The organism is Roseovarius sp. MBR-78, assembly GCF_040547535.1.
Taxonomy (GTDB): domain Bacteria; phylum Pseudomonadota; class Alphaproteobacteria; order Rhodobacterales; family Rhodobacteraceae; genus Roseovarius.
Map to the genome: position 1 here is coordinate 55,431 of NZ_JBEPPX010000002.1, position 224,450 is coordinate 279,880.

The 224,450-nt window shown below is 65.7% G+C and carries 220 protein-coding genes, 1 tRNA gene and 1 riboswitch (1 of these 222 only partly in view); of the genes, 94 read left to right on the forward strand and 127 right to left on the reverse strand.

Annotated elements, in window-relative coordinates:
* Both ABIE58_RS01855 and ABIE58_RS01860 read right to left on the reverse strand, forming a co-directional pair.
* Positions 1-343, reverse strand: the 5' portion of a protein-coding gene (locus ABIE58_RS01855) for a hypothetical protein (RefSeq protein WP_354542975.1). The gene continues 26 nt to the left of window position 1, outside the view; only the first 343 of its 369 coding nucleotides appear in the window; its start codon is at positions 341-343; the stop codon falls past the left edge of the window.
* Between the two features lie 46 nt (positions 344-389).
* Positions 390-704, reverse strand: a complete 315-nt coding sequence (locus tag ABIE58_RS01860; protein WP_354543190.1) for an ArsC/Spx/MgsR family protein — start codon at positions 702-704, stop codon at positions 390-392.
* A 176-nt stretch (positions 705-880) separates the two neighbouring features.
* On the opposite strand from ABIE58_RS01860, the gene ABIE58_RS01865 reads away from it, so the two are divergent.
* Positions 881-1,087: a cold-shock protein gene (locus ABIE58_RS01865; protein ID WP_354542976.1), complete on the forward strand. Its 207-nt coding sequence runs from the start codon at positions 881-883 to the stop codon at positions 1,085-1,087.
* Between the two features lie 58 nt (positions 1,088-1,145).
* Here ABIE58_RS01865 and ABIE58_RS01870 read toward each other — a convergent pair whose 3' ends face one another.
* The 10 genes from ABIE58_RS01870 to acs form a co-directional block, all read right to left on the reverse strand.
* Complete coding sequence (locus ABIE58_RS01870; RefSeq protein ID WP_354542977.1) at positions 1,146-1,421, reverse strand: hypothetical protein; 276 nt, start codon at positions 1,419-1,421, stop codon at positions 1,146-1,148.
* Between the two features lie 135 nt (positions 1,422-1,556).
* Positions 1,557-1,630: transfer RNA gene (locus tag ABIE58_RS01875), tRNA-Gly, on the reverse strand.
* A 56-nt stretch (positions 1,631-1,686) separates the two neighbouring features.
* Positions 1,687-3,753, reverse strand: a complete 2,067-nt coding sequence (locus tag ABIE58_RS01880) for a 3'-5' exonuclease (RefSeq protein ID WP_354542978.1) — start codon at positions 3,751-3,753, stop codon at positions 1,687-1,689.
* Positions 3,750-4,130 (reverse strand): response regulator transcription factor, encoded by a 381-nt coding sequence (locus tag ABIE58_RS01885; protein ID WP_354542979.1) that lies wholly within the window; start codon positions 4,128-4,130, stop codon positions 3,750-3,752. The genes ABIE58_RS01880 and ABIE58_RS01885 overlap by 4 nt, the downstream gene beginning before the upstream one ends.
* A 19-nt stretch (positions 4,131-4,149) precedes the next feature.
* Positions 4,150-4,656, reverse strand: coding sequence for a hypothetical protein (locus ABIE58_RS01890; protein ID WP_354542980.1), 507 nt, complete (start codon positions 4,654-4,656; stop codon positions 4,150-4,152).
* A 3-nt stretch (positions 4,657-4,659) separates the two neighbouring features.
* Positions 4,660-6,501, reverse strand: coding sequence for a DUF294 nucleotidyltransferase-like domain-containing protein (locus tag ABIE58_RS01895; protein ID WP_354542981.1), 1,842 nt, complete (start codon positions 6,499-6,501; stop codon positions 4,660-4,662).
* 117 nt (positions 6,502-6,618) lie between these two features.
* Positions 6,619-8,403 carry a sodium:solute symporter family protein gene (locus ABIE58_RS01900; protein ID WP_354542982.1) on the reverse strand — a complete coding sequence of 595 codons (1,785 nt, stop codon included), beginning with the start codon at positions 8,401-8,403 and terminating at the stop codon, positions 6,619-6,621.
* Between the two features lie 15 nt (positions 8,404-8,418).
* Positions 8,419-8,679 carry a DUF4212 domain-containing protein gene (locus tag ABIE58_RS01905; protein ID WP_502950054.1) on the reverse strand — a complete coding sequence of 87 codons (261 nt, stop codon included), beginning with the start codon at positions 8,677-8,679 and terminating at the stop codon, positions 8,419-8,421.
* Between the two features lie 66 nt (positions 8,680-8,745).
* The gene (locus tag ABIE58_RS01910; protein WP_502950056.1) at positions 8,746-9,426 is read right to left on the reverse strand and encodes an adenylate kinase; all 681 of its coding nucleotides are present in this window, start codon (positions 9,424-9,426) and stop codon (positions 8,746-8,748) included.
* A gap of 17 nt (positions 9,427-9,443) precedes the next feature.
* Complete coding sequence (gene acs / locus ABIE58_RS01915) at positions 9,444-11,378, reverse strand: acetate--CoA ligase (RefSeq protein ID WP_354542985.1); 1,935 nt, start codon at positions 11,376-11,378, stop codon at positions 9,444-9,446.
* A 390-nt stretch (positions 11,379-11,768) separates the two neighbouring features.
* On the opposite strand from acs, the gene ABIE58_RS01920 reads away from it, so the two are divergent.
* The 3 genes from ABIE58_RS01920 (at position 11,769) to ABIE58_RS01930 (ending at position 14,815) form a co-directional block, all read left to right on the forward strand.
* Positions 11,769-12,068 carry a hypothetical protein gene (locus ABIE58_RS01920; RefSeq protein ID WP_354542986.1) on the forward strand — a complete coding sequence of 100 codons (300 nt, stop codon included), beginning with the start codon at positions 11,769-11,771 and terminating at the stop codon, positions 12,066-12,068.
* Positions 12,069-12,143: 75 nt separating this feature from the next.
* Positions 12,144-14,342 (forward strand): excinuclease ABC subunit UvrB, encoded by a 2,199-nt coding sequence (gene uvrB, locus ABIE58_RS01925; protein ID WP_354542987.1) that lies wholly within the window; start codon positions 12,144-12,146, stop codon positions 14,340-14,342.
* Positions 14,343-14,344: 2 nt separating this feature from the next.
* Entirely contained in the window at positions 14,345-14,815 is a 471-nt protein-coding gene (locus ABIE58_RS01930; protein WP_354542988.1) for a hypothetical protein, read from the forward strand.
* 369 nt (positions 14,816-15,184) lie between these two features.
* On the opposite strand, the gene ABIE58_RS01935 is transcribed toward ABIE58_RS01930, so the two are convergent.
* The 10 genes from ABIE58_RS01935 to glpD form a co-directional block, all read right to left on the reverse strand.
* Positions 15,185-16,273: a glycosyltransferase gene (locus tag ABIE58_RS01935; RefSeq protein ID WP_354542989.1), complete on the reverse strand. Its 1,089-nt coding sequence runs from the start codon at positions 16,271-16,273 to the stop codon at positions 15,185-15,187.
* Between the two features lie 60 nt (positions 16,274-16,333).
* Positions 16,334-17,821: a glycerol kinase GlpK gene (gene glpK / locus ABIE58_RS01940; protein ID WP_354542990.1), complete on the reverse strand. Its 1,488-nt coding sequence runs from the start codon at positions 17,819-17,821 to the stop codon at positions 16,334-16,336.
* Positions 17,822-17,916: 95 nt separating this feature from the next.
* Positions 17,917-19,635, reverse strand: a complete 1,719-nt coding sequence (locus ABIE58_RS01945) for an ABC transporter substrate-binding protein (RefSeq protein ID WP_354542991.1) — start codon at positions 19,633-19,635, stop codon at positions 17,917-17,919.
* Between the two features lie 38 nt (positions 19,636-19,673).
* Positions 19,674-19,946, reverse strand: a complete 273-nt coding sequence (locus tag ABIE58_RS01950) for a DUF2160 domain-containing protein (protein ID WP_354542992.1) — start codon at positions 19,944-19,946, stop codon at positions 19,674-19,676.
* On the reverse strand, positions 19,946-20,386 hold the full coding sequence (locus tag ABIE58_RS01955) for a hypothetical protein (RefSeq protein WP_354542993.1): 441 nt from the start codon (positions 20,384-20,386) through the stop codon (positions 19,946-19,948). The genes ABIE58_RS01950 and ABIE58_RS01955 overlap by 1 nt, the downstream gene beginning before the upstream one ends.
* Entirely contained in the window at positions 20,386-21,192 is an 807-nt protein-coding gene (locus tag ABIE58_RS01960) for a carbohydrate ABC transporter permease (protein ID WP_354542994.1), read from the reverse strand. The genes ABIE58_RS01955 and ABIE58_RS01960 overlap by 1 nt, the downstream gene beginning before the upstream one ends.
* The gene (locus tag ABIE58_RS01965) at positions 21,192-22,064 is read right to left on the reverse strand and encodes a carbohydrate ABC transporter permease (protein ID WP_354542995.1); all 873 of its coding nucleotides are present in this window, start codon (positions 22,062-22,064) and stop codon (positions 21,192-21,194) included. Before ABIE58_RS01965 ends, ABIE58_RS01960 begins: the two co-directional genes overlap by 1 nt.
* Complete coding sequence (locus ABIE58_RS01970) at positions 22,064-23,152, reverse strand: ABC transporter ATP-binding protein (protein ID WP_354542996.1); 1,089 nt, start codon at positions 23,150-23,152, stop codon at positions 22,064-22,066. Before ABIE58_RS01970 ends, ABIE58_RS01965 begins: the two co-directional genes overlap by 1 nt.
* 9 nt (positions 23,153-23,161) lie before the next feature.
* A complete protein-coding gene (locus ABIE58_RS01975; RefSeq protein WP_354542997.1) occupies positions 23,162-24,250 on the reverse strand; it encodes an ABC transporter ATP-binding protein in 1,089 nt (362 codons plus the stop codon).
* Positions 24,247-25,845: a glycerol-3-phosphate dehydrogenase gene (glpD, locus tag ABIE58_RS01980; RefSeq protein WP_354542998.1), complete on the reverse strand. Its 1,599-nt coding sequence runs from the start codon at positions 25,843-25,845 to the stop codon at positions 24,247-24,249. The genes ABIE58_RS01975 and glpD overlap by 4 nt, the downstream gene beginning before the upstream one ends.
* A gap of 183 nt (positions 25,846-26,028) precedes the next feature.
* Here glpD and ABIE58_RS01985 point away from each other — a divergent pair, with 183 nt between their 5' ends.
* Entirely contained in the window at positions 26,029-26,799 is a 771-nt protein-coding gene (locus ABIE58_RS01985; protein ID WP_354542999.1) for a DeoR/GlpR family DNA-binding transcription regulator, read from the forward strand.
* A 79-nt stretch (positions 26,800-26,878) separates the two neighbouring features.
* Here ABIE58_RS01985 and ABIE58_RS01990 read toward each other — a convergent pair whose 3' ends face one another.
* Genes ABIE58_RS01990 through ABIE58_RS02010 form a run of 5 tightly spaced genes read right to left on the reverse strand, consistent with a single transcriptional unit; the run spans position 26,879 to position 31,932 of the window.
* Entirely contained in the window at positions 26,879-27,823 is a 945-nt protein-coding gene (locus tag ABIE58_RS01990; RefSeq protein ID WP_354543000.1) for an NAD(P)H-binding protein, read from the reverse strand.
* A complete protein-coding gene (locus ABIE58_RS01995; RefSeq protein WP_354543001.1) occupies positions 27,820-29,928 on the reverse strand; it encodes a molybdopterin-binding protein in 2,109 nt (702 codons plus the stop codon). The genes ABIE58_RS01990 and ABIE58_RS01995 overlap by 4 nt, the downstream gene beginning before the upstream one ends.
* Positions 29,925-30,416, reverse strand: coding sequence for a molybdopterin-guanine dinucleotide biosynthesis protein B (gene mobB, locus ABIE58_RS02000; RefSeq protein WP_354543002.1), 492 nt, complete (start codon positions 30,414-30,416; stop codon positions 29,925-29,927). Before mobB ends, ABIE58_RS01995 begins: the two co-directional genes overlap by 4 nt.
* On the reverse strand, positions 30,413-31,045 hold the full coding sequence (mobA, locus tag ABIE58_RS02005) for a molybdenum cofactor guanylyltransferase MobA (protein WP_354543003.1): 633 nt from the start codon (positions 31,043-31,045) through the stop codon (positions 30,413-30,415). Before mobA ends, mobB begins: the two co-directional genes overlap by 4 nt.
* On the reverse strand, positions 31,042-31,932 hold the full coding sequence (locus tag ABIE58_RS02010) for a formate dehydrogenase accessory sulfurtransferase FdhD (RefSeq protein WP_354543004.1): 891 nt from the start codon (positions 31,930-31,932) through the stop codon (positions 31,042-31,044). The genes mobA and ABIE58_RS02010 overlap by 4 nt, the downstream gene beginning before the upstream one ends.
* A 54-nt stretch (positions 31,933-31,986) precedes the next feature.
* On the opposite strand from ABIE58_RS02010, the gene ABIE58_RS02015 reads away from it, so the two are divergent.
* Both ABIE58_RS02015 and ABIE58_RS02020 read left to right on the forward strand, forming a co-directional pair.
* Complete coding sequence (locus ABIE58_RS02015; RefSeq protein ID WP_354543005.1) at positions 31,987-32,706, forward strand: AzlC family ABC transporter permease; 720 nt, start codon at positions 31,987-31,989, stop codon at positions 32,704-32,706.
* Entirely contained in the window at positions 32,703-33,029 is a 327-nt protein-coding gene (locus ABIE58_RS02020; protein WP_354543006.1) for an AzlD domain-containing protein, read from the forward strand. Before ABIE58_RS02015 ends, ABIE58_RS02020 begins: the two co-directional genes overlap by 4 nt.
* 53 nt (positions 33,030-33,082) lie before the next feature.
* Here the strand turns inward: ABIE58_RS02020 and ABIE58_RS02025 are convergent, their stop codons facing one another.
* Positions 33,083-33,958 (reverse strand): 3-hydroxybutyryl-CoA dehydrogenase, encoded by an 876-nt coding sequence (locus tag ABIE58_RS02025; protein ID WP_354543007.1) that lies wholly within the window; start codon positions 33,956-33,958, stop codon positions 33,083-33,085.
* A gap of 161 nt (positions 33,959-34,119) precedes the next feature.
* Here ABIE58_RS02025 and ABIE58_RS02030 point away from each other — a divergent pair, with 161 nt between their 5' ends.
* A complete protein-coding gene (locus tag ABIE58_RS02030; protein ID WP_354543008.1) occupies positions 34,120-34,992 on the forward strand; it encodes a DUF6473 family protein in 873 nt (290 codons plus the stop codon).
* Positions 34,993-34,996: 4 nt separating this feature from the next.
* On the opposite strand, the gene ABIE58_RS02035 is transcribed toward ABIE58_RS02030, so the two are convergent.
* From ABIE58_RS02035 to ABIE58_RS02055, 5 genes are all read right to left on the reverse strand, one after another.
* Positions 34,997-35,923: an electron transfer flavoprotein subunit alpha/FixB family protein gene (locus ABIE58_RS02035; RefSeq protein ID WP_354543009.1), complete on the reverse strand. Its 927-nt coding sequence runs from the start codon at positions 35,921-35,923 to the stop codon at positions 34,997-34,999.
* On the reverse strand, positions 35,923-36,681 hold the full coding sequence (locus tag ABIE58_RS02040) for an electron transfer flavoprotein subunit beta/FixA family protein (protein ID WP_354543010.1): 759 nt from the start codon (positions 36,679-36,681) through the stop codon (positions 35,923-35,925). The genes ABIE58_RS02035 and ABIE58_RS02040 overlap by 1 nt, the downstream gene beginning before the upstream one ends.
* A 158-nt stretch (positions 36,682-36,839) precedes the next feature.
* On the reverse strand, positions 36,840-37,412 hold the full coding sequence (locus ABIE58_RS02045; protein ID WP_354543011.1) for a cob(I)yrinic acid a,c-diamide adenosyltransferase: 573 nt from the start codon (positions 37,410-37,412) through the stop codon (positions 36,840-36,842).
* A gap of 4 nt (positions 37,413-37,416) precedes the next feature.
* A complete protein-coding gene (locus tag ABIE58_RS02050) occupies positions 37,417-37,623 on the reverse strand; it encodes a twin transmembrane helix small protein (protein WP_354543012.1) in 207 nt (68 codons plus the stop codon).
* Between the two features lie 81 nt (positions 37,624-37,704).
* The gene (locus ABIE58_RS02055) at positions 37,705-38,535 is read right to left on the reverse strand and encodes an SDR family NAD(P)-dependent oxidoreductase (protein WP_354543013.1); all 831 of its coding nucleotides are present in this window, start codon (positions 38,533-38,535) and stop codon (positions 37,705-37,707) included.
* Between the two features lie 486 nt (positions 38,536-39,021).
* Here ABIE58_RS02055 and ABIE58_RS02060 point away from each other — a divergent pair, with 486 nt between their 5' ends.
* Positions 39,022-41,325, forward strand: coding sequence for a DNA topoisomerase IV subunit A (locus ABIE58_RS02060; RefSeq protein ID WP_354543014.1), 2,304 nt, complete (start codon positions 39,022-39,024; stop codon positions 41,323-41,325).
* Between the two features lie 265 nt (positions 41,326-41,590).
* Here ABIE58_RS02060 and ABIE58_RS02065 read toward each other — a convergent pair whose 3' ends face one another.
* From ABIE58_RS02065 to ABIE58_RS02095, 7 genes are read right to left on the reverse strand one after another with little or no spacing between them, the layout of a single operon-like run.
* Positions 41,591-42,478: a lysophospholipid acyltransferase family protein gene (locus ABIE58_RS02065; protein ID WP_354543015.1), complete on the reverse strand. Its 888-nt coding sequence runs from the start codon at positions 42,476-42,478 to the stop codon at positions 41,591-41,593.
* Between the two features lie 40 nt (positions 42,479-42,518).
* Positions 42,519-42,797, reverse strand: a complete 279-nt coding sequence (locus ABIE58_RS02070) for an HPr family phosphocarrier protein (protein ID WP_354543016.1) — start codon at positions 42,795-42,797, stop codon at positions 42,519-42,521.
* Between the two features lie 11 nt (positions 42,798-42,808).
* Positions 42,809-43,201, reverse strand: a complete 393-nt coding sequence (locus tag ABIE58_RS02075) for a PTS sugar transporter subunit IIA (RefSeq protein WP_354543017.1) — start codon at positions 43,199-43,201, stop codon at positions 42,809-42,811.
* Positions 43,198-44,100 carry an RNase adapter RapZ gene (gene rapZ, locus ABIE58_RS02080; RefSeq protein WP_354543018.1) on the reverse strand — a complete coding sequence of 301 codons (903 nt, stop codon included), beginning with the start codon at positions 44,098-44,100 and terminating at the stop codon, positions 43,198-43,200. Before rapZ ends, ABIE58_RS02075 begins: the two co-directional genes overlap by 4 nt.
* 18 nt (positions 44,101-44,118) lie before the next feature.
* Positions 44,119-44,583: an HPr kinase/phosphorylase gene (locus ABIE58_RS02085; RefSeq protein ID WP_354543019.1), complete on the reverse strand. Its 465-nt coding sequence runs from the start codon at positions 44,581-44,583 to the stop codon at positions 44,119-44,121.
* Positions 44,584-44,589: 6 nt separating this feature from the next.
* Positions 44,590-46,302: an ATP-binding protein gene (locus ABIE58_RS02090; protein WP_354543191.1), complete on the reverse strand. Its 1,713-nt coding sequence runs from the start codon at positions 46,300-46,302 to the stop codon at positions 44,590-44,592.
* Complete coding sequence (locus tag ABIE58_RS02095) at positions 46,302-47,003, reverse strand: response regulator transcription factor (RefSeq protein ID WP_354543020.1); 702 nt, start codon at positions 47,001-47,003, stop codon at positions 46,302-46,304. Before ABIE58_RS02095 ends, ABIE58_RS02090 begins: the two co-directional genes overlap by 1 nt.
* 348 nt (positions 47,004-47,351) lie before the next feature.
* Here ABIE58_RS02095 and ABIE58_RS02100 point away from each other — a divergent pair, with 348 nt between their 5' ends.
* From ABIE58_RS02100 to ABIE58_RS02110, 3 genes are all read left to right on the forward strand, one after another.
* On the forward strand, positions 47,352-48,950 hold the full coding sequence (locus ABIE58_RS02100) for a phosphoenolpyruvate carboxykinase (protein WP_354543021.1): 1,599 nt from the start codon (positions 47,352-47,354) through the stop codon (positions 48,948-48,950).
* Between the two features lie 302 nt (positions 48,951-49,252).
* Positions 49,253-49,786: an ImmA/IrrE family metallo-endopeptidase gene (locus ABIE58_RS02105; RefSeq protein WP_354543022.1), complete on the forward strand. Its 534-nt coding sequence runs from the start codon at positions 49,253-49,255 to the stop codon at positions 49,784-49,786.
* Positions 49,779-50,822 (forward strand): hypothetical protein, encoded by a 1,044-nt coding sequence (locus ABIE58_RS02110; RefSeq protein ID WP_354543023.1) that lies wholly within the window; start codon positions 49,779-49,781, stop codon positions 50,820-50,822. Before ABIE58_RS02105 ends, ABIE58_RS02110 begins: the two co-directional genes overlap by 8 nt.
* A 305-nt stretch (positions 50,823-51,127) precedes the next feature.
* On the opposite strand, the gene ABIE58_RS02115 is transcribed toward ABIE58_RS02110, so the two are convergent.
* Entirely contained in the window at positions 51,128-51,901 is a 774-nt protein-coding gene (locus ABIE58_RS02115; protein ID WP_354543024.1) for a sulfite exporter TauE/SafE family protein, read from the reverse strand.
* Positions 51,902-52,045: 144 nt separating this feature from the next.
* On the opposite strand from ABIE58_RS02115, the gene ABIE58_RS02120 reads away from it, so the two are divergent.
* Together ABIE58_RS02120 and pdeM are read left to right on the forward strand one after the other, a co-directional pair.
* The gene (locus ABIE58_RS02120) at positions 52,046-53,734 is read left to right on the forward strand and encodes an acyl-CoA dehydrogenase family protein (protein WP_354543025.1); all 1,689 of its coding nucleotides are present in this window, start codon (positions 52,046-52,048) and stop codon (positions 53,732-53,734) included.
* A gap of 45 nt (positions 53,735-53,779) precedes the next feature.
* Entirely contained in the window at positions 53,780-54,484 is a 705-nt protein-coding gene (pdeM, locus tag ABIE58_RS02125; protein ID WP_354543026.1) for a ligase-associated DNA damage response endonuclease PdeM, read from the forward strand.
* Here pdeM and ABIE58_RS02130 read toward each other — a convergent pair.
* The gene (locus ABIE58_RS02130) at positions 54,429-55,340 is read right to left on the reverse strand and encodes a LysR substrate-binding domain-containing protein (RefSeq protein WP_354543027.1); all 912 of its coding nucleotides are present in this window, start codon (positions 55,338-55,340) and stop codon (positions 54,429-54,431) included. The genes pdeM and ABIE58_RS02130 overlap by 56 nt on opposite strands.
* A gap of 187 nt (positions 55,341-55,527) precedes the next feature.
* On the opposite strand from ABIE58_RS02130, the gene ugpB reads away from it, so the two are divergent.
* From ugpB to ugpC, 4 genes are read left to right on the forward strand one after another with little or no spacing between them, the layout of a single operon-like run.
* The gene (ugpB, locus tag ABIE58_RS02135; RefSeq protein ID WP_354543028.1) at positions 55,528-56,835 is read left to right on the forward strand and encodes a sn-glycerol-3-phosphate ABC transporter substrate-binding protein UgpB; all 1,308 of its coding nucleotides are present in this window, start codon (positions 55,528-55,530) and stop codon (positions 56,833-56,835) included.
* 38 nt (positions 56,836-56,873) lie between these two features.
* Entirely contained in the window at positions 56,874-57,755 is an 882-nt protein-coding gene (gene ugpA, locus ABIE58_RS02140; protein WP_354543029.1) for a sn-glycerol-3-phosphate ABC transporter permease UgpA, read from the forward strand.
* 20 nt (positions 57,756-57,775) lie between these two features.
* Positions 57,776-58,612, forward strand: coding sequence for a sn-glycerol-3-phosphate ABC transporter permease UgpE (gene ugpE, locus ABIE58_RS02145; protein WP_354543192.1), 837 nt, complete (start codon positions 57,776-57,778; stop codon positions 58,610-58,612).
* A gap of 5 nt (positions 58,613-58,617) precedes the next feature.
* Positions 58,618-59,667: a sn-glycerol-3-phosphate ABC transporter ATP-binding protein UgpC gene (gene ugpC, locus ABIE58_RS02150; RefSeq protein ID WP_354543030.1), complete on the forward strand. Its 1,050-nt coding sequence runs from the start codon at positions 58,618-58,620 to the stop codon at positions 59,665-59,667.
* Between the two features lie 246 nt (positions 59,668-59,913).
* Here the strand turns inward: ugpC and ABIE58_RS02155 are convergent, their stop codons facing one another.
* The 7 genes from ABIE58_RS02155 to ABIE58_RS02185 form a co-directional block, all read right to left on the reverse strand.
* A complete protein-coding gene (locus ABIE58_RS02155) occupies positions 59,914-60,309 on the reverse strand; it encodes a Na+/H+ antiporter subunit G (protein WP_354543031.1) in 396 nt (131 codons plus the stop codon).
* Between the two features lie 11 nt (positions 60,310-60,320).
* The gene (locus ABIE58_RS02160; protein ID WP_354543032.1) at positions 60,321-60,590 is read right to left on the reverse strand and encodes a K+/H+ antiporter subunit F; all 270 of its coding nucleotides are present in this window, start codon (positions 60,588-60,590) and stop codon (positions 60,321-60,323) included.
* Positions 60,587-61,078, reverse strand: a complete 492-nt coding sequence (locus ABIE58_RS02165; RefSeq protein WP_354543033.1) for a Na+/H+ antiporter subunit E — start codon at positions 61,076-61,078, stop codon at positions 60,587-60,589. The genes ABIE58_RS02160 and ABIE58_RS02165 overlap by 4 nt, the downstream gene beginning before the upstream one ends.
* A 14-nt stretch (positions 61,079-61,092) precedes the next feature.
* Positions 61,093-62,613, reverse strand: a complete 1,521-nt coding sequence (locus ABIE58_RS02170; RefSeq protein ID WP_354543034.1) for a monovalent cation/H+ antiporter subunit D — start codon at positions 62,611-62,613, stop codon at positions 61,093-61,095.
* A complete protein-coding gene (locus ABIE58_RS02175) occupies positions 62,610-62,960 on the reverse strand; it encodes a Na+/H+ antiporter subunit C (protein WP_354543035.1) in 351 nt (116 codons plus the stop codon). The genes ABIE58_RS02170 and ABIE58_RS02175 overlap by 4 nt, the downstream gene beginning before the upstream one ends.
* Position 62,961: 1 nt before the next feature.
* A complete protein-coding gene (locus tag ABIE58_RS02180) occupies positions 62,962-65,841 on the reverse strand; it encodes a monovalent cation/H+ antiporter subunit A (protein ID WP_354543036.1) in 2,880 nt (959 codons plus the stop codon).
* 175 nt (positions 65,842-66,016) lie between these two features.
* A complete protein-coding gene (locus ABIE58_RS02185) occupies positions 66,017-66,499 on the reverse strand; it encodes an RNA pyrophosphohydrolase (protein WP_354543037.1) in 483 nt (160 codons plus the stop codon).
* A gap of 135 nt (positions 66,500-66,634) precedes the next feature.
* Here ABIE58_RS02185 and ABIE58_RS02190 point away from each other — a divergent pair, with 135 nt between their 5' ends.
* Together ABIE58_RS02190 and ABIE58_RS02195 are read left to right on the forward strand one after the other, a co-directional pair.
* Positions 66,635-67,270, forward strand: a complete 636-nt coding sequence (locus tag ABIE58_RS02190) for a glutathione S-transferase family protein (RefSeq protein WP_354543038.1) — start codon at positions 66,635-66,637, stop codon at positions 67,268-67,270.
* A gap of 73 nt (positions 67,271-67,343) precedes the next feature.
* Positions 67,344-68,192: a DMT family transporter gene (locus ABIE58_RS02195; protein WP_354543039.1), complete on the forward strand. Its 849-nt coding sequence runs from the start codon at positions 67,344-67,346 to the stop codon at positions 68,190-68,192.
* Here the strand turns inward: ABIE58_RS02195 and ABIE58_RS02200 are convergent.
* Positions 68,182-68,625 (reverse strand): NUDIX domain-containing protein, encoded by a 444-nt coding sequence (locus ABIE58_RS02200; RefSeq protein WP_354543040.1) that lies wholly within the window; start codon positions 68,623-68,625, stop codon positions 68,182-68,184. The two genes, ABIE58_RS02195 and ABIE58_RS02200, sit on opposite strands and share 11 nt — an antisense overlap.
* Positions 68,626-68,802: 177 nt before the next feature.
* Between ABIE58_RS02200 and ABIE58_RS02205 the strand changes: the two genes are divergently transcribed.
* A complete protein-coding gene (locus tag ABIE58_RS02205; protein WP_354543041.1) occupies positions 68,803-69,381 on the forward strand; it encodes a nitroreductase family protein in 579 nt (192 codons plus the stop codon).
* Positions 69,378-70,082: an EI24 domain-containing protein gene (locus ABIE58_RS02210; protein WP_354543042.1), complete on the forward strand. Its 705-nt coding sequence runs from the start codon at positions 69,378-69,380 to the stop codon at positions 70,080-70,082. The genes ABIE58_RS02205 and ABIE58_RS02210 overlap by 4 nt, the downstream gene beginning before the upstream one ends.
* Here the strand turns inward: ABIE58_RS02210 and ABIE58_RS02215 are convergent.
* Both ABIE58_RS02215 and mce read right to left on the reverse strand, forming a co-directional pair.
* Complete coding sequence (locus ABIE58_RS02215) at positions 70,051-70,332, reverse strand: DUF1467 family protein (protein ID WP_354543043.1); 282 nt, start codon at positions 70,330-70,332, stop codon at positions 70,051-70,053. The genes ABIE58_RS02210 and ABIE58_RS02215 overlap by 32 nt on opposite strands.
* Positions 70,332-70,736 carry a methylmalonyl-CoA epimerase gene (mce, locus tag ABIE58_RS02220; protein ID WP_354543044.1) on the reverse strand — a complete coding sequence of 135 codons (405 nt, stop codon included), beginning with the start codon at positions 70,734-70,736 and terminating at the stop codon, positions 70,332-70,334. The genes ABIE58_RS02215 and mce overlap by 1 nt, the downstream gene beginning before the upstream one ends.
* A 150-nt stretch (positions 70,737-70,886) precedes the next feature.
* On the opposite strand from mce, the gene ABIE58_RS02225 reads away from it, so the two are divergent.
* Positions 70,887-71,591: a response regulator gene (locus ABIE58_RS02225; RefSeq protein WP_354543045.1), complete on the forward strand. Its 705-nt coding sequence runs from the start codon at positions 70,887-70,889 to the stop codon at positions 71,589-71,591.
* A gap of 292 nt (positions 71,592-71,883) precedes the next feature.
* On the opposite strand, the gene ABIE58_RS02230 is transcribed toward ABIE58_RS02225, so the two are convergent.
* A complete protein-coding gene (locus ABIE58_RS02230) occupies positions 71,884-72,579 on the reverse strand; it encodes an FG-GAP repeat domain-containing protein (protein ID WP_354543046.1) in 696 nt (231 codons plus the stop codon).
* Between the two features lie 4 nt (positions 72,580-72,583).
* On the reverse strand, positions 72,584-72,907 hold the full coding sequence (locus tag ABIE58_RS02235) for a 2Fe-2S iron-sulfur cluster-binding protein (protein ID WP_354543047.1): 324 nt from the start codon (positions 72,905-72,907) through the stop codon (positions 72,584-72,586).
* Positions 72,908-73,037: 130 nt separating this feature from the next.
* Between ABIE58_RS02235 and ABIE58_RS02240 the strand changes: the two genes are divergently transcribed.
* Together ABIE58_RS02240 and ABIE58_RS02245 are read left to right on the forward strand one after the other, a co-directional pair.
* Positions 73,038-73,400, forward strand: a complete 363-nt coding sequence (locus tag ABIE58_RS02240) for an OB-fold nucleic acid binding domain-containing protein (protein ID WP_354543048.1) — start codon at positions 73,038-73,040, stop codon at positions 73,398-73,400.
* Between the two features lie 40 nt (positions 73,401-73,440).
* The gene (locus ABIE58_RS02245) at positions 73,441-73,950 is read left to right on the forward strand and encodes a peptidoglycan-binding domain-containing protein (RefSeq protein WP_354543049.1); all 510 of its coding nucleotides are present in this window, start codon (positions 73,441-73,443) and stop codon (positions 73,948-73,950) included.
* A 73-nt stretch (positions 73,951-74,023) separates the two neighbouring features.
* On the opposite strand, the gene ABIE58_RS02250 is transcribed toward ABIE58_RS02245, so the two are convergent.
* From ABIE58_RS02250 to coxB, 9 genes are all read right to left on the reverse strand, one after another.
* Positions 74,024-74,611, reverse strand: a complete 588-nt coding sequence (locus tag ABIE58_RS02250) for a GNAT family N-acetyltransferase (RefSeq protein WP_354543050.1) — start codon at positions 74,609-74,611, stop codon at positions 74,024-74,026.
* Positions 74,611-75,873 (reverse strand): M16 family metallopeptidase, encoded by a 1,263-nt coding sequence (locus ABIE58_RS02255; protein WP_354543051.1) that lies wholly within the window; start codon positions 75,871-75,873, stop codon positions 74,611-74,613. Before ABIE58_RS02255 ends, ABIE58_RS02250 begins: the two co-directional genes overlap by 1 nt.
* A complete protein-coding gene (thrC, locus tag ABIE58_RS02260) occupies positions 75,870-77,258 on the reverse strand; it encodes a threonine synthase (protein ID WP_354543052.1) in 1,389 nt (462 codons plus the stop codon). Before thrC ends, ABIE58_RS02255 begins: the two co-directional genes overlap by 4 nt.
* Positions 77,255-77,938, reverse strand: a complete 684-nt coding sequence (locus ABIE58_RS02265) for an SURF1 family protein (protein WP_354543053.1) — start codon at positions 77,936-77,938, stop codon at positions 77,255-77,257. The genes thrC and ABIE58_RS02265 overlap by 4 nt, the downstream gene beginning before the upstream one ends.
* 87 nt (positions 77,939-78,025) lie before the next feature.
* On the reverse strand, positions 78,026-78,826 hold the full coding sequence (locus ABIE58_RS02270; protein ID WP_354543054.1) for a cytochrome c oxidase subunit 3: 801 nt from the start codon (positions 78,824-78,826) through the stop codon (positions 78,026-78,028).
* 25 nt (positions 78,827-78,851) lie between these two features.
* Positions 78,852-79,433, reverse strand: a complete 582-nt coding sequence (locus tag ABIE58_RS02275) for a cytochrome c oxidase assembly protein (protein WP_354543055.1) — start codon at positions 79,431-79,433, stop codon at positions 78,852-78,854.
* On the reverse strand, positions 79,433-79,597 hold the full coding sequence (locus ABIE58_RS02280) for a cytochrome c oxidase system small membrane protein (protein WP_354543056.1): 165 nt from the start codon (positions 79,595-79,597) through the stop codon (positions 79,433-79,435). Before ABIE58_RS02280 ends, ABIE58_RS02275 begins: the two co-directional genes overlap by 1 nt.
* A complete protein-coding gene (gene cyoE / locus ABIE58_RS02285; protein ID WP_354543057.1) occupies positions 79,594-80,541 on the reverse strand; it encodes a heme o synthase in 948 nt (315 codons plus the stop codon). The genes ABIE58_RS02280 and cyoE overlap by 4 nt, the downstream gene beginning before the upstream one ends.
* A gap of 67 nt (positions 80,542-80,608) precedes the next feature.
* Positions 80,609-81,496, reverse strand: coding sequence for a cytochrome c oxidase subunit II (gene coxB, locus ABIE58_RS02290; RefSeq protein ID WP_354543058.1), 888 nt, complete (start codon positions 81,494-81,496; stop codon positions 80,609-80,611).
* 205 nt (positions 81,497-81,701) lie between these two features.
* On the opposite strand from coxB, the gene tldD reads away from it, so the two are divergent.
* On the forward strand, positions 81,702-83,123 hold the full coding sequence (tldD, locus tag ABIE58_RS02295; protein ID WP_354543059.1) for a metalloprotease TldD: 1,422 nt from the start codon (positions 81,702-81,704) through the stop codon (positions 83,121-83,123).
* Positions 83,124-83,172: 49 nt separating this feature from the next.
* On the opposite strand, the gene ABIE58_RS02300 is transcribed toward tldD, so the two are convergent.
* Positions 83,173-84,027, reverse strand: a complete 855-nt coding sequence (locus tag ABIE58_RS02300; protein ID WP_354543060.1) for a hypothetical protein — start codon at positions 84,025-84,027, stop codon at positions 83,173-83,175.
* A gap of 427 nt (positions 84,028-84,454) precedes the next feature.
* Here ABIE58_RS02300 and dprA point away from each other — a divergent pair, with 427 nt between their 5' ends.
* The 4 genes from dprA (at position 84,455) to ABIE58_RS02320 (ending at position 89,884) form a co-directional block, all read left to right on the forward strand.
* Positions 84,455-85,600 carry a DNA-processing protein DprA gene (gene dprA, locus ABIE58_RS02305; protein ID WP_354543061.1) on the forward strand — a complete coding sequence of 382 codons (1,146 nt, stop codon included), beginning with the start codon at positions 84,455-84,457 and terminating at the stop codon, positions 85,598-85,600.
* 101 nt (positions 85,601-85,701) lie between these two features.
* Positions 85,702-88,356 (forward strand): type I DNA topoisomerase, encoded by a 2,655-nt coding sequence (topA, locus tag ABIE58_RS02310; RefSeq protein ID WP_354543062.1) that lies wholly within the window; start codon positions 85,702-85,704, stop codon positions 88,354-88,356.
* Between the two features lie 176 nt (positions 88,357-88,532).
* Positions 88,533-89,255 carry a CoA transferase subunit A gene (locus ABIE58_RS02315; RefSeq protein WP_354543063.1) on the forward strand — a complete coding sequence of 241 codons (723 nt, stop codon included), beginning with the start codon at positions 88,533-88,535 and terminating at the stop codon, positions 89,253-89,255.
* Positions 89,255-89,884 carry a 3-oxoacid CoA-transferase subunit B gene (locus ABIE58_RS02320; protein ID WP_354543064.1) on the forward strand — a complete coding sequence of 210 codons (630 nt, stop codon included), beginning with the start codon at positions 89,255-89,257 and terminating at the stop codon, positions 89,882-89,884. The genes ABIE58_RS02315 and ABIE58_RS02320 overlap by 1 nt, the downstream gene beginning before the upstream one ends.
* Before the next feature lie 90 nt (positions 89,885-89,974).
* On the opposite strand, the gene ABIE58_RS02325 is transcribed toward ABIE58_RS02320, so the two are convergent.
* Positions 89,975-90,751, reverse strand: coding sequence for a lytic transglycosylase domain-containing protein (locus tag ABIE58_RS02325; RefSeq protein WP_354543065.1), 777 nt, complete (start codon positions 90,749-90,751; stop codon positions 89,975-89,977).
* Between the two features lie 387 nt (positions 90,752-91,138).
* Between ABIE58_RS02325 and ABIE58_RS02330 the strand changes: the two genes are divergently transcribed.
* The 13 genes from ABIE58_RS02330 to ABIE58_RS02390 all read left to right on the forward strand — a co-directional run bounded on the left by ABIE58_RS02330 (position 91,139) and on the right by ABIE58_RS02390 (position 103,249).
* On the forward strand, positions 91,139-91,336 hold the full coding sequence (locus ABIE58_RS02330; protein ID WP_354543066.1) for a Flp family type IVb pilin: 198 nt from the start codon (positions 91,139-91,141) through the stop codon (positions 91,334-91,336).
* Between the two features lie 174 nt (positions 91,337-91,510).
* Complete coding sequence (locus tag ABIE58_RS02335; protein ID WP_354543067.1) at positions 91,511-91,693, forward strand: hypothetical protein; 183 nt, start codon at positions 91,511-91,513, stop codon at positions 91,691-91,693.
* Between the two features lie 106 nt (positions 91,694-91,799).
* On the forward strand, positions 91,800-92,672 hold the full coding sequence (gene cpaB / locus ABIE58_RS02340) for a Flp pilus assembly protein CpaB (protein ID WP_354543068.1): 873 nt from the start codon (positions 91,800-91,802) through the stop codon (positions 92,670-92,672).
* Between the two features lie 196 nt (positions 92,673-92,868).
* Positions 92,869-94,311 carry a type II and III secretion system protein family protein gene (locus ABIE58_RS02345; protein WP_354543069.1) on the forward strand — a complete coding sequence of 481 codons (1,443 nt, stop codon included), beginning with the start codon at positions 92,869-92,871 and terminating at the stop codon, positions 94,309-94,311.
* A gap of 14 nt (positions 94,312-94,325) precedes the next feature.
* Positions 94,326-94,982, forward strand: coding sequence for an OmpA family protein (locus ABIE58_RS02350; protein WP_354543070.1), 657 nt, complete (start codon positions 94,326-94,328; stop codon positions 94,980-94,982).
* A gap of 241 nt (positions 94,983-95,223) precedes the next feature.
* Positions 95,224-96,444 carry a CpaE/TadZ family protein gene (locus tag ABIE58_RS02355; protein ID WP_354543071.1) on the forward strand — a complete coding sequence of 407 codons (1,221 nt, stop codon included), beginning with the start codon at positions 95,224-95,226 and terminating at the stop codon, positions 96,442-96,444.
* A 16-nt stretch (positions 96,445-96,460) separates the two neighbouring features.
* Entirely contained in the window at positions 96,461-97,903 is a 1,443-nt protein-coding gene (locus ABIE58_RS02360; RefSeq protein ID WP_354543072.1) for a TadA family conjugal transfer-associated ATPase, read from the forward strand.
* 4 nt (positions 97,904-97,907) lie between these two features.
* The gene (locus ABIE58_RS02365) at positions 97,908-98,876 is read left to right on the forward strand and encodes a type II secretion system F family protein (RefSeq protein WP_354543073.1); all 969 of its coding nucleotides are present in this window, start codon (positions 97,908-97,910) and stop codon (positions 98,874-98,876) included.
* 10 nt (positions 98,877-98,886) lie between these two features.
* Positions 98,887-99,870, forward strand: coding sequence for a type II secretion system F family protein (locus ABIE58_RS02370; protein WP_354543074.1), 984 nt, complete (start codon positions 98,887-98,889; stop codon positions 99,868-99,870).
* A gap of 23 nt (positions 99,871-99,893) precedes the next feature.
* Entirely contained in the window at positions 99,894-100,445 is a 552-nt protein-coding gene (locus ABIE58_RS02375; RefSeq protein WP_354543075.1) for a tetratricopeptide repeat protein, read from the forward strand.
* Between the two features lie 29 nt (positions 100,446-100,474).
* Complete coding sequence (locus tag ABIE58_RS02380) at positions 100,475-101,329, forward strand: tetratricopeptide repeat protein (protein WP_354543076.1); 855 nt, start codon at positions 100,475-100,477, stop codon at positions 101,327-101,329.
* Between the two features lie 5 nt (positions 101,330-101,334).
* Positions 101,335-101,835, forward strand: a complete 501-nt coding sequence (locus ABIE58_RS02385; RefSeq protein WP_354543077.1) for an A24 family peptidase — start codon at positions 101,335-101,337, stop codon at positions 101,833-101,835.
* Between the two features lie 103 nt (positions 101,836-101,938).
* The gene (locus ABIE58_RS02390) at positions 101,939-103,249 is read left to right on the forward strand and encodes a DUF8689 domain-containing protein (RefSeq protein ID WP_354543193.1); all 1,311 of its coding nucleotides are present in this window, start codon (positions 101,939-101,941) and stop codon (positions 103,247-103,249) included.
* A gap of 88 nt (positions 103,250-103,337) precedes the next feature.
* Here the strand turns inward: ABIE58_RS02390 and ABIE58_RS02395 are convergent, their stop codons facing one another.
* Positions 103,338-105,749 carry a ligase-associated DNA damage response DEXH box helicase gene (locus tag ABIE58_RS02395; RefSeq protein ID WP_354543078.1) on the reverse strand — a complete coding sequence of 804 codons (2,412 nt, stop codon included), beginning with the start codon at positions 105,747-105,749 and terminating at the stop codon, positions 103,338-103,340.
* A gap of 146 nt (positions 105,750-105,895) precedes the next feature.
* On the opposite strand from ABIE58_RS02395, the gene ybgC reads away from it, so the two are divergent.
* On the forward strand, positions 105,896-106,297 hold the full coding sequence (ybgC, locus tag ABIE58_RS02400; RefSeq protein WP_354543079.1) for a tol-pal system-associated acyl-CoA thioesterase: 402 nt from the start codon (positions 105,896-105,898) through the stop codon (positions 106,295-106,297).
* On the opposite strand, the gene ABIE58_RS02405 is transcribed toward ybgC, so the two are convergent.
* Positions 106,270-106,980, reverse strand: coding sequence for a redoxin domain-containing protein (locus ABIE58_RS02405; protein ID WP_354543080.1), 711 nt, complete (start codon positions 106,978-106,980; stop codon positions 106,270-106,272). The genes ybgC and ABIE58_RS02405 overlap by 28 nt on opposite strands.
* Positions 106,981-107,277: 297 nt before the next feature.
* Between ABIE58_RS02405 and ABIE58_RS02410 the strand changes: the two genes are divergently transcribed.
* The 15 genes from ABIE58_RS02410 (at position 107,278) to ABIE58_RS02480 (ending at position 123,164) form a co-directional block, all read left to right on the forward strand.
* Entirely contained in the window at positions 107,278-108,009 is a 732-nt protein-coding gene (locus ABIE58_RS02410; RefSeq protein WP_354543081.1) for a response regulator transcription factor, read from the forward strand.
* 151 nt (positions 108,010-108,160) lie between these two features.
* Entirely contained in the window at positions 108,161-108,856 is a 696-nt protein-coding gene (tolQ, locus tag ABIE58_RS02415) for a protein TolQ (RefSeq protein WP_354543082.1), read from the forward strand.
* Between the two features lie 2 nt (positions 108,857-108,858).
* Positions 108,859-109,332 carry a protein TolR gene (gene tolR / locus ABIE58_RS02420; protein WP_354543083.1) on the forward strand — a complete coding sequence of 158 codons (474 nt, stop codon included), beginning with the start codon at positions 108,859-108,861 and terminating at the stop codon, positions 109,330-109,332.
* Between the two features lie 12 nt (positions 109,333-109,344).
* Positions 109,345-110,484, forward strand: coding sequence for a cell envelope integrity protein TolA (gene tolA, locus ABIE58_RS02425; protein WP_354543084.1), 1,140 nt, complete (start codon positions 109,345-109,347; stop codon positions 110,482-110,484).
* A complete protein-coding gene (tolB, locus tag ABIE58_RS02430) occupies positions 110,481-111,809 on the forward strand; it encodes a Tol-Pal system beta propeller repeat protein TolB (protein WP_354543085.1) in 1,329 nt (442 codons plus the stop codon). Before tolA ends, tolB begins: the two co-directional genes overlap by 4 nt.
* Positions 111,810-111,887: 78 nt before the next feature.
* Positions 111,888-112,391, forward strand: coding sequence for a peptidoglycan-associated lipoprotein Pal (pal, locus tag ABIE58_RS02435; protein ID WP_354543086.1), 504 nt, complete (start codon positions 111,888-111,890; stop codon positions 112,389-112,391).
* 10 nt (positions 112,392-112,401) lie between these two features.
* Positions 112,402-113,235, forward strand: a complete 834-nt coding sequence (locus ABIE58_RS02440; protein ID WP_354543087.1) for a tetratricopeptide repeat protein — start codon at positions 112,402-112,404, stop codon at positions 113,233-113,235.
* Positions 113,232-114,518 (forward strand): tRNA lysidine(34) synthetase TilS, encoded by a 1,287-nt coding sequence (gene tilS, locus ABIE58_RS02445; RefSeq protein ID WP_354543088.1) that lies wholly within the window; start codon positions 113,232-113,234, stop codon positions 114,516-114,518. The genes ABIE58_RS02440 and tilS overlap by 4 nt, the downstream gene beginning before the upstream one ends.
* Positions 114,519-114,597: 79 nt before the next feature.
* Complete coding sequence (ftsH, locus tag ABIE58_RS02450) at positions 114,598-116,520, forward strand: ATP-dependent zinc metalloprotease FtsH (RefSeq protein ID WP_354543089.1); 1,923 nt, start codon at positions 114,598-114,600, stop codon at positions 116,518-116,520.
* 62 nt (positions 116,521-116,582) lie between these two features.
* Positions 116,583-117,302, forward strand: coding sequence for a methyltransferase domain-containing protein (locus tag ABIE58_RS02455; RefSeq protein ID WP_502950057.1), 720 nt, complete (start codon positions 116,583-116,585; stop codon positions 117,300-117,302).
* A 64-nt stretch (positions 117,303-117,366) separates the two neighbouring features.
* Positions 117,367-117,963 carry an MOSC domain-containing protein gene (locus ABIE58_RS02460; protein ID WP_354543091.1) on the forward strand — a complete coding sequence of 199 codons (597 nt, stop codon included), beginning with the start codon at positions 117,367-117,369 and terminating at the stop codon, positions 117,961-117,963.
* A gap of 127 nt (positions 117,964-118,090) precedes the next feature.
* Positions 118,091-119,767, forward strand: a complete 1,677-nt coding sequence (locus tag ABIE58_RS02465; protein WP_354543092.1) for a formate--tetrahydrofolate ligase — start codon at positions 118,091-118,093, stop codon at positions 119,765-119,767.
* 49 nt (positions 119,768-119,816) lie between these two features.
* Positions 119,817-120,710: a bifunctional 5,10-methylenetetrahydrofolate dehydrogenase/5,10-methenyltetrahydrofolate cyclohydrolase gene (locus tag ABIE58_RS02470; protein ID WP_354543093.1), complete on the forward strand. Its 894-nt coding sequence runs from the start codon at positions 119,817-119,819 to the stop codon at positions 120,708-120,710.
* A gap of 16 nt (positions 120,711-120,726) precedes the next feature.
* On the forward strand, positions 120,727-121,617 hold the full coding sequence (gene folD / locus ABIE58_RS02475; protein WP_354543094.1) for a bifunctional methylenetetrahydrofolate dehydrogenase/methenyltetrahydrofolate cyclohydrolase FolD: 891 nt from the start codon (positions 120,727-120,729) through the stop codon (positions 121,615-121,617).
* A gap of 305 nt (positions 121,618-121,922) precedes the next feature.
* Complete coding sequence (locus ABIE58_RS02480; protein ID WP_354543095.1) at positions 121,923-123,164, forward strand: NAD(P)/FAD-dependent oxidoreductase; 1,242 nt, start codon at positions 121,923-121,925, stop codon at positions 123,162-123,164.
* A 10-nt stretch (positions 123,165-123,174) separates the two neighbouring features.
* Here ABIE58_RS02480 and ABIE58_RS02485 read toward each other — a convergent pair whose 3' ends face one another.
* Positions 123,175-124,395: a phenylacetate--CoA ligase family protein gene (locus ABIE58_RS02485; protein WP_354543096.1), complete on the reverse strand. Its 1,221-nt coding sequence runs from the start codon at positions 124,393-124,395 to the stop codon at positions 123,175-123,177.
* 124 nt (positions 124,396-124,519) lie between these two features.
* Here ABIE58_RS02485 and ABIE58_RS02490 point away from each other — a divergent pair, with 124 nt between their 5' ends.
* On the forward strand, positions 124,520-124,954 hold the full coding sequence (locus tag ABIE58_RS02490) for a hypothetical protein (protein WP_354543097.1): 435 nt from the start codon (positions 124,520-124,522) through the stop codon (positions 124,952-124,954).
* Between the two features lie 5 nt (positions 124,955-124,959).
* On the opposite strand, the gene ABIE58_RS02495 is transcribed toward ABIE58_RS02490, so the two are convergent.
* From ABIE58_RS02495 to ABIE58_RS02525, 7 genes are all read right to left on the reverse strand, one after another.
* Positions 124,960-125,784 carry an ABC transporter ATP-binding protein gene (locus ABIE58_RS02495; protein ID WP_354543098.1) on the reverse strand — a complete coding sequence of 275 codons (825 nt, stop codon included), beginning with the start codon at positions 125,782-125,784 and terminating at the stop codon, positions 124,960-124,962.
* Between the two features lie 131 nt (positions 125,785-125,915).
* Complete coding sequence (locus ABIE58_RS02500; RefSeq protein WP_354543099.1) at positions 125,916-127,202, reverse strand: ABC transporter substrate-binding protein; 1,287 nt, start codon at positions 127,200-127,202, stop codon at positions 125,916-125,918.
* A 79-nt stretch (positions 127,203-127,281) separates the two neighbouring features.
* On the reverse strand, positions 127,282-128,358 hold the full coding sequence (locus ABIE58_RS02505; protein WP_354543100.1) for a branched-chain amino acid ABC transporter permease: 1,077 nt from the start codon (positions 128,356-128,358) through the stop codon (positions 127,282-127,284).
* Between the two features lie 92 nt (positions 128,359-128,450).
* Entirely contained in the window at positions 128,451-129,437 is a 987-nt protein-coding gene (locus ABIE58_RS02510) for a branched-chain amino acid ABC transporter permease (protein WP_354543101.1), read from the reverse strand.
* Between the two features lie 38 nt (positions 129,438-129,475).
* A complete protein-coding gene (locus ABIE58_RS02515) occupies positions 129,476-129,952 on the reverse strand; it encodes a hypothetical protein (protein WP_354543102.1) in 477 nt (158 codons plus the stop codon).
* Positions 129,945-130,766 (reverse strand): ABC transporter ATP-binding protein, encoded by an 822-nt coding sequence (locus tag ABIE58_RS02520; RefSeq protein ID WP_354543103.1) that lies wholly within the window; start codon positions 130,764-130,766, stop codon positions 129,945-129,947. The genes ABIE58_RS02515 and ABIE58_RS02520 overlap by 8 nt, the downstream gene beginning before the upstream one ends.
* The gene (locus tag ABIE58_RS02525; RefSeq protein WP_354543104.1) at positions 130,763-132,754 is read right to left on the reverse strand and encodes an AMP-binding protein; all 1,992 of its coding nucleotides are present in this window, start codon (positions 132,752-132,754) and stop codon (positions 130,763-130,765) included. The genes ABIE58_RS02520 and ABIE58_RS02525 overlap by 4 nt, the downstream gene beginning before the upstream one ends.
* Positions 132,755-133,160: 406 nt before the next feature.
* Here ABIE58_RS02525 and ABIE58_RS02530 point away from each other — a divergent pair, with 406 nt between their 5' ends.
* Both ABIE58_RS02530 and ABIE58_RS02535 read left to right on the forward strand, forming a co-directional pair.
* On the forward strand, positions 133,161-135,065 hold the full coding sequence (locus ABIE58_RS02530) for a hybrid sensor histidine kinase/response regulator (protein WP_354543105.1): 1,905 nt from the start codon (positions 133,161-133,163) through the stop codon (positions 135,063-135,065).
* Positions 135,062-135,766, forward strand: a complete 705-nt coding sequence (locus ABIE58_RS02535) for a response regulator transcription factor (protein ID WP_354543106.1) — start codon at positions 135,062-135,064, stop codon at positions 135,764-135,766. Before ABIE58_RS02530 ends, ABIE58_RS02535 begins: the two co-directional genes overlap by 4 nt.
* A gap of 96 nt (positions 135,767-135,862) precedes the next feature.
* On the opposite strand, the gene ABIE58_RS02540 is transcribed toward ABIE58_RS02535, so the two are convergent.
* Both ABIE58_RS02540 and ABIE58_RS02545 read right to left on the reverse strand, forming a co-directional pair.
* Entirely contained in the window at positions 135,863-136,180 is a 318-nt protein-coding gene (locus ABIE58_RS02540; RefSeq protein ID WP_354543107.1) for a 4Fe-4S binding protein, read from the reverse strand.
* Between the two features lie 118 nt (positions 136,181-136,298).
* Positions 136,299-137,498, reverse strand: coding sequence for a hydantoinase/carbamoylase family amidase (locus tag ABIE58_RS02545; RefSeq protein ID WP_354543108.1), 1,200 nt, complete (start codon positions 137,496-137,498; stop codon positions 136,299-136,301).
* A gap of 217 nt (positions 137,499-137,715) precedes the next feature.
* On the opposite strand from ABIE58_RS02545, the gene ABIE58_RS02550 reads away from it, so the two are divergent.
* Complete coding sequence (locus ABIE58_RS02550; protein ID WP_354543194.1) at positions 137,716-138,957, forward strand: MFS transporter; 1,242 nt, start codon at positions 137,716-137,718, stop codon at positions 138,955-138,957.
* A 382-nt stretch (positions 138,958-139,339) separates the two neighbouring features.
* Here ABIE58_RS02550 and metG read toward each other — a convergent pair whose 3' ends face one another.
* On the reverse strand, positions 139,340-141,052 hold the full coding sequence (gene metG, locus ABIE58_RS02555) for a methionine--tRNA ligase (RefSeq protein ID WP_354543109.1): 1,713 nt from the start codon (positions 141,050-141,052) through the stop codon (positions 139,340-139,342).
* Positions 141,053-141,260: 208 nt separating this feature from the next.
* On the opposite strand from metG, the gene ABIE58_RS02560 reads away from it, so the two are divergent.
* Positions 141,261-142,544, forward strand: coding sequence for an MFS transporter (locus ABIE58_RS02560; protein ID WP_354543110.1), 1,284 nt, complete (start codon positions 141,261-141,263; stop codon positions 142,542-142,544).
* A 16-nt stretch (positions 142,545-142,560) separates the two neighbouring features.
* Here the strand turns inward: ABIE58_RS02560 and ABIE58_RS02565 are convergent, their stop codons facing one another.
* Entirely contained in the window at positions 142,561-143,199 is a 639-nt protein-coding gene (locus ABIE58_RS02565) for an MT-A70 family methyltransferase (RefSeq protein ID WP_354543111.1), read from the reverse strand.
* Complete coding sequence (locus tag ABIE58_RS02570) at positions 143,199-143,789, reverse strand: BglII/BstYI family type II restriction endonuclease (RefSeq protein ID WP_354543112.1); 591 nt, start codon at positions 143,787-143,789, stop codon at positions 143,199-143,201. Before ABIE58_RS02570 ends, ABIE58_RS02565 begins: the two co-directional genes overlap by 1 nt.
* A gap of 119 nt (positions 143,790-143,908) precedes the next feature.
* Here ABIE58_RS02570 and lepA point away from each other — a divergent pair, with 119 nt between their 5' ends.
* Positions 143,909-145,708 (forward strand): translation elongation factor 4, encoded by a 1,800-nt coding sequence (gene lepA / locus ABIE58_RS02575; protein WP_354543113.1) that lies wholly within the window; start codon positions 143,909-143,911, stop codon positions 145,706-145,708.
* A 26-nt stretch (positions 145,709-145,734) separates the two neighbouring features.
* On the opposite strand, the gene ABIE58_RS02580 is transcribed toward lepA, so the two are convergent.
* On the reverse strand, positions 145,735-145,854 hold the full coding sequence (locus tag ABIE58_RS02580; RefSeq protein ID WP_354543114.1) for an entericidin A/B family lipoprotein: 120 nt from the start codon (positions 145,852-145,854) through the stop codon (positions 145,735-145,737).
* Between the two features lie 144 nt (positions 145,855-145,998).
* Here ABIE58_RS02580 and ABIE58_RS02585 point away from each other — a divergent pair, with 144 nt between their 5' ends.
* Complete coding sequence (locus ABIE58_RS02585) at positions 145,999-146,184, forward strand: CTP synthetase (RefSeq protein WP_354543115.1); 186 nt, start codon at positions 145,999-146,001, stop codon at positions 146,182-146,184.
* Positions 146,185-146,190: 6 nt separating this feature from the next.
* Here ABIE58_RS02585 and ABIE58_RS02590 read toward each other — a convergent pair whose 3' ends face one another.
* From ABIE58_RS02590 to ABIE58_RS02610, 5 genes are all read right to left on the reverse strand, one after another.
* Entirely contained in the window at positions 146,191-146,949 is a 759-nt protein-coding gene (locus ABIE58_RS02590; RefSeq protein ID WP_354543116.1) for an alpha/beta fold hydrolase, read from the reverse strand.
* Between the two features lie 104 nt (positions 146,950-147,053).
* A complete protein-coding gene (locus ABIE58_RS02595; protein WP_354543117.1) occupies positions 147,054-147,563 on the reverse strand; it encodes a periplasmic heavy metal sensor in 510 nt (169 codons plus the stop codon).
* On the reverse strand, positions 147,563-147,922 hold the full coding sequence (locus ABIE58_RS02600) for a hypothetical protein (protein ID WP_354543118.1): 360 nt from the start codon (positions 147,920-147,922) through the stop codon (positions 147,563-147,565). Before ABIE58_RS02600 ends, ABIE58_RS02595 begins: the two co-directional genes overlap by 1 nt.
* The gene (locus tag ABIE58_RS02605) at positions 147,909-148,499 is read right to left on the reverse strand and encodes an RNA polymerase sigma factor (RefSeq protein WP_354543119.1); all 591 of its coding nucleotides are present in this window, start codon (positions 148,497-148,499) and stop codon (positions 147,909-147,911) included. The genes ABIE58_RS02600 and ABIE58_RS02605 overlap by 14 nt, the downstream gene beginning before the upstream one ends.
* Positions 148,500-148,575: 76 nt before the next feature.
* Positions 148,576-149,163, reverse strand: coding sequence for an EF-hand domain-containing protein (locus tag ABIE58_RS02610; protein ID WP_354543120.1), 588 nt, complete (start codon positions 149,161-149,163; stop codon positions 148,576-148,578).
* A 225-nt stretch (positions 149,164-149,388) separates the two neighbouring features.
* Here ABIE58_RS02610 and ABIE58_RS02615 point away from each other — a divergent pair, with 225 nt between their 5' ends.
* Both ABIE58_RS02615 and ABIE58_RS02620 read left to right on the forward strand, forming a co-directional pair.
* Complete coding sequence (locus ABIE58_RS02615; protein ID WP_354543121.1) at positions 149,389-149,787, forward strand: DUF983 domain-containing protein; 399 nt, start codon at positions 149,389-149,391, stop codon at positions 149,785-149,787.
* 25 nt (positions 149,788-149,812) lie between these two features.
* Positions 149,813-150,514, forward strand: a complete 702-nt coding sequence (locus tag ABIE58_RS02620) for an NUDIX hydrolase (RefSeq protein ID WP_354543122.1) — start codon at positions 149,813-149,815, stop codon at positions 150,512-150,514.
* A gap of 104 nt (positions 150,515-150,618) precedes the next feature.
* On the opposite strand, the gene ABIE58_RS02625 is transcribed toward ABIE58_RS02620, so the two are convergent.
* On the reverse strand, positions 150,619-151,521 hold the full coding sequence (locus tag ABIE58_RS02625; RefSeq protein ID WP_354543123.1) for an EamA family transporter: 903 nt from the start codon (positions 151,519-151,521) through the stop codon (positions 150,619-150,621).
* Positions 151,522-151,944: 423 nt separating this feature from the next.
* On the opposite strand from ABIE58_RS02625, the gene ABIE58_RS02630 reads away from it, so the two are divergent.
* Both ABIE58_RS02630 and ABIE58_RS02635 read left to right on the forward strand, forming a co-directional pair.
* Positions 151,945-152,511, forward strand: a complete 567-nt coding sequence (locus tag ABIE58_RS02630) for a L,D-transpeptidase (RefSeq protein ID WP_354543124.1) — start codon at positions 151,945-151,947, stop codon at positions 152,509-152,511.
* Positions 152,512-152,700: 189 nt separating this feature from the next.
* Positions 152,701-152,907, forward strand: a complete 207-nt coding sequence (locus ABIE58_RS02635) for a cold-shock protein (RefSeq protein ID WP_354543125.1) — start codon at positions 152,701-152,703, stop codon at positions 152,905-152,907.
* 57 nt (positions 152,908-152,964) lie between these two features.
* Here ABIE58_RS02635 and ABIE58_RS02640 read toward each other — a convergent pair whose 3' ends face one another.
* Positions 152,965-153,669 (reverse strand): arylesterase, encoded by a 705-nt coding sequence (locus ABIE58_RS02640; protein WP_354543126.1) that lies wholly within the window; start codon positions 153,667-153,669, stop codon positions 152,965-152,967.
* On the opposite strand from ABIE58_RS02640, the gene ABIE58_RS02645 reads away from it, so the two are divergent.
* The 3 genes from ABIE58_RS02645 to ABIE58_RS02655 all read left to right on the forward strand — a co-directional run bounded on the left by ABIE58_RS02645 (position 153,668) and on the right by ABIE58_RS02655 (position 157,840).
* Positions 153,668-154,348 carry an ABC transporter ATP-binding protein gene (locus ABIE58_RS02645; RefSeq protein WP_354543127.1) on the forward strand — a complete coding sequence of 227 codons (681 nt, stop codon included), beginning with the start codon at positions 153,668-153,670 and terminating at the stop codon, positions 154,346-154,348. The two genes, ABIE58_RS02640 and ABIE58_RS02645, sit on opposite strands and share 2 nt — an antisense overlap.
* On the forward strand, positions 154,345-156,864 hold the full coding sequence (locus tag ABIE58_RS02650) for an ABC transporter permease (RefSeq protein WP_354543128.1): 2,520 nt from the start codon (positions 154,345-154,347) through the stop codon (positions 156,862-156,864). Before ABIE58_RS02645 ends, ABIE58_RS02650 begins: the two co-directional genes overlap by 4 nt.
* A 115-nt stretch (positions 156,865-156,979) precedes the next feature.
* On the forward strand, positions 156,980-157,840 hold the full coding sequence (locus ABIE58_RS02655; RefSeq protein ID WP_354543129.1) for an inositol monophosphatase family protein: 861 nt from the start codon (positions 156,980-156,982) through the stop codon (positions 157,838-157,840).
* Positions 157,841-157,882: 42 nt separating this feature from the next.
* Here ABIE58_RS02655 and gcvP read toward each other — a convergent pair whose 3' ends face one another.
* The 4 genes from gcvP to ABIE58_RS02675 all read right to left on the reverse strand — a co-directional run bounded on the left by gcvP (position 157,883) and on the right by ABIE58_RS02675 (position 163,068).
* Positions 157,883-160,732, reverse strand: coding sequence for an aminomethyl-transferring glycine dehydrogenase (gene gcvP, locus ABIE58_RS02660; RefSeq protein ID WP_354543130.1), 2,850 nt, complete (start codon positions 160,730-160,732; stop codon positions 157,883-157,885).
* A gap of 99 nt (positions 160,733-160,831) precedes the next feature.
* Complete coding sequence (gcvH, locus tag ABIE58_RS02665; protein ID WP_354543131.1) at positions 160,832-161,191, reverse strand: glycine cleavage system protein GcvH; 360 nt, start codon at positions 161,189-161,191, stop codon at positions 160,832-160,834.
* Between the two features lie 20 nt (positions 161,192-161,211).
* Entirely contained in the window at positions 161,212-162,336 is a 1,125-nt protein-coding gene (gene gcvT, locus ABIE58_RS02670) for a glycine cleavage system aminomethyltransferase GcvT (RefSeq protein ID WP_354543132.1), read from the reverse strand.
* A gap of 161 nt (positions 162,337-162,497) precedes the next feature.
* A riboswitch (glycine riboswitch) is annotated at positions 162,498-162,585 on the reverse strand.
* A 30-nt stretch (positions 162,586-162,615) separates the two neighbouring features.
* On the reverse strand, positions 162,616-163,068 hold the full coding sequence (locus ABIE58_RS02675) for an RrF2 family transcriptional regulator (protein ID WP_354543133.1): 453 nt from the start codon (positions 163,066-163,068) through the stop codon (positions 162,616-162,618).
* A 42-nt stretch (positions 163,069-163,110) separates the two neighbouring features.
* Between ABIE58_RS02675 and ABIE58_RS02680 the strand changes: the two genes are divergently transcribed.
* Positions 163,111-163,713 (forward strand): gamma-glutamylcyclotransferase family protein, encoded by a 603-nt coding sequence (locus tag ABIE58_RS02680; protein ID WP_354543134.1) that lies wholly within the window; start codon positions 163,111-163,113, stop codon positions 163,711-163,713.
* 9 nt (positions 163,714-163,722) lie between these two features.
* On the opposite strand, the gene ABIE58_RS02685 is transcribed toward ABIE58_RS02680, so the two are convergent.
* Complete coding sequence (locus tag ABIE58_RS02685) at positions 163,723-164,520, reverse strand: crotonase/enoyl-CoA hydratase family protein (protein ID WP_354543135.1); 798 nt, start codon at positions 164,518-164,520, stop codon at positions 163,723-163,725.
* Between the two features lie 109 nt (positions 164,521-164,629).
* Between ABIE58_RS02685 and ABIE58_RS02690 the strand changes: the two genes are divergently transcribed.
* Positions 164,630-165,742, forward strand: coding sequence for a pyridoxal phosphate-dependent aminotransferase (locus tag ABIE58_RS02690; RefSeq protein WP_354543136.1), 1,113 nt, complete (start codon positions 164,630-164,632; stop codon positions 165,740-165,742).
* A gap of 54 nt (positions 165,743-165,796) precedes the next feature.
* Here the strand turns inward: ABIE58_RS02690 and ABIE58_RS02695 are convergent, their stop codons facing one another.
* From ABIE58_RS02695 to ABIE58_RS02705, 3 genes are all read right to left on the reverse strand, one after another.
* Positions 165,797-167,083 carry a DUF2254 domain-containing protein gene (locus ABIE58_RS02695; RefSeq protein WP_354543137.1) on the reverse strand — a complete coding sequence of 429 codons (1,287 nt, stop codon included), beginning with the start codon at positions 167,081-167,083 and terminating at the stop codon, positions 165,797-165,799.
* 198 nt (positions 167,084-167,281) lie between these two features.
* Positions 167,282-168,607 carry a glutamate--tRNA ligase gene (gene gltX / locus ABIE58_RS02700; RefSeq protein ID WP_354543138.1) on the reverse strand — a complete coding sequence of 442 codons (1,326 nt, stop codon included), beginning with the start codon at positions 168,605-168,607 and terminating at the stop codon, positions 167,282-167,284.
* 62 nt (positions 168,608-168,669) lie between these two features.
* A complete protein-coding gene (locus ABIE58_RS02705; RefSeq protein WP_354543139.1) occupies positions 168,670-169,989 on the reverse strand; it encodes an MFS transporter in 1,320 nt (439 codons plus the stop codon).
* 146 nt (positions 169,990-170,135) lie between these two features.
* Between ABIE58_RS02705 and ABIE58_RS02710 the strand changes: the two genes are divergently transcribed.
* Together ABIE58_RS02710 and ABIE58_RS02715 are read left to right on the forward strand one after the other, a co-directional pair.
* Positions 170,136-171,053, forward strand: a complete 918-nt coding sequence (locus ABIE58_RS02710; protein ID WP_354543140.1) for an MBL fold metallo-hydrolase — start codon at positions 170,136-170,138, stop codon at positions 171,051-171,053.
* A gap of 44 nt (positions 171,054-171,097) precedes the next feature.
* A complete protein-coding gene (locus tag ABIE58_RS02715; RefSeq protein WP_354543141.1) occupies positions 171,098-171,511 on the forward strand; it encodes a metallopeptidase family protein in 414 nt (137 codons plus the stop codon).
* A 7-nt stretch (positions 171,512-171,518) separates the two neighbouring features.
* On the opposite strand, the gene ABIE58_RS02720 is transcribed toward ABIE58_RS02715, so the two are convergent.
* Together ABIE58_RS02720 and ABIE58_RS02725 are read right to left on the reverse strand one after the other, a co-directional pair.
* Positions 171,519-172,319 carry a CE1 family esterase gene (locus tag ABIE58_RS02720; protein WP_354543142.1) on the reverse strand — a complete coding sequence of 267 codons (801 nt, stop codon included), beginning with the start codon at positions 172,317-172,319 and terminating at the stop codon, positions 171,519-171,521.
* Between the two features lie 62 nt (positions 172,320-172,381).
* Entirely contained in the window at positions 172,382-174,037 is a 1,656-nt protein-coding gene (locus ABIE58_RS02725) for an NAD+ synthase (RefSeq protein WP_354543143.1), read from the reverse strand.
* A 152-nt stretch (positions 174,038-174,189) separates the two neighbouring features.
* On the opposite strand from ABIE58_RS02725, the gene ABIE58_RS02730 reads away from it, so the two are divergent.
* Positions 174,190-175,623, forward strand: a complete 1,434-nt coding sequence (locus ABIE58_RS02730; RefSeq protein WP_354543144.1) for an MORN repeat-containing protein — start codon at positions 174,190-174,192, stop codon at positions 175,621-175,623.
* Here the strand turns inward: ABIE58_RS02730 and ABIE58_RS02735 are convergent, their stop codons facing one another.
* Entirely contained in the window at positions 175,624-177,153 is a 1,530-nt protein-coding gene (locus tag ABIE58_RS02735; protein ID WP_354543145.1) for a cryptochrome/photolyase family protein, read from the reverse strand. It abuts the gene before it with no gap.
* Positions 177,147-177,812: an SDR family NAD(P)-dependent oxidoreductase gene (locus tag ABIE58_RS02740; RefSeq protein WP_354543146.1), complete on the reverse strand. Its 666-nt coding sequence runs from the start codon at positions 177,810-177,812 to the stop codon at positions 177,147-177,149. The genes ABIE58_RS02735 and ABIE58_RS02740 overlap by 7 nt, the downstream gene beginning before the upstream one ends.
* Before the next feature lie 249 nt (positions 177,813-178,061).
* Here ABIE58_RS02740 and ABIE58_RS02745 point away from each other — a divergent pair, with 249 nt between their 5' ends.
* Positions 178,062-179,627 (forward strand): 2-isopropylmalate synthase, encoded by a 1,566-nt coding sequence (locus ABIE58_RS02745; protein ID WP_354543147.1) that lies wholly within the window; start codon positions 178,062-178,064, stop codon positions 179,625-179,627.
* 337 nt (positions 179,628-179,964) lie between these two features.
* On the opposite strand, the gene ABIE58_RS02750 is transcribed toward ABIE58_RS02745, so the two are convergent.
* Positions 179,965-181,848 (reverse strand): acyl-CoA synthetase, encoded by a 1,884-nt coding sequence (locus tag ABIE58_RS02750; protein ID WP_354543148.1) that lies wholly within the window; start codon positions 181,846-181,848, stop codon positions 179,965-179,967.
* A 107-nt stretch (positions 181,849-181,955) separates the two neighbouring features.
* Positions 181,956-182,918 (reverse strand): zinc ABC transporter substrate-binding protein, encoded by a 963-nt coding sequence (locus ABIE58_RS02755; protein WP_354543149.1) that lies wholly within the window; start codon positions 182,916-182,918, stop codon positions 181,956-181,958.
* A 95-nt stretch (positions 182,919-183,013) separates the two neighbouring features.
* Here ABIE58_RS02755 and ABIE58_RS02760 point away from each other — a divergent pair, with 95 nt between their 5' ends.
* The 5 genes from ABIE58_RS02760 to ABIE58_RS02780 all read left to right on the forward strand — a co-directional run bounded on the left by ABIE58_RS02760 (position 183,014) and on the right by ABIE58_RS02780 (position 188,182).
* The gene (locus tag ABIE58_RS02760) at positions 183,014-183,502 is read left to right on the forward strand and encodes a Fur family transcriptional regulator (protein WP_354543150.1); all 489 of its coding nucleotides are present in this window, start codon (positions 183,014-183,016) and stop codon (positions 183,500-183,502) included.
* Positions 183,493-184,242 carry a metal ABC transporter ATP-binding protein gene (locus ABIE58_RS02765; protein WP_354543151.1) on the forward strand — a complete coding sequence of 250 codons (750 nt, stop codon included), beginning with the start codon at positions 183,493-183,495 and terminating at the stop codon, positions 184,240-184,242. The genes ABIE58_RS02760 and ABIE58_RS02765 overlap by 10 nt, the downstream gene beginning before the upstream one ends.
* Positions 184,239-185,048 (forward strand): metal ABC transporter permease, encoded by an 810-nt coding sequence (locus ABIE58_RS02770; RefSeq protein WP_354543152.1) that lies wholly within the window; start codon positions 184,239-184,241, stop codon positions 185,046-185,048. Before ABIE58_RS02765 ends, ABIE58_RS02770 begins: the two co-directional genes overlap by 4 nt.
* 60 nt (positions 185,049-185,108) lie before the next feature.
* The gene (locus tag ABIE58_RS02775; RefSeq protein WP_354543153.1) at positions 185,109-186,125 is read left to right on the forward strand and encodes an extracellular solute-binding protein; all 1,017 of its coding nucleotides are present in this window, start codon (positions 185,109-185,111) and stop codon (positions 186,123-186,125) included.
* Between the two features lie 98 nt (positions 186,126-186,223).
* The gene (locus tag ABIE58_RS02780; protein WP_354543154.1) at positions 186,224-188,182 is read left to right on the forward strand and encodes a sensor histidine kinase; all 1,959 of its coding nucleotides are present in this window, start codon (positions 186,224-186,226) and stop codon (positions 188,180-188,182) included.
* Between the two features lie 43 nt (positions 188,183-188,225).
* On the opposite strand, the gene ABIE58_RS02785 is transcribed toward ABIE58_RS02780, so the two are convergent.
* From ABIE58_RS02785 to ABIE58_RS02830, 10 genes are all read right to left on the reverse strand, one after another.
* A complete protein-coding gene (locus ABIE58_RS02785; protein WP_354543155.1) occupies positions 188,226-189,605 on the reverse strand; it encodes a sigma-54-dependent transcriptional regulator in 1,380 nt (459 codons plus the stop codon).
* Entirely contained in the window at positions 189,602-189,739 is a 138-nt protein-coding gene (locus ABIE58_RS02790; RefSeq protein WP_354543156.1) for a hypothetical protein, read from the reverse strand. The genes ABIE58_RS02785 and ABIE58_RS02790 overlap by 4 nt, the downstream gene beginning before the upstream one ends.
* Entirely contained in the window at positions 189,736-191,043 is a 1,308-nt protein-coding gene (locus tag ABIE58_RS02795; protein WP_354543157.1) for a c-type cytochrome, read from the reverse strand. Before ABIE58_RS02795 ends, ABIE58_RS02790 begins: the two co-directional genes overlap by 4 nt.
* Positions 191,044-191,047: 4 nt before the next feature.
* On the reverse strand, positions 191,048-192,265 hold the full coding sequence (locus ABIE58_RS02800) for a formate dehydrogenase subunit gamma (protein WP_354543158.1): 1,218 nt from the start codon (positions 192,263-192,265) through the stop codon (positions 191,048-191,050).
* A 104-nt stretch (positions 192,266-192,369) separates the two neighbouring features.
* The gene (gene fdh3B / locus ABIE58_RS02805) at positions 192,370-192,966 is read right to left on the reverse strand and encodes a formate dehydrogenase FDH3 subunit beta (RefSeq protein WP_354543159.1); all 597 of its coding nucleotides are present in this window, start codon (positions 192,964-192,966) and stop codon (positions 192,370-192,372) included.
* A gap of 12 nt (positions 192,967-192,978) precedes the next feature.
* Positions 192,979-195,876 carry a formate dehydrogenase subunit alpha gene (locus ABIE58_RS02810; RefSeq protein ID WP_354543160.1) on the reverse strand — a complete coding sequence of 966 codons (2,898 nt, stop codon included), beginning with the start codon at positions 195,874-195,876 and terminating at the stop codon, positions 192,979-192,981.
* Positions 195,877-195,982: 106 nt separating this feature from the next.
* Positions 195,983-196,174, reverse strand: coding sequence for a ubiquinol-cytochrome c reductase iron-sulfur subunit N-terminal domain-containing protein (locus tag ABIE58_RS02815; protein ID WP_354543161.1), 192 nt, complete (start codon positions 196,172-196,174; stop codon positions 195,983-195,985).
* A gap of 57 nt (positions 196,175-196,231) precedes the next feature.
* Positions 196,232-196,864: a TorD/DmsD family molecular chaperone gene (locus tag ABIE58_RS02820; protein WP_354543162.1), complete on the reverse strand. Its 633-nt coding sequence runs from the start codon at positions 196,862-196,864 to the stop codon at positions 196,232-196,234.
* Entirely contained in the window at positions 196,861-197,511 is a 651-nt protein-coding gene (locus ABIE58_RS02825) for a DUF3306 domain-containing protein (RefSeq protein WP_354543163.1), read from the reverse strand. The genes ABIE58_RS02820 and ABIE58_RS02825 overlap by 4 nt, the downstream gene beginning before the upstream one ends.
* Entirely contained in the window at positions 197,508-198,059 is a 552-nt protein-coding gene (locus ABIE58_RS02830; RefSeq protein WP_354543195.1) for a DUF3305 domain-containing protein, read from the reverse strand. Before ABIE58_RS02830 ends, ABIE58_RS02825 begins: the two co-directional genes overlap by 4 nt.
* Before the next feature lie 391 nt (positions 198,060-198,450).
* On the opposite strand from ABIE58_RS02830, the gene ABIE58_RS02835 reads away from it, so the two are divergent.
* Positions 198,451-200,415: a 4Fe-4S binding protein gene (locus ABIE58_RS02835; protein ID WP_354543164.1), complete on the forward strand. Its 1,965-nt coding sequence runs from the start codon at positions 198,451-198,453 to the stop codon at positions 200,413-200,415.
* Here ABIE58_RS02835 and ABIE58_RS02840 read toward each other — a convergent pair.
* Positions 200,409-201,170: a c-type cytochrome gene (locus tag ABIE58_RS02840; protein ID WP_354543165.1), complete on the reverse strand. Its 762-nt coding sequence runs from the start codon at positions 201,168-201,170 to the stop codon at positions 200,409-200,411. The genes ABIE58_RS02835 and ABIE58_RS02840 overlap by 7 nt on opposite strands.
* A gap of 63 nt (positions 201,171-201,233) precedes the next feature.
* Between ABIE58_RS02840 and ABIE58_RS02845 the strand changes: the two genes are divergently transcribed.
* Genes ABIE58_RS02845 through ABIE58_RS02860 form a run of 4 tightly spaced genes read left to right on the forward strand, consistent with a single transcriptional unit; the run spans position 201,234 to position 203,674 of the window.
* Entirely contained in the window at positions 201,234-201,428 is a 195-nt protein-coding gene (locus ABIE58_RS02845; RefSeq protein ID WP_354543166.1) for a DUF6494 family protein, read from the forward strand.
* 1 nt (position 201,429) lies between these two features.
* Positions 201,430-202,491, forward strand: coding sequence for an Mrp/NBP35 family ATP-binding protein (locus ABIE58_RS02850; protein WP_354543167.1), 1,062 nt, complete (start codon positions 201,430-201,432; stop codon positions 202,489-202,491).
* Positions 202,488-203,198 carry a biotin/lipoate--protein ligase family protein gene (locus ABIE58_RS02855; protein WP_354543168.1) on the forward strand — a complete coding sequence of 237 codons (711 nt, stop codon included), beginning with the start codon at positions 202,488-202,490 and terminating at the stop codon, positions 203,196-203,198. The genes ABIE58_RS02850 and ABIE58_RS02855 overlap by 4 nt, the downstream gene beginning before the upstream one ends.
* A complete protein-coding gene (locus ABIE58_RS02860; RefSeq protein ID WP_354543169.1) occupies positions 203,195-203,674 on the forward strand; it encodes a DUF6505 family protein in 480 nt (159 codons plus the stop codon). Before ABIE58_RS02855 ends, ABIE58_RS02860 begins: the two co-directional genes overlap by 4 nt.
* A 138-nt stretch (positions 203,675-203,812) precedes the next feature.
* Here the strand turns inward: ABIE58_RS02860 and gyrB are convergent, their stop codons facing one another.
* The 7 genes from gyrB to ABIE58_RS02895 all read right to left on the reverse strand — a co-directional run bounded on the left by gyrB (position 203,813) and on the right by ABIE58_RS02895 (position 212,437).
* Positions 203,813-206,230 carry a DNA topoisomerase (ATP-hydrolyzing) subunit B gene (gyrB, locus tag ABIE58_RS02865; RefSeq protein ID WP_354543170.1) on the reverse strand — a complete coding sequence of 806 codons (2,418 nt, stop codon included), beginning with the start codon at positions 206,228-206,230 and terminating at the stop codon, positions 203,813-203,815.
* An 88-nt stretch (positions 206,231-206,318) separates the two neighbouring features.
* On the reverse strand, positions 206,319-206,939 hold the full coding sequence (locus ABIE58_RS02870; RefSeq protein WP_354543171.1) for a LysE family translocator: 621 nt from the start codon (positions 206,937-206,939) through the stop codon (positions 206,319-206,321).
* A complete protein-coding gene (gene recF / locus ABIE58_RS02875; protein WP_354543172.1) occupies positions 206,936-208,045 on the reverse strand; it encodes a DNA replication/repair protein RecF in 1,110 nt (369 codons plus the stop codon). Before recF ends, ABIE58_RS02870 begins: the two co-directional genes overlap by 4 nt.
* A 53-nt stretch (positions 208,046-208,098) precedes the next feature.
* Positions 208,099-209,217, reverse strand: coding sequence for a DNA polymerase III subunit beta (gene dnaN / locus ABIE58_RS02880; RefSeq protein WP_354543173.1), 1,119 nt, complete (start codon positions 209,215-209,217; stop codon positions 208,099-208,101).
* A 138-nt stretch (positions 209,218-209,355) separates the two neighbouring features.
* Positions 209,356-210,714 (reverse strand): chromosomal replication initiator protein DnaA, encoded by a 1,359-nt coding sequence (gene dnaA / locus ABIE58_RS02885; protein ID WP_354543174.1) that lies wholly within the window; start codon positions 210,712-210,714, stop codon positions 209,356-209,358.
* Positions 210,715-211,192: 478 nt separating this feature from the next.
* Entirely contained in the window at positions 211,193-211,456 is a 264-nt protein-coding gene (rpsT, locus tag ABIE58_RS02890; RefSeq protein ID WP_354543175.1) for a 30S ribosomal protein S20, read from the reverse strand.
* Positions 211,457-211,618: 162 nt separating this feature from the next.
* On the reverse strand, positions 211,619-212,437 hold the full coding sequence (locus ABIE58_RS02895; RefSeq protein ID WP_354543176.1) for a sulfotransferase family protein: 819 nt from the start codon (positions 212,435-212,437) through the stop codon (positions 211,619-211,621).
* Positions 212,438-212,577: 140 nt separating this feature from the next.
* Here ABIE58_RS02895 and ABIE58_RS02900 point away from each other — a divergent pair, with 140 nt between their 5' ends.
* The 5 genes from ABIE58_RS02900 to ABIE58_RS02920 all read left to right on the forward strand — a co-directional run bounded on the left by ABIE58_RS02900 (position 212,578) and on the right by ABIE58_RS02920 (position 216,920).
* Entirely contained in the window at positions 212,578-214,155 is a 1,578-nt protein-coding gene (locus ABIE58_RS02900) for a DUF5928 domain-containing protein (RefSeq protein WP_354543177.1), read from the forward strand.
* Between the two features lie 9 nt (positions 214,156-214,164).
* The gene (locus tag ABIE58_RS02905; protein ID WP_354543178.1) at positions 214,165-214,551 is read left to right on the forward strand and encodes an HIT domain-containing protein; all 387 of its coding nucleotides are present in this window, start codon (positions 214,165-214,167) and stop codon (positions 214,549-214,551) included.
* Between the two features lie 61 nt (positions 214,552-214,612).
* On the forward strand, positions 214,613-215,410 hold the full coding sequence (locus ABIE58_RS02910) for an ion transporter (protein ID WP_354543179.1): 798 nt from the start codon (positions 214,613-214,615) through the stop codon (positions 215,408-215,410).
* Between the two features lie 59 nt (positions 215,411-215,469).
* Positions 215,470-216,543, forward strand: coding sequence for a phenylalanine--tRNA ligase subunit alpha (pheS, locus tag ABIE58_RS02915; protein WP_354543180.1), 1,074 nt, complete (start codon positions 215,470-215,472; stop codon positions 216,541-216,543).
* A complete protein-coding gene (locus tag ABIE58_RS02920; RefSeq protein ID WP_354543181.1) occupies positions 216,543-216,920 on the forward strand; it encodes a DUF2513 domain-containing protein in 378 nt (125 codons plus the stop codon). The genes pheS and ABIE58_RS02920 overlap by 1 nt, the downstream gene beginning before the upstream one ends.
* A 212-nt stretch (positions 216,921-217,132) precedes the next feature.
* Here the strand turns inward: ABIE58_RS02920 and ABIE58_RS02925 are convergent, their stop codons facing one another.
* From ABIE58_RS02925 to ABIE58_RS02955, 7 genes are all read right to left on the reverse strand, one after another.
* Positions 217,133-217,768, reverse strand: coding sequence for an ATP-binding cassette domain-containing protein (locus ABIE58_RS02925; protein WP_354543182.1), 636 nt, complete (start codon positions 217,766-217,768; stop codon positions 217,133-217,135).
* Entirely contained in the window at positions 217,761-219,497 is a 1,737-nt protein-coding gene (locus tag ABIE58_RS02930; RefSeq protein ID WP_354543183.1) for an ABC transporter permease, read from the reverse strand. The genes ABIE58_RS02925 and ABIE58_RS02930 overlap by 8 nt, the downstream gene beginning before the upstream one ends.
* Before the next feature lie 6 nt (positions 219,498-219,503).
* Positions 219,504-220,721, reverse strand: coding sequence for an ABC transporter substrate-binding protein (locus ABIE58_RS02935; RefSeq protein ID WP_502950055.1), 1,218 nt, complete (start codon positions 220,719-220,721; stop codon positions 219,504-219,506).
* Between the two features lie 83 nt (positions 220,722-220,804).
* Positions 220,805-222,007 (reverse strand): ABC transporter substrate-binding protein, encoded by a 1,203-nt coding sequence (locus tag ABIE58_RS02940; protein ID WP_354543197.1) that lies wholly within the window; start codon positions 222,005-222,007, stop codon positions 220,805-220,807.
* A gap of 40 nt (positions 222,008-222,047) precedes the next feature.
* Positions 222,048-223,106 carry an aminoglycoside phosphotransferase/kinase family protein gene (locus ABIE58_RS02945; protein ID WP_354543184.1) on the reverse strand — a complete coding sequence of 353 codons (1,059 nt, stop codon included), beginning with the start codon at positions 223,104-223,106 and terminating at the stop codon, positions 222,048-222,050.
* Positions 223,103-224,068 (reverse strand): SPASM domain-containing protein, encoded by a 966-nt coding sequence (locus tag ABIE58_RS02950; protein ID WP_354543185.1) that lies wholly within the window; start codon positions 224,066-224,068, stop codon positions 223,103-223,105. The genes ABIE58_RS02945 and ABIE58_RS02950 overlap by 4 nt, the downstream gene beginning before the upstream one ends.
* A 235-nt stretch (positions 224,069-224,303) precedes the next feature.
* Positions 224,304-224,441, reverse strand: a complete 138-nt coding sequence (locus ABIE58_RS02955) for a DUF6789 family protein (RefSeq protein WP_354543198.1) — start codon at positions 224,439-224,441, stop codon at positions 224,304-224,306.
* Positions 224,442-224,450 lie beyond the last annotated feature (9 nt).

The following is a 224,450-nucleotide window of genomic DNA, read 5'->3' on the forward strand; positions in this document are numbered from 1 at the left end:
GCTTGCCCGCCGCGAGCGCCAGCACACCGCCAAGCGCCGCCATCCCGATGGGGAACATGGTGAACACGTTGAAGCCGAAGGCGTAATGAATGAGCCCCGCCGCCGCCAGCAGCATGATCCCGGCGGGCAGCGCGCGCACCTTGGCCATCGCCCCGCCCGCGATCGCCAGAAGCGGCGCGAGAAAGCTTGCCGTGCGAATGAGCGCCGGATCGGAGACCTGATGAAACAGCCCGTCCACCTCGCCAAAACGGGTCACCGCCTCGGTATAGCCATAGCCGAAGAACCCCACGAGAACCGCGAGACACCCGCCGATGATCCCCAGAGCCGTTGCCGCGCTGCGCATGATGCCTGCCTCCTGTTCCTTTCGCCCATATAAGCGGTCTCCCGCCCTATCCAAGGAGCGCGGCCTGCACCTCCGGCCCCCAGCCGAGATAGAGCGTGCCGCCCGCGTCGATGAGCGGGCGCTTCATCACCGTGGGATGTGCTGCGATGAGCGCCAGCGGCGGGGCCGCGCGTTCGGCCTCGCTCAACCCGCGCCACGTGGCCGATTTGCGGTTGACCAGCGCCGCGCCAAACCGTGCCTCTGCGGCCTGTGCCACATCTTCGGGCAGCGGCTCTGCCCGCAGGTCATGAAGCCGCGCCTCGCCCAAGGATTTCAACGCCTTGCGGCAGGTATCGCAGGTCTTTATCCCGTAGACGATCATCATCTTATCCCCCGTTCGGTGCCGTCATCCGCGCTGTCATAACGCGGCGCGGCGGGGTCGTCACCGGGTTTCGCTTGATTTTTACATTGACGGTGCAATCATCTTCATGCGCCGCGCGGCGGCGCATGGCCCGGCATTCTCCGGGGATGTGAAGACCGAAGACGAAGGAGAACGGCATGCCGACGGGCACCGTGAAATGGTTCAACACCACAAAAGGTTACGGCTTTATCGCCCCCGATGGCGGCGGCAAGGACGTGTTCGTGCATATCTCGGCGGTGGAGCGTTCAGGCCTCACCGGCCTCGCCGACAATCAAAAGGTCGGCTACGAGCTTCAGGACGGGCGCGATGGCCGCCAGATGGCGGCCGATCTGAAACCGCTCTGACGGCGGCAGGGCGGGCGGCAGGGCGCGCGCGCCCCGCGCCCCTCTCGCGGGGCGGCGCTCAGTTGCAGCCCTTCTGACCGGGCAGGCAGGCGTCATATCGCACGCGCGCGCTGCGGATGCGCGTGACGGGATGACGTTGCGCCTGTTGATAGCTTTGCGCCTGATTGGGCGCGCCGCAACAGATAACCCCGTTGAGCGTGATCGGCTGAAGCCCGGCAGGGCAGTAATTGGGCCCCCCCTCATAGGCATAGACGCGCGGCCCCTCGGCCAGCGCAGGCCCGCCCGCGACGGCAAGCGCAAGCGCCACGATACGTCCTGTGGTGTGAAATTTCATATCCGCCCCCGTTCCAATTTCTTTCGCCGCGATGGTAAGAAAAATGCGCGCCCTGTCAATTTCTTTCCGGGGAAACAAAGCGTTCCTGACCGCCCGCGAGGGTCATCAAGAGACAGGGGGGCAAGGGCCGGGAATTGGAGCGGGCGACGGGAATCGAACCCGTATCATCAGCTTGGAAGGCTGAGGTCTTACCATTACACAACGCCCGCGACGCGCCCTGATTAGGCCAGCGCGGCGCGCGGGTCAAGATGCCGGGGCGCGCGTCTCAATAGGATTGCGCCTTGCGCAGGCGGGTCTGCCGCCCCTCCTCGGCGATGGCGCCGCCCAGCGTGGTCACGCCCTTGTCGCGCAAGAGCGCCAGCATCCGCACGAACACCTCTGCCGTGGCCACCGTGTCGCCCATCGCGGTATGGCGCGCCTCGGGGGGGATGCGCACGCCGAACCGGTCGCAGAGCGCATCGAGCGTGTGCTGCCCGGTGTGATCGAACAGCCCCGCCGACATCAGCACCGTGCACAGCACCGGGTTGTCGAATCGCCGCCCGATCACCGTCTCCTTGAGCCGCAGAAAGGCCAGGTCGAACGGCGCGTTATGCGCCACAAGCACCGCGCCCCGGCAGAAATCATGAAACCGCCGCCCGGCCTCGCGGATATCGGGCGCGCCCTCGACCATCGCATCGGTGATGTGATGCACGCGGGTCGAGGCGGGCGGGATGGCGCGGCCCGGATTGACCAGCGTGTCAAACGTCTCGCCGCGCAGGATGCGCCCGTTGACGATGCGCAGCCCGGCGATCTGCACGATCTCGTCACCGCCGCGCGGCGAGAGGCCGGTGGTCTCGGTGTCAAACACCACGAAACTCAGATCCAACAGGGGGGTGTCAAAAAGATCGCCCCCCGGCGCGTCGGGCAGGTTGAAATCGTAGAATTCGGGCCGCGCGTCGCCGGGGGCCAGCGGCGGCGCTGCGGCGGCCAGCGGCAGCACGATGCGGTGGCCATCCGCGCCCGTTTCCGCCCAGAGATCGGTTTGATGCGCGGCGAGCGCATCGCGCCCGGAATAGGCCCCGTAGGCCTCCGACAGGGGCGCGCGCAGCCAGCGCGTCACCTGCCCGTCGGTCACCGCCTCGCCCTGCCAGCCAAGGATCAGGCGGACCTCTGCGCCCTCCACCTCGGCCCCGAGGCGCAGCGCGTCGCGGGTGCCGTCCTCGGTCAGGTGGCGCAGGATCGTGGCAAGCAGCGTGGCCACGGCAAACCCGTCACAGGCCAACATCGCGTTGCAACGGGTGATCGTGAGCGGGCCACCGCCCTGCGCGCGCACCCCGTCGAATATATGGCCAACGGCAACCGGCGACATCGGCCAGCGCCGCGACCGGATCGCGGCGTGGCGGGTGCCCAGATCATCGAGGCAGGCAAAGAGCCGCGCCACCTCGTCCTCGATCCCCTGCCGCATCTTTGCCCGCTCCTCGGGGGCGAGGTCATCCACCGATTGCAGCACCTCCAGCAGCGCGCCGATCGTGCCTGCGGGGCGGCGCACCCCCTCCAGCAGCGCCATGAAAAGATGGTCATGGGCGGCATGGGCGCGCAGGTCTTCGGTGGCGTCGCGGAATATGAGAACATGGCCCGACAGCTCCTCGTCAGACAGGATCGGGCTGACGCGCCCCAGAAGGAACCGCTCGCCATCGGCAGAGGCGGCGAGAAAGGTCTCGGCGGTGACCTGCCCGCGCAGGCGCGCCTTTTGCATCCGCGACAGCGCGTCCATCACCGGCTCTGGCCGCAGAAAATCCGAAAGCGGGCGGTCAAGCCCGATATCGCCCAGCAAATCCTGCGCCATGCGGTTGTAGAGCATCACGCGGTTGTCGGGGGTGGCCACCACCGCCCCCTCGCCCAGATCGCGGAAAAGCGCCTCGAACAGCGCCTTTTCGCGAGCGATGCGGGCGGTCTCGCGCTCGACCGCGCGTTGGCGGGCGGCGCGCGCCTCCGACAGGGCGGCGTTGATCGCGTTGGCGGCGGGGGCCAGCGTGCTGAGGTGTTTCGCCTGCCCCTCGTCGATCTGCAAATCCACATCGGCGCGCGCGCGGGTGGTGAGATCAGAGGCCAGCGCGAGGATCGGCTTGGCGACGTTTTCATCGAACAAGAGCCCGATCCACGCCGACAGCCCAAGCACGCCCAACCCCGCCAGCAGCCCGGCGATCACATAGCCATCGACCGGCCCGCCCGCGCGCATATGCCCGAAGACCAGCGCCCCCGCGATCAGCGCCGCCCCGCCAAGCCCGAGCGCGGCAAAGAAGAGCGCGAATCGCAGCCGCAGGCCAAAGCGCTTCGTCAGTCGCTCGATCATGGTGCATCCTCCGCCAGAAGGGCATGGATTTGCGCGGTCAGATCGGCGATGGCAAAGGGCTTGGTCATGAAGGCATCGGCCCCCACGGCCAGCCCCTTGCGCCGCTCCACCTCGCCGCCGCTGGCGGTAATCATCAGCACCTTGACGCCGGCAAGCGCGGGATCGCGCCGGATCATCTGGCATATCTCATAGCCCGAGCGTTCGGGCAGCATCACGTCGAGCACCACCAGATCGGGGCGCGCCTCGGCCAGCGCGACAAGGGCGGCATTGCCCGACGCCACCCGCCGCAAGCCATAGCCCGCCCGCCCGATCAGATGACCGAGCGCCAGCGCGATATTGTCCTCGTCCTCGACGAGCAGAACGGTTTTTTGCGACATCGCGGGCCTCCTCTCCCGGTCAGGACGTGCAGAGCGCCTCCATCAGCGGATCGTCCTTGCCCGCGCGCCTCCACGCGGCATCCGACGGGTTCGACAGCGCCGCCGCGCTGACATCGGCGCGCGCCGCATTGGCGCAATCCACCAGTTGCGGACGTTTGGCAGGCGGCGTCCAGCGCGCGAAAAAATAGAGATCGGCCAGCACGATACCGGGCGCGTCGGGGTTGGTCTGCACGCTGGCGCGATCCAGCGCCATGATCCGCGTGGTCTGCGGGATGACATAGGTCCAGGGCTTCCAGAGCTTGGTTTCCTCGACCGTGAGCAGAACCTCTACCCCTTCGGGAAGAGCCTGCGTGGTGCGCGCCGCCCAGCTATATTCCGACCAGATCGCATAGCCCAGCATCGCCGCCCCGGCCAGCACCGGCGTGAGCCAGCGCGGCAGGCGACCGCCGCTCAGATGCCCGGCGATGAGCGCGAGACCGGCGGCGGCGATGCCTGCGGCGAATGTGGCGATGAGTTCGAAAAACATGGGTTATCCTCTGGCGCCGCGCGCCTGTTCGATGGCCGATTGCATCGTCTTGACCACCATGAAGGCGTCGCGCAGGTGGTTGCGCTCCAGATCCGACATATCGGCGGGGTTCATGAAATTGTCGGGCGCGTGCCCGCCCGCGATCTGCGCCGACTGGTGGCGCAGGCGGGTCTCGGCGATGAGGTCGTAGGCATCGAGCAGGTCATGCGCGCCGCTGTCGGAGATCACGCCGCCCGCGCGCGCGCCCTCGATCCGGTCGCGCGTGCCCGCCTCTTCCAGCGAACCCAAAAGCGCGTAGATGCGCCCCAGATCGACCACCGGCACCACGCCGGAATGTTTGAGGTCGATGGTGTTCTTGTGCTCGCCCGAGCGAATGAGCGCGAAGCCCCGGAAAAGGCCCAAGGGCACGCTATGCTTGAGCGAATTGGCGATCATGTGAGCCACGAAGATCGAGTTCTTGCGCGCCTGCGCGAGCACATCGGCCTGAAGGTCCTGGAACAGCGCGGCCTCGCCCGCGATGGCGCGCAGGTCGAACATGACCGAGGCCAGCATCTGCGCCTCGTTGTCGGGCTGCGCGATCCAGCCCGCGAAGTATTTGCGCCACACCCGGCGCGGCTGCCGCCAGCGCGGGTTGGTGGCCATCATGTCGCCGGGGCAGTAGAAAAACCCGCAGGTATCCAGCCCGTCGCTGACGAATTTGGCCAGATCGGCGAAATAGGCGTCGTGCTGCGCAGGGTCGAACGCGTCGTCGAGAATGAGGCAATTGTCCTGATCGCTGATGCCGGTCTGCTCGCGCCGCCCCTGAGAGCCGCAGGCGGCCCAGAGATACGGCACCGGCGCAGGCCCCAGCCGCGCCTCGGCCAGCCGCAAGAGCCGCCTTGTGATCGCGTCGGTGATATCGGTGATCCGCCGGGTGATCGAGGCGGGCTTGACCCCCGCCCGCACCAGTTGTGCCAGAAGGCCCGGCACCCGCTCCATGACATGGGCCATGTCCTCGGGCGTGTCGGCATGGGCGATATCGGCGACCATGTGGCTGGCGGTCGCGGCCTGCTGGCGAAAGAGGTCTGTCTTGCCGATCATCCCCACCACGCGGCCCGATTGCGCCACCGGCAGGTGATTGACCTTCATTTCCGAGAGCAGCATCAGCGCATCGAGGCCCAGTTGCGTGGGCGCGATAGTCACCGGATCAGGCGTCATGACCTGTGCCACCTTGATGCGGCCATCCAGCCCCTCGGCCAGCACCTTGTTGGTGAGGTCATGGGCGGTGATGATCCCGGCCAATTGCTCGCCCTCCATCACCACGACCGAGGAAATCACATGCTGCCGCATCAGCCGCGCGACATCGGTGATCGTGGCGTCGGGTCCGCAGGTGACGGGATGCTGCGCCATCAGGTCCGAGACGCGCAGCGCGGTGAGGCCGGTGGCATAGGGCCCGCTATCGTTGAGATCGGTGGGGCGCGCACGGGCAAACCAGCGCGCGATCGCGTCGCTTTCCTCCATCAGCCACAGAAATTGCGCGGCGGGGATGAGGATGAGGCGGGCGGGCTCTGTCGCGCGCGCGCCCAGTTGCGCGCAGCCATCGCGCAAGAGGCCGCGCTCGCCCATGATATCGCCCGCGCCGCGATGCGAGACCAGATCCTGCGCCCCGGTGCGAATGTCAAACGCGCCGGCGGTAATCACGTATAGCCCCTTGAGCGAGTCGCCCTTGGCGAAAAGCGTCTCACCCTTGGCCACCTCCACCGGCACCAGATCGGGCGCAAGCCGCGCGCGTATCGCATCCGTGAGCGCGTCAAAGGGCGGCTGCGCGCAAAGCGTGTCGATCAGGGCGGGGGCGGTCTCGGGCATGGCCGGGCCTTTCGGGGATGTGTGGTCTGAATAACCTAAAAGCGCCCTGTCGTGCCGCAAATAACGGCGGGCGGAAATGGCAGGGGCGGCATGATGCGCCGCCCCTGCCCGATGTGCTTAGTGATCGGCCGCAGCAGCCGCCGCACCCTTGGGCACCCGCACGCTTTCGACCAGGTCCTCGATCTCACGCGGGATCGGGGCCGTCATCTTCGACACGGTGAACGCGACCGCAAAGTTGATCATTGCCCCCACAGCCCCGAAGGAGGTCGACTTGATCGTGCCAAGCAGCGGATCGGCGTCGGTGAAGCTGTTGGTGTCAGGGATGAAGAACCAGCCCTTGTGCAGGAAGATGTAGACCAGCGTGATGACGAGGCCCGCGATCATGCCGGCCACGGCACCCTTGTTGTTCACCTTGGTAAAGATGCCCATCATCAGCGCCGGGAAGATCGACGCCGCCGCCAGACCAAAGGCCAGGGCCACGGTTTGCGCGGCAAAGCCCGGAGGGTTGAGGCCGAGATAGGTCGCCACGGCAATGGCCACCGCCATCGCGATCCGCGCCGACATCAGCTCGCCCTTTTCCGAGATACCCGGATTGAGCTGCCCCTTGATGAGGTCGTGACTGACCGCCGAGGAGATGGCGAGCAGAAGACCGGCAGCGGTCGAGAGCGCGGCGGCAAGACCACCGGCGGCGACCAGACCGATCACCCAGCCCGGCAAGTTGGCGATCTCGGGGTTGGCCAGAACAAGGATGTCGCGGTTGAAATTGGTCAGCTCATTGCCGGTCCAACCATTCGCGGCGGCCTTTTCCTGCATGGCGGCGTTCTTGTCGTTGTAGTATTGGATGAACCCGTCGCCGTTCTTGTCTTCCCAGTCCAGCAGACCGGTTTTCTGCCAGGTGGCCATCCAGTCATACTTGGCATCGGTGTCGATCTGCTCGACCGAAACGGCCTGCGCATCGGTGCCACCCGGCCACATCAATTCGGTGATGTTGAGCCGTGCCATCGCGCCCACAGCCGGGGCGGTGAGGTAGAGAAGCGCGATGAAAACCAGCGCCCAGCCCGCCGACCAGCGCGCATCGGCCACGCGGGGAACGGTGAAGAAGCGCATGATGACATGCGGCAGACCGGCGGTGCCGATCATCAGCGACAGCGTGAACAGCACCATGTTGAACGTATCGCCGTGATGGGCGGTATATTCGTTGAAGCCCAGTTCGCGCACGATCTGGTCAAGCTTGGCCAGAAGCGGCTCTCCGCTCGCGACGTGATCGCCAAAAAGGCCCAGCGCCGGGATCGGATTGCCGGTCAGTTGCAGCGAGATGAAGATCGCCGGGATGGTATAGGCCATGATGAGCACGACATATTGCGCCACCTGCGTATAGGTCACGCCTTTCATGCCGCCGAACACCGCATAGGCGAACACCACCGCCGCACCGATCAACAGGCCGCTGGTGTTGGAGATTTCCAGAAACCGGCCAAAGGCCACGCCGACGCCGGTCATCTGGCCGATCACATAGGTGGTCGAGGCCACGATCAGGCAGATCACCGCCACCATGCGGGCGGTCTTGGAATAGAACCGGTCGCCGATGAACTCGGACACCGTGAACTTGCCGAACTTGCGAAGGTAAGGCGCGAGCAGAAGCGCCAGCAGCACGTAACCGCCGGTCCAGCCCATCAGGAAGGTCGAGTTGTCATAGCCGGTAAAGGCGATGAGCCCCGCCATCGAGATGAACGACGCCGCCGACATCCAGTCGGCCGCCGTGGCCATGCCGTTGGTGACGGGGTGAACCCCCCGGCCAGCCGCATAGAATTCAGAGGTCGATCCGGCGCGTGCCCAGATCGCGATACCGATATAGAGGGCGAAACTTGCGCCCACGAATATCAGGTTGAGTGTAAACTGATCCATTGTTTCCCGCCTCCCTTATTCTTCACCGACGCCGTGTTCGGCATCGAGTTTGTTCATCCGCCAGGCGTAGAAGAAGATCAGCGCCAGAAAGACCAGGATCGAGCCTTGCTGCGCGAACCAGAACCCAAGGTCGGTGCCGCCCACGGCGATCCCCGACAGCATGGGGCGCAACAGGATGCCGAACCCGAACGAGACCAGGGCCCAGATCACCAGGCTCCAGAGAATGATGCGCACATTGGTTTTCCAATATGCCGTGGCTGCTTCCTTGTCGGACAAAGCGTGTCCTCCCTTTTGACAGGTTTCCTCCTGCCCGCGCGGGACCATCCCGGCGCGGGCTTTCCCTTACGCGACCGCCTGTGCGACGATCGTGTTCAGCTCTTGTGCGACGGTGTCGATATCGGCCATCGCATCGACGCGGGCGAGCACGCCCTTGCCGTCGTAGTAATCAATGAGCGGCGCGGTCTGCGCGTGATAGGCGCGCAGGCGTTGTTCCACCGTCTCGGCGTTGTCATCGGCGCGGCGGGTCATTTCGGTGCCGCCGCATTTGTCACAGGTGCCGGGGGTGGCGGGGGTCTTGAACGTATCGTGATACCCCTCGCCGCAGCCCGCGCAGGTGTAGCGCCCGGAAATGCGGGCAACCATCGCGTTGTCATCCACCTCAAGGCTGATCGCGGCAGTAATGCCCTGCCCCGTCTCGGTCATCAGCCGATCCAGCGCCTCGGCCTGCCCCGTGGTGCGCGGGAACCCGTCAAGGATCACGCCCTTGGCGCAATCAGGTTCGCCCAGCCGGTCGCGCAGGATAGCGATGACGATCTCGTCGGAGACAAGATCGCCCGCCTCCATCACTGCCTTGGCCTGACGCCCCGCCTCGGTGCCCGCCTTGACGGCGGCGCGCAGCAGGTCGCCGGTAGAGAGCTGCACAAGGCCAAAGCTCTCTTCCAGCATCCGCGCCTGCGTGCCCTTGCCCGCACCCGGCGGCCCGAGCAGGACAAGATTGGCGGCTTTTTGGTCGGTTCCGTCCATCATGATCCGGTCCCCCCTCAGGCGCCCGCACGGTTGGCGATGAGATCCTCCACCACCGACGGATCGGCCAGCGTCGAGGTATCGCCAAGGCTGTCGAAATCATTCTCGGCGATCTTGCGCAGGATGCGGCGCATGATCTTGCCGGAACGGGTTTTCGGCAGGCCCGGCGCCCATTGGATCACGTCCGGTTTGGCAATCGGGCCGATTTCCTGACGCACCCAGTTGGCAAGCTCGGTGCGCAGATCATCCGTCGCCGTAACCCCGTCCATCAGGGTGACGTAGCAATAGATGCCCTGCCCCTTGATGTCGTGCGGATAACCAACCACCGCGGCCTCGGACACGGTGGCATGGGCCACCAGCGCCGATTCAACCTCGGCCGTGCCCATCCGGTGGCCCGAGACGTTGATCACATCGTCAACGCGCCCCGTGATCCAGTAATCGCCATCCGCGTCGCGGCGGCAGCCATCGCCCGAGAAATAGTAGCCCTTGAACATCTCGAAATAGGTCGACACGAACCGCGCATGATCGCCCCAGACGGTGCGCATCTGACCCGGCCAGCTATCCTTGATCGCCAGCACGCCGGTGGTCTCGCCCTCCAGCTCGTTGCCTTGATCGTCGAGCACCACGGGTTGAACCCCGAAAAACGGCTTGGTGGCAGAACCGGGCTTCGGTTCGGTCACGACACCGGGCAGCGGGGTGATCAGGATGCCGCCGGTTTCGGTTTGCCACCATGTATCAACGATAGGGCAGCGGCCTTTGCCGACGTTCTCGTTATACCAGTTCCACGCCTCGGGGTTGATCGGCTCACCGACCGAGCCGAGCAGGCGCAGGCTGCTGAGGTCGCTTCCCTCGACAGGCGCGGTGCCCTTGCCCATCAGCGCGCGAATGGCGGTGGGGGCGGTGTAGAACTGCGTCACCTTGTGCTTTTCGCAGACCTGCCAGAAACGGCCCGCATCCGGGTAGGTCGGCACGCCCTCGAACATCAGCGTGGTCGCGCCATTGGCCAGCGGCCCGTAAACGATATAGCTGTGGCCGGTGACCCAGCCCACATCGGCGGTGCACCAGTAGATATCGCCCTCGTGATAGTCGAAAATATATTCATGCGTCATCGACGCGTAGACCAGATAGCCGCCGCTGGTATGCACCACACCCTTGGGCATGCCGGTGGACCCAGACGTGTAGAGGATGAAAAGCGGGTCTTCGGCACCCATTTCCTCGGGCGGGCAGTCGGCGCTGACCTTCTCGGCCTCTTCATGCCACCAGAAATCGAGATCATGCCGCCACGCCACCTGAGCGCCGGTGCGCTTGACCACGAGGCATTTTACATCGTCGGTGTCGTGCAGCAGCGCCTGGTTGACGTTGTCTTTCAATTTGGTCGCGCGGCCCCCGCGCGGGGCGTGATCGGCGGTGATGACCAGCTTGGCGTCGCAACCGTTTACGCGGGCGCCCAGAGCATCGGGCGAAAAGCCCGCGAAAACGATGGAATGGATCGCGCCGATCCGCGCGCAGGCCAGCATCGCATAGGCCGCCTCGGGGATCATCGGCAGGTAGATCACGACGCGGTCGCCGCGCCCGATGCCAAGCGATTTCAGCACATTGGCCATGCGGCAGGTCTGCGCGTGCAACTCGCGATAGGTGATGTGCAGCGCCTCGTCCGTCGGCTCATCCGGTTCCCAGATGATCGCGGTCTGGTCGCCGCGCGTGGCCAGATGCCGGTCGATACAGTTGGCCGCGACGTTGAGCGTGCCATCCTCAAACCATTTGATCGACACGTCATCATAAGCGAACGAGGTGTTTTTCACCTTGGTATAGGGCTTGATCCAGTCAACCCGCTTGCCATGCTCGCGCCAGAACCCCTCGGGGTCGCGAATCGAGTCGTCATACATCCGCGCATAGGCATCCGCATCGATATGAAATCCGCTTGACGCAACGGCAGTTACTTTCTCGTCCATGACGGGTAGTCCTCCATCCCTTGTATGCCGGCGCAAGATTGCGCGGCAGAGCCTCTCCTAGGGCGGTGGATACACTAAAATCCGTCAAAAATTAACTAGTAGGTCTTTCCATGCAGAAATATTGTGAATTTTTGAACTTTTCCCAAAATTACTTTGTAAATAATTTTACTATTTCACGGTTGAAACTGCCTGCGGCGCAGCGCCCGACCCCCGCGAAAGTTGTCTTGCCTGTGCCGCATCGAGCCGCGCTCAGGCCCGGTAAGGCCCGGCGTGGCGGGCATGGCGTCGGGGTGCCCCTTCCTGCCCGCGCTCCGCCGAGCAAAAGAAATGCTGCGCCGCAGCATAAATCCGTGCTACACGGGGGGCGATCCTTGAAAGGAGTCACAAGCCATGCACCCGTTATCCCATATCCACCTGAGCAATCTCATCGCCCCCAGCTTTCAGCTTTTTGCCGAGGCTCAGATGGTCGTCACCCTGCGTCTGGCCGGGATGGTCGGTCTCTGGCCGGTCGCGCGCGACGAGGCCCACCGCATGATCGCCGAGAAGGCCCCCGCCCTGATCGGCGCCGCCGCCGATGCGCAAAGCGCCGCCCTTGCAGGGCAGCGCCTTGACCAGATCATGCTCGCCGCCATCACGCCGCTGGCAGGGGCCGCGCGCGACAACCGGCTGCGCCTGTCTGCCGCCGCCTGACGCGGGGCCAGCGCGCGCAGAATGGCCTTGCACGGGGCGGAAAAAGCCCCATCCTTTGGCAGCAAAGGAGGCCCGATGCCCTACGCCCATTCCGACAAGACGCCCCCCGTCCTTGCCAATCCCGCGCCTGACATTGCCACGCGCGAAAAGCTCGAGGGCGGCAAGCGCTTTGTAATGCACACCGAGTTTCAGCCCGCCGGCGACCAGCCCACGGCGATTGCCGAGTTGAGCGAGGGGGTGATCGCGGGCGAGCGCGATCAGGTGCTGTTGGGCGCGACCGGCACCGGCAAGACATTCACCATGGCCAAGGTGATCGAGGAAACCCAGCGCCCCGCCATCATCCTTGCCCCCAACAAGACGCTGGCGGCGCAGTTATATGGCGAGTTCAAGGGTTTTTTCCCCGAAAACGCGGTGGAATATTTCGTCAGCTACTACGATTATTACCAGCCCGAAGCTTACGTTGCGCGCTCCGATACCTTCATCGAGAAGGAATCCCAAATCAACGAACAGATCGACCGGATGCGCCATTCCGCCACCCGCGCGCTGCTGGAACGCGATGACGTGATCATCGTCGCCTCGGTCTCGTGCATCTACGGCATCGGCAGCGTCGAAACCTATGGCGCGATGACGCAGGACCTGAAGGTGGGCGACAGCTATGACCAGCGCCAGATCATGGCCGATCTGGTGGCGCAGGCGTATCGCCGCAACGATCAGGCATTCCAGCGCGGCAGCTTTCGCGTGCGCGGCGACAGTCTCGAAATCTTCCCCGCCCACCTTGAGGATCGCGCCTGGCGGCTGTCGTTCTTCGGCGACGAATTGGAAAGCATCACCGAGTTCGACCCGCTCACCGGCGAGAAGACCGATACATTCGACAAGATCCGCGTCTATGCCAATTCGCATTACGTCACGCCCAAACCGACGATGCAGCAGGCCGTCATCGGCATCAAGCGCGAGCTGCGCCAGCGGCTCGATCAGTTGGTGGGCGAGGGCAAATTGCTGGAGGCGCAGCGGCTGGAACAGCGCACCAATTTCGATATCGAGATGCTGGAGGCCACCGGCGTATGTAACGGGATCGAGAATTATTCGCGCTATCTGACGGGCCGCGCGCCGGGTGAGCCGCCCCCCACCCTGTTCGAGTTCACCCCCGACAATGCCATCGTCTTCGCCGATGAAAGCCATGTCTCGGTGCCGCAGATCGGCGGCATGTATCGCGGCGACTACCGGCGCAAGTTCACGCTGGCCGAGCACGGGTTTCGCCTGCCGTCCTGCATGGACAATCGCCCGCTCAAGTTCGAGGAGTGGGACGCGATGCGCCCTCAGAGCGTGTTCGTCTCCGCCACCCCCGCCAAATGGGAGATGGAGCAGACCGGCGGCGTCTTCACCGAACAGGTGATCCGCCCCACCGGCCTGATTGATCCCGCGATCGAGATCCGGCCCGTCGAGACGCAGGTGGATGACCTCTTGGACGAGGTGCGCCGCGTGGCGGCAGAGGGTTACCGCATCCTTGTGACGACGCTCACCAAGCGCATGGCCGAGGATCTAACCGAATACCTGCACGAACAGGGCATCCGCGTGCGCTACATGCATAGCGATATCGACACGATCGAGCGGATCGAGATCCTGCGCGACCTGCGGCTTGGGGCCTTCGACGTGCTCATCGGCATCAACCTGTTGCGAGAGGGGCTGGATATCCCCGAATGCGGGCTGGTGGCCATTCTGGACGCGGACAAGGAGGGGTTTCTGCGCTCGGAAACCTCGCTCATCCAGACCATCGGGCGGGCGGCGCGCAATGCCGAGGGCCGCGTGATCATGTATGCCGACCGCATCACCGGCTCGATGGAGCGCGCGATTGGCGAGACCGACCGCCGCCGCGCCAAACAGATCGCCTATAACGAGGAGCACGGCATCACCCCGGCGACGATCAAGAAGAACGTCGATGACGTGCTGCAAGGGCTCTACAAGGGCGACGTGGACATGAACCGCGTGACTGCGAAGGTCGATAAGCCCTTGGCAGGCGCGAACCTGCAAGCGGTGCTGGAGGGCTTGCGCGCGGACATGCGCAAGGCCGCCGAGAACCTGGAGTTCGAGGAGGCGGCGCGGTTGAGGGACGAGGTCAAGCGGCTGGAAGCGGTCGATCTGATGGTGGCGGACGATCCCCTGGCGCGCCAATCGGCGGTCGAGGCCGCAAGCGCCGAGGCGGTCAAGGGGCGCGGGCGGTCAACGGCGGGGCGGCCGGGGCAGCGCGGGGGGAATGTGAAGCGGCGGGGGAGGTGAAATTGGCTATGAAAAACACTGGTGCTTATTTGGGGCCTGAATTTGCTGAAGAAGTTGGTGATATAATCCAAGGTATGCCGAAGGGAGAATCTGGAATAGTTAGACAGATCATTGCTGTTGATGGCCGTTATGGCGTCGGGAAATCAGTGCTTTCCAGATATCTTGGACTGGTGTTAGGTATTTCCTGCATTCATATGGATGATTATTTTGAAGGCAACAAAAAACTCGAATATCACGTGTGTCTACTTGAAACCGTTAGGGCCAAGATTGAGAAAAACGAGGGAATAATTGTTGATGGTATATTTTCGTTTCGATGGCTTGCTAAAAACTATATTAAACCTGATTATTTGATAAGATTACAGATAGAAAACAGAAGCATGAAAGGACACAGAAAAGCAAAATTCGATGCCTATGAAAAAGAATACAAACCGACTCACGTAATACGGTTTCTCAATCCATTTTACGGAGATTAAAAAACATGACATTAGTAAGATGAAGCACCCGTAGGGTGGGTGCAAACGCACCATCCCCCGCGCCGCCCCGCATCGGTGGGGTGACACCCACACTACCCTCTCATCTCCACCATACTGCCGTTGACACCTTCCCCCGCGCGGAACAAAGGCGCGCTTTGGCGCGCCGCCGCGCGAGCGCCCGACCGCCCCCTCGGGCGGGCGCTTTTGCAACGGTGCAATCCGCATAATCGTTCAAGTATTTGGCACCATAAAGCGCATTCTACAACCGTTGCAGCGCCCACCCGGCGGTCGGGCCCTCGCTCGGCATCAGGCATCTTGCCCCGCGCCACCTCGCATCGGTGGGGCATCATTCACCCTACGCCTCCCCCGTCACGCCCCGCCTGCCACCCGGAACACCTCGCGCGGGTGATGCGTGGCGGGCAGTCCCAGCCGCTCCAGCGCCGCCTGCTTGAGCCCCGCCCCCGCCCCGGTCGCAACCCCGGTATCGGCGGCGAAATCCGCCGCGCCGGGCATGTCCCAGACCTCCACCGGCACGGGGGCGGCAAGGCCGCAAGGCGGGGCACCGGGAGATGCGATCACCCGCAGCCGCGTGGCATTGGCATGGGGCGCGTGCCCCGCCGCCCCCGAGAGCGGCGCGCGCGCCCATGTCGGAAACCCCGCGAACACCGCGTCGAGCGCCTCGCCCCCCTGCCCCAGGTAGAGCGTCACCCGCGCCCCCGAAATGAGCTTGCCCGCCATCGTGGCCCCGGCATGGTGCACCGCCTCGGCCTCGGTCCCGGCGATCACCACCAGTTCCTCCACCAGCCCCAGCGGCTGCCGCGACAGAAAGAATGCCAGCAGTTCCTCGGCCATGCGGGCGTAATGGCCCGGATCGCGGCGGTCATGCACGATGCGCCCGATATCGACCTCGGCCACCCCTGCGCCTGCGGCATGAACCCGCAGCATCACGTCGAGATCGACGGCGTAATCCCCCACCAGCCGGTCATGCGCGATCAGCGCCCGGTCAAACAGGTAAATCCCGGTATTGGGCGCGCGCAGCCCCCCCAGCCCCGGAAACATCAGCCGCAGCGCAGGCGCCACCAGAAGCCGCGTCATCGGCATCGGATCGTGGGGATCGTTCCACGCCCCCTTGACCAGCCCCACACCGGGTGCGCGCGCCTCGGTCATGCGGGCAAAAAGCGCGGTATCGAACCGCCCCAGATCGGCATCGACCTTCATCACCCAGTCATGCCGCGCCGCAGCCACGCCCCGGCGCACCGCGTGGCCCATGCCGCGTAGCACCTCCTGCACCACGCGCGCCCCCGCCTTGCGCGCAACCTCGCCCGTTCCGTCATCTGACGCGTTGTCGATCACCACCACCTCGGCCACGTGATCCATGGCGCGCATGGTGGCGACCACCGCCGCGATGGTTTCGGCCTCGTTGCGGGCGGGGATGATGACGCTGATCGGCTCTGGCATGGCGGCTCCTCGGGTTTTGGGCAAAGCCTAGAGCGAAGCCGCGCGCGCCACAACGGTCGCTCAGACCGATAGCGTTGCCGTGACCGCCCGCCCCCATGCCGCGCAGCGGCGCGCGCGCTCGGCCTCGGCCATCGCCGGCTCGAACCGCCGCTCCAGCGCCCAGCCCGCCGCAAACTCCGCCTGCCCCGGATAAATCCCCGCGCGCATCCCGGCAAGCCAGGCCGCGCCAAGCGCCGTCGTCTCAAGCACCTCCGGGCGGTCCACCGGCGCGTCGAGAATATCGGCGAGGAATTGCATGGTCCAATCGCTCGCGCTCATGCCGCCGTCCACCCGCAGCACCGCATCCACCCCATGCCCCGCCCAGTCGGCGCGCATCGCCTCGAGCAGGTCGCGGGTCTGGAACCCCACGCTTTCCAGCGCCGCGCGCGCCAGTTCCGCAGGCCCCGTGCCCCGCGTCAGGCCATAAATCGCGCCCCGGCATTCGGGCCGCCAATAGGGCGCGCCCAGCCCGGTAAAGGCGGGCACCAGGATCACCTCCTGATGCGGGTCGGCCCGGTCCGCCAGCGGCTGCGTCTCGCGCGCCTCGCGGATGAGGCCCAACCCGTCGCGCAGCCATTGCACCACCGCGCCCGCGACAAAGATCGAGCCTTCGAGCGCATAGGTGGGCGTGCCGTCCAGTTGATAGGCGATGGTTGTCAGCAGCCGGTTTTGCGACACCACCGGCTCGTTGCCCGTGTTGAGCAGCGCAAAACAGCCGGTGCCATAGGTGGATTTGAGCATTCCGGGCTGAAAACAGGCTTGCCCCACGGTCGCCGCCTGCTGATCGCCCGCAACGCCCAGGATTGGGATTTCGCGCCCGAACAGATCGGCGCGCGTCACCCCGTAATCATCGGCACTGTCACGCACATCGGGCAGCATCTGCATGGGGATGTCCAGAAGATCGCAGATCGTCGCGCTCCACCGTCCCTTGCGGATGTCATAAAGCAGCGTGCGCGCGGCATTGGTGGCGTCGGTGGCGTGAACGCGACCCCCCGTCAGCTTCCATATGAGAAAGCAATCCACCGTCCCGAAGAGCAGATCGCCCGCGCGTGCCTTCTCGCGTGCGCCCTCCACGTGGTCGAGGATATAGGCCAGCTTGGTCCCCGAGAAATACGGATCGAGCAACAGCCCGGTGCGGGCGTTGACCATCGGCTCTTGCCCCTCGGCGCGCAAACGCGCACAGGTCTCGGCGGTGCGCCGGTCCTGCCAGACGATGGCGCGATGGATCGCGCGGCCGGTGTGGCGGTCCCAGACCACCGTGGTCTCGCGCTGGTTGGTGATGCCGATGGCGGCCACATCCGCGCCGGTGATCCCCGCCTTTTCGATGGCGGCGCGGCAGGTGGCGGCGGTGGTGGACCAAAGGTCATCCGCCTCATGCTCGACCCAGCCAGAATCGGGGTAATGCTGCGGGAATTCCTCCTGCGCGGACGTGACAGGCCGCATGGCGGCGTCAAAGAGGATCGCCCGGCTCGACGTGGTGCCTTGGTCGATGGCGAGGATATAGGTCATGGGGATGGTCCGTTTTATTCGCAAGTCATCCGAGGGCGTGACCCAAGGATGACGCTTGCCACCGGGGCGCGCACCACGCGCCCCGGTGCATGTCGTTACTGCCAGGACTTGATTAGCTCGTCATAAGAGACGGTCACCGGCTCCTCGTCCTCGTTGGCAAGCTTGGCATAGGGCGCGCCGGGCTGGCCGAACCAATACTCGGCGTCGCGCTCCTCGTTCAGCTTCGGGCCGATATCGCCTTGCACGCCTGCGCGCTCAAGCCGCTCCAGCACCCGCTCCTGATCGGCGCAAAGCGCATCGAGCGCCTCTTGCGGGGTCTTGGCCCCCGACATGGCGTCGCCGATATTCTGCCACCAAAGCTGCGCCAGCTTCGGGTAATCCGGCACGTTGGTGCCGGTGGGCGACCAGGCCACCCGCGCGGGCGAGCGGTAGAACTCGATCAACCCGCCGAGCTTGTCGGCGCGCTCGGTGAAGTGATCCGCGTTGATGGTCGATTCGCGGATGAAGGTCAGGCCGACATCCGATTTCTTCAGATCGACGGTCTTGGACACCACGAATTGGGCATAGAGCCACGCGGCCTTGGCGCGGTCCACCGGGGTGGATTTCATCAGCGTCCAGGACCCCGCATCCTGATAGCCGATTTTCTGGCCCTCTTTCCAGTAGACGCCATGCGGCGAGGGGGCCATGCGCCATTTCGGCGTGCCATCCGCGTTCATCACCGGCAGGTCGGGCTTGACCGTCGCCGCCGTGAACGCGGTATACCAGAACATCTGCTGCGCCACGTTGCCTTGCGCGGGGATCGGGCCTGCCTCCGAGAAGGTCATGCCGGCGGCCGCGGGGGGCGAGTATTTCTGAAGCCAGTTGATCGCCTTGGTCACGGCATAGACCGCCGCGGGCGCGTTCGTTGCCCCGCCGCGTGCAACGCAGGAGCCGACGGGCTGCGAGTTCTCGTTCACGCGGATGCCCCATTCATCGACCGGCAGGCCGTTGGGTTCACCCACATCGCCCATGCCAGCCATGGACATCCAGGCATCGGTGTAACGCCAGCCAAGGCTGGGGTCTTTCTTGCCATAGTCCATGTTGCCAAAGACTTCGCCCTCGACATCGAGATGGCTGAGGTCGCGCCCGGTAAAGAATTCGGCGATATCCTCATAGGCCGACCAGTTGACCGGCACGCCGAGGTCATAGCCATACTTGGCCTTGAAATCGGCCTTGTTCTTCTCGTCGTTGAACCAGTCGTAGCGGAACCAGTAGAGGTTGGCGAATTGCTGCGTCGGCAATTGGTAGAGCTTGCCATCCGGCCCGGTGGTAAACGACGTGCCGATGAAATCATCCACATCGAGCATGGGGTTGGTCACATCCGCCCCCTCGCCCGCCATCCAGTCGGTCAGGTTGCGCACCTGCTGATAGCGCCAATGCGTGCCGATCAGGTCGGAATCGTTGACATAGGCGTCATAGATATTCTGGCCCGATTGCATCTGCGTTTGCAGCTTTTCGACCACGTCGCCTTCGCCGATGAGGTCATGGGTCAGCTGGATCCCGGTGATCGCGGTGAACGCGGGGGCCAATACCTGGCTCTCGTATTCATGGGTCGCGATGGTCTCCGATACCACCTTGATCTCCATGCCCTGATAGGGCTTGGCGGCGTCGATGAAGAATTGCATCTCCGCCTCCTGATCGGCGCGGCTCAGCACCGACAGGCCCGCGATCTCGTTGTCGAGAAACGCGCGCGCGGCCTCCATATCCGCGAAGGCGGGCGCGGCCATCAGGCCGAGCGAGACCATCGCGGTGGTGGTTGTCAATCTCAGGTTCATGTTGTCCTCCCTTATGAACTCTCAGGTTTTTTATGCCCCTACACCCAGCGAAACACCGCTGCGGCGTAGATCAGGCAGACGATCAGCGCGAAAGGCTGGCTCGCGCCGACAAGTCCGAGCCAGGCCAGGTTGATGAAGGCCGAACCCAGAAGCGTGATGAAGAGCCGATCCCCCCGCGTCGTCTCGATGCGTAGCACGCCTAGGCGCGGGGTCTCGGGAAATTTTATCGCCAGCACCGTGAAGGTGATGAGCAGCCCCGCGATCACCATGAAGAAGATCGCCGTCGGCCATGTCCATGCCATCCATGCCATTACTGCAAACTCCTCCACGCTTTAGTTTGTTGCTGCACACAATAAGCAATCATCGAAAAGTCGATGCCCCACTCGACAGAACATTTAGATTTGATTTTTTCTTGGATGTCAGAAGGAACATCATCGGCATGAGCCGACAATGACTGAAGCGCCGATGATTGCTGCTCTATGCAGTAAACCACCATAGAATAATCTTTGCGCCACTCACTTTCGCAATGCCCCAGAATGGTCGAAGCTGTTTCGTTCGTTTTGGCTTGATCTTTGAAATTATCGTATGCTTGTCCGGCTTTCCTCTGTTGCTCGCGACAATACCTTACCATCGCAAAGTCATCTCCCCACTCATCATTGCATTGCTTGACAATCGCCGCATCGTCGAAAGCAAGAACAGTGCTGGGAAATTGCAAGGCAATGAACGCGAAAGCCTTTATAATTCTCAACATCACACCCTCCCCAACGCGAAACCCTTGGCAATATAATTGCGCACAAAGTAAATCACCAAGGCCCCTGGCACGATCGTCAGCACCCCCGCCGCCGCGAGCACCCCCCAGTCGATGCCTGCCGCCCCTTGTGTGCGGGTCATGATCGCGGCAATCGGCTTGGCGTCGACCGTCGTCAGGGTGCGCGACAGCAACAGTTCCACCCATGAGAACATAAAGCAGAAGAACGCCGCCACGCCGATTCCACTCGCGATCAGCGGGGTGAAAATCTTGACGAAGAAATGCCCGAAGGAATAGCCATCGATATAGGCGGTCTCGTCGATTTCCTTGGGCACCCCGCGCATGAATCCTTCCAGAATCCACACCGCCAGCGGCACGTTGAAAAGCGTATGCGCCAGCGCCACGGCGATATGCGTGTCAAAGAGCCCCACCGAGGAATAAAGCTGAAAGAACGGCAGCGCGAACACGGCGGGCGGGGCCATGCGGTTCGTGAGCAGCCAGAAAAACAGGTGCTTGTCGCCCAGGAAGCGGTAGCGCGAAAACGCATAGGCCGCAGGCAGCGCCACGGCGACCGACAGCACCGTGTTCATCGTCACATAGATGATCGAGTTGACATAGCCCATATACCAGGCCGGATCGCTCAGGATGGTGCGGTAATTGTCGAGCGTGAGATCGTCGGGCCAGAGGGTAAAGGCGTTGAGGATCTCGGTATTGGTCTTAAGGCTCATGTTCAGCAGCCAGTAGATCGGCAGCATGAGGAACAGGAGATACAGGCTCATCACCCAGTTGATGCGCGGACGCGATGCCATCACTTGCCCTCCCGCTTATCAAGGTTGGTCATCACCGTGTAGAATACCCAGCTGACCAGCAGGATCACCAGAAAATACATGATCGAGAAGGCCGCCGCCGGGCCAAGGTCGAACTGCCCCAGCGCCATTTTCACAAGGTCGATCGACAGGAACGTGGTGGCATTGCCGGGGCCGCCGCCGGTGACCACGAAAGGCTCTGTATAGATCATGAAACTGTCCATGAAACGCAACAGAATGGCGATCATCAGCACCCCCATCATCTTCGGCAACTCGATGAACCGGAACACCGCCCAGCGGCTCGCCTGATCTATGCGCGCGGCCTGATAATAGGCGTCGGGGATGGATTTGAGGCCGGCATAGGCCAGAAGCGCCACCAGCGAGGTCCAGTGCCAGACATCCATCACGATGAGCGTCACCCAGGCGTCGAACGTGTTCTGCGTATAGTTGTAGTCGATCCCCAAAGCGGCAAGCGTATGACCCAGAAGGCCGATATCGACGCGGCCGAAAATCTGCCAGATCGTGCCCACCACGTTCCACGGGATCAGCAGCGGCAGCGACATCAGCACCAGACAGACCGAGACCCAGATGCCGCGCTTGGGCATGTTGAGCGCGATGAGCACGCCCAACGGCACCTCGATGGCGAGGATGATCGCGGAAAAGATCACCTGACGGCGCAGCGCGTTCCACATGCGGTCATCGCTCAGCACCTGCTCGAACCATTCAAGCCCCGCCCAGAAGAATTCATTCTGGCCGAACGTGTCCTGCACCGAATAGTTGACCACGGTCATCAGCGGGATGACGGCGGAAAACGCCACCAGAAGCAGCACCGGCAGCACGAGAAACCATGCCTTTTGGTTGGTCGTCTTGTCCATCACGCGGCCTCCCCGTTTGCACCCTTCGGCGTCACGCGCCAGTCATCGGCATAGACGCTGACCGCCCCCGCCTCAAACCGCGCGCGCACCTCGCCTGCGGGCAGGGCCATACCCTCGGGCAGGATCGCGTTGAGGGCCACGCCATGAAACGTGCAGCGCGCGATGCGGTGACGGCCTACATCCTCAATCCGCTCCACCGTCACCGGCAGCCCCTCGGCCCCCAGCCGCACGAATTCGGGCCGCACCCCGATCTGCACCCGACCGCCGGGCGCATCATAGACCGCGCCAAGCGCCACCTCGTGGCCCGCGACGCGCGCCACCGTCCCCGCCACCTCGGCCTCCATCAGGTTCATCCCCGGCGACCCGATGAAATAGCCCACAAAGGTATGCGCGGGCCGCTCGAACAATTCCTCGGGCGTGCCCACCTGCACCACGCGGCCCTCGTGCATCACCACCACCTTGTCGGCGAATGTGAGCGCCTCTGTCTGGTCATGCGTGACATAGATCATCGTGTGCCCGAACTGGTGGTGCAGCGCCTTCAACTGCGTGCGCAGCTCCCATTTCATATGCGGGTCGATCACCGTCAGCGGCTCATCGAACAAGAGCGCGTTGACATCCTCACGCACCATGCCACGACCGAGGCTGATCTTCTGCTTTGCATCCGCCGTCAGCCCCCGCGCCTTGTGGTCAAGCTCTGCCTCCATGCCGATCATCGCGGCAATCGCCTGCACCCGCGCGGCGATATAGCCCGCCTCCGCCCCGCGATTGCGCAGCGGAAAGGCAAGGTTCTCGCGCACCGTCATGGTGTCGTAGACCACCGGAAACTGGAACACCTGCGCGATATTGCGCGCCGCAGTCGCGGCATGGGTCACGTCCTGATCATCGAACAGGATGCGCCCGCGCGACGGCTGCACCAGCCCCGAAATGATATTCAGAAGCGTGGACTTGCCACAGCCCGACGCGCCCAGAAGCGCATAGGCCTCGCCATCGCCCCAGACATGGTCAAGCTGCTTGAGCGCCCAATCCTCGTCGGTCGCGGGCTTGGGCAGGTAGCTATGCGCCAGATTGTCGAGCGTGATCCTTGCCATCGTCCCCCCTCAGGCCGCCTGCGCATAGGCGGCAGGGGCCACCAGCGCGCCATCGGTGCCGAATATATAAACATGCGCCGGATCGAGCCAGACCCGCAGCACCGCCCCCAGTTCCAGATCGCGCACCCCGTGGATAAGGCCCACCCAGCGTTGGCCGTGATGGTCGAGATGCACGAAGGTCTCCGAGCCGGTGATCTCGGTCACATTGAGCCGCGCCTCGAATTCCATCGCGTGGCCCTCGGGGCGGTCGATCTCCAGATGGTTGGGCCGGAACCCGGCCAGATAATCGCCATCGGCCAGCCCCGCCAGCGTGCCGAGTGCGGCCACCTCCTGCCCGTCGCCAAAGCCGATCCGGTCGCCCAGCTTGGTCACGGAAAGGAAATTCATCGGCGGATCGCTGAAGATCCGCGCCGTGGTGGCGTCCTTGGGCTGCCGATACACCTCGGGCGTCGGCCCGAATTGCGTCACCCGCCCCTGCCAGAGCGTCGCGGTGTTGCCGCCCAGCAAAAGCGCCTCCTCCGGCTCGGTCGTGGCATAGACAAAGATCGCCCCCGACTCCTCGAAGATACGTGGAATCTCCAGCCGCAATTCCTCGCGCAGCTTGTAATCGAGATTGGCCAGCGGCTCGTCCAGCAGCACCAGCCCCGCCCCCTTCACCAGCGCGCGCGCCAGCGCACACCGCTGCTGCTGCCCGCCCGAAAGCTCCAACGGCTTGCGCTCCAGCATCGGGGTGAGCTTGAGCATCTCGGCGGTCTGCCGCACGCCCGCGTCGATCTCGGCCTTCGATTTACCCTGTAGCCGCAGGGGCGAGGCAATGTTGTCATAAACGCTCATCGACGGGTAGTTGATGAATTGCTGATAGACCATCGCCACCGCGCGATCCTGCACGCGCATCCCGGTCACGTCCTGCCCCTGCCACAGGATGCGCCCCGAGGCGGGCACATCCAGCCCCGCCATCAGCCGCATGAGCGAGGTCTTGCCCGAGAGCGTCGGCCCCAGCAGCACGTTCATCGTGCCGGGTGCCAGCGTCAGGTCGGTCGGGTGGATATGCACCGCACCCTCCACGACCTTCGATATGCCCTCAAGTGTCAGCGTCACGCCTCGGCCCTCCCCATATTCGCCGCAGGTGCCCGCGCCGCGCGCATCCAGTCCTCCAGCGCGGCAATCTCCTCGCCGGTCATCCTGAGGCCCAACCGCGTGCGCCGCCAGACCACATCCGCCGCCTCGACCGAATATTCATGCGCCATCTGCCAGCGCACCTCCGCCTCGGTCAGCGTCGCGCCGAAATCGCGGCCCAGATCACCCGCCGAACGCGCGTCGCCCAGCACCTTTGCCGCCTCCGTCCCGTAGGCGCGCACCAGCCGCCGCGCATGACCCGGCGCAAGGAACGGATACCGCGCCTGCAAACTCTCCACCAGCGCCTCGACCCCGTCAACGGCGAAGTCCCCCCCCGGCAGCGCCACACCCGCTGTCCAGTCCCCGCGCGCCTGAGGGAAATGCGGCGCGAGCCGCGCCAGCGCCGATTCCGCCAGCCGCCGATACGTGGTGATCTTGCCGCCAAAGACATTCAAAAGCGGCGCGCCCGCCTCATCGAGCGACAGCACATAATCGCGCGTCGCCGCCGTCGCCGATTTCGCGCCGTCATCATAAAGCGGGCGCACGCCGGAATAGCTCCAGACGATATCGGCCTCGGTCACGGGCCGCTTGAAATACTCGCTGGCAAAGCGGCATAGATAGGCCGCCTCCTCGGGCGTGCATTCGGGCCGCCGGTCGGGGGAGTCGTGCTCGGCATCGGTGGTGCCAATGAGCGTGAACTCGCCCTCATAGGGAATGGCAAAGATGATGCGCCCATCCTCGCCCTGAAAGAAATAGCACTTGTCGTGATCATAGAGCCGCCGCGTCACGATATGGCTGCCCCGCACCAGCCGCACGCCCTCGGTCGAATTGAGCCGCAGCGTCCCTGTGATCACATCGCCCACCCAGGGCCCCCCGGCATTCACAAGCGCGCGCGCGCGCACCACCTCGCGCGCGCCGCCCTCGGCCTCGATCGTGACCCGCCACAGCCCCTCTTCGCGCTCGGCGCTCACCACCCGCGTGCGCGTGCGGATCACCGCACCACGCGCCTCGGCATCGCGGGCGTTCAGCACCACAAGGCGGCTATCCTCGATCCAGCAATCGGAATACTCGAACGCGCGGGCAAACTTGTCCTTGAGCGGCGCGCCCTCCGGCCCGTCGCGCAGATCGAGCGTGGTCGTGCCCGGCAGTATCTCCCGCCCGCCCAGATGGTCATACAGAAACAGCCCCAGCCGGATGAGCCAGGCAGGCCGCCGCCCCTTCATCCACGGCATCACTACGCGCAGGATGCGCGAGGTGGGCGTTTCGCCCTCGAAGCGCATATCGCGGTGATAAGGCAGCACGAACCGCATCGGCCACGAGATATGCGGCATGGCGCGCAGCAGCGTCTCGCGCTCGATCAGCGCCTCGCGCACCAGCCGTATTTCGAAATATTCCAGATAGCGCAGCCCGCCGTGAAAGAGCTTGGTCGAGGCCGAGGAAGTAGCCGAGGCCAGATCGTTCATCTCGGCAAGCATGACCGACAGACCCCGCCCAGCCGCATCGCGCGCGATGCCGCAGCCATTGATCCCGCCACCAACGACGAACAGGTCAACGATATCGCTTTCGGCTTTCCCCACTCAGACGCCCTCCCCTGCGTGAAAACAAACGAACCACAATTTCGCCCCATCAGTCAATAACGAATGTTCGTTTGTGCTCTTTTATGTCCCGAACCCGAACCTCACGCGAAAATGATCCCGCTGCGCGACGCTCTTGCAGCGCCCCCGAAAACGAACATAATCGAAAAAAATTTGAGGGGCCTCATGTCGCAATCCTTTCGCCAACCCGATATCCTCGAGATTGCCCGCGCCGAGGGCAAGGTCACGGTCGAGGGGCTCGCCGAGCGTTTCAACGTCACCGTCCAGACCATCCGCCGCGACCTCACCGAATTGGCCAACGCTGGAAAGCTCGAGCGCGTTCATGGCGGCGCAATCCTGCCCTCGGGCGTCACCAACATCCTCTACGAGGAACGCCGCCGCCTCAACGAGCCTGCCAAGACGGCCATCGGGCGCGCCTGCGCGGCAGCCATCCCCGAGGCCAGTTCGCTGTTTCTCGATATCGGCACCACCACCGAGGCGGTGGCGCAGGCGCTGCTCGATCACCGCGACCTGATGGTGGTGACCAACAACATGAACGTCGCGCAGATCCTCTCGGCCAATGCCGATTGCGAAATCGTGCTGGCAGGCGGCGCGCTCAGGCGCTCCGATAGCGGGCTGGTGGGGCACCTGACCGCGCGCACCATCGAGGATTTCAAGTTCGACCACGCGATCCTCGGCTGTTCGGCGCTCGACGAGGATGGCGACATGCTCGATTTCGACATCCAGGAGGTGCTGGTGGGCCAGACCCTCCTGCGCCGCTCACGCGAGGTGATGCTGGTGGCCGACGCCTCGAAATTCAAGCGCAACGCGCCTGCGCGCATCGGCTCGCTGCGCGATGTCGATCACGTCTTCACCGACGCGCCCCTGCCCGCCTCCCTCACCGCAAGTTGCGCGGCATGGGCCACCCATATCCATCTCTGCCCGCCCGAGGGCTGATCCGCCGCTTCTTCTTGGGTCAAATACTCCGGGGGGGTCGCCGCTTGCGGCGACGGGGGCAGCGCCCCATGCCCCCCCGTCAAAACACCGAATGCGCGCCGAGATCCACAGCCGCCTCGCCCCGCGCCAGCCGCCCGTAGAAAGCCGCCAGCGTCTCGGCCCCCGTCTCGGGCGTGGCGTCGGCGTCATAGCGCCCGGTCGCGGGGTTTAGAACCAGCATCGACTCGGTCGCGTAATAGCGCCCGATCCGCGCCAGTTCCGCCTTGTCGGCGAGGCGCGCGCTGAGCCGTCCCCCCAGGGCCAGCGCCCCCACGATCCCGTCCATCAGCCGCAAGGGCACATGGCGATAGCGCGGTTCCATCCCCAAAGCGTCAAAGAGCATCGCACCCTGTTCCAGCGGCGTGATCGCAGGCCCCGGCCCACCGATGGGCAGCACCCGGTTGCCACGCGCGGGATCGTCGAGACAGCCCAGCATGTAACGCGCCAAATCGCCGTCCGAGATGGGCTTGCACGCCGTCCCGCGCCCGTCGCCAAAGAGCAGAAACGGCTTGCCCGCCCGCAGCCGCGCCACCTGCCCCGACAGCGATTTGAAATAGGCGGTGGGGCGCACGATGGAATAGCGCAGCCCCGACGCGGCCAGCGCCGCCTCCGCCGCGAGCTTGGCGCGCTGAAATTCAAGCATGGGCCGCTGCACGCAAATGGCCGACAAAAGCACGAATTGCGCGCCATGGTCTTGCGCCGCCGCGATGGCGTCGACCGTCGCCGCGTGATCCACCGCCCAGGCATCCGCCGGGGCACCGCTGCGCGAGGCCATGCAGCAGATCACCGCCCCCGCGCGCCCCGCGTCAAGCGCCTGCGCCACCGTGCCGAAATGCAGCGCCGCCCCCTCGAGCGACCCATGCCCGCCACCTGCGTGATGCGGACGCAGCAGGCAATCGACGCCCCGCCCCTCGGCCAGCGCCGCCGCCACCACCGCCCGCCCGATGGTGCCGGTCGCCCCCAGAACCAGAACCCGCGCCGTCATGCCAAAAGGAAACTCGCATAGGGGATATAGCGCACCGCATCGCCCGGCGCGATCTCCGCCGCGCCGTCTGGCAGTTCGACCAGCCCCTCGGCCCAGCTCAGCCCGCTGATCCGGCCCGAGCCCTCGGAGTTGAACACCTCCACCCGGCCCTCCCTGATCCGCGCGCGCAGGTATTCGCGTCGACCCGGCTTCTTGCGCTTCTCGAACGCGGCGGGCACGTCAAAGCCCTGCGGTTCGCGCCATTCGGCCCCCGACAGCACCGCCATCGCGGGCCGCGCGAAAATGAGCGTGCAGACCAGCGCCGCCACCGGGTTGCCCGGCAGGCCAAAGACCGGCACGCCGCGCCACATGCCAAGCGCCAGCGGCCGCCCCGGCTTGAGCGCAATACGCCACTCCGCCATCGCCCCCGCCTCATTCAAGAGCGCCGAAACATGATCCTCCTCGCCCGAAGAGGCCCCCCCCGAGGTCAGGATTGCATCCGCCTGCGCGGCCCCCCGGTCCAGCACCGCGCGCAGCGCGGCGCGATCATCCGCCACCCGGCCAAGGTCCACCGCCTCGTGTCCCATCTGCCGCAAGAGCGCCAGCAGCATGGGCCGGTTGGCGTCGTATATCTGCCCCTCGCGCGCCGCCTCGCCCGGCTCGACCACCTCGTCCCCGGTCGAGAGCACCGCCACCCGCAGGCGCGCGAAGACCGGCAATTCCGCCAGCCCCACCGCCGCGCAGAGCGCCAGATCGGCGGGCGTCAGCACGCGGCCCGCCTCCAGCACGACCGCCCCCGCCTCGACATCCTCGCCCGCGCGCCGGGTATTCGCGCCCCGCTTCAGCCCGCCGCGAAAGGCGATGCGCCCCTCTCCCAGCGTCACATCCTCTTGCAGGATCACCGTATCCACCCCCTCGGGCAGCGCCGCCCCGGTCAGCACCCGCACAGCATAGCCCTCGGGCACCACGCCGGGGAACGGCACCCCCGCCGCCGACCGCCCCGCGACCAGCGGCAGCACCTGATCGCCCTCGCCCAGCGACGCAAAGGCAAAGCCATAGCCATCCACCGCCGAATTGGCCTGCGGCGGGTTGGCGCGCCGCGCCACCTGCGCCTCGGTCAGCACCCGCCCCGCCGCCGCGCCCAGCGCCACCCGCTCCTGCCCCACGACGGGCGACAGCCGCGCGCTCAAGAGCGCCAGCGCGTCATCGACCGGCGTCCAGTCCACCCCGGCGGGCAGGGCAAAACAATCGTCGCGCAGGGGCGGCGGCCTCAGCGGCTCTTCGCAGGCGGCCATCAACTCCTCCTCATGTCCCAAGCCCAATATCCAGCCCTCCTCGGGCGCGCTCACATCCAGCATGGCGGCAAGCGTGGCCGGGTTCAATCGGGCAAGGGCGCGCACCATGAGGCGCACCTGATGCGCGTCGCGGATGCCGCCCGCCGCCTCGGCGCGTTTCACCACCGGGTTGATCAGGCCGGGCCAGGCCTCGACCAGTGCCACCGGCTTGTCCAACACCTCGAACGGCCAGACCGCGACCTGCCCGTAAAACAAGCGGCGCAAGCGGTTCAGTACCGGCAACCCGATCAGAACCTGCCCGCCCACGGCCCCCGCGCCGCCCATCTGCCAGGCGCTGAACGCCCCCGGCGCGTCTGCATCCGCCCGCCGCCGGTCGGGCAGCCCGTGGCCCGTGCGCGTATCGCGGCGCGGCAGCCCCTCGATCTCGCGTTTCAGCCCGTTGAACCAGAACGGCCCCAGGCCGGGGAACCGCCCATTGATCTCGCCCGCTACGTCAAAGCGGTTATTGGCGCGCGGGCTGTCCTCGATCACCGTCTCCAGCCAGTCCCACACCGCAAAGGGATTGTCGCAGCCGGTCAACCCCCGCGCGAACCCCGCCGGGAAGCCGAACGGGAAATCGCACCCGATGAGCAACCGCCGCCCCGCCGCGCATTCCGCCTCGATGAGCGCCGCCAGCGCCGCCTCGGCCTCCACCCGGTTGCGAAAGTAACGCGGGCTTTCCTCGACCCCGCCGCGCACCAGCCCGAGCCAGATCGCATCGCGGCGCGGGCGCGGCCCGGTATCGTTGCCGCTCGACCAATCCAGCATGGCGAACGTGTCAAATCCGGTCACAGCCCCACCTCCCCCAGGATGAAATCGGCAATCGCGGCGGTGTCGTTCAGATCGAACACCGGGCGATCCAGATCAAGCGCCGCATCGCTTGCCACCGCGCGGATCGTCGGATCACCGGGCGCAATCAGCGCATTGCCGGTCTCGGCGCGGTAAGCCTCCACCTTGGGGTGGCGGTCGCGCTTGTAGCCCTCGATCAGCACCAGATCGCAGGGCGCGAGCATCGCCAGCAGATCGGCCAAGGCGGGTTCTTCCTGCCCGCGCAACTCGCGCATCAAGGCCACCCGCTGCCGCGAGGCCAGGAGCACCTCGCCCGCCCCCGCCTGCCGGTGGCGGTAACTGTCGCGCCCCGGATGATCCACGTCAAAGCTGTGATGCGCGTGCTTGACGGTCGAGACCCGCAGGCCGCGCGCCACCATTTCGGCCACCAGCCGCTCCATCAGCCCGGTCTTGCCGGCGTTCTTCCAACCGGTCACACCATAGAGCCTCATGCCCCCGCCCTCCGCCGCGCAAGGGCCAGATCCTCGGGCGTGTTGACGTTGAAAAACGCGTCCGGCTGATCGAACAGCGCCTCGCGCCCGCCGTGTTTTTCCGTCCAGATCACCACCTTGCGCAATCCCCCCATGAGGCCCGCGCGCAGATCATCGCGCAGCGCCACCGGCCAGAGGCCGAACGTGGGATGGCGCACCTGCCCGCCCCGGCTCATGGAGCGGGTTTCCTCATCGCCGCGCGGCGTAGCGGCCAAAACCAGCGGATGCGCCATGCCCTCGGCCGCCTCGTAAAGGCGCGGCACCAGATCACGCGGGAAAAACGGCGTGTCGGCGGCGACCGTCACGATGGCCCCGGCCCCCTGCCCGGCGGCCCAGTCAAGCCCCACAAGCACGCCCACCAAAGGCCCGGCGAAACCGGGGATCGGATCGGGCAGCACCGGCAGGCCAAAGCGCGCGAACCGCGCCGCATCGCCATTGGCATTCAGCGCCAGCGCCCCGACCTGTGGTGCCAGCCGTGCAATCACATGATCAAGGATCGTGCCATCCCCAAGCGCCAGCAACCCCTTGTCACCGCCCCCCATCCGCGTGGCCTGACCACCGGCCAAGATCACCCCGAGTGGCGCACTCATCCCTCGGCACTCTTGCGGCGGTGCTTGCCGTCCTCCTCGGCCACGCTGTCGGGATCGGCGTCGCGTAAAAGCCGCTCTTCGCCAGCCAAGCACACGAACCGCCGCCCCCGCATCCGCCCGATCAGCGTCAAGCCCACAGCCTGCGCGATCTCCACCCCCCAGGCGGTAAAGCCAGAGCGTGAGGCCAGCACCGGAATCCCCATCATCGCCGTCTTGATCACCATCTCCGAGGTCAGCCGCCCGGTGGTGTAAAGCGTCTTGTTCCCCGCGCTGACGCCCTCGCTCAACATCCAGCCCGCGATCTTGTCCACAGCATTATGGCGGCCGACATCCTCCATATAAACCAGAGGCCGCGCGCCCTGACACAGCACCGTGCCATGAATCGCCCCCGCCTCCAGATAAAGCGACGGGGTGCGGTTGATCTGCGCGGCCAGCGCATAAAGGTCCGAGGTCTTGACCTCCACCTCCGGCAGGCGCACCCCCTCCAGCCCCTCCATCATGTCGCCAAAGACCGTGCCCACAGCGCAACCGCTGGTGCGGGTCTTTTTCTTCAGCTTTTCCTCATAGCTGGTCTGCCCGTCGGTGCGCACCACGACAGTCTCAAGCTCCTCGTCATACTCCACCCCCAACACCGCCTCGCCCTCGGCCAGCATCCCCTGGTTGCGCAGGAACCCCAGCGCCAGATACTGCGGATAATCGCCGATGGTCATCGCCGTCACGATCTCCTGCGCGTTGAGGAAAATCGTCAGCGGGCGTTCCTCGACCACCCGGATCGTGGTGCGTTGGCCCGCGTGATCCACGCCTTCGACCGCGCGGGTCAGGCGCGCGGCACCGGGATCGGGCGCGATGAGATAGTCCGAAAGATCACCGCGAGCGGTCAATTGCATCTCCTCCCTGCATCCGATAGGCCAAGGGCGCGAACCACCCCGGAGCCCCTGACAGTGCCAAGGCAAACCACCAATTCGCCCTATTGGCAAGGTGTGCGCGACGGCGCGCCCTTCATCCTCGTGATCGTGCCGTTCTCGCTGCTCTTTGGCGTCGTGGGCACCGAAGCCGGGCTGCATATCGCGGAAACCATGGCATTTTCGGTGCTGGTGATCGCGGGGGCGGCGCAATTCACGGCGCTACAACTGCTCACGGATAACGCGCCGACGCTCATCGCGCTTGTCTCGGCGCTGGCGGTCAACCTGCGCATGGCGATGTATTCGGCCTCGCTCACGCCTTACCTCGGCGCGGCCCCGCTCTGGCAGCGTGCCATCGCCGCCTATTTCACCGTCGATCAAAGCTATGCCTGCGCGGCGGTCAAGTTCGAGGACCGCCCCGATTGGTCGGTGCCCGAGCGTATGGCCTATTTCTTCGGGGTGGTCACGCCGATCTGCCCGATGTGGTATGCGTTCACGCTTGTGGGCGCGCTTGTGGGCAACGCGGTGCCCAGCGGCCTGCCGCTCGATTTCGCGCTGCCCATCACGTTTCTGGCGATGATCGGGCCGATGCTGCGCACGCCCGCGCATGTGGTGGCCGCCGCCACCTCGGTGACGCTGGCGCTGGTGCTGGCATGGCTGCCCTATAATCTCGGGCTGCTGGTGGCGGGGATCGCGGGCATGGTGACCGGCGCACAGGCCGAGGTGGTGCTCGCGCGGCGCAAGGCAAGCCGCATATGATCGACGGTCCCGCCCTGTGGCTCTTCATCGCGGCGCTGGGTGCGGGCACTTTCGCGCTGCGCTTCGTCTTTCTCGGGCTGGTGGGCAACCGGCCCCTGCCCGAATGGCTGTTGCGGCACCTGCGCTATACGGCGGTGGCGGTGCTGCCGGGGCTGGTCGCGCCGCTGGTGGTGTGGCCTGCGGCCACGGGCGGCGCGCTCGACGCGCCGCGCCTCGTTGCTGCCCTCGTGACGCTGGCAATCGGCTATGTCACACGCAACGTGATCCTCGCCATCACCGGCGGGGCGCTCACGCTCTTTGCCGGGCTGGCGGTCTTTGGCTGATCGGTCGGGGCCAAGCCCACCGAAAGCCTCTGTCAGCGACCAACCATCTGGCATTACCGCGTCGGCACCGGCTCCTCGCCGCGATAATCGTAGAAACCCCGCCCGCTCTTGCGCCCGAGCCAGCCCGCCTCGACATATTTCGTCAAGAGCGGACAGGGCCGGTATTTCGTATCCGCGAGCCCGTCATGCAGCACGTTCATGATCGCAAGGCAGGTATCCAGCCCGATGAAATCTGCCAGCGCCAGCGGCCCCATCGGGTGATTGGCCCCAAGTTTCAGCGACTCGTCGATGGAGCGCACATTGCCCACCCCCTCGTAGAGCGTATAGACCGCCTCGTTGATCATCGGCATGAGGATGCGGTTGACGATGAAGGCGGGGAAATCCTCGGCGCTCGCCGCCGTCTTGCCCAGTTTCTCGACCACGCCAAGGCAGGTATCGAACGTGGGCTTGTCGGTGGCAATACCCCGGATCAGTTCCACCAGTTGCATCACCGGCACCGGGTTCATGAAGTGAAAGCCCATGAACCTCTCGGGCCGGTCGGTGCGGCTTGCCAGCCGTGTGATCGAGATGGACGAGGTGTTCGAGGTCAGGATCGTGTGCGGGGCGAGATGCGGCAGCAGCGCGTCGAAGATCTTTTGCTTGATATCCTCGCGCTCGGTCGCGCTCTCGATGATGAGATCGGCCTTGCCGAGCGTGGGCAGGTCTTGCGTCGTGGTGATCCGCGCCAGCGCCGCCTCCATCGCGTCGGCGGTGATCTTGTCGCGGCTCACCTGCCGCTCAAGATTCTTGCGGATGAGCGCCACCGCCTTCTCCAGCGCCTCGGCGCTGACATCGTTGAGCAGCACGTCATAGCCCGCGATGGCCATCACATGCGCGATGCCATTGCCCATCTGGCCTGCGCCCACAACGCCCACTGTACGGATATCCATGCACCGCCCCCTGTTTTCAACTCGGACGCAGCATAGGCCCCGGCGGGGGCGGGCCGCAAGGGGCGGGGATCGCTAAAATATGGCGCGAATTCGAGGGTTAGGAGATTGGAAAGGCGAATCGCGCAAGCTCGGGATCGGGTGAGTTAAAACGGGTGGGACCGATGACCTATGAACGCTTGGGGCCGCGGCCCCTCAACTATCAGCCTGTGCATTATGCAGGCTCTACGCTGGCCTTTCGCGGGCCGCGCCGCGACCTCGGGCGCGGCTATGTCGCCTGCCTGGGCGGCACAGAAACCTATGGCCGCTTCATCGCGCGGCCCTGGCCCGCGCTGCTCGGGCATGACCTCGGCGCGACCTGCGTCAATCTGGGCCTGCCCAATGCCGGGCCGGATGTCTTTACCGGTGATGCGGGCCTCCGGCGCATGGCGCAGGGCGCGCGCGCCGTGGTGCTGCACCTGCCCTGCGCGATGAACCTCTCCAATCCCTTCTATCGGGTGCATCCGCGCCGCAATGACCGCTTTGTCGCCGCAGAGGCTCCGCTGCGCGATCTCTACCCCGAGGTGGATTTCACCGAGTTTCATTTCACCCGCCACCTTATGCGCGGCCTCATCGCAATCTCGCCCGCGCGCTTTGCGCAGGTCCGCGCCGCGATGCAAGAGGCCTGGGTGGCGCGCATGGCCGCGCTCTTGCACGACATGACACCGCCGGTGGTGCTGTTATGGCTGGCCAATCACGCGCCCGGCCTCGGCACCGGCAGCGCCGCGCTGCATGACGATCCGGCCTTTGTCAGCCGCGCCATGCTCGACGCCGTAACCCCCCACGCCACCGCGACGGTGCAGGCCGTGATCTCGGGCGCGGCGCGCGCCCAAGGCACGCTCGGGATGCGCTTTGCTCCCACGCAGGCCGAGATCGCCGCCGCCCTGCCCGGCCCGCTCGCCCATCGCGAGGTGGCGCAGGCTCTGCGCCCCGTGCTTGGCCCCCTGCTCCACGAAAAAGGGCCCGCGCCGCGCGCAGGCCCTTCCTCAAATCCCTGAGATATCAGAGCTTTTCAACAAGCTCCGGCACGGCGGTGAAGAGGTCGGCCACCAGACCATAATCGGCCACCTGGAAAATCGGTGCCTCTTCATCCTTGTTGATCGCGACGATCACCTTGCTGTCCTTCATGCCCGCAAGATGCTGGATCGCGCCGGAAATACCCACCGCGACATAGAGATCGGGCGCCACCACCTTGCCGGTCTGCCCCACCTGCCAGTCATTCGGCGCATAGCCCGAATCGACCGCCGCGCGGGATGCGCCGACCGCCGCGCCAAGCTTGTCTGCCAGCGATTCGATGAGCTTGAAATCATCCTGGCTGCCAACGCCGCGCCCGCCCGACACGACGATCCCCGCCGAGGTCAGCTCGGGCCGGTCGCTCGCGGCCACCTTGTCCTCGACCCATTCGGAAAGCCCCGGATTGGCTGCCGCGCCGATGCTCTCGACGGCGCAGGCCGCCTGCTGGCCCGCCGCGTCAAAGGTCGAGGTGCGAAAGCTCACGACCTTTTTCGCGTCGCGCGATTTCACCGTCTGCACCGCGTTGCCCGCGTAGATCGGGCGCTCGAACGTCTCGGCATCCACGACGCCCGACACATCCGAGATCACCATCGCGTCGAGCAGCGCCGCCACGCGCGGCAGCACGTTCTTGGCATCCGTGGTGGCAGGCGCGACGATATGATCGTAATCCCCCGCAAGCGACACGATCAGCGCCGCCGTCGGTTCCGCCAGGCGGTGCCCGAGCGTGGCATCCTCGGCCACCAGCACCTTGCCCACACCGGCGATCTTGGCCGCCGCCTCGCCCGCCGCCGCAGCTTGCGCCCCGGCACAGAGCACGGTCACATCGCCAAGGCTTGCCGCCGCCGTCACCGCCTTGGAGGTGGCGTCGAGGTTCAGTTCGCCATCGGTCACTTCTGCAAGAAGAAGAACAGCCATCACACGACCCCCGCTTCCTTGAGTTTCGCCACAAGCTCGTCCACCGAGCCCACGATTTCACCGGCCTTGCGCGTCGGCGGCTCTTCGGTCTTGAGCACCTCCAGCCGCGGGCTGGGATCGACGCCGTAATCGGCCGCCGTCTTTTCATCCAGCGGCTTTTTCTTGGCCTTCATGATGTTGGGAAGGCTCGCATAACGCGGCTCATTCAGGCGCAGATCGACCGTGACAATGGCGGGCATCGTCACCTTGATGGTCTGCAAGCCGCCATCCACCTCGCGGGTGACCAGCGCATGCCCGTCCTCGACCTCCAGCTTGGAGGCAAAGGTGGCCTGCGACCAGCCCAAGAGCGCCGAGAGCATCTGCCCGGTGGCGTTCATGTCATTGTCGATCGCCTGCTTGCCGCAAAGCACGAGGCCGGGGGCCTCTTCCTCGACGATTTTCGCAAGGATCTTGGCCACGGTCAGCGGCTCGATATCATTGTGCACATCCTCGGCTGCGATCACGAGGATCGCCCGATCCGCGCCCATCGCCAGCGCCGTGCGCAGCGTTTCCTGCGCCTGTTTCACGCCGATGGAGACGGCGATCACCTCCTCGGCCTTGCCCGCCTCCTTCAGACGAATCGCCTCTTCCACGGCGATTTCGTCGAACGGGTTCATCGACATCTTGACGTTGGCGAGATCGACACCGCTACCATCCGCCTTGACGCGGACCTTGACGTTGTAATCAATCACGCGCTTGACAGGCACGAGCACCTTCATTGCACGGTCTCCCTTTCAGTGTTGAGCGGCCCGTTGGCCATGAACTCCCGCGTTGTGATAGCGATTGGGGGCGGCGGAAAACAGGGTAAAATCGTCATCTCATGTCCCGCCGACGCCACGTTTTGGCGGTTTTGGTCCGTGATCCTTGCCAGAATATGTCAGCGGTTCGCGCCCGGTATCCAGAGCACATCGGCGCGCCCGCAGTCATTGGCCATTCTTGCTGCCACGAAAAACCAGTCGCTGGCGCGGTTGAGATAGCGCACCGCCGCCTCGTTGACCTCTTCCAGCGTGGCAAGCCCCACCACCAGCCGCTCGGCGCGGCGTGCCACGGTGCGGCTGAGGTGCAGATGCGCCGCGAGCGGGCTGCCGCCGGGCAGGATAAAGCTGCGCAGCGGCTCCAGATGGGCGTTCATCGCGTCGATCTCGGCTTCGAGCCGGTCGACCTGCGCCGCCACCATGCGCAGCGGGGTGTAGTCGGCCTCGGCATCCTTTGCCATGTCCGGGCGGCACAGATCGGCCCCCAGATCGAACAGGTCGTTCTGGATGCGCGCCAGCGCCGTGTCGGTCTCGCCCGTCGCATAAAGCCGCGCCAGCCCCAGCGTGGCGTTCAACTCGTCCACCGTGCCATAGGCGCTTACGCGGTCCGAATGCTTGGCCACCCGCGCGCCATTGCCGAGCGCGGTCTCGCCCGCGTCGCCGGTACGGGTGTATATCTTGTTGAGCACGACCATGAAATCAGCCTCCCTGCCTGCGGAAATAGACAAATACGAGGATCAGCACCACCGCCACGAATTGCGCGATGAGCCGCCAGCGCATGAACTTGTTGGCGCGTTTGGCGTTTTCGACGCCTTCCTTGCCGAAACTCGCAATACCCCGGATGAGGATCGCCGCCGTCACCAGACAGCCCGCCGCCACCAGCAGGAAAAGAGGGTCGGTGAGCATGGTCTCTCCCTTCGCAATATGCCACCCGCGTATCTAGGACGGCGCGCCCCGAAAGCGAAACGGAAAATCGCCCCGCGCCGCTCAGCCCTTCGCAACCAGCCAGTCAAGCGCGCGCGTCGGCAGGACGCGGCGCAACGTGCCCATCAGGTAGGTGGGCGTGGTGACGTAATAGCGCGCCTTGGGGCGCGGCGATTCGAGCGCGTGGATGAGGCGTTTGGTCACCGCCGAGGGCGGCAGCTCGAACCGGTCGCGGCTATACTCGCCATAGAGCCGGGGCCGCAGCCGGGTGCGATATTCGTCGGTGCGGGCCGCGTTTTCCCAGTCGATCCAGCGCTCGAACGGCGCGCGCGCGTTCTCGCGGATGCGCGTCGTCACCGGGCCCGGCTCGATCAGGCTCACCTCGATGCCGGTGCCGCGCATCTCGATGCGCAACGTGTCGGTCAGCCCCTCGATGGCGAATTTGGTGCTGACATAGGCCCCGCGCCAGCCCAGCGCCACCAGCCCCAGAACCGAGGAATTCTGCACGATCCGGCCTTGGCCTTGCGCGCGCATCGCCGGGATCACCTGCCGCGTCAGATCGTGCCAGCCAAACACGTTGGTCTCGAAAATCTCGCGCAGCGCGCCGCGCGGCAGATCCTCGACCAGTCCGGGGCAGGCATAGGCCCCGTTGTTGAAGAGCGCGTCAATCCGCCCGCCGGTGGCATCGAGCACCTCAGCCACGCCCTGCGTGATGCTCGCCTCATCGGCATAGTCGATGCGCGGCGCGGCGAAGCCCTCCGCCGCAAGCCGCGCGCAATCCTCTTGCTTGCGGCACGAGGCAAACACGCGCCAGCCTCGCGCGCGCAAACTGCGCGCCGCGTCATACCCGATGCCCGACGAGCAGCCGGTGATGAGGATGGTTTTCCCGTTCATGCACGCCTTGTGGCCCGACGCAGGGCGCGATGCAAGCGGTCGCGTGCAGCTACCTGACTAGTCGGTTCCCAGTGCTGGACGGGGGCAGGTGTTGGCCTTGAGCGGGCGTTGATGCCTGGGGATGAGCCGCGCGAGTGCCCGACCGCGGGTGGGCGCTGCAACATTTCCGGCTGGCAGTTTATGCCTGCAAAATACCGCTGCGTTATCAGGGAACTGCACCGTTACAAAAGCGCCCGCCCGTCCGGGCGGGTCATGCCGGAGGCATGCCTTCGGCATGACCGCTCGCGCGGCGGCGTGCGGGGCACGCCTTGACTCCGCGCGGGAGATAAACCTCAAATGTCCGCACCCCGCCCAACAGACCCACACGCAAAAAGACAGACCCGAACACCATCGCGCAACGCCTTGCAGGCGTCGCACCCTGGATGCAAGCGGCGGCATGTCCGTCGCCGCTTTACGCCCCCGCGCGGCCCCTGTAGACCGATATCCATGACCGATCTGCTCGACGACCCCAACATGCGCCCCGAAGCCACCGCCGAGCCGCTCCGCCGCGCGCTTGGCGAGCGGTATCTGACCTATGCGCTCTCGACCATCATGCACCGCGCCCTGCCCGATGCGCGCGACGGGCTCAAACCGGTGCATCGCCGCATCCTCTATGCCATGCGCGAGCTGCGGCTGTCCTCCACCGGGGGCTTTCGCAAATCCGCCAAGATTTCCGGCGACGTGATGGGCAATTACCACCCCCACGGCGATGCCGCGATCTATGACGCGATGGCGCGGCTCGCGCAGGATTTCGCGGTGCGCTATCCGCTGGTGGACGGGCAGGGCAATTTCGGCAATATCGACGGCGACAACCCCGCCGCCGCCCGCTATACCGAGGCGCGGATGACGCCCTTTGCCGAGGCGCTGCTCGATGGCCTCGCCGAGGACGCGGTCGATTACCGCGACAATTACGACGGCACCCTGCGCGAGCCGGTGGTGCTGCCCGCCGCCTTCCCGAACCTTCTGGCCAATGGCTCCTCGGGGATTGCCGTGGGCATGGCCACCAACATCCCGCCCCATAACATCGCCGAGTTGATCGACGCCTGCCTGCACCTCATAAAATCTCCCGAGGCCCGCGACGAGACGCTGCTCAACTACATCCCCGGCCCCGATTTCCCCACCGGCGGCGTCATCGTCGAGCCGCCCGAGAGCATCGCGCAGGCCTACCGCACCGGGCGCGGCTCTTTCCGCCTGCGCGCCCGCTGGGAAGTAGAAGACCTGCCCCGCGGCGGCTGGCAGATCGTCATCACCGAAATCCCCTACCAGGTGCAGAAATCGCGCCTAATCGAGCGCATCGCCGAGTTGATCCAGACCCGCAAGGTGCCGATCCTCGCCGATGTCCGCGACGAGAGCACCGACGATGTGCGCCTCATCCTCGAGCCGCGCGCGCGCACCGTCGACGCGCAGATGCTGATGGGGCTGATGTTCCGCAACACCGATCTGGAATTGCGGTTCTCGCTCAACATGAACGTTCTGATCGACGGGGTAACGCCGAAGGTCTGCTCGCTGCGCGAGGTGCTGCGCGCCTTCCTCGATTTCCGGCAAGAGGTGCTGTTGCGTCGCTCGCGCCACCGGATGGAAAAGATCGACCACCGGCTGGAGGTGCTGGAGGGTCTGATCGTCGCCTTCCTCAACCTTGATCGCGTGATCGAGATCATCCGCTATGACGACGCGCCCAAACCGGCGCTGATGCGCGAGGATTGGGGGCGCGAATTCACCCGCGCCACCTCCGAGGCCGATTACGTCTCGCCACCACCGGGCGAGGTGGGGTTGACCGAGGTGCAGGCCGAGGCGATCCTCAACATGCGCCTGCGCTCCCTGCGCCGCCTTGAAGAGATGGAATTGCGCGCCGAGCGCGACGCCCTGATGGCCGAGCGCGCCGGGCTGGAGGATCTGCTCGACGACGCCTCAAAGCAATGGGCGACGGTTGCAGACGAGTTGCGCGAGGTGAAAAAGACCTTTGGCAAATCCCACCCCATCGGCGCGCGCCGCACCGGCTTTGCCGAGGCGGGCGAGGCGCAGGAGGTGCCCATCGAGGCGATGACCCCGCGCGAGCCGATCACCGTGGTGTGCTCTCGCATGGGCTGGATTCGCGCCATGACCGGCCATATCGACCTTGGCCGCGAGTTGAAATTCAAGGATGGCGACGAGCCGCGCTTCATCTTCCACGCCGAGACCACCGACCGGCTTCTGGTCTTTGGCAGCAACGGGCGGGTCTACACCCTCTCGGCAGCCACCCTGCCCGGCGGGCGCGGCATGGGAGAGCCGCTGCGCCTGATGGTCGATCTGCCCAACGAGGCCGAGATCGTCGATCTCTTCATCCACAAGTCGGGGCGCAAGCTCCTGGTGGCCTCCTCGGCGGGCGATGGTTTCATCGTGGCCGAGGACGAGGTGCTGGCGCAGACCCGCAGCGGCAAGCAGGTTCTGAACCTGCGCGCGCCCGCCCGCGCCATCGTGTGCCGCCCGGTGACGGGCGATGCCGTCGCCTGCGTCGGCGAAAACCGCAAGGTGCTGGTCTTTGCCCTCGACGAATTGCCCGAACTGGCGCGCGGCAAGGGCGTGCGGCTCCAGAAATATAAGGATGGCGGCCTGTCGGATGCCACCACCTTTACCCTGTCGGAGGGGCTGAGCTGGCGCGACCCGGCGGGCCGCACCCGCACCGAGACCTACCTTGGCGACTGGCTCGGCAAGCGCGCGGGCACCGGCCGCATGGCCCCGCGCGGCTTTCCCCGCGACAACCGGTTTACCTGAGCGGGGCCTGGGCCGAAAGGGTGCGTTGGCCCCAGAGACGAGCCGCGTGGTCGCTGGGCCGGGGACTAGCGATGCACCGTCGGAAACTGCCAGTTTATGCCAGCCAAGCCCTTGTGAAGCCGATAGGTCGCGCGTCCTCTCATAATCGCTAGGCCGCCGGACGGCGTCATGCCGGAGGCATGCCTTTGGCATGACGATCGCGCGGTGCCCTTCGGGCTTGGCTCCGCACGGACACAAGAAGCGACCGTCCCAACAAACCAGCCCCCTACCCCTGCCGCTCCCCCAGCGACAGCGTATGCGCCCGCAGCCATTCCATGAAGCCGCGCGGATCGTTTTGCAGCATCTGCATCCGCTCTGCATCCACCGGCTTGCCCACCACCGGCTTTTGCGGCTTGCCGCAACTGCGCACCACCTCGTGCAACAAAAGCCCCTGCCGCATGGTGGCCGAAACGCGATTGGCCATCTGATACCAGCGCGAATTGCAGCCGGGAAAGTAGATCGGCACCACCTGCGCGCCCGACCGGCGGATCATCTGCGCGGTGAACACGTTCCACTCGCGCTCCACCACCGGGCCGAAAAGCCCATCCGACGACGCCACCACCCCCGAGGGAAACACGCTGATGACCCCGCCCTCGCGCAGATGCGCCATCGCATTTGCGCGCATCTCCACCGATTTGCGCTGTGCCTCGGGGTCATGCGGGAACGGCACCGGGATCATGTAAGAGGCCGCGACCTCGTTGATACCGGTCAAAAGCGCGCGCGTCAGGATCTTGTAATCCGTGCGCCGCCGCCCGATCAATTCGGCAAGGATCATCCCGTCCACCAACCCGTGGGGATGGTTGGCAACCACCACGACGGGGCCCTCGGCGGGGATATTGGCGATCTCGTCTTCGGGCGTCAGCAGCGGAATGCCCATGATATCGAGCGCGGCGCGCCAGAACGCCTGCCCCGAGGGCGCGCCGCTCTTTTCGAAGGCGCGGATCATGCGCAGGATGCTGATCTTGCCGGTCACCCACTCCATCGCGCGAATGATGGTGGCGGTGGTGGGGCTGTCGAAACTGTTGGCATAGGTCAGGCTGCGGCGATCGTATTTGTGAAACACGATCCGCTCGCCCGTCTCCCCGCCGGTCTCTGGCTGCGCCTTGCTGCTCACGTTATGTGTCCCGTTCCGCCTTGTCGGTGCCGCGCGCGGCCTACATGTCTTCGCCGAAGCGGTCGGCAACCAGCGCCGCCAGCGCATCGCCCAGCGGCCCGGCATCGGCCCCCATGATTTCGACGTCAATAGTGCTTCCTTTGGCCGCTGCCAACATCAAAAGCCCCATGATACTGTCGCCCGAGGCGGTCTCGGGCCCGTGGCTTACCTCGACCTGCGCGTCAAACCCCTCGACCACCTCGACGAATTTGGCGGCGGCGCGGGCGTGCAGCCCCTTTTCATTGACGATGTCGAGTTGCCGCCGCATGCGCTCGGTCATTGCCGCTATCCTCATTCCGTTGAAACATTGTGGCTGTCGATATATTTGCGCCCCGCCTCGAGCGCCGCGCGCACCGCCACCGTGACCGGGCTGTGGCGGCTCTTGGCCAGCTTGATGAGCATCGGCAGGTTGGCCCCGTAGAGAATGCGGCGGCCCTCGGGGCGGCAGGCGCGCAGCGACAGGTTCGAGGGCGATCCGCCGAAAATATCGGTCACTACCACCACACCGTCGCCACTGTCCACGGTGTCGGCGGCGGCGCAGATTTCGTCTTGCTTGGCGGCGCGGTCGTGATCGCCCTCGACCGACACGGCCACGATCCCGCTTTGCGCGCCGACCACATGCTCAACCGCCCTCAGGTATTCGCGGGCAAGCCCGCCATGCGCCACGATCACGATCCCGATCATGAACGCCCACTCCCCGGCTCGCGCCGCTCCAGTTCCCGATGCCTTAATGACACCGGCCAGCCCTGCTCTGCAAGGCTCTCGCGGAGGAATTCCGCCACCGCGACCGAGCGGTGCTGCCCGCCGGTGCAGCCGGTGCCGATGGCGAGATAGGCCTTGCCCTCGGCCTGATGCGCAGGCAGCAGAAGATCAAGAAGCGCACCCAGCCGATCGAGAAACGGTGCCAGCCGCGGATCGTCGCGCAAATAGGCCTGCACCCGCGCATCGCGCCCATCGGCCGCGCGCAGGCTCGCCTCCCAATGCGGATTGTTCAGGAACCGGCAGTCGAACACCATATCAAGGCCGCGCGGCAGGCCGCGCTTGTAGGAAAACGACTGCACCGAAACCGACAGCCGCCCCGCCCCGCCGGGCGCGAACCAGCGTTCAAGCTCGGCGCGCAGGTCATGCGGCGACATGTCCGACGTATCCACCACGATATCGGCGCGCGCGCGGATCGGGCCAAGCAGGTCAAACTCGCGCGCGATCCCCTCCTCGGGGGTGCCACCCGATGCAAGTGGGTGCCGCCGCCGCGTCTCGGAAAACCGCCGCACGAGGATATCCGCGCGGCAATCGAGATAAAGCACCTCCATCCGCCCCGGCATCGCGAAGGCGCTGCCGTCGATCACCTCGATCAGGGCCTGCGTCGAGAAATCGCGGTTGCGCACGTCGATGCCAAGCGCCACCGGCTTGTCGAGCTGCGGCCCCGCGAAAAGCCGCGGCAAGAGCGAGAGCGGCAGGTTGTCAATCGCCTCGAATCCCATATCCTCGAGGGCATTGATCGCCGTGCTGCGCCCCGCCCCCGACGGGCCGGTGACCAGAACCAGCGGGTGAGACATGTCGGCATCCGCGTTGTGAGATGTCATGATCGGCGGCTTTCGGTGCTATTCCAGGGTTCCATAGAGCAGATAGAGCAAGATCGCCGCCGGAAAATGCGCCTGTGCGGACCCATGCACAAGCGGCAGCGAGACCCCGGCGATATCAGTCTCGCGCAGCGGCGGCAGGCGGTCGGTCTCGACCCGGTCAAGATCGACCACAAGCGCGAGCGCGCACGGCCCGGTGGCAGGCAGGCGCAGGATGCCAAAGTCCCGCGCCTCGATCCGGCCCCGGATCGTGTCGGGCGCATCGGCCATTACGCGGGCACCCGCGCGCCAAAGCCGCGTGCGATCATCGGCCACCAGCCCCGCGCCCAAGGCCATCAGCCGCAGCGCCAGCCCGGATTTGCCGCGCCCCGCCGCCCCGCGGATGAGCACGGCACGCGCCCCGAGCGCCACGCAGCTTGCGTGCACGGTCTCGACCTCCGCGCGCCCGGCCTCTCCCTCGCTCTCGCGCGCCGCCGCGCCACCCATCCCGGCTCAGACCGGCAGGCCGACGACAAAGCGCGCGCCCAGCGGCTCGGATGTCGCGTCGGCATGGGTGGGGCGGATGTTCTCGGCCCAGATCACGCCGTCATGGGCCTCCACGATCTGCTTGGAAATTGCCAGCCCCAGCCCGGAATTATTGCCGAAATCGCTCTCGGGCCGTTCCGAATAGAAACGCTGGAACACCTTTTCCAGCGCCGCCTCGGGGATGCCCGGCCCGGTATCCTCGACCACCACCAGCACCCGGTTGGCGCGGCGGCGCGCCCAGACGCGGATCGCGTCGCCCTCCTCGCAAAAGCTGATGGCATTGGTGATGAGGTTGACGAAAACCTGCGCCAGCCGCGCCTCCAGCCCGGTGACGACCACCGGTTTTTGCGGGAAATCGGTGATGAACTCGATCCCCTTCTTGCCGGCCTCCTCGCTGAGATATTGCGCGAGGTTCCTGAGCAGCGCCACAAGGTCGAACGCCTCCTGCGTCTCCTTGACCAGCTCGGAATCGAGCCGCGAGGCGTTGGAGATATCGCTCACCAGCCGGTCAAGGCGGCGCACGTCATGCTCGATCACCTCGAGCAGGCGCTCGCGCTGATCCTCGCGCTTGGCGATGCGCATGGTGCCCACCGCCGAACGCAGGCTCGCCAGCGGGTTCTTGATCTCGTGGGCCACGTCGGCGGCGAATTGCTCGTTGCTCTCGATCCGGCTGTAGAGCGCGCCAACCATGCCCCGGAGCGCGCCCGACAGCCGCCCGATCTCGTCGGGCCGCGCGGTGAGATCGGGGATGCGGATGCGCCCGCCGCCGCTGCGCCCGCGATTGCGCTCGCGCCCGATCTCGGCGGCGGCGGCAAGATCGGCAAGCGGGTGCGAAATGGTCGAGGCCAGCACCAGGCTGAGCCCGATGGAGATGAGCGTGGCAATCAGGAACATCTGAAGCACCCGCTCGCGCGCAGCGGCAGCGATGCGATCGACATCGCCGGTCGTGTCGACAAGCACCACCGCGCCCAGCGGCTCGGCCCCGCGCATCACCGGCGCTGCCGCGCGCAAAACGGTCTCGCCTCCCATCTCGGTCGCGCGCACCTGCGCGCCCTCGGCCACCGCCGCATCGACCAGGTCGCGGATCTGCGCCATCGCGTCCTCGGCCTCGTCGCCTGTGCCCCTGGCCGCGAACGGCACCGAGATCACGTCCCAGACCCGGCCAAGGAGGTCGGTCAGCGGCGTCGACGGCCCGTCACCGCCCGCCACCGCACGGGCACCCTCGCCCGCCCTTTGGCCAAGCAAAAGCCCGGTTCGATCAAACAGATAGGCCTCGGTCCCCCGCCGCAGCGCAAGCCGCGCCAACGTATCCTCGACATCAAGCCCGTCGCCGGCGGCCAGGTTCACCGGCGCGGTCTGCGGCAGACGCGCGGCCACCACATCGGCGGTCAGCGCCGCGCGCTCGCGCAAGGCATCGACATGCTGGCGCACCAGCGTGTCTTGCGTGCCGTTGAGATAGAGAATGCCGATCACCAGCACGTTGAGCGCGATGAGGTTGAAGGTCACGATCTTGCGCGTCAGTGCCGAGAGCCGCAGCGACAGCCAGCCGCGCCGCGCCCGCCGCTCGGTCAGTTCCGCCTCTTCTATGCGGTCGGGGGCGACGAAATCATCCCCGAGGACGAGATCGCCATCCCTGCGCGGTCGCGCGTCACCCACGTCTATCCCCTCGGCCAGGGCCATCATTCCTCGTTATAGCGATACCCGATCCCGTACAGCGTTTCGATGGCCGAGAATTCGGGATCGACCATCCGCAGTTTCTTGCGCAGGCGCTTGATATGGCTGTCGATGGTGCGATCATCGACGTAAACCTGATCGTCATAGGCCACATCCATGAGCTGGTCGCGGCTCTTGACAAAGCCGGGGCGCTGCGCGAGCGCCTGCAACAGCAGGAATTCGGTCACGGTAAGCGACACGTCGCGCCCCTTCCACGTCACCGCGTGGCGCAGCGGGTCCATGCGCAGCTCGCCGCGCTCGATCACCTTGTTGTCCTCGCCCTCGACCAGCGCGCCCCCGGCCACCACTTCCTGCCGCCGCAACAGCGCGCGGATGCGCTCGACCAAGAGCCGCTGGGAAAACGGCTTTTTCACATAATCATCCGCGCCCATGCGCAGGCCCAGGACCTCGTCGATCTCGTCATCCTTGGAGGTCAGGAAGATGACCGGCATCCGCGATTTCTGGCGCAGGCGTTGCAACAGGTCCATGCCGTCCATGCGCGGCATCTTGATGTCAAGCACAGCCATGTCCGGCAGTTTCTTGCTGAACGCATCAAAGGCCTGCTGGCCGTCATTATAGGTCTCGACCTCGAAGCCTTCGGCCTCAAGCGTCATCGAGACGGATGTCAGGATATTCCTGTCATCGTCCACTAGGGCGATCTTCGACATTGCTCTTGTTCCTCATACTGCTCTGAGTTTCTGATTTTTTTCCTCATTATGCGCCTTTTGCGGCCTGCGGATCAATCCAAATCTGCGAATCACCCAGGCTATCCGCCCTCATTGGGCCGGAATTTCCTTGAGAATGGCTAAATGGACTCACTTTTTCCGCACGCGCCCCGCGATGTCTCCGCCAACATGCGACTGATTGCGCTAACCTGGCCATGGTTGCGCTAACTGCGCCAAACCCATCTGTCATTTCATGGAAACGTCATGCTATGAGGCGCGCAACCGTGCAACGTTCGGCCCCCGAAAGCCGCGCGACGGACAGGCGGTATTGTTGAACAGGAGCAACACGACATGACAATCGGACGGGTGAACCCGAATTTCCGGCTGGAGGATCAGGGCATCACGGGGCTGGGAACGGTCCATTACAACCTGATCGAACCCGCGCTGATCCAGGCGGCGCTTCACCGCGGCGAGGGCACCCTCGGGCGCGGCGGTGCCTTCCTCGTCTCGACTGGCAAGTTCACCGGCCGCTCTCCCAAGGACAAGTTCATCACCCGCTCTGCCACCACCGAAAACACCATCTGGTGGGACAATAACGGCGCGCTTTCCCCCGAGAGCTTTGCCGCGCTCTACGACGACATGATCACCTATCTCCAGGGCCGCGACGTGTTTGTCGAGGATCTCGTCGGCGGGGCCGATCCGGCGCTCGCCATCAACGTGCGCATGGTCACCGAACTGGCCTGGCACAGCCTGTTCAACCGCACCATGCTGCGCCGCCCCGAGCGCGACGCGCTCGACGGCTTCACCGCCGATTTCACGCTCATCAACTGCCCCGGCTTCCGCGCCGATCCCACCCGCCACGGCTGCCGCTCCGAGACCGTGATCGCGATGGATTTCGACCGCAAGCTGATCCTCGTGGGCGGCACCGAATACGCGGGAGAGAACAAGAAATCCATCTTCACCCTGCTCAACTATCTCTTGCCCGAGCAGGGCGTGATGCCGATGCATTGCTCTGCCAACCACGCGCATGACAACCCCGTCGATGCCGCCGTGTTCTTCGGCCTCTCGGGCACCGGCAAGACCACGCTCTCGGCCGATCCCGAACGCACGCTCATCGGCGATGACGAGCACGGCTGGTCCGAGCGCGGCACCTTCAACTTCGAGGGTGGCTGCTATGCCAAGACCATCAACCTCGACCCCGATGCCGAGCCCGAGATCTATGCCACCACCTCGAAATTCGGCACCGTGGTGGAAAACATGGTGTTTGACCCCGAAACACTCGAACTTGATTTCGAGGATGACAGCCTCACCGCCAACATGCGCTGCGCCTACCCGTTGCACTATATCTCCAACGCGTCCGAAACCGCGCTTGGCGGGCACCCCAAGAATGTCATCATGCTGACCTGCGATGCGTTCGGCGTGCTGCCCCCCATCGCGCGGCTGACGCCGGCGCAGGCGATGTATCACTTCCTGTCGGGCTTCACCTCCAAGGTCGCGGGCACCGAGCGCGGCGTGACCGAGCCGGAGCCGACCTTCTCCACCTGCTTCGGCGCGCCCTTCATGCCGCGCCGCCCCGAGGTCTACGGCAACCTCTTGCGCGCAAAGATCGCCAAGCACGGCGCCACCTGCTGGCTGGTGAATACCGGCTGGACGGGCGGGGCCTATGGCACCGGCTCTCGGATGCCGATCAAGGCCACCCGCGCGCTGCTCACCGCGGCACTTGACGGCTCGCTGGGCGAGGTCGAATTCCGCAAGGACGCGAATTTCGGCTTCGAGGTGCCGGTAGAGGTGCCCGGCGTCGCCGAAGTCCTGCTCGACCCGCGCCGCACCTGGGACGACGCCCAGGCCTACGACGCCCAGGCCGCCAAACTGGTGGCGATGTTCGCCGAGAACTTCGCCCAATACGTCCCCTTCATCGACGAAGACGTGAAGGCGGCGGCGATCGGGTGAGAGCAAGCCCGCCCCCGGCCTGTCGCAGATGCGGCGGGCCGGGGGGGGGGGGAGGCCGGATGGGCAGCAAGGCGGGATGATCCGGCCGGGGATGGTGCGCCGGGGGGGGGCTTTGCGAAGTCTTGACAAAAATAGCGACGGCGGGAATGTCTAACGTGGCAAGAGTCGATACTAGCAATATTTAAGGTTCTGCACTATGTGTTTGGTACGAACGCAGAACACTTGTGGAGTGATGCAGTATCCTGCGTACTGGTCGAGCGAAGTACAGATCGCCAGTCGACGCCTTCATAGGAGGGAAACCAATGCCTGATGAGACCACATACATCATGCCGACGCCATCGCGGGCTACAAAACCCAGAATATTTGAGTTCGCGGAAAATCAGCGTGAAAAGACCGGCCTCAAAAACGGGTTCGATTTGTCTGATCTCGTGAAGAGAAACCGAGGAAACTTATCGTACATTGGCTTTATGGATGATGATCAAACAGATGCAATAGTCGTTGAGCCGGATGGTTCATTCCGCATTCGCTTATCATCGCACACGGGGGCTCTTCGGGATAACTTTACCATAGCGCACGAACTGGGGCACCTCCTGTTGCACTGGCCACTCGTACGAAAAAATAATCCCAGATGCGGCATGAGAGCTACACGTAAAGTTGATGACACCAACGAGGCTTTGCGACGCTGCGAGTGGGAGGCAAACTGGTTTGCATCTGCTTTCTTGATGCCAGAAAAGGCCTTTAGCTTAGCGTACAAGGCAGGAAATGCGTCGGAAACTTTTGGCGTAACTCAATCCGCCGTTGAGGTGCGAGCTAAGACACTGGGCTTAAATGACTGACGAAGATAGATTCATCGCTGCTAAATTTCGTGTGCGTTTGTTTTTGTCAGTTGACCTAAGCGGATCAACGGCATTCAAGAATTCTCGAGACGGTGAAGCCCGAGATCGAGCTAGCCCCAAATGGGTTACGACATTTGAAGCCTTTTATCGTGACTTCCCAGCGAAGTTTCGATCGGCGTACGCTCAAATGAAAACACCTCAGTCCGGGACCGATGATTGCCCGAAGCTCTGGAAAGCTGTTGGAGATGAGTTGATTTTTTGCGGTCGAGTGAATACCCGAAAAGCGGTGATGGTCGCTTTAATGGCTTTCATTCAAACGCTCCACGATTATCGAAAATCATTTGCCGAAGACGACAGTCCGTTGAATCTGAAAGGTGCTGGATGGCTAGCATCGTTCCCTGAGCCGAATAGAGCTGTTAACTTGCGAAGCTCAGGTGATGAAGTGAATTACCTTACGGCATCTGAAGCCCTTGAGGCCGCCGCAGATGCACAGCCATTCGAGTACGACTTCCTTGGGAAAGCCATAGACACTGGGTTTCGTGTTGCGAGTTTCGCTAAGCCGGAGCGATTCGCCCTAAGCGTACAATTAGCAAGGCTGCTAGCTAGCTGTCCTCCGGGCACTGGCTTTGATCATCTTATCAGATTCGAAAACACCGTAGCCCTGAAAGGTGTCAACGGCGGTGAAGCTTATCCAGTTCTTTATATTGATACCCTGAAACACCTTGCGACCGAGAGTATCAGGTTAAAAGAAAGGCAGCTTCTTAAACGGCATGAGGAACCTGCACGCGAAGACCTGAATACATACCTAAAAGCGTACTGCTCTGTCGTCGGCACCGAGGAGATTAAATTGCCCCTCTCCGCTAATGATTCCGAAATGGAGCCGCCTCTAAGTTATCTCGACCACGCGCCGAGAATCTCCGAGCACCTCGCGTCTGAAAAAGATCGGGAAAAGGTTGGCGACATTGCGATAGACGAGCCTGCTAATGGAGGCGATGGGGATATTCCAGAAGGAAAGGGTCTCGAACCACTCGAATAGTTTTTAATGCAAGAATTTATATTTACGATGTGGTTATAGAAACAGCCTAGACAAGTGAACGATCGTTGATCCTTCTGGAATCGCCACCCTTATCGCAGCACCACCGGTAACGGCGATCAAATAATTGTGCTGACTTAGATTTTTTCAAAAACAGTTGAGCATGCTCACACAAAGGCTCCCCCCATCTCGCACCCGCAGCATCCTGACCAAGGACAAACGCCGCGCCAGCCCTCGGCCCCCACCGTCACGGTGCCCCCCTCAAACCGTGCGGTTCGCGCCTTGAACCTTGCGGGTCGCGCCGCGCCTCACAGCATTATCACCCCCCGCCGCACCAGGTTCAACCCCGCCAGCAGCAGCACCCAGAGCGTCACCTTGCGAAACGTCTCCTGGTCGAGCCGGTCCTGCAACCAGAACCCCAGCCCGATCCCCAAAAGCGCCGGAGGCACCAGCGCCAGCGATAGCGGCAGCGTCTCGGCGCGCAGCACGCCGGAGCCGATATGCGACACCAAGAGCAGCACCGCGCCGAGGCCATAAATCACCCCCTGCACGCGCATCTGCTCGCGCTTCTCGGTGCCGCGCGCGATCAGCATCGCAACCGTGGGCGGCCCCCAAATCCCTGATATGCCGCCAAAAAGCCCGGCGAGCGCGCCCATGCCCGCCTCGCCCCGCGCGCCGCCCTCGGACGACAGGCGCAGGCCCCGCCCCATGAGCGTCGAGAGCGCGTAGGCGGTGATCAGCGGCCCGATGAAGAGATACATCCCCCAAGGCGGCAGCAGCGGCACCGCCTGCGCGGCCACCACCATCACCGCGCCCCCTGCCAGCAAAAACACCCGGAACCGCCGGACCGAGGCCAGCGCCGCGCCCACCCCCTGCCGCAGCGCCTGCCACAGGTTGGTGGCCAGCGTCGGCAGGATCAACCCCGCCAGCGCCAGATCGGGCGGCATCGTCGTGCTCAACCCCGCGATCAGGACCGTGGGCATGGCGAATCCCACCACCCCCTTGACCAGCCCCGCGCAAACCGCCACGCCAAAGGCAAAGACCCAGCCCCAGACCGGGGCGATATCCAGAAACATGTCCATTATGACGTGTTAGCACGGCGTTAGCGTCAGAGGACAGAAAATCAATACGCAACTTTAGAACAAAAACCTGCGACAATTAGTATAATAGTTGCGCTGCAACTGCATCATAGATAAAAGCGCGACAACACTGAAAGGACATGACACATGGCACATGACGGACAGGATATCGCAATGGCGCAGCCCATCCTCCTGAGCGACCTTTCGGCGCTCACCGGCGCGGCGGTCGCCCCCGCCGAAACCCTTCTGGAAGAGGCGCGCGCGGCTGTGCGCGCCATGGTGGTCGAGGGCGATCGCATATCGGGCGCGGCGATGGACGCGGCGCAGGGCGCGACCCACGGGCTTGCCTGGCTGGCCACCTATGTCGAATCGTTGCGCCAGATGCAGGGCTGGGCCACGCGGCTCGACGAACAGGGACAGTTCGGCGAGGTCGAGCAGTTGATCCTTCAGATCGCGTTCGGCGAATACCTCGCGCAGATCGCCGGCGGCATCGCCATGAACCAGGGCGAGATCGCCCGCCCCGCCGATCTTGGCCTTGACGAGGCAGCCGTTGCGGCCTTCCGCACGCCGGAAGTGCAGACACTCATCGCGCGCGGCAACACGCAGGCCGCGCGTCTGCGGCTGGTCGCCCTGATGCAGGAACGCGCCGCCGAGATCACCGTGGGCCGCACCGGGCTTGATGACGAGTTGGAGATGATCCGCGAGCAATTCCGCCGCTTCTCGGTGGATCGTGTCGAGCCGCACGCGCATGAATGGCACCTCAAGGACGAACTCATTCCGATGGAGGTCATCGAGGACCTGGCCGAAATGGGCGTGTTCGGCCTCACCATCCCCGAGGAATATGGCGGGCTTGGCCTTTCCAAGGCGTCGATGGTCGTGGTCTCGGAAGAGTTGAGCCGGGGCTATATCGGCGTGGGCAGCCTTGGCACCCGCTCCGAGATCGCCGCCGAACTGATCCTCTGCGGCGGCACCGAAGCGCAAAAAGAAAAGTGGCTCCCCCGCCTTGCCAGCGGCGAGACGCTGCCCACGGCGGTCTTTACCGAGCCCAATACCGGCTCTGACCTCGGCAGCTTGCGCACCCGCGCCGTGCGTGACGAGAATGGCGACTGGACGGTGACCGGCAACAAGACCTGGATCACCCATGCCGCGCGCACCCATCTGATGACCCTTCTGGCGCGCTCCGTGCCCGACACCAAAGATCATCGCGGCCTGTCGATGTTTCTGGCCGAGAAAGAGCCGGGCACAGACGAGCACCCCTTCCCCACCCCCGGCATGACCGGCGGCGAGATCGAGGTGCTGGGCTATCGCGGCATGAAGGAATACGAGCTTGCCTTTGACGGCTTCCACGTCAAGGGCGAGAACCTGCTCGGCGGCGAAGAGGGCAAGGGCTTCAAGCAGTTGATGGAGACCTTCGAGGCCGCCCGCATCCAGACCGCCGCGCGCGCCATCGGCGTTGCGCAATCGGCGCTCGATGTGTCGATGCGCTATGCCCAGGACCGCAAGCAATTCGGCCAGCCGCTCATCGCCTTCCCGCGCGTGGCCAGCAAGCTGGCGATGATGGCGGTCGAGATCATGGTGGCGCGCCAGCTCACCTATTTCTCGGCATGGGAAAAGGATCATGGCCACCGCTGCGATCTGGAGGCGGGCATGGCCAAGCTGCTGGGTGCCCGCGTGGCGTGGTCGGCCGCCGATAACGGGCTGCAAATCCACGGCGGCAACGGCTTTGCGCTGGAATACACCATCAGCCGCATCCTGTGCGACGCGCGCATCCTCAACATCTTTGAGGGGGCGGCAGAGATTCAGGCGCAGGTGGTGGCGCGGCGGCTTCTGGGCTGACAAGCAGCGCTTGCCAATCGCCGCGCGCGGGGGCACCAAGGGGGCATGGACGGCCATGCCTTCACCCTCGCGGGCGCATCTCTTGTCGCCCTGCCCTCGGGCGCGCTTTACTGGGAGGCGCGCAACCTGATTTGCGTGTCGGACCTGCACCTTGGCAAGGCGCTGCGCCGCGCGCGCGCGGGCGAACCGCCGCTGCCACCGTTCGAGACGCGCGACACGCTAAGCCGTCTGGAATCGGACCTGCGCCGCACCGGTGCGGGCACGGTGATCTGCCTTGGCGACAGTTTCGACGACGCGCAGGCCGCCCATGCCCTGCCCGATGACGAAAAGCTGTGGATCACCCGCTTGCAGGCGGGCCGCCGCTGGGTCTGGATCGAGGGCAACCACGATCCCGGCCCGGTCGATCTTGGCGGCACCCATCTGGCAGAACTGCCCACCCCGCCGCTCAGCTTTCGCCATATCGCCAATCCCGGCCAGTCGGGCGAGGTATCGGGGCATTATCACCCCAAGATGCGGCTGAGCCTGCGCGGCCAGTCGATCAGCCGCCCGGCCTTCCTGATTGACGGCGACCGGGTGATCCTGCCCGCCTATGGCACCTATACCGGCGGGCTCGACTGCGACGATCCGGCGCTCACTGGCCTGATGCGCGCCGAGGCGCTCGCGGTGCTCACCGGGCCGGTGGTGCATGTGCTGCCTATGCGGCGGGGCACGCCTCGAACGGGCGCAGGCTCTCGCGGAACGCGTCGATGAATTCCAGCGTCAGAAGCGACGGCGCGCCATGCACCGGGCGCACCAGCGCAAGACGGTGCGGCACCTCGGGCACGAAGGAGCGATGGATCAGGCCGCGCGCGGCATAGCCTTCGGCGTCAAGCGCGCTCACCACCGACACGCCCGCGCCGCGCAACACCAACTCGCAGGCGGCGGTGAACTGTCGGATCACGATGACCGGCGTCATCGTCACCCCGGCCCCAAGAAACGCCTCTTCCAGCGCGCGAAAGAACGCGCTGTCGCGCCGCGTGTGGATCATCCGCTGCCCGGCCAGATCGGCGGGGCCAAGCACCTCGCGCGCGGCAAGCGGGTGACCGGGCGGCAGGATGCAGACGCTGCGCATCGGCACGATCTCGGCCTCGACCGCCGGATGCCCCTCGAACCCGTCGGTGATGCCGCAATGAAACTGCTCGCGGATGATCCATTCAAGGATGCGCTCGGGGCGGTCGGGCTCTACCGTGAGCGTCACATCGGGCCGGTCGGCAAGGAACCGGGCCAGCACGCCGGGCAGGTGCGACGTGGCAAAGCCCGGCAGGCAGGCGATGCGCAGATGCCCGGCCTTGCGATCATTGAGGCTGCGGCTCAACTCGCCGATCCGGTCGAGCGTTTCCAGCACGCGGTGGATATCGGGCAGCAGGAATCGCGCCTCCTGCGTCGGCACCAGCCGCCCGTCGCGCCGATCCAACAGCGCCAGCCCCGTCTCCGCCGCAAGATCGGCCAGCAGACGGCTGACTGCGGGTTGCGAGATGCCAAGCGCCTCGGCGGCGCGCGTCATCGAGCCGGTGACGGCGACACGTTCGAGCGCTTCAAGCTGGCGCAGGCGCAGGCGGGTGGACATGGGGCAACTCCGGCAGGGATAATCTGGGAACAAGGTGACAGGATGTTTATGACAATAATATGATATTATATTAACGCGTATATTTGCGCGGTTGTATTATGTCAATTTCCGTGTAGCGTAGCTTTTGCGTGATCGCCGTGGCCGACAGGGGATGTCCGGCTGCGCTCGTCATATGGGAGAGGATACCATGCAAAAAACGGCATTTGGCGCGCTTCTGGCCGCCACCACCGCGCTGTCACCGCTTGCCGCGATGGCTCAGACCGAAATCCAGTTCTGGCACGCCTTTACCGGGCGGCTTGGGGAGCTTGTGGCCGAGCAGGTCGCTACCTTCAACGAAAGCCAGGACGATTACACCGTCAACGCCACCCACAAGGGCAACTATTCCGAGACGCTCAACGCCGGGATCGCCGCCTTTCGCGCGGGCGAGCAGCCGCATATCCTGATGGTGTTCGAAGTGGGCACCGCCACGATGATGGGCGCGAAGGGCGCGATCCGACCGGTCTACGAGGTGATGGCGGGGACCGAGTTCGACCCCGACGCCTATATCGGCGCGGTCAAGGGCTATTACACCACCACCGATGGCCAGATGCTGTCGCTGCCGTTCAACTCCTCCACCCCGGTTCTGTGGGTCAATCGCGACGCGCTGGCAGGCGCAGGCGTCGACCCCGATACCGATCTTTCCACCTGGCAGAATGTCGATGCGGTTCTGGACAAGCTGGCCGAGGCGGGCCATGCCTGCCCGATCACCACCTCGTGGCAAAGCTGGATCCACCTCGAAAACCTCTCGGCCTATCACGATGTGCCGTTCGCCACGCGCGATAACGGCTTTGCCGGGCTGGATACCGAACTGGCCTTCAACGGGCCGGTGCAGGTGCAGCACATCGCGCAGATGGGCGAATGGGCCAAGGAAGGCAAGTTCATCTATGCCGGCCGCCGCAACGAGGGCGGGGCCAATTTCCGCGCGGGCGAATGCGCGCTCTTCACCGAAAGCTCTGCCGGCTATGCGGGCATCAAGGCCGAGGCGAAATTCGATTTCGACGTGCGCCCCCTGCCCTATTGGGACGGCGTCGAGGGCGCGCCGCAGAACACCATCATCGGCGGTGCCTCGCTCTGGGTGCTGGAGGGGCATGACCCGGCAGAATACGACGCCGCGGCGGCGTTCCTCAACTTCCTGTCCTCGCCCGCGATTCAGGCCAAGTGGCACCAGGATACCGGCTATCTGCCGATCACCAAGGCGGCGGGCGAGCTGACCCGCGAGCAGGGCTTCTACGAGGCCAATCCCGGCACCGATGTGGCGGTGAAACAGATGACCGCCAATGCCCCCACGGCCAATTCCAAGGGCTTGCGGCTTGGGTCATTTGACCAGATCCGCGGCATCATCGACGAAGAGCTTGAGGCCGTGTGGTCCGGCGACAAGGACGCGCAGGCGGCGCTCGATTCGGCGGTGACGCGCGGCAACCAGCTTCTGCGCCGGTTCGAGCGCGCCAACAACTAAAGGCATAGGGGGGCGGGCAACCGCCCCCCGATCCCCGCATGGAAAAACGTGTCACCTTCAAGGGCTGGCTTCTGCCGCTCTGCCTGATCGCACCGCAGGTGGTTATCTCTGCGGTGTTCTTCTTCTATCCGGCGGGGCAGGCGGTGTGGCAATCGCTGTTCATCCCCGACCCGTTCGGCCTCAAATCGCAATTCGTGGGGCTGGAGAATTTCGAATACCTGCTGGGCGATCCCTATTACCGCGCCTCTTTCGTCACCACCGCGATCTTTTCCACGCTGGTGACGCTGGCGGCGATGATCCCGGCGCTGTTTCTCGCGGTGATGGCCGACCGGCTGGTAAAATCGGCAGGCGCCTACCGCACGCTGCTCATCTGGCCCTACGCGGTGGCCCCTGCGGTGGCAGGCGTGCTGTGGCTTTTCATGTTCAACACGCGGGTGGGCGTGGTGGCGTGGTATCTGGGGCAGTTGGGCTATGACTGGAACCATGTCCTGAACGAGGGCGAGGCGATGGGCCTTGTCGTTGTCGCCTCCGCCTGGGGGCGGATCAGCTACAATTTCCTGTTCTTCTTCGCCGCGCTTCAGGCCGTGCCCCGCTCGATCATCGAGGCGGCGGCGATCGACGGCGCACGGTTCTGGCGGCGGTTCTTCACCATCGTGCTGCCGCTCTTGTCGCCGACGACGTTTTTCCTCTTGGTGGTCAACATCGTCTATGCGTTCTTCGAGACCTTCGGCGTCATCCACACCATCACCAGCGGCGGGCCGCAACAGGCCACCACGATCCTCGTCTACAAGGTCTATTCCGACGGCTTCGTGGGGCAGGATCTGGGATCAAGCGCGGCGCAATCGGTGATCCTGCTGGTGGTCGTCGGGTTGCTCACGGTGCTGCAATTCAAGTATATCGAGAAACGGGTGCATTACTGATGGCAACCGAGATCACAGGCATGGTCGAGAAACGCGGGATGGGTCTCTGGCTCACCCATCTGGTGATGATCGCGGGGGTTCTGGTGATCTTCTTCCCGATCTGGCTGGCGTTCGTGGCCTCGACCGTGACCCAACCCGAGATCGTGCGCCCGCCGATGCCGGTCTGGCCCGGCGACCGGTTTGTTGAAAACTACACGGCGGCGCTGTTCTCGGGCGTGAACGTGCCGGTGCTGGTGATGCTGGGCAATTCGCTCATCATGGCCATAGGGATCGCGGTGGGCAAGATCATCATCTCGCTGCTATCGGCCTTTGCCATCGTCTATTTCCGCTTTCCGGCGCGCAACATTTTCTTCTGGCTGATCTTTCTCACGCTGATGCTGCCCGTCGAGGTGCGAATCGTGCCCACCTACGAGGTGATCGCGGGGTTCGGGATGCTCAACAGCTACTCGGGGCTCATTTTTCCGCTGATTGCCTCGGCCACGGCCACGTTTTTGTTCCGGCAATTCTTTCTCACCGTGCCGGACGAATTGGCCGAGGCCGCGCGCGTGGATGGCGCAGGGCCGATGCGGTTTTTCTGGGATATTCTCTTGCCGATGAGCCGCACCAACATTGCGGCGCTGTTCGTGATCCTGTTCATCTATGGCTGGAATCAATATCTCTGGCCGCTTCTCATCACCACCGATCCGTCGATGAACACCATCGTGATGGGCATCAAACAGATGTTCCCGTCGGGCGATGACGTGGCCGATTGGCCGGTCATCATGGCCACCTCGATCCTCGCGATGATCCCGCCGGTGGTGGTGGTCATCTCGATGCAGAAACTTTTCATCCGCGGCCTCGTGGACAGCGAGAAATAGGCACCATGGCAACCGTAACCCTCGACGCGATCCGCAAGAGCTTTGGCACCGACGAGGTCATCAAGGGCGTCTCGCTCGACGTGGCGGATGGCGAATTCATCGTCATCGTCGGGCCGTCGGGCTGTGGCAAATCCACCCTTCTGCGCATGGTCGCGGGGCTGGAGACGATCACCGAGGGCGAATTGCGCATAGACGGCACTCGCGCCAACGAGCGCGAGCCGATGGACCGCGACATCGCCATGGTGTTCCAGAATTACGCGCTTTATCCGCATATGAGCGTGGCGCAGAACATGGGCTATGGCCTGCGGATCAAGGGCCTGCCCAAGGCGCAGATCGCCGCCAAGGTGCGCGCGGCGGCAGAGCTTTTGCAACTGTCAGAGCTGCTGGAGCGCAAGCCCCGGCAGCTTTCGGGCGGGCAGCGGCAGCGCGTCGCCATGGGCCGCGCCATCGTGCGAGAGCCGAAGGTGTTCCTCTTCGACGAGCCGCTATCGAATCTCGACGCCAAGCTGCGCGTGCAGATGCGGCTTGAGATTCGCGAGTTGCAGGCCAAGCTGGGGATCACCGCGCTTTACGTCACCCACGATCAGGTCGAGGCGATGACGATGGCCGACCGCATGATCGTGATGAATGAGGGCCGCGCCGAACAGATCGGCACACCTCTGGATGTCTACGAGCGCCCCGCGAGCCTATTCGCCGCGCAGTTCATCGGCAGCCCGTCGATGAACGTGGTCGAGGCCGAGGGCCGCGAGGACGGGATGCATGTCGGGGATATGCGCCTGCCCAACCCGACCGGCGCACGCGGCCCGGTCATGCTCGGGCTGCGCCCCGAGCATCTCTCGCCCGACCCCGACGGCCCGCTTGCCTTGCAGGTCTTGCTGGCAGAGCCGTTGGGCGCCAACACGCTCTTGCATGGCAAACTTGCAGGCGGCCAAGGCTTTACCGCGAGCCTGCCCGGCGTGCACAGCGCAGGCCGCGGGGCTGAGGTGCTGCGCCTGGTGATCGCGCCGGAAAAGATGCACGTTTTTGACAAGGAAACCGGGCGGCGGCTGGGGTGATCTTGGTCTGTACCGGGTGTTCGATAGGATGCGATGAGCAGCGCGGTCGCTGGGCCGGGGACTAGCGATGCACCGGTGGTAACTGCCACTTTATGCAAGCCAAACCCGTGCGACACCGAAGCGTCGCACGCCCCCTCAAAATCGCTAGGCCGCGGGACGGCCCAGCGATCGCGCGGCGCCCTCCGGGCTTGATTCCGCGCGGGGGACAAGAGGCAAATGTCAGCAACAGGCCAAACGCCCGCCCCCCTATGCCCCTGTCTCACCCTCTGCCTCGGCCTCGATCCGTGCGCGCTCTTCATCGCTTTCATATCCGGCCCAGGGCCGCGCGCCACCTGTGGGCGGCAGATCGCCCGGCTTGTGGTCAAGATGCAGATGCGTCTTGGCGATGAAATGCCCTGTGATCGGCGCGGTGAGGAACAAAAACAGCGTAATCATCAGCTCATGAAACGAGAACTGCCCGACGATGAAATAGAAATAGAGCATCGACGCAATCAGCGCGCCGCCCACCCCCAGCGTGGTCGCCTTGGTGGGCGCGTGCAGCCGCATCATCGGGTCGGGCAGCTTGATCAGGCCGAAAGAGCCAACCAGCCCGAACACGCCGCTGATGACAAGACAGGCGGAAATCGCAATCTCGACAAGCATGGCAGCGCCCCCTATTCGATGATGTCCCCGCGCAACAGAAAGCGCGTGTAGGACACGGTTGAGATAAAGCCGGTCATTGCGATGATCATCGACGCCTCGAAATACATCGTGGTGCCCTTGAGAATGCCGAACAGCGCCAGGATCGCGATGGCATTGATGACCATCGTATCCAGCGCAAGGATTCGGTCGCCCAGGCTTGGTGCCCATATAACCCGGTAGATGTTCATCAAAAGCCCCAACCCGAAACAGGCAAAGGCAAAGCTGAGCGCGACCCCGATCATTCGAATATCTCCTTCAGCCGGGCCTCGTAACGGGCCTTGATGTCGTCGCGCACGGCGTCGGGGTCGGGCGCGTCGAGGCAATGCACCAGAAGGCTGCGCCCATCCGCGGCCAGGTCGCTCGACACGGTGCCCGGCGTCATGGTGATCGTGCCCGCCAGCACCGTGATCGCCTCGGGGGTGCGCAGATCGAGCGGGATGGAAATCCACGCGGGATGCGTGTTGGCATTGGATTTGAACAGGATCACCCAGGCCACCTGCACATTGGCCACGCAGATATCCCACAGCACGATCGCGACATATTCCACGATCCGCGGCACGCTACGGAGCTTGGGGCGGTTGGGCCAGTAGGGCGCGGTGACCAGCGGGATGATGATCCCGAGGATCGCGCCCAGCACCAGGTTGCCCACCGTGACCTTGTTGACCAGCATCTGCCAGACCACGATCAAGAGAAGCGTCAGGAGCGGATGGGGCAGGATCTTGCGCAGCATGTCTCGTCCCTCCCTCAGCCCTGCCCCAGAACGGCGGCAATATAGGCGGCGGGCGTGTGCATCTGCGCCGCCGTCGCCTCAAGATAGCGCATCACCGGCCCGGCAAGAACCGCCAGCATCCCCACCCCGGCTAGCAGCGCGAAACACGCCACCAGCGGCAGCGCCGGTTGCGGCGCGGGGGCGAGGTCGGAAGCGGGAGGTGCCTCTGCCTCGTCAAGCTTCCAGAACACCGCGCTGCCCGCCTGCGCAAATCCCAGCACGGCCACCAGCGAGGTGGCCAGCACCGCCCCCCAGATGAGCCAGACATCGGCCATGTCGCGGGTGGCATTAAGCACCAGCAGCTTGCCCACAAAGCCCGAGAGCGGCGGCAGCCCGGCGGTGGCGATGGCCGCCCCGAACCACAGCGCCGCCAGCATCCCGTGCTGCGCCATGCGCGGCCCCGGTACCAGCGCGCCGCCCAGCGCCCCGCGCCGCGCGCGCACCAGATCGACCACCAGGAACAACAGCGCCGCCGCCAACGTCGAATGGATGGTATAGTATAGCGCCGCCGCCGTGCTCTGCGGGGTGAACACCGCCACCGCAATCAACAGCGTGCCCATCGAACCGATAGAGGCAAAGGCCGCCAGCCGCCCCAGCCTCTGCGCCCCGAGAATGCCGATCATCCCCACAGCCAGCGTCGCGAGCGCGCCGTAAAGCAGCACATCGTCGATCAGGTTGGCGGTGACATCCAGATCGGGGCCGAAAATCAGCGTGTAGAACCGCAGGATCGCATAGGCCCCGATCTTGGTCATGATGGCAAACAGCGCGGCCACCGGGGCCGGGGCCTCGGCATAGGTGTTGGGCAGCCAGAAATGCAACGGCAACAGCGCCGCCTTGACCGCGAAAACGAGGAACAACAGCATCGCGCCCACGCGCAACAGCGCGCTGTCCTCCACCGGTATCTCGGCGGCGCGCACCGCCAGGTCGGCCATGTTGAGCGTGCCAGTGACGGCATAGATCGTGCCCAACGCGAACAGGAACAGGGTCGAGCCAAGCAGGTTGTAGATGACATATTGCACCCCCGCCTTGAGCCTGCGCGCGCCGCCCGCATGGATCATCAGCCCGTAAGAGGCAATCAGCAGCACCTCGAAGAACACGAACAGGTTGAACGCGTCGCCGGTGAGGAACGCGCCGCAAATCCCCATGAGCTGAAATTGCCACAGCGCGTGGAAATTGTATCCCCTCCGGTCCCAGCCGGTGCCGATGGCATAAAGCAGCACCACCAGCGCCAGCACCGCCGTGAGCAGCACCATAAGCGCCGACAGCCGGTCGAGCACCAGCACGATCCCGAAGGGCGCGGGCCAGTTGCCCAGCTCGTAGACGGTGATGTCGCCGCCCGCCGCCTCGGTGAGCAGCCCCAGCGCCACCGCCACAAGCGCCACGCAGCCCGCGACCGAGAACACCCGCTGCAACGCCGCGTGATGGCGCATCGCAAGGGTCAGGATCGCCGCCAGCACCGCAGGCAGCACGACCGGCACGATGATCCAGTGGCTCATGTCCCGCCCTCCGCGCCGCTGTCATCGGGCGGCAGGCGCACATCGTCGTCACCCGCCGACAGATACGCGCCAAGTGCCAGCATCACCACCACCGCCGTCATCCCGAAGGAAATCACGATCGCGGTCAGCACCAAGGCCTGCGGCAGCGGATCGGTATAGGTCTCAACCCCCTTTTTCAGGATCGGCGGCATGTCCACCGCCAGCCGCCCGGTGATGAACAAGAACAGGTTGACCGCATAGGTCAGCAGTGACAGCCCGACGATCACCGGGAATGTCCTGAGCCGCAGCACAAGGTAAATCCCCGCAGCCGTCAGCAGGCCGATGGCCGATGCCATAAGCGCTTCCATGTCAGGCCCCTCCCCCGGCTTCATCGTCCTCGCGCGCGGGGTTCACATCCATCGGGTAGATGTTGACCGTCTCACCCGCGCGCCGCGCCATGCTCGACAGGCTTTGCAGCGCGAGCATCACTGCACCCACCACCGTCAGGAACACGCCAAGATCGAACCCCATCGCCGTGGCCCATTCGAATTCCTCGATCGGCGGGAAATGCAGATAGCCATAATCAGAGGTCAGGAACGGCCGCCCCGCAAGCCAGGCCCCGCCCCCCGTCATCGCCGCGATCAGCACGCCAAGTCCGATGGTGGCGTGATAGGTCACCCGCTGCCGCGCCTCCGCCCAGGCATAGCCCGAGGCCATGTATTGCATCACGAAAGCGATGGCGACGATCAGCCCGGCGATGAACCCGCCCCCCGGTTCGTTATGTCCGCGCAAAAAGATATAGGCCCCCACCATCAGCGCGATGGGCATCATCACCCGTGTGGCCACCACCATCATCAGCGGGTGGCGGTCGCCCGCCTGCCCCTCGGCGTTGGTGTCGGGGTCGAGCCGCGAGAGCCTGCGCCCGCCCTCGCCGCGTAGCACCGTATCGGTCAGCGCAAAGATCACCAGCGCCGCGATTCCCAGCACGATGATCTCGCCGAACGTGTCAAAGCCCCGGAAATCCACCAGGATCACGTTGACCACATTGGTGCCACCGCCGCCCTTGTAGGAATTGGCGAGGTGAAAGGCCGAGATGCTGTCAAAGGCGAAATCGCGCAGCATGATAGCATAGGACAATCCAGCCACCGCCGCGCCACCCCCAAGCGCGATCACACCATCGCGGAGCCGCCGCGCGCCGCTGCTTTCGGCGGGGGTCTCGCGCGGCAGGAAATTGAGCGCGAGCAACAGCAGGATGATCGTCACCACCTCCACCGATATCTGCGTCAGCGCCAGATCGGGGGCCGAGAAATAGACGAAGGCCAGCGACACCATCAGCCCGACGATCCCCAGCAGCACCAGCGCCGTGAACCGTGCCCGGTGATAGACCACCAAAAGCACCGTGGCCACCACCAGCAGCACCCAGCCCACCGCCGGGATCAGCGCCACCGGCAGCGGCGCGCGCGTGGGCTGTGCCATCCCGCCCGCGCTCCATGCAAACCAGCCCAGCACCGGCACCACCACCGCAAAGACGGCGGCGTTGCGCATCAGGCTGCCATCGTGCACCCCGTCGGTCAGCGCCGTTGCCGCCCGCGTCGCCGCCCGCGTCACCGCGTCGAACATGCGCTTGGCCTCGGGGCGCGGGGTGGCATTCCATAGCCGCATCAGGGGGCCATGCCCCGCCAGCAGCAGCGCACCGCCCAGCACCGCAATGACCGACATCCAGAAGGCGGGCACCAGCCCGTGCCAGTGATATATTTTCACATAAGGCTCTGCCCCTGTCACCGCTGCCGCCGCCACCCGCACCAGATCCCCGGCAAATGTCATCGGCATCAGCCCGATCAGCACCACCAGCACGGTCAGAAACGCAGGGGCCGCCCACATGCCGAAACCGGGATCATGCGGCTTGGCGGGGTAATCGCTGCGCACCGGGCCAAGGAAGACATGCGCGATATAGCGCAGCGAATAGGCCACCGAGAAGAGCGCGCCAAGCGTCGCCACCGCCCCCATCAGCCACGCCGGCCCGAACCACTGCGTATGCGCCACCTCTTCCAGCATCATCTCCTTGGACAGGAACCCGTTCAAGGGCGGTATCCCCGCCATCGACAGCGCCGCCACCGTGGCGATGGTAAAGGTGATGGGCATCAGGTGCCGCAGCCCCCCGAGCCGCTTGATGTCGCGGGTATGCGCCTCGTGGTCGATGATCCCGGCGGTCATGAAGAGCGCGGCCTTGAACGTCGCGTGGTTGATGATGTGAAACACCGCCACCATCGCCGCCGCCTTGGTGCCAAGGCCCAGAAGCATGGTGATCAGCCCGAGATGGCTCACCGTCGAGAACGCCAGAAGCGCCTTGAGATCGTCCTTGAAGAGCGCGATCTTGGCCGCCAACACCATGGTGATCAGGCCGGTCGAGGCAACGATCCAGAACCATTCCGGCGTCCCCGCCAGCACCGGCCACATCCGCGCCATCAGGAAAAGCCCCGCCTTCACCATCGTGGCCGAATGCAGGTAGGCCGAGACCGGCGTGGGTGCCGCCATCGCGTGCGGCAGCCAGAAATGGAACGGGAACTGCGCCGATTTGGTGAAACAGCCCAAAAGGATCAGGATCAGCGCGGGCAGATACATCGGGCTGGCCTGAATCGCGTCCTTCTGCGTCAGGATCACGCTGAGGTCATAGCTTCCGGCGATATTTCCAAGGATCAGCATCCCCGCGATCATCGCAAGCCCGCCCATGCCCGTCACCGTCAGCGCCATCCGCGCGCCCTGCCGCCCCTCGGGCAGGTGCTTCCAATAGCCGATCAGAAGGAAGGACGAGAGCGAGGTCAGTTCCCAGAACACCAGCAAAAGCAGGATGTTGTCCGAAAGGACAATCCCCACCATCGCACCCTGAAAGAGCAGAAGATAGGTATAGAACTGCCCCATCGGATCCTCGCGCGACAGGTAAAACCGCGCGTAAAGGATAATCAGCAGCCCGATGCCAAGGATCATGCCGGCAAACAGCAGCCCCAGCCCGTCGAGCATGAAATTGACGTTGAGGCCCAGCGAGGGCAGCCACTCGATCTGATATGTGAGCACCTCGCCGCGCATGACGGCGGGCACGCATAGCAGCAAGAGCGTCAGCGCAAGGATCGTGGCAGAGGCGGTAAAGGCGGCGCAGGTATTGCGCCCGGCCTGGATCATCAATCCCGGCAGCAGCGCGCCCAGAAACGGCAGCGCCGCGATGATCGGCAAGAACCCTGCGGCGGTTTGCATCCCGGCCTGCCCCCCTGTCCCGGTCCCGTGGTCCGCTCCTCATGCCGCAACCGGATGACCGGCGCGGGTCGGACCCTCTCGCGTTATCGATTCAGTATAGGGATGACCCCGCCCACAACAAGCCGATTCCGACACCGCATCAGGCAGAAACGGTGCAAAGGCCGGGGCCGCACGCTCAGATCCGGCTGTCGAACGCATCGAGCACGGCAGCATAGACCGCGCGCTTGAACGGCACGATCTGCGCCAGCAGATCACCGGGCGGCAGCCAGCGCCATTCGGAAAATTCCGGGTGGTCGGTGGCGATATTCACATCCCCGTCCTGCCCGAGAAAGCGCATCAGCACCCATTTCTGCTCTTGCCCGCGATAGCGCCCCTTCCAGATGCGCGGCACCAGATCGTGCGGCAGGTCATAGGCCAGCCAATCCTCGGTCACGGCCTCGATGCGCACCTTGTCGGGCGTCACGCCGGTTTCCTCGCACAACTCGCGCAGCGCCGCCTCGCGCACGCTCTCGCCCGCGTCGATCCCGCCTTGCGGCATCTGCCAGGCAGGCGCGTCACTGTCGATGCGCTGCCCGACAAAGACATGGCCGTCGCGGTTGACAAGCATCACGCCCACGCAGCGGCGATAGGGCAGGCGGGCGATCTCTTCGGGGGTCATGGCGGTCCTTTCCTCGGCGCGCAGACCCTGCGTCGCACCGCGCCGCGCGTCAAGCGGACAGAGTGGCAGAGTTGACATTTCCGGCGCGTGCCGCACCCTCTGACCAGAATGACACGCGACAGGAGGATACCCCAAATGGCTGACAAACCCGTTCTATACGGCTTCGACGGCTCTACCTATGTGCGCACCGTGCGCATGGTTCTGGCCGACAAGGGCATTGAGCATGATCAGGTTCCCGTGAACGTGCTCGAAGGCGAACCGCGCCAGCCCGCGCATCTGGAACGGCACCCGTTCGGCAAGGTGCCGGTGCTCGACATCGACGGGATGCGCCTGCGCGAAACCGACGCGATCTGCCGCTATATCGAGGATATCGCCCCCGATCCCGCGCTCATCCCCCAAGACCCCAAGGCGCGGGCGCGGATGAACGAGGCGATCGGACTGATCGACAGCTACGGCTATGGCGCGTTGGTGGGCGTCGCGGGCTATCACCTCTTCCCCGATTTCATCGGCGGCCAGAACGAGGACGCGCGTCAAAAGGCCATCGCCGATTCGCAAACGCTGCTGAAACTGCTGATGGACACCCGCGCCAAGGCCAAATGGCTGGCGGGCGATGCGCCGACGCTCGCGGATTACTTCCTCGGGCCGATCCTGTTCTATGTCTCGCTGACGCCCGATGCCGACGCGGTAATGGACGTGGCAGGCGTGCGCGACTGGTGGGACGCGATGTCGGCCCACGAGACCTTTACCCGCACCGCGCCCGATCTCGGCTGACCCGGCCACCGCGCGCGGGCGAAGCACCGATCCGTGACTATACCCGCGCGCGGCCACGCGCTATGCGTGGCTGATGCGCCTATTTGCCCTGACCGCCCTTACCATGATCGCCTTTGCCGCCAATTCGGTGCTGAACCGGATGGCGCTTGCGGGCGGCAGCATTGACGCGGCGAGCTTTGGCTCCATCCGCCTGATCGCGGGGGCGGTGATGCTGGGCGCGCTGTGTCTTGCCCTGCGCGGGCGGTTACGGCTCGGCGGCGCGGGGCGGGTGATGGGCGTGGTCGCGCTTCTGGTCTATATCTATGGTTTTTCCGCCGCCTACACCGCGCTCGATGCAGGGCTGGGCGCGCTCATCCTCTTTGGTGTGGTGCAGATCACCATGTTCGCGGGCGGCCTTGTGGCGGGCGAGGTCACGCCGCCGCGCCGATGGATCGGGGCGGCGCTGGCGCTGGCCGGGCTGGCATGGCTGCTCTGGCCCGGCGCGGGGCCGCGCATCAGCGTGCCGCATGGCCTGTCGATGGCCGCCGCCGGGGTGGGCTGGGGCCTCTACTCGCTCAACGGGCGGCGCGCGGTGGACGCGCTTCAGGCGACGGCGGCGAATTTCATCCTCGCCGCGCCCTTGGGCGTGCTGATCGGGCTGGCGCTATCCGCAGGCAGCGGCGGCACGCATATCGGCCCCGAGGGCATCGCGCTGGCGATCCTTGCCGGGGCGATCACCTCGGGGCTTGGCTATGCGCTGTGGTATCGCGTGCTGCCGGGGCTTGACGCATCGGTCGCGGCGGTGGCGCAACTCACGGTGCCGGTGATCGCGGTGGCGGGCGGCATGGTGTTTCTCGGCGAGGGCCTCGGCCTGCAAACCGTGCTTGCCAGCGCGCTGGTGCTGGGCGGCGTGGCGGTCTCGGTGCTGCGGTTCAGGGGCTGACGAGGCGTTCCAGCGGATCGTAGCCCATGCCCCGCGCAAAGGCCACGTCGCGCAGGCTGTCGGGCTTGACGCGCAGCGCCGCCATCTCGGCCTGCGTCACCCATTGGCGGCGGCTCACCACGCCCTCGGGGTCGCGCCAGTCCTCGCAGAGCGCGCCGCTGACGATGCGCGCGCGAAAGAACACCTCCACCTGATGAAATCCCGCCTCGGGCGCGTGGAACTCGTTGACAAGGCAGGGCGCGCCCACCGCGATCACCAACCCGGTCTCCTCGTGCACCTCGCGTATCAGGTTCTCGGGCAGCGAGGCATGGGCCTCGACCCCGCCACCCGGCGCGCACCACAGCGTGCTGTCGGCATTGGCAAAGGCATTGACCAGCAAGAGCCGCGCCTCCTCGACGATCACGGCGCGCACGGCAAGGCGGGGGACGGGCATGGGGCAGCTCTGGCTCACAACGGGGGGCTCGGCGGGATGTTTCGCGCCCGAGAACCCTTCCACGCGACCCCGGCCTGCGCAAGCCCCCTGCCCCCCCGCAAGCAAGGGGTTGACCCCGCGCGCCGGGTTGCCGACATGATGCCACCAACCGCCGCGACATAATCAAGGAGAGGCTTGATGCCCGATCCCGCCCCCGCCGCCCTGGCCTTTCTGCAAACCCGCCGGTCGCGCCCGGCCAAGACGCTCGGCCTGCCGGTGCCCGACCGCGCCGCCCTGCGCCCGCTGCTGGAGATTGCCCTGCGCTGCCCCGATCATAGCAAGCTCGAGCCGTGGCGGCTCGTGGTGCTGGAACGGGCCGCGCTGCTGCGCCTTGCGGCGCTGGTAGAGGGCTGCGGCGCGCGGCTGGACAAGATCGAGGCAGAGATCGCCAAGCAACGCGCGCAATTCGCCGAGGCGCATCTCGCCGTGGCGGTGATCGCCTCGCCCCGGCCCTCCGACAAGGTGCCCGCCGTGGAGCAGGCCGATTCCGCCGCCTGCGTGGCTTACGGGCTATTGATGGCGGCGCTGGCGGCGGGCTGGGGGGCCAACTGGCTCACCGGCTGGGCGGCCCATGATGCGGGCTTTGCGCAACAGGCGCTTGGCATCGCGGATCACGAGCGGATCGTGGGCTTTGTCCATATCGGCGCGCAAACCGCCACCCCGCCCGAACGCCCGCGGCCCGATACAGACGAACGCACCACCTGGATGGACGCATGATTTTCGCGGCCTTTCTCAAGACCCTCGGCCAATTGGGCGATCCGCGCTTTCGCCGAGTGCTGCTGCTGGGAATCGGGCTGACGCTGGCGCTTCTGGTGGTGGCCTATGCCGGGGTGCTGTGGCTGGTAAAGGCGACGGTGGGCGATACCACCGTTCTGCCGCTCATCGGCGAGGTGACATGGCTGGGCGACCTGCTGAGCGGGGCCTCGCTGTTTCTGATGGTGGGGCTGTCGGTGTTCCTGATGGTGCCGGTGGCCTCGGCGATCACGTCGCTGTTTCTCGACGAGGTGGCGCAGGCGGTCGAGGACCGCCATTACCCCGGCTTGGCCCCGGTGGCGGGCACGGGCTTTGGCGAGGCGCTCAAGGACACGGTGAATTTCCTCGGGGTGATCGTGCTTGCCAACACGCTGGCGCTGATCCTCTATGCGATCTTCACGCCGTTTGCGCTCTTCATCTTCTGGGGGCTGAACGGCTATCTGCTGGGGATGGAATATTTCACCCTCGCCGCCATGCGCCGCGAGGGGCGCGTTGCGGCCATTCGCCTGCGCAAGAAGAACCGCCTCACGATCTGGGCCGCCGGGGTGCTGATGGCGATGCCGCTCTCGGTGCCGCTGCTGAACCTGCTGATTCCGATTCTGGGCGCGGCCACCTTCACCCATATCTACCACGCTATCCGGCGGCGGGCGGGCCCATCCGGTTGAACATGTCGATATCGCGCACCGAGATCATCCCCGACAGGATCACATAGGCGCAGACCGCCCACAGCACAAAGGCGATGCCGGTGGTGATCCAGGCCTTTTTCTTCAGGTGATGATGCTCGGGCGAACCCGCATGTGTGCCGGGCACGATGCGACCCAGATCGCCCTGCGTCTGGATACGGATCGGCATCACCACGAAAAAGGTCAGGAACCAGATCACCACGTAGAGCACGATGGCCGACGTGATCCCCATCAGACCTGCTCCAGCTCGGTCAGGGTGCCGTTCATGTCCTTGGGATGCAGGAACAGGACCGGCTTGCCATGCGCGCCGATCTTTGGCTCGCCATCCCCCAGCACGCGCAGACCGCTGGCCTTGAGATGGTCGCGCGCCGCGAGGATATCCTCGACCTCGTAGCAGACATGGTGAATCCCGCCCGAGGGGTTTTTCTCCAGAAAGCCGTTGATCGGGCTGTCCTCGCCCAAGGGGTAAAGCAGCTCGATCTTGGTGTTGGGCAATTCGATGAACACGACCGTGACGCCGTGATCGGGTTCGTCCTGCGGCGCGCCGACCCTGGCCCCCAGCGCATCGCGATATTGCGCGCGCGCGGCCTCGAGATCGGGCACGGCGATGGCGACATGGTTGAGACGTCCGATCATGGGGCTCTCCTTTGCTGGCATGGTGGCGCTGTTATGGCGGCGACGGGCGCGAGAGGCAAGCGGGCGCGCCGCCGCAGCCACCCGTTAACCGCGCATTCATCAATGACGGGCCATGCTTTGGGCCTGAGCAAGCAAGAAGGGATCACCGCCATGCGCGATCACGACACCCTCGCCCCCCGGCCCGCCACGCAGGGCGGCGCGCGCCCGCTTCTGGGCATGACCGTCCTCGTGGTCGAGGACAGCCGGTTCGCCTGCGAGGCGCTGCGCCTCATGTGCCTGCGCAGCGGAGCGCGCATCCGCCGCGCCGACAGCCTTGGCGCGGCGCGGCGGCACCTGTCGGTCTATCGTCCGTCGGTGATTCTCGTCGATATCGGGCTGCCCGATGGCTCGGGGCTCGATCTGGTCGCCAGGCTGGCGCAGGCGCGACCGCGCATCGGCGTGATTCTCGCTATGAGCGGCACCCCGGATGCCGCCTCTGCGGCGCGGGCGGCGGGGGCGGACGGGTTTCTTGCCAAGCCGCTGGACAGTCTTGGCCTCTTTCAATCGGAAATCCTGCGCCACCTGCCGCCCGATCATGGCCCGCGCGGCCCGCGCGTGATCCCACTCGACAGCATCGCGCCCGACCCGCTCGCATATCGCGACGATCTCGATCACATGCGCGACCTGCTGGGCGATACCCCCGACGGCGCGGCGTTGGCCTATGCCGCGCAGTTCCTATCAGGCGTGGCGCGAGACGCGGGCGACAGCGCCCTTGCGCGTGCGGCCAACGGGCTGACAGGCCCCGGTGCGGTGGCCTGCCTTGCCCATGTCATCAGCCTCATAGATCACCGCCTCGCGGAGCGTGCGGTGCTCTGATATTGCGGCGTTCGGGGGTGCGGCTGGGGCGGAGGGATCGTTGCGGACGTTGCCGCTTGGGGATAAGCCGCGCGGTCGCTGGGCCGGGGACTAGCGATGCACCGGGGAGACGGCCACTTTATGCCAGCCAAACCTGTGTAACGCCTATAGGTTACGCGCCCTCTCAAAATCGCTAGGCCGAGGGACGGCCCAGCGATCGCGCGGCGGTGCCTGCGGCACCTTGCTTCCGCGCGGAGAAGGACTGCCAATGTCCCCTTCCACGCCCCCGGCAGACCATCACACCCATCCCGCCTCAGCGGCAGGCCAGCGCGGCGTCGAGCGTCTCGGGGCCGGAATAGTCGCCGATCACCACGCTGACCGCCTCTCCGTCGCGATACCGCGTTGCCACCACGTGCTGCCAGCCGCGCGCGGCGGTGATGATCTCGGGGGTCTCGCCGCAGGCCCGGATGCCGCCGGGGATGACATCCCAGCCGATCTTGTGGTTGGTCAGCCCCGGCACATCCGCCACATGCCCGAGCGCACCATCGCGGAACCGCCATATCCGCAACACCTGAGCAAGATGCGGGCGGTCGATATAGGCGATCTCCACCTCCCCGTCCCCATCCAGATCGGCGGCCCCGACCGGCGCAAGCCAACGGTTGCGCGTGCCGATATGGGGGGTCGCCGCGATGCGCCCCTCGGGGCCGTAGACGGCAAGCCGCGCGCCCTTGGTGAGGCTCGATTCCACCACGATGACTTCGACCGCGCCATCGCCGTCAAGATCGGCCAGACGCGGAGCGATATCCTCGAAAACCAGATGCAGCGGCAAGGTGATCCGCCGCGTCTCGCCATCGGCAAGACCAAGCACCAGCGCCCCCCATTCGCCCCCCATGCCCAGCACCCGGTGGCCATAGCGCTCGGTCGGATCGGCATAGCGCGCCGTCACCACCGCCTCTGCCGCCACCATGCCCGGCCACAGAAGTGCAGCAAGGACCAGCGCCGCGCGCATCACCTCAGATCTGGCGCTCGGGCATCTGCACCACGAGACCGTCAAGCGCATCGGTGACCTTCAACTGGCAGGTCAGGCGCGAGCGCGCGGGATCGGGCTCATAGGCGAAATCGAGCATGTCCTCTTCCATGTCCTCTCTCGCGGGCAGCTTCTCTACCCAGGTGGGATCGACATAGACATGGCAGGTCGAGCAGGCGCAGGCCCCGCCGCAATCGGCCTCGATGCCGGGGATGCCGTTATCGCGCGCGCCCTCCATCACCGTGAGGCCATTGGCCACCTCGACCTCGTGGCGCGTGCCGTTATGCTCGATATAGGTGATCTTCGCCATGATGCGGGATGCTCCTGTAACAACAATTCGAAGGATTACCTAGTCAACCCCCCTGCCCGAGGCCAGCCCCATTTGCCACGCGCGGGGAAAAAGTCTTGCTGCCGCGCACGCATGTTCTATCTTTGTTCACATGATGCACCCCCTGCCCCGCCCGCCTTCGGCCCTCATCGCCGCCCGCCTGCCCGAGGTGCCGCCGGGGCGGCGCGTGGCGGTGGCGGGGCTGGTGATCCTGCGGCAACGCCCCGGCACGGCGCGCGGGGTGGTGTTTCTCACGCTCGAGGACGAAACCGGGGTCGTCAATGTCATCGTCTGGCGCACCCTGTTCGAGCGGTATCGCCGCGCGGTGATCGCCGGGCGGCTCTTGCGTGTCACGGGCCGGGTGGAGCGGCAGGCTGGGGTGATCCATGTCGTGGCCGAGGAAATCGAGGATATCTCGCCGCTGCTCGACCGGCTGGCCGATGCCGCGCTTCCCCCGCGCGCACAAACCGGCTAGGTTTCGGCCGACAGCCCCAGCCCGGACCGATCCGCCGCCCATGCCCCGCCGCACAGCCTCCGCCCTTGGCCTTGCGCTCGCGCTCGCCGCCTGTCAGCCCCTGCCCGGCGCGCCGACGCCCCCCCCCGGCCTTGCCGAGGCCCCACCCGGCGCGCCGCCCGGCACCTGCTGGGGCAAGCAGGTCTCGCCCGCCGTGATCGAGACGGTCACCGAACAGGTGCAGACCGCCCCCGCCGTGACCGATGCCGGGGACCGCGTGCTGGTGCCTGCGCGCTACGCCACCGAGACCCGGCAGGTTATCGTCGAGGAACGCCGCGTGCGCTGGATCGAGACCCCCTGCCCCCAGATGCAAACCCCCGATTTCATCGCCTCGCTGCAACGCGCGCTGATCGCGCGGGCGCTTCATACCGGGCCGGTGACGGGGCGGATGGACGCGCGCACCCGCAAGGCTGTGCGGCGCTTGCAATCGGATCGCGGCCTCGACAGCGATATCCTCGCGCTCGACACCGCCCGCGATCTGGGGCTGGTGGCGGTGCCAAGGTCCGGCTGAGGCACGGGGACGCAACGCGGCAGGCGATGGCGCCGGGCAATGCAGACCACTCCCCCCGCGCCATCACCTGCTCTCAGCCCACTTCGGTTCGCCCCCGCCGATCCGCCCGCAGCGCGGCATAAAGCACATGCGTGCGCCAGCGTCCGTTGATCTGAAGATAGCTTTGCGCCACGCCCTCATATTTGAAGCCGCATTTCTCCAACAGCCCGCGCGAGGCCGCGTTCTCGGGCAGGCAGGCGGCCTCGATCCGGCTCAGGTCGAGCCGCTCGAACGCGTGATGGACCACGCCCGCGATCGCCTCCCCCATATAGCCCTGCCGCGCGTGAACGGCCCCGATCCAATAGCCGAGATTGCCCACCTGCGCCGGTCCGCGCCGGATATTGTCGAGCGTGATCGCCCCCAGAAGCGCGCCATCCTCGCGCCGAATCAGAAAGAGCGGCAGCGCGCTGCCCCCCGAAATAGCCCGCTGCGCCCACCACACCCGGTTGCTGAACGCCTTGCGCGACAGGTGATCGGGGGCCCAGGCGGGCTCCCACGGGGTGAGGAACGCGGCGCTTTCGGCGCGCAGTGCGCTCCAATGACGAAAATCCGCCATCACCGGCTGGCGCAGGGTCAGACGCTCGGTCTCGATCCTGACGGGCCGACGTGGCAGGAACAGCATCAGGCCGCGCGCCTCGCATCGAGGCTGGCAAGGTCCGGCGCGCCCGAGACCGGCCCGTATAGCGCCAGCGCCGCCGGGGCCTGCGCCACCGTGGTCTCGGCCACCCGCCGCACATCCCCAAGCTCCACCGCGTCGATCCGCTCGACCACCTCGGCCACATCGGGCACCCTGCCCCAGATCTGCAACATCCGCGCCAGCCGCTCGGCCCGGTTGCTGGGACTTTCCAGCCCCATCAGCAGCCCGGCCTTCATCTGCGCGCGCGCGCGCTCGACCTCCTCGATGCTCATGTCATCGGCGGCGCGCTTCATCTCGTCGATGGTGACATGCGCCAGCTCTCCGGTCGCATCCGCAGAGGTGCCCGCATAGATCGTCATCATGCCGGTATCGGCATAGGCCCCGGCCTGCGCGAAGATCGTATAGCAAAGCCCCCGCCGCTCGCGTACCTCCTGGAAGAGCCGCGACGACATCGAGCCGCCAAGTGCTGTGGCATAGATCTGCGCGGCATGGATATCGGCATGGGCGTAATCGGGGCCCTCAAAGGCCAGCGCGAAATGCGCCTGCTCCAGTGCCTTTTCGCGCCGCACCTCGCCGCCCGCAAATCGCGCGCGCGGGGCCTCGACCACGGGGGCGGGGGCCATGTCGCCGAACATATCCTCGGCCAGGCGCACCAGCACATCATGATCGACCGCCCCCGCCGCCGCCAGCACCATCTGGCCGGGCCGGTAATGGCGGTCCACGAACCCCTCCAGATCGGGCCGGGCAAAGCCGCGCACCCGCTCCTCTGGCCCCAGAATGGTGCGTCCCAGCGGGTGATCGGGATAGGCGCGCTCCTGCAACCAGTCGAAGATGATATCGTCGGGCGTGTCGAGCGCCTGCCCGATCTCTTGCAGGATCACGCCGCGCTCCACCTCGATCTCGCGCGCGTCAAAGGCCGGGTTGCGCAGGATATCGGCCAGCACATCGGTGGCCAGCCCCACATCGTTCTTGAGAACACGCGCGTAATAGGCCGTGACCTCGCGGCTCGTATAGGCGTTGATATAGCCGCCCACGTTCTCGATGGCCTCGGCAATCTCCAGCGCCGAGCGCCGCGCCGTGCCCTTGAACGCCATATGCTCGAGGAAATGCGCGATGCCGTTCTGCGCCGCCTCCTCGTGGCGGGCACCGGCCAGCACCCAGACGCCCACGGCGGCCGATTGCAGCCCCGGCATGGCCTCGGAGACGATGCGAAATCCGTTGGAAAGGGTGGTCAGGTTGACGCTCAATTGGTGATCCGTTCCTTGATAAGGGTCTCGATGGCGGCGAGGTCATTGGCGACCCGCGTCATGCGCTCTGCGCGGTCATACAGGTCCGCCATGCGCGCGGGCAAGGGGGGGTGGGTGCCGCTCGCGGCCTCCACCGCCGCCGGAAATTTCGCCGGATGTGCGGTGGCGAGCGTGATCATCGGCACGCCGGGCACGCGCTGCGCCTCTGCCACATGCACGCCCACGGCGCTATGCGGACACAGCAATTCGCCGCTTGTGGCAAGCGTCGCGCGGATCGCGGCTCGGGTCTCATCCTCATCCGCGCGCCCGCTATCGAACACCTCGCGCAGCGCCTGCAACGCGCCCTGGCTCACGGCAAACCCGCCCGCCTTCAACTCGTCCATCACCTGCGCCACCGCGCGCCCATCCTGCCCATAGGCATAAAACAGCGCCCGCTCGAAATTCGACGATACCTGGATATCCATCGACGGGCTGATCGTCGGAGCCACCCCATCGGGGCGATACTCGCCCGTGCTCAGGCAGCGATGCAGGATGTCGTTGCGATTGGTCGCCACCACCAGCCGGTCAATCGGCAGGCCCATGGCCCTCGCGATATAGCCCGCGAAAATGTCACCGAAATTGCCCGTGGGCACAGTGAAACTCACCTTGCGATCCGGCGCGCCAAGGCTCACCGCGGAGGTGAAATAATACACCACCTGCGCCAGCACCCGCGCCCAGTTGATCGAGTTCACCCCCGCCAGCCGCACCTCGTCGCGGAAGGTGAAATCGTTGAACATGTCCTTCACGCGCGCCTGCGCATCGTCGAAATCACCGTCAATCGCCAGCGCATGAACATTGGCCTCAACCGGCGTCGTCATCTGCCGCCGCTGCACTTCGGACACGCGGCCATGCGGGTAGAGGATGAACACGTCCACCGCCTCCAGCCCCCGAAACGCCTCGATCGCCGCCGAGCCGGTATCGCCGCTCGTCGCGCCGACGATGCACACCCGCTCCCCCGATCGCTTGAGCGAGGCCTCGAACATCTGCCCGATCAACTGCATGGCGAAATCCTTGAACGCCAGCGTCGGCCCGTGGAACAGCTCCAGCAGGAAGTGCCCCGAATCCAGTTGCTTCAAAGGCGCCCGCGCGGCATGGCCAAAGCCCGCATAGGCCCGCGCGATGATGCCGCGAAACTCGTCCTCGGTGAACGCACCGCCAAGATAGGGCCACATCACCCGGAACGCCGCCTCCTCATAGCTCACGCCCTCCAGCGCGCGGATATCATCGGCGCTCATCTGCGGGATGGTCTCGGGCAGGTAAAGCCCGCCATCGCGCGCCAGCCCGGTCAGCATCGCCTCCTCGAACCCCAGGACGGGGGCCTGCCCCCGCGTCGAGATATACCTCATGTCCCTGCCCCTTTCGCGGCGCGCCCCTGCCGCCAGATGAATGCCCCGGTCATCACCGCCCAGATCGCGGCCAGCGAAAACCATGTGATCGCGTAACTCAGGTGATCGTTCGGAATGTGGCCCGTATCCACCGGCAAGGGTGTCACGCCCGGCTCGGGCGGTGCCACCTCGCGCGCCACGATCAAGAGCGGCTCGGTGCCCAATTCACCGGCCATCTGCGCGATGTCGCGCGCGAACCACATGTTGCCCGCGACATCGTTTTCCGGCGTCGAGCTCAGCCGGTCATCGGGCCAGTGCAGGTTGCCGCGCACAGTCATCGCGCCCTCGGGCGTCGGAATCGCATCCTCGACCGCGATGAACCCGCGATCCAGCAACACACGCCGCCCACCGGTCTCCAGCGCGGATATGAGCCGATACCCCGGCCCCACCTGCTTGCGGCTCACCAGCACCCGCAGCACGCGCGGCCCGATCCTGCCCGTGGCCACCACCGGCAGATAGCGATCCGCCCCCGGCTCCACCACCTCGGGCAGCGCCACCGGCTCCGCCGACACCCGCGCCTCGATCTCGGCCAGAATACCCTCTTTCCAGGCCAGCCGCTCCAACTGCCAAAGGCCCAGCCAGACAAGCACCGCCACACCGGCAATGCCAAATATCAGGGGGATCAGAACGGTTTTCCGCATGGCTTGCCTTCAAACGGAAAATGCGGGGAAGGAAAACCCCCGCATCTTCATCTTGCCAAAAATATCCGCGCCGCAGGCGCGTCGCGCTCAGCCGCCCCAGACGTAGACAGCGGCAAAAAGAAACAGCCAGACCACATCGACGAAATGCCAATACCACGCCGCCGCCTCGAAGCCCACATGCTGCTCGGGCGTGAAGTGCCCCTTCATCACCCGCATCAGGCAGACAAAGAGAAAGATAGTGCCGATGATGACATGCGCGCCGTGAAAGCCGGTGGCCATGAAGAAATTGGCCCCGTAGATATTGCCGGAAAAGCCAAAGCCCGCATGGCTGTATTCATAGGCCTGGAACACGGTAAAGATCGCGCCCAGCGCAATCGCCAGGATCAGGCCCCATTTCATGTCCTTGCGGTTGTTCTCATGCACCAGCGCGTGATGCGCCCAGGTCGCGGCACAGCCCGAACACAAGAGGATAAGCGTATTGATGAGCGGCAGGTGCCACGGATCAAACGTCTCGATCCCGGCGGGCGGCCAGATGCCATCGACCGCCGGCGAAGAGGGGCCCATCGGATACATGGCGTGCTTGAAAAAGCTCCAGAACCACGCGGCGAAAAACATCACCTCGGACATGATGAACATGATGAAGCCATAGCGCAGCCCGATCCGCACCACCGGGGTGTGGTCGCCGGTCTGCCCCTCGTGGACGACATCGGCCCACCAGCCGAACATCACGTAAAGCACGCCGATCAGACCGGCGAGCAGCATCCACGGGCCGTGATCGTGAAAGAACAGCACCGCCCCGAACAGCATGACAAAGCCCGCCAGCGCGCCCAGAAGCGGCCAGAGGGAGGGGGGCAGGATGTGGTAATCGTGGTTCTTGGTATGTGCCATCTTGGTGTTTTCCCTCGTCGCAGGCTCAATTCAGCGTTTTACCGCCTGTTTTGACGGGCGCAAGGCCCGCATGATTTTCCGGCAGGTCGATCTCGTGGAACGTATAGGACAGCGTGATCGTGTGGACATATTGCCCCTCGCGGTCATCGACGATCGCGGGGTCAACATAGAATGTCACCGGCATCTGCACCCGCTCTCCGGGTTGCAACACCTGTTCGGTGAAACAGAAACAGTCGATCTTGGTAAAGAACCCGCCCGCCTCGTAGGGCACGACGTTATAATTGGCGCGCCCCGCCACCACGCGGTCGGTGGGGTTGTAAGCCTCGTAAAATGCCAGCCCCGTCTCGCCGATGCGCAACTCCATCTCGCGCTCCACGGGTTTGAACTCCCACGGCATCCCTCGATCCTTGCTTGCGTCGAACCGCACCGTGATGGTCTGCTCCAGCACCTCGTCGCTGCCCGCGGTTGCCACCCCGGTCACGCCGCCAAACCCGGTGACACGGCAGAACCAGTCATAGAACGGCACCGACGCCCATGCCAGCCCGCCCATGAGCACCACAACGCCGACAAGCTGCCCGAGGGTTTTGGTTTTCGCATCAAACGCCATCAATTCCGCTCCCCTATCTTCGCGGGCACGGTGAAATTCTCGTTCGAGACCTTGGCGATGGTCAGCCCAAAGACCAGCGCCACGAACAGCGCCAGGACAAGGCCAAGCCCCAGATTGCGCCCGAACCGCCGCTTGTGGATCTCGTGTTGCTCGCGAAAGCTCATGACCACACCCCCATGCCCAAGCCGCGCAATACCGCCTCGGCCAGAATGGCGGTGAAATGCGCGAAGAGATACCAAAGCGACAGCCGGAAGGCGCGCTTTTCGACCCGGTAGTTATCGGCCTCGGCCACGGCTTCGTCGCGCCGCCAGATCGCCACCGCATCGCGCAGGAAGAGCGCGTTGAACACCACCGCAACAGCGAGATAGACCGGCCCGCCGATCCCGGTGAACGCCGCGCCCACCGCCAGGACGGCCAGCAGCACGGTATAGGCCAGGATATGCACCCTCGTGGCGCGGCGGCCATGGGTGACGGTCAGCATCGGCACGCCCGCGCTGTCATAGTCGCCGCGCATGAACAGCGCCAGCGCCCAGAAATGCGGTGGCGTCCACATGAAGATGAGCGCGAACATCAACACCGATTCTATGCTTATCGTGCCGGTCGCCGCCGCCCAGCCGATCATCGGTGGAAACGCCCCCGCCGCACCGCCGATGACGATATTCTGAGGCGTCCAGCGTTTGAGGCCGATGGTGTAGATCACCACGTAGAAAAAGATGGTAAAGGCCAGGATCGCAGCGGCCAGCGCATTGGTCGCAAGCCACAGCATCACAACCGACATAGCCGCCAGCGTGATCCCGAAGGCGAACGCCTCGTCGCGGCTGACCCGGCCTGTGGGGATGGGCCGCTTGCGCGTGCGCTTCATCATCGCGTCGATATCGGATTCCCACCACATGTTGAGCGCGCCCGCCGCCCCGCCGCCCACCGCGATGAACAGGATCGCCGCCAGCGCCACCACCGGATGCACCGCAACCGGTGCCGCCAACAGCCCCACCAGCGCCGTGAACACCACAAGCGTCATGACGCGCGGTTTCAGCAGCGCAAAGAAATCGCCGAAACCAGCCTCGCCTTGTTGCGTGGCGCTGGCACTGTGCAGGCTTGCGTCGCTCATGGGTCAGGCTCTTTTGTTCATCATTTCAGGGCAGTTACAAGGCCGGGGCGCGCCCGGCCCTGCACACTCAGTCAGCCGTCGCCACCTGCACCGCCTCCGGCAGGGTGGACGGATCGCCGGCATATTCCTCGACCGCGCCCTTCAGCCACGCGGCATATTCCGCCTCGCTCACCACCTTGACGGTGATCGGCATATAGGCGTGGGACTGCCCGCACAGCTTGGAGCATTGCCCGAAATAGATGCCCTCTTTCTCGGCCTTGAACCAAAGCTGCGCCAGCCGCCCCGGCACCGCGTCCTGCTTGACGCCGAAGGCGGGGATCGTCCAGCTATGGATCACGTCGGCGCCGGTCACGGTCATCACCACGGTCTTGTTCACCGGCACGACCAGGGCGGTATCGGTCGCGAGCAGGAACTCGTCACGGCTATATCCCGCCTCGACGAGTTGCGCCTCCACCTCGGGCGTCAACCGGTTGTCGCCACCCGTGGCCGGCGCGCCGATCATGTAGCTGTCAAAGCCGAAGTCGTGATCGGTATATTCATAGCCCCAATACCACTGATACCCGGTCGCCTTGACATGGATCTCGCCCTCGGGGATCTCCTGCTGCTTGAACAGGATCGGCAGCGAATTGGCCCCGATGAACACAAGGATCAGGATCGGCACGATGGTCCAGGCGATCTCAACCGGCGTGTTGTGGGTGAATTTCGCGGGCGTCGGGTTGGCGCGCCGGTTGTAGCGCAGGATCACATAGGCCAGCAGCCCGGTCACGAATATCGTGATCGCGATGATGATGATGTTGATCGCCCCGTCGAGCCATTGCAGATCGCGGGCAAGCTCGGTTGCCGCAGGCTGAAACCCGGTTTTGCCCGCGACAGGCGCGCCGACGATCTCTTGCGCATGCGCCGGAAGGGCGAGGATGGCGGCCATGACGGCCATGAGGCTGGGGGTAAATCGCATTTGGCACCCTGGTCGGTTGAGCTGTTCATGTCATTGGCCCTGCCCATGCGGGCCGGGCTGCGGCGGAAGGCCGTTGTCTTGCGGCACTCTAAAACCATATTCTGCTGATGACGACAAGAAAGAGCATTGCGGCAAACGGACGCTTTTTTGATTTAGATCAAGCTGCGCCCATCAGCCGCACAGCCCCCATACAGGACAAAACCACATGAGCGATACCCGGTTCCGCCCCTTTGACACGCTGATCGACCGCGACTCGGCGCTGCGGCATTTGCGCGCAGCAACCCTTGGGGCCGATGATGGCGAGCTGTTTCTAGAGCGCCGCCGCGCCGAGGCGCTGAGCTTTGATGACGGGCGGCTTCGCTCTGCCTCCTATGATGCCTCCGAGGGGTTCGGCCTGCGCGCGGTGCAGGGCGAGGTGACCGGCTACGCCCATTCCTCAGACGTGACCGAGGCGGCGCTGAAGCGCGCGGTCGAGACCGCCCGCCTTGCCGTGGGCGCAGGCGGGGCCACGCTCGCCACCAACCCCGCCCCCACCAACCGCCACCTTTATACCGACGAAGACCCCATCGCCGGGGCCGCCTTCCCCGTCAAGATCGAGACCCTGCGCGAGATCGACGCCTTCGCCCGCGCGCTCGATCCGCGCGTGGTGCAGGTCACCGCCTCGCTCGCGGCCTCATTGCAGGAGGTGGTGATCCTGCGCCCCGACGGTCAGGAATTGCGCGACACCCGCCCCATGACCCGCGTCAATGTCGCGGTCATCGTCGAGGAAAATGGCCGCCGCGAACAGGGCAGCGCCGGGGGCGGCGGGCGTCTTGGCCTCACCGGCCTCATTGACCCCGCTGCCTGGCAGGCCAAGACCCGCGAGGCGCTGCGCGTGGCGCTGGTGAACCTAGAGGCCGAGGACGCGCCCGCCGGAATGATGGACGTGGTCCTTGGCCCCGGCTGGCCCGGCATCCTTTTGCACGAGGCCATCGGCCACGGGCTCGAGGGCGATTTCAACCGCAAGGGAAGCTCCGCCTTCGCCGGTCTTATGGGCCAACGCATCGCCGCCCCCGGCGTCACCGTGCTCGACGACGGCACCCTCCCCGACCGGCGCGGCTCGCTCACCATCGACGACGAAGGCACGCCCTCGGCGCGCAACGTGCTGATCGAGGACGGCATCCTTGTGGGCTTCATGCAGGACCGCCAGAACGCCCGCCTGATGGGCGTGGCCCCCACCGGCAACGGGCGGCGCGAAAGCTACGCCCACGCCCCCATGCCGCGCATGACCAACACCTATATGCTGGGCGGCGACGCCACCCCCGGCGATCTGGTGGCCGAGCTGAAGGACGGGATCTACGCGGTGGGCTTCGGCGGCGGGCAGGTCGATATCACCAATGGCAAGTTCGTCTTCTCCTGCACCGAGGCCTACCGCGTGAAGAACGGCCGGATCGGTGCCCCGGTCAAAGGCGCCACCCTCATCGGCGACGGCGCCACCGCCCTCCAGCGCATCCGGGGGCTGGCCAACGACATGGCGCTCGATCCCGGCATGGGCAATTGCGGCAAACAGGGCCAATGGGTGCCCGTGGGCGTGGGCCAGCCCACGGTGCTGATCGGCGGGCTGACGGTGGGGGGATCGGCGGTTTAGGGGGCGATAATTTCAGCGCAATTTATGAACAGGTTTTAAGATACACGCCTCAGCCGTCAAAACTTTTGTTCCATCGTCCATGTCGGCTGCGCAGAACTTCGGCACCATCTGGATAGCCGCATCCTAATTGATGAAACGCTTGCTCCCCTTGTGTGTGAACGGCAAGAACCTTGGCTGGGGGTGGATTTTCCTTGATGCAAAGGTCGGTGTTCGTGGGGCAGAGTGGAAATCCCAAGTCGACTGCATACGTGTTCAGAACACAGTCCGCGAGCGAGTATCGCGACATTGAATCAGATACCTTTGCAGCAATCTCAATAACCCTTGGAAGTCCCAACTCTTGAAGTTTCTGAAGTAAGTCTTCGTCCTGCTGGTGGAAATAGACAACTTCGCCGCCCCAATTCCTCAAAAGAAGTTCGACACCTCGTTCAGTCACGCTCATTGGAGATGGAACGCAGAAAAATCTATTCTCTCTACATTCTTTCTGCGTTTTTAGCGCGCTTCGCTCTAGTAACATTTGAACTTCTACAGCAGAAAGATGGCCTCGACGCTCAAGCTCGGTCAACCGTGCTTGCATTCCTTCTTCGGTCGACACCTCAATCGCATTTTTCATAGCAGTAATTTCAAAGTCGAGAAGCCTTGTATAATGCCAAACGCGAATTTGGCGTTCCGCGATAATGTCAGCGACACGAATCTGTAGAGCCTCGTATTGGTTGAAATATCGGTTACCGCGCAGACATTCCGCCAGGTGTTCATTTCTGTCGAGACCGAGCAATCGCGCATCTTCGCGATGATATTGCTCAATAAGCGCTTGGTTTTCAGACAGTTCCTCGCAAAGTGAGCGTCCAAACGTATTGCTATTCCAAACATCTAGCAATTCAGCATCTATGTCATTGACATCGCTCAACCCGATCTCCTCAAATCAACATTCCCAATTTTTGATCTATTTGGGAGCAATCTCCACATTACTTGCTATCTTTTCAAGCGATTTTGGCCTCGTAGTGCGGTCTTAGTTGCTCGGACGCAGTCTGTAGCCAGCAATTTCTGTAGGGTGGGTGAAACCCACCACCGGCGCAACATGAACCAAGCATAGGCGCGGGCTCACCCCCCGTGACGCGAGAACCTGTCCCGCCGCAGCCACCACTGCCCCGGCTACATCTTGCAAGAAATACGCATCTAACCTCAGCCCATCCCACCGTCGATAAAATAATTACCGCAATATATCAATATCTTAAACGAAATCTCCAAAAAACCCACACCGCCCCCCGTTTCGGTTTACCGCCCGTTAACCCTGCGTGCGCTATCCCTGTCCTTGCAAGTTGGCGAGGTCACGGATGCCCGATAGAAATCATCCTTCCACTCACCCCCCACTCCCACCCACCACGGAAGATGACCGGGTGACGTGGCTTCGCCTCTTGCGCTCTCGTCGCGTCGGCCCGACGACCTTCCACCGTCTGCTCGCCGATCACGGCACCGCCGCCGCGGCCCTTGGTGCCCTGCCCGAAGTCGCCCGCGCCGCGGGCGTGCCCGATTACACAACCTGCCCCGAAGGCGTGGCCGTGGCCGAATTGCGCGCTGGGGCCAAGGCGGGCGCGCGGCTTCTTACCTATGCCGATCCCGCCTACCCGGCGGCGCTGCGCGATCTGTCCGACGCGCCACCCGTGCTCTGGATCAAGGGCGATCCGGCCTTGCTCGCGCGCCCCGTCATCGCCATCGTCGGCGCGCGCAACGCCTCCTCGCTTGGCCTGCGCATGGCCCGCGCACTGGCCGCCGAGCTATCCGGGCAGGGCTTTGTCATCGCCTCGGGCCTCGCGCGCGGCATCGACACCGCCGCCCATCACGCCAGCCTCGAACGCGGCACCATCGCGGTCATGGCGGGCGGCGTCGATGTGATCTACCCGTCCGAGAACAAGGCGCTGTGCCAGCAGATCGCCAAAACCGGCCTGTGCCTTTCGGAGCAACCCATCGGCCTTGTCCCTCAGGCGCGCCACTTTCCGACCCGCAACCGCCTTGTCAGCGGGCTGGCCCGCGCGGTCGTGGTGGTCGAGGCGGCGGCGAAATCCGGCTCGCTCATCACAGCGCGCACCGCCCTCGATCAGGGGCGCGAGGTCATGGCCGTGCCCGGCCACCCGATCGACGCCCGCGCCTCGGGCTGCAACATGCTGATCCGCGACGGGGCCACGCTGGTGCGCAGCGCCGCCGACGTGATCGAGGCATTGCCGCAGGCGCAGGCCCCCGTTCAGGCCGAAATCCCCCTGCCCGATCCCGCGCCGCCAGCGCGCCCCGCCCGGCCCTTGCGCGACACCGCCGCACTGCATTCCGAGATCCTTGCGCGCCTCGGCCCCTCGCCGCTGGCCGAGGATCAACTCATCCGCGATCTTGCCAGCCCCGCGCAGGCGATCGCACCGGCGCTAGTCACGCTGGAGCTTGACGGACGCATCACCCGCCATCCCGGCGGCCTCGTCTCGCTCGCGGTCTGAAGCCCCCCGCATACCCGGTTCCCGCCCCGCGTTGACAAACCCCCTTGCCAGCGCACATGGTCCCCCGCCATAAGCGGCCCGCAAAGCCGGAAGGAGTGCCCATGCCCGTCGTCGTTGTCGAATCCCCCGCCAAGGCCAAGACAATCAACAAGTATCTCGGCGATGGCTACACGGTTCTGGCAAGCTATGGCCATGTCCGCGACCTGCCGCCCAAGGATGGATCGGTCGATCCCGAGAACGGTTTTGACATGACATGGGAGGTGGGTGCCGACGCGCGCAAGCATGTCAAGGCCATCGCCGACGCATTGAAGGACGACAACGCGCTGATCCTCGCCACCGACCCCGACCGCGAAGGCGAGGCGATCAGCTGGCATCTCGAGGAAACCCTGCGCAAGCGCAAGGCGATCCGCAAGGACACCCCCGTGAGCCGCGTGGTGTTCAACGCGATCACCAAAACCGCCGTCACCGAGGCGATGAAAAACCCCCGCCAGGTCGACGCGCCCTTGGTCGAAGCCTATCTGGCGCGGCGCGCGCTCGATTACCTCGTGGGCTTCAACCTTTCGCCGGTGCTCTGGCGCAAGCTGCCCGGCGCGCGCTCGGCAGGCCGCGTGCAATCCGTGTGCCTGCGCCTCATCGTTGAGCGCGAGGAAGAGATCGAGGCGTTCCGCGCCCGCGAATACTGGTCCGTGAAGGCGCTGCTCACCACACCGCGCGGGCAGGAGTTCGAGGGGCGCCTTGTCACGCTCGCGGGCAGCAAGCTCGACAAGTTCGACCTCGCCAACGCGACGCAGGCCGAAATGGCGGTGCAGGCCGTCGCCTCGCGCGCCCTCACGGTCGCTTCGGTCGAGGCCAAGCCCGCCACGCGCAACCCCTCGGCCCCGTTCATGACCTCCACCCTCCAGCAGGAGGCCAGCCGCAAATTCGGCATGGGCGCGCGCCAATGCATGAGCGCCGCGCAGCGCCTCTACGAGGCCGGGCTCATCACCTATATGCGCACCGACGGCATCGACATGGCCCCCGAGGCGGTGATGGCCGCGCGCGACGCGATCAAGGACCGGTTCGGCGCCGATTACCTGCCCAAATCCCCGCGCATGTATAAAAACAAGGCCAAGAACGCGCAGGAAGCGCATGAATGCATCCGCCCCACCGAGATGACGCGCGACGCAGGCAAGATCCGCATCGCGGACGCCGATCAGCGCAAGCTCTACGATCTCATCTGGAAACGCACGCTGGCCTGCCAGATGGCCGCCGCCCGGCTCGAACGCACCACCGTAGAGATCGGCAGCGAGGATGGGCAGGTGGGATTGCGCGCCACCGGGCAGGTGATGCTGTTTGACGGCTTTCTCAAGGTCTATGAGGAGGGGCGCGACGATGTCGCCGCCGACGAGGACGACCGCCGCCTGCCGCAGATCATGCAGGGGGACAGCGTCGCATTCGCCAAATCCGGGCTGCGCGCCGAATTCGTCAAGGCGCAGGACGGGGCAGAGACCCCCGCCGCCATCCTTTCCGACAACGAGGCCGCCCTCGCCCTGCAACATTTCACCCAGGCCCCGCCGCGCTATACCGAGGCGACGCTCGTCAAGAAGATGGAAGAGCTGGGCATCGGCCGCCCCTCCACCTATGCCAGCGTGCTCGGCACCATCGAGGAGCGCGAATATGTCCGCAAGGATCAGGGCCGCCTTGTCCCCGAGGACAAGGGCCGCATCGTCACCACCTTCCTCATCAATTTCTTCCGCAAATACGTGGGCTACGAATTCACCGCCAATCTCGAGGAGGATCTCGACCGGGTGAGCGCGGGCGAGGCGGATTACAAGGAAATCCTCGGCCGCTTCTGGCGCGATTTCTCGGCGGCTATCGCAGAAACATCGGAACTCAGGATCACGCAGGTGCTCGACGTGCTCGACGCAGCGCTCGCGCCCACGCTCTACCCGCCCCGCGAGGATGGCAGCGACCCGCGCCAATGCCCGCTTTGCGGCACCGGGCAATTGCATCTCAAGACCTCGCGCTCGGGCGGCTTTGTCGGCTGCGGCAATTACCCCGAATGCCGCTACACCCGCCCCATCGGCGGGGACGCGGCGGAAAACGGCGACCGCATCCTCGGCGAGGATGACGCGGGCAACGAGATATCGCTGCGCTCGGGCCGTTTCGGCCCCTATGTGCAGCGCGGCGAGGCCACGGAAGAGAACAAGAAGCCAGAGCGCGCCAGCCTGCCCAAGGGCTGGAAGGCCGAGGAGATGACGCTCGAGAAGGCGCTGACGCTGCTGAGCCTGCCGCGCGAGGTGGGCGCGCATCCCGAGGGCGGCATGGTCAAGGCCAATTTCGGTCGATTTGGCCCCTATATCATGCATCAGGGCCCCGAGGACGCCAAGCCGGTCTATGCCAATCTCAAGGATCCGGCGGATGTGTTCGAGATCGGCATGAACCGCGCGGTGGAACTGCTCGCCGCCAAACGCGCCAATCCCGGCGGGCGCGGGCGCGCGGCGGCCAAGCCCCTGCGCGAGTTGGGCGAGCATCCCGATGAGGGCGGACCGGTGCAGGTCTTCGAGGGGCGGTATGGGCCTTATGTCAAATGGGGCAAGGTCAACGCCACCCTGCCCAAGGACACCCCCCCCGAGGCGATCACGCTGGACGCGGCACTCGCTCTCATCGCGGCCAAGGCGGCGAAACCGGGCGGCAAGAAAAAAGCTGCGCCCAAGAAAGCCGCTGCGAAGAAACCCGCCGCCAAAAAGCCTGCGGCACGCAAGAAAACCGGCTGAGGCCGGAAAGCCGAAATCTTCGGAAGATTTCCGCCCGCTTTCTTTTCAAGAAAGCGGCCACCGCGCCGGCGCTACGTAGTATTCCCTAAACCGCGTCATTGGGTGCGCGCGTCGCGTTGACTCGCGCCCACGCCGCCGCCATACCACCCCCGACAGGTTTCACGAGGAGGTTCGCAATGTCCAAGGTTTACGGCTCGGCCGCCGAGGCGCTCGACGGGCTCTTGCGCGATGATATGGTGATCGCCGCGGGCGGCTTCGGTCTCTGCGGCATTCCCGAATTGCTGCTTTCGGCCATCCGCGATTCGGGTGTCAAGGATCTCACCTTCGCCAGCAACAACGCGGGCGTGGATGATTTCGGCATCGGCATCCTGCTTCAGACCCGGCAGGTGAAAAAGATGATGTCGTCCTATGTCGGCGAGAATGCCGAATTCATGCGGCAATATCTCAGCGGCGAGCTGGAGCTTGAATTCAACCCCCAGGGCACGCTTGCCGAGCGGATGCGCGCGGGCGGCTGTGGCATTCCCGGCTTCTACACCAAGACCGGGGTGGGCACGCAGATCGCCGAGGGCAAGGACCACAAGGAGTTTCCCACCGGCCCCGACGGCGCGCCCGAGACCTATATCATGGAGCACGGCATCTTTGCCGATCTCAGCATCGTCAAGGCGTGGAAGGCCGATACCACCGGCAACGCGATCTTCCGCAAGACCGCGCGCAACTTCAACCCGCCTGCGGCGATGTGCGGGCGCACCTGCGTGATGGAGGTCGAGGAAATCGTGGAGCCGGGCACGCTCGACCCCGACAATATCCATCTGCCCGGCATCTACGTGCACCGCCTTATTCAAGGCGAGCACGAGAAACGGATCGAGCAACGCACCGTTCGCAAGAGGGAGGAAGCCTGATGCCCTGGGATCGCAATCAGATGGCGGCACGCGCCGCGCAAGAGCTTGAGGATGGCACCTATGTCAATCTCGGCATCGGCATTCCGACGCTGGTCAGCAACTACATCCCCGAGGGGGTGCAGGTGACGCTGCAATCGGAAAACGGGATGCTCGGCATGGGGCCCTTCCCGCTCGAGGGCGACGAAGACCCCGACCTCATCAACGCCGGCAAGCAGACCATCACAGAGCTGCCTCACACCGCCTATTTCGACAGCGCCACCTCGTTCGGCATGATCCGGGGCGGCAAGATCGCCATGGCGATCCTCGGCGCGATGGAAGTGGCCGAAAACGGCGATCTGGCCAACTGGATGATCCCCGGCAAGCTCATCAAGGGCATGGGCGGCGCGATGGATCTGGTGGCTGGCGTGCGCCGGGTGGTGGTGGTGATGGACCACACCAACAAGGCGGGCGAGTCGAAGCTCTTGAAGCAATGCACCCTGCCGCTGACCGGCACCGGGGTGGTCAATCGCATCGTCACCAACCTTGGCGTGCTCGACGTGGTCGAGGGCGGCTTGCGCATCGTGGAATGCGCCGATGGCGTGACCGAGGACGAGATCCGCGCCGCCACCGAGGCAACCATCGTCGCCTGATATCGGGGGCCGGGCACACGCCCGGCCCTGTTCATTGGTGGCGCATGTTCGAGAAGCTCAAAACCGGGTCCCGTTTTTGAGCAACATGCTTTATTTCAATGCCAGATCAAACGCGCAGGCATCGGTGACAAGCTCGGGCCGCGTCTTGCACAGGCCGCGTGCCACGTCAAAGGCCGCAAGCACCAGCGGCACGTAGTCGCGCGTCTCGGCAAAGGGCGGCACGCCGGCGTGGTCGCGCACCGCCCCCTCGCCCGCGTTATAGCCTGCCAGCGCCAGGATCACATCCCCGCCGAATTCCCCGATCAACCAGTCGAGATAGGCCACCCCGCCGCCGATATTGGCCGCCGGGGCCAGCGCGTCGGCCACGCCGAACCGCGCCGCCGTGTCGGGCATGAGCTGCATCAGCCCCTGCGCGCCCTTGCTTGATACCGCCTCTGCACGCCCGCCCGATTCCACCGCGATCACCGCCAGCGCTAGCGCGGGGGACACGCGCGTGCCGATGGTGGCGCGCAGGATATCGGCCCCGCGCGCGCGCAGGATGGCTTGCAGCATCTCCAGCCTCGGTGTGGTCACAGAGACACCGGCGGGCGGGTTGGCCACCCGCGCCGTCGCCGCGCGCAGGCGGGTGGCCCCATCGGCCCCTGCCTCGGCGGGTACCGTCTCCCAGAACCAGCCAAGGCGCGGCGCGGCCCCGGTGGCAGGCGCCGCCTCGGCGCGGGGTGCGGCCTCGGGCGCGATCTGCACCAAAGGGCCGCGCCGTTCGCCGGGCTTCGGGGCCTTTTCAAGCTTGAAGGTAAACTCGGGAAACGGCGGTGGCGCATCCGCCCGCTCGCCCGCCTGCGCAAGGCCCGCGACCACTAGCGCCACACAGGCGCATGAATTCCTGAATATTCCGTTGATCGGCACTGCCCCGCCCCCGGACCGTTTTGCAGCACTATGCCAACAATCGCCCCCAAAGGCCAGAATCGTTGCGATTTCGGAGCACGTCTTGCACGATTTTTGACAAATTTTACACGTCAAGGATGTGCCCAAGCGGAAATGTTCAAGATAAACCCGTTTTCTTTCAATGCATTGGTGTTTTTTTCTATAAAATTCTTCGATACTCGAAAATCGCTTCAATGCCGCCCAAATCGCGCCCGAATTCGGGGGCCATATAGGGTCACACCACGACGGCAACGGGCCATAAAAACTGAAGGGTCTGAAACCGGGGTGGATGTGACAACGTAGCAACTGATCCTTTGGAGGGACCAAACCATGATGAACTTTATCAAGAACTTCCGCAACGACGAAGACGGTGCTGTGACGGTTGACTGGGTCGTGCTGACCGCTGCTGTCGTGGGCCTCGGCATCGCCGGTGTGTCCACCATCCAGACCGGTATCGGCACCGCCGCGACCGCCATCGGGAGCGACATCGGCGCCAACTCGGACAACTCGCTCACCGCCGAGAAGTAATGCCTGGTTGCCCCCCCCACCGTCCCAAGGGCAGTGGGGGGGGCGCAGGGCTTTCGTGGGGCCGTGTCCGGCGCGGACACGGCCCCGCAGGCGCGCGTAACGAGTGTTCCGCCGGATCGCGCCACCGGCAGCCAGCGCCTCGCAGGGTGCCGGGTTTGCATCACGGGGTGACAGATGCGCAACGGGATCATCAGGTTTTTCCTGACCGAGGACAGCGGTGCCGTGACCGTGGATTGGGTCGTGCTGACCGCGATCGTCACCGCGCTCGGGGCCTCGGTAGCGGTTTTCTTCATCGACGGCGACAACCCGATCGGCGCGGCCACGGCTGATGTGCTGTTGCGCGCGACCAAGGACTGAGCGCCGCGATTCCCCCTCTCTGCCTCCCATATTTGGCCATAATCCCGCGCTATCGTGGCGGCAATCGAACCGGTGATCTGCCGGGCAAACTGAAAAGGATGACGCGATGCGCCTCATATTCGGACTGGTTCTTCTGGTCGGCGTCGGCCTTGCAGGCTTTGCCACCTACATGGCCAGGAATTACATCAACCAATATCAGCAAGCGCTTGCCGCCGAACGGCAGCAACACGCCCCGGCGATGGAGACGGTCGAGGTCATGGTCGCCGCGCGCGATCTAAAATACGGCGCAAAGCTCGAAAAGGACGCGGTGAAACGCGTGAGCTATCCCAAGGCGGCCCTGCCCGAGGGCGTTTTCACCGACGTGACCGCGCTTTTCCCCGAGGAGGCGCGCGATCCGCGCGAGGTGCTGCGCAGCATGGTCAAGGGCGAGGTGATCCTCACCGGCAAGGTGACCAAGCCCGGAGAGCCTGCCGGGATCGGCTCGCGGCTTGCCAATGGAATGCGCGCCTTCGCCATCGAGGTGGATGCCAAGAGCGGCGTTTCGGGCTTTCTGCGCCCCGGTGATCGTGTCGATGTCTACTGGACCGGCTCGGTCGGGCGCGGCGAGATCCGCACCGAGGGCAACTCCACCGGCAGCGTGACCAAGCTCATCGAGTCGCGCATGCCGCTTGTCGCCGTTGACCAGAGCGCCGACATGGACCGCGAAGAGGCGCGCATCGCGCGCACCGTCACCGTCGCCGCCACACCGCAACAGGTCGCGGCGCTCGCGCAGGCGCAATCTACCGGGCGGCTGTCGCTGTCGCTGGTGGGCGCGCTCGACGAAAGCACCGCCGAGGTGATCGAGGTCGATCAAAACAGGCTGCTTGGGCTTCAGGCCGCCGAGGCCCCGATGCCGATGGAAGAGGAAAAAGAGCAATGCATGGTGCGCACGCGCCGCGGCTCCGAGGTGGTTATGACCCCCATCCCCTGCACCAACTGACCGCGCGGCGCATCGCGCCGAGAGGGGCCGCCTTTGGGGCGGCCCCTGGCATATCGGGCGGCACAAACGGCACAGACAGGATGAAAGACGCCGCGAATCTCATTGATTCCTTGCAAAATAACGAAATGTCACGCAGGGTATCGTGAAACACGGGCGCAAGACCCGGACAAGAGGCGTGATCGGAGAGGCAGGTCACATGAACATCAGGACCATTATATACTCGGCCCTCGCGGTCGCGTTGGTCGGCATGACGGCGGGTGTGCCGGAGGCACGCGCCGAAACCGTGCGCGTCCTGCGCGGCGACGCGTCCAGCAATATCGCCGTTGCGATGAACCGCGCCGTCGTGGTCGAAAGCGACATATCCTTTGCCGAGTTGAGCATCGCCAACCCCGCGATTGCCGATTTCTCGACGCTGTCGGATCGCACCATCTATGTGCTGGGCAAGACGCCGGGGCGCACCACGCTGACGCTCTTTGACGATACCGGGCGCCTCATCACCAATATCGACGTGCATGTCAGCACCGATATTGCCGAGTTCAAGGAACGCCTCCGCCAGATCCTCCCCGGCGAAAAGATCGACGTGCGCACCGCCAATGACGGTATCGTGCTGTCGGGCACGGTCTCGAGCCCCACGCGCCTGCAACGCGCGCTCGAGCTTGCCGAGCGGTATGCGCCGGAGCGGGTCTCCAACCTCATGTCGGTCTCGGGCAAACAGCAGGTGATGCTCAAGGTCCGCTTTGCGGAAATGCAGCGCACGGTATCCAAGGCGCTCTCGGCATCGCTCTCGCTTGACGCGCTCTCGAACCGCAACGGCGGCAATGTGCAGCAATTCGGATTCGTGGGCCCAGGGGTCAACACCGGCGAGATCGGGGCAGGCCGCGGGCCCGTGTCGGTCAGCCCCGGCACGATCACCAGCGAGACCGCCGCCGGCACCGCCTTTATCGGCTTCGACATCGGCTCGACCGAGCTTGGCATCCTGCTGCAAGCGCTCGAGACCAAGGGCGTCGTGCGCACCCTCGCAGAGCCGAACCTCACCGCCCTTTCGGGCCAGGAGGCAAGCTTTCTCGCCGGGGGCGAATTTCCGATCCCCGTGTCGCAGGAACAGGGCACCATCACCGTCGACTACAAGAAATTCGGGGTGGAGTTGAAATTCGTTCCCCGCGTGCTCGATGATGGCGTCATCAACCTGGAAATGGCGGCGGCGGTCTCGTCCATCGACCCGTCGCAACAGCTCAACACCGGTGCCATCACGCTGCCCGCTTTCCGGCGGCGTGACACCTCCACCACGGTCACGATCCGCGACGGCGAAAGCTTTGCCATCGCCGGACTGTTGCAGGACGATTTCCGCGACAACAACAGCCAGGTGCCGTGGCTTGGCGATGTGCCGGTGCTTGGCGCGCTGTTTCGCAGCGCCGATTACCAGCGCGCGCAAAGCGAGCTTGTCATCATCGTTTCGGCGCATCTTGTCTCGCCTATGCGTGGCGAGGCCTTGGCGCTGCCCACCGACCGGGTGCGCATCCCCTCCGAGGGCGATCTGTTTCTCAACGGGCGCGTGGCACGCGAAGCGCCGCAATCCGGTGCCGCGGGCGAGGTTGCCCGGCAGGATTTCACCGGCTCCTACGGCTATGTGATGGAATGACAGGGGGCGAGACGATGAAACGATATATGGCGATCTCCGGCCTTCTTGCGGCGGTGGCCTGCGCGCCGCCCGATGGTGCCGTGGTGCGCTCTTATTACGGCGAGGCGGGATCGCTAATCGATAACGGAGCCTTCGGCGGGGCGATGATGAACAACCATCTCGTGATGACCGGCGAGCGCAGCTATGTCGTCGATCTCGCCAACCGCTTTGCAAACGAAGTGCAGAGCACGGTCAATTTTCCGTTCAATTCCGCCGTTCTCGACGCCGACGCGCGCGACAAGCTGCGCGAACAGGCGCGCTGGATCAGGCAGTTCCCCGAGGTGCGTTTCCGCGTCTACGGCCATACCGACGCGGTCGGCTCGGCGGGCTACAACAAGGCGCTCGGATTGCGCCGGGCGCGCGCCGTGGTCGGCTTCCTTGCCAGCCAGGGGATCGGTCGCGACCGGCTCGAGGCGGTTGCCTCCTTCGGCGAGACCCAGCCGCTCATCGTCACAGAGGGGCGCGAGCGCCGCAACCGCCGCACCGTCACCGAAGTATCGGGATTTGTCGATACCAGCCCGATCATCATGGACGGCAAATATGCCGAGGTGGTCTACCGTGAATATATCGAGAGCGCGAAAGCGGCCTCAGACGTCACCCTCGACGCCGAGGTGACAGGCAACAACGAGTAGCGGGCGATCTCGCCGACCGGGCGTCGTCAAAGGCCCGCCCGGACAGGCGGGCCTTTGTGTCTGAGCTTCCTACAATTACGATCTTTTGGCCAAAATGTCGCCCACATTAACGGCCATCTTCGTAACATGGAACAATGCCCCGTGCCCCTCTCCGCACCAGAACCGCGCCCCGTTTTCGGCTGTGGTGTGCGCTGCCGGTGGGCGCGTGACGACCGGAGTGACAAGAATGGTGAGTAACAAGATGACCCAGTCCGAGACGCCCCCGATCCGCGCCTGCACGATCAGCCGCGATGTGCAGAATTTCGACCTGCTCATCGAGGATATGGAGGCGGCCCTGGGCGAGGCCTGGGGCGATCTGGGCTTTTCCGAGGCGCTGGCCTTTCTCAGCCAGGACGAGGCCGAAAGCCTTGATTTCATCGCCCTGGCGATGGACGAGCATGACGAGGATGACCTGCCGCTGATGAACGAGATCATCCGCATCGCGGCGGCGCGCGGCATCAAGAGCATCCTGATCGCCGAGGATGTCAGCCCCGCCGCCCTGCACCAGCTCTTGCGCACCGGGGCCGATGAATTCGTGCCCTATCCGCTGCCCGAGGGGGAATTGCAGGCCGCCATCGAGCGGCTCCACGAGGCCCCGGCCCCCGCCGCCGCCCCCGAGGCGCAGCGCCTGCCCGAGGCCAATAGCGACGGTGGCGTGATCCTCGCCGTGCAGGGGCTTGCGGGCGGCACCGGCGCGACCACCCTCGCCGTCAACCTCGCCTGGGAGCTTGCCAATGTCGACAAGGCTAGGCCGCCGCAGGTCTGCCTGATTGATCTCAGCCTGCAATTCGGCTCTACCGCCACGTTCCTCGACCTGCCCCGCCGCGATGTCGTGTTCGAGATGTGGTCGGATACCGAGCGTCTCGACGAGGATGTATTCCGCCAGGCGCTGATGAGCTTCGAGGACAAGCTTCGCGTGCTCACCGCGCCCACGGATATCCTGCCGCTCGACATGATCGGCCCCGAGGATGTGAGCCGCGTGCTGGAGCTTGCGCGCCGTCACTTCGATTATGTCATCGTCGACATGCCGACAACGCTGGTGCAATGGACCGAAACCGTGCTCAACCTGTGCCAGATCTATTTCGCCACGCTCGAGCTTGACATGCGTTCGGCGCAGAATTGCCTGCGCATCAAGCGCGCGCTTCAGGCCGAGGATCTGCCGCTGGAAAAGCTGCGCTATTGCCTGAACCGCGCCCCGAAATTCACCGATATCGGCGGGCGCTCGCGGGTCAAGCGGCTGGCGGACAGCCTTGAAATCGGGATCGAGCTTCAGCTTCCCGATGGCGGGCGCGCGGTGTCGCAAAGCGCCGATCACGGGCTACCGCTCGCCTCGACCGCAGCCAAGAATCCGCTGCGCCGCGAAATCGCCAAACTGGCCCGCTCGCTGCACGATCTCAGCCGCGACGAGGCCGAGGCCGCCTGAGGAAAGGACGCACCACATGTTTTCGCGTTACAAGAAGACCGGGGCCGCGACGCCCGTCTCGAAATCCCCCGCAAACCAGCCGGTGCCGGGCGCAAAACCCGAGCCTGCCGTAAAGATCACAAGCCTGCGCCGCCCGCCGCAAAAGGCCGCCGCCACCGCCGCCCCCGAGGACAAGGAGCGCAAGCGCAAGGAACGCCTTGGCGAGATCAAGATCGAGCTGCACCGCGCGCTGCTCGACAATCTCAACCTTGCCGCGCTCGACACCGCGACCGAGGCCGACCTGCGTGCCGAGATCACCTCGATCTCTGCCGAAATCCTTCAGGAAAAGGGCATCGTGCTCAACCGCGAGGACCGCGCGCGCCTGACGCAGGAACTTTATGACGAGGTCAAGGGGCTGGGGCCGCTCGAAACCCTGCTCAAAGACGATACGATCAGCGATATCCTCGTCAACGGCCCGCACCAGATTTTCATCGAGCGCGACGGCAAGCTTGTGGTGAGCGATGTCACCTTCAAGGATGAAAAGCACCTCCTGCGCATCATCGACAAGATCGTGAGCGCGGTGGGCCGGCGGGTGGACGAATCCAACCCCTATGTCGACGCCCGCCTTGCCGATGGCTCGCGCTTCAACGCGATGGTGCCGCCGGTGGCCGTCGATGGCAGCCTGGTGTCGATCCGCAAGTTCAAGAAGGACAAGCTCGGTATCGACGACCTGGTGCGGTTCGGCGCCTTTTCCGAGGAAATGGCCGCCTATCTTCAGGCCGCCGTGGCGACGCGCCTCAATATCGTCGTCTCGGGCGGGACCGGCTCGGGCAAGACCACGACACTCAACGCGCTGTCGTCGTTCATCGACAATGCCGAGCGCATCCTCACCGTCGAGGATACCGCCGAATTGCAGCTTCAGCAGATCCATGTCGGCCGGATGGAAACCCGCCCGCCCAATGTCGAGGGCAAGGGCGAGGTGACGGCGCGCGACTGCATCAAGAACGCGCTTCGTATGCGCCCCGACCGTATCATCGTCGGCGAGACGCGCGGCGAAGAGGTGATCGACATGCTTCAGGCCATGAATACCGGCCATGACGGCTCCATGACCACGATCCACGCCAACAACGCGCGCGACGCCTTCAGCCGCCTTGAGAACATGGTGGCGATGGCCGGGATCGAAATGCCATTGAAGGCAGTGCGCAACCAGATCGCCAGCGCCGTCAACGTCATCGTGCAGGCCAACCGCCTGCAAGACGGCTCGCGCCGCATGACCTCGATCACCGAGGTGACGGGGATGGAGGGCGAAGTGATCTCGATGCAGGAAATCTTTCGGTTTCAGCGCGTGGGCATTTCCCCCGAAAACAAGATCATCGGCCATTTCTCCGGCACCGGCGTGCGCTCGCACTTTACCGAGCGGTTCCGGCTCTGGGGCTACGACCTGCCGCCCTCCATCTATGAGCCGGTAGCGGGGCAGTAAAACCATGAGCATTGGCGCAGAACCGATCATCTACGGGCTGATCTTCATCGGCGTGCTCGTGCTCGTCGAGGGGCTTTACCTCACCGTCTTCGGGCGCTCCATCAGCCTTGACAAGCGGGTGAACCGGCGGCTCGAGATGCTCGAGAAGCACGGCAACCGCGAGCAGGTGATGGAAACCCTGCGCAAGGAGATGGAGCAGCACCTCAAGGCACGCCGCGTGCCGCTCTACGCGATCCTGTCGGTCAAGGCGCAAAAGGCCGCCATCGCCTTCACGCCGCACCAGATCGTGATGATCATGGTGGCAACCGGCGTTCTGGCCTTTCTGGGGCTGACCATCGGCACCGCCACGCCGCTGCCGGTGCGGGTGGTGGTATCGGCGGCGATGGGGGTGGGCGGCGTCTATATGTGGATTTCCATGAAGGCGTCCAAGCGCATGGGGATGCTGGAGGAACAACTCCCCGACGCGATCGAGCTTATCGTGCGCAGCCTGCGGGTGGGGCATCCGTTCTCCTCGGCCATCGGCATCGTCGCCACCGAAGTGTCGGACCCGTTGGCCACCGAATTCGGCGTCATCGCGGACGAGGCCACCTATGGCCGCGACATCGGCGAGGCGCTCAAGGACATGGCCGAACGGCTCGACATGCAGGATCTGCGCTTTCTCGCCGTGGCGGTGACCATCCAGCAACAGGCGGGCGGCAACCTCGCCGAAATCCTCGACGGGCTGGCCAAGGTGATCCGCTCGCGCTTTCGCCTGTTCCGCCGCGTCAAGGCGATCACCGCCGAGGCGCAGTGGTCGGGCAAGTTCCTGTCGGGCTTTCCGCTCATGGCGATCTTTGCCATCCAGATGATAAAGCCCGACTATTACGACGAGGCGATGGAACACCCCTATTTCATCCCGGCCGTGCTGATCGTGGGCGTGTTCCTTGTGCTCAACGTCATCGTCATGCGCGCCCTCGTCAACATCAAGGTCTGAGAGGTCACCGATGCCCCTGCCCCCCGCCGTCCTTCCTCTGCTTCTCGACAGCCTAGGCCCGTTCGGCCCGGTCATCGCGATGGGCGGCCTTGGCGTGCTGCTGATGCTGGTTACGGTCGGCTTCATGCTTCAGCAAAAGCCCGATCCGCTCGACAAGCTCAAACTTTATCAGCCCGGCCATGCCGTCACCGGCACCCCGCAGAAAGACAGGCTGCGCGCCGGCGCGAAAAACAAGAAGCTTGACCGCTACGCCACCTTTCTCGAGCCGCAGGACAAGAAGGAGTTGAGCGAGATCCGCCTCAAGCTGATGCAGGCGGGCTATCGCCACCGTGACGCGGTGCGCTATTACCACGCTGCGCAACTCGGGCTGGCGCTGGGGCTTCTGGCGCTGGGGATCACCTATTTTCTGCTGTTCAAGGCAGGCGGCGAGACCGACCTCAAGACCTCGCTGGCCTATATTCTCGGCCCCGGCATCGTGGGCTACATGACGCCGAAATACTGGATCACCAAACGCCAGCAACAGCGCCAGGAAGAAATCCAGGACGGCTTTCCCGACAGTCTCGACATGATGCTGGTCTGCGTCGAGGCGGGGCAATCCATGGATCAGGCGATCATCCGTGTGGCCAAGGAAATCCGCGCCTCCTACCCTGCGCTGTCCGAGGAATACGAGATCGTCGCGCTTCAGATGAAGGCAGGCCGCGACAAGCCGTCGGTGCTGAGCGAAATGGGCGAGCGCTGCGGCGTGCAGGATATCTCGAGCTTTGTCACCACGCTCATCCAATCGCAGACCTTCGGCACGCCGGTGGGCGATGCGCTGCGCGTCTATGCCGGCGAAATGCGTGACAAACGGGTCATGCGCGCCGAGGAAAAGGCCAACAAGCTGCCGACGCAGATGACACTTGTCACGATGACGCTTACAGTGCCACCACTGCTTATCATTCTGGTCGGGCCGTCGATGCTCTCGATCATGAAGCTGTTCACGATGGGCAAGTAGGCGCAGGCAGGGAAAGGCGTGACATGGCAGGACATGCGGCGACCGGCCTGGCGCTTGCGCTTCTGTTGTCGGCCTGTGCCGCCGCCCCGCCGCAAGGGCCTTATGCCCCCGGTGCCGCACCGGGGGCGGCGGCGGCGGTCGATCCGCTTCTGGTTGGTCACCGGCTGATGGATGCGGGCGAATACGAGCTTGCACACCGCGCCTATACCCGCGCCGGGGCCGCGCGCGGCCTGACCGCCGATGTGCTTGCAGGCCTTGGCAGCGCCAATCTCGCGATGGGGCGGCTTGGCACCGCAGAGCGGCTCTTGCGCCGCGCCATCGAGGCCGAGGCGGCAACGCCGGAAATGTGGAACAATCTCGGCGTGGTGCTGGTGGAAAAGGGCGAATACGCCGAGGCCGAACAGATGCTGCGCCGCGCCTATGCGCTCGACAGCGGCGAAAGTGACGCGATCCGCGACAACCTGCGTTTGGCTCTCGCAAAATCACAGAATTCGGGTTATGCTGAGCCAGAAGAACAAGAATACAAAGTGGTGCGGCGCGGCGGCGGCAAATTCCTGCTGCGCAAGATACCCTGACGAGGCCGAGGCAGTAAAAGGACGCAACAATGCGCCATCCCATACGGATTATCCTGTGCGTGGCAGGGATCGCCGCGCTGTCCGCGTGCGAACAGACCAAGGGAAACGAGGTTGACCGCGCGCTCCGCGACATCAACGTTGTCGACGAAAGCAACCTCAACGACGTGATGCTGCAATCCTCGGACCCGGCCGAGGCGGTCGCCTATTTCCAGCGCGCCATCGCCGGTGATCCCGACCGGATCGACCTGATGCGCGGGCTGGCCAAATCGCTGATGCGCGCCGGGCGCGCCACCGAGGCGGTCGTGGCCTGGGACAAGGTCACAGCCCATCCTGACGCCACCGATGCCGATCGCGTCGCGCTCGCAGAGGCGCATATCCGCAACAATGACTGGACGCGCGCGGCCAAGGTGCTCGACGCGGTCCCACCCACCTTCGAGACCTATGACCGCTACCGCCTCGAAGCGATGGTGGCCGATAGCGAACAGGCCTGGGACAAGGCCGACAGCTTTTACGAGACCGCCATTGGCCTGACCACGAAACCGGCCCCGGTGATGAACAACTGGGGCTATTCCAAGCTTACGCGCGGCGATGCCAAGGGGGCAGAGCGGCTTTTCGCCGATGCCGTGCGCAACGATCCGGGGCTTTTCACCGCCAAGAACAACCTCGTGCTCGCGCGCGGGGCGCAGGGCAATTATGCCCTGCCGGTGCTGCCCGCCACGCAGGAGGAGCGCGCGCAGCTTCTTTATACGCTGGGCCTTTCGGCGGTGAAACGCGGCGATGTCGCGATCGGCAAGGGCCTGTTGCAAGAGGCGGTCGAGACCCATCCGCAGCATTTCGACGAGGCCGTGCGCAGCCTGCGCGCCCTCGAAAGCGGCACGGGCTGAACGGCATGGAGTTTGACACCCCGGCCAAGGCGGCGCTCTGGTTCCTGCCTTTCGTCACCCCCCTCTGCCTGTGGGTGGCCTATAGCGATCTGCGCTCGATGAAGATCCTCAACAAGGCGGTGATTGCGCTGGTGGGCGTCTATCTCGTGGTGGGGATCGCGGTGCTGCCCTTGCCCGAGTATCTGTGGCGGCTAAGCCATCTCGCGGTGCTGCTGGTGGTGGGGATCGGAGCCAATGCCGCCGGGATGATGGGCGCGGGCGATGCCAAGTTCATCGCCGCCGCAGCGCCCTTCGTGGCGCTGGGCGATGCCTCCGCCGTCATGCTGATCCTCGCGGGGGTGCTGATCGCGGCCTATGTCACCCACCGGCTTGCGCGCCAAAGCCCGCTGCGCCGCCTCGCCCCCGACTGGGCAAGCTGGCATTCCGGCCGCCGCTTTCCGATGGGGCTGGCGCTGGGGCCGGCGCTGGCGCTCTATCTCGCGCTGGCCGCGATCCACGGGGCCTGAGCGGGGCCCGCCGCAGAACCGCCCGCCACAGGCCATATTTCGCGCATCTTTGCCGCCCATGATGGCCCCCGAGAACCGGGGTATCGAGGGCAGGATCACCACCATGAACATGCAGCCGATGACCGGGGTGCAGCCCCCGCCGCCCCCCAACCGCATCGAGGAAATGCGCCTGCCGGTGGTGATGATGCGCGACATCCTGATCAAGACGATATTCCGCAAGAACCTCGATCTTGTCAGCGACATTGCCGAGGCCGTCTGCCTGCCGCGCGCGGTCACGCAAGAGATCATCGACCTCGCCCGCACCCAGAAACTCGTCGAGGCCACCGGCACGCTCCACGCCAATTCGGGCGGCGAGATGGGCTTTCAGCTTACCGATGCCGGGCGCGCGCGCGCGCTCGATGCGCTCAGCCAGTCGGAATATTTCGGCCCGATGCCGGTGCCGCTCGATGTCTACCGCGAACAGGTCAAGCGCCAGTCGATCCGCAACGTCGCCATCACCCGCGAGCAGCTCACCAAGGCGATGGGCCACCTCGTGCTGCCGCCCGCGCTGCTCGACCATCTCGGCCCGGCGGTGAGCGCGGGGCGCTCGATCCTGATGTATGGCCCGCCGGGCAACGGCAAATCCTCGATTTCCAACGGCATCCGCGACGCGATGGGCGACAAGATCTACGTGCCGCGCGCCATCGAATATGCCGGTCAGGTCATCACCGTCTATGACCCGATCGTGCATTCCGCCGCTGAGACCGAAACCGACGATCCCGGCAGCCTGCGCCGCCGCCGCACCTTTGACACGCGCTATGTGCGCTGCGAGCGGCCCACCGTCATCACCGGCGGCGAATTGAGCCTCGACATGCTCGATCTGGTCTACAACCCGGTGGCGCGCACCTATCAGGCCCCGCTGCAACTCAAATCCACCGGGGGCATTTTCATCGTCGACGACCTTGGCCGCCAGAAGGAACCGCCGCAGAACCTCGTGAACCGCTGGATCGTGCCTCTTGAAGAGTCCAAGGACATCCTCGCGCTGCAATCGGGCGAGAAATTCGAGGTGCCGTTCGACACGCTGGTGATCTTCTCCACCAACTTTCATCCCAACGAGATCTTCGACAAGGCGGCGCTGCGGCGCATCTTCTTCAAGATCAAGATCGACGGGCCGTCACAGGCGGATTTCCTCAAGATCTTCTCGCTGGTGGCGCGCAAGAAGGGGATGCCGCTGGACGAAGCCGCGCTCATCCACCTCATCAAGGCGAAATACCCCACGATCAAGAACGTCTATGCCAATTATCAGCCGGTCTTCCTGATCGACCAGATGATCGCGATCTGCGAATTCGAGGGCATCCCCTACCAGATGACCCCCGAGTTGATCGACCGCGCCTGGGCCAACATGTTCGTGCGCGAGGAAGAGATACAGCACTGAGCGGAGGGATGAGGTGGGGTCGCGGCCTGACGCCGCCATGCGCCCCTTGTCCCCCGCGCGGCTCTGAACGCCATATCAACCCTCCTCCTCACCCCGTCACCCCCGCCGCCGCCATCAGGCGCGCGGCCTCTTCCGACAGCAGCCGCTCCTGCCCCGCGCCCGCCACCGGCACGCGGCCCGCCTCGAGAAAGAGCGGCGCAGCAAGCGGCGAGACGCGCGGCAGACGGCACAGTGTGATGCGCCCGTCGATGCGCGCCAGCATCTCCTCGATGCGCCCGAAATCCACCAGCCCGCGCATCGCCTCGGCCCGCGTGATCCGCAACAACAGGTGGCCGGGGTCGTATTTCACCAGCGTATCATAGAGGATATCCGATGAAATCGTCGCCTGCCGCCCCGATTTGCGTGCGGCGGGCGTGTTGCGCTGGATCAGGCCCGCGATGGTGGCCGAGGCGCGGAATGTCCGCTTCATCACCGCATTGCCCATGAGCCAGCTTTCCAGCCCCTCGCGCAAATGCTCTGGCGCAAAAAGCGGCGCGGCATCGGTCAACGGCTCCAGCCCCCAGATTAGCGTGGCGTAATCCGTGGCGACAAAGCCCAGCGGCGCAAGCCCCGCCGCCTCCATCCGCCGCGTCACCAAAAGCCCGAGCGTCTGCTGCGCGTTACGCCCCGCAAACCCGTAGATGCAGGCATGTTCGCGCCCCTCGTGGGGAAAGCTCTCGATCAGGAGCCGGTCGCGCGCGGGCATCTGCGACAGCTTGCGTTGCAGGCGCAGCCAGTCGCGCACCGGGGCGGGCAGGTCGGGCCAGTCATCCTGCGCGAGCATCGCGAGGATGCGATCCGAGAGCTGCGTCGAGGTGGCGAATTTCGTGCCCATATAGGTGGCGATTTTCGGCGTGCGCCCCGGATCGCGGCTGACCTCCACCACCATCTCGCGCAAGCCCTCGAACCGCACCACCTGCCCGCCCATCAGGAACGTATCACCGGGGCTGAGCGTGGCGGCAAAGCCCTCCTCGATCTCGCCCAAGGCGGCACCGCCGCCGCGCGCGCGCTTCATCCGCACCTTGAGCGTATCGGTATCCTGGATCGTGCCGATATTCATGCGGATGAGGCGGGCGCTGCGCGGGTCGCGCAACTGCCAGAGCCCGTCACCGCGCTGTTGCAGGCGCTGCCAGCGGTCATAGGCGCGCAGCGCATAGCCGCCGGTGGCGCAGAACTCCAGACAGGCATCGAAATCCGCGCGGGCAAGCGCCGCATAAGGCCCCGCGCCGCGCATCTCGGCATAAAGCGCATCCGCGCCAAACGGCCCGGCGCAGGCGGCGATCAGGATATGCTGGCAGAGCACATCGAGCGGGCCCTCCCCGCGCGCCTCCCCGTCCAGATCGCGGGCGCGCACCGCATCAAGCGCGGCGCGACATTCCACCACCTCGAACCGGTTGGCGGGCACCAGAAGCGCCTTGGACGGCGCGTTGTAGCGGTGGTTCGCGCGCCCGATCCGCTGCACGAGGCGCTTGACGTTCTTGGGCGCGCCGATCTGGATCACCAGGCCCACATCGCCCCAGTCAAGCCCCAGATCGAGGCTGCCGGTGCACACGACCGCGCGCAACTCGCCCGCGACCATCGCCGCCTCCACCCGCGCGCGCTGATCGCGGTCAAGACTGCCGTGATGGATCGCGATAGGCAGCGCGTCGTCATTGGCAAGCCACAGGTTGTGAAAGAAAATCTCGGCCTGCGCGCGGGTGTTGTGAAAGACAAGCGTGGTGCGGTGGCGCTTGATCTGTTCCAGCACCGCCGGAATGGCATGGGCCGCGCCGCCCCCCGCCCAGGGCGGGGGGGCACCCGTCTCCAGCATGGCGATATCGGGCTCGGGGCCGGGATCGGCATGGAGGATATCACACCCCCCGCCCCCCGGCCCGAGGAACCGCGCGAGCGCGGGCGGGTCTTCGACCGTGGCCGACAGGCCCACCCGCCGCAGATCGGGGCAAAGCGCCTGAAGACGCGCCAGCGCCAGCATGAGCTGATCGCCGCGCTTGCTCTCGGCAAGGGCGTGGATTTCATCGACGACCACGCGTTTCAACCCGGCAAAGAGGCGCGGCGCGTCCTCATAGGACAGGAGAAGCGCAAGGCTCTCGGGCGTGGTGAGCAGGATATGCGGCGGGTCGGCGCGCTGGCGGCGCTTGACATGGGCCGAGGTGTCGCCGGTGCGGTCCTCGATGCGCACGGGCAGACCCATCTCGGTGACCGGCGCGGTCAGGTTGCGCCGGATATCGGCGGCGAGCGCCTTGAGCGGCGAGACATAAAGCGTGTGCAGCCCCGCATGATCGCCGCGGGCCAGCGCGGCCAGCGTGGGCAGGAACCCCGCCAGCGTCTTGCCGCCGCCGGTGGGCGCGACCAGCAGCAGCGCCGGTGCCTCCGCGCGCGCAAGCATCGCGCGCTGATGCGCGTGCATCTGCCAGCCACGGGCGGCAAACCAACGGGTGATCGGGGCGGGCAGGTCGGTCATCGCCTCAGCAGATAAGCCGTTTGCGCCAAAAACCGACAGGTTTTTCGCGCCGTCCCATCGCGGCATTTCAGCCCGCGCGCGCCGCCCGCTTCAATGCCGGGTCAAAGCGCGCTAGCCTCGCGCCCAGAGCATCGAGGAGCCGCGCCATGACCCATCGCTACCGCGTTCACGTCCATTACGAGGATACCGATATGGGCGGCATCGTCTATCACGCCAATTTCCTGAAATTCATCGAACGCGCACGCAGCGCCTGGGTGCGTGATCTGGGCGTGGATCAGAACGCCATGCGCTCGGCGGGCACCGTTTTCGTGGTGCGCCGGGTGGAGGCCGATTTCCTCGCGCCCGCGCGGCTCGACGATGTGCTGGAGGTCGAGACGCGCACCCTATCGGCCACAGGCGCGCGGCTGGTGATGGATCAAACCGTCACTTGCGACGGCAAACCGCTGTTTCACGCGGTGGTGACAATCGCCTGCCTCGGGGCCGGGGGCCGCCCTGCCCGCCTGCCTGCCATCCTTGCCGCTCATCCCCCCGACACCACCCGCAGATAGGGCAAGATCCGGTCCGATCCGGTGCCGAACTGGCGCACCACCTCGGATTCGGGGCGGCCATCGGGGATGATGACCATATCGCCGCGCTGCCAGTCCGCCGGCGTCGCCGCCCCGGTTGCCGATTGCAATTGCAGCGCCTTGATGACGCGCAGCACCTCTTCGAAATTGCGCCCGATAAAGTTGGGGTATTCAAACAGAATCGCCACGCGCATGGCCGGATTGATGAGAAAGCTCTTGCGGATGGGGCGATTGGCATCGGCCTTTTCGTGCAGCATTCCGAACAGCCGCGACAGCTGCAACCCCGGATCATGGGCACAGGGAAAGCCGATCTTCAGCCCGAACAGCCCCGAGATATCGTCATGCCAGGATCGCTGCTCGTCCAGCGAGGACCCGCTGAGCGCGAGATTCTTGACATTCGCCTCGCGCCACTCGTCCTCAAGGCTTGCGATGGCGGCCATTTCCGTGGTGCAGACCGGCGTATTGGCCGCCGGGTGGCTGAACAGGTGGACCCATGATCCCTCTGCCCACTCCCAGAAATTCAGATCCCCTTGCGTAGTCTCGATACTGAAATCGGGAAAGACATCGCCGATCTGCGGCAGCCAGCGCACCGTCTTGCGGAGCGCGGCGGGCAGCTTTATCAGCTCGTTCTTCGGCCCGCGTGGAGTAAAGAACTGGATACTCATCTTCTTACCCCTTTCTGTCTGTGCTGTGCCCCCGGCAAACTCTGCCTGGGGTTGCATTTTGACTTCTGTTTCAACGTTAACCACTCTTTCTCCCAAACGTGTCTAAAATGGGGCGGGGTTGTATAACCATGTGCAAACACACGTTTGCGCATTGTGAAACAAGATCAGGATGGCGCGCCGATTGACGATCGCATCATTATTTTGTTATTATATACTAATGCATGTTTCCGCCCTCTTCAGGCATCGGGCCATGCCTGCCAACATCATGAAAAGGCGTCATGATTTCTGGCGGGACGCATGACTGGCCTCACCGCCCTCATCCTTGACGATGACCGCACCCGCGCCGACATCATCGCGGCATGCCTTGAGGGCGAGGGGTTCACGCTGGTGCAATGTCACGATGATGTGACCCTGCCCGACTTCGTCAAACGCGCGGCGGTGGATATCTGTCTGGTCGGCCCCCGTGCGCTTGGGCGCGACGGGTATGATATTGTCCGCGAACTGCGCCTCGCCTCGCCTGCGGGCATTCTCATGCTTGGCAAAAGCGGTGACGAGATCGACACCGTGCTGGCGCTCGAGATGGGGGCCGACGATTACATGACAAGCCCGGTGCGGCCGCGCGAATTATGCGCGCGCATCCGCACGATCCTGCGCCGCACCGTCGTCACGCCACCCGATGCCACCGGCGCGCGCCCTTTGCCCGGCAGCTTCCTGCGCCGCGTCGACGATGTCGAGATCTGCGGCGTGTTGCGGATGGTCAGCGTCGGTGGCCGCGTCGTCGATCTCACGCCAAGCGAATTCGACGTGCTGATGGTGCTCGCCGCCAACACCAACGCGGTGCTCTCGCGCGAGGGGATCATCGCCTCGGTCAAGGGTGGTGGCTTTGCCATCAACGATCGCTCCGTGGATGGTGTCATCAGCCGCCTGCGCCGCAAGCTGTTCGATGCAGAAGATGGGGCAAAACGCATCCGCACGATCCACGGGCGCGGCTACATGCTGATCGAGAGGAGCGGAACGCCGCCGCGCTAGCACGCGCTCCAAGCGAATATCCGCCGTCCCCATAGCGCCACCCGCGCAATCGCACGCGATGGGGCCAAAGCTCATGGCTTTCCCCTTGGAAATCGGGTAATTTGCCCGCGATAAGGCCGGGGAACGGCCATCCGAGGCATAAGGCAGGCAAATGGAAGCGGAAACCCTCGCATTGGCGCAGGAGATTGATTTCTCCATGTGGGCACTGTTCGCGCGCGCCACGTTCATTGTGAAACTGGTCATGTTGATGCTGATCCTCGCCTCGTTCTGGGCGTGGTCGATCATCATCCAAAAGCTCATCACCTATCGCCGCGCGCGGCGCGAGGCCGCCGTGTTCGACCGCCGCTTCTGGTCGGGAGAGCCGCTCGACGGGCTGTTCGACGAGATCGGACCAGACCCCGCCGGGCAGTCAGAGCGCATCTTTGCCGCCGGGATGACCGAATGGCGGCGCAGCCACCGCGATGATGGCGACCTGATCGCCGGGGCCACGGCGCGGATCGACCGCTCGATGGATGTGGCCATCGCCAAGGAGGCGGACGCGCTGCAAAGCGGGTTGCAGGTGCTGGCCACCGTCGGCTCCACCGCGCCGTTCATCGGGCTTTTCGGCACGGTCTGGGGCATCATGCACGCCTTTGTCGCGATCGCGGCAGAGCAGAATACCAGCCTTGTCGTCGTGGCTCCCGGCATCGCCGAGGCGCTTCTGGCCACCGCGCTCGGGCTTCTGGCGGCGATCCCGGCGGTGATCTTCTACAACAAGCTGAGCGCCGATTCAGACCGGCTTGTCGCGGGCTACGAGGCCTTTGCCGACGAGTTCGCCACCATCCTCAGCCGCCAGTTGGATAGCTGAGCATGGGCGCGGGCGTGGTTCAGAAACAGGGATCGGACGGACGCCGCAGGCGCGGGCGCGGGCGCACCCGGCCCATGGCCGAAATCAACGTCACGCCCTTTGTGGACGTGATGCTCGTGCTGCTCATCATCTTCATGGTGGCCGCCCCGCTTCTGGTGGTGGGCGTGCCGGTGGAATTGCCGAAAACCGCCGCCAGCGCCCTGCCGGGCGAGCAGGAAGAGCCGCTCACCGTGACCATCGCCGCCGATGGCCGCGTCTCGATCCAGACCACCGAGGTGCCGCGCGCCGACCTGCTGGCGCGGCTGCGCGCCATCGCCGCCGAGCGCGACAGCCCCCGCGTGTTCCTGCGCGCCGACGGAAACGTGCCCTACAGCGCGGTAATGGAGGTGATGGGCGCGCTCAACGGCGGCGGTTTCGCCAATATCGGCCTGGTGACAGAGCCGGGCGGCCCCGCACTCGACGGTCGCGGCGGGTAGGGGCGCGCGCGCGTGACGACCGGGCAGATCATATCGGGGGCGGGCCATCTGGCGGTGATTGGATGGGCGCTTTTCGGGGGAGCGTTCCGCGCCGACCCGCCGCCCGCCGTGGTGGTCGAGGCGGTGGCCGTGTCGCAGGCGGAGTATGCCGCGCTCATGGCCCGGCACAGCGCACCCGAGGCGGTGGCCAATGTCGACACGCCCGAGCCGCCCAGCCCCGGCGAGGATGCGCCCGCGCTCGTGCCCAACACCGATACCGCGCCGGACGCGCGCCGCCCCGAGGCCAGCGTCACGCCGCCCCCCGATCCCGTCCCCACCGTGCCCGCGCGCCCCGCCCCGACCGAAGTGACCGACGCACCGCCCGCGCAGAGCGCGCCGCCCGAGGAGACCGCCGCGCTGGTGCCCGAGGTCTCGCCGCGCCCGCAGCCGCGCCCCGCGCCCCGCGTCGCCCCAGACCCGGTGGCCCCGCCCGCGCCTGATACCCGCGTGGATGACGTGTCCCGCCCCGAAATCGCGCCCGAGGACGGGGCCGTGGTGGCCGAGGAGCCGCAAGACGCCACCGCCCCCGAAGAGGCCGCAACCGAGATCGTGACCGAGGCCGAGCGCCCGCGCGATCCCGCGCCCGCCACTTCGCTGCGCCCGCGTGCGCGCCCCGCGCAACCCGCGCGGCCCGATCCCGCGCCCGAGGCCGCTCCGGTCGAGACCGCCACGCGGCCCGAGCCCCCCCCGCAAACGCCCACGCCCCCCGCCACCGATCGCGATGCCGTCACCGACGCGCTCGCCGCCGCGCTTGGTCAGGGCACGCCCGCGCCTTCGCGCCCCGCCGGCCCGCCGCTGACGGCGGGCGAAAAGGACGCGCTGCGCGTGGCGGTGCAACGTTGCTGGAATGTCGGCAGCCTCAGTTCCGACGCGCTCGCCACCACCGTGGTGGTGGGCGTGCAGATGCTGGAGACCGGCAAGCCGGACGTGGCCAGCATCCGCATGTTGAGCCAGTCCGGCGGCTCTGCCACCGCCGCGCGGCAGGCCTATGAGGCCGCACGCCGCGCCATCATCCGTTGCGGGGCCGACGGGTTCGACCTGCCGCCCGAGAAATACGCGCAATGGCGTGACATCGAAATGACATTCAACCCGGAGAAAATGAGGATCAAATGATGCGCTCTCTCCTGACCCTCCTCGCCGCCCTGACGCTCTGGGCGCTGCCCGCCACCGCCCAGGATCAGGGCGGCCCGCTCCGGCTCGAGCTGACCGAGGGCGTGATCGAGCCGCTGCCCTTTGCGGTGCCCGATCTCGTCGCCGAAAGCGCGCAGGCGCGCGATTTCGCCACCCGCATCGCCCGCGTCATCGCCGAAGACCTGAGCGGCACCGGCCTCTTTCGTGAAATCCCCGCCGAAGCGCATATCGGTCGCATCACCAGCTTTGACAGCCCGGTCGAGTTCGCCGACTGGCGCGCGATCAATGCGCAGGCGCTGGTGACCGGCGCGGTGAGCGTCGACGGGGCCGGGCGGCTGGTGGTCAAGTTCCGCATCCACGATGTCTTTGCCGGGCAAGAGCTTGGCCGCGGCCAGCAGCTTGTCGGCGACACCGTGGGCTGGCGGCGGATCGCGCACAAGGTGGCCGATCAGGTCTATTCGCGCATCACCGGCGAGGGCGGTTATTTCGACAGCCGCGTGGTTTTCGTGTCCGAGAGCGGGCCGAAGGATCAGCGCGCCAAGCGGCTGGCGATCATGGATTACGACGGCGCGAACCTGCGCTATCTCACCGATGCCGCGACCATCGTTCTCGCGCCGCGCTTCTCGCCCACCGGCGACCGGGTGCTGTATACCAGCTACGAGACCGGCTTTCCGCGTATCTACCTGCTCGACGTGGCCAATGTCGGCCGCCGCGTGCTGCCGACGACCGAGGGCACGATGAGCTTTGCGCCGCGCTTTTCGCCCGATGGGCGCACGGTGGTCTATTCGCTGACGCAAGGCGGCAATACCGATCTCTACACGATGGATATCGCCAGCGGGGCGAGCACGCGGCTCACCAATGCCCCCTCGATCGAGACCGCGCCAAGCTATAGCCCCGACGGCGCGCGCATCGTCTTCGAGAGCGACCGCTCGGGCACACCGCAGCTTTATATCATGGATGCGCGCGGCGGCGAGGCGCAGCGCATCAGCTTTGGCCAGGGGCGTTACGGCACGCCGGTCTGGTCGCCGCGCGGCGATCTTGTCGCCTTCACCAAACAGGCCAAGGGGCGCTTTCACATCGGCGTCATGCGCACCGATGGCAGCGAAGAGCGCCTGCTCACCGCCTCGTTTCTCGACGAGGGGCCGACATGGGCCCCCAATGGCCGGGTCATCATGTTCACCCGCGAGACGCAGGGCGCGCAGGGCGAGGCGAGGCTCTACTCGGTGGATATCACCGGGCGCAACCTCAAACAGGTGCCGACAGCGGGCGGCGCAAGCGATCCCGCCTGGTCGCCGCTTCAGGACTGACCATAACCGGCCGCGAGGCGCATTTTCTCAGGCCGCAGGCTGTGATATGACAGCCGCAACAACAAAGGACAAACGCCAATGACCTATCTGAGCAAGACCATGATCCTGGTGGCAGGGCTTGCGCTCGCCGCCTGCACCAATCCAAACCGGTTCGAGGATCAAAACAACGTCAACCTGAACGGCGCGGGGCTTTCGGGGGCCGCGTCCGATCCGACATCGCCCGTCTATTTCCAGCAGACCATCGGCGACAGGGTGCTGTTCGCGGTGGATCAATCCACCCTCTCGCCCGAGGCGCAGGCCGTGCTTGACGGGCAGGCCGGGTGGCTGATGACCAACCGCGATTTCACCGCCGTGATCGAGGGCCATGCCGACGAGCAGGGCACCCGCGAATACAACCTCGCGCTGGGCGCGCGGCGCGCCAATTCGGTGCAGGAATACCTCATCAGCCGGGGCGTTGCAGCCAATCGGTTGCGCACCGTCAGCTATGGCAAGGAACGCCCCATCGAGATTTGCAGCGACGAGGCGTGCTATGCCCAGAACCGCCGCGCGGTGACGGTGCTCGCCGCCGGCCTGGGAAGCTGAGGGCGGGGCGATGCGCGCAACGCTCAAAGCCCTCGGCCTTGCCCTACTGCTTGCCCCTGCCGGGGCGGGCGCGCAACAGGCCGAAACGCTGGCTGATATCCGGCAGGAACTGGCCGTGCTCTTCGTCGAGTTACAAAAGCTCAAGCGCGAGCTGAGCACCACCGGCGGCGCGGCGCAGCCCGCTGGCGGCGGCCCGATCCTCGATCGTGTCAACGCCATCGAGACGCAGGTGCAGCGCCTTACCGCCAAGACCGAAGAGCTTGAATTCCGCATCGACCGGGTGGTGCGCGACGGCACCAACCGCGTCGGCGATCTTGAATTCCGCCTCTGCGAGATGGAGCCGGGCTGCGACATCGCCGGGCTGGAACCGGGCGACACGCTGGGCGGCGTGGCCCCGGCCACCGGCGGCGGCGCAGCCCCGGCGGCCCCGGAAACCGGCAGCGGGGATGGCCCGCAACTCGCGATCAGCGAGCGCGAGGATTTCGAGCGCGCCACCGCCGCCTATGAGGCGGGCGAGCACGCAGCGGCGGCAGAGCGTTTTGCGGCCTTCCTCGCCGATTATCCCGGCAGCCCGCTCAGCGGTCAGGCCGGGCTGATGCGTGGCCGCGCGCTCGAGGCGGCAGACCAGCAAAGCGCCGCCGCGCGCGCCTTTCTCGAGACGTTCAGCGCCGCGCCCGACGGGCCGGAGGCCGCGCCCGCGCTCTATCTTCTGGGCCGCGCGCTGGGGCGGCTTGGCCAGACCGATGAGGCCTGCGTGATGCTGGGCGAGGTCGCGCCGCGCTATCCGGGCACGGAGGCCGTGGCCGATGCAGAGGCAGAAATGGCCCGGCTCGGCTGTTCGTGAGCGACGGGGCAGACGGGGCCGATGGGGCCGCGCCCCTTCTTGGGACGGTGCGCGCGCATTTCGGCGCAAACCCGCCTGCCCGGCTGGGCGTCGCGGTCTCGGGCGGCAGCGATTCGCTGGCGCTTTTGCACCTGCTGAGTGACTGGCGCGCCACCGGCGGGCCGGAGTTGCGCGTGGCCACCGTCGATCACGGGTTGCGCGCCGAGGCGGCGGATGAGGCCGCACAGGTGGCACGGATCAGCACCGCGCTGGGGCTGGCGCATGACACGCTGCATTGGGCCGGGCACACCGCGCGCGGCAACATCCCCGATCAGGCGCGGCGCGCGCGCTACCGCCTGCTGGCGGGCTGGGCGCAGCGGCACGGCATCGCGGATGTCGCCATCGGCCATACCGGGGACGACCTTGCCGAGACCTTCCTGATGCGGCTGGCGCGCGGCTCTGGCATTGACGGGCTGGCGGCGATGCGGGGGGAATGGCAGGCCGACGGCGTCACCTTTCACCGGCCCATGCTCGCGCTCGGGCGCGCGGCTCTCAGATCGTATCTGCACGCGCGGGGCGTGGGCTGGGCCGACGATCCCACCAATGACGATCCGGCCTATGACCGCCCCCGCGCCCGCGCCGCCCTCGCCGCGCTCGCGCCCCTTGGCCTCGGGGTTGACCGGCTGGCGGCGACGGCGCGGCGGCTGGCAGAGGCGCGCGCGGCGCTTGGGGCCTCTGCGCGCCGCGCCGCCGCCGAGATCACCAGGGTCGAGGGCGGCGACCTGCTCTGGCGGCAGGCCGATTTTGCCGCCCTGCCCGACGAGACCGCCCGGCGGCTGCTGCTGGCGGGGCTGGCATGGATGACCGGGCGGGGTTACGCGCCGCGCGGCGCGGCGATGGTCGCGCTGCTGGCGGCGGCGCGCGCGGGGCGGCGGATGACGCTTCAGGGCTGCGTGCTGAGCGCCGGGGGCGGGCAGGTGCGGCTGGCGCGCGAATATCGCGCGGTGGCGCGGCTGCGGGCGCCCTCAGGCGCGGTCTGGGACGGGCGCTGGCGCGCCACCAGCGCCACCGCAGGCCCTGCCGATCCCACGCGCGCCACCATCGCCGCCCTCGGCGCGGCGGGCTTCCGCGCCTGCCCCGATTGGCGCGCAGGCGGGCTTCCGCACGCCTCGGCACTGGCAAGCCCGGCGCTCTGGCGCGGCGACACGCTGATTGCCGCGCCGCTCGCGGGATGGCCCAATGGCTGGCACCTGCACCTGCTGCGCGACATCGCCGACTATCTCGATAGCCCAATCTTTCATTGAAGCCCGCCCGCCAATGTCTATTTAAGAACGGAACGGCCCATGCTAAGGGCTACCAGACCTCATTTTCGGGAGATCTCTTTTGGGTAACGCACGCAACATCGCCTTCTGGCTGATCCTGTTCCTGCTGATCCTCGCCCTGTTCAACCTGTTCAGCGGATCGGGCAACACGCTGCAAAGCCGGTCGGTGCCCTATTCCGACTTCGTGACCGCGGTCGATAGCGGCGAGGTGAGCCAGGCAACCATCGACGGCGAGACGATCCGCTATCGCGGCACCGATGGGGCGGACTATACCACCATCCGCCCCAAGGATGCCGAGATCACGCAGCGGCTGATCGACAACGGCGTTGCCGTCAAGGCCGAGAGCCAGGAGCAGTCGGGCTTTCAATCCTTCCTGCTGTCGCTTCTGCCTTTCCTGCTGCTGATCGGCGTGTGGATTTATTTCATGAACCGGATGCAGGGCGGCGGCAAAGGCGGCGCGATGGGCTTTGGCAAGTCCAAGGCCAAGATGCTCACCGAGAAAAGCGGCCGCGTCACCTTTGACGACGTGGCGGGCATCGACGAGGCCAAGGAAGAGCTTGAAGAAATCGTCGAATTCCTGCGAAATCCGCAGAAATTCCGTCGCCTTGGCGGGCAAATCCCCAAGGGCGCGCTGCTTGTCGGCCCTCCGGGCACCGGTAAAACGCTGCTGGCGCGCGCCATCGCAGGCGAGGCGGGCGTGCCGTTCTTCACCATTTCCGGCTCTGACTTCGTGGAAATGTTCGTGGGCGTGGGCGCAAGCCGCGTGCGCGACATGTTCGAGCAGGCCAAGAAGAACGCGCCCTGCATCGTCTTCATCGACGAGATCGACGCCGTGGGCCGCCACCGTGGTGCGGGCTATGGCGGCGGCAATGACGAGCGCGAACAGACGCTCAACCAGCTTCTGGTGGAAATGGACGGGTTCGAGGCCAATGAGGGCGTCATCATCATCGCCGCCACCAACCGCAAGGACGTGCTTGACCCCGCGCTGTTGCGCCCCGGCCGGTTTGACCGGCAGGTGACGGTGGCCAATCCCGATATCAAGGGCCGCGAGAAGATCCTCGGCGTTCATGCCCGCAAGACCCCGCTCGGCCCCGATGTCGATCTGCGGCTGATCGCGCGCGGCACGCCCGGTTTCTCGGGTGCCGATCTCGCCAACCTCGTCAACGAGGCGGCGCTGATGGCGGCGCGCGTGGGGCGGCGCTTTGTTACGATGGTCGATTTCGAGAACGCCAAGGACAAGGTCATGATGGGCACCGAGCGACGCTCGATGGTGCTCACCGACGACCAGAAGGAAAAGACCGCCTATCACGAGGCCGGGCACGCGGTGGTGGGCCTGTCGCTGCCGAAATGCGATCCGGTCTACAAGGCCACGATCATCCCGCGCGGCGGCGCGCTCGGCATGGTCGTAAGCCTGCCCGAGATCGACCGCCTCAACTGGCACCGCGCGGAATGCGAGGAGAAACTGGCGATGACGATGGCCGGCAAGGCCGCCGAAATCATCAAATACGGCGAGGATAATGTCAGCAACGGCCCGGCGGGCGATATCCAGCAGGCCAGCGGTCTGGCGCGCGCAATGGTGATGCGCTGGGGGATGTCCGACAAGGTCGGCAATGTCGATTACGAGCAGGCGCATGAGGGCTATATGGGCAATGGCGCGGGCGGCTTCTCGATCTCGGCCCATACCAAGGAGTTGATCGAGGAAGAGGTGAAACGCCTCATCGACGAAGCCTACCAGAGCGCCCGCTCGATCCTTGTAGAGAAGCAAGAGGAATGGGAACGCCTCGCGCAGGGCCTGTTGGAATACGAGACCCTCACCGGCGACGAAATCCGCCGCGTGATGAACGGCGAGCCGCCCGCCGCCGATGACGAGGATGGCAGCGCGCCCGCGACCGGCAAACCCTCGCTGATCGCGATCCCCAAGACCAAGCCCAAATCAGCGCCCGGCACGGGCGATGGCGGGCTGGAGCCCGAGCCCTCGACGTGAGCCGCAGCGCCACATCGCAAGACTGGAATCCCGGAGCCTATGCACGGTTCCGGGATCAGCGTCTGCGCCCCGCGCTCGATCTGTTGAACGCGGTCGGCGAGATGGGGGCGGGCGACGTGGTCGATCTTGGCTGCGGCGGCGGCGGCATGGCCGAGGCGCTGCGCGCACGCGCAGGCGGGCGCAGCCTAGTCGGCGTCGATGCAAGCCCCGCCATGCTCGAGAAGGCGCGCGCCAGCGGTGCCTATGACGCGATCCAGCAGGCCGATATCGCAGACTGGCACGCGCGCCGCGCGCCGGGGCTGATCTATTCCAACGCGGTGCTGCACTGGGTCGGCAATCACGAGGTGCTTTTGCCCCGGCTGGTGCGGATGCTGGGCAAGGGTGGCACGCTCGCGGTGCAGATGCCGCATCAAAACAAGGCCCCCTCGCACCGGGTCTGGCTCAGCCTGGCAGAGGAATTCCGCCCCGACCGCGCCGGGGGGATGGGCACACCCGGCGTGATGGCCCCGGTGCGCTACGAGGAATTACTGGGCGGCCTCGGGCAATTCCGGCTGTGGGAAACCGATTATTATCAGCGCCTGACCGCCGAACCGGACAGCCATCCGGTGCGCCGCTATACCGAGAGCACCTATGCGCGCCCCGTGCTTGCCATGCTCGACGCCGATGAGAAGGCCGAGATCATCCGCCGCTACGAGGAGGTGATGCACACCGCCTACCCGGTGCGCGCCGATGGCACGGTGCTGTTCCCGTTCCGGCGGCTGTTCTTTACACTCACCGTCTGAGCCGGGCGGCGGGCGGCCCTGCGGGGCGGGTATTTGTCACCAAGAAGAATGAAGGGCGCGCATAATGCCGGCATTGAAACCAACCGAATTTCAGGGCCGCGTGGTCTGGCTTGGCCGGGTGCCGGATCGCGAGGCGGCGCTTGAGGCCGAGGCGCTCGACGCCGCAGACCTGACATTTGCCGGGATCGCGGGCGAGGCGCATGGCGGGCGCACGCGCCCCTCGTGCAGCCGGGTCGTGTCACAGCACCCCAAGGGCACCGAGATCGCCAATGTGCGGCAATTATCCGTGCTCTCGGCAGAGGAACTGGCGGCCATCGCCGCAACGATGGGCGCGGGCGCGCTCGATCCGGCATGGCTTGGCGCGTCGCTGGTGATCGAGGGGATCGCCGATTTCAGCCATGTGCCGCCCTCGTCGCGGCTTCAGGCGCCGTCGGGGGCAACCCTCGTGATCGATATGGAAAACCGCCCCTGCCACCTGCCCGCCCGCGTGATCGAGGGCCATATGCCCAGCATCGGGGGCCGGTTCAAATCCGCCGCCCACGACCGCCGCGGCGTGACCGCCTGGGTCGAGCGCGAGGGGCGCATCGCGCTTGGCGACATGCTACGCCTGCACATTCCCGATCAGCCCGCATGGTCGGGACACAATAGCATGCATCGCTGACGCACGCCTGCGACAGCCCGCCGCAAGTGGGGCGGGATATGTCGGATTCGCCTCTCTTGCGCATCGGCAAAGCCGCTATAGGCGGGGGGACGCAACACCCCACCCGCGCCCAGCGAAAGGACCGGACATGAGCTATAAATCCGACATCGAGATCGCGCGCGAAGCCTCGAAAAAGCCGATTCAGGAGATCGGGGCCAAGCTTGGCATCCCGTCAGAGCACCTGCTGCCCTATGGCCATGACAAGGCCAAGGTGAGCCAGGATTTCATCACCTCGGTGGAGGGCAACAAGAGCGGCAAGCTCATTCTCGTGACCGCGATCAACCCGACGCCCGCAGGCGAAGGCAAGACCACGACCACCGTGGGGCTTGGTGACGGGCTCAACCGCATCGGCAAGCGCGCGACGGTGTGCATCCGCGAGGCCTCGCTTGGCCCCAATTTCGGGATGAAGGGCGGGGCCGCCGGGGGTGGCTATGCGCAGGTCGTGCCGATGGAGGATATGAACCTCCATTTCACCGGCGATTTCCACGCCATCACCAGCGCGCACAGCCTGCTGAGCGCCATGATCGACAACCATATCTACTGGGGCAACACGCTCGACATCGACACCCGCCGCGTCGTTTGGCGGCGCGTGGTGGACATGAACGACCGCTCGCTGCGACAGATCACCTCGTCGCTGGGCGGTGTCTCGAACGGCTTTGCCCGCGAGGACGGGTTTGACATCACCGTGGCCTCCGAGGTCATGGCGATCCTGTGCTTGTCCAAGAACCTCAAGGATCTGGAAGAGCGTCTTGGCTCGATGATCGTCGCCTATCGCCGCGACAAGACGCCGGTGTTCTGCCGCGATATCCAGGCCGAGGGCGCGATGACGGTGCTTTTGAAGGACGCGATGCAGCCCAACCTCGTGCAGACGCTGGAGAACAACCCCGCCTTTGTCCACGGTGGCCCGTTCGCCAATATCGCGCATGGCTGCAACTCGGTCATCGCCACCACCACCGCGCTCAAGATCAGCGATTACGTGGTGACCGAGGCAGGCTTTGGTGCCGATCTGGGCGCCGAGAAATTCATGAACATCAAGTGCCGCAAGGCGGGCCTCGCACCCGATTGCGTGGTGCTGGTCGCCACCGTGCGGGCGATGAAGATGAATGGCGGCGTGGCCAAGACCGATCTGGGGGCCGAAAATGTCGAGGCCGTCAAGGCGGGCTGCCCCAACCTTGGCCGCCATATCGAGAACCTCAAGAGCTTTGGCGTGCCGGTGGTGGTGGCGATCAACCATTTCGTCACCGATACCGAGGCCGAGGTGCACGCCGTGCGCGACTATGTTGCCACCCACGGGGCCGAGGCGGTGCTGTCGCGCCATTGGGAACTGGGGTCCGAGGGCTCCGAGCCGCTGGCGCGCAAGGTGGTCGAGGTGGCCGAGGGCGGGCACGCGAATTTCGGCCCGCTCTACCCCGACGAGATGTCGCTTTTCGAGAAGATCGAGACCGTGGCCAAGCGCATCTACCGCGCCGACGAGGTGCTGGCGGATCAGAAAATCCGCAACCAGTTGAAGGACTGGGAGGCGCAGGGCTATGGCAACCTGCCGGTCTGCATGGCCAAGACGCAATACAGCTTTACCACCGATCCCAACCGCCGTGGCGCGCCCACCGGGCACTCGGTGCCGGTGCGCGAGGTGCGGCTTTCGGCCGGGTCTGGCTTCGTCGTGGTCGTCTGCGGCGAGATCATGACCATGCCGGGCCTGCCCTCGCGCCCGGCGGCGGAAAACATCCGCCTCAACGATGCGGGCCAGATCGAAGGCCTGTTCTGAAACGGGGCCGGGGGAAACCCCGGCCTTCCCGCATGAAAGGGGCAGCATCATGCGCGCACAGATCATCGACGGCAAGGCCATCGCCGCCCGGATGCGCGAGGCCACCCGCGCCGAAGCAGAGGCGCTGGCAGAGCAGGGCTGGATGCCGCGGCTTGTCTCGATCAGCGTCGGCGACACCGCCGCCGCCGAGCTTTACGTGCGTAATCAGGGCCGCGCCGCCGCGCAGGCGGGGGTGGCGTTCGAGACCCGCGCCTACCCCGACAGCATCTCGCTGGAGCAGCTTGTCGGCGTGGTCACGGGGCTCAACGCCGATCCGCGCGTGGGCGGCATCATCATCCAGCGCCCGCTGCCCGCCCATATCCCGGTCAAGGCGCTGCAAAAGGCGGTTCATCCGCTCAAGGATGTCGAGGGGATGCACCCCGCCTCGATCGGCAACATCGTCTATAACGATCTGGCGCTTGGCCCCTGCACCGCCGTGGCGGCGGTGGAAATCCTCAAGACCCTGCCGCTTGGCCTCGAGGGGCTTGTGGTCACCGTGATCGGCCATTCCGAGATCGTCGGTAAACCCATTGCCTTTCTGATGATGGGGCTTGGCGCGACGGTGACGGTGTGTCATCACATGACCCGCTCGGTGCCGATGCATTCGCGCGCCGCCGACGCGGTGTTTGTCGCCGTGGGCAAGCCGGGGCTGGTGACCGGCGACATGATAAAACCCGGTGCCGCCCTCATTGATATCGGCATCAACCGGGTCGAGACCGCCGACGGCCCCCGCACCGTGGGCGACGCCGATTTCGACAGTTGCGCCGAGGTGGCAGGCTGGATCACCCCGGTGCCGGGCGGGGTGGGGCCGGTCACGGTCTCGGTTCTGATGCAGAACGCGGTGCTGGCCACGCGGATGCAGATGGCGCACTACCGCGCCACCTATACCGGCGCGGCGGAATGAACGAAAGGACGACGATATGAGCGCGACGATCATCGACGGCAAGGCATTCGCCGCCACCATCCGGGGCAAGGTGGCGGATCACGTTGGACGGCTCAAAGAGGCGCACGGGATCACGCCGGGCCTTGCCGTGGTGCTGGTGGGCGAGGATCCGGCGAGCCAAGTCTATGTGCGCTCCAAGGGCAAGCAGACCGTCGAATGCGGCATGGCCTCGTTCGAACACAAGCTCGACGCGGGCACATCAGAGGCCGATCTGCTGGCGCTGATCGACACGCTCAACAATGATCCTGCGGTGCATGGCATCCTTGTGCAGCTTCCGCTGCCGGGGCATCTCGATTCCGATCTGGTCATCAACGCGATTGATCCGGCCAAGGATGTGGACGGCTTCCATATCTCCAACGTCGGCCTTCTGGGCACCGGGCAAAAGAGCATGGTGCCCTGCACGCCGCTCGGGTGCCTGATGATGCTGCGCGACCATCTGGGATCGCTCAGCGGGCTGGATGCGGTGGTGCTGGGGCGCTCCAATATCGTCGGCAAGCCGATGGCACAGCTTTTGCTGGGCGAGAGCTGCACCGTGACCATCGCGCATTCGCGCACCCGCGATTTGGCGCAGGTGGTGCGCCGCGCCGATATCGTGGTGGCCGCCGTGGGGCGGGCCGAGATGGTGCCGGGCGACTGGATCAAGCCGGGCGCGACGGTGATCGACGTGGGCATCAACCGGATCGAGCGCGACGGCAAGAACGTGCTGGTGGGCGATGTCGATTTCGCCAGCGTTGCGCAGGTGGCCGGCGCGATCACCCCGGTGCCCGGCGGCGTGGGGCCGATGACCATCGCCTGCCTTCTGGCCAACACCGTCACCGCCTGCTGCCGCGCGAACGGGCTGGCAGAGCCGGAGGGGCTGACCGCCTGAGGCCGGGAGGGGCTTGGCGGGGACGGTTGCAATCCTTCCCCGCGCGGAATCGAGGGCGAAGCCCGCCGCGCGATCGCTGGGCCGTCCCGCGGCCTAGCGATTCCGAGAGGGCGCGTAACGTATCGGCGTCACACTGACTTGGCTGATATAAAGTGGCTGTCAATGCCGGTTTATCGCTAGTCCCCGGCCCAGCGACCGCGCGGCTCATCTCTGAAACCGCCGACGCCCCCTGACCACCACAACAAGGCTTGCACCCGCGCCCTGCCTCGGCTTCTGTGGCCCCACGCCACCAAGGAGCCCCGCCCATGACAGCCCCCCGCACCATCATCGTCATCGGCGCAGGTATCTGCGGCCTCGCCTCGGCCATATGGCTCACCCGCGCGGGCCATCGCGTGACGCTGCTGGACCGCGACCATCCCGGCGCGGGGGCGTCCTTCGGCAATGCCGGTCTGCTGGCGCAATGGGCCATCGTGCCGGTCAACACGCCGGGCGTGCTGACCACAGCGCTCAAATACCTCACTGACCGCGATGCCCCGCTCTGGCTGCGCTGGCGCGACCTGCCGCGCCTTGCCCCATGGCTGTGGCAGTTCGCGCGCAACGCCAACCCGACCGATGCCGCCCGCATGATCGAAGGGTTGATCCCGCTGGTCACCGACAGCGTGGATCAGCACCGCGCCCTCGTGCGCGGCACATTGGCCGAGAAATGGCTTGCCACCAGCGATCTCGCCTATGCCTATGACAGCCGCGCCGCCTTTGACGCCGACAGCTATAGCTGGGCCGCCAAGCGCGCGGCGGGCTTTACCCCCGAGGTGATCGAGGGCGCGGCGGTGCGCGAGGCCGAGCCGCTGCTCGGCCCCGCGATCCAGTGCCTCGCGATCCTGCGCGCGCAGGGCCACATCCTCGATCCCGGTGCCTATATGGCCGATCTTGCCACGCTGTTGCAGGCCGAGGGCGGGCGCTACCTGCGCGCCGAGGCCCGCGATGTCACCCTCACCGACGGGCGCATCACCGAGGTGCTGACCGATCAGGGGCCGCTGCCCTGCGATGCGGCGGTGGTGGCGGCGGGGGTCTGGTCGAAGCCGCTGATGGAGAAACTCGGGCTGCGCGTGCCGCTCGTGGCCGAGCGCGGCTATCACCTGCACCTCGCCGCACCGTCGCAGATGCCGCGCCAGCCGCTGATGATGGCGCGGGGCAAGTTCGGCGTGACGCCGATGGCCACCGGGCTGCGCTGCGCGGGCACGGTCGAGCTTGGGCACCCCGAGGCCCCGCCCTCGCACGCGCCCTTTGCCATGATTCAGCGCGAGATTGCGCGCGTCCTCCCCGATCTGAGCTTCGAGAGCGCCGAGGAATGGATGGGCTGCCGCCCCTCCACCCCCGACAGCCTGCCGCTGATCGGCGAGATCGGCGGCACCGGCGTTTTCGCGGCCTTCGGGCATCAGCATGTCGGCCTGACGGCGGGGCCGCGCACAGGCCGCCTCATCGCCGATCTGCTGAGCGACCGGCGGCCCAATATCGACCTTGCCCCCTACGACGCCAACCGCTTCTGAGCGGGGCCACTCACTCGTAACTGCGCAGATCCTCGATCACCTTGCCATCATTGGGCAGGCTGCCCGGCGGCACGATCTCGATCCGGCCCCGCAGCTTGAGCACCTCGCTCACCGAGGCCGCGAAATGATCCGGCTCCGCCCCTGCCGCCTCGATGCGCACGGTCATCACATCGGCCTCGCCCTCGCGGCTCGCGATCACCCGCGCGCGCGCGATGCCGTCGTGGCGCGCCACCAATGCGGCCACCTGCTCTGGGCGCACGAACATGCCCTTGATCTTGGTGGTCTGATCGGCGCGGCCCATCCAACCCTTGATCCGCAGGTTGCTGCGCCCGCAGGGGCTTGTTCCCGGCAAGACCGCGCTCAGATCGCCAGTGGCAAAGCGGATCAGCGGATAATCGGGGTTGAGCGTGGTCACCACCACCTCGCCCACCTCGCCCTCGGGCACCGGATCGCCGGTGCCGGGGCGCACGATCTCGACGATCACGCCCTCATCCGCGATCATCCCCTCCTGCGCGGCGCTTTCATAGGCGATATTGCCCAGATCGGCGGTGGCATAGCATTGCAGGCACTGAATGCCACGATCCGCATATTCCGCGCGCAGCGACGGAAACAGCGCGCCGCCCCCTACAGCGGCCCGCGTGATGCTCAGCGCAAGACCCATTTCCCCGGCCTTGTCGAGGATGACCTTGAGGTAATCGGGCGTCCCGGCATAGGCGGTCACGCCCACGTCATGCGCCGCGCGCGCCTGCAATTCGGTCTGGCCCGTGCCCGCAGGCAGCACCGCCGCCCCCACCGCCCGCGCGCCGCTCTCGAAGATCATCCCCGCCGGCGTCAGGTGATAGCCGAAACAGTTCTGCACGATATCGCCCGCCCCGATGCCGCAGGCATGCAGAAACCGGCCCATCCGCCACCAGTCATGGCCCGCCCCGCCCGGCTCGTAGATCGGTCCCGGCGACTGGAACACATGGGCAAAGCCCGAGGCAGGCCGCGCCGCGAGCCCGCCGAACGGGGCCGCCGCCGCCTGCGCGCGGCCCAGGTCGGATTTGCGCAGCACCGGCAGGGCGGCCAGCGCGCCCCTGCCGGTGATCCGCGCCGCCTCGACCGCGTCAAGCGCGCCGCCATAGCCGGGCAAGGCTTGCGCGCGCGCGATCTGCTCAGGCAACAGCCGCGCCAGGGCCTCGGCCCGCTGCTCGGGGTTGCGTGTCTCCAACTCGTCGAAATACTGGGTCATTCCGCCATCCTCTGCCTGCCGCCTTACGTTGCGACAGCTTGACCAATTGATTGAAACCGCCGGCCGGGCTAGTGCAGTGCACTTTTGTATACCGAGCAGTCGCTGCATTTCCGCGAGGCCCATCATGACGACCCGACCAAACACAGCCGAGGCCCCCGGTGATACCGCGATCGACCGCCGCATCACCTTTCACGATGAGACCAAGGTGATGGAGGTCGATTTCTCGGCCTTCCATTTCGATGGCCCCGCCATCGTCACCCGCGTCTATGACCGGCTCGAATCGCGCATCGCCGCCAGTGGCCAAGACCTGTGGTTCTTTCTCGTCAATCTCAACGCCTGCCAGATCCTGCCCGAGGCCTGGGTGCGCCACGCCCATCGCGGCAAGCGGCTCAACCTCGCGGCCTCGCTTGGCACCGCGCGCTTTGCCGCGGGCTCCGAGACCGAGCAGGAGATCCGCCTGCGCGCCCAATCCGGGGGCTTTCGCCCCAATATCCGCAACACGCGAACCGAGGCACTTGCCCTGATCGAAGAGTTGCGGGCCGAGTTTCTGCACCGCTGACCTCCTCAGCTCAGCCACCGCTTGCGACGGCGATAGCTGCGCACATCGCGAAAGCTTTTGCGCCCCTCGTCGGACACGCCGAGATAGAACTCCTTCACATCGGGGTTCTCGCGCAGCGCGGCGGCGGGGCCGTCCATCACCACCCGGCCCGATTCGAGGATATAGCCGTGATGCGCGAACCGCAGCGCCACGTTCGTGTTCTGCTCGGCCAGAAGAAAGGTATAGCCCTCCTTCTCGTTCAGCGACTTCACGATCCCGAAAATCTGTTCCACCAGTTGCGGCGCAAGCCCCATCGACGGCTCGTCCAGAAGGATCGTCTCGGGCCGAGCCATCAGCGCGCGGCCAATCGCACACATCTGCTGCTCGCCCCCCGAGGTATAGCCCGCCTGGCTGCGGCGGCGCTCCTTGAGGCGCGGGAAATAGGCATAGACCTTGTCCAGATCGGCGTCGATCTCGCCCCGGCTCGCGCTGCGCGTATAGGCCCCGGTGAGCAGGTTTTCCTCGACGGTCAGATGCTCAAAACAATGCCGCCCCTCCATCACCTGCACCACGCCCGTCTTCACAAGGTCCGATGGCAGCAGATCCTGCACCCGCTCGCCGCGATACTTGATCGTGCCCTTGGTCACCTCGCCGCGCTCTGATTTGAGCAGGTTCGAGATCGCCTTGAGCGTCGTGGTCTTGCCAGCGCCATTGCCGCCCAGAAGCGCCGTGATCCCGCCCTTGGGCACGTTCAGGCTCACCCCCTTCAGCACGAGGATGACGTGATTGTAGATCACCTCGATATTGTTGACCTCGAGAAGGGTCTCTTCGGTCTTTCCTGCATCCAGCATCGCCCAGGCTCCGTTTGCTCAAGCCGCGCTCCGGCCCTGTGTGAGGGCGCGCGTCCCGGTTTCTTCTTGGCAAAAATACCCAAATCGTCCGGCCGCCACCCGATGCGGCGGCCGGACAGTGTCATGACGCCTCAGCAGCCCGGCGTGATGCCGTTCTCGGCGGCAAAGGCGGCGCTGTCTTCGGCCACCAGTTTGGAGATGATCTCCTGATCGGACTGGAAGTAATCGGTGATGAGCTTGAACTCACCCGCCACCGCATCCCATTGCGACACGGCACCATAGCCATTGCCGCCGTGGTTTTCGCAGCTCACCTTGAACTCGGGGCCAAAGCCGGGCAGGCCGATGGCGGCCATCTTGGCTTCGGTCATTTCGAGGTTTTCCATACCGTCACGCATCTGCGCAGCCGTGATCGCGCTCACACCGTGCATTTCCTGCGCGGTCTTGATCGCTTCGGCGGCCAGCATCGCGGCATACATGCCCCGGTTATAGAGCACGGTGCCGATCTGATCGCCCGCACCCGCAGCCTTGCCGGTGTCCACGACATGCGTCTTGATATCGTCATAGACCGGGTAATCATCACCAAGATTGTGGAAGGTCAGCGCCTTGTAGCCATTGGCCTTGTCACCCGCCGGTTTCACGTCGTTCTCGGAACCCGACCACCAGATCCCGATGAACTGATCCATCGGATAGCGGATGTTCACGGCTTCCTGAATGGCGACCTGGTTCATCACGCCCCAGCCATACATGATGACATTGTCGGGCTTCTCGCGGCGGATTTGCAGCCATTGCGATTTCTGCTCCTGGCCGGGATGATCGACCGGCAGCAGCATCAGCTCGAACCCGTGCTTTTTGGACAGCTCTTCCAGCGTGCGGATGGGCTCCTTGCCATAGGCCGAGTTGTGATAGACCAGCGCGATCTTACGCCCGCTGATATCACCGCCATTCTCGTTCAGGATATGGGTGATCGCGTGGCTTGCCCCGTCCCAGTAGTTGGCGGGATAGTTGAACACCCAGTTGAACACAGCGCCGTTCTTGGCCGAGGTGCGCCCGTAACCCATCGTGTGAAGCGGGATGCCGTCGGCGGTGGCCTTGGGGATAAGCTGATAGGTGATGCCCGTCGAGAGCGGCTGATAGATCAGCGCGCCAGTGCCCGCGCCCTTGGTGGCCTCGTAGCACTCCACGCCTTTTTCGGTGTTATAGCCGGTCTCGCATTCGACGAGGTTGATTTTCTCGCCGCCGATGCCGCCGTCACGCTCATTGAGCAGGGTGAAATAATCCTGGTAGCCATCCGAGAACGGGATGCCGTTCGCAGCATAGGGCCCGGTGCGATAGCTGGTGTCGACGATGGTCAGGTCGGCAAGCGCCGGCCCCGCCGCCATAAGTGCCGCGAAGGCGGCTGTTATCAGTCTGTGTTTCATCGGTTTGTATCCTCCCTTGGTTTTATCCGATGTCATCGTAGGGCGGGGTTTTTCCCCGCCGCACTTCTCAGGCCCCCCCTCAATGCGGGAAGGGCCAAAGCCTCAGTTTCTCTTTCGCCACGCGCCAAAGCTGCGCGAGGCCATGCGGTTCGGCGATGAGGAACACGATTATCAGCGCGCCAACGATGATGAGCTCCAGATGCGCCGCCAGATCGGTGGGCCAGCCGAGCGTGCCCACCAGGACGTTCTTCAACAGCACCGGCAACAGCACCAGGAACGCCGCCCCGGCAAAGCTGCCGAAGATCGAGCCAAGCCCGCCGATGATGACCATGAAGAGCACGAGGAACGACTTGTTGATGCCGAACGCCTCGCCCACCTCGACCGCGCCGAGATAGACCGAAAAGAACAGCGCCCCCGAGATGCCGACGAAAAAGCCCGAGACGGCAAAGGCCGTGAGCTTGGCCTTGAGCGGGTTCACCCCGATGATCTCGGCGGCGATGTCCATGTCGCGAATGGCCATCCATTTGCGTCCCGCCATGCCGCGCGTCAGGTTGCGCGCGATGATCGCCGAGGCGACGGTAAAGACGAGGCAAAACAGATAGGTCGCCCAGGGCGCGGTTTCCGCGCCGGTGATCGGCACGCCAAAGATGGTCCGCTCTGGCGCGCTGATCTGCCCCGAGGCCGAGTAGTTGTAGAACCACGGCACCCGGTTAAAGAGCCACACCAGGAAGAACTGCGCCGCCAGCGTGGCCACCGCGAGATAGAACCCCTTGATCCGCAAGGATGGCAGCCCGAAGAGCATGCAGACCCCCGCCGTGACCCCGCCCGCGAGGATGATATGGATAAAGATGCTCACCTCGGGAAAGCCGGTCATAAGCTTGTAGACCGCATAGGCCCCCACCGCCATGAACCCGCCGGTGCCAAGGCTCACCTGCCCGCAATACCCGGTGAGGATATTGAGCCCGATGGCAGCGATCGAGTAGATCAGGAACGGCAGGAACACCGCGTTGACCCAGTAATCGTTGATGACGAAAGGCACCACCGCAAAGGCCGCCACAAGCACCACGTAATAGCGGTAGCGGTCGAACTTGATCGGGAATGTCTGGTTGTCATCGGTGTAGGAGGTCTTGAAATCCCCCGCCTCGCGGTAAAACATGTCACAGACCCTCCCCGTGAATTTCCCTGTGAATTTCTGTCTTGTCGTGGCGCGTCGCCGCGCGGTCGCTCATCCGGGCATGTGCCATGGCGCTACACCCTCTCGATAATCTTCTCGCCGAACAGGCCCTGCGGCCGGAACACGAGGAAGATCAGCGCCAGAACATAGGCGAACCAGTTCTCGGTCGCGCCCCCCACCATCGGACCGATCGCGAATTCAAAGAGCTTCTCGCCCACCCCGATGATAAGGCCACCGACGATGGCACCGGGGATCGAGGTGAACCCGCCCAGCATCAGCACCGGCAGCGCCTTGAGCGCAATCAGCGACAGCGAGAACTGCACGCCCGATTTGGTGCCCCACATGATCCCCGCCACCAGCGCCACGAAGCCTGCCAGCGACCACACCATCACCCAGATGAAGTTGAGCGAGACACCCACCGACAGCGCCGCCTGATGGTCGTCGGCCACCGCCCGCATGGCCCGGCCATGCTTGGAATATTGCGCGAAAATCACCAGCGCGATCACCAGAAGCACCGCCACGAATGTCGCCCACAGGTCGAGATTATCGATGAAGAACCCGTAGCCGAAGATGTTGTAGGTCACCTCGTCGATCATCCCGTTGATGCCCTGCGGCAGGCCCACGTCGAGCTTCTTGATATCGGCACCCCACATGATATCGCCGAACCCTTCGAGGAAATAGGCAAGCCCGATCGTGGCCATGAAGAGGATGATCGGCTCCTGCCCGACGAGGTGCCGGAATATGAAATGGTTCACCAGCCAAGCCAGCGCCACCATCACCACCATCGTCAGCAAGATCGCCGCCAGCGCCGGGACGTGCCAGCCGAAATGGTGGATATCCGTGCCGAAGACGGCGTTGATGAGGTGGCTGAACGGCACCTGCCCGTCCATGATGCCAACCAGCGTCAGCGCGGCGAAAAGCGCGAGAACCCCCTGGCTGAAATTGAAGATGCCCGACGCCTTGAAGATCAGCACGAAGCCGAGCGCCACCAGCGCATATAGCACCCCCGACATGAGGCCGTTGACGAAGACCTCCATTCCCCAGATCAGTTGCTCAGGCATGGTGTGCCTCCTCTCTCGGCGCGCGCGCGCATGTCATGTCAGGCTTCAAGGTTCGTCTCCACGATCCGCAGGGTCAGCGCCCCGTCCGCTTCGGTTTTCTGCACTTCGAGCACCGGCTCGATCCACAGGTGGCTGTGCCAGCGGCCCTCGGCCACCGCCACATAGCGCGCAGCAGCCACGGCCTGCGCGATCCATGCCTCAAACTCCGGCGCATCCATACCCGCCGGATCATGCACCGCGCAGGAAATACGGCCATCCTCGGGCGCGTGCCCGACGATCAGGCTGCGCCCTTCGGCCAGCGCATAGCGCGTCTCGTCGCCGTCGCGTACACCCTGGCCCAAGCCCGCCACCACCGGCGGCACCTGGCTCTCCAGCGCCGACAGGCAGCGCGTCTCGAAATCCGCCCAGGCCCCGGCATGGGCGGCGGCGGGCAGCAACATCGCCAGCGCCGCCGCAGCTAGGGCCAGAGACCCCGGATCGCGTCCGGGGTGATTTCGCGCGGCGAAATCAATCATGCGCCACCCCCAGATAGGCGTCGATCACCGCCTGGTTGCTGCGCACCTCGTCAGGGGTGCCGTCGCCGATCTTCTTGCCGTAATCCATCACCACGACCCGGTCGGAAAGGTCCATCACCACGCCCATGTCATGCTCGATAAGGGCAATCGTGGTGCCGAACTCGTCGTTCACATCGAGGATGAAGCGGCTCATGTCCTCTTTCTCCTCGACATTCATGCCGGCCATCGGCTCATCGAGCAAAAGGATCGACGGCTCGGCGGCCAGCGCGCGGGCAAGCTCCACCCGCTTCTTGAGACCATAAGGCAGACGGCCCACCGGCGTCTTGCGGATGTGCTGGATTTCGAGAAAGTCGATGACCTTCTCCACCGCCTCGCGGTTCTCGACCTCTTCGCGCTCGGCGCGGCCCTTCCAGAGCGCCTGCGCCAGAAGCCCGCTTTTCATCTGCCGGATGCGGCCCGTCATGACGTTGTCGAGCACGCTCATCCCCTCGAAGAGCGCGATATTCTGGAACGTGCGCGCGATGCCCTGCTGCGCCACCTGATAGGGCTTCATCGGCGGCCGCTTCTGGCCCTTATACCACACCTCGCCCTCCTGCGGATTGTAAAAGCCCGAGATGACGTTGAGCATCGAGGACTTGCCGGCACCATTGGGCCCGATGATCGCGCGGATCTCGCCCTCGCGGATATCGAACGAGATATCCTGGATCGCCACCACCCCGCCGAAACGCAGGGTGATATTGCGCATCTCCATCACCACGCCGCCAATCTTGCGGCCGTCCTCGGTGGTATAGCCTTCGGTGCTCATATCGTTCATTGCGCCGCCACCTTCTCTGCCTGCTCCACCGCGACCTGCGCGTCCACGATTTTCAGCGTTGCCGAAATCGCGCCCTTGCGGCCATCCTCATAGGTCACCTCGGTGGTGGTGAATATCTCGTCAGAGCCATCGTAAAGCGCCGTCACCAGATCGCCGAATTTCTCCGAGATCACGTTACGCCGCACCTTGCGCGTGCGCGTCATCTCGCCGTCATCGGCGTCAAGCTCCTTGTGCAGCACAAGGAAGCGATGCACCTGGCAGTGGCTCAGCATCGGATCATCGGCGAGCGAGCGGTTGACCTCCTCGACATGGCCCCGGATCGTTTCCAGCACCTGAGGATGCCCCGCCAACTCCTGATAGGAGGCATAGCCGATATTGTTGCGCTCGGCCCAGTTGCCCACCGCCGTCAGGTCGATATTGATGAAGGCCGTGCATTGATCGCGCTCGTGACCGAACACCACCGCCTCAAGGATGTTGGGGAAGAACTTGAGCTTGTTTTCCACGTATTTCGGGGCAAAGAGCTTGCCATCGATCATGCGGCCCACATCCTTGGCGCGGTCGATGATCCGCAGATGCCCCGATCCCTCCTCGAAGAAGCCCGCGTCGCCGGTGGCGACCCAGCCTTCGGCATCCTTGGTCGAGGCGGTGCTGTCGGCGTTCTTGTAGTAATACTCGAACGTGCCGGGGCTGCGGTAGAACACCTCGCCATTGTCGCCGATGCGCACCTCGACGCCGGGCGCGGGCACGCCCACGGTATCGCTGCGCACCTCGCCATCGGGTTGCAGCGTGATGAACACCGATGCCTCGGTCTGGCCGTAAAGCTGTTTGAGGTTGATGCCGAGCGAGCGGTAGAAATCAAAGATTTCCGGCCCGATCGCCTCGCCTGCCGTATATCCCACCCGCACCCGGCCAAGGCCGAGCGTGTCCTTGAGCGGCCCGTAGACAAGCATGTTGCCAAGGCCATAGCGCAGCCGGTCCATGCCACCCACCGGCTTGCCATCCAGGATCGAGGGGCCGACGCGGCGGGCCACCTCCATGAAATGATCGAACAGCCATTTCTTGAAACGGCCCGCATCCTCCATGCGGATCATCACGTTGGTGAGCTGCGTCTCGAACACGCGCGGCGGGGCAAAGTAATAGGTCGGCCCGATCTCGCGCAGGTCGGTCTGCATCGTCTCGGCGCTTTCAGGGCAGTTGACGCAAAAGCCGCACCAATAGGCCTGCCCGATGGAAAAGATGAAATCGCCCACCCAGGCCATCGGCAGATAGGCGAGCACCTCCTCTTTCACCGTCAGCTTGTCGAAATCCGACGACGAGCGCGACGCCTCGATGATGTTGCGGTTCGAAAGCACCACGCCCTTGGGCTTGCCGGTGGTGCCCGAGGTATAAAGCATCACGCAAACGCTGTCATAATCGAGCTTTTCGCGCCGCGCCTTCAGATCCTCGATGAATTCGTAATAGGCCGCGCGCCCCTGCTCCTGAATGTCGATAAAGCGGTGGAGCTTGTGGTGGTCGTATTTGCGCAAGCCGCGCGGATCGACATAGATGATATGCTCAAGCTGGTGCAGCTCTTCCTGCACCTCGATCAGCTTGTCGACCTGCTCCTGGTCCTCGACGATGGCAAAGCGCGCGCCGCAATGCTCCATCACATAGGCCATCTCGGGGGCGGCGGCATCCTGGTAGAGCGGCACCGGGATTGCCCCCACTGATTGCGCGGCGACCATCGCCCAGTAGAAATACGGCCGGTTGCGCCCGATGACGGCGACGAAATCGCCCTCGTTCACACCAAGGTTCAGCAGGCCCAGCGCCAGCGCCTCGATCTCGGCCTCGGTCTCGGCCCAGGTCCAGGCCTGCCAGATGCCGTATTCCTTTTCGCGGTAGGCGTGCCGCCCCGCAAACATCGTGGCGTTGCGTTGCAATAGCGCCGGAATGGAGCGCGCTCCATCCGTCGGTTGTGACGGCTGTGCCAAGTCTATCTCCTCCCTCATGCCCGCATCCTCCACACGGGCCGCGCCCCTTGGGGGCGCGATTCTTACCGCCTCAAAGGTGCGCGTTTATTGCTGACGGTCAACTTTTTCCTGAACGTGTCGCAATTCTTACGAATTGTAAGCGGCGCGGGAACGGCCTTTGCGCCCCCCGGCTTCGGTGCTAGCGTTTGTCACATGACACAACGTATCCGGCGTTGTGCGGGAGAACGCTCAAGGCCTTGAACCGATATTCGCCCCTTTTCCCCCGCGCGGAATCAAGGCGCGCCATGGCGCGCCGTCGCGCGAGCGCCCGTCCGCCCCCTCGGGCGGGCACCCGCGCGGCCCCTCCCAAAACGTCGAAGTCCCAACCAAGCCAATCACGACACCCCCGGCTTCGGTGTTAGCCAAGACTGAGAAGGGACCGGGAATGACCCCCATGCACACAGACCATGACGCCATGACGATGGCCGGGCTGAACCTCATTCAGCAGGCGCTCACCATCTATGATCGCGGCTTGCGCCTTGCCGTGTGCAACCGCCGCTTTCAGGAAATGTTCGCCCTGCCCGACGCGCTGGTGACGCCGGGGGCGGATTTCGCCGACACGATCCGCTTTCTCGCGCAGCGCGGGGATTACGGCGATGTCGGCGATGTCGAGGATTTCGTGGCCAGCCGCGTCGAGATCGCCCGCGCGTTTAAGCCGCATTACATGGAGCGCACCCGCGCCAATGGCCGCACCATTTCCGTCGAGGGCACGCCCCTGCCGCAAGGCGGCTGGGTCACCGTCTATACCGACATCACGCCCGCCAAACGCCAGGAGGCGCTGTTGCGCGCCCGCTCCGAGGAACTCTCGGACCAGATCCTGACCTATTCCGAGGATCTCGCCACCGCCAACCGCGAGTTGCAGGCCACCATCACCGCGCTGGAAGAGGCCAAGCGCCAGATCACCGAGGCCGAGGCGCGCACGCGGCTGACCGCCGAAATGATGCCCGCCCATATCGCCCATATCGGGCCTGACCGCCGCTATACCTATTCCAACCGGCGGCTGACCTCGATCATGCCCGGATCGCGCGCCGATCTCATCGGGGTGCACGCAGCCGAGGTGCTTGGCCCCGAAACATGGGCCGTGCTCGACCCCGAACTTGGCCGCGCCTATGCCGGGCAGGCGTCGGTTTTCGAATTCACCCATGCGCCAAGCTCGCGCCGCGTGCGCGTGGCGCTGACGCCCGATCCGATCTCGGGCGGCGTCTATATCCTGTCGATGGACATCACCGAGGAAAGCCAGACCCGCGCCGCCCTGCAACAGACCCGGCGGCGCGAGATGGCGGCGCAACTGACCTCCGGATTGGCGCATGATTTCTCTAACCTGCTGACGATCATTCTGGGGATGCAGTCGCGCCTTGCGCGCATGGGCCTGCCTGCGGAGGCGCGCGAACTGATTGACGCCACCCTTGCGGCAGCGCGGCGCGGCGGCGGGCTTCTGGGCCGCATCGCCGACATGACCGGCCCGCGCGGGCACGAGCCGGTGCCCACCGACCTTGCCGCCTTCCTCGCCGATCTCGACACGCTGGCGCGCTCGGCCCTGCCCTCGGGCGTGGCGCTGCATATCGAGTCCGCCCCCTGCGGGCGCATCCTGCTCGATACCGGCATGTTGCAGGATTCGCTGCTCAACCTCGTTCTCAATGCCCGCGACGCCTGCGCGCATCACGGCCGGATCACGCTCACCGTGCGCCCGGTGCAGGAAACATGGATCGAATTCACGGTGAGCGATACCGGCCCCGGCTTCTCGGCGCAGGCGCTCGAACACGCGCTCGATCCGTTCTTCACCACCAAGGGCGGCGAGGGCTCGGGCCTTGGCCTCGCGATGGTCTATGACATGACCAAGCTCGCGGGCGGGCGCATCACGCTGGGCAATACCGACACGGGCGGGCGCGTCACGCTGCGCCTGCCGCTGCGGCCTGCGGGCGATGCGCGCCCCCCCGGCCTAGTGCTGCTGGTCGAGGACAGCCCCGACCTGCGCTCGGCGCTGCGCGACATGCTGCGCGCCGCGGGCCATAGCGTGATCGAGGCCGCAGGCGTGGACGAGGCCGCCGAAATCCTGGGCGACTTGCCCGAGATATCCGCCATCCTGTCTGATATCGTGCTCGAGGGCGCGCGCACCGGCATTGACCTTGCCGCCCTGCCGCGCCCCGCCGCCTGCCCGCTGGTGCTGATGACCTCGCTGCCGCCCGAAGACCCGCTTCACCGCGCCGCCGCCCGCGTCGCCCCGGTGCTGCGCAAACCCTTTACCGCCGCACAGCTTGACGCCGCCCTGTCCACCGGAGACCGCCGATGACCCCCGTCCCGCTCGTGACCATCCTCGACGACGAACCCGCGATCCGCACCATGCTCGCCGAGGCGCTGGAAGAGGCCGGATTTCGCACCATGGCCTTTGGCCGCGCGACCGAGTTCGAGGCCGCGCTGCGCCGCACCAATCCCGATGTCTGCCTGGTCGACCTGTCGCTGCCCGACCGCGACGGGCTCAGCCTTGTGCACCGGCTGGCGCTGGAACAGGGCGCGACCGTCATCATCATATCGGGGCGCGCGCAGGTGCAGGACCGGGTGACCGGGCTGGAGCTGGGCGCGGATGACTACATCATCAAGCCGTTTGACCCCGCCGAGGTGGTGGCGCGCATCCGCGCCCGCCTGCGCCGGGGCACGCCCGCGCCCGCCACCGGCGAGGTGGCGCGCTTTGGCGGCTGGGTGGCGCATTTTGATCGCTATGTTCTGGAGGACGAGACCGGGTCAGAGACGCCCTTTTCCCATGCCGAGGGCGAGGTGCTGCGGCTGTTTCTTGAACGCCCCAAGCGGCTCATCTCGCGGCAAGCGATGCAGGAGGCACTCGGCGGCGCGGCGGGCGAAAGCTTTGACCGGGCGATGGACGTGCGCATCTCGCGCCTGCGCACCAAGCTGCGCGAAGACCCGAAAAACCCCCGCCTCATCAAGACGATCTACGGCGCGGGATATATTTTTCTGGGGGATGTGGCTTGGGGCTGACATGCCGCTGTCATCCTCGGGCCTGAGCCGAGGATCTCCAGCCGCACGAGATCGCCCGGTCACGCCCGACGACGACGGCCCGGCAAGCACAAGGCCTCAGCGCAGGCTGACCACCGGCGTATCCTCTTTCATGATGCGCTTCAGCCCGAGCCGTGTTTCCAGTGTCAGATTGATCGCCCCGTGGGTGCAGACATCCGCGCAAAGCCCGCACTGCCCGCAGGTCTCCATCGCGATCACCACCGGCAAACGCGCGTCATCGAGGCCTATGATCTGCTTCGGGCATACCTCCACGCAATCCCCGCACCCGGTGCACCGATCCATTAGCCGCGACTCACACAGCGCCCCCGGCGGGCGCTTCTGCATGGCAAGCCGCTGACGGTTGGAAATCGACCCGTTCTGCAATTCATACCACATGTCCGGCAGCCTCCTCTGTCTGACCCATGATCCTCTTCCCTGCCAAAGTAAAAAGACAGCAAGGGCGCGCCGCCCATGATCCAGATCAATGCAAGTCGCGCAAAAGGCTTGATCTGCCTCACCCCAGCCGCGCCACCGCCCCCGCCAGCACCTCCAGCCCCACCACAAGATCCGCCTCGGCGGTATCCTCGGCGAATGCGTGGCTGATCCCGTCGATCGAGGGGACAAACAGCATCGCCGAGGGCATCAGCCGCGCCACGTTGGTGGCGTCATGCAGCGCGCCCGATGGCATCTGCCGCCAGCGCCCCGGCGCCACCGCCTCGGCGGCCCCGCACAGCGCCTCGCGCAGCCGCGCATCGGTGGGCATCGGCTCCAGCCCCAGAAGATCGCCGAAACTCAGCCCCAACCCCATCTCGCGCGCCACCTCGGCCGCGGTGTCGCGGATGATCTCCTCCATCCGGGCCAGCCTGCCCGCGTCGCCATCGCGCCATTGCATCGAGAACGTGGCCCGGCCCGGCACGATGGAATGCGCGTCCGGGTGCAACCGCACATGGCCGATGGTCCACACCGTCTGCGGCGTGACCACCCCCGCCAGCCGCTCGTTGAGCAACGCGTTGAACCGAGCCAGCCCCTGGAACGCGTCGCGGCGGCGGTGCATCGGCGTAGTGCCGGCGTGGTTCTGCTCGCCCTCCAGCGTGATGCGCATGTCGCGGATACCGACGATATCGGTGACCACCCCCACCGCCTCGCCCGCCTCATATAGCCACGGTCCCTGCTCGATATGCATCTCGATGAAGCCCGAGAATTGCCCCGGATCGACGAACTCCCCCGCCTCCCCGGCGATCGCCGCCCGCGCTTCGGCAAAGCTCACGCCGTCGCGGTCGGTCTGCCGGTCGGCATCGTCGAGCGCCAGCATCCCCGCCCAGATCGCGCTTCCGGTGGTGACGCCAAAGCGCCCCTCCTCGTCCTGGAACGACACCACCGAGACCGGCGGCCCGCCCGCGTCCTGCGCCGCCCGCGCGATCTCCAGCGCCGCGATCACGCCCAGCGCGCCATCGAGCCAGCCGCCCTCGGGCTGGCTGTCGGTATGGCTGCCCAGAAGGATCGAGCGGCCCTCGGCCAGGCCAAAGAGATTGCCCACCGGATCGACATGCACCGCCAGCCCCGCCGCCCGCATCTCGCCCGCGAGCCACGTGCGCGCCGCCAGATCGGCCTCGGAAAACGCCGGGCGCACCACGCCGCGCCCCACCCCCGCCGCGCCGAATGCGCGCAGCCGGTGCAGATCGGCCAGAAATCTCTCGGGGTTCACTTGCATCATATCCATCCTCCTTCTCGCATATCCACAACAGGGACCACATCAGCGCCGCGATGACCAGCCCCGCGCCATCCTCGCCCATGCGCCGGGTGGGAAGGGCGACACGCCCGGACTGGAAAGCAGGGGGACCGGGGCAAGATATCCGCGCCGGACCCGAAACCGACACCGGCATGTCGAAAACGCGCGGGCCTTGCGGGGTGCGCCTGCGATGCTGGGCATCATGCGCCTCATCATTTCCTTCGCCGCTCTCTTCCTGTCGGTCGTGCTGTTGCAACTCTCGACCGGCGGCGTCGGGCCGCTCGATGCGCTTTCGGGCCTCACGCTGGGGTTTTCCACCGCCGAGATCGGCCTGCTCGGATCGGCGCATTTCGTGGGGTTTTTCATCGGGTGCTGGTTCGCACCGCGCCTCATGGGCAGTATCGGCCATTCGCGCGCCTTTGCCGCCTTTACCGCCGCCGGGGCCATCGGGCTTCTGGCGCATATGATGGTCACCGACCCCTATGCTTGGGCGCTGATGCGAGTGGCGTCGGGGCTGTGTGTGGCGGGGTGCTACACGGTGATCGAGGCATGGTTGCAGGCCAAGGTCACCAACGAGACGCGCGGCCGCACGATGGGCGTCTACCGGGTGGTGGACATGGGCGCGTCGCTAGCCGCGCAATTGCTGATTTCGGTTTTGTCCCCAGCGGCCTATGTCTCCTACAACCTGCTGGCCATGCTGTGTTGCGCGGCGCTTTTGCCGCTCACCCTGTCGCGTCTGCGCGAGCCCGAGACGCCCGAAGCCCCGCGCCTGCGCCCGATGCTGCTCATTGCCTGCTCGCCGCTGGCCACGGCGGGCGTGCTGGTGGCGGCGCTCTCATCGGCCTCGTTCCGCATGGTCGGGCCGCTTTATGGCCAGCAGGTCGGCCTCGCCATCGACCAGATCGCCGGGTTCCTGGCGGTTTTCGTCCTCGGCGGGGCGGTGGCGCAATACCCGGTGGGCTGGCTGGCGGACCGCTATGACCGCCGCTGGGTGCTCATCGGCCTGTCGCTCGCGGCGATCCTGTCGTGCCTGTCGACCGCCACCATCGAGGGGCTGGGCACCCCCGGTATCCTCGCCACGGCGTTCTTCTTCGGCATGACCACCTTTCCGATCTACTCGACCTCGGCGGCCCATGCCCATGATTTCGCCGAGGCGCATGAGCGGGTTGAGCTATCGGCGGCGCTGATGTTCTTCTTTGCCGTGGGGGCGATGGCGGCGCCGCTCATGGCCTCGACGCTGATCGAGGCCTATGGCCCGCCCGCGATGTTCTACATGATCGCGATGGGCCACGGCCTGCTCGTGGTATTCGGCCTCATACGGATGCGGATGCGGCCTGCCGCCGAGACGCGCACCAGCTATATCTGGTCGCCGCGCACCTCGTTCCTGATCGGACGGCTGACCGGGCGCAGCCGGGATCGCACCGGTGAGGGCAATGGCCCTTGAAAAGGCCGCTGCCTCGCCGCGAGTGTTCGACATCTCACAGATGTTGCCCAATGATGCTCCGGCCTGCCATGTTGCGCAATGCGGTGCGGTAGGCGTCGTGAGGGGCCTTCAGCCGCCATTCGATATGATGCGATGAGCCGCGCGGGTGCCCGTCCGCCGGGTGGGCGCTGCAACCTCTGTGGAATGCGCTTTATGGGGCAAAATACTTGAACGCTTGTGAGGGTTGCAGCGTTGCAAAAGCGCCCGCCCGAGGGGGCGGACGGGCGCTCGCGCGGCGGCGCGCAAGCGCGCCTTGTTCCGCGCGGGGTAATACTTCAACGTCCGCGTCAGGCCAGAAACGTCCCCCGTGCAGCATCGGGCTCTTCGTGTCCGGTGTCGAACGCTAGGTCCGCTGGCCCGCGAACCGCGTCTGCCAATCCTCGCGCGCCTCGTCGGTGATCTTGGAGAAGAGCACCTCGGGCGTGGTGAAGGCGTGCCCCGGTTTCAGCACATCGAGCGCGGCGGGCACATCGTCTGGCCAGCCATCATCGCCGGTCTGCATCGCCGTCACCATCGCCTGCGCCGCGTCGGGGATGAAGGGGGCAGACAGCACCGCGTAGAGGCGGATGAGGTTGAGCGCGAGGCGGATTTGCATCGCGGCTTGCTCGGGGTCGGCTTTGAAGGTGGACCACGGCGCCGCCTCTTGCAGGTATTCGTTGCCCTCGACCCAGATGGCGCGCAGCGCGGCGGCGGATTTGCGCACCTCCATCGCCTCCATATGCGCCTCATACTCGCGGATGCGGGTGCTCAGGCGGGCGATCAGCGCCTCTTCCTGTGGGCCATATGATCCGCCCTCGGGCACCGCCTCGCCGAATTTCGAGCGGCAGAACTTGGTCACGCGAGAGACGAAATTGCCCAGAACATCCGCCAGATCCTTGTTCACGCTGGCCTGAAAATTCTCCCATGTGAACTCGGAATCCGAGCTTTCGGGCGCGTGGCTCAAGAGCCACCAGCGCCAGTAATCGGCGGGCAGAATGTCAAGCGCCTGATCCATGAACACGCCGCGCCCGCGCGAGGTGCTGAACTGGCCACCGTCATAATTCAGGTAATTGAACGATTTGATGTAATCGACCAGCTTCCACGGCTCTCGCGATCCAAGGATCGTGGCGGGAAAGCCGAGCGTGTGAAAGGGCACGTTATCCTTGCCCATGAACTGCGTATAGCGGACATCATCGGCGCCCTTGTCGGTGCGCCACCAGCGTTCCCAATCCGTGCCCTTGCCCGCATCGACCCATTCCTGCGCGCAGGCGATATATTCGATGGGGGCATCGAACCAGACGTAGAACACCTTGCCCGCCATCCCCGGCCAATCCTCGTCGCCGCGCCGCACCGGGATGCCCCAATCCAGATCACGGGTGATGCCGCGATCCTGCAGGCCTTCGCCATCGTTCAGCCATTTTTTCGCAATCGAGGTGGTGAGGATCGGCCAATCGGTCTTGCTGTCGATCCACGCCTCAAGCTCGTCCTTCATCTGTGACTGGCACAGGTAAAGGTGCTTGGTCTCGCGCATCTCAAGATCGGTCGCACCCGAGATGACCGAACGGGGGTTGATGAGGTCGACCGGGTCAAGCTGCTTGGTGCAGTTGTCGCATTGATCGCCGCGCGCGGACTCGAAGCCGCAATTGGGGCAGGTGCCCTCGATATAGCGGTCGGGCAGATAGCGCCCGTCGGTGGGCGAATACATCTGCGTTTCCGACACTTCGCGGATCAGGCCCTGCTCATGCAGGCGCTTGGCGAAATGCTGGGTCAGGCGGTGGTTCTGCGGGCTGGAGGAGCGCCCGAAATGATCAAAGCTGAGGCGAAAGCCATCCGAGAGCCGCTTTTGCACCTGCCACATCTCGGCGCAATATTCGGCCACCGGTTGCCCCGCCTTGGCGGCGGCCAGTTCGGCGGGGGTGCCGTGTTCGTCGGTGGCGCAGAGAAACAGCACCTCATGGCCGCGCGCGCGGCAGTAGCGGGCAAAGAGATCGGCGGGAAGCTGGCTGCCCACCAGGTTGCCCAGATGCTTGATCCCGTTGATATAGGGGATCGCGGAGGTGATGAGGTGACGTGCCATCGTGCCGGACTGCCTTTGTCGCCTGTGTGTGCTGTTGCCCGCATGTAACCGCCCCGTGCCCAAAGTGCCAGAGCCCGCACCTCGGCCCGCCGCAGATTCACGCCGGCCGGGGTGAGGGGACGGGATGGCAAATCCGGTTTGACGCACCAAATGCGCGGTGTAGCGGCACCACCGGAAAAGGGCCGTCAGGCAAAAGGAGGCGCGCGCGATGTTCAAGGTTCTCGGCTCGGTCTGGGCGCTTTTGCTGGGCATGATGCTGGTGATGATCGGCAACGGGATGCAGGCCACGCTGATGGGGGTGCGCGGTGGCATCGAGGGCTTTGGCACGCTGCAACTCTCGATCATCACCTCGGCCTATTTCCTGGGCTTTCTGATCGGCAGCCGGATGACGCCCGAGATGATCCGCCGGGTCGGGCATGTGCGGGTCTTCGCGGCGCTTGGCTCGTTCATCTCAGCGGGGCTGATCGCGTTTCCGGTGCTGACCGATCCCTATAGCTGGACGGCGATCCGGGTTCTGCTCGGGTTCTGCCTGTCGGGGGTTTACGTGACGGCCGAAAGCTGGCTCAACAACGCCGCGACCAACGCCACGCGGGGCAAGATCCTGTCGGCCTACATGATCGCGCAGACCTCGGGGATCATCGCGGCACAGGGCCTGATGAATCTCGGCGATGCGGCGGGGTTTTTGCTGTTCGTGGTGCCCTCGATCCTCGTCTCGCTCAGCTTTGCGCCGATCCTGCTATCGGCCTCGCCCACGCCCGCCTTCGCGACCGACAAGCCGATGACCCTGCGCCAGCTTTACCGCAGTTCGCCGCTCGCGAGCGTCGGCATGTTGATCCTTGGCGGGATTTTCGCGGCGCAGTTCGGCATGGCCTCGGTCTACGGGGCGAGGGCCGGGCTGAGCGTGGGCCAGATCAGCGGTTTCGTGGCGTCGATTTTCATCGGGTCGATGATCTGTCAGATGCCGATCGGGTGGCTGTCGGACCGGATGGACCGGCGCTGGCTCATTCTCGGTGTCTCGGTCATCGGCGCGGTGAGCACCGGTATCGGCGCGTTTCTCGGCTCCGATTTCAAGACCCTGCTGGTGCTGGGCCTTGTCATGGGGGGCATGGCGTCGCCGCTTTATTCGCTGTTCATCGCCTATACCAACGATTTCCTGGAGGTCGAGGACATGGCCGCCGCCTCGGGCGGGCTGGTCTTTGTCTACGGGATAGGGGCGATTTTCGGGCCGATGGTCACCGGCCAGTTGATGGAGGTCGTGGGCCCGCACGGGTTCTGGCTGTTTCTCGCGGCGCTGTTCACGCTCATCGCGGGTTATGCGGCATGGCGGATGACGCGGCGGCCCTCGGTGCCGGTGGACGAGACCGGGGCCTATGTGGGCGTGTCGCCCACCGGCTCGCCGGTGGCGCTGGCGGCGGCGCAGGAATGGTATGTCGAGACCGCCGGGGAGAGCGCGGCAGCGCAACCGGGTTCACCGTCTGGCAGCCCGCCCTGAGGCCCTCAGCGGCCCTCTACCGGCGCAGCCGCACCACATTGGCCTGCGAATGGTTGGCATAGGTATCCCAGGTCGGCTCGTAATGCTCAGCCTGGTTGCCCCACACCTCCCAGCCCGGACGCGGGCCACGGGCGAACATCTCCAGCCGTGCGCCGAAGCTGCACCGCTCGATCAGGTCATACTGCTCGTCGGGCTTGCGGCTGTGTTCACGTTTCTGCGTGCACAGGATATTCTCCTGCGAGCGCCCCGGTGCCAGAGTGCGCGCATTCTTGCCGCGCACCCCGAACAAGAGCACTTCCGTCACATTGCGGAAATAGAACCCCACGCCGCGCCGGTCCGGCCCGCCATCCTTGCGCGTCTTGTACCAGATGATGTTGCTCTTATACTTGAAGCCCCAATGCTCCATCACCTTCAGGCCGTCGGGCAAAAGCGCATTTGGGACCCAGAGATAAAGGTGCGCCGGATCGCCCGCGGCCGCCTCGACCGGCAGATCGCAGATCGCGTCGAGCGTCATCGTGGGATAGCGCGACAGGCGCTTGTGCTCGGGAGCCATCTTGCCGGTGCGGTTCTGGAACTGCCAGGGCGGATCGGCGAGGATCGTCTGGAACTTGCGTCCCGCCGCGAAAGTCAGAAAATCGGCGTTCGCATCGCTCATCAGTCAGTCTCCTGGTAAAGTGCCGCTGTGATCCCGAAGACCAGAAGCGGACAGCCCGCAGCGCCGCCCCCTTCGATCTTGGGCAGAAGCTTGGACATGTGGGTGGTCGAGGCACCATAGGATGATCCTCGCCCGATTTCCTTGAAAATTCGTTGCAATTCGTCGGCGCGCGTGATGATCACCCCGACGCTGACCGCGCGCAGATCGAAGAGCAGGCGGAAGTTGTTAAGATCTCTGTCGAAAAACGGATCCTTGTTGTTCCACTCGATCTCAAGTGCCACGCCGTTGCGGTAACAGTCGATCTGATGGGTGGGCGAGTCAAGCCGTTGTCCATCGAGCATCACGCCTGTCTCGAATTTCTTCTCCGACCAGCCGCGCCCATAAAGAAACGAGTCGATGAACCCTGACACCTTCGATTTGCTGCCGCCACCGGTGGCAATCCACGACCGCCGCAAGCGAAAGGCGCGCAGCACGTCCAAAATGTCGCGCCACTCCTCGGGAAAATCCTGTGACAGGATCGCGCTCGCGTGTTTCCACTCGTGACACTGATAGTGCTCCCAAATGAAATCCCCGACACGTTCCCGCAACATCTTGGCTCTCCCGGCTGGCCCCCTACCGTAGTTTGCGTTTCCTCATCCCGCAATCGTAAAGCGGCCCCACACCCGTCCCACCTTGACCAACCCCCCGTTCCCCGCCATATGCCAAAGCCATGACACCGCTCAGCCAGATCCGCAATTTCTCCATCGTGGCGCATATCGACCACGGTAAATCCACGCTTGCCGACCGGCTGATCCAGATGACGGATACGGTCGCCGAGCGGGACATGAAGGAGCAGCTTCTCGACTCGATGGATATCGAGCGCGAGCGCGGCATCACCATCAAGGCCAACACCGTACGCATCGACTATAGCGCGCTCGACGGCCAGCAATACGTGCTCAACCTCATCGACACGCCGGGGCATGTGGATTTCGCCTACGAGGTCTCGCGCTCGATGCGCGCGGTCGAGGGCTCGCTTCTGGTGGTGGATTCGACCCAAGGGGTCGAGGCGCAGACGCTGGCCAATGTCTATCAGGCCATCGACGCGGGCCACGAGCTTGTGCCGGTGCTCAACAAGATCGACCTGCCCGCCTCGGATATCGTGCGCACCGCAGAGCAGATCGAGGAGGTGATCGGCATCGACGCCTCCGGCGCGATCCCCGTCTCGGCCAAGACCGGCGAGGGGATCCGCGAGACATTGGAGGCAGTCATCGCCCATCTGCCGCCGCCCAAGGGCGACCGCGACGCGCCCCTGAAGGCGATGCTGGTGGACAGCAAATACGATCTCTATCTCGGCGTGGTGGTGCTGGTGCGGATCATGGACGGCGTCATGAAGAAGGGCGACCGCATCCGCATGTTGCAGACCGGGGCCACCTATAACGTGGAACGCATCGGCGTGTTCCGCCCGGCGATGACCGTGGTCGAGGAATTGGGGCCGGGCGAGATCGGGTTCATCACCGCCTCGATCAAGCAGGTGCGCGACACCAAGGTGGGCGACACGATCACCCACGAAAAACGCCAATGCGCCAAGGCGCTGCCGGGGTTCAAACCCTCGGTGCCGGTGGTGTTCTGTGGCCTCTTCCCGGTGGATTCGTCGCAATTCGAGGATCTGCGCGACGCCATCGACAAGCTTGCCCTCAACGATGCCTCGTTCAGCTTCGAGATGGAAAGCTCTGCCGCGCTCGGCTTTGGCTTTCGCTGCGGGTTCCTGGGGCTCTTGCACCTCGAGGTGATCCGCGACCGGATCGAGCGCGAGTATGATATCGAGCTGATCACCACCGCGCCGTCGGTGATCTATCACCTCTACATGCGCGACGGAACGCGCATCGACCTGCACAACCCCGCCGACATGCCCGACCCCTCGCTGATCGAACGCGTCGAGGAGCCGCGCATCAAGGCCACGATCCTGGTGCCCGACGACTATCTTGGCGACGTGCTCAAGCTGTGTCAGGACCGGCGCGGCATCCAGATGGACCTGACCTATGCTGGCGCGCGGGCGATGGTTGTTTATGATCTGCCACTCAACGAGGTGGTGTTCGATTTCTACGACCGGCTGAAATCGGTGACCAAGGGCTATGCCAGCTTTGACTATCAGCTAGAAGGCTACCGCGAGGACAAGCTGGTGAAGATGCAGGTGCTTGTGAATGACGAGCCGGTGGACGCGCTGTCCATGATGGTGCATCGCGACCGCGCCGAGATGCGGGGCCGCGCCATGTGCGAGAAGCTCAAGGACCTGATCCCGCGCCACATGTTCAAGATCCCCATTCAGGCGGCCATCGGCGGCAAGGTCATCGCCCGCGAGACGCTCTCGGCGTTGCGCAAGGACGTGACCGCCAAGTGTTATGGCGGCGATGCGACGCGCAAGAAGAAGCTGTTGGAAAAGCAGAAGGCCGGCAAGAAGAAGATGCGCCAGTTCGGCAAGGTCGAGATTCCGCAAGAGGCGTTCATCTCGGCCTTGAAGATGGATAGCTAGGGCGGGGTTTCCCCCGCCCGCCCGGCTCAGTTCGCCGTTTTCTGGATCGCCTTTCCGGCTTTCTGGATGTCCTGCCCAGCGCCCTCCACGGTTTCACACCCCGCAAGGCCCGCCAAGGCCACCAGCGCAACGATAACGTATTTCATGTCTGTCTCCTGTTTGCATGGTGCCTTGATACAGCGCGACATGGGGCGTCGCAATTGCGATTCTGGCCTGACCCAGATCAAGGCACCCGCCCGGCGCGGCCGCTATCCTGTGCCACGACGCGCCTCAACCCCCGGAGACCTCCAATGCTGCGCCTTGGTTTCATCCTGCATCTCTTCATCGGCTCCACCCTTGCCGGCTCTGCGGTCATCGCCGCGCTGGTGATGGGGCAGGACACGGTGCGCCCGATCCTGATCGCCGCCGCGCTTGGCTTTGTGGCGGCCATTCCGGTGACATGGCTGGTGGCTGCAAGGCTCTACGAGGACCGCTGAGCGCGCCTAGCTGTCGAGCCACCCACGCACCGCCGCCTCGAATTCGCGCGGCTTTTCGGCGTGGAGCCAATGGCCCGCGCCGGGGATGCGCGCGAAACGGGCGGCGGGAAAGAGCGCATTGATCGCCGGGCGATGCGCGGGCGCGATATAGTCCGACTCTGCCCCGCCGAGAAAGAGCGTGGGGCCGTCATAGACCGCCGACACCTCTGGAAAGCCGAGGATTTTCGGCATTTCGCGCGCCAGCGTATCAAGGTTGAGCATCCAGCGCCGGGCCTTCACGTCGAGCGATTGGAGGAAGAACGGCACGAGGTCGGGATTGTCCACCACCTCCAATAGCTGCGCGCCCGCGTCCGAGCGCCGCTCCACCGTGCCAAGATCGACCGATTTCATCGCCTCGACATATTGTATCTGCGAATGCGGATAGGCCACCGGCGCGATATCGGCCACGATCAGCCGGTTCACCAGATCCGGGTGGCGCAGCGCCAGCATCATCGCCGCCTTGCCGCCCATCGAATGGCCCAGCACATCCCACGCGCCACCCAGGGCGCGCACCACCTGCGCGAGGTCACCCGCCATGTCCTCGTAGCCATGCGTGTCGAACCACGGGCTGTTGCCGTGGTTGCGCATATCCACCGCGACCACGCGGCGGCCTTCCGACAGCCGTTTCGCGATCACGCCCCAGTTGCGCGCCGAGCCATAAAGCCCGTGTGCAATCAGCAATCCGGGCGCGTCGGTGGCGTGGCCATGTTCGATCATGTTCAACATGGGCGATTTCATAGCCGCGCCCGACCACGATGACCAGCCCCGGCTTTGCCCCGAATCCGGGCCGCGGCACCCGTGGCGGGGGTATTGGGCGGTCTGCGCTCCGCTCAGGGCGTGCCCCGGCGATGGTGCCCGTCATGATGCCGCCAGCGGCTCACCTGCTCTTCGAGCCGGTCGGCATAGGCGGCGCGCTCGGGCGCGCTTAGCTGTGCGAGATGCGCCACCAACGCGGCGTGCCCGGCCTCGAACCGGCCCGCCACCTGCGCGCGCTGCGCCTCAAGACGCGCGGCCACCCGCGCCGGATCAAACGGCTCTGCGCGCAGATCCCCCAGCAGCGCGTCGAAGCCTTCGCGCAGCGCCGCGCGGCGGGCCTCATGCGCCGCGCTCTGTGCCCGCAGCCGCGCGGCGATGGCGGCGCGCCCACCGGCATTGAGCGCATGGGTAAGCGGCCCGCCAAGGTTTGCCAGCCGCGCGGAATGCGGTGCATCGCGCCCATGAGGCCCGATCCCGTGGCGCAGCACCCAGCCGCCGATCGCCCCCGCAACGGCGAGGTTGAACGCCAGCGACACGATCAGCACGATCCGCCAGCCGCGCCCCTGTGATATCTCTTGCGACATCAGAAATCCCCCGCTGTATCAAAGGCGATATCGGGCGCGACATCGACCAGGTAATCGGCCTCGCCGCCTGCGATCACAACCTCGGGCAGCGCCAGCCCGATCCACACCCCCGCCAGCCCCGCCGCCGCCAGCCCCGCCAGCGCGGGCCAGCCGCCCAGCCCCTGCCGGATGCGCGCGGTAAGCCCGAGCCATGGCCGTTGCCGGGGCCGGGGGGGCGCAAACCGCGCCTGCTCGGCCTCTGCCTGCGCCAGCACCCGCGCCAGCAAATCGGGCGACGGGGCGGGTGCCGCGCGCTGCGCGGCGGCAAAGAACGGCTCCAGCGCCGCCTGCTCCTGCCTGTCCTTGTCAGTCATCGACATATCCCAGATCCTCCTTGCGCATGACGAGCGCCGCCGTCAGCGCGCGCCGCCCGCGCGTGGTCAGGCTTTCGACCGCCTCGGTGGTGGTCTCCATGATCGCGGCGATCTCGGGGTTGGCCAGCCCCTCGATATGGCGCAGCACCACCGCCTGCCGCTGTCGTTCGGGCAAATCCGCGAGCGCGGCCTGCAATGCCTCGGCGCGGGCGGCGTCCTGCATCCGCGCGGGGGCGTCGGGGCCGGGATCGGGCGGCTCTGCCACGGCGTCGAGCGCCACCGTGCCGCCGCGCGCCCGACGCCGCCGGTCGATGCACAGGTTGGCCACCACCCGGTAAAGCCATGTCGTGACCCGCGCCTCGCCCGCGCGCCAGTGCGGGGCCTGCCGCCAAAGCCGCAGCATCGCCTCCTGCGCCACCTCCTCGGCCTCGGCCCGGTTGCCCAGAAGCCGCGCGGCATGGGCCAGCACCCGCGGCACAAGCCGCAGCGTCAGCACCCGCGCCGCCGCCGCCTCGCCCGCGGCAAAGGCCGCGAGCAAATCCTCGTCGGGCAGGTCGCTGCGGTCATCAAGCGGCATGGTCATGCGCATCAGGCTAGGGCCGCGCCGCCCATGTCACAAGCCGTGTCAGGGGCCGTGTCACGGGCGGCGGGCGAATGGCTCAGTTCTGGTAATAGTGATTGTGGATGACCACGCCACCCTCACCCATACCCATGCCGTGATGGCTCATGCGGCCCTGTTGGCCGCCATATTGGCCGCCATGCTTGCCGCCATGCTTGCCACCTTGCCCGGCACCGTGATGGCCACCCTGACCGCGCCCCTGCATCTGGTGCATCTCGCGAATCTTGGCGAATTCCTCGCGCGAGATCATGCCGTCGCCATCGGCGTCGAGCCGCCCGAACATGCGCCCGCCCATGCCGGACTGCATTTCCTCCAGCGTCAGCATCTTGTCGCCATCGGCATCATGATGAGCGATCATGCGATCCGCGCGCGCCTCGACACGCTCGGTCGCCTGCGCGGTCATGCGCGCCACCATCTCGTCACGCGATACCTTGCCATCGCCATCGGCATCGGCCTCGGCGAAGCGCGTGGCCATGTCGCCGCCCGCCATGCCGTGCATCCCAGACCCCATGCCGCCAGCTCCCATGCCGCCAGTTTGGCCCTCGCCCTGCATCTGCGCGCGCGCCTCGCTCAGCCCGCCCAGCGCTATTGCCAGTGCCAGCCCTGCCATCAGCCCGGTATGTTTCATCGTGATCCCTCCTTGGGGTGTGTCCTGTCATGGTCGCGGTGCAGCCTCTTTCCTGCGCACCTGCAAGCTGATACGCATCTCCCACGGCGTTCCGGCGCGGACTGCCCGTTTATTTTGCAAGTTTCTGCCGCCCGCGCGCGACATCACGCCGCAAGGACAGGCTGTCACCTTCAAATTATGCGCATGGCGAGTCATGTTTGCGCAACCAGCCGCGAGGGGATATACATGCGCGACACCACCGTAACAGAGATCACCGGGGCCGAGCGCAACACCCGCCGCGCCATGCTGCGCGGCTTTCGCGGCAAATGCCCCAATTGCGGCAGCGGCCCGCTGTTGCGCAGCTATCTCACCGTGCGCGATCATTGCCCGGTCTGCCGCGAGGATCTCAGCCATCAGCGCGCCGATGACGGCCCCGCTTACCTCACCATCCTGATCGTGGGGCATCTGATGGCCCCGCTCCTGATGATCGTGTTCGAGACGTGGCGGCCCGAGCCGCTGGTCTTGTTTACCACATTCGCTGTTGGCACCATCGCGCTGTCGCTCTACCTTCTGCCCCGGCTCAAGGGGGCGATGGTCGGGTTACAATGGGCCAAGAGGATGCATGGGTTCGGGGGCGGTGACTGACGCGCCGCCACGTCAGGAGGGGCATATGAATGACACGCAGACAGGCGCGGTGCCGGTGCGCGATGCAGCCACGGTGATCGTGCTGCGCGAGCGCGCAGGCGCGCCGCATGTGTTGATGGGGCAGCGCGGGGCGACGGCGGCCTTCATGCCCAACAAGGTGGTGTTTCCCGGCGGCGCGGTCGATGCGAGCGATGCGGGCGTGCCGCTTGCGCGGCCCCTGCCGCCGATTTGTGCCGAGCGGCTGCGCGAGGATTGCGCGGGCGATCTCGCGCATGCGCTCGCCGCCGCCGCCATCCGCGAGTTGTGGGAGGAAACCGGCCTTGCCCTCGGCGCGCCCGGCACATGGCCCAGCGCGGTGCCGCCCGACTGGGCGGGCTTTGCCGCGCGCGGGCTCGTGCCGGTGGCCGATGCGCTGCAATTCGTGTTTCGCGCGATCACCCCGCCGGGCCGCCCGCGCCGGTTCGATGCGCGGTTCTTTCTGGTTCATGCCGAGGCCATTGCCGGTGATCCCGACGATTTCTCGGATGCCTGCGAGGAACTGAGCCACCTGCAATGGGTGCCCTTGGCCGAGGTGCGCAGCCTCGATCTGCCCTTCATCACCGAGGTGGTGCTGGCCGAGGTGGCCGCGCGCGCGCATGACCGAACGCCGCCCGCCTCGGTGCCGTTTTTCCGCAATGACGACGAGGAAAGCCTGTTTCTGCGGCTCAACGGGGCGGGGGCCGCGTGAGGGAGGAGGCGGTTTCGAGCCTGTTGCTGCCATTCCATAGGATGCGATGAGCCGCGCGGGGGAAAGCATGCAAACACCCCCTCCCGGCCCACACCCGCCCCGCCTCACCGCAACATCACCACCGCGATCACCGACAGGGTGACGAGCACGATCCCCCAGACCTCGCGCCGGGTGATCCGCTCGCCGAAAAACAGCACCGAGGCCGCCAGCGAAAAGATCACCTCGACCTGGCCCACGGCAAAGACCATCGCCGCGTTTTCCAGCGTGAAGGCGGTGAACCAGCACAGGCTCCCGGCCATGCCGGTGAGGCCCATCCAGACGGCGGTGCGCCGCGCGGCGATCACGCGGCTCACCTGCCCCGGCTCGCGCCACATCAGCCACAGCGCGAGCCCCGCCGCCTGCATCACCGTCACCACCGCCAGCGACAGCCCCGCGCGCAACAGCGCATCGTCGCTTGCGACCTCCAGCGTGGCCCCGCGATAGCCCACCGCCGAAACGGCGAAAAACGCCCCCGATGCCAGCCCGAGCAGCGCCGCGCGATTGCCCAGACGCCGCCACCAGCGCCCCTCCGGCCCCGGCGTGTCGGACAGGATCAAGACGCCCACCAGGCCCAGCACGATCGCCCCCATCCCCCAGACCGAAATTCGGTCGCCAAGGATGACAAGGCCGACGATGGCGGTCTGCACCACCTCGGTTTTCTTGAAGGTGATGCCGACGGCGAAATTGCGCTCGGCGAACAACGCCACCACGCACCACGTCGCGAGGATCTGCGACAGGCCGCCGGTCACCGCATAGAGCCAGAATGCCGGGGTGTAGCCGGGCCAGGCCGCACCCGAGGCCCAGAGATAGCCGAGCACCAGCGTGACCACGAACGGCGCAGAGTAGAAAAACCGCGCCAGCGTCGCGCCGCCGGGGCTGAGCGCACCCATGCTGAGATGCTTTTGCAGCATGAAGCGCAGCGTCTGAAACGCCGCCGCCGCAACCGAGAGGATGATCCAGGGTTCCATGCCCTGTCATGCCCCGGATGGCCGGGCATGGCCAGTGCCGACAGTCAGCCGCGCCCCGCGCCACATCGGGCACCGCGTGCCGGATGTTGACCACCGGGCGCGCTCGAGCGCCCCCTCTCACACCGGCTCACATTCGCCCTATCGCCTCTGGTGCCGGTGCGGCGTGGCCCCCACCTCGATGTCACACAGCAACAGGAGCCACACCATGACCCGCCGCAAGACCGCCCCCCGCCACCCGCGCCCGCCCTGGCATCGCCGCCCGCTGCCGTTCCGCTTTGACGACTGGGCGGCGATCTGAGCGCAGCGACTCGATACGCAGGGGCCACGGCACCAAGAATTTTGCCGCGCTCACCCCGATTTGACTTAAATCACCGCCCGGACGCGCCATATAGTCACCAGCACCGCTCGCAAGGAGGCCATGACATGATCGACCGCCGCTCCCTTCTCGCCTCGGGGCTGGCCGCGCTGGCCGCCCCCGCGCTGATACCCGGCACCGCCCGCGCCGTCGAGCTTGACCCGAAATTCGCGCCGCAACAGGTGAATTTCGTCGGTCCCTACGCGGTCGGGCACCTGATCGTGCTGCCGCGCGCGCATTTTCTGTATTTCGTGACCGCCCCCGGCGAGGCGCGCCGCTATGGTGTCGGTGTCGGGCGCGCGGGGCTGGAATTCACCGGCACGGCCACCATCGACGCCAAGAAGACATGGCCGACATGGCGGCCCACCGACGAGATGATCGCCCGCGAGCCGCAGGCCTACGAGCGCTTTATCGGCAACCGCTATGTGCAGCCCGGCGGGCCCGAGAACCCGCTTGGCTCGCGCGCACTTTACCTCTTCCAGAACGGGCGCGACACCTATTACCGCATCCACGGCACCAATCAGCCCGCCTCCATCGGGCGCTCGGTCTCGAATGGCTGCATCCGCATGATCAACGCCCATGTGCAGGATCTCTACGAGCGCGTGCCCCTCGGCACCGTCGTCACCGTGCTTTGACCATTTCGTGACATTCTCGCGCCGCTGCACGATACGCCTTGCGTTTGCCGCGCACTGGCCCCATATTGCTCTCGCTAACGTTACGGCTATCGACCACCTGTTCCCTACGGCTCAGTCACTCGATCTTGCACGACGACGAGCCGGGCTGCCGCAATAAAGCGGGCAGCATACAATAGGAGTTCAGGGCAAATGGCTACTGGCACAGTGAAATGGTTCAACACCACCAAGGGTTTCGGCTTTATCGCACCTGATGGCGGCGGCAAGGACGTTTTCGTCCACATCTCCGCAGTCGAGCGCGCGGGCCTCACCGGTCTTGCTGACAACCAGAAAGTGACCTTCGACATCGAGTCGGGCCGCGACGGTCGTCAATCGGCAGCAAACCTCTCGCTCGCCTGAGCGGACCACCCGCCCATGGCGAGACGGTTGAACCGGGCCCCTTCGCGGGGCCCGTTCTCATTTGGGCATGCCCGCCTCGACCGCCGCGATCAGATCGGCCACATGCGGCCCCAGCGCCGCGACGATCCGCGCCACGCCCGTCGCGTTGGGATGGATGCCGTCGCGCTGAAAGAACCGTTGCAGCGACGCCGGGTCGCCCTCTCCCAGCCCGGCAAAGAAATCGGGGGCCAGCAGCGTGCCATACGTTTCGGCAAGCTCGGGATAGATCGCATCGAACCGGGCCTTGTAATCGGCCCCGAAATTGCCCGGCGCGCGCATCCCCACCAGCAACACCGCGACATCGCGCGCCTCCGCCTCGCGCAGGATCGCATCGAGATTGGCGCGGCTCACATCCGGGTCGATCCCGCGCAAGAGGTCATTGCCGCCCAGCGCCACGATCATCGCGTCCACCTCGCGCGTGAGGCTCCAGCCCACCCGCGCGGCCCCGCCCGCCGTGGTATCGCCCGACACGCCGCCATTGACGATCTCGGCGGCGATCCCTTGCTCCGCCAGCCACCTGCGCAATTGCGGCACCAGCCCGTCCTCTTGCGGCAGCCCGTATCCCTGCGTCAGGCTGTCGCCCAGCGCCAGCACCGTGACCGGCCCGCCCGCCTGCACCGGCGGCACCGAGACCGCCAGCCCGAGAATGAGCGCCAGCGCCTTGCCCAGGTGCCGCGACACCCCATATCTTGGAAAACACTTGAAAAACAGGCATGACCGCATGAGCTCTCCCCTTTTGTCCCTGACCGATGTCCGGCTTGCGCTCGATGGCAATACCGGCCCTGTCGAGATACTTCGCGCGATCTCGCTCGATGTCCACCGTGGAGAGACAATCGGGCTTGTCGGGCCGTCGGGTTCGGGCAAATCCTCGCTCCTGATGCTTATGGGCGGGCTGGAGCGCGCCACGGGCGGCACGGTGCGCGCCTTTGGCGAGGATCTCGGCACGATGAACGAGGATGCGCTGGCGCGGCTCAGGCGCGCGCATGTCGGCGTGGTGTTCCAGTCGTTTCACCTTATCCCCACCATGACGGCGCTGGAAAACGTGGCCACCCCGCTCGAACTCGCAGGGCGGCGCGATGCGCGCGCGCGCGCGATGGAGGAATTGACCGCCGTGGGCCTTGGCGCGCGCGCGGGCCACTACCCCGCACAGCTTTCGGGCGGCGAGCAGCAGCGCGTGGCGCTGGCCCGCGCCGCCGTGCCGCGCCCCGATCTCATCCTCGCAGACGAGCCGACCGGCAATCTCGACAGCGCCACCGGCGCGGGGATCGTCGATCTTCTCTTCGGGCTGCGCGACCGCGACGGCGCGACGCTGGTGCTTGTCACCCACGATCCCGCCCTTGCCGCGCGCTGTGACCGCGTGATCGGCCTGATCGACGGGCGCATCGCCCCGGCGGCGGCATGAGCGTGGCGGTCGCGGCCCGGATTGCCGCGCGCGAGTTGCGCGGCGGGCTGCGCGGCTTTCGCATCTTTCTGGGCTGCGTGATCCTCGGCGTGGCGGCCATCGCCGCCGTCGGCACCCTGCGCGAGGCGGTGCGCACGGGGCTGGCCACCCAAGGCGCAGAGCTTCTGGGCGGCGATGCCGAGATCGAGCTGACCTATCGGTTTGCGTCCCGAACCGAGCGGGCATGGATGGAAGGCACCGCCACGCGCCTCTCCGAGATCGCCGATTTCCGGTCGATGGCGGTAGCGGGCGAGGCGCGGGAACTGACCCAGGTCAAGGCGGTGGATGCCGCCTATCCCCTCGTCGGCACGGTTGGCCTTGCCCCCGACATGGCGCTGGCCACGGCGCTTGCCGGATCGGGCGGCCTGCCCGGCGCGGTGATGGAGCCAGTGCTTGCCACGCGGCTCGGCATTGCGGTGGGAGACGGGTTTCGCCTTGGCGATCAACGCTTTATCCTCATGGCCACGATCACCCGAGAGCCCGATCCCTCGCGCGCGGGCTTTGGCCTCGGGCCGCGCAGCATCGTGGCGAAATCGGCGCTCGATGGCTCGGGGCTGCTCTCGCCCGGCTCGCTTTTCACCTCGCGCTACCGGCTTGATCTGCCCGAGGGGGCCGATCTCGACACCCTCGCCGCCCGCGCCGAGGCAGAGCTTTCGGGCAGCGGCGCACGCTGGAACGACGCCCGCAACGCCAGCCCGCGCGTGGCGGAATTCGTCACCCGGCTTGGCGCATTCCTGGTGCTGGTGGGGCTGTCGGGGCTTGCCGTGGGGGGCGTGGGCATCTCGGCGGCGCTGCGCGCCTATCTCGCCGAAAAGGTCCATGTGATCGCCACGCTGCGCACGCTCGGGGCCGATCAGGCCACTGTTTTCATGATCTATTTCCTGCAGGTCGCGGTGCTGGCGCTCTTGGGCATCGCGGGCGGGCTGATCCTTGGCGTGGGCCTGCCGGTGGCGCTCGGGCCGCTCATATCCGCGCGGCTGCCGGTGCCTGCGGTCTTTGCGGCCTATCCCGCGCCGATGATCGAGGCCACGCTCTACTCGGTGCTGAGCGTGCTCATTTTCACGCTCTGGCCGCTGGCGCGGGTGCGCGAGGTGCGCGCCGCCGCCCTCTATCGGGGCGCGACAGGGGCCAACGAGGGCTGGCCCGGCTGGCGCTGGGTGCTGGCCACCGCCGCGCTCTTTGCGCTCCTCGTGACGGCGGCGGCGCTCTTTTCGGGCAATCCGCGGCTCACGCTCTGGACGGCGGCGGGCATTCTCGGGGCGGGGGCGCTTCTGTGGCTGGCGGCGGCAGCGGTGGTGGGGGCTGCGCGCGCGTGGCGGCCCCGGCTGCGCGGGCGGCCCGCGCTGGGCTGGGCGCTGGGCGCGATCGGCGGCCCCGGCAGCACGGCGGGGCCGGTGATGCTGGCGCTGGGGCTGGGCCTGTCGGTGCTGGCCGCCGTGGGACAGATCGACGGCAACCTGCGCCGCGCCATCGCCGGCGATCTGCCCGAACGCGCGCCGTCGTTTTTCTTCGTCGATCTGCAAAAGGATCAGGTGGCGTGGTTCCTTGAGCGTCTCGAGACCGATCCCGGCGTCTCGCGCGTCGATCACGCACCGATGCTGCGCGGCATCATCTCGCGCATCAACGACCGCCCCGCGCGCGAGGTGGCCCCCGGTCACTGGGTGGTCGAGGGTGACCGCGCGGTGAGCTACGCGGGCGCGCTGCCCGCGCGCACCAAGATCACCGCAGGCGCGTGGTGGGGCGCGGGCTATGACGGGCCGCCACAGCTCAGCTTTGCCGCCGAAGAGGCCGCCGAGATGGGGATCGGGATCGGCGACGAGATCACCGTGAACATCCTCGGGCGCGACATCACCGCGCCGATCACCTCGCTGCGCGAGGTGGATTTCTCCAGCGTCGGCATGGGCTTTATCTTGCTGATGAACCCCTCGGCGCTGGCGGGCGCGCCGCACAGCTTTATCGCCACGGTCTATGCCGACAGCCCCGCCACCGAAGAGGCGATCCTGCGCGACGTGACCGACCGCTATCCCAATGTCACCGCCATCAACGTGCGCGATGCGCTGTTGCGCGTGACCGACCTGCTGGCAAGCCTCGCCTCGGCCACGTCATGGGGGGCCTCGGTCACGCTTCTGACCGGGTTCCTGGTGCTGATCGGCGCGGCGGCGGCGGATGCGCGGGCGCGCCGCCATGAGGCCGCGATCCTCAAGGTGCTGGGCGCCACACGCGCGCGCATCCTCGTGGGGCTGGCGCTGCGGGCGCTGATCCTCGGGGCCGCCGCAGGCCTTGTGGCGCTGGGCGCGGGGATTTTGGGCGGCTGGGCGGTCAGCCGCTTCGTGATGGAAACGGAATTTTCGGTGATCTGGCCCTCGGCGCTCGGCATCATCGCGGGCGGCACCGGCGTCACGCTTCTGGCGGGGCTTGGCCATGCCCTCGGGCCCCTCGCCGCGCGCCCCGCCCGCGTGCTGCGCGCGCAGGAATAGCGCCGCGCCTTCTGCTTGGTCCAAATACCCGTATCGCCACGCCCGCGACCAAAGCGCCGCGTTGAACTCAGGCCATCCGGCTGGCAATCACCCCCCGAGACAGGAAGGATTGCCCATGACCGATTCGCTCCCCATCGCGCTTTCCGCGCCCCTCAGCCCGGCGCAGCAATGCGCGCTGGTGAATCTCGTCCGCCGCGCCGCGCGCACCGAGGTTCTGCCACGCTTCCGCACGATTTCGCGCGCCGAGGCGGTGACGAAATCAGGGCCGCGTGATCTGGTGACAGAGGCCGACCACGCCGCCGAGGCGATGATCGCGCGCGGGCTGCAACGGCTCTTTCCGCACGCGCTCATCGTCGGCGAAGAGGCGGTGGCGGCGAAACCGGGCCTGCGCGACGAGGTCGCCGAGGCAGAGCTTGCCATCATAATCGACCCGGTGGACGGCACCTGGAATTTCGTCCACGGGCTGCCTCTCTTTGGCGTCATCGTGGCGGTCACACGCTTTGGCCGCCCGGTGCTCGGCCTGCTCTACGATCCGATATCCGATGACTGGATCATTGCCGACGAGACCGCCCCCGCGCGGCTGATCGCGGCCAATGGCACAGAGCGCGCGGCCACCACCTCGGCGGGGGGCGCGCTGGCGGAGTTGCACGGCTATATCCACACCGCGCTGATGGCGCAGGACCGGCAAGAGGCGATCTATCCACGCCTCGCTGCCCTCGGGCAGGTCACCGCGCTGCGCTGTTCGTGCCACGAATACCGGCTGCTGGCGCAGGGTGCTGTGGATTTCACGCTGTCGGACCGGCTCAACCCGTGGGATCATGCGGCGGGCGTGCTGATCTGCCAGCGCGCGGGCGGGGTGGCGCGGATGCTCGACGGGCGCGATTACAACTGCGCGATCACCGAGGGGCTGCTGCTCTGCGCCGCGAGTGAGGCGACATGGGCCGCCCTGCGCGACCATTTCGCCGATCTGGCCTAGGTAGGGCGGGGATAGGGCAATCCCTATCCCCGGCACGCGCACCTACTCCGCAGCCTCGGCATAATCCTCGAGCGGCGGGCAGGTGCAGACAAGGTGGCGGTCGCCATAGACATTGTCCACCCGGTTGACCGGCGGCCAGTATTTATCGACGCGGAACGCCCCCGGCGGGAAACAGCCCTGTTCGCGGCTATAGGGCCGATCCCAGTCGCGCACGAGGTCCTCCATCGTGTGCGGCGCGTTCTTCAGCGGATTGTTCTCCGCATCAATCCGCCCCTCCTCGATGGCGCGGATTTCCTCGCGTATGGCCAACATCGCGTCACAAAACCGGTCCAATTCAGCGCGGGTCTCGCTCTCGGTCGGCTCCACCATCAGGGTGCCTGCCACCGGCCAGCTCATCGTCGGCGCGTGAAAGCCGCAGTCGATGAGCCGCTTGGCGATGTCATCGACCGTGACGCCCGCGCTCTCGGCAAAGGGGCGCACGTCGAGGATACATTCATGCGCCACGCGGCCATTGCGGCCCTTGTAGAGCACGTCATAGGCCCCCTCCAGCCGCTTGGCGATGTAATTAGCGTTGAGGATCGCCACCTTCGTGGCCTGCGTCAGCCCCGCACCGCCCATCATCAGGCAATAGGCCCATGAGATCGGCAAGAGCGAGGGCGAGCCAAAAGGCGCGGCACTCACGGGTCCCTCGGCTCCGCCCGTCGCCGGATGGCCGGGCAGATGCGGCACAAGATGGGCCTTGACGCCGATCGGCCCCATGCCGGGACCGCCGCCGCCATGCGGGATGCAGAATGTCTTGTGCAGGTTGAGGTGGCTCACATCGCCGCCCAGATCGCCGGGGCGCGACAGACCCACCATGGCGTTCATGTTGGCCCCGTCGATATAGACCTGCCCGCCATGTTCGTGGGTGATGTCGCAGAGCTCGCGCACGGTCTCCTCGAACACACCATGGGTCGAGGGGTAGGTGATCATGCAGCCGGCAAGATTGTCCGAGTGCTTCTCGGCCTTGGCGCGGAAATCCTCGACATCGATATCGCCGTTTTCGGCGGATTTCACCACCACCACGTCCCAGCCCACCATATGCGCGCTCGCCGGATTGGTGCCATGCGCGCTCACCGGGATCAGGCAGACCTTGCGATGACCCTGACCTTGCGCGCGGTGATACGCGGCGATGGTCAAAAGCCCCGCATATTCCCCCTGCGCGCCGGAATTGGGCTGCATGGAAATGGCGGCATAGCCGGTGATGTCGCACAGCTTGGCCGACAGATCGTCGATCATCTCCTTGTAGCCAAGCGCCTGATCGGCGGGGGCGAAGGGATGCAGCAGCGAGAACTCGCGCCAGCTCACCGGCATCATCTCGGCGGCGGAATTGAGCTTCATCGTGCAGCTTCCCAGCGGGATCATCGCGCGATCCAGCGCCAGATCGCGATCCGCCAGACGGCGCATGTAGCGCATCATCTCGGTCTCGGCGCGGTTCATGTGAAAGATCGGATGGGTGAGGTAATCGCTCTTGCGCGCAAGGCTCTCGGGCAGGCGGTATTCGGGGGTGAAATCGCTGTCCTCCATGACGATGCCGAAGGCGCGCCAGACCGCCTCGACGGTCTTGGTGCGGGTGCGCTCATCGAGCGTGATGCCGATGCGCGTCTCGCCCACGCGGCGCAGGTTCACCCCCTCGCGCACCGCCGATTGCAGCACGCCGCGCTGAAGCAGGCCGACATCGACGGTGACCGTGTCAAAGAAATTGTCCGGCTCGACATGAAACCCCGCCGCTTCCAGCCCCTTGACCAGACGCACGGTCTTGCGGTGGATGCGCTGCGCGATGGCGCGCAGCCCTTGGGGGCCATGAAACACCGCATACATCGAGGCCATGACCGCCAGAAGCGCCTGCGCGGTGCACACGTTCGAGGTGGCCTTTTCGCGGCGGATATGCTGCTCGCGGGTCTGCAGGCTGAGGCGATAGGCGCGGTTGCCGTGGCTGTCCACGCTGACGCCCACGATGCGCCCCGGCATGGCGCGTTTATAGGCGTCGCGGCAGGCCATATAGGCCGCGTGCGGCCCGCCATAGCCCACTGGCACGCCAAAGCGCTGCGTCGAGCCCACGGCAATATCCGCGCCCATCGCGCCCGGCTCTTTCAGCAGCGTCAGCGCCAGCGGATCGGCAATGACGATACCGATGGCGCCCGCGCCATGCAGCGCCGCGATCTCACCCGAGAAATCGCGCAGATGGCCATGCGTGCCGGGATACTGGAAAATCGCGCCAAAAATCTTCTCGGCCTCCAACGCCTCGGGCGCGCCCACGATCACCTCGATCCCCAGCGGCGCGGCGCGGGTCTGCATCACCGCGACATTCTGCGGGTGGCAGTTTTCATCCACGAAAAACGCCCGCGCCTTGGACTTGGCCACGCGCCCCGCCATGGTCATCGCCTCGGCCGCCGCCGTCGCCTCATCCAGAAGCGAGGCATTGGCAATCTCCAGCCCCGTCAGATCGCTCACCATGGTCTGGAAATTCAGCAGCGCCTCAAGCCGACCCTGGCTGATTTCCGGCTGATAGGGCGTGTAGGCGGTATACCAGGCGGGGTTTTCCAGGATATTGCGCTGGATCGCGGGCGGCGTGACCGTGCCGTGATAGCCCTGCCCGATAAGCGAGGTCAGCACCTTGTTCTTTGACGCCACGATGCGCATGTGATGCAGCAATTCGCTCTCGGATTTGGCCTTGCCGAAATCGAGCGGGGCCTCCTGCCGGATGGATTTCGGCACCGTCTCGTCGATGAGCGCATCAAGGCTCCCGACGCCCAGCACCTCGAACATCCCCGCCATTTCCTTGGGCGAGGGGCCGATATGGCGGCGGTTGGCGAAATCATAGGGCAGGTAATCGGTGGGCTTGAAGGGCATCGCACTCTCCATCACGCATGGGTCCCGAGACGCGCGGCGCGCCCCGCTTCATCTTGCCGAAAATATCCCCGGCGGAGGCATCCCCGGCGGGAAACGCGCCTAGCCGATGAGGGCCTTGTAGGCCGCCTCGTCCAGGTATTCGTCCATCTGGCTCGGGTCTTCGGGCTTGATCTTGAAGAACCAGGCATCGCCCATCGGATCGTCGTTGACCTTGCCCGGCTCGTCCGCCAGCATCTCGTTGACCTCGACGATCTCGCCGTCAATGGGCGCGAGGATGTCCGAGGCGGCCTTGACGCTCTCGATCACCACGACCTCGTCATCCTTGGTGACGGCCTTGCCCACCTCGGGCAGGTCGACAAAGACCACATCGCCCAGTTGCTCGGCGGCGTGTTCGGTGATGCCGACGACGACAAGATCGCCCTCGACGCGCAGCCATTCGTGTTCTTCGGTGAATTTCATCGCAGGTCTCTCCGTGTTGCTCAGCGTTTGAAACGGGCGGGGGTGAAGGGCAGCGCGGTGACCGTTGCGGCCAGTCGCTTGCCGCGCACTTCTCCATATAGCGTGGTGCCGGGGGTGGCGAGGGGACGGGGCACATAGCCCATCGACATCGGCCCCTCGATGGTGGGGCCAAAGCCGCCCGAGGCGACGTGGCCAATGGCCTCGCCCCCGTCAGCGGCGGCAAAAAGCGCCGTGCCCTCGCGCATCGGTGCGCGGCCCTCGGGGATGATCCCAACGCGAGCGCGCGGCGCGCCTTGGGCCAGTTCGGACAATATCCTGTCGGCCCCCGGAAAACCCCCTGCCCGCGCGCCGCCCGCGCGGCGCACTTTCTGGATGGCCCAGTTCAGGCTGGCCTCGACCGGGGTGGTGGTGGTGTCGATGTCATGGCCATAAAGGCACAGCCCCGCCTCCAGCCGCAGGCTGTCGCGCGCGCCAAGGCCGATGGGTTCCACATCCTCATGCGCCAGCAGCGCGCGCGCCAGCGGCTCGGCCTGCGTCTCGGCCACCGAAATCTCATACCCGTCCTCGCCGGTATAGCCCGAACGCGAAACCCACAGCGTGCCAAAGCCCGAGTCGAAAACGCCGACATCCATGAATCGCATCGCCGCCACCTCGGGCACCAGCGCCGCCAGCACCGCCTCGGCGGCGGGACCTTGCAGCGCCAGAAGCGCGCGGTCGGTGATCTCCTCTATCGCCACCGCAGGCAGGCCCGCGCGCATATGGGCGATGTCATCCGCTTTGCAGGCGGCATTGACCACGACGAACATGTGATCGCCCCGGTTGGCGATCATCAGATCGTCAAGGATGCCGCCCGCCTCATTGGTGAAAACGCCATATCGCTGCCGCCCCTCGCCAAGGCCCAGCAGATCGACCGGCACGAGCCGCTCCATCGCGGTTGCGGCCTCGGCATATCCCCCCGGTGCGCGCAGGATCACCTGCCCCATATGGCTTACATCAAACAGCCCCGCCTTGGCGCGGCAATGCAGGTGTTCCTTGAGCACGCCCATGGGATATTGCACCGGCATCTCGTAGCCCGCGAAGGGCACCATCTTTGCCCCAAGCTCGTGATGCAGCGCATTGAGCGGCGTGACGTTCAGATCGGACACCGGGTTCTCCCTCATCTCATGGGCCGGACCGCTTTGAAGGTCGCACCGGCACCGATTAAACGCAATGCCCCAACAGGCCCGCGCCTCGATGCCCCCTCTGTCCTTTGGCCTGAGATCGCTATCCCGTCGGCGCCCCGCAAGCGGGGTCTCTCCAGAGTGTCGTGATCGGGCAGGTCCTTGTGCCTGAGAGTTTCCGGGGCGGTTGCTCCTTCGGCACCGGCGCACGGCCGGTTCTCCCTGTCCGATTGCGGTGGACGCTAGTATACTGCGCCTGCGCGTTCAAGCCCGTTTGAGACAGGGCGGCGTCTCAAAGATCGAAAACAGCGCCTCGTTGCCACAGACCAGCGCATCGAGCGTGACCTTGTCGAGCCGCGCATAGAACGCCTCGACCGCATCGCTAAGCGCGGCGCGCAAGCGGCAGGCGGGTTTGAGGGGGCAGGTATTGTCCATATCAGCAAAGCATTCGGCCAGTGGCACGTTTTCCTCAAGCTGGCGAAACACGTCACCGACGCGGATCTCTGACATCGGGCGGCCCAGCGTCACACCGCCGGTGCGCCCGCGCTGCGTGCGCAGAAAGCCAAGCTGCCCCAGACGGTTGATAATCTGCGCCAGATGGCTCTCGGAGGTGTTGCAACGCTCGGCAATCTCGGTCTTGGTGACCAGCCGGTCGGGGTTGACTGCGCAGAACATCAGAAGCCTGATGGCAATATTGGTTCGTTTGGTGATCCGCATGGGGCACGCCTTCGCTTGAAACCCCGTGATCTTGGGCCGAATATGCGTGGAGGCCTTGATACAAATCAAATCGGGGAAAAAACATTGGCGCAGGATGCATATTTTTTCGGCTATGGCAGCCTCGTGAACCGGGCGACGCATGATTTTGCGGGCGCGCACCCGGCGCATCTCACCGGATGGCGGCGGGTGTGGCGGCATACCGCGCTGCGGCCCGTCGCCTATCTGACGGTGGTGCCCGACGCGCGCGCCGCGATTGACGGGCTGATCGCCCCGGTGCCGGGGGCCGACTGGCCCGCGCTCGACGCGCGCGAGGCGGCCTATACCCGCGTGCCCGCCGCCCATCAGGTGCGTCACGATCTGCCCCATGAGCCCGAAATCGTGGTCTATACCATCCCCGAGGGTCGGCACGGCACGCCCGACCGCGCGCATCCGATCCTGCTGAGCTATCTCGACGTGGTGGTGACGGGCTATCTGCGCGAGTTCGGCGAGGGCGGCGTGGCGCGGTTTTTCGACAGCACCCATGGCTGGCACGCCCCCGTGCTCGATGATCGCGCCGCGCCGCGCTATCCGCGCCACCAGCCGCCCTGCCCCGAGGCGCAGGCCCTCACCGACCACCATCTCGCACGCGTCGCGGCGGCGGGGTAACGCGCCCCCTCACCCGCCCGCGCCGCCAAAGACCGGGGCGCGCCCGGCCATGTTGGCGGCGATCTGTTCCATCTGGTCGGGCTGGCCGATCAGGGCGGCCTGTTCGCGGCTCTCTTCCATCAGAACATCCGCCACCGACGCGCCGCTTTCGGCCACGGAAATGAGCCGCTTGGCGGCGCGCATCGCCGAGGGGCTGCGCCCGGCGATGTCGCGCGCCAGATCCTGCGCGGCGGTCAGCGGGTCCTCGGCGATCTCGGTCACAAGGCCCCAGGCTGCGGCCTGCGCGGCGGGGATGGGGCGGGCGGTATAGGTCAGGTGCCGGATCACGTCCGAACGGGTGAGGCGCGGCAAAAGCGCCATGCCGCCCATGTCCGGGATCAGCCCCCATTTCATCTCCATGATGGCAAGCTGCGTCTCGGGCGCGGCAATGCGGATATCGGCGCCGAGCGCAAGCTGTAACCCCGCGCCATAGACCGCACCGTGCAGCGCCGCGATCACCGGCACGGCCAAGCGGTGCCAGACCATCGCCACCTCCTGAAAGAGGTTGGTATCGCCGTGGCTGCGCGGCATGATCAACGCTTCGGGATCACCTTTTGCCAGCGCGGCAAAGCTCATCACGTCAAGCCCCGCGCAAAACGCCCGCCCAGCGCCCGACAGCACCACGGCGCGGATATCCTCGCCCCTCAGCGCGTGCCCGGCGGCCACGATCGCCTCGGCCATCTCGGGATCGACGGCGTTCATCTTGTCGGGGCGGGTGAGGGTGACATGGGCGATATGGCCCTTGATCTCGGTGGTGACGCGGGGCATGGGCGGTCCTCCTTTGGCCGCCATGAAACATGCACGCTGCGCGCGAGGCCAGAGGAACGTGACGGCAGGCCCTTGCCGCGCCGCCCCGGCTGCCGTTATCTGTGGCCCCATGACCCATCCACGCTACACCCCGCTGATCCAGAGCCTACCCGCCGCCGTGCCCTTTGTCGGCCCCGAGGAGCAAGAGCGCGCGCGCGGCGCGCCCTTTGCCGCGCGGCTGGGGGCGAACGAGAACCTCTTTGGCCCCTCGCCTGCGGCGCTGGCGGCGATGCGCACCGAGGCGGCGGAGGTCTGGAAATACGGCGACCCGACAAGCCACGAGTTGCGCGCGGCGCTGGCCGCGCATATGGGTGTGGCGCTGGAAAACGTGCTGGTGGGCGAGGGGATCGACGGGCTTCTGGGCAATCTGGTGCGGTTGCTCATCGCCCCCGGCGATGCGGTGGTAACCTCGGACGGGGCCTATCCGACCTTCAATTACCATGTGACGGGGTTCGGCGGGGTGCTGCACAAGGTGCCTTATCGCGCCGATGCCGAGGACCTGCCCGCGCTCATCGCCCACGCGCGCGAGGTCGGCGCGAAACTGGTCTATTTCGCCAATCCCGACAATCCGATGGGGTCGTGGGTGGCGGGCGCAGATGTGACCGCCGCGCTCGATGCCTTGCCGGAGGGATGTCTCCTGTGCCTCGACGAGGCCTATATCGAATTCGCCCCCGAGGGCACCGCGCCGCGCATCGCCGCCGATGACCCCCGCGTGATCCGGCTGCGCACCTTCTCCAAGGCTTACGGGATGGCAGGCGCGCGGATCGGCTATGCGGTGGCCGAGGCGGGGCTGATCGCCGCTTTCGACAAGGTGCGCAACCATTTCGGCATGACCCGGATGGCGCAGGCCAGCGCGCTGGCGGGCTTGCGCGATACCGCGTGGCTGGCACATGTGCAGGCCGAGGTGGGCCGCGCGCGGGCAGAGATCGCGCGCATCGCCGAGGGAAACGGCCTCGCCACCCTGCCCTCGGCGGCGAATTTCGTCGCGGTGGATTGCGGGCGGGATGGCGCGTTCGCGCGGGCGGTGCTGCAATCGCTGGTGGCGCAGGGCGTGTTCGTGCGGATGCCCTTCGTCGCGCCGCAGGATCGCTGCATCCGCATAAGCTGCGGCCCCGCGCACGAAATGGCGGTTCTGGCAGAGCGGCTACCGCAGGCGCTGGCCGAGGCCCGGATGGGCGCGTGAGGGTGCGGGACTGGCCTTGAGCGGATCTTCGCCTCCTGCCCCTCCCCGCGCAACTCAGAACAGAAAGCTGATCCCGCCGCCCGCCGCCCGCAGGCGCGCGCGCTCACTCTCCAGCCGGAGCGTGACCTCTGCGTGTTCAAGCGCCCGGCCTGCCATCGCGCGCGCCGCTTCCGCCAACGCCGGGTCGGGTGCGCCCGATAGCCGCAAGAGCGCGGCGCGCAGCCGTTCGGCCACCTCGATCTGGCCTGCGCCGTCGCGCGCGGTCTGGGCAAAGGCATTCTCGATCATCGCGTGACGCGACGCATCTGGCAGGAAAATCTGTGGAAAAAGCGGCCCGCCCGGCGCGGGCGTGGCATGGGCCCAGTCGAGGAGCAGCTTTTCCAGCCGCGCGATCACCGCGATGGCGGTGCCCGGATCGTTGATTCCCGGCGATAGCGCGCGCGCCGAGGTCTCCGACAGCAGCAAGAGGCCATAGCTTGCGTCCTGGGCGAAGTTGCGATGCGCGGCGACCACGAGATGGCCCGCCACCGTCCTGCGCGCGGCTTCGTCGAGACCGGTTGCCTGGCCGATGGTCTCGCCCGCCACCACATAATCGCCGGGCCGCACCCGAAGATAGACCAGCGCGCCTTGCGCCCCCTGCGCCCCTCGCGCCGCCAGCATCGCGTGCAGGCGCGGCGTGTCGATGGTCTGGACATGTCCGGTGGCAGTGGCGTGGATCGGCTGCGCCCCGGTCGGGATCACCGTCCCGGCGGTCATCACCGAGCCGCCAAGCGCCGGGTGGCGGCGCACCCGCTCGAGACAGCCGCGCGCCTCGGTCTCGATGGTGTCGAGCGTAGCGTCAAGACTGCTCATCCCGCTCAGGTGGTGGATCCAGCGCAGCAGTTGCACGATCACCAGCACCACCACCGCGACGGTGAAGCCGAGCACAAGCACGCTCGACGCCGCCGGATAGATCCCGGCCTTGAACAGGATGATCGCCGTCAGCGCGTAGACGAAGGCACCGATGAAGGCCGCGAGCGCCTTGTGGGTCGTGGTGTCGGCAAGCAGCACCCGGTAGACGCGCGGTGTCGTCTTTCCCGCCGCCGCGTTGTGTGCAGTCAGCATGACGTTGAGCGAGAAGGTGCTGACCGCGAGCATCCCCGACGCGAGGATGGTCAGGATCGGCATGACCGCCTCGGGGGTCACGCGGTCGCGCAGCCCGGACGGAATCCGATCCTCGAGCAGGATCGCGACCGCCGCCGCGATCACCGCGACTACGGCATAGAGGCTGACCCGGAGCCAGAGTTGACGGCAGAATTCCAGCAGGCCCATGACCAGGGCCGAAAGGCGAAAGCGGTCCACCCTGTCTCCTTTTACACGATGCGCGGATATGGTGGCATGGGGCGGCGAGCCTGTCCATGGTCGAGGCCGGGCGAGATACCGGTCTGTCAGCGCGCGCCCGCGCTCCATCATCTGCCGATGGCGGGGGGCGCATGGGGCGCTACACCGCCATGTCGAGGTGGCTTTGGAACACCCCTGCCCCGCCCCCGGTGCCCCCTCTCAGCCCTTGGCGCGGATCACCTGCAAGAGCGGCAGCACGCGGGCCATGTCGGGGCCATGCGCCTGCCCGGTCAGCGCCTTGCGGAGCGGCATGAAAAGGCCCTTGCCCTTGCGCCCGGTCGCGGCCTTGACGGCGGCGGTCCATTTGCCCCAACTGTCCGTGTCAAGCGGCCCCTCGGGCAAGAGCGCCAGCGCCTGTGCGACGAAATCGCGGTCTTCTTCGTCAATCACCGGCTCTGCCCCGTCACGAAAGAGCCGCCACCAGCCGTCAAGATCGCCAAGCGTGGTGATGTTCTCGCACGTCACGTCCCAGAATTGCCGCGCCAGATCATCGGGCACGCCCAGCGCCGCGATGGTATCTGCGACCGCCTCATAGGGCTTTGCGGCCAGCACATGCGCGGTGAGCGGGAAGAGGTCGTTTTCGTCGAACTTGGTGGGCGCCGCGCCGAAACGCTCGATATCGAACCCCTCGATCAGGTCTGCCATGTCGCTGCGCAACTCCACCGGATCGGCCGAGCCAAGCCGCGCCATCAGGCTCAGAAGCGCCATCGGCTCTATCCCCCGCGCGCGCAGGTCGCGCAGGCTGAGCGTGCCAAGACGTTTCGACAGCGCCTCGCCCTGCGGCCCGGTCAGAAGCGAGTGATGCGCAAAACGCGGGGGCGTGCCGCCCAGCGCCTTGATGATCTGGATTTGCGTGGCGGTGTTGGTGACATGGTCCGAGCCGCGCACCACATCCGTGACCCCCATCTCGATATCATCCACCACCGAGGCCAGCGTATAGAGCACCTGACCGTCGGCACGGATCAGCACCGGGTCCGAGACCGAGGCCGCATCAATGGAAATCTCGCCAAGGATACCGTCGGGCCAGACGATCCGCTCCTGATCGAGCTTGAAGCGCCACACGCCCGCCCCCCGCTCGGCGCGCAGCCGCGCGCGCTCTTCCTCCGACAGCGCCAGCGCCGCGCGGTCATAGACCGGCGGGCGGCCCATGTTGAGCTGCTTCTTGCGCTTCAGGTCAAGCTCGGTCGGCGTCTCGAACGCCTCGTAGAACCGGCCCATCCCGCGCAGCCGGTCTGCGGCCTCGGCATAACGGTCAAGGCGCTCTGACTGCCGCTCCACCCGGTCCCAATGCAGGCCCAACCAATCGAGATCCTGCTTGATCGCGTCGACATAGGCCTCTTTCGAGCGCTCCGGGTCGGTATCGTCGATGCGCAGGATGAAGGTTCCCCCGGCCTTGCGGGCAATGAGATAGTTCATCAGCGCGGTGCGCAGGTTGCCGACATGGATATAGCCGGTGGGCGAAGGGGCAAAGCGGGTGGTGGTCATGGGCGTCTCCTGACAATGGCCGGGGCTTTGTCACAGGCGGGGGTGTTTGTCCAGAATGGCGCTCAGGGCCAGCGGCGGTGCAGATCGTCGATGACATAGGTATGGGCGTGCCTGCCCTGCCCGTGGGTGCGCAAATGCGGATGATCCGGGGGCAGGTCGGGGTGATCGTGCAGCGGCGCACGCGCCTGCCCCGCAGGCCAAAGCCGCAGCGCAAGCGCGAGGCCCAGCGCCGCCACCAGCCCCGCGATGACCAGCGCAGGCCCCATCCCGAGCCAGCGCCCCGCCACCCCCGCGAGGGGATAGGTGAGCAGCCAGCAGGCATGGCTCAGCGCGAATTGCGCAGCGAATAGCGCGGGCCGGTCCTGCGGGTGCGCCGAGCGCCGCAAAAGCCGCCCCGACGGCGTGAGGATCGCCGCATAGGCAAACCCGATAAGCACCCAAAGCGCGAGGAACGCCCCCCATTCCGGGGTCTGCCCCGCCCAGAGCGCGGCCCCAAGCGCCGGCGCCAGCGCCACCAGCGCCCCTGCGCCGGCCAGCATCACCGGGCGGTCGCCCACCCGCTCCAGCAAGCGCGGCAGCATCAGCGCCGCCGCCATCGAGCCCGCGCCAAAGGCCGCCATCGCGACCGCCAGCGCGCTCTCATCGCCGCCGTGATCCACGCGCACCAGCACCACGGTGTTGACCAGCACGAAAGCCCCCACCGCCGAGGCCGCGAGGTTGAGCGACAAAAGCCCCCGCAGGCGCGGTGTCGCCAGATAAATGCGCGCACCGCGCGTGAGCCGCTCGCGAAAGGGGCGCGCCGTGCCGCCCACGACCGGCGGCACCGTCGCGCGCCAGACGAGCCAGGTCGAGGCCAGAAAGCCCGCGACCGTGCCCAGGAACAGCCAGTGATAGCTCAGCACCAGAAGCAGCACGCCCGCCAGCGCCGGGCTGAGCAGATTTTCCAGATCATAGGCCATGCGCGACAGCGACAGCGCGCGGGTATACTCGCGCTCATCGGTCAGGATATCGGGGATCACCGCCTGAAAGGCCGGGGTGAAGGTGGCCGAGGCCGCTTGCAGCACGAAAATCAGCGCGTAGACCTGCCACAGATCGGTGACGAAGGGCAGGCAGAGCGCCACGCCCGCGCGGATCAGGTCGGTGCCGATCAGCACCGCCTTGCGCGGAAGGCGCTGCACCACGGCCTGCGCGATGGGCGACAGCCCGACATAGGCCACCATCTTGACCGTGTAGGCCGTGCCCAGCACCATCCCCGCCGCCGCCCCCGCCAGATCATAGGCCAGAAGGCCAAGCCCCACGGTCAGCAGGCCCGTGCCCAGAAGCGCCACCACCTGCGCGGCGAAGAGGCGGGCGAAATCGCGGTGTGTGAGGATGCCAAGCATGGGCGCATGCTACGCCTGTCCCGCACTGCTGCAAGAGCGATCAACTTCGCGTGAGCGTCACCGCGGCGTGCCTTATCCGCGCTACGCTCTATCTAACAGCGTTGGGCGCTACCCCCGCGCCGCTTGTAAGCAATCAGGAGCCTATGATGACCACAGGAAAAATCACCCGCCGCGGCCTCATGGCCGCTACTGCCGCGCTGCCGCTTGCCGCAGCCACGGCCGCCCGCGCCACGGCCCCGATGATGGGCACCGGCACGACCCGGTTCAACCGCGTCACGCTGGGCGGGTTCGAGGTGACGACGCTTCTGGCCGCCACCGCGCCGCGCCCCGATCCGCATTCCATTTTCGGCCTCAATGTCAGCGCCGAGGAGTTCAACGCCGTGTCCGAGGCCGCCAACCTGCCCACCGATGCGGCGCAGTTCTTCTTTACCCCCACGGTGGTCAATACCGGCGCGGCGCTGATCCTCTTTGATACCGGGCTTGACGCCCCCGGCATCACCGGCGCGCTGGCGGCGGCGGGCTATAGCCCGGATCAGGTGGATCACGTCGTCATCACCCATATGCATGGCGACCATATCGGCGGGCTGATGAACGGCGATGCACCGACATTTCCCAATGCCGAGTACACCACCTCGGCCACCGAGTTCGACCATTGGGCCGCCGCCGGGAACGCGCGTTTCGACAGCAACATGCGCCCGCTGGCCGAGCGCACCCGCATGATCGGCGACGGCGACAGCGTGGCCTCGGGCATCACCGCGATGGCCGCCCACGGCCACACGCCCGGCCATACCGGCTTCATGCTGGAAAGCGAGGGCAAGCAGCTCCTTCTTGCTGCCGATTTCGCCAATCACCCGGTCTGGTCGCTCGCCCATCCCGACTGGGAGGTGAAATTCGACATGGACAAGGCGCAGGCGGCGGCCACGCGCAAACGGCTTCTGGCGATGATGGCCGCCGACCGCATCCCCTTTGTCGGCTATCACATGCCGTGGCCCGGTATCGGCTATGTCGAGGATACCGGCGCGGGCTATCGCTATCAGCCGATGAGCTATCAGCTGCTGCTCTGACGCCCGAGAGCGGGAGACGGGGGCGGATTTACAAATCCCGCGCCATGCCCGATAGGACGGGGATGGATCGTGCAGCCCCCTCCCTCGCCGAGTTCGAGCGCCTCGCGCAGGCCGCCATCGACACGCTGCCGCCCCATTTTCGGGCGGCAGCGGATGCAGTCGTGCTGCTGATCGAGGACTGGCCGCCCGCGCATATCCTCGCGGAGTTGGAGATCGACGACGCGCGCGATCTGACCGGGCTTTACGAGGGTATTCCGCTCACCGAGAAATCGCAGTTCGATCAGCCGCTTGGCCCCGATACGGTGTGGATTTTCCGCGAACCGATCCTTGACGAGTGGCGCGAGCGGGGCGACGTGGCGCTGAGCGATCTGGTAGAACATGTGGTGGTGCATGAATTCGCCCACCATTTCGGATGGTCCGATGCCGATATCGCCACCGTCGACCGCTGGTGGGAGTGAGGCCGCGCTACAGCCGGCCCGCCGCGCGCAACCGCTCCAGCCCGAACCCCAGATACTCCGTCCGCAGCGAATGCCCGCCGGGATGCAGGCAGAAATCCAGAACCTCGCCCGCCGCATTGCGCCAGCTTTCGCAGTCAAGCCCCTCGGGCGCGGGGGGCTGCACCGCGCCGAACCCGCCAAGACGGCGATACATCGCCAGCGATTCGCCCACATCGCCCTGCCAGGTCTCGCGGATCGCGCGGCCGGTCAGCGGCACGGTGGGATCGCTGGTGCCATGCACATGCACAAGGCTTGTCACCGGCGTGGCGCACTCCTCGGGCGGGCGCTGCCAGAAGGTGCCCGCCACGGCGATGATCCCGGCGAATCGCGCGGGCATCTCGCAGGCCAGCGTCCACATCAGCATCGCGCCCGAGGAAAACCCGGCCCCGATCACGCGCCCCCGGTCGATGGCAAAGCGCTGCGAGGCATCGGCTAGCACCGCCTCGACATAGGCGAATTCCTCTGCGCCATCGGTGTCCGCATGGCCCGGTGCGTGGGGGATCACCCATTCGCCATCCAGCGAGTCGAGCGCGATGAGCGCCAGCCCCTCCTCTGCGACGAGGCGGCGCAGGCTGCGATTGCGCATCACCGCCGCCGCCGACCCGCGATAGCCATGCGCATAGACCACGGCCCCCACCGGCGGCGCGCCCTCGGGCAGGGCGATCCGGTAACTGCGGTCGCCAAGCCTGCAATCGCTTTCGACCCCGCAGGCAAGGGCGGCACCGCCGCCCAGCACCCAAAGCAGGGCGCAGAGGAAAATCTGTCGCATGTCGCACCTCCCGTGGCCACCCTGCCCGCCTTGCCGGGTAACACAAGTCACACCTGCGTGCCTTACCTGTCGCGCCAGCGGTTGACGATGGGATAACGCCGGTCGAGCCAGAACGCGCGCGAGGTCAGCCGCGTGCCGGGGGCGGCCTGAAAGCGCTTGTATTCGCTGATATAAAGCAGGTGCTCCACCTGCCGTGCATCGGCCTCGTCAAAACCCGCCGCCACGCAATCGGCAATCGCGCCGTCTTGGTCGACAAGGATGTGCAGGATCGCGTCGAGCACCGGGTAATCGGGCAGCGAATCGCTGTCTTTCTGGTCGGCGCGCAATTCGGCGCTGGGGGGTTTGTCGATCACACGCGGCGGGATCACCGCGCCCGCAGGCCCTGCCATCCAGGCGCGGGTGTGGGCGTTGCGCCAGCGGCAGATGTCGAAAACGCGCGTCTTATAGAGATCCTTGATCGGGTTATAGCCCCCCGCCATGTCGCCATAGATCGTGGCATAGCCCACCGCCACCTCGGATTTGTTGCCGGTGGTGAGCAGCATCTCGCCGAACTTGTTGGAAAGCGCCATGAGCAGCAAACCACGCAGGCGCGACTGGATATTCTCCTCGGTCAAATCCGGCGCTGTGCCCTCGAACAGAGGCGCGAGCGTGGCGGTGATCGCCGCGCGCCCCTCGGCAATGGGCAGAAAATCATAGCGACACCCGAGATTTTCCGCCACGGCCTGCGCGTCCTCCAGCGACTCGGGCGAGGTATATTCCGAGGGCAGCATCACGCAGCGCACGTTGTCCGCGCTCAGCGCATCGACCGCGATCGTGGCGACAATCGCGCTGTCCACCCCGCCCGACAGGCCCAGCAGCACCTTGGAAAACCCCGCCTTGCGCAGGTAATCGCGCAGGGACAGAACCATGGCGTGATAATCCTGCTCCAGATCACCGGGCAGATGGGCAAGCGGACCGGGATCAGCGCGCCAGCCATCCGCCCCGCGCGTGAAATCCACATGCGCCACCGCCTCTTGAAACATCGGCAGTTGCAGCGCCAGCGCGCCGCCGGGATTGAGCACGAAGGAGCCGCCATCGAACACCTGATCATCCTGCCCGCCGACCATGTTGAGATAGACCAGCGGCAGCCCCGTCTCGATGACGCGGGCCACCATCAGGTTTTGCCGCACGGTCATCTTCTCGCGGTAATGCGGCGAGCCGTTGGGCACGAGCAGGATTTCCGCGCCGGTCTCGGCCAGTGTCTCGGCCACGTCCGCGTGCCAGCTATCCTCGCAGATGGGCGAGCCGATGCGCACCCCCGCCACCGCATAAGGCCCCGCCACCGGGCCGCTTGCGTAAAGCCGCTTTTCGTCGAACACCGTCTCGTTGGGCAGGTGATGCTTGAGAACCCGCGCCGCGATCCGCCCGCCTTGGAGGATGTAATAGGCATTATAAAGCCCGACGCCCTCGAGCGCCGGCCCGCCGATGGCGAGCGCCGGGCCGTCGGCGCAATCGCGCGCCAGCCCCTCGACGGTGGCGATGGCCGCCTGATGAAAGGCCGGTTTCATCACCAGATCCTGCGGGTTGTAGCCGGTGACGAACATCTCTGGCAGCGCCACGAGATCGGCCCCCGCCGCGCGCCCCGCCTCCCACGCCTCTCGCGCCAGGGCCGCATTGCCCGCCAGATCGCCCACCGTCGGGTTGAGCTGTGCCAGTGTCAGGCGAAACCTCTCGGACATGCGCATCCCCTTGCCGCTTTGCCCTTGATCTAGCAGATCGCCACGCGAGGAAAAGCCGATTTGCCCGAAACCCGTTGTCACATCGGGGCCGGTCCTCTAGATTTATGCCAACCCGCCACAGGATCGGGCAGGCTTGAGGCACCGGGGCAGAGATGACACGTTTTCCGATAGAGACGATTTTGGCGGCCATGCTGGTCGCGGGCACGAGTGTTCTGGCACAGGATGGCAGCGTCCAGACCAAGCAATATGACGATGGCGGCATCTACGAGGGCACGTTCAAGGACGGGCTGCAACACGGCACCGGCACCTATACCCTGCCCAACGGCTATGAATATACCGGCCAATGGGCCGAGGGCGAGATCAGGGGCAAGGGCGTCGCGCGCTTTCCCAACGGCTCGGTCTACGAGGGTGAATTCGAGCGCGGCAAGCCGCATGGGATCGGTAAGATCGTGTTCGCCGATGGCGGCACCTATGAGGGCGAATGGGTCGAGGGCGAGATCACCGGCCAGGGCGTCGCGGTCTATGCCAACGGTGTGCGCTACGAGGGTGGATTCCTGGGCGCGATGCATCACGGGCGCGGCCGGATGGAGAGCCCCGGCGGCTATCGCTACGAGGGCGATTGGGTGCGCGGCGTCAAGGAAGGCCAGGCCACCATCACCTATCCCGATGGCGCGATCTACGAGGGCGAGGTGACGCGCGGCGCGCGCGAGGGCGAAGGCAAGCTCACCATGCCCGACGGGCTGATCTATGAGGGCGCGTTCAAGGATGGCCAGATCGATGGCACCGGCAAGCTTGTCCAGCCCAATGGCGATGTCTACGAGGGCGATCTCGTGGCCGGGCAGCGCCAGGGCCGGGGCCGTGTAACCTATGCCAATGGTGATGTCTACGAGGGCGAGTTTCGCGACGATCTGCGCCACGGGCAGGGCGTGTTCACCGGCGCCGATGGCTATCGCTACGAGGGCGAGTGGCAGGGCGGCAGGATGTCCGGCACCGGCCGGTTAAGCTATCCCGATGGCTCGGTCTACGAGGGGCAGTTTCGCGACGATCTTGCCAATGGCCAGGGCAAGATCACCTATCCCGACGGCTCCACCTACGAGGGCGATTGGGTGGGCGGCGTGATCGAGGGCACGGGCCGTGCCACCTATCCCAACGGGCTGGTCTACGAGGGCGAATTCAAGGAGGCGCGCAACCACGGCCAGGGCGTCATGACCTTTGCCGATGGCTATCGCTATGAGGGCCAGTGGCAGGACGGGCGGCGCCACGGCCAGGGCATCGCGACCTATCCAGATGGCACCGTCTACGAGGGCGGGTTCGTCAATAACCAGCGCCACGGACAAGGCAAGATCATCATCCCCGACACGCCCGAGACGCCCGAAAACGATCGCTTTGTCTACGAGGGCGAATGGCGCGAGGGCGAGATTTCGGGCCGCGGCGTGGCCACCTATGCCAATGGCGATGTCTACGAGGGCACATTCCTTTCGGGCAAGCGGCAGGGCGAGGGCACGATGCGCTATTCCAGTGGGCAAGAGGCGAGCGGCACGTGGGAGGATGGCGTGCTGGCCGACAACGTCACCCGGAGCGAATAATCAGACAACGGCACCCGCATCGAGCCGCGCCAGCAGGCGGGCCGCATCGCGCAGCACGGTCTCGCGGCGATCCTCGGCCATCCTGTCCCATGTGCGATACACCGGCCCCATGCGCGGGTTGCGGCCAAAGCGGTCGCGGTGGCGGATCAGGAAATCCCAGTAAAGCAGGTTGAAGGGGCAGGCCTCGGGGCCGGTCTTCTGCTTGACCGAATAAGCGCAGGCGGCGCAGTAATCCGACATCTTGGCGATGTAATTGCCTGACGAGACATAGGGTTTCGACGCAATGATGCCGCCATCGGCGAACTGGCTCATGCCAATCACATTGGGGGCCTCGACCCATTCGAACGCGTCGGCATAGACGGCCAGATACCAGTCATGCACCTGCGCCGGGTCGATCCCCGCCAGAAGCGCGAAATTGCCCGTCACCATCAACCGTTGAATATGGTGGGCATAGGCCTCTTCCCGCGTTTGTTCAACGGCTTGCGCGACGCAGTTCATGTGCGTCTCGCCGCCCCAGAACAAAGCAGGCAGCGCGCGGGTATGCCCCAGCGCATTGCGCGCCACATAGCCCGGCCCCTCGCGGAAATAGATCCCGCGCATATATTCGCGCCAGCCGATGACCTGCCGGATATAGCCTTCGGCGGCGTTGATCGGCACGCGGCCCGCTTGCCATTCCTCAACCACGCGGGCGCAGATATCCCTAGCATTGAGCAGGCCGATATTGAGATACATGGAAATCACCGAGTGATGCACAAACCGGTCCCCGGTCACCATCGCGTCCTGAAAATCGCCGAAACCGGGCAGCAGATGCGTCGCGAAATGATCGAGCGCGCGGGCGGCCTCGGCCCGCGTGACGGCGAACCAGAACGGGCGCAACTCGCCGAAATTGCCGCCGAACCGCGCCTCGACCAGATCGAGCACCTCGTGCGTGATCGCGTCAGGCTCAAACCGCATCGGGCGCGCGCGCAGCATGTCGGCCTGCGCCGGTTTGCGGTTGTCGTGGTCGAAATTCCACTTGCCGCCGGCGGGCTTGTCACCCTCCATCATCATACCGGTCTTGCGCCGCATCTCGCGGTAGAAATACTCCATGCGGAGTTCTTTACGCCCCTCGGCCCAGCCGTCGAATTCCTCCAGCGAGCAGAGGAACCGATCATCGGGCAGTTGGCGCACCGTCAGCGGCGCGGCCTCCAGCGCCTCAAGGAGCCGCCATTCGCCCGGCTGCGTCGCGATGACCTCGGTTGCCCCATGCTCCTGCGCGCGCCGCATCAACTCGCCCACAATGGAGCGGCTGGCACCGGGGTCATCAAGCCGCGCATAGGCCACCTGCCAGCCATCCGCGCGCAAGTCTTGGGCGAAATGGCGCATCGCCGACAGGATCAGCGCGATCTTCCTGGGGTGGTGGGGGACATATGTGCCCTCCTCCATCACCTCGGCCATGACCACGATATCGCGCGCGCGGTCGGCCTCGCGCAGCGCCGAAAGGTCGTGGCTGAGCTGATCGCCCAGCACCAGAATCAGGCGGCTCACCACGGCACCCTTTCGCCCTTCCAGTCGAAGAAATCCCCGGTGTCCTGCGCGCCGAGACCGTCGATGACCTTCAGCAAATGCCCCGCCGCCTCGTCAGGGGCGACCGCCGGGTGACGGCCCAGGTATTTCTCGGTGAAGGGCGTGGCCACGGTGCCGGGATGCAGCGCCACGCAGATGGACTCGCGATGCGTGCGCGCCAGTTCGATCGCGGCGGTGTGGATCATCTGGTTGAGCGCCGCCTTGGCGCTGCGGTAGCCATACCAGCCGCCGAACCGGTTGTCGCCGATGGAGCCCACGCGCGCCGAAAGCGCGGCAAAGACCGCGCGGCGGTCGCGCGGCAGGAGGCGCACGGCATGTTTCAGCACCAGCGACGGGCCCACGCAATTGAGCGCGAATTGATCCATCATCGCTTGCGCGCTCACCTGCCGCAGCGATTTTTCCGGCGCGGCCCCGTCGATCTCCAGCGCGCCGGTGGCCACGAGGATGAGATCATACGGCCCCTCCAGCCCCCCCAGCGCCGCCGCGACCGAGGCCTCATCGGTCACATCGAGCCCGTCGCCTGAGCGCGACAGCGCCGTCACCGCCGCGCCGCGCGCGCGCAACGCGGCGACAAGCGCCCGCCCGATGCCGCCCGACGCGCCGATGATCAATGCCTTTTCCATGGGCCGCGACCTAGCCGAACGCGCCGCCGCTTCAACCCCTGTTTTCGGGGTTTTCAAGCCGCAAAGCGCCGCCTATAGTCCGACCGATGATCGCTGGTGCACATATCGCCCGCCCTGCCTGCGCCACCCGCGCGGCCTGCGTGCTGTGCCTAGGCCTTAGCCGCCTCTGAGCGTGCCGCCCGGCGCGAGCGCTCAGAGGATGTGCCATCTCGCGCCACAAGGCCAAGGATCAACCGAAAGAGACCCGACATGACCAACACGACCAAAGATAAAGTGGTGATTTTCGACACCACCTTGCGCGACGGCGAGCAAAGCCCCGGCGCGACCATGACCCACGAAGAAAAGCTCGAGATTGCCGGACTGCTCGACGATATGGGCGTCGATATCATCGAGGCGGGATTTCCTATCGCCTCCGAGGGTGATTTCCGCGCCGTGAGCGAGATCGCGAGAAACGCGAAGGACGCTACCATCTGCGGCCTCGCGCGCGCCAACCTGAAAGACATTGACCGGTGCTGGGAGGCGGTGAAACACGCCCGCAGCCCCCGCATCCACACGTTCATCGGCACCTCGCCGCTGCACCGCGCGATCCCCAATCTTGACATGAACCAGATGGCCGAGCGCATCCACGAGACGGTGACCCATGCGCGCAACCTCTGCGACAACGTGCAATGGTCGCCGATGGACGCGACCCGCACCGAATGGGAGTATCTCTGCCGCGTGGTGGAAATCGCCATCAAGGCAGGTGCCAGCACGATCAACATCCCCGACACGGTGGGCTATACCGCCCCGGTGGAGAGCGCCGATCTGATCCGGCGGTTGATCGAGACGGTGCCGGGCGCGGATGAGGTGGTCTTCGCCACCCATTGCCACAACGATCTGGGGCTGGCCACCGCCAATGCGCTGGCCGCCGTCGCGGGCGGCGCGCGCCAGATCGAGTGCACGATCAATGGTTTGGGAGAGCGCGCGGGCAATACCGCGCTGGAAGAGGTGGTGATGGCGCTCAAGGTGCGCGGCGACATCATGCCCTATGAGACCGGAATCGACACCCGCAAGATCATGCATATCTCGCGCCGGGTGTCTGCCGTCTCGGGCTTTCTGGTGCAGCCCAACAAGGCCATCGTCGGCAAGAACGCATTCGCGCATGAATCGGGCATCCATCAGGACGGGATGCTCAAGAATGCCGAGACCTTCGAGATCATGCGCCCCGAGGATGTGGGCCTTGCCGCGACCAGCCTTGTGATGGGCAAGCATTCGGGCCGCGCCGCGCTGCGCTCGAAACTGCACGATCTGGGCTATGACCTGGCCGACAACCAGTTGGGCGATGTGTTCGTGCGCTTCAAGGACCTCGCCGACCGCAAGAAGGAGGTCTATGACGAGGATCTGATCGCGCTGGTGAATGCCGGGCTTGACGATGAGGGGGACCGCTTGCAGATCAAGCGCTTGCAGGTGATCTGTGGCACCGAGGGGCCGCAAAAGGCCAGCCTGACGATGCTGATCGACGGGCGCGAGGTCTCGACCGAGGCCACCGGCGACGGGCCGGTGGATGCGACCTTCAACGCGGTCAAGACGCTCTTTCCGCACGAGGCGCGGCTGCAACTCTACCAGGTGGCCGCCGTCACCGAGGGCACCGACGCGCAGGCCACGGTGAGCGTGCGGATGGAGGAAGAGGGCCGCATCGTCACCGGGCAATCAGCCGATACCGATACGGTCGTGGCCTCTGCCAAGGCTTATGTCCACGCGCTCAACCGGCTCTTGGTGCGGCGCGAAAAAACGGGGAGCGACGCGCGCGAGGTGAGCTACAAGGACGTGTCGTGACGCGGGCTTGAGCGAGAGAGAATTGGCCCGGATGAGAGGATCATCCGGGCCTTTTGTTTTGCGGGTGGTGTCTGTTGGCCGTGTGCTTACATTGGCCCCAAAAGATGAGCCGCGCGGTCGCTGGGCCGGGGACTAGCGATGCAACGGTGGTAACTGCCACTTTATGCCAGCAAACCCGTGTGACACCGAAGCGTCGCTCTTCCCCTCAAAATCGCTAGGCCGCGGGACGGCGTCATGCCGGAGGCATGCCTTTGGCATGACGATCGCGCGGCGGGCTTCGCCCTTGATCCCGCGCGGGGGACAGGATGCGAATATCTTCTCCAGCCCAATGCTCCCCCTACTCCGCCCATTCCCAGGGCCGCACGAACTGCCCCAGCACATGGCCCACGGCCTCGGCATCCGCCTCACCGGCGCGCGCCACCTGCGCCACCAGCCCGCGCTTCTTGTCATCGACCACCGATGTCACCCGCGCGGCAAGCCCCGCCTCGTCGAGCGCGGCATTGTAGATGCGCGTGATCGCGCGCTTGCGCAGGTCGGGCTTGAACACCTTGCCGACGGCGGTCTTGGGCAATTCACCCAGCACCTCGACATGGCGGGGGATCGCCGCGCGCTCGTGGACATGCACTTTGCAATGCTCCAGCAGGTCCGCGCCCGTCGCGGTGCCGCCTGTCACAAGCTCGACATAGGCGCAGGGGATTTCGCCCGCATGGGCATCGGGCTGACCAATCGCCCCCGCCATCGCCACATCCGGGTGCGCCATCAGCGCCTCCTCGATTTCCGCCGGGTCGATATTGTGGCCGCCACGAATGATCAGATCCTTGGCGCGGCCCGTGATCCAGAGATAGCCGTCAGTGTCGATCCGCCCCAGATCGCCGGTACGCAGGTATTTGTCGTAATGGTATAGATCGGCGTTCTTCTCGGCCTCGGTATAAGTGTTGCCTGCGTAAACGCCGGGATTGGAGATGCAGATCTCGCCCACCTCGTCCACCTCGCAATCCACCGGGCCATGCGGCGTTCCCTTGATGATGCGCACATCCGTATAGGGAAACGGCACGCCGACCGAGCCCACCTTTTTCGCGCCCTCGGGCGGGTTGCAGGACACAAGGCAGGTGGCCTCGGTCAGGCCATAGCCCTCGATCACGGTCATGCCGGTGGCCGCCTCGAAGCGGTTGAAGAGCTCCAGCGGCATGGGGGCCGAGCCGGAAAAGGCATTCTTGACGGTCGAGAGATCGGCATCCACCTTGCGCTGCATCAGCGCCGATACGGCGGTCGGCACGGTGATGATGAAACTGATCTTCCAGCGCTCGCAGAGCTTCCAGAAATTGTCGAACACGCCTTCGCCGCGATAGCCTGCGGGCGTCGGGAACACCACATGCGCGCCCGACTTGATGCAGGCCATCAGGATCACATGGCAGGCAAAGACATGGAACAGCGGCAGCGGGCACATCACGTTGTCGCGTTCGGTGAAGAGCAGCGTATGGCCGATCCAGCCGTTATAGACGATCCCCGAATAGCGGTGCTGCGCCACCTTGGGCATGCCCGTGGTGCCGCCGGTGTGGAAATAGGCCGCCACCCGGTCGCACGCGCTGTCGTTGAAGGTCAGGCTCTTGGGCTGACCTGCCAGCGCCTTGGTAAAATCGCGCGCATCAGCATGGTGCTGCACCGGGTTCTTGGGGCGCACCAGCGGCACGATCCAGCTTTTCGGCGGGGTGAGGTAGCGGTTGAGGTCGATCTCGAGCACGGTGTGCACATGCGGCGCATGGCGCACCGCCTCGGCGGTCTTTTGCGCGATGTCGGTCTTGGGGAAGGCCTTGAGCGTCACCACCACCTTGGCCCCGGTCTCGCGCAGGATGGCACCGATCTGCTCGGGCTCCAGAAGCGGATTGATCGGGTTGACGATCCCGGCAATCGCGCCGCCGATGGTGGCTACCGCCGTCTCGATGCAGTTGGGCAGGACGAGGGCCACCACGTCCGCCTCGCCGATCTTGAGGCTGCGAAACAGGTTGGCCGCCTGACAGCATTGATCGTGGAATTGCTGCCATGTCAGCGTCACCGCCTTGTCGGCGGGACCGGAGAAAAGCTGATAGCTGATCGCCGGCCGGTCGGGAAAAGCGCGCGCCGTGGCGCTCAGCATCTGGTAGAGGGTCGCGGGTATCTCGCGCGCCTCCCACGGCACCTCGTTCTGAATTGCAAGCACGTCCTGCCGCGAGGTGAATGTCATCGCCGATCCTCCCTGTGCCCCGCGCCTCCCCGCGCGGGAATTCCCGTTCGCCGCAGAATGTGCGGGATTTGGGCGGCGCGCAAGTTTTACGCGGCGTTCCGGGCGCATCACCGCCCGCCAAGGCACTCCGCCAGCGCCGCCGCCATATCCTCGATCAGCGCCGGGTAGAGTGCCGCGCCGGGGGCGTGGCGGCTGCCCAGCGGGTCGAGCACGCCGTGGCGGGCGGTGTCGCCAAAGACCGCCGCCACCCGTGCGCTGTTGAATTGCGGCTCGGTGAACACGCAGGCGATACCCTCTGCCCGCGCCAGATCGCGCAGCGCGGCGATACGCGCAGGCCCCGGATCGGCGGCATCGCCCAGCGCCAGCGCGCCAGTGGGCACAAGGCCGAATCGCGCCTCGAAATACTGATAGGCATCATGATAGACGAGGTAGGGCACGTCGCGCACCGCCGCCAACCGCGCCGCGATATCGGCCTCCAGAGCTTTGATCTCCGCCGCCGCCTCGGTCGCGTTGGCGGCATAAAGCGTGGCATTGTCGGGGTCGCGCTCGGCCAGTTCCCCGGCGATCACCCCGAGCCAGGCGCGGGCATTGGCCGGGTCGAGCCAGGCGTGGGGGTCGGCCCCGTCATGGGCGTGGTCGTCATGGGCGTGGTCATCGTGCCCTTTCTCGGCGGCGTGATCGTCATGCCCGTGGTCGTCATCCGCGTTCGCAGCAAAGCTCAGCCCCTCGCGGAAGGCCAGCACCGAGGAGCCGCCCGCGCCCAGCAATTCGATCACATGGGCATCCCCCGCCAGCGTCTCGATCGGGTCTTCAAGCCAAGGCGTCAGCCCCTCGCCGATCCAGAACACCACATCTGCCCGGTCAAGCGCCGCCGCCTCGGACGGGCGCAGCGCATGGCCATGCGGCGAGGCCCCCGGCGGCACGATCAGCGCGGGCGCGCCCACCCCCGCCATCACCCGCGCCACCAGCGCGTGCACCGGCGCAATATCGGCGGCCACTTGCGGCGCGGCCATGCCGGGGGCAGCGCACCCCAGCACAAGCCCCAGAGAAAGGATGAAACGGGTCGTCATTTCGGCCTCCATATGTTATTATATAACAGTCACACCGGGCTTGATAGCCGTTACGATGTAACATATCAAGCCCCGATCGACCGAAGGAGACCATCATGGACCCGCTGGGATTCGCGCCGCACGATCACCGCGATTGCAAACGCGAGGCAATGGCCGCCGCAGAGGCGCATTGCGCGCGCCACCGGCTCAATTTCACGCCCGTGCGCCGCCGCGTGCTCGAAATCCTGCTGGAAGGGCACCGCGCGATGGGGGCCTACGAAATCCTCGACACTTTGCGCGCCGAAGGCTTGGGCGCGCAACCGCCGGTGGCCTATCGCGCGCTGGATTTCCTGGTGAGCAACGGCTTTGCCCACAAGATCGAGCGGCTCAACGCCTTCATCGCCTGCACCCATCCCGCGGCCGCTCACACGCCCGCTTTCCTGATCTGCCGGGGCTGCAATGCCGTGGCCGAGGCGCAGGCAGAGCCGACGCGCGGGATGCTCGGCGCGGCGGCAAAGGCGGCGGGGTTCGAGATCGAACAGGCGGTGGTCGAGGCGGTGGGGCGCTGCCCGCGCTGCCGCGCGGAGGCCGCGCCATGCCGTTGATCGAGGCGCAGGGCCTTGGCGTGCGCCTTGGCGGGGTCGAGGTGCTGCACGACGTGTCGATGACCATCGCGCCGGGCGAGATCGTGACCATCGTCGGCCCCAACGGCTCGGGCAAATCGACGCTTCTGCGCACCCTCATCGGCGCGCAGCGGCCCACGCGCGGGCGCATCACCCGCGCGCCGGGGCTGCGCATCGGCTATGTGCCGCAGCGGCTCCATATCGACCCGACCCTGCCGATGAGCGTGGCGCGGTTTCTCAATCTGCCGCGCCGCCGCCCGGCGGCGGCCCTGCGCGCCGCGCTTGACGGCGCGGGCCTGCCCGATCTGGGCGCGCGGCAGATGGCGGACCTTTCGGGCGGGCAGTTTCAGCGCGTGCTGCTGGCGCGCGCGCTGCTGGAGCGGCCCGACCTGCTGATTCTCGACGAGGCGACGCAGGGCCTCGATCAGCCCGGCTCGGCGGCGTTTTACCGCCGTATCGCGGAGGTGCGGCAAGAGACGGGCTGCGCCGTGCTGATGGTCAGCCATGAGCTTCATGTGGTGATGAGCGCCTCGGACCGGGTGATCTGCCTCAACGGCCATGTCTGCTGCGAGGGCCGTCCCGAGATCGTGGCGCAGGCCGAGGAATATCGCGCCCTGTTTGGCACCGGCACCCACGGCGCGCTGGCGCTTTACCGCCACGAGCACAGCCATAGCCACGACCATGACCACCCGCAGGACCACAGCCCGAGGGCCGCCGAATGATGCTCGATGATTTCCTGCTGCGCGCGGCACTGGCGGGGCTGGGCGTGGCGCTCGCCGCCGCGCCGCTTGGCAGCTTTGTCGTGTGGCGGCGCATGGCCTATTTCGGCGATGCCACGGCCCATGCCGCGATCCTCGGCGTGGCGCTGGCGCTGGCCTTTGACACATCTGTTTTCGCGGGGGCGCTGGCGATGTCGCTGGTGATGGCCACGGCGGTCTCGACCCTCTCCGGCAAAGGCTTTGCGATGGATACGATGCTGGGCGTGCTGGCGCATTCGGCGCTGGCCTTCGGGCTGGTCGGCGTGTCGTTCCTGTCGGGGGTGCGGCTCGACCTGATGGCCTATCTTTTCGGCGATATCCTCGCCGTGAGCCGGGGCGATCTGGCGGTGATCTGGGCGGGCGCGGCGCTCGTGCTGGCGCTGCTCGTGTGGCGCTGGCAGGCGCTCTTGACGGCGACGCTCAGCCCCGATCTGGCCCATGCCAGCGGCATCGACCCCCGGCGCGAACAACTGGTGCTCACGCTGGCGCTGGCGCTGGTGGTGGCGGTGGCGATCAAGGTGGTGGGCGTGCTGCTCATTGCCGCGCTGCTGATCGTGCCCGCCGCCGCCGCGCGCCCGCTCAGCACCACGCCCGAGCGCATGGCGGTGATCGCGACGCTGATCGCCGCCGCCTCGGCGCTGGGCGGGCTTGTCGCCTCGTTCCGCCTCGATACGCCCACCGGCCCCACAATCGTCTGCGTGGCGGCGCTGATCTTTGCCGGGGTGATGGCCGGCAGCGCCCTGAGTAAAACAGTCAGAAATAACGGTTGACTGTTATTATCGGATTTGCGAGACCTGCCCGTGCAACCAATTCGGACAAACGGAGCCGCCATGACCTCGATCAAGACCCTTCTCGGCGCAACCGCCCTTCTGGCGCTGGCCGCCCCCGCCCTCGCGCAGGAGGTCAACCTCTATTCCAGCCGTCATTATGACAGCGACGACGCGCTTTATACCGCCTTTACCGAGGCGACCGGCATCACCATCAACCGCATCGAGGCCAAGGCCGACGAGCTGATCGCCCGAATGGAGGCCGAAGGCACCAACAGCCCGGCCGACGTGTTCATGACCGTCGATGTGGGCCGCATCGCCCGCGCCGAGGAAAAGGGGCTGCTTCAGCCGTTCACATCCGAGGTGATCGAGACCAACGTGCCCGCCCATCTGCGCCACCCCGACAATCTCTGGACCGGTCTTTCGCAGCGCGCGCGGATCATCTTTTACGCGAGTGATCGGGTGGAAAATCCACCGCAGACCTATGAGGCGCTGGCCGATCCCAAGTGGAAGGGCAAGATCTGCATCCGGTCTTCGTCGAATGTCTACAACCAGTCGCTGCTGGCCTCGCTCATCGAGGCCGACGGCGAGGCGGCGGCCAGGGATTGGGCCGCGGGCATCGTCGCCAACATGGCGCGCGCGCCGCAGGGCGGCGATACCGATCAGCTTCGCGGGATCGTCTCGGGCGAGTGCGACATCGCGGTGGCCAACACCTATTACTATGTGCGCGGCCTCGCAGGCGAGGTGGACGGGCTGACCAGCGGCATCGACGGTATCGGCTTTGTCTGGCCGAACCAGAGCGGGCGCGGCGCGCATGTCAACCTCGCAGCCGCCGGGATCGCCGCCAACGCCCCCAACAAGGCCGAGGCGACCGCGCTGCTGGAATATCTTGTCAGCGAAGAGGCACAGGCGCAGTTTGCCAATGCCAACAACGAATACCCGGTGGTGGCCGGGGTGCCGATCGGCGAACATGTGGCGCAGCTCGGCATCTTCATCCCCGACACCCAAACGCCGACCGCGTCGTTCAAGGAACATGCCGTGACGGCACAGACCATCTTCAACACGGTGGGTTGGGACTGACACGCGCCTGAACCGGGCGTGACTGCACCGAAAAAGACTGTAAACTTCCGCTGAAATTGCTTTAGGGTCGGGGTCCAAATGGAGCCCGGCCCTTTTGCATGACCTCCGTCCGGCTACGCCTTCTCATTCTCGCGCTGCTGCCGCTGGTGGTGCTGATGCCCGCGCTTCTGGCCGTGGCCATCGGGCGCTGGTCTGCCAATTACGACGCGCTTCTGGTCACCAATGTGGAAACCGATCTGCGGGTGGCCGATCAATATGTGCAGCGCATCCTGACCACGACCGGGGGCGATGTGACGGCGCTGGCGCGCTCGCTGCGCTTTGACCGGGCGCTGCGCGGGGGCGGCGGCCTGCGCGATTTTCTCGAAGACGAGCGCGCGGCGCTGGGGCTCGATTTCCTCTATTACCTGCCCCGCGAGAGGGCGCGCAAGACCGGCTGGCCGGTCATTGCCCGCGCCGCCGCAGGCGTGGCCGCGACCGAGATCGACATTTTCGCGCCCGAGGTGCTGCGCGCCCTGCCCGAGACCGGCCCGGAGCTGGCCGCGCGCGCGCGCGTGCCGCTCATTCCGACGCAGGCCGCCGTGCCGACGACGCGCACCGTCGAGGATCGCGGCATGGTGGTGCACAGCGCCACGCCGGTGGCCACGCCGGGGCGCGAGGGGGTGCTGGTGGGGGGCATTCTGCTCAATCGCAACCTTGGTTTCATCGACACGATCAACGCGCTGGTTTACCGCGACAGCGGCGCGCCGGGGGCGCGGCAGGGCACGGCGACGCTGTTTCTGGAGGATGTGCGCGTCTCGACCAATGTGCGGCTTTTCGAGGGCAGCCGCGCGCTTGGCACGCGGGTGTCGGCGGCGGTGCGCGGCGCGGTGCTGGGCGAGGGGCGGACCTGGCTCGACAGCGCCTTCGTGGTCAATGACTGGTATATCTCGGCCTATCGCCCGATCATCGACAGCACCGGGGCACCTGTCGGAATGCTTTACGTGGGCTTTCTTCAGGCCCCGTTCGACGCGGCCAAGCGCAATGCCTATATCCTTGTTTTCGCAGCATTCCTTGCCGTGGTCGCGCTCAGCGCGCCGCTTTTTCTGTGGCTGGCGCGCAACATTTTCGCGCCCCTGGAGCGGATGACGCAAACGATGGAGCGGGTCGAGGCGGGCGACCTGGAGGCGCGGATCGGCCCGGTTGCCTCGCGCGACGAGATCGGCACCGTGGCCGCCCATCTCGACAGCCTGCTTGACCAGGTGCAGGAGCGCGACCGCGCGCTGCGTGCCTGGAACGACGAATTGAACGCCCGCGTGGAAGCGCGCACCGCCGAATTGCGCGAGGCCAATGCCAAGCTCGAGACCACCTATCAACAACTGGTGATGTCGGAGAAACTCGCCTCCATCGGCGAGATCACCGCCGGTGTCGCCCATGAGATCAACAACCCCACCGCCGTCATCCAGGGCAATCTCGACGTGATCCGCGAGGCGCTTGGGCCGCGCGCCGGGCCTATTGCGCACGAGTTGGGCCTGATCGACCGGCAGGTGGGCCGCATCAGCGCGATCGTCGGCAAGCTCTTGCAATTCGCGCGACCCACCGAGTTCGGCAGCTTCGAGGAAGACGTGGACATGGGCCAGGTGCTGCGCGATTGCCTGGTGCTGGTCGATCACGTCCTGTCCAAGGCCGATATCGCGGTGGAGATCGTCGAGGCCACCGATACGCCGCTCGTCACCATCAACCCCGGCGAGTTGCAGCAGGTCATCATCAACCTTGTGACCAATGCCGCGCAGGCGATGGGCACCGGCGGGCGGCTCTTGATCGAGACCCGCCCGATGGCGCGCGAGGGGCGCGCGGGCGCGGCCCTGATCGTGGCCGATACCGGCAAGGGCATCCCCGAGAGCAAGCTTGCGGCGGTGTTCGATCCGTTCTTTACCACGCGGCATGGCGAGGGCACCGGGCTTGGCCTGTCGGTGAGCCAGACGCTGATCCGGCAGGCGGGCGGGATCATCACCGCCTGCAACCGCCCCGAGGGCGGCGCGGAATTCACCGTCTGGCTTCCGGCGCAGGAGGCGCGGTGAGGGGCAAGACGTGACCGGCGACACCGGGCCAGCCGCCCGCCCCTCACACCCCCCAGGCCGCGCATTTGCGATCCACCGTCTTGCGCGCCACACCAAGGCGGCGCGCGGCCTCGGCGCGGTTGCCGCCGCAGGCATCGAGCACGGCGAGGATATGGCGCTGCTCGACCATTTCCAGCGTCTCGATGGCCTCTGCGCCGCTCACCCGCCCCTTCCCCTCGAACTCCGCCGGGAACGCCCCGAGAATCACCGAGCGTTCAATCAGGTTGCGCAATTCGCGCACATTGCCGGGCCAGTCATAGCGGCTCAGCTTGAGCAGCACCTGGTCGTTGAGGTCGAGCGCGGGCATCCCCAGCGTGGTGGCAAACTCGCTCATGAAGAGCGCGGCCAACTCGGCGATATCCTCCTTGCGCGCGCGCAAGACCGGCATGGCCACGTTGACCACGTTGATGCGGTGGTAAAGGTCGTCGCGGAACCGCCCCGCCGCCACCTCCGCGCCCAGATCGGCGTTGGTGGCAAAGAGGAACCGCAAATCCAGCGGCACCTCCCGCTCCGAGCCGATGGGGCGGATGCGGTGATCCTCCAGAACCCGCAAAAGCGCCGCCTGCACGGCCATCGGCAGTTGCGCCACCTCGTCAAGCAAGAGCGTGCCGCCCTCGGCGTGAAACAGCAGCCCGTCCTTGCGCCGCGCGCCATCCTCGATCAGGCCGAACAGTTCCTCGGCGATATGCGCCTCGGAGAATGCGGCGCAATTGACCGCGACAAAGGGCTTGTCGGCCCGTTCCGAGAGCGCATGAAGCGTGCGCGCGCCGATTTCCTTGCCGGTGCCGCTCGCCCCGGTGAAAAGTACCGGCGTGGGCATCGGCGCGAGCCGCGACAGCAGATCGCGCACCTCGCGGATCGCGGGCGAATTGCCCAGAAGCCGCCCGCGCGCGGTGCCGCCCCCGCCCGACAGCTCGTGGCGCAACAGGTAATTGTCGCGCGCCAGATACTTGCGGTCGAGCGCGCGCGCCGCCGCGTTCAGGATCTGGTTGGCGCGGAACGGCTTGAGCACGAAATCGGTGACACCCGCGCGCAGCGCCTTGATCGCGGTATCGAGATCGGCATAGGCGGTCATCAGGATGGTTTCGGCGAAAAGCCCCACCCGGCGCTGTTCCTCGAGCCAGTCGAGCCCGGTCTTGTCGGGCATGATATTGTCGAGGATAAGCAGGTCGACATGCCCCTGATCGAGAATCTCCCCCGCCTCGGCGCAAGAGCGCGCAATCTCGACATGCCGACAGCGCGGCCCCAGCGTCTTGACCAGGAAATTCCGCATCCCCGGCTCGTCGTCGATCACGAGGATCGCGGCCCGCGCGAGGCTTTCGCCGTAATCGTCGCGGGGCGGCGAGCCTTGGGCAGTGGTCCGGACGGGGGCGCGGGCGCTCATTCGGGCGCGGCACCCAGCCTGACATTGTCGCCCGCGCGCGTGGTCTCGATCGTGTAGCCCAATTCGTGCAGCACGGTGGGGGCGGCGGCGGCGATCACCGCGCTGGCCACGAAGGCCGCAAACATCGTTTTCATGGTCTGGTCTCTCCTCTTGTTTCGGTGGCACGGCGCAGATAGGCGACAAGATCGTCGCGATCCTGCGGCGCGGTGATGCGCTGCATCGGCATTTTCGATCCGGGAATATAGTGATCGGGGCCAAGATCGAACAGCGCGTCGATACTCTCTTCGGTCCAGATGATATCCGACTCGGCAAGGATGGGCGAGTAGGGATAGCCCGGCACGCTGCCCGCGGGCCGCCCGAAGAGGCCGTAAAGCGTCGGCCCCGCCTTGCGCGAGGGCGGCGGGGTAAGCGCGTGACAGATCGAGCATTTGCGCATGAATTGCCGCTCGCCATTCTCCATCTCCTCGGGCGGGCGCAGGAAGCTGTGCTCGGTCTCGCCTGCCGGGTCGAACGCGTCGAGCATCGCCACGGGCCAGCCATAGACCACCTCGGACAGCCCCCCGGCATAGATCATCCCGCCATCGGGCGAAAATGCCAGCGCCCAGACCGGGCCGCGCGCCATCGCCTTGAAATCGCGGGCGATCCGCCAATCGGCGGTATCAATCACCATGATATGGCCGTGCCCGTCGCCTACGGCAAGCTGCGCGGTGGCGGGGTGATGCGCCAGCGCCAGAACGGGGCGGCGGTCGAGGGTGAAATCGGCGATCTCGGCCCCGGTCTCGGGATCGACGACGCGCGTCGCGCCATCGACCGCGCCATAGGCGATCCACGCATCCTCGGGCCCCACCACCAACCGGTTGATGCCGAACCCCTGATTAACCAACACCCGCGAGACCGGAGCCGCCTCCTGCCAATGCCAGACCCGCAGCGTGCCATCGGCAGAGGTGGAAAAGAGCCGCGCGCCATGGCTGGCAAAGGCCACATCCGTCACCGGCGCGTCATGGCCTTTGAGAAAGCGCGGCGCGCCGCCCGCCACCGGCCAGAGCCCGACCGCGCCATCCCAGCTTGCCGAGGCGATCCAGGCCCCGTCGGGCGAGACGGCAAGCGCCGCCACCTTGCCCTGATGCCCCTCCAGCCGTGTCGCGTCGCCGCTGTCGCGGTCCCACAGGATCAGGTCGAAATCATCGCCGCCCGAGACAAGGTGATCTGCACCCAAAGGGGTCACCGCGATCACTGCCGCCGCGTGCCCTTCCAGCCAACGGGGGGCGCGCCCCTGCCAGAGGCCGACCGAATTGTCGAAACTTGCCGACGCCACCGCACCGCCCGGCAGCATCTCCAGCCCCATCACCGGCCCGCCATGCCCCTTGAGCGTGGTAAACTCCTGCGCCGCGACCGGGGTCGCCGCCAAGAGCCACAATCCGGCGATCAGCCCGCGCATCGGCCTATTCAGCCGGATGCGCGGCCTTGTCGGGGGCAGGGGCGTGGCCCTTTTGCTGCAACTCTTCAAGCCACAGCCCATGATGCTCTCGCGCCCATTGCTCCTCGACCTCGCCGGTGCCCATCGCATCGAACGCCCCCTCCATGCCAAGCGACCCGATATAGATATGCGCAAGGATGATCGCGGTCAGACCAAAGGCCATGATCGAGTGCCAGAGCGTGGCAAGCTGCATCTCCTCATGCGGAGCGAGCATCTCGGGCAGCGGACCAAGGCCCACAAGCTGCGGCAATCCCATGTCGTTGAGAATGGCAAAGGTCTTGGCGAACATCGGCAACTCAAAGGGGAAGAGCATCGACAGGCCCGAGGCCGAAATCGACGCGCCAAAGACAATGGTGGCCCAGAAGATGAGCTTTTGGCCTGCGTTGAATTTCCTCGCGGGCGGGTGCACGCCCTTGGTGAAAATCCCGCCGCCCACGGCCAGCCATTTCAGGTCGGTCCGGTTGGGGATGTTGTGGAGCACCCACATGACGAACACCATCACCAACCCCAGCATGAAGGCCCAGGAAATGTTGTTATGCACCCATTTGGAGCCGATCGCGACGGTCGAGAACGCCTCGTGCCCCAGAAGCGGGATCACCACCATGCGCCCGAAGAGCACCACAAGCCCGGTAAGCGCCAGCACCACGAACGAGCCCGCCATCAGCCAGTGGCCGAACCGCTCTATCGCCTGAAAGCGCGTCACCGTGCGCCCGGTCTTTTGGCCGTCGATGCGGATCTTGCCGCGGATGAGGTAAAAGAGCGCCAAAAGCGCCAGCGTGCCACCCAGCAGATACGCACCATAGGTGGCCAGCGGCCCCTTGCGGAATTGCAGCCATTTCATGCCGCCATCCTGGATGAGCACGCGCGATTCCGGCCCGCCGGAGGAAACCTTTACATCATCCAGCCCATAGCGCAGCGCGCGCCACACCTCGGCGTCAGAGGCCCCGCCCAGCGTGCCAAGCTGGCCCGCCATGCCTGCGGCGTCATCGGGATCGGCAAGGGTGGGATCGCCGAGTCCCTTTTGGGCGACCGTCTCACCGCGCTGGCGGGCGAGGATATCGTCGAGCGTCTGCGCGCCGCCGGTGGCGGCACGGTCGGGTTGCGGGGCCTCTGTTCCCTGTTGCGCGGCCAGCGGCAGCGCGAGGAACAGCGACAGAAAGAGGGGCAGGATCTTGCGGATCATGGCAGATCATCCTGTATGAGAATTCCAAGGATGCGAGGGCGGCACAAGGGCCGCCCATCGCAGAAGGGACGGGGCGCGCAGGTGTGCGCGCCCCGTCGGGCGGATCAACCGCCGCTTTGCTGGCCGTAGGCCGAGCCCCAGCCCCAAGCGCCCGAGCCAAAGCCACGGGCCACCACGCGCTCGCGGTAGATCGCCGAGACCACGTTGCCGTCTCCGGCCAGAAGCGCCTTGGTCGAGCACATCTCGGCGCAGATGGGCAGCTTGCCCTCCGCGATCCGGTTGCGCCCATACTTCTGGAACTCGGCCTGGGAGTGGTTCTCCTCGGGGCCGCCCTTGCAGAAGGTGCACTTGTCCATCTTGCCGCGGGACCCGAAATTGCCCGCCTGCGGGAATTGCGGCGCGCCGAACGGGCACGCGTAGAAGCAATAGCCGCAGCCGATGCACAGGTCCTTGGAGTGGAGCACCACGCCTTCCTCGTCCTGGTAGAAGCAATCCACCGGGCAGACCGCCATGCAGGGCGCATCCGAGCAGTGCATACAGGCCACCGAGATCGAGCGTTCACCCGGTGTGCCGTCGTTGATCGTCACCACCTTGCGGCGGTTGATCCCCCACGGCACCTCGTGCTCGTTCTTGCAGGCGGTGACGCAGGCGTTGCATTCGATGCAGCGTTCGGCGTCGCATAGAAACTTTGCTCTTGCCATGTCTCTTTCTCCTTACGCTGGCATGATCTTGCAGAGAGTACACTTGGTCTCCTGCATCTGGGTCACACTGTCATAGCCATAGGTCTGGGCGGTGTTCGATGCCTCGCCCAGCACATAGGGATCGGCCCCGGCGGGGTAGTTTTCCCGCAGGTCGCGCCCCTCGAAATGGCCACCAAAGTGGAACGGCATGAAGGCCACACCGGCACCCACCCGTTCGGTCACCATCGCCATGACCTTTACCTTGGCACCCTCGGCACCCTCGACCCAGACCTGCTCGCCATCGCGCACACCAAGATTGTTGGCGTCGCGCGGGTTGATCTCGACGAACATATCCTGCTGCAACTCGGCGAGCCACGGGTTGGACCGGGTCTCGTCGCCGCCGCCCTCGTATTCGACCAGACGGCCGGAGGTGAGGATGATCGGATACTCCTTCGAGAAGTCGTTCTTCTGGATCGACGCGTAGAGGGTCGGAAGCCGGTAGGCGTGCCGGTCCTCGTAGGTCGGGTAATCCGCCACCAGGTCGCGCCGCGGCGTATAGAGCGGCTCGCGGTGCAGCGGCACCGGATCGGGGAAGGTCCACACCACCGCGCGGGCCTTGGCATTGCCGAAGGGGGCGCATTCATGGGCAATCGCCACCCGCTGGATCCCGCCCGACAGGTCGGTTTTCCAGTTGGTCGCGGGCCCGGCAACCGCCTCGATGGCCGCGCGCTCGTCATCGGTAAGCTCGCTGTCCCAGCCCAGATCCATCAGCATCTGCATGGTGAATTCGGGATAGCCGTCCTGGATATCGGACCCCACCGAATAGACGCCCTCGGCCAGCAGGTTGTCGCCATCCCGCTCGACACCGAACCGCGCGCGGAAGGTGAGGCCCCCCTCGCTGACCGGCTTGGACATGTCGTAAAGGATATGCGTGCCCGGATGCTTCATCTCGGGCGTGCCCCAGCACGGCCACGGCAGGCCGTAGGTCTCACCATCGGCTGGCCCGCCATTGGCGCGCAGCGTGGTGCGATCGAACGTGTGCTGGTTGGCCATGTGCAGCTTGAGCCGCTCGGGGCTCTGGCCGGTATAGCCGATCGTCCAGGTGCCGCTGTTGATCTCGCGTAGCGTGTCCTCGATATTCGGGGTCACGCCGTCGTCCTCGAGCTTGATGTTGCGGAAGAACCGGTCGTGAAAGCCGAACTTCTTGGCAAAGAGGCCGATGATCTCGTGATCGGGCTTTGACTCGAAGAGCGGGGCCACCACCTGGTCACGCCATTGCAGCGACCGGTTGGACGCGGTGACAGAGCCACGGGTCTCGAACTGCGTCGCCGCCGGCAGCAGGTAGACGCCGTCGGTGCGGTCATGCATCACCGCCGAGACCGTCGGATAGGGATCGACCACGACCAGCATGTCGAGCTGTTCCATCGCGGTCTTCATTTCCTTGCCGCGGGTCTGGCTGTTGGGCGCGTGGCCCCAGAGCACCATGGCACGCACCTTGTTGGGGTTGTCCATGTTCGCAGGATCTTCGAGCACGCCGTCGATCCAGCGGCTTACCGGGATACCCGACAGATTCTGGAGCGAGACATCCTTGCCTTCCTTGTCCTTTATCTTGTCGAACCGCGCGGCAAGCCATTCGGGATCTTCGCCCCAGACCCGCGCCCAATGGGCCCAGGCCCCGGCGCTCAGCCCGTAATAGGCGGGCAGCGTGTGGCTCAGAACGCCAAGGTCGGTCGCGCCCTGCACGTTGTCATGGCCGCGGAAGATATTGGTGCCGCCACCGGCGGTGCCCATGTTGCCGAGCGCCAGTTGCAGGATGCAATAGGCGCGGGTGTTGTTGTTGCCGTTGGTGTGCTGCGTGCCACCCATGCACCAGATCACGGTGCCGGGACGGCTGTTGGCCAGCGTGCGCGCCACCCGGCGAAGCTGCGAGCCGGGCGCGCCGGTCACGCGTTCCACCTCTTCGGGGGTCCACTGCTTCACCTCGTTGCGGATCTGGTCCATCCCCCAGACACGGGTGCGGATGAATTCCTTGTCCTCCCAGCCGTTCTCGAAGATGTGCCACAGGATGCCCCACACGAGCGCCACATCGGTGCCGGGACGGAAGCGCACATATTCGTCGGCATGGGCCGCCGTGCGGGTAAACCGCGGATCGCACACGATGAGCGGTGCGTTGTTCTCTTCCTTGGCCTTCAGGACATGCAGCAGCGAGACGGGATGCGCCTCGGCAGGGTTACCGCCGATGATGAAGATCGCCTTGGAATTGTGGATGTCGTTGTAGCTGTTGGTCATGGCGCCGTAGCCCCATGTATTGGCCACGCCAGCCACGGTGGTCGAGTGACAGATCCGCGCCTGGTGATCGACGTTGTTGGTGCCCCAATAGGCGGCGAACTTGCGGAAGAGATAGGACTGCTCGTTATTGTGCTTGGCCGAGCCGAGCCAATAGACGCTGTCAGGGCCGCTTTCTTCGCGGATCTTCATCATGCCGTCGCCGATCTCGCCTATCGCCTGCTCCCAGCTGATGCGCTTCCACTCGCCGCCCTCTTTCTTCATCGGGTATTTCAGGCGGCGCTCGCCATGCGCGTGCTCGCGCACCGATGCGCCCTTGGCGCAATGCGCACCGAGGTTGAACGGGCTGTCCCAGCCGGGTTCCTGCCCCGTCCAGACGCCGTTTTGCACCTCGGCCACGACCGTGCAGCCAACCGAGCAATGGGTGCAGACCGATTTGACGGTCTGGACTGCCTCGCCCGCCGCGCTCTGCGCGTTGGCTTTTGTCACGGTGCCACCCATGGCACCTATCGCGGCAAGGCCACCGATGGCCAGACCGCTGCCGCGCAGGAACGCGCGGCGGTCGACGGATTTACCGGCGACCTCGGACAGGATACTGGTCCGCTGGGGGCGTCGCGCAACCCCGTTGGTCTTTTTCCTAAGCATGTTTCTCTCTCCTCCCTGGGCCCGAATTCAGGCTGGGTACTGCGGTTTCCGCAGACAGTCGGGCGTCACGCAACCAGTCGTCGGCGGTGGTCTCGGCGTCCGGCTGTCAGAACCGGGCGCTGTCGTAATAGGCGCGGGTATGCGCGGTATCCTGCATCCGGTCGGACGCAAGATCAGGCTCGGCGGCCTCGGCCTGCGAGCCGACCGTGGCGGCGGCCACGGCGATGGCAGGCGCACCGGTGGCGGCGAGCCTCAGGAAATCCCGGCGGCTTGTGGCCTCCTCGGGTTTGCGGGTCATTCTAGGGTTCCTCCCCTCGTTGGTGGCGGCCCGTGCCGCCGGTTGCGGAGCGCGGCGTCAGGCCCCGCTCATCCGGAAGCCCTCGGCCTCGATCTCCATGAACACCCGGCCAAGCGCGCCGGCCGAAGCATAGAGAACAGAGGACTGAGCAGCCTCCAAATCCGTGAAAAAATGCCCCGCCCAGGGGCCGATATGCCGACCGAAGAAGGTCTTTTGATCGTCGAGCGTGCCCGGCGCGCCGAACCGCCCCCGAATGAGCCCGGCCATCATCTCCATGCATGAGGCGATGTTGTCCTCGGGCTCATAGACGGTCTCGGCGCGCCGCATCCCGCGCGCGGCCATGTCGCGGCGCAGGCTTGCAAGCGGCTTCTCATTGAGAAAGCCGGTGAGGTAATAGCTGGCATAGGGCAGCAACTCGCCCCGGCCCAGCCCGATGAACAGCGCGTTGAACTCCGATTCCACGGCGCGCGGCGTGCTGACCGAGGCGACGCGCGCCAGCGCGCTCACCGCCTGCCCCAGCGCGGTCTCGTCCCCGCGCAGCGCGGCGATCTGCCCAAGCAGCGCGGCATCGGCAGGGCGCGCCAGAAGCGCCGCGAGGAAATCATAGAGATCGGCGCGCAGGCCATCCTCCTCGGCGATGGCGGGTAGCGTGGCGTCGGTGGTATCCATCAGGGCCTCTTGATTGGTCATGCCTGCTCTCCGGCGGTTTCGGCAAAGGCAAAGCGCATCCGGCGGCGCGGCGGCAGCGGGGCGGCCTCGTCCATTTCGGCATCGCCCGTTTCGACGGCCTCAGTGGGCGCGGGCACCACCTCGGGCACCGATGCCGCCTCAGTCATGGCCAGTGGCGCAGGCTCTGCCTCGGGGGTCTCGGCGTGCTCTTGCGCGTCGTCCTCCCCGGCCTCGGCCTGCGCTTCGGCTTGCGCCTCTGCCTCGGCCTGCCGGGCCATTTCCTGCACATGGGCAAGCATCCCCTTGCCCACCTGATAGGCGGTCTGCATCCCCTCGATCACGCAGGCGCTATCGGTGAAATCCTCGCCATAGTCGATCATGCCGTCGAGATTGGCCAGCGCCGGGTTGCTCAGCCACAGCCGCCGCAGCGCGCGGCGGCGCAGGCGCTCGGGCACGGCGCGCGCCATGAAGGCGCGGAAATCATCGCCCGCTTCCAGCGTATCGGGATCGGGCAGGCCCAGCTCCTCGCAAATCTCGGCATCGGTCTTGTCGTCCAACGCCGCATCGCGGGCGGCGGCGGCCTCGGTCTCGGCCTCGCGCGCCTCTGCCACCTCTTCGGCAGCGACCTGCGCCTTGCGGCGCGACCAGAAATCGGCAGCCCCGGTCAATGTAGCCGCTCCTTGCGGGCGCGCGCCGGTGCGCGGTAAACATCGCCCGCCTGCGGGATACGCGCATCGCCGATCCCGTCCTGCGCCCCCGAGACCGTCACGTGGTCGCGCTTGCGCTTCTTGAACACCTCTTCGACGTGATGCGCGGCGATGAAATCGCGGATCAGCGCGATCAGCCCCTCGGGCATCGGCACCCGCTCCACGATCTCTTCGCCGGTGTCGCAATAATCCTGCGCCTCATAAGGCGAGGCGGTGACCAGCGTCACCTCGAACGGCATGTCCGCCGCTCCAGCAACCACCGGGCGCATCACCACATAGACCGATGGTTCGCGCGCGCGCAGCGCCTCGAGATAGGCATCGGTTTGCGTGTGGTGCAGATCGAGCGTGAGGGTGGCGGCGTGATATTCGACCGCCTCGCCCTCGCGGCGCAACTCGCGCCACTCGGCAGGTCCCGCCCCCGGCAGCACCGCCACAGCGCGCCAGTTCCACGCCGCCCAGCGCGTCACCCCCGGCGCGCGCCGCACCACCACCCCCACGGGCAGCAGCATCTGCTTGTCTCGGCTCAAGGCGGTCACGGCTGGCGATATCCCCAATGGCTGGCCTGTGTTCAGATTGGTGCAGTTTTCTGACCGCGCAAAGCATTTTCTGTGTGCGACTGTCTACCAAGGCCCGATCCCGGACATTTTGAACCGCCCCACCCCAACAAAGGGGCTGAAACGGACATATTGACCGGACAGCCCGCGGAATGCTGCGCTGCCGCATGGCAAGGCGCTGAAAACACACGGAATCAATCAGGCTTGTAGAGGGGCCAAACCCGCGCCCCGCGATCACGGGCCGTGATTCGAATGGCTGTTTACGATGGCTGCGAATCATGCCTAAGCTTTGGCGCGCGTGGCACCGGCCGCGCCCTTCCCGTCACCGGACACCCTTGGGGGAAACATGCCCAAACGATTGATATTGTGCGATTGTTCCGACTCTCAGCCGATCGACGCCACCGGGCTTGAACAGGCCACGGGGCTGGCCTGCTCGCGGCTGCACAGCGCGCTTTGCACCGCCGAACAGGGCGCAGCGGCCAAGGCCATCGCTGCCGGGGGCACCGATGAGCCAATCATTTGTTGCACGCAAGAGCACCGCATCTTCGAGGAGTTGGCCGCCGATCTGGGGGTCGAGCCCCCCGCCATGCTCGACCTGCGCGACCGCGCCGGGTGGACCGACGATACCGCCCCCTTGCTGCCCAAAATGTCCGCGCTGGTGGCCGAGGCCACCTTGCCCGCGCGCCCCGACAAGAGCGTTGATGTCACTTCCGAAGGTCTGTGCCTCATCATTGGCGGGGCCGACGCGGCGCTGCCCGCCGCCGAACGGCTTGCGCCGATCCTCGGGGTTACGGTGCTTTTGACCGATGACAGCGCCCCGCCCGAGTCCCGCGATTTCGACACGATCAGCGCGCGCATCACCGCCGCAACGGGCGCGCTTGGCGGCTTCAACCTGCGGCTCGACGCGCTGCGGCAGATCGATCCCGGCGGGCGCGGCGCGCTCTCGTGGACGGCACCGCGCGACGGGGCCGAGACCGCCTGCGACATCATCCTTGACCTTACGGGCGGCACGCCGCTCTTTCCCGCGCATGAAAAACGCGAGGGCTATTTGCGCGCCGATCCCGGCAGCCTGCACGCCGTGGCCGATGCGATCCTCGCCGCCTCGCAGCTCATCGGCACGTTCGAGAAGCCGCTTTACGTCGCGCTGGAGCCGCTGATTTGCGCGCATAGCCGCGCCGAGCAGACCGGGTGCAGCAAATGCCTCGATATCTGCCCCACCGGCGCAATCACGCCTGCGGGCGATCATGTCAGCATCGACCCGATGATCTGCGCGGGTTGCGGGGCCTGCGCCGCGCGCTGCCCCTCGGGCGCGATCACCTATGACGCGCCGCCGCCCGACATGATCCTGCGCCGCATCCAGACGCTGGCCTCGGCCTATCGCCGCGCGGGCGGCGCCGCGCCGCGCCTGCTGGTCCACGATGCCGGGTTCGGGGCCGAGATGATCCGCCTTGCCGCGCGCCACGGGCGTGGCCTGCCCGCCGATGTGATCCCGCTGGAGGTCTCGGCGCTCGCGGGTTTCGGCCATGCCGAGATCCTCGCCGCGCTGGCCTCGGGCTTTGCGGAGGTGTCGGTGCTGCTCTCGCCCACCACCGAGCGCGACGCGCCCGATCAGGAGGTTCCGCTGGCGCAGGCGATGGCGGGCGGCCATCCCGTGCGCCTGCTCGATCTGTCGGACCCGGATGCGCTCTGCGATGCACTCTACGATCAGAGCACGCCGCCGCCGCTGGCCGAGCCGGTCCTGCCGATGGGCAACCGCCGTCAGGTGGCGCGGCTGGCCGCGCGTGCGCTTAATCCGGGCACCGAGACGCTCGACCTGCCCGCCGCCGCCCCCTATGGCGCGGTGCTGGTCAACGAGGACGCCTGCACGCTCTGCCTGTCTTGCGTGTCGCTCTGCCCCTCGGGCGCGCTGATGGATAACGAGGACAAGCCGCAATTGCGGTTTCAGGAGGATGCCTGCCTGCAATGCGGGATCTGCGCCACGATCTGCCCCGAAAAGGCGATCACCCTCGCACCGCGCATGGACCTGACCGATGCGGCGCTGACACAGGTGGTGCTCAACGAGGAAGAGCCCTTTGCCTGCGTCGAATGCGGCGTGCTTTTTGGGTCGAAATCGACCGTAGAGCGGATCACCGAGAAGCTTGCGGGCAAGCACGCGATGTTCGGCACCTCTGATGCGGCGCGCATGATCCAGATGTGCGAGAATTGCCGCATCAACGCGCAGTTCAACGCCGCCGACAATCCCTTTGCCGCAAGCCCGCGCCCCCGCGTGCGCACCACCGAGGATTACCTGTCAAAGCGCAAGGATCACTGAATTTGGATTGGCGCGCCCAGATCGGCGGGGGCGATCCCCGCCACATAGGCGAGGATGGCCTCGATCTCCTCGGGCGTGACCTCTATGGGCACGATGGCGGGGGGCAGGTGGCTGGCAAACCGCGCAGTCACGCCAGTGACCTGCGTGAAGGCCGGGTGGGGGTTGAGCGCATAGAATGTCTGGAACCGGGTGTCCCAATCCGTCAGGGTGCGCAGCACCGCGAAAGAGGGCGTGGAGCCGATGCCGCCGCGCCGCTCGGGATCGACGACATGGCAGCGCCCGCACTTGGCCTGCGCCACCCGCTGCCCCAGCGCCGCGTCGCCATCATAGGTGGCGGTCTCTTCCTCCGCCGCCTCGGCCTGCGGCAGGGCAAAGGGGGCGGCCCCGTCCACCTCGAAACTGGTGATGGTGCGCTGCCCGATCTCGGAGGTGAGCCAGTCGGCAAAGCGCGCCGCCCCCGGATGATCGCCCGCAAGGCGCAGCCGCCATGTCTTGCCCGCGCCGACAAAGGCCGCGCGCCCCTCGCGATGGCCAAGCCCCGCCTCGGCCGGCGTCCCTTCGGGCACGATCTCGATGCGCACCCCGGTCTTGAGCGAGAAACGCGGCAGCAGGTAATCGAGCAGCCCGCTTTCGGCCAGCACCTCGGGCGCGGCAAGGCGAAAGCGCCGCTCATCGGCCTGCGCGGCAATGGGCAGCAAGAGCACCACGCCGAGCGCGGCAAGGAAGTGGTGGAGTTTCACGATGCGCCGGACCATACCGGAGCGTAGGAACAGGACTATATCCGCGTCAAGCACGCGATCACTCAAAAGGAGGCGACAATGAGCGACGATTTCAACATGTCCATGCGCAAGTTTCTCAAACAGGTGGGCGTGACCTCGCAGCAGGCCATCGAAGAGGGCTTGCGCGCCAAGGGGGCGACTGCGGGTCAGGAATTCGAGGCGAAAATGGTGCTCACCGTCGAGGGGCTCGATATCGAGCATATGGTGACCGGAACGATCAAGGGGCAGAACTGAAGTGGCGGTAACACGCGAGAGCGTCCTTGAGGCGCTGAAACAGATCACCGACCCGGTGAGCGGGTCAGATATCGTGGCGGCGGGCGTGGTGCGCGCGCTCAATGTCGAGGGCGCGGACGTGCGCTTCGTGCTCGAAATCGACCCGGCCCGCGCCAAGACCTACGAGCCGGTGCGCGATGCCGCCGAGGCGGCGGCGCGGGGCGCGGGGGCAACCAAGGTTTCGGCGGTGCTGACCGCGCATTCCGCCAAGGAGCCGCCCGACCTCAAACCCGCCCGCAAGGCAGAGCCGAAAGGGCCGCAGCGCGTGCCCGGCGTCGATCACATCATCGCCATCGCATCGGGCAAGGGCGGGGTCGGCAAATCCACCGTCTCGGCCAACCTCGCCTGCGCGCTGGCCGCCGAGGGGCGGCGGGTGGGCCTGCTTGACGCCGATGTCTACGGGCCAAGCCAGCCGCGGATGCTGGGCGTGTCGGGCCGCCCTGCCAGCCCCGATGGCAAGATCATCTTGCCGCTGCGCAACCACGGCGTCACCATGATGTCGATCGGCCTGATGGTGAACGAGGGTCAGGCCGTGGTCTGGCGCGGCCCGATGCTGATGGGCGCGCTGCAACAGATGCTGATGCAGGTGCAATGGGGCGCGCTTGATGTGCTGATCGTCGATCTGCCGCCGGGCACCGGCGACGTGTCGATGACGCTGGCGCAAAAGACCGAAATCGACGGCGCGATCATCGTCTCGACACCGCAGGATGTGGCGCTTCTGGATGCGCGCAAGGGCATCGACATGTTCCAGCAACTCAAGGTGCCGGTGCTGGGCATGATCGAGAACATGAGCACGCATATCTGTTCCAATTGCGGGCATGAGGAACACATCTTTGGCCATGGCGGCGTCAAGGCCGAGGCCGCCGGGCTGGGCGTGCCGCTCTTGGTGGAAATCCCGCTGCATCTCGATATCCGGCTCGCCTCGGATGGCGGCGCGCCCATCGTGGTGACCAAGCCCGACAGCCCGCAGGCACAGGCGTTCCGGCAGGTGGCGCGCGATCTGGTCGGCATGGGCGTGGCATGAGCGCGCCCAGCTTTCCGCCGCTGATGTCGAGCCTTGCGGTGACCGGCGCGATTGCGCCCTTCGACAAGGCGCGCGCGATGGCGGCGCTGGGCTGCGACGCGGGGCTGGTGGTGCATAATGTCACCGAACGCACCCTTGCGGCGGCGCTTGTCATGGCCCCCGAGGTGCCGCTAGCACAGGCGATGGCGATGCTGCCTGCCTGCGGCGTGGGGTTTCAGAACGCGCTTGGCGCGCTTGCCCCCCCCGAGGTGGCGGTGCATCTGGAATGGGCGGGCGGCATCCGCGTCAACGGCGCGCGCTGCGGGCGCTTGCGGGTGGCGGCGGGCGGCAGCGATCCGGCGGCCCTGCCCGGCTGGCTGGTGGTGGGGCTGGAGGTGCCCCTGATGCCAGAGACCACGCGCCCCGGCGACACCCCCGACGAGACCGCCCTTTTGGAGGAAGGCTGCGCCGAGGTGGCCCCGCTCACCCTGCTCGAAGCCTGGGCGCGGCACACACTGGTCTGGATCAACGCCTGGGAGGACGAGGGCGTGCGCCCGCTCCACGAGGCGTGGCGCGGCCTTGCCTGGGGCATGGGCGAGCCGCTCGAGCACGGCAGCGAGGCCGGCACATGGCTTGGCGTGGACGAGGATTTCGGTATGATTCTGCGCACAGGTGACGATGCCACGCGCCTTATCCCGCTCACAAGCCTGTTGGAGACCTCGCAATGAAACTCGCCCGCGCGATCCATTTCGACGAAAGCGACATGCGCGTCTTTCACAGCCCCGCGCGCACCGGTGAATGGTGCCTGTCGGGGGGGTTCGAATTCTCCAACTGGGGCGAGGGCGATCTGGTGGGCAAGGCGCGGCAGGCCTTTGCCAATGGCTGGCTCGGGGCCGAGACCTTTGGCCGCGTGAGCTTTGTCGCCGTGACGCAGATCGAACCGGACGAGGCCGAGGCGATAACGCAGGCGCTCGCGCGGCATTTCGTCGAGGTCTACGGCGCGCCAAATATCGACGCTGCCCTGCCCGTTGCGCGCGACGAGGTGGCGCAGATGGCGGCGCTCTGCGAGGATCACGCCCCCAACACGCTGCTGACGGTGATGCGCGAATTGACCGAAGCCGGCGTGCGCGAAAGCTATCGCATGATCGAGCCGCAGGGGGCGGAGCTTGATCTCGTGGCCGTCCACGGCGCGCTTGACGAGTAATCCCGACAGCCCCTGAAAGGGGACGCCCGGCGGCGAAAAAACGCCGCCACCCTAGCGCCGCGCCTGCCCGCCATGGATCACGTGGCGGGCAGGAATGCCGTCACTTCTTGGGGCCGGTATCGGCCCAGCCGCACGACCCTAGAAATCGAGGTTCGCGACGTTGAGCGCGTTTTCCTGGATGAACTCGCGGCGCGGCTCGACCACGTCGCCCATCAGCTTGGTAAAGAGGTCGTCGGCCTCGGCCACGTCGTCGATCCTGACCTGCAAAAGCGTGCGCGCGTCGGGGTCGAGCGTGGTTTCCCAGAGCTGATCCGGGTTCATCTCGCCCAGCCCCTTGTAGCGTTGCAGCGAGAGGCCCTTTTCCCCCTCTTTCAGGATCGCGTCGAGCAGGTCGAGCGGGCCAAAGATCGGTTGCGAGCGGTCCTTGCGCAAGAGCGTGGCACGCTCGCGGTAGATGTCGCGCAGGGCCTGCGTCATCTGCGACAGGCGGCGCGCCTCGCCGCCGCGCAGCACCGGGCCGTCGAGCGTGCGCAGCTCTTCGACGCCGCGCACCGTGCGGCTGAGGCGCAGCCCGTGATCCTGCGTCGGGCGGCCCTGCCATCCGCGCTCGTATTCGTTGGAAATCATGTCGAGCCGGGCGGCGACGGTATCGGCCACGCCTTGCAGGTCGCTATCGACACGACCGGGCACAAAGGCCTCGGCAATCGCCGCCTGTTCGAGGATGTGGCGGGGATAATGGGTGGGGAACGCCTCGAGGATACGCCGCGCGGCACGCGCCTCCTCGACCACGCGCACAAGATCGGGGCCGGCGATTTCCTCGCCCGATCCCAAACGCAGCGCGGCATCGGTGGTACCCTGCTCGATCAGGTAATCCTCGAGCGAGGGGTGATCCTTGAGATAGACCTCGGACTTGCCGCGCATCACCTTGTAGAGCGGCGGCTGCGCGATATAGAGGTATCCGCCCTCGATCAATTCGGGCATCTGCCGGTAGAAGAAGGTGAGCAACAGCGTGCGGATATGCGCGCCATCGACATCGGCATCGGTCATGATGACGATCTTGTGGTAGCGCAATTTCGAGATGTCGAATTCATCCCGGCCAATGCCGGTGCCAAGCGCCATGACGAGATTGCCGATTTCCTGGCTGCCCAGCATCCGGTCAAACCGCGCGCGCTCGACATTGAGGATCTTGCCGCGCAGCGGCAGCACCGCCTGCGTGCCGCGATCGCGGCCCGTCTGCGCCGAGCCACCCGCCGAATCGCCCTCGACGAGGAACAATTCGGTCTTGGACGGGTCTTTGGATGAACAATCCTTGAGTTTCCCGGCGAGGAAATTGACATCCATCGGGTTCTTGCGGCGGGTGAGATCGCGCGCCTTGCGCGCCGCCTCGCGGGCATGGGCGGCCTCGATGATCTTGGAGACGACGATCTTGGCGACCTGGGGGTTTTCCTCGAACCATTCGCCAAGCTTTTCGCCCACGAGGTTTTCCACCGCAGGCCGCACCTCGGAGCTTACCAGCTTGTCCTTGGTCTGGCTGGAGAATTTCGGATCGGGCACCTTGACCGACAGCACGCAAGTGAGCCCCTCGCGGGCATCGTCGCCGGTAAAGCTCACCTTTTCCTTTTTCGCGATCCCGGTGGTCTGGGCATAGGTGTTGATGGTCCGGGTCAGCGCGCCGCGAAACCCCGCCATATGGGTGCCGCCATCGCGCTGCGGGATGTTGTTGGTAAACGGCAGCACCGTCTCGTGATAGCTGTCGTTCCACCACATCGCCACCTCGACGGTGATCCCCTCGCGCTCGCCGATGATAAAGATCGGCTCCGGCATCATCGGGGTCTTGTGGCGGTCGAGATATTTGACGAATTCCTTGACCCCACCTTCGTAGAACAATTCCGAGGTCAGCGGCTCTGCGGGGCGTTCGTCGCGCAGGATGATGCGCACGCCGGAATTGAGAAAAGCCAGCTCGCGCAGGCGGCGTTCCAGTATCTCGAAGCTGTATTCGAGGTTGGAAAATGTCTCGGTCGAGGCGAGAAAGCGCACCTCGGTGCCCTTGCGGCCCCCTGCATCTCCCACGACGCGCAGCGGCTCCACGGTAAAGCCACCCTCGAAGCGGGCGAGATGTTCCTTGCCATTTCGCCAGATGCGGAGTTCGAGCCAGTCGGACAGCGCGTTGACGACCGACACGCCAACCCCGTGCAGACCACCCGAAACCTTGTAGGAATTCTGGTCGAATTTGCCGCCTGCGTGCAGTTGGGTCATGATGACCTCGGCGGCGGACACGCCTTCGCCTTCGTGGATATCGGTCGGGATGCCCCGGCCATTATCGCTCACCGACACACTGGAATCGGCATGGATGGTGACGTTGACGGCATCGGCATGACCGGCCAGCGCCTCGTCGATGCCGTTATCGACGACCTCGTAGACCATATGGTGCAGGCCAGAGCCGTCATCGGTATCGCCGATATACATGCCGGGGCGCTTGCGCACCGCCTCCAACCCTTTGAGAACCTTGATGGAATCGGCGCCGTATTCTTCGGGCACGATGGCGGGTTCGGACATGCGTGAGTTCCTTCGTATTTTTGTGATTTTATACGTTTTATTGGGGGCAATGTCACGCCCAACCGCAACATTTTGCGGTCTCTCGCGCTCAGGTGAAGGGAATGACCAGCCCCACCAGAATCAGCAGCGCGCCAGAGCCGGTATTGAGCCGCGCAATTGCCTTGGGGCTTTGCAACAGACGCCGCGCGCGATCGAGAAAAAACGCAAGCCCAAGGTTGCCCAGCATCGGCACGGTAGCCGATACGGCAAGGATCGCGGCGATGTCGGGCACGGTGACGGTTGAGAGATCAAAAAAGCCCGGCAGGAACCCCATATAGAAGAGGATCGCCTTGGGATTGCCGATCACCGCCGCCATACCGACCGAGAACCCGGCCCAGATGCCGGGGCGGGTCATGCGGCTGTCGGCACCGGGCACGCGCGCCGGGGTGCGGATCAGGATCACGCCCATCACGATAAACACCCCCGCCGCGACCCAGCGCAGCGCTTCCAGCGCATCGCCATAGACCGACAGCACCCAGGCGAGCCCGAGGATCGCGCAAAGCGGCCAGATCAGATCGCCCAATGCCACCCCCACCGCCAAGGGCCAGGCCCCCGCCATCCCGCCCGAGAGCGCCCGCGCCGTGAGCGCCACCCAGACCGGCCCCGGCACAGCCCAAAGCCCCGCTATCGCAGCGGCGTAAAGCATGAGATCGAAAGGGGCGATGGTCATGGGGTGAGGTGCTCGATCCGGCTGGTGCCATCGTTTTCGGTGACGTGGATATGCTGGGCACGCGCGCCCAACTCAGAAAACAGTTCCGGCCCGGTGCCGGTCATCCATGCCTGCGCGCCGAGCGCGCAGATTTCGTCATAGAGCGCGGCGCGGCGGGTGGCGTCAAGATGCGCCGCCACTTCGTCGAGCAACAGGATCGGCGGCGCGCCGAAATCGCGCGCCAGCGCGCGGGCATTGGCGAGGATGAGCGAGACCAGAAGCGCCTTTTGCTCGCCGGTCGAACAGTCGGCTGCAGGCACGCCCTTGGCGGCATAGACACCATAGAGGTCGGCGCGATGCGGGCCGATCAGGGTGCGCCCGGCCACCAGATCGCGAAACCGGCTCTCGGCCAGCGCCTCGCGCAGGTCATCCGCGCCCTCGGGCATCGCGCCCTCAGTCTGCGTCAGCTCCAGATCGGCGGCGGGAAAGGCGGTCTCGGCCTGCATCTGCGCCCCCATGATGAGCGCGAGCGCCTGTTGCCGGTTGGCGTGGATTTCCGCGCCGCTCTCGGCCATCTGCCGCTCCAGCGCGAGATACCAATGCGCGTCGCGCACCTGATCCTTGAGCAGGCGATTGCGCTCGCGCATGGCCTTCTCGAAGGTGAGCGTGGCCTCGGCATGGCCCGGCAAGAAACTCATGGTCAGGCGATCCAGAAACCGCCGCCGCCCCTCGGCCCCCTCGATCCAGAGCCGGTCCATCGCCGGAATGAGCCAGAGCACGCGAATGATGCGGCCAAGCGCAAGCTGCGTCGCGGATTTATCGTCGATGCGCACCTGCCGCGCGCCGCCTTCCTCGGACCAGATCGCCACCTCGTGCACCTGATGAAGCGACTGAAGGATCGCGGTCACCTTCCATCCCAGCGCCTCGGGCCGCCGCGCCATGTCCTGCGCCGCCGCCCGCCGCAAGCCCCGCCCCGGCGACAGAAGCGAGACCGCCTCGATCAGGTTGGTCTTGCCCGCGCCATTGGGGCCAAAGATCGCGACGGGCCGGGCATCAAGCGCAAGCCGCGCCGATTTATGCGAGCGGAAATGCGAGAGGGTCAGCTCTGACAGGTGAAGGCCGGGCATTCACGGCCCTTTCATCTTGCCAAAAATATTCCCGCCGGAGGCTCCGACAGATGTCACACCCGCATCGGCATGACGACATAAACCGCCGTCGTGTCATTGCCCTCGCGCATCAGCGTGGGATCGCCCGAGGAGTTGAACAGGAACACGGCGTTCTCGCGGTCCACCTGGCTGGCGATTTCCAGCAGGTATTTGGCGTTGAAGCCGATCTCCAACCGCTCGTCGCCATAAGCCACGGCAAGCTCTTCCTCGGCGGCACCGCTGTCGGGGGCGTTGACCGACAGGATCAGACGATCCTCGTCGAGCGACAGCTTCACCGCGCGCGAGCGTTCGGAACTGACGGTCGCAACCCGGTCCACGGCCTGTGCAAACTCGGCGGCATCCACCTCCAGCCGGCGCGTGTTGCCCTGCGGGATGACGCGGGTGTAATCGGGGAAGGTGCCGTCAATCACCTTCGATGTCAAAGTGATGTCGGGGGTGGCAAAGCGGATCTTGGTCTCCGAGACCGAGACCGCGATCTTCATCTCATCGTCTTCGAGCAGTTTACGCAATTCGCCCACGGTCTTGCGCGGCACGATCACGCCGGGCATGTCGCCCGCCCCCTCGGGCAGGTCCGCATCAATCCGGGCAAGGCGGTGGCCGTCGGTTGCCACGCAGCGCAACACCTGGCCGCCATCGGCCTCGGCCACATGCATGTAGACCCCGTTGAGGTAATAGCGCGTCTCTTCCGTCGAGATGGCAAATTTCGACTTGTCGAAAAGCCGCCGCAGCACCGGCGCGGGGGCCGAGAAGTTGCTGGCATATTCCGCCGAGGCCATCACCGGGAAGTCCTCTTTGGGCAGCGTCGCGAGGTTGAAATTCGACCGCCCTGCCTGCACCGTCAGCCGCCCCGAGGTGGCATCTTCCGAGAGCGTGACAAGCGCGCCGTCGGGCAGCTTGCGCACGATCTCGTGCAGCATCACCGCCGAAACGGTCGTCGCCCCGGCCCGCTCGACCTGTGCCATGGCCTTGTCCACGATCTCGATATCAAGATCGGTGGCGCGGAACTGCACACGCTCACCTTCGGCCTCGATCAGGACGTTGGCGAGGATCGGGATCGTGTTGCGGCGCTCGACCACCGATTGCGCCTGCGCGACCGCCTTGAGCAGCGTGCCCCGTTCGATGCTGAATTTCATGCCCTCGCTCCTGTCAGGTGCCGGTCTTGCGCCGGGAAGGGCACGGTAGCGAAATCCGGCCCCGCCTCAAGCGATTTATGACGTTTTCAGCCGGATTTACCCCTGCGTCAAGGGGCGCAGGGCGCGCGGCGGGGCCGCTCATGCCTCGAGCGAGCGGCGCAGAAGCTCGATATCGTCGGCGATCTGCGCATCCTTGAGGCGCAGCTCGTCGATGCGCTTGACCCCGTGCATGATCGTGGTGTGATCGCGCCCACCAAAGCTGCGCCCGATCTCGGGCAGCGAACGGCTGGTCAGGTGCTTGCTGAGATACATCGCCACCTGCCGTGGCCGCGCGAAACAGCGGGTGCGTTTCGGGCCAACAAGGTCCGACAGGCGGATATTGTAGTGATCGGCCACCTTGCGCTTGATTTCCTCGACCGAAACCTTGCGCTCGAAGCTGCGCAGCATGTCGGCAAGGCAATCCTGCGTCAATTCCAGCGTGATCGGCTTGCCCACCAGCGAGGCAAAGGCAAACAGCCGGGTGAGCGAGCCTTCGAGCACGCGCACATTGGTGTTGATGCGATGGGCAAGAAATTCGAGCACGCCCGCCTCGATCACCAGGTCGGGGTTTTGCGCGCGGTAGCGCTCCACCCGGTTCTGGAGCACGCCGAGGCGCAATTCGTAATCGGTCGGGTGCAGGTCCACCACAAGGCCGCATTGCAGCCGCGACTTGATCCGGTCCTCCAGCCGCGCGATCTCTCCGGGGGCGCAATCGGCGGAAATGACGATCTGCTTGTTCTGGTCCACCAGCGCATTGAAGGTGTGAAAGAATTCCTCCTGCGTGCTGTCCTTGCCGGCGATGAACTGCACGTCATCGACCATCAGCACATCGACCGAGCGGAACATCTGCTTGAAATCCATGATCTTGCGGTCGCGCAGCGCCTGCACGAAGCGATACATGAACTGCTCTGCCGAGAGGTAGAGCACGGTCATCTCGGGCTGCTTCTGCGTCAATTCCCAGGCGATGGCGTGCATCAGGTGGGTCTTGCCCAGCCCCACCCCGCCATAGAGAAACAGCGGGTTGAAGGTGGTCTCGCCACCCTCTGCCACGCGGCGGGCGGCGGCATGGGCCAGTTGGTTCGGCTTGCCGACAACAAAGGTCTCGAAGCGAAAGCGGTCGTCGAGCGGCGCGGAATGCAGCGGGCTGTCGCCGCGCGCGGCGCGCGCCGGTTGGGCGGGTTTGGGCGTCTCTGCACGGCCCGGCACCGCCGCGACATTGGCCGCGACCTGGAAATCGAGCTTGCGCAGATCGGGATTCACCCGCGACATCTTGTAAAGGATCATGTCGCCGAAATGCTGCGCCACGTAATTGCCGATGAACCGTGTCGGTACCGCGAGGGTTACCACCCCGTCGGACGCCCCGGTAAATTCGAGCGGCTCTATCCAGTTGCGAAACTTGTTCTGCCCGACTGCCTGCCTGATCTGCTGTTTAAGCTCGCCCCACTGCTCTCGTGTCATATGTCCCGTTCCGCCGCTCTTATCTATGCCGCCCGGATACATGCCCGACGACAGGCCCAAATCGGCAAGTCACGAAAGAGGACAAAGATAGCATTACGACGCCGGTCACAGACCGACACCATACACTGATACCCCTGCACACTGCATATTGCTGGAAAACCCCTTTGTAACGGCCCGTCCCAAAGCCGCGAGAGTCTCTCCATCAAATGCATCTAGACAGAACCAGAGAGGATAAACCCCCTCGTGGAGCGAGCCGGGGCAGTATACCTGCCCCTGACTTGCGATGGCCTGTCCCCCCAAGCGTGAATCGCCTCGTGAAGGTAGCAACGCTTTGCGCGGTCCGACAACTCATCAATGCGCTTGACAGGGCCGGGGCCGGAAAAGAATCTCTGGCCGAGGCAACCGGCCACAACGCGAACGGGCACCGCCATCTGGCGATGCCCGTTTTTTTTCATACACCTGCGAGGTGCGACGGCAATCAGCCCAGCGACTTCACCCGCGCCGAGAGCCGCGACATCTTGCGCGCGGCGGTGTTCTTGTGAAACACGCCCTTGGTCACGCCGCGCATAAGCTCGGGCTGGGCGGCGCGCAGGGCGAGGGTTGCGGCCTCCTTGTCGCCCGAGGCGATCGCCTCTTCGAGCTTGCGCAGATAGGTGCGGATACGCGAGCGGCGTGCCTTGTTGACGGCATAACGCTTCTCGTTCTGGCGGGCGCGCTTCTTGGACTGGATCGTATTTGCCATGTCGATGTGAACCTTTCTCGGGTCTGTCAATGTCTGGTTGCACAGATACCCGATCCTGCCCCGCCGTTCCGGGGGCCTCGGCTCTTGCCTCAAAAAGCGGGCATCACGCGCATGTCTGGCAGGGCGTATAGCCGAGTCGCGGGGAAATGCAACCCCGCCCCGCTACTCGCCCAGCTTGGCGTGGACCTCGTCAAGGTCGATCTCGGCCACCGGCAGTTTGTTGGCGGGGTTCTCGAAATCGTATTTGAACACCTCGAAATCGCGCTTGTAGATCTCGTAGACCAGATGCATAGCGAGATCGTCGAAATACGCCTCGACCGGGTGGGCGCGCTTTGGCCCGTGGCCCTCGGATTCGTTGAAGCGGGGGATTTTCGTCAGATCAACCTTGTGGCGCGTGTTGATCGCCGCGAGCACCTCGCCCATGCCGTCGTTGAATTTCTCGGTCCAGAAAATCTTGTCGTAGCGGCCGCCGTTGACGATGAAGGTCGAGACATGGCCCGACATGGCAGACCAGTGGATATCGGGCTCCATCGGGCGTTTCCAGCGGATTGTGTCGCGGGCGAAGAGCAAAAAGCGGCGAAAGCTGCGGATCTGGTCGAACTCCTCCTTGCCGTCCTCGCCGCCGACCTCGATGCCGTATTTCTGGATGATCGTCGGCACCAGCTTGCCGCGATAGCGCCGCCCGTTGCGCTGAATGCCGCAGATCTTGTCGAAAAACGACGACAGGATACGCGTATAGGGGTTGCGCACGCAGGTGAAGGCATAGCTCGTATGCGTGCGGACATTGGCCGTGATGATCTTCTGGCTGTCCTCGATGGCCCATTTGTGCATCCCCGAGGTGGCATCGTGGATGTCGCCGTCAAAGAATTCGCCATGATCGGAGTAATACATGATCTGGCCGATGGTGGAGCAGGCGCATTTGGGCACCACGCGGTAGACCACGCTCTCGCTCTCGGTCATCCAAGTTCCCGGAAAGCCCATGATCGCTCCGCCTTTCGTTTTCTTGATGCATCAAGCTTGTCTAACCTCTTCAAAAAAGCAACGAAAGCCTGTTTATTGACCCCCCGTTCATCGCTAATGCTGTAAACAATGCCCGTAAATCACAGGATACCGTTTCCTTAATGGCACGAATCGCCTTCATCCTGCTGTGTCACAAGGACCCCGAGGCCATCGTGCGGCAGGCGCGGATGCTCACGGCGGCGGGCGATTACATCGCCATCCATTTCGACGCCCGCGCCAAGCCCGAGGCACATGCACAGATCCGCGAGGGGCTGGCGGACAACCCCAACGTCGTGTTCGCCGGGCGCAGGCTCAAATGCGGCTGGGGCGAGTGGTCGCTGGTGCAGGCAACGCTTTACGCGGTGGAGGCGGCGGTGGGTGCCTTCCCGCGCGCGACGCATTTCTACATGCTCTCGGGCGATTGCGCGCCGATCAAGTCGTCGCGCCATGCGCATGAATTTCTCGACGCCCGCGATGTCGATTACATCGAGAGTTTCGACTATTTCAAAAGCGACTGGATCAAGACCGGGATGAAGGAAGAGCGGCTCATCTACCGCCACTTCTTCAACGAGCGCACCCAGACCAAGCGATTCTACGCCGCGTTCAACCTGCAACGCAAACTGCGCCTTACGCGCGACATTCCGCGCGATATCGAGGTGCAGATCGGCAGCCAATGGTGGTGCCTGCGCCGCCGCACGGTGGAATGGATCCTCGATTTCACCCGCACCCGGCGCGACGTGATGCGGTTCTTCCGCACCACATGGATTCCCGACGAGACGTTTTTCCAGACATTGGTGCGCCATCTCGTGACCGAGACAGAGATCGAGACCCGCACGCTCACCTTTCTGATGTTTACCGATTACGGGATGCCGGTGACGTTCTACAACGACCATTACGACATGCTTTTGGGGCAGGATTACCTCTTCGCGCGCAAGATCAGCCCCGAGGCGACGGTGCTCAAGCGGCGGCTGGGCATGCTCTACAGCAACGATTCCGTGCAGTTCAAGATTTCGAACGAGGGGCGCAATCTCTACAAGTTCCTGACCGGGCGCGGGCGCGAGGGGCGGCGGTTTTCCTCGCGCTTCTGGGAGGTCGAGAGCACCATCGGACGCAATCGCGAATTGATGATCGTGATCTGCAAGAAATGGCATGTCGCCAAGCGGCTGGTGGCGCGCATCCGGCAGATGACCAACATCCCCGTGCTCGAATATCTCTTCAACGAGGAAAGCGCCGCCCTGCCCGATCTTGGTGGTATCCAGGCCACGCTTGGCAAGCGCACGCGCCACCGCCGCGCGCTGATGCGGATGCTGTTTGATTATTACGAGACCGACCGGCTTTTAATCTGCATGGACCCGGCCAATATGGACCTGTTGCAGGATTTCTGCGGCGACCGGGTCAAGACGCGGCTGCTCGAGGTGCAATGCGAGTTTCCCGACGCATATCTTGTTGGCCACGCGCAGCGTGTCGGGCTCGCCGGCGAGCAGGCCCCCGAAGAGACACTCGACCGCCTGCTGCCGACGATCCGCGCCGATATCATCCACGAACAGGACCGCATTCGCGATGCCGAGTTCGAAAACCATTCCATCCTGCGCGAGAGCGACGACCGCGGCGCGAATGCCGCCCCGCTGGCGCGGTTTCTTGATATTCCCGCCGAAAAGGCGCAGGAAATCGTCGAGATAGACTATCTTTTCGCGGATTGAGGAGCCCTCATGGCCTATGTTTACGACGACCAGAACGTGTTTGCAAAAATCCTGCGCGGCGAGATTCCCAACAAGACCGTGCTGGAAACCGAGCATACGCTTGCCTTCGAGGATATCCAGCCACAGGCGCCGGTGCATGTGCTGGTGATCCCAAAGGGGTCTTACGTGGACCATGCGCATTTCGCGGGCGCGGCAAGCGATGCCGAGATCGTCGATTTCACCCGCGCCGTGGCCGAGATATGCCGCCTCACCGGTGTCGGGCCGGGCGATGGCGGAGGCGGCTTTCGCAGCATCGCCAATGCCGGTGCCGATGGCGTGCAGGACGTGCCGCATTATCACCTGCACATTCTGGGCGGTCGTCCGCTGGGCCGGATGCTGGGGCGCGCGCAGGGCTGAAGGCGGCTTGCGGCGGGGGGCAGTCGCGCCCATATGAGGCGCGGCACAGCAGGGGCAGAACATGACATTTCGCAGCCGCGTCGGCGCGTTCCTCGACACGACGATCTTTCAGAACACCATCCTTGGGGTAATCCTGTTCAACGCCGTCATCCTCGGGCTGGAAACGGTCGATCCGGTGATGGCGCAGGCAGGCGGGCTCATCATAGGGCTTGACCGTCTGTGCCTTGCGATCTTCGTGGTCGAGATTGCGGCCAAGCTTTATGCGCGCGGCATCGCCGGGTTCTTTCGCCGTGGCTGGAACATATTCGATTTCGTGATCGTGGGCATCTCGCTGGTGCCGGCAACCCAAGGATTGGCGGTGCTGCGCGCGCTGCGCATCCTGCGGTTGTTGCGGGTGGTGTCGGTGGCCCCGTCGCTGCGCCGCGTGGTCGAGGGGCTGGTCAACGCCCTGCCCGGCATGGGCTCGGTCTTCCTGCTGATGGGGATGATCTTCTATATCGGCTCGGTCATGGCGACCAAGCTGTTCGGCGCGGCCTTCCCCGACTGGTTCGGCGATCTGGGGCGCTCGGCCTATTCGCTCTTCCAGATCATGACGCTGGAATCCTGGTCGATGGGGATCGTGCGCCCTGTGATGGAGGTCTATCCGCAGGCCTGGGCGTTTTTCGTGCCGTTCATCATGGTCACCACCTTCGCGGTTGTGAACCTGCTGGTGGGTCTCATCGTCAATTCGATGCAGGACGCCCACCATGCCGAGGATACGGAAAAGACCGACAGCTATCGCGACGAGGTGCTGGCGCGGCTTGAGCGGCTGGAGGGGATGCTCCGCGAGCGCGCGGGCGACGGCGAGCACCGCCCCTGACGCTTGCACCCCGCGCCGGGGCGCGCTAACCCGCCTGTAACAGTATCGGGGTGACGAACATGAGCGATCTGCGCGAGACATACCTGAAGGCCATTGCCGATGCGGGCGACGAGACCGCGATCGAGGCGCTGCGCGTTCAGGCGCTCGGCAAGAAGGGCGAGATCAGCCTTGCCATGCGAGAGCTTGGCCGGATGAGCCCGGAAGAGCGGCAAGAGGCCGGTCCGCGCCTCAACGCGCTCAAGGACGAGATCAATTCGGCGCTGGCCGCGCGGCGTGCCGCGCTGGCCGATGCCGCGCTTGACGAGCGGTTGCGCGCCGAATGGCTTGACGTGACGCTGCCCGCGCGGCACCGGCGTCAGGGCACGATCCACCCCGTGTCACAGGTGACCGAGGAGGTCACGGCGATCTTTGCCGATATGGGCTTTGCCGTGGCCGAGGGGCCGCAGGTGGAAAGCGACTGGTATAATTTCGACGCGCTCAACATCCCCTCGCACCACCCCGCGCGCGCCGAGATGGACACGTTCTACATGCATCGCGACGCGGGCGACGACCGGCCGCCGCATGTGCTTCGGACCCATACCAGCCCGGTGCAAATCCGCACCATGCAGGCCGAGGGCGCGCCTTTGCGCATCATCGCACCGGGCCGCGTCTATCGCGCCGATTATGACCAGACGCATACGCCGATGTTTCACCAGGTCGAGGGGCTGGCGATCGACCGCGACATCTCGATGGCCAACCTGAAATGGGTGCTGGAGGAATTCGTCAAGGCGTTCTTCGAGGTCGATCACGTCGATCTGCGCTTCCGCGCCTCGCATTTCCCGTTCACCGAGCCGTCGGCGGAGGTGGATATCCGCTGTAGCTGGGAAGGCGGCACGCTCAAGGTGGGTGAGGGCGATGACTGGCTGGAGATTCTGGGGAGCGGCATGGTGCACCCAAAGGTGCTGGAGGCCGGCAATATCGACCCGAACGAATGGCAGGGCTTTGCCTTTGGGATGGGTATCGACCGCATCGCCATGCTGAAATACGGCATCCCCGACCTGCGCGCGTTCTTTGACTCGGATCTGCGCTGGCTGCGGCATTACGGCTTTGCCGCGCTCGATGTGCCGACGCTGCATGGCGGCTTGTCGCGATAATGGCGAAGCGCGACTTGGATCGAATGCGTGAAATTCTTCTTCACGTTGAATCGGGTGAGAATCCTTCTGGGTGGTTTGAAGCTCGCGGTGATCGCTTCTTCGTAGATGCGGATGAGTATCAGATTGCACTTCTCGAGCAGGCTGGCTTCCTCGAAACAGATTTCGGCACTCTTGGTTCTGCAATTCCCGATGACGTTCGAATAACATTCCCCGGTCACGACTATTTGGACGCCATTCGTTCAGAGAGTATCTGGCAGGAAACCAAGGATGCGGTTGCAGACACCGGCGGCAACGCCACCCTTGAGATTCTCAAAGCGCTTGCTGTGGGCTTGTTGAAGAAGAAGATTGCGCAGCACACAGGTATCGAGATCGGTTAACTGTCAGTCGTATCGTAGAGCCGCGCATCGACGGGCCGCGGTGCGGCGATCCGACCGATGTGCAGCAGTGCTTTATCTCTCCGCGTCCGAAAAACATGCAAGCGTAGCGCCAGGGCCAGCCAAATCGCCGTGCCGGGGGCGGCCCGGCGATGCGCGGCGGCGTGCGGGGCACGCCTTGTTCCGCGCAGGGGCGTTTGCCAGACGGCTTACCCTCACCCCACCGTCACCACCTCGCCCCCCGCTGCCTCGGCATCCGTATGGTCGTGGGTGACTTGCAGAACCGGCAGGGCGCGGCGGCGGGCGGTGTCGAACACCAGCGCGCGGACCTGTGCCCGCAGCCCGGTATCGAGCTTGGAGAATGCCTCGTCGAGCAGAAGCGCGCGCGGCTCTGACAAGAGCATCCGTTGCAACGCCACCCGCGCCCGCTGCCCGCCCGAGAGCGTCGCCGGGTCGCGCCCGGCAAAACCCGCAAGCTCCACCTCCGCCAGCGCTGCCTCGATCCGTGCGCGACGTGCGCTGCGGCCCTTCACCTCGGGCTTCAGGCCAAAGGCGAGATTGGCCCCCACCGACAGATGCGGAAACAGGTATTCGTCCTGAAAAAGGATGCCGATGCGCCGCGCCTCGGTCGGCAGATCGGACAGGTCGCGCCCGTCAAGCCGGATGCGGCCGGTTATGTCAAACACCGGATCGAGCGTGCCGGTGATCGCCGCCAGAAGCGTCGATTTGCCCGAGCCCGACGGCCCCATCACCGTCAGCACCTCGCCCGGCCCCACCGTGCAATCGAGCGCGATGAGCCGGTCAGCCCCCAGCGAAATCGTCAGATGTTCGAAGCGCAGCCCCTCAGCCATCACGCATCCCCTTCCTGTTGCGCCACACAAACCGTGGCAGCAGCACCGCCAGCGCGAAAGGCGCGAACGCCGCCGCCGTCTGCGCCAGCGCATAGACCCCGATCGCACGCCGATCCCCGCCCGAGGCCAGCGCCACCGCCTCGGTGGTCAGCGTCGCCACCCGCCCCGCGCCCACCAGAAGCGTCGGCAGGTATTGGCCCACGGAAACCGCAAACCCCACCGCCGCCGCGATCAGCAAAGGCCGCAGCAGCATCGGCAACCGCACCGCCCAGAGCACGCGATCCGGCCCCGCGCCCAGCGCGCGCGCGATGGTATCCTGCCGCCGGTCCCAGGCGCGCCACGGATCGGACAGCGACAGGAACACATAGGGCAGCACGAAAACCAGATGTGCCAGCACCACCGCCGCGCGCCCACCATCGACGCCCGTCAGGATCGACAGCGTCTGAAACCCCATCAGGAACGCCACCTGCGGCACGATCAACGGCAGGTAAAGCAGCCAGAGCGCGCGCGTCGCGGGGCGCAGCCCGTGGCGGTGCTCGGCCTCCAGGCTCGCCAGTGTCAGGAGCATCGCCAGCGCCACCGCCGCCCCGGCGATGATCAGCGTCTCGGCCACCGGCCAGGCAAGGCGCGGACCAAAGCGATCCCAATTGCGCAAGGTAAAGCCATCGGGCAGCAGGTCGGGAAACTGCCACAGCCCGGCAAAGGACCACATGACCTGTCCCGCCAGCCCCGCAATCACCGCCAGCGCCGCCAGCCCGCCAAGGATCAGCGCGCCCATGCGCACCGCCTGTTCACCGCCGCGCCGCCCGCGCGCGCCGCGCACGATCCACGCGCGCCCGAGGCGGGCCACCGCGATTTCCAACAGCCGCCAGAGACCGAGCCCCACCAGCACCAGCCCCAGTTGCAGCACCGCCCCCGCCGCCGCCTGAAACCGAAACGCCAGATCGGGATCGCTCATCCAGCGCACCACCTGCACCGCCAGCGTCGGTGGCGTGTTGGGGCCGAGGATGATCGCCACATCCACCACCGACATGGAAAACGCGAGCACCGCGTAGACCGGCAGGCGAATCTGCCGGTAGACCAGCGGAAAGATCACCTTGAGCCAGCCGGTGACGCGGGCATAGCCCAGCGCCTGCGCCAGCCGCAGGCTCTGGCCGGGGCGCACCTGCGTCAGCGCCGCCAACGTCATCAAGAGAAGGAACGGCACCTCCTTGGTGACCAGCCCGAAGATGAGGCTAAGGCCCGCCGGGTCTTGCAGGATCAACAGATCAGGCGGCTGCGCCCAGCCCGTGACGCCGGGCGAGAGCGCGCGCGCGATCCAGCCCGAGGGCGCGATCAGGAAGGCCAAACCAAAGGCCGCCGCCGCGTGCGGCACCGATAGAAGCGGCGACAAGAGCCGCTCCACCGCGCCAAAGGTCCGCGTGCCCGCCCAACCGGCGCAAATCAGCACGACGATGATCAGCGACAGCGCGGTGGCGGCAAACCCCACCCCGAGGCTGAGCATCACCGCGCGCGGCAGGCCGGGCCAGGCGAAAAGCGCATCGAACGCCGCAAGGCTGATACCCTCCCCGCCCAGCGCGGGCATATAGCCCAGCGCGGGCGCAAGCGTGCCCAATAGCCCCGCCAGCACCGGCCCCAGCATCACCCCCAGCGTCAGGAGCGGTGCCCAGGGCAGGAATTGACCCCGCCGCGCAGGGCGTGGCGGGGTGGTGGTGGCTGCGGCGCGCATGCGGGCTTACTGACCGACGCCGTAACGCGCGATCCAGTCCTCTTCCAGCCGGGTCATCCACGAGGGCGGCGGCTGCGGGATGGTCGCGCCCAACTCATCGGGCGCAAGGGTCGCAACGCCGCGTTCGATCGCGTCAAACCGCGCGCGGTCCTCGGGGCTGAGCCGGTCCATCGACAGCACCGTGCCGCTGCCCCAGACCGCCGGGTCGGCCTTTTTCGCCTGCGCCTCGGGCGACATCAGGAAATTCGCCACCACCATCGCACCCGCCTTGGCGCTGGCATTATAGGGGATCGCCACGAAGCTGATATTGCTGATCGTGCCCCCGTCAAGCACATAGCTGCGCACCGTGTCGGGCAACTCGAAATTGGCGATGGCATTCGAGGCCTCGTTGGGGTTGAAGCTGAGCGCAAGGTCGATCTCGCCATCGTTCATCAACTGAATGAGCCGCGGCCCCGTCTGCGGATAGGCCTCGCCGCCGCGCCAGAGATTGGGGGTAAGGTCATCAAGCCACGCCCAGAGCGGCGCGGTAGCGCTGGCATAGGTCTCTTCGGTCACGGGCTGTTCCAGCACCGACGGATCGGGGGCAAGTTCCTGCAAGGCCTGCTTGAGAAACGTGGTGCCAAGGAAATCGGGCGGCTGCGGATAGGCGAAACGCCCCGGATTCTCGCGCAGCCACTCGCCCAGCGCGGGCATGGAGCGTGGCGGCGCATCAACCCGCGCGGTGTCATAATAGAACACCACCTGGCTCTGGCTCCAGGGCGATTCGAGCCCGTCCGTCGGCACGGTGAAATCGGACACGGCGGCGGGGTTTTCCTCGGGGTCGATATATTGCCAGTTGGGCAGATCCTCGGCCCAGGGGCCAAAGAGCAGCCCCTGCTCCTTCATCGCCGCGAAATTTTCGCCGTTGATCCAAATCAGGTCAACCGCGCCGCCCGCATCCTTGCCCGCCGATTTCTCGGCGATGACGCGGCTCACGGCATCGGCGGTGTCCTTGAGCTTTACGTGCTCAATGGTGATGCCGTAACGTTCGGACACCTGCTCGCCGACCCAGGCGATGTAATCATTGGTGGAATTCCACCCCGCCCAGGCGTGCCAATAGACGGTCTGGCCCTTGGCCGCCTCGGTCACGGCGGGCCAGTCCTTGGGGTCGGGCACCGCCTCTTGCGCGGCGAGCGGCGCGGCCAGCGCAAGCGCTGACAGCGATATGAGCATCTGTCGGATCATGTCGGGGTCTCCTAGTCGGTTTGCGTGCGTATATCTGCCCACCGCGCGGACCTTCGTTCATCCGCGTCGGCGCGCATCGCATGTTACTGGCCCGCGCCGTAGCGGGCGGTCCAGTCCTGCTCCAGCCGCACCATCCACGACGGATGCGGCTCGGGCAACGACTGTCCCAGCTCTGCAGGCGAGAGCGTCGCCACGCCTAGCTCGATCGCGTCAAACCGCGCGCGATCCTCGGGGCTCAGCTTGTCCAGCGCCAGAACCGTGCCACTGCCCCAGACCACCGGGTCGGATTTGCGCGCCTGCGCCTCGGGCGACATCAGGAAATTGGCGAGCACCAGCGCACCCTCCTTGGCATTGGCATTATAGGGAATGGCGACAAAGCTGGCATTGCCGATGGTGCCGCCGTCGAGCACATAGGTGCGCACCGTCTCGGGCAGTTGGAAATTGGCAATCGCGTTCGACGGCTCGTTGGGGTTGAAGCTGAGCGCGAGGTCGATCTCGCCATCGTTCATGAGCTGAATGAGCCGGGGGCCCGATTGCGGATAGGCCGCGCCGCCGCGCCACAGGTTGGGCGTGAGATCATCGAGATAGTCCCAAAGCGGCGCGGTGGCGGCCTCGTAGCTTGCCTCGCTCACCGGCTCTTGCAACACCCTTGGGTCGGGGGTGAGTTCGATCACCGCCTGTTTGAGGAAGGTGGAGCCGAGGAAATCAGGCGGCTGCGGATAGGCGAAGCGGCCCGGATTGGCGCGCGCCCAGTCGAGCAGCGCGGGGATCGAGCGGGGCGGCTCCGAGAGCCGCGCAGTATCATGGTAAAAGACGATCTGCGCCATGCCCCAGGGGGCCTCCAGCCCCTCGGTCGGCACGGTGAAATCCGAGGTCACGGCGGGTTTGCCCGCGACATCGACATAGTGCCAGTTGGGCAGATCCTCGGCCCAGGGACCAAAGAGCAGCCCCTGTTCCTTCATCGCCGCGAAATTCTCGCCGTTGATCCAGATGAGATCGACCGCCCCGCCCGTGTCCTTGCCCGCCGATTTCTCGGCGATGACGCGGCTGACGGCATCGGCGGTGTCCTTGAGCTTCACATGCTCGACGGTGACGCCGTAGCGCGATTTTACCTCGTCTGCCGCCCAGGCGATATAGTCATTGATGGCATTGCCGCCGCCCCAGGCGTGCCAATAGACGGTCTGGCCCTCGGCTGCTTCGGTGATGGCGGGCCAGTCCTTGGGGTCGGGCGTGACCTCTTGCGCGGCGAGCGGCGCGGCGAGGGCAAGGGCCGCCAGCGCAGTCATCATGGATCGGATCATCGGGGGTCTCCTGTCGGGTTGAAGGTTACAGAATATCGGCCAGCAGACCGAACTCGGAGTCAAGCCGCGCCGCCGTGTCGGGTGCGAGATAGTGATCGACGCGGCCCCGGACATGGGCAATCAGCGCAGCCTCGCTGTTATCCGCCGCCCAGTCCTCGCCATCGCTGTCCGCCTTCGCGCCCGCGCCGGACAGCACACGCCATTTCGCGCACCATGTCATCGACCAGAGCCACATCGCGCGGCGCAGCGGCACTATCCACGGGCGCAGCGCGGCGCGGTCGGCCTCGGGCAGATGATCGAGCCAATGATGACAGGCGCGCGCCACCTCTTGCGGCTCCAGCACCGCGTGGCTCGCCACATCCCAGGTGGTCGAGGTGTAGAGCGTTGCATGCGCCAGATCGAGCGGCGGCGCGCTGTAGCGGGCCTTTTCCAGATCGACCAGCACGGCGCGACCGTCAGCCTTGATCAGGAAATTGCCAGGATGCGCGTCAAAGGAAATAAGCCGCTTGGGCGGGCGCGCGGCGCTTGCTTTCAGGTCGCGCAGCGCGGCGATATGCGTTTCCAATATAGTGCAAGTGTCGGGGTGCGCGGCGGGCAGGTGCTCGGCCTGCGCCTCGATTTCCGTCAGCAGATCGGCCAGCGGATCGGCGGGATCAAGCAGCGGCGGGCGCGCGCCTGCATCGGGCACCGGCAGTGCGTGGATCGCCGCCAGCGCCGCCATGATCGCGGGCAGGTCTTCGGGCAGGCGCGCGGCGCGGCCCTCGATCTCTTCCACGATCAGCCCGCCGCGCGGCAGCGCATCCGATGGCGGCAGCACAGCATGTAGCTGCGGCGCGTGGCCCGACGCGCTCGCGCGGGTGAAACAGGCGGCCTGATAGGCGAGGTTTTCCGCCGCGCCAAGCTGCATTTGGCTCTGCTTGGGCAGTCGCGCGATGCGCCGGGTGCCGCCAAGGCGGATATGGTCATGGGCCAGCCCAGTATCGGGCATCAGCTCAGGCAGGCCGGGGGCCTGATCCGCAGCCTTGAGCGCCACCATCAACGCCGGGATAAGCGCGGCGCGCCGGTCTGGAGCCGCTTCGGTCATTCCGCCGCCCGCTTTGCCGCCAGCCGGTCCGCGCGCAGGCGCTCCAATTCCGGCCCTAGAACCTTCTCGAAATAGCGATCACAGCCGATGCAGAGGTTGCGATAGGGTTCGCCATCGGGGCGTTTCGTGCGGGATTCGTCAAGAAACCGTGCCACATCCCAGCCCTGCGCCAACCCCATCCGCTCGGGGTGACCCATTGAAACCGCCTCCAGCGCCGGGTGACCCACCAGACTGTCAAGGATATCGTCCAGCCGCTCCTCGCAGAGATTACCCAAGGGCGCGGCGGTCTTGAGGCAGCAGGGAAAGACATCGCCGTTGGGATCGATCGAGACCTCGGACCCGGAGTAGCTCCGGTTGAGAAACCCCAGCCCCCCCGACCAGACATTGCAGAAATTGTCGGTGATATCGGCCTTCGACAGCGAGTTTTCCCAGGCCCGCCCACGCGGCCAGATCTTGCCGATCCACGCATCCTCGGTCGCGCCGAACATGGAATAGACCGGCTGATCCTCGGTCTGATCGGCCCAGTTGCGGGTGGTCGAGGCCAGCGCGCTGTCGCGCATCCCTGCGGCATGAAACATGTCGCGCAGCCGGTCGATGAGCGGCACGCGCTTGTCGCCCTCGTGGCCGACATGGAAATCGTCCATCCCGGCGCAGGAGATCATCCAGACCCCGCGCGCCAGCAACTCGTCCACGATCTGCGGCGTGACCAGATCGCCGGTGGTCTGCACGATCACGCGCACGCCTTGGGGGCCGTATTTCGCCTGGATCGCCTCCAGCGCGGGATAGAGCACCTCCTCGCGCACCGGATCGACCAGCACCTCGCCGCCCGCAAGGATGATGCGGCTGGCCCGGCGCTCGTATCCGCCGGGGGCGGTCTCGGAGGGCGCGTTGAGGTCAAGATAGCTCAGCTCGTCGGGCAGGCTGTCAATCACCTGCGGAAAGGTCGTGCGCGCCTCCTCCACCACTTTTTGCAACGCACCGCGCACGTAGGGGCGAAAGCGTGACTCATAGCAATGCTTACAACGGCGGTGACAGGCCCAGCAGAGAACGTAGTAAATGCTTTCCATATTGATCCTTTAGAGATTCGGCGTGTCAGTGCCGTGACTGCCGGATCGCCCGAGCGGTTTGAACCCCCCGCACGCCACCTCACGGGAACGTCAGAACGCCGCGAGAGGCATCGCCCCTCGCGGCGGGTTTTCAGGCCGCAGCCGGGGCGCGCTTTGCCTGGAACACCGCGCCCAGAACCGCACCGAAGATGATATGCAGCACCAACGTCATCATCGGGGCCATCATGCCGAAATTCATGCCGAACATTCCGGCACCGGCCATCGGCATCACGACGAT

Excerpts from the sequence above, each read along its gene's own strand:
- ABIE58_RS01860 (WP_354543190.1), bottom strand. The coding sequence starts at position 704 with ATGATCGTCTACGGGATAAAGACCTGCGATACCTGCCGCAAGGCGTTG.
- ABIE58_RS01865 (WP_354542976.1), top strand. The coding sequence starts at position 881 with ATGCCGACGGGCACCGTGAAATGGTTCAACACCACAAAAGGTTACGGC.
- ABIE58_RS01870 (WP_354542977.1), bottom strand. The coding sequence starts at position 1,421 with ATGAAATTTCACACCACAGGACGTATCGTGGCGCTTGCGCTTGCCGTC.
- ABIE58_RS01880 (WP_354542978.1), bottom strand. The coding sequence starts at position 3,753 with ATGATCGAGCGACTGACGAAGCGCTTTGGCCTGCGGCTGCGATTCGCG.
- ABIE58_RS01885 (WP_354542979.1), bottom strand. The coding sequence starts at position 4,130 with ATGTCGCAAAAAACCGTTCTGCTCGTCGAGGACGAGGACAATATCGCG.
- ABIE58_RS01890 (WP_354542980.1), bottom strand. The coding sequence starts at position 4,656 with ATGTTTTTCGAACTCATCGCCACATTCGCCGCAGGCATCGCCGCCGCC.
- ABIE58_RS01895 (WP_354542981.1), bottom strand. The coding sequence starts at position 6,501 with ATGCCCGAGACCGCCCCCGCCCTGATCGACACGCTTTGCGCGCAGCCG.
- ABIE58_RS01900 (WP_354542982.1), bottom strand. The coding sequence starts at position 8,403 with ATGGATCAGTTTACACTCAACCTGATATTCGTGGGCGCAAGTTTCGCC.
- ABIE58_RS01910 (WP_502950056.1), bottom strand. The coding sequence starts at position 9,426 with ATGGACGGAACCGACCAAAAAGCCGCCAATCTTGTCCTGCTCGGGCCG.
- acs (WP_354542985.1), bottom strand. The coding sequence starts at position 11,378 with ATGGACGAGAAAGTAACTGCCGTTGCGTCAAGCGGATTTCATATCGAT.
- ABIE58_RS01920 (WP_354542986.1), top strand. The coding sequence starts at position 11,769 with ATGCACCCGTTATCCCATATCCACCTGAGCAATCTCATCGCCCCCAGC.
- uvrB (WP_354542987.1), top strand. The coding sequence starts at position 12,144 with ATGCCCTACGCCCATTCCGACAAGACGCCCCCCGTCCTTGCCAATCCC.
- ABIE58_RS01935 (WP_354542989.1), bottom strand. The coding sequence starts at position 16,273 with ATGCCAGAGCCGATCAGCGTCATCATCCCCGCCCGCAACGAGGCCGAA.
- glpK (WP_354542990.1), bottom strand. The coding sequence starts at position 17,821 with ATGACCTATATCCTCGCCATCGACCAAGGCACCACGTCGAGCCGGGCG.
- ABIE58_RS01945 (WP_354542991.1), bottom strand. The coding sequence starts at position 19,635 with ATGAACCTGAGATTGACAACCACCACCGCGATGGTCTCGCTCGGCCTG.
- ABIE58_RS01950 (WP_354542992.1), bottom strand. The coding sequence starts at position 19,946 with ATGGCATGGATGGCATGGACATGGCCGACGGCGATCTTCTTCATGGTG.
- ABIE58_RS01955 (WP_354542993.1), bottom strand. The coding sequence starts at position 20,386 with ATGTTGAGAATTATAAAGGCTTTCGCGTTCATTGCCTTGCAATTTCCC.
- ABIE58_RS01960 (WP_354542994.1), bottom strand. The coding sequence starts at position 21,192 with ATGGCATCGCGTCCGCGCATCAACTGGGTGATGAGCCTGTATCTCCTG.
- ABIE58_RS01965 (WP_354542995.1), bottom strand. The coding sequence starts at position 22,064 with ATGGACAAGACGACCAACCAAAAGGCATGGTTTCTCGTGCTGCCGGTG.
- ABIE58_RS01970 (WP_354542996.1), bottom strand. The coding sequence starts at position 23,152 with ATGGCAAGGATCACGCTCGACAATCTGGCGCATAGCTACCTGCCCAAG.
- ABIE58_RS01985 (WP_354542999.1), top strand. The coding sequence starts at position 26,029 with ATGTCGCAATCCTTTCGCCAACCCGATATCCTCGAGATTGCCCGCGCC.
- ABIE58_RS01990 (WP_354543000.1), bottom strand. The coding sequence starts at position 27,823 with ATGACGGCGCGGGTTCTGGTTCTGGGGGCGACCGGCACCATCGGGCGG.
- mobB (WP_354543002.1), bottom strand. The coding sequence starts at position 30,416 with ATGAGGCTCTATGGTGTGACCGGTTGGAAGAACGCCGGCAAGACCGGG.
- mobA (WP_354543003.1), bottom strand. The coding sequence starts at position 31,045 with ATGAGTGCGCCACTCGGGGTGATCTTGGCCGGTGGTCAGGCCACGCGG.
- ABIE58_RS02010 (WP_354543004.1), bottom strand. The coding sequence starts at position 31,932 with ATGCAATTGACCGCTCGCGGTGATCTTTCGGACTATCTCATCGCGCCC.
- ABIE58_RS02020 (WP_354543006.1), top strand. The coding sequence starts at position 32,703 with ATGATCGACGGTCCCGCCCTGTGGCTCTTCATCGCGGCGCTGGGTGCG.
- ABIE58_RS02025 (WP_354543007.1), bottom strand. The coding sequence starts at position 33,958 with ATGGATATCCGTACAGTGGGCGTTGTGGGCGCAGGCCAGATGGGCAAT.
- ABIE58_RS02030 (WP_354543008.1), top strand. The coding sequence starts at position 34,120 with ATGACCTATGAACGCTTGGGGCCGCGGCCCCTCAACTATCAGCCTGTG.
- ABIE58_RS02035 (WP_354543009.1), bottom strand. The coding sequence starts at position 35,923 with ATGGCTGTTCTTCTTCTTGCAGAAGTGACCGATGGCGAACTGAACCTC.
- ABIE58_RS02040 (WP_354543010.1), bottom strand. The coding sequence starts at position 36,681 with ATGAAGGTGCTCGTGCCTGTCAAGCGCGTGATTGATTACAACGTCAAG.
- ABIE58_RS02045 (WP_354543011.1), bottom strand. The coding sequence starts at position 37,412 with ATGGTCGTGCTCAACAAGATATACACCCGTACCGGCGACGCGGGCGAG.
- ABIE58_RS02050 (WP_354543012.1), bottom strand. The coding sequence starts at position 37,623 with ATGCTCACCGACCCTCTTTTCCTGCTGGTGGCGGCGGGCTGTCTGGTG.
- ABIE58_RS02055 (WP_354543013.1), bottom strand. The coding sequence starts at position 38,535 with ATGAACGGGAAAACCATCCTCATCACCGGCTGCTCGTCGGGCATCGGG.
- ABIE58_RS02060 (WP_354543014.1), top strand. The coding sequence starts at position 39,022 with ATGACCGATCTGCTCGACGACCCCAACATGCGCCCCGAAGCCACCGCC.
- ABIE58_RS02070 (WP_354543016.1), bottom strand. The coding sequence starts at position 42,797 with ATGACCGAGCGCATGCGGCGGCAACTCGACATCGTCAATGAAAAGGGG.
- ABIE58_RS02075 (WP_354543017.1), bottom strand. The coding sequence starts at position 43,201 with ATGATCGGGATCGTGATCGTGGCGCATGGCGGGCTTGCCCGCGAATAC.
- rapZ (WP_354543018.1), bottom strand. The coding sequence starts at position 44,100 with ATGACATCTCACAACGCGGATGCCGACATGTCTCACCCGCTGGTTCTG.
- ABIE58_RS02085 (WP_354543019.1), bottom strand. The coding sequence starts at position 44,583 with ATGGGTGGCGCGGCGGCGCGCGAGAGCGAGGGAGAGGCCGGGCGCGCG.
- ABIE58_RS02090 (WP_354543191.1), bottom strand. The coding sequence starts at position 46,302 with ATGGCCCTGGCCGAGGGGATAGACGTGGGTGACGCGCGACCGCGCAGG.
- ABIE58_RS02095 (WP_354543020.1), bottom strand. The coding sequence starts at position 47,003 with ATGTCGAAGATCGCCCTAGTGGACGATGACAGGAATATCCTGACATCC.
- ABIE58_RS02100 (WP_354543021.1), top strand. The coding sequence starts at position 47,352 with ATGACAATCGGACGGGTGAACCCGAATTTCCGGCTGGAGGATCAGGGC.
- ABIE58_RS02105 (WP_354543022.1), top strand. The coding sequence starts at position 49,253 with ATGCCTGATGAGACCACATACATCATGCCGACGCCATCGCGGGCTACA.
- ABIE58_RS02110 (WP_354543023.1), top strand. The coding sequence starts at position 49,779 with ATGACTGACGAAGATAGATTCATCGCTGCTAAATTTCGTGTGCGTTTG.
- ABIE58_RS02115 (WP_354543024.1), bottom strand. The coding sequence starts at position 51,901 with ATGGACATGTTTCTGGATATCGCCCCGGTCTGGGGCTGGGTCTTTGCC.
- ABIE58_RS02120 (WP_354543025.1), top strand. The coding sequence starts at position 52,046 with ATGGCACATGACGGACAGGATATCGCAATGGCGCAGCCCATCCTCCTG.
- pdeM (WP_354543026.1), top strand. The coding sequence starts at position 53,780 with ATGGACGGCCATGCCTTCACCCTCGCGGGCGCATCTCTTGTCGCCCTG.
- ABIE58_RS02130 (WP_354543027.1), bottom strand. The coding sequence starts at position 55,340 with ATGTCCACCCGCCTGCGCCTGCGCCAGCTTGAAGCGCTCGAACGTGTC.
- ugpB (WP_354543028.1), top strand. The coding sequence starts at position 55,528 with ATGCAAAAAACGGCATTTGGCGCGCTTCTGGCCGCCACCACCGCGCTG.
- ugpA (WP_354543029.1), top strand. The coding sequence starts at position 56,874 with ATGGAAAAACGTGTCACCTTCAAGGGCTGGCTTCTGCCGCTCTGCCTG.
- ugpE (WP_354543192.1), top strand. The coding sequence starts at position 57,776 with ATGGTCGAGAAACGCGGGATGGGTCTCTGGCTCACCCATCTGGTGATG.
- ugpC (WP_354543030.1), top strand. The coding sequence starts at position 58,618 with ATGGCAACCGTAACCCTCGACGCGATCCGCAAGAGCTTTGGCACCGAC.
- ABIE58_RS02155 (WP_354543031.1), bottom strand. The coding sequence starts at position 60,309 with ATGCTTGTCGAGATTGCGATTTCCGCCTGTCTTGTCATCAGCGGCGTG.
- ABIE58_RS02160 (WP_354543032.1), bottom strand. The coding sequence starts at position 60,590 with ATGATCGGGGTCGCGCTCAGCTTTGCCTTTGCCTGTTTCGGGTTGGGG.
- ABIE58_RS02165 (WP_354543033.1), bottom strand. The coding sequence starts at position 61,078 with ATGCTGCGCAAGATCCTGCCCCATCCGCTCCTGACGCTTCTCTTGATC.
- ABIE58_RS02170 (WP_354543034.1), bottom strand. The coding sequence starts at position 62,613 with ATGAGCCACTGGATCATCGTGCCGGTCGTGCTGCCTGCGGTGCTGGCG.
- ABIE58_RS02175 (WP_354543035.1), bottom strand. The coding sequence starts at position 62,960 with ATGGAAGCGCTTATGGCATCGGCCATCGGCCTGCTGACGGCTGCGGGG.
- ABIE58_RS02180 (WP_354543036.1), bottom strand. The coding sequence starts at position 65,841 with ATGCAAACCGCCGCAGGGTTCTTGCCGATCATCGCGGCGCTGCCGTTT.
- ABIE58_RS02185 (WP_354543037.1), bottom strand. The coding sequence starts at position 66,499 with ATGACCCCCGAAGAGATCGCCCGCCTGCCCTATCGCCGCTGCGTGGGC.
- ABIE58_RS02190 (WP_354543038.1), top strand. The coding sequence starts at position 66,635 with ATGGCTGACAAACCCGTTCTATACGGCTTCGACGGCTCTACCTATGTG.
- ABIE58_RS02195 (WP_354543039.1), top strand. The coding sequence starts at position 67,344 with ATGCGCCTATTTGCCCTGACCGCCCTTACCATGATCGCCTTTGCCGCC.
- ABIE58_RS02200 (WP_354543040.1), bottom strand. The coding sequence starts at position 68,625 with ATGCCCGTCCCCCGCCTTGCCGTGCGCGCCGTGATCGTCGAGGAGGCG.
- ABIE58_RS02205 (WP_354543041.1), top strand. The coding sequence starts at position 68,803 with ATGCCCGATCCCGCCCCCGCCGCCCTGGCCTTTCTGCAAACCCGCCGG.
- ABIE58_RS02210 (WP_354543042.1), top strand. The coding sequence starts at position 69,378 with ATGATTTTCGCGGCCTTTCTCAAGACCCTCGGCCAATTGGGCGATCCG.
- ABIE58_RS02215 (WP_354543043.1), bottom strand. The coding sequence starts at position 70,332 with ATGGGGATCACGTCGGCCATCGTGCTCTACGTGGTGATCTGGTTCCTG.
- mce (WP_354543044.1), bottom strand. The coding sequence starts at position 70,736 with ATGATCGGACGTCTCAACCATGTCGCCATCGCCGTGCCCGATCTCGAG.
- ABIE58_RS02225 (WP_354543045.1), top strand. The coding sequence starts at position 70,887 with ATGCGCGATCACGACACCCTCGCCCCCCGGCCCGCCACGCAGGGCGGC.
- ABIE58_RS02230 (WP_354543046.1), bottom strand. The coding sequence starts at position 72,579 with ATGCGCGCGGCGCTGGTCCTTGCTGCACTTCTGTGGCCGGGCATGGTG.
- ABIE58_RS02235 (WP_354543047.1), bottom strand. The coding sequence starts at position 72,907 with ATGGCGAAGATCACCTATATCGAGCATAACGGCACGCGCCACGAGGTC.
- ABIE58_RS02240 (WP_354543048.1), top strand. The coding sequence starts at position 73,038 with ATGATGCACCCCCTGCCCCGCCCGCCTTCGGCCCTCATCGCCGCCCGC.
- ABIE58_RS02245 (WP_354543049.1), top strand. The coding sequence starts at position 73,441 with ATGCCCCGCCGCACAGCCTCCGCCCTTGGCCTTGCGCTCGCGCTCGCC.
- ABIE58_RS02250 (WP_354543050.1), bottom strand. The coding sequence starts at position 74,611 with ATGCTGTTCCTGCCACGTCGGCCCGTCAGGATCGAGACCGAGCGTCTG.
- thrC (WP_354543052.1), bottom strand. The coding sequence starts at position 77,258 with ATGAGGTATATCTCGACGCGGGGGCAGGCCCCCGTCCTGGGGTTCGAG.
- ABIE58_RS02265 (WP_354543053.1), bottom strand. The coding sequence starts at position 77,938 with ATGCGGAAAACCGTTCTGATCCCCCTGATATTTGGCATTGCCGGTGTG.
- ABIE58_RS02270 (WP_354543054.1), bottom strand. The coding sequence starts at position 78,826 with ATGGCACATACCAAGAACCACGATTACCACATCCTGCCCCCCTCCCTC.
- ABIE58_RS02275 (WP_354543055.1), bottom strand. The coding sequence starts at position 79,433 with ATGGCGTTTGATGCGAAAACCAAAACCCTCGGGCAGCTTGTCGGCGTT.
- ABIE58_RS02280 (WP_354543056.1), bottom strand. The coding sequence starts at position 79,597 with ATGAGCTTTCGCGAGCAACACGAGATCCACAAGCGGCGGTTCGGGCGC.
- cyoE (WP_354543057.1), bottom strand. The coding sequence starts at position 80,541 with ATGAGCGACGCAAGCCTGCACAGTGCCAGCGCCACGCAACAAGGCGAG.
- coxB (WP_354543058.1), bottom strand. The coding sequence starts at position 81,496 with ATGCGATTTACCCCCAGCCTCATGGCCGTCATGGCCGCCATCCTCGCC.
- tldD (WP_354543059.1), top strand. The coding sequence starts at position 81,702 with ATGAGCGATACCCGGTTCCGCCCCTTTGACACGCTGATCGACCGCGAC.
- dprA (WP_354543061.1), top strand. The coding sequence starts at position 84,455 with ATGCCCGATAGAAATCATCCTTCCACTCACCCCCCACTCCCACCCACC.
- topA (WP_354543062.1), top strand. The coding sequence starts at position 85,702 with ATGCCCGTCGTCGTTGTCGAATCCCCCGCCAAGGCCAAGACAATCAAC.
- ABIE58_RS02315 (WP_354543063.1), top strand. The coding sequence starts at position 88,533 with ATGTCCAAGGTTTACGGCTCGGCCGCCGAGGCGCTCGACGGGCTCTTG.
- ABIE58_RS02320 (WP_354543064.1), top strand. The coding sequence starts at position 89,255 with ATGCCCTGGGATCGCAATCAGATGGCGGCACGCGCCGCGCAAGAGCTT.
- ABIE58_RS02330 (WP_354543066.1), top strand. The coding sequence starts at position 91,139 with ATGATGAACTTTATCAAGAACTTCCGCAACGACGAAGACGGTGCTGTG.
- ABIE58_RS02335 (WP_354543067.1), top strand. The coding sequence starts at position 91,511 with ATGCGCAACGGGATCATCAGGTTTTTCCTGACCGAGGACAGCGGTGCC.
- cpaB (WP_354543068.1), top strand. The coding sequence starts at position 91,800 with ATGCGCCTCATATTCGGACTGGTTCTTCTGGTCGGCGTCGGCCTTGCA.
- ABIE58_RS02345 (WP_354543069.1), top strand. The coding sequence starts at position 92,869 with ATGAACATCAGGACCATTATATACTCGGCCCTCGCGGTCGCGTTGGTC.
- ABIE58_RS02350 (WP_354543070.1), top strand. The coding sequence starts at position 94,326 with ATGAAACGATATATGGCGATCTCCGGCCTTCTTGCGGCGGTGGCCTGC.
- ABIE58_RS02355 (WP_354543071.1), top strand. The coding sequence starts at position 95,224 with ATGACCCAGTCCGAGACGCCCCCGATCCGCGCCTGCACGATCAGCCGC.
- ABIE58_RS02360 (WP_354543072.1), top strand. The coding sequence starts at position 96,461 with ATGTTTTCGCGTTACAAGAAGACCGGGGCCGCGACGCCCGTCTCGAAA.
- ABIE58_RS02365 (WP_354543073.1), top strand. The coding sequence starts at position 97,908 with ATGAGCATTGGCGCAGAACCGATCATCTACGGGCTGATCTTCATCGGC.
- ABIE58_RS02370 (WP_354543074.1), top strand. The coding sequence starts at position 98,887 with ATGCCCCTGCCCCCCGCCGTCCTTCCTCTGCTTCTCGACAGCCTAGGC.
- ABIE58_RS02375 (WP_354543075.1), top strand. The coding sequence starts at position 99,894 with ATGGCAGGACATGCGGCGACCGGCCTGGCGCTTGCGCTTCTGTTGTCG.
- ABIE58_RS02380 (WP_354543076.1), top strand. The coding sequence starts at position 100,475 with ATGCGCCATCCCATACGGATTATCCTGTGCGTGGCAGGGATCGCCGCG.
- ABIE58_RS02385 (WP_354543077.1), top strand. The coding sequence starts at position 101,335 with ATGGAGTTTGACACCCCGGCCAAGGCGGCGCTCTGGTTCCTGCCTTTC.
- ABIE58_RS02390 (WP_354543193.1), top strand. The coding sequence starts at position 101,939 with ATGAACATGCAGCCGATGACCGGGGTGCAGCCCCCGCCGCCCCCCAAC.
- ABIE58_RS02395 (WP_354543078.1), bottom strand. The coding sequence starts at position 105,749 with ATGACCGACCTGCCCGCCCCGATCACCCGTTGGTTTGCCGCCCGTGGC.
- ybgC (WP_354543079.1), top strand. The coding sequence starts at position 105,896 with ATGACCCATCGCTACCGCGTTCACGTCCATTACGAGGATACCGATATG.
- ABIE58_RS02405 (WP_354543080.1), bottom strand. The coding sequence starts at position 106,980 with ATGAGTATCCAGTTCTTTACTCCACGCGGGCCGAAGAACGAGCTGATA.
- ABIE58_RS02410 (WP_354543081.1), top strand. The coding sequence starts at position 107,278 with ATGACTGGCCTCACCGCCCTCATCCTTGACGATGACCGCACCCGCGCC.
- tolQ (WP_354543082.1), top strand. The coding sequence starts at position 108,161 with ATGGAAGCGGAAACCCTCGCATTGGCGCAGGAGATTGATTTCTCCATG.
- tolR (WP_354543083.1), top strand. The coding sequence starts at position 108,859 with ATGGGCGCGGGCGTGGTTCAGAAACAGGGATCGGACGGACGCCGCAGG.
- tolB (WP_354543085.1), top strand. The coding sequence starts at position 110,481 with ATGATGCGCTCTCTCCTGACCCTCCTCGCCGCCCTGACGCTCTGGGCG.
- pal (WP_354543086.1), top strand. The coding sequence starts at position 111,888 with ATGACCTATCTGAGCAAGACCATGATCCTGGTGGCAGGGCTTGCGCTC.
- ABIE58_RS02440 (WP_354543087.1), top strand. The coding sequence starts at position 112,402 with ATGCGCGCAACGCTCAAAGCCCTCGGCCTTGCCCTACTGCTTGCCCCT.
- ABIE58_RS02460 (WP_354543091.1), top strand. The coding sequence starts at position 117,367 with ATGCCGGCATTGAAACCAACCGAATTTCAGGGCCGCGTGGTCTGGCTT.
- ABIE58_RS02465 (WP_354543092.1), top strand. The coding sequence starts at position 118,091 with ATGAGCTATAAATCCGACATCGAGATCGCGCGCGAAGCCTCGAAAAAG.
- ABIE58_RS02470 (WP_354543093.1), top strand. The coding sequence starts at position 119,817 with ATGCGCGCACAGATCATCGACGGCAAGGCCATCGCCGCCCGGATGCGC.
- folD (WP_354543094.1), top strand. The coding sequence starts at position 120,727 with ATGAGCGCGACGATCATCGACGGCAAGGCATTCGCCGCCACCATCCGG.
- ABIE58_RS02480 (WP_354543095.1), top strand. The coding sequence starts at position 121,923 with ATGACAGCCCCCCGCACCATCATCGTCATCGGCGCAGGTATCTGCGGC.
- ABIE58_RS02485 (WP_354543096.1), bottom strand. The coding sequence starts at position 124,395 with ATGACCCAGTATTTCGACGAGTTGGAGACACGCAACCCCGAGCAGCGG.
- ABIE58_RS02490 (WP_354543097.1), top strand. The coding sequence starts at position 124,520 with ATGACGACCCGACCAAACACAGCCGAGGCCCCCGGTGATACCGCGATC.
- ABIE58_RS02495 (WP_354543098.1), bottom strand. The coding sequence starts at position 125,784 with ATGCTGGATGCAGGAAAGACCGAAGAGACCCTTCTCGAGGTCAACAAT.
- ABIE58_RS02500 (WP_354543099.1), bottom strand. The coding sequence starts at position 127,202 with ATGAAACACAGACTGATAACAGCCGCCTTCGCGGCACTTATGGCGGCG.
- ABIE58_RS02505 (WP_354543100.1), bottom strand. The coding sequence starts at position 128,358 with ATGTTTTACCGCGAGGCGGGGGATTTCAAGACCTCCTACACCGATGAC.
- ABIE58_RS02510 (WP_354543101.1), bottom strand. The coding sequence starts at position 129,437 with ATGCCTGAGCAACTGATCTGGGGAATGGAGGTCTTCGTCAACGGCCTC.
- ABIE58_RS02515 (WP_354543102.1), bottom strand. The coding sequence starts at position 129,952 with ATGATTGATTTCGCCGCGCGAAATCACCCCGGACGCGATCCGGGGTCT.
- ABIE58_RS02520 (WP_354543103.1), bottom strand. The coding sequence starts at position 130,766 with ATGAACGATATGAGCACCGAAGGCTATACCACCGAGGACGGCCGCAAG.
- ABIE58_RS02525 (WP_354543104.1), bottom strand. The coding sequence starts at position 132,754 with ATGAGGGAGGAGATAGACTTGGCACAGCCGTCACAACCGACGGATGGA.
- ABIE58_RS02530 (WP_354543105.1), top strand. The coding sequence starts at position 133,161 with ATGACCCCCATGCACACAGACCATGACGCCATGACGATGGCCGGGCTG.
- ABIE58_RS02535 (WP_354543106.1), top strand. The coding sequence starts at position 135,062 with ATGACCCCCGTCCCGCTCGTGACCATCCTCGACGACGAACCCGCGATC.
- ABIE58_RS02540 (WP_354543107.1), bottom strand. The coding sequence starts at position 136,180 with ATGTGGTATGAATTGCAGAACGGGTCGATTTCCAACCGTCAGCGGCTT.
- ABIE58_RS02545 (WP_354543108.1), bottom strand. The coding sequence starts at position 137,498 with ATGATGCAAGTGAACCCCGAGAGATTTCTGGCCGATCTGCACCGGCTG.
- ABIE58_RS02550 (WP_354543194.1), top strand. The coding sequence starts at position 137,716 with ATGCGCCTCATCATTTCCTTCGCCGCTCTCTTCCTGTCGGTCGTGCTG.
- metG (WP_354543109.1), bottom strand. The coding sequence starts at position 141,052 with ATGGCACGTCACCTCATCACCTCCGCGATCCCCTATATCAACGGGATC.
- ABIE58_RS02560 (WP_354543110.1), top strand. The coding sequence starts at position 141,261 with ATGTTCAAGGTTCTCGGCTCGGTCTGGGCGCTTTTGCTGGGCATGATG.
- ABIE58_RS02565 (WP_354543111.1), bottom strand. The coding sequence starts at position 143,199 with ATGAGCGATGCGAACGCCGATTTTCTGACTTTCGCGGCGGGACGCAAG.
- ABIE58_RS02570 (WP_354543112.1), bottom strand. The coding sequence starts at position 143,789 with ATGTTGCGGGAACGTGTCGGGGATTTCATTTGGGAGCACTATCAGTGT.
- lepA (WP_354543113.1), top strand. The coding sequence starts at position 143,909 with ATGACACCGCTCAGCCAGATCCGCAATTTCTCCATCGTGGCGCATATC.
- ABIE58_RS02580 (WP_354543114.1), bottom strand. The coding sequence starts at position 145,854 with ATGAAATACGTTATCGTTGCGCTGGTGGCCTTGGCGGGCCTTGCGGGG.
- ABIE58_RS02585 (WP_354543115.1), top strand. The coding sequence starts at position 145,999 with ATGCTGCGCCTTGGTTTCATCCTGCATCTCTTCATCGGCTCCACCCTT.
- ABIE58_RS02590 (WP_354543116.1), bottom strand. The coding sequence starts at position 146,949 with ATGTTGAACATGATCGAACATGGCCACGCCACCGACGCGCCCGGATTG.
- ABIE58_RS02595 (WP_354543117.1), bottom strand. The coding sequence starts at position 147,563 with ATGTCGCAAGAGATATCACAGGGGCGCGGCTGGCGGATCGTGCTGATC.
- ABIE58_RS02600 (WP_354543118.1), bottom strand. The coding sequence starts at position 147,922 with ATGTCGATGACTGACAAGGACAGGCAGGAGCAGGCGGCGCTGGAGCCG.
- ABIE58_RS02605 (WP_354543119.1), bottom strand. The coding sequence starts at position 148,499 with ATGACCATGCCGCTTGATGACCGCAGCGACCTGCCCGACGAGGATTTG.
- ABIE58_RS02610 (WP_354543120.1), bottom strand. The coding sequence starts at position 149,163 with ATGAAACATACCGGGCTGATGGCAGGGCTGGCACTGGCAATAGCGCTG.
- ABIE58_RS02615 (WP_354543121.1), top strand. The coding sequence starts at position 149,389 with ATGCGCGACACCACCGTAACAGAGATCACCGGGGCCGAGCGCAACACC.
- ABIE58_RS02620 (WP_354543122.1), top strand. The coding sequence starts at position 149,813 with ATGAATGACACGCAGACAGGCGCGGTGCCGGTGCGCGATGCAGCCACG.
- ABIE58_RS02625 (WP_354543123.1), bottom strand. The coding sequence starts at position 151,521 with ATGGAACCCTGGATCATCCTCTCGGTTGCGGCGGCGGCGTTTCAGACG.
- ABIE58_RS02630 (WP_354543124.1), top strand. The coding sequence starts at position 151,945 with ATGATCGACCGCCGCTCCCTTCTCGCCTCGGGGCTGGCCGCGCTGGCC.
- ABIE58_RS02635 (WP_354543125.1), top strand. The coding sequence starts at position 152,701 with ATGGCTACTGGCACAGTGAAATGGTTCAACACCACCAAGGGTTTCGGC.
- ABIE58_RS02645 (WP_354543127.1), top strand. The coding sequence starts at position 153,668 with ATGAGCTCTCCCCTTTTGTCCCTGACCGATGTCCGGCTTGCGCTCGAT.
- ABIE58_RS02640 (WP_354543126.1), bottom strand. The coding sequence starts at position 153,669 with ATGCGGTCATGCCTGTTTTTCAAGTGTTTTCCAAGATATGGGGTGTCG.
- ABIE58_RS02650 (WP_354543128.1), top strand. The coding sequence starts at position 154,345 with ATGAGCGTGGCGGTCGCGGCCCGGATTGCCGCGCGCGAGTTGCGCGGC.
- ABIE58_RS02655 (WP_354543129.1), top strand. The coding sequence starts at position 156,980 with ATGACCGATTCGCTCCCCATCGCGCTTTCCGCGCCCCTCAGCCCGGCG.
- gcvP (WP_354543130.1), bottom strand. The coding sequence starts at position 160,732 with ATGCCCTTCAAGCCCACCGATTACCTGCCCTATGATTTCGCCAACCGC.
- gcvH (WP_354543131.1), bottom strand. The coding sequence starts at position 161,191 with ATGAAATTCACCGAAGAACACGAATGGCTGCGCGTCGAGGGCGATCTT.
- ABIE58_RS02675 (WP_354543133.1), bottom strand. The coding sequence starts at position 163,068 with ATGCGGATCACCAAACGAACCAATATTGCCATCAGGCTTCTGATGTTC.
- ABIE58_RS02680 (WP_354543134.1), top strand. The coding sequence starts at position 163,111 with ATGCGTGGAGGCCTTGATACAAATCAAATCGGGGAAAAAACATTGGCG.
- ABIE58_RS02685 (WP_354543135.1), bottom strand. The coding sequence starts at position 164,520 with ATGCCCCGCGTCACCACCGAGATCAAGGGCCATATCGCCCATGTCACC.
- ABIE58_RS02690 (WP_354543136.1), top strand. The coding sequence starts at position 164,630 with ATGACCCATCCACGCTACACCCCGCTGATCCAGAGCCTACCCGCCGCC.
- gltX (WP_354543138.1), bottom strand. The coding sequence starts at position 168,607 with ATGACCACCACCCGCTTTGCCCCTTCGCCCACCGGCTATATCCATGTC.
- ABIE58_RS02705 (WP_354543139.1), bottom strand. The coding sequence starts at position 169,989 with ATGCTTGGCATCCTCACACACCGCGATTTCGCCCGCCTCTTCGCCGCG.
- ABIE58_RS02710 (WP_354543140.1), top strand. The coding sequence starts at position 170,136 with ATGACCACAGGAAAAATCACCCGCCGCGGCCTCATGGCCGCTACTGCC.
- ABIE58_RS02715 (WP_354543141.1), top strand. The coding sequence starts at position 171,098 with ATGCCCGATAGGACGGGGATGGATCGTGCAGCCCCCTCCCTCGCCGAG.
- ABIE58_RS02720 (WP_354543142.1), bottom strand. The coding sequence starts at position 172,319 with ATGCGACAGATTTTCCTCTGCGCCCTGCTTTGGGTGCTGGGCGGCGGT.
- ABIE58_RS02725 (WP_354543143.1), bottom strand. The coding sequence starts at position 174,037 with ATGTCCGAGAGGTTTCGCCTGACACTGGCACAGCTCAACCCGACGGTG.
- ABIE58_RS02730 (WP_354543144.1), top strand. The coding sequence starts at position 174,190 with ATGACACGTTTTCCGATAGAGACGATTTTGGCGGCCATGCTGGTCGCG.
- ABIE58_RS02740 (WP_354543146.1), bottom strand. The coding sequence starts at position 177,812 with ATGGAAAAGGCATTGATCATCGGCGCGTCGGGCGGCATCGGGCGGGCG.
- ABIE58_RS02745 (WP_354543147.1), top strand. The coding sequence starts at position 178,062 with ATGACCAACACGACCAAAGATAAAGTGGTGATTTTCGACACCACCTTG.
- ABIE58_RS02750 (WP_354543148.1), bottom strand. The coding sequence starts at position 181,848 with ATGACATTCACCTCGCGGCAGGACGTGCTTGCAATTCAGAACGAGGTG.
- ABIE58_RS02755 (WP_354543149.1), bottom strand. The coding sequence starts at position 182,918 with ATGACGACCCGTTTCATCCTTTCTCTGGGGCTTGTGCTGGGGTGCGCT.
- ABIE58_RS02760 (WP_354543150.1), top strand. The coding sequence starts at position 183,014 with ATGGACCCGCTGGGATTCGCGCCGCACGATCACCGCGATTGCAAACGC.
- ABIE58_RS02765 (WP_354543151.1), top strand. The coding sequence starts at position 183,493 with ATGCCGTTGATCGAGGCGCAGGGCCTTGGCGTGCGCCTTGGCGGGGTC.
- ABIE58_RS02770 (WP_354543152.1), top strand. The coding sequence starts at position 184,239 with ATGATGCTCGATGATTTCCTGCTGCGCGCGGCACTGGCGGGGCTGGGC.
- ABIE58_RS02775 (WP_354543153.1), top strand. The coding sequence starts at position 185,109 with ATGACCTCGATCAAGACCCTTCTCGGCGCAACCGCCCTTCTGGCGCTG.
- ABIE58_RS02780 (WP_354543154.1), top strand. The coding sequence starts at position 186,224 with ATGACCTCCGTCCGGCTACGCCTTCTCATTCTCGCGCTGCTGCCGCTG.
- ABIE58_RS02785 (WP_354543155.1), bottom strand. The coding sequence starts at position 189,605 with ATGAGCGCCCGCGCCCCCGTCCGGACCACTGCCCAAGGCTCGCCGCCC.
- ABIE58_RS02790 (WP_354543156.1), bottom strand. The coding sequence starts at position 189,739 with ATGAAAACGATGTTTGCGGCCTTCGTGGCCAGCGCGGTGATCGCCGCC.
- ABIE58_RS02795 (WP_354543157.1), bottom strand. The coding sequence starts at position 191,043 with ATGCGCGGGCTGATCGCCGGATTGTGGCTCTTGGCGGCGACCCCGGTC.
- ABIE58_RS02800 (WP_354543158.1), bottom strand. The coding sequence starts at position 192,265 with ATGATCCGCAAGATCCTGCCCCTCTTTCTGTCGCTGTTCCTCGCGCTG.
- fdh3B (WP_354543159.1), bottom strand. The coding sequence starts at position 192,966 with ATGGCAAGAGCAAAGTTTCTATGCGACGCCGAACGCTGCATCGAATGC.
- ABIE58_RS02810 (WP_354543160.1), bottom strand. The coding sequence starts at position 195,876 with ATGCTTAGGAAAAAGACCAACGGGGTTGCGCGACGCCCCCAGCGGACC.
- ABIE58_RS02815 (WP_354543161.1), bottom strand. The coding sequence starts at position 196,174 with ATGACCCGCAAACCCGAGGAGGCCACAAGCCGCCGGGATTTCCTGAGG.
- ABIE58_RS02820 (WP_354543162.1), bottom strand. The coding sequence starts at position 196,864 with ATGACCAATCAAGAGGCCCTGATGGATACCACCGACGCCACGCTACCC.
- ABIE58_RS02830 (WP_354543195.1), bottom strand. The coding sequence starts at position 198,059 with ATGCTGCTGCCCGTGGGGGTGGTGGTGCGGCGCGCGCCGGGGGTGACG.
- ABIE58_RS02835 (WP_354543164.1), top strand. The coding sequence starts at position 198,451 with ATGCCCAAACGATTGATATTGTGCGATTGTTCCGACTCTCAGCCGATC.
- ABIE58_RS02840 (WP_354543165.1), bottom strand. The coding sequence starts at position 201,170 with ATGGTCCGGCGCATCGTGAAACTCCACCACTTCCTTGCCGCGCTCGGC.
- ABIE58_RS02845 (WP_354543166.1), top strand. The coding sequence starts at position 201,234 with ATGAGCGACGATTTCAACATGTCCATGCGCAAGTTTCTCAAACAGGTG.
- ABIE58_RS02855 (WP_354543168.1), top strand. The coding sequence starts at position 202,488 with ATGAGCGCGCCCAGCTTTCCGCCGCTGATGTCGAGCCTTGCGGTGACC.
- ABIE58_RS02860 (WP_354543169.1), top strand. The coding sequence starts at position 203,195 with ATGAAACTCGCCCGCGCGATCCATTTCGACGAAAGCGACATGCGCGTC.
- gyrB (WP_354543170.1), bottom strand. The coding sequence starts at position 206,230 with ATGTCCGAACCCGCCATCGTGCCCGAAGAATACGGCGCCGATTCCATC.
- ABIE58_RS02870 (WP_354543171.1), bottom strand. The coding sequence starts at position 206,939 with ATGACCATCGCCCCTTTCGATCTCATGCTTTACGCCGCTGCGATAGCG.
- recF (WP_354543172.1), bottom strand. The coding sequence starts at position 208,045 with ATGCCCGGCCTTCACCTGTCAGAGCTGACCCTCTCGCATTTCCGCTCG.
- dnaN (WP_354543173.1), bottom strand. The coding sequence starts at position 209,217 with ATGAAATTCAGCATCGAACGGGGCACGCTGCTCAAGGCGGTCGCGCAG.
- dnaA (WP_354543174.1), bottom strand. The coding sequence starts at position 210,714 with ATGACACGAGAGCAGTGGGGCGAGCTTAAACAGCAGATCAGGCAGGCA.
- rpsT (WP_354543175.1), bottom strand. The coding sequence starts at position 211,456 with ATGGCAAATACGATCCAGTCCAAGAAGCGCGCCCGCCAGAACGAGAAG.
- ABIE58_RS02895 (WP_354543176.1), bottom strand. The coding sequence starts at position 212,437 with ATGGGCTTTCCGGGAACTTGGATGACCGAGAGCGAGAGCGTGGTCTAC.
- ABIE58_RS02900 (WP_354543177.1), top strand. The coding sequence starts at position 212,578 with ATGGCACGAATCGCCTTCATCCTGCTGTGTCACAAGGACCCCGAGGCC.
- ABIE58_RS02905 (WP_354543178.1), top strand. The coding sequence starts at position 214,165 with ATGGCCTATGTTTACGACGACCAGAACGTGTTTGCAAAAATCCTGCGC.
- ABIE58_RS02910 (WP_354543179.1), top strand. The coding sequence starts at position 214,613 with ATGACATTTCGCAGCCGCGTCGGCGCGTTCCTCGACACGACGATCTTT.
- pheS (WP_354543180.1), top strand. The coding sequence starts at position 215,470 with ATGAGCGATCTGCGCGAGACATACCTGAAGGCCATTGCCGATGCGGGC.
- ABIE58_RS02920 (WP_354543181.1), top strand. The coding sequence starts at position 216,543 with ATGGCGAAGCGCGACTTGGATCGAATGCGTGAAATTCTTCTTCACGTT.
- ABIE58_RS02925 (WP_354543182.1), bottom strand. The coding sequence starts at position 217,768 with ATGGCTGAGGGGCTGCGCTTCGAACATCTGACGATTTCGCTGGGGGCT.
- ABIE58_RS02930 (WP_354543183.1), bottom strand. The coding sequence starts at position 219,497 with ATGCGCGCCGCAGCCACCACCACCCCGCCACGCCCTGCGCGGCGGGGT.
- ABIE58_RS02935 (WP_502950055.1), bottom strand. The coding sequence starts at position 220,721 with ATGATCCGACAGATGCTCATATCGCTGTCAGCGCTTGCGCTGGCCGCG.
- ABIE58_RS02940 (WP_354543197.1), bottom strand. The coding sequence starts at position 222,007 with ATGACTGCGCTGGCGGCCCTTGCCCTCGCCGCGCCGCTCGCCGCGCAA.
- ABIE58_RS02945 (WP_354543184.1), bottom strand. The coding sequence starts at position 223,106 with ATGACCGAAGCGGCTCCAGACCGGCGCGCCGCGCTTATCCCGGCGTTG.
- ABIE58_RS02955 (WP_354543198.1), bottom strand. The coding sequence starts at position 224,441 with ATGCCGATGGCCGGTGCCGGAATGTTCGGCATGAATTTCGGCATGATG.